This window comes from Herbiconiux oxytropis (assembly GCF_024979315.1).
In the GTDB taxonomy this organism is placed as follows: domain Bacteria; phylum Actinomycetota; class Actinomycetes; order Actinomycetales; family Microbacteriaceae; genus Herbiconiux; species Herbiconiux oxytropis.
The window spans coordinates 167,807-395,787 of record NZ_JANLCK010000003.1 but is presented as its reverse complement, the minus strand read 5'-3'; the positions used below and the strand labels follow the sequence as shown (position 1 = coordinate 395,787).

Sequence of the window (227,981 nt, the reverse complement as noted above, 5' to 3'; positions counted from 1 at the left end):
GGAGGGCATGGAGCTCGGACTCGACGGCCTGCTGCCACCCGGCCTGCAGCTCGACACCGCCACGGGTGTGCTCTCGGGCACCCCCACCGAGGCGGGTGTGTTCGAGTTCACCGTCGACAACACCGACGCGAACGTGGAGCGCCCCGAGCACTTCACGCTCGAGGTGTCGCCGAGCTCCTCCACCTATTCCACCCAGGAGCCGGCCAGCGCGCAGGTCGGAACGCCGTACTCCTACTCGGCGCTCACGACCGTGGGCAGCCACACCTCGCTCGCCCTCGCCGAAGGCAGTGAGCTCCCGGGCGGTCTCGCGATGAACAGCTTCACCGGTGAGATCAGCGGCACGCCGACCTCGGCCGGACGGTGGACGGTCACCCTGGTCGACACCGCGGATGCCGCGACGACCGGTCGCACGGTCGAGCTCGTCGTGCTCGCCGCCGCGGGCCCCGACGCCGGGCGACCGGACCCCGCTCAGCCGGGAGGCCCGACCACCGGCACCGATGGCTCGTCCAACGGATCCGGCAAGGCGCTCGCCTCCACGGGCTCCGACACCGACTCCCTGCTGACCACGGGTCTCGCCGCCGCGCTCGTGCTCGCCGCCGGTGTGTCGCTCACCGTCATCCGTCGCCGCCGATCGGCCACCCGATGAACCGCCCCGCCTCAGCTCGCCCGATCCGAACGGAACCCACCGTGCACGTCTCCTCGAACGTCATCCGGCCCGCCCGACTGGCGCGCATACTCGTCGGGCTCGGCATCGCCGCGGCGGTGCTCGCACCGATCGGCTTCTCGGCGGCTCCCGCGCACGCCGCAGCGGCGGCCACCGAGACGACGGCTCCGGCCCCGGAACCGGCGGAGACCCCCGCGGCCGACGACCTCGTGGGCGCCCCCTCGATAGGCCAGGCCGTGCAGTTCGAGGCCTTCCCGCCGCGCACCGAGAACTACCGCTACTCGTACACCATCCAGCCCGACGCCACGGGCAAGGCCAAGCTCATCACGCAGAACGGCCTGTGCCTCACGGTGCGCCGCACCTTCGAGTGGGAGTTCGGCGTCATCCTGGCCGGCTGCAACGCGGGCGACGACACCCAGATGTTCCACTTCATCCCCCAGAACCGCCAGCCCACCGACGGTGTCGCGGAGGCCGGCAGGCAGTACTTCTACATCGCCAGTGCCATCTACAACCAGTGCGTCTACAGCCTCTCCGGGCTCGCCGACCCCTACTTCGGGCCGGATCGCCGCGAGCTGTACCCGCGCCTCGTGCCCTGCTCCTCGGGAGACACCCCTCAGGAGTTCCGGGTGCACAACGAGCGGATCAACGCGTTCGGAGCGCCCGTGGAATGGCGCAACATCCTCAACCTCGCGATCCGTTACGCCTCGAACCGATGCCTCGCCACCGACGACGCGTGCCGCATCCAGAGCCCCGGCGAGTCCGAATGGCACCGCCCGGCGGGTGACAACCGGGTCTTCAGCTCCGGCACGGTGAACGTGCAGGCCACGGGCTGCGGGGTGGGGATCGGCGAGCTCGGCTCCCAGGTGTACAACCGCACCGAGAACCCACTCTCCATCACGGTGAAGACCTCCACCCAGCTGGTGAACACCACCTCGACCTCCGAGACCGTGAGCGCCTCGATCGGTGTGGAGCTCATGAAGAACGTGCCCGGCCTGGTCAAGGCCAAGATCCAGGAGGGCCTTTCGGTCTCGGGCACCGCGATCACCACGAAGTCGTCGACCTCCACCTTCGAGGCGACCGACACCACGACGCTGCAGAGCGGCGACTGGTACACCTCGCAGTGGTCGAGCCCGATCTACGGCCTGAAAGCCACGTGGAAGTTCTCCAACGACATCGGCAACGTGTGGTGGACCCTGCCGAACGCCTCCGCGTTCGCGGTCTCGACACCGAACTACCCGTTCACCACCAAGACCTACATCACCTCGCACGGCAAGAAGAGCTGCTTCGTGGGGCCGGCGGCCACCAACGCCGTCGAGAACGCGCCGAAGCTCACGAGCGACCTCGCCACCTGCTCGTCGCCGACGGTCGCTCAGCCCACGGGCGCCGTGGGCTCCACCGTGTATGTCTGCCCCGGTGTCTGGAACTCGCCCACCGGATCGGTCGACCCGGTCAAGTTCGCGTACGAGTGGCAGGTCACCCCTTCGACCACGCAGCCGGGCACGTCCCTACCGGGGGCGACCGGAGCGAGCTTGACGATCATGCCCTGGATGCGAGGCTCCAGCGCAGGCAACGTCTACCTCGTGGCGCAGCTCACCGAAGTGGGCTCGCCGCTGCGTCGTGACTCCCTGGTGACGCAGACCGTGAACGACGTCGTGCTGGCGAAGGCCGCCCTCGGCGACCCCGTCGTGTTCCCCACGACCTTCGCGGGCGACGGCGAGGAGGCCGAGGCCGACGTGACCTACAGCACCTCGCTCGTGACCGCGGCCGGCACCGGCATGAACCTGTCGGTCTCGGCGGAGACGCCGCTGCCGCCCGGGCTCTCGCTCGCCGCCGACGGCGTGCTCTCGGGCACGCCCACCGAGCCCGGTGTCTACTCGTTCACGGTGCTCGACGAGCCGGCCGAGGGGCGCGACGCCCAGCAGCAGTCCTTCCAGCTCACCGTGCACGCGGCCGAGGTGCGGTACGCGGCCTCCGCCCTCACGGCCACGCCGGGGGTGGCGGTCTCACTGCCTCTCGTCGAGGGCGATCACGCCGACCTCGCGCTCGAGGTGATCGAGGGCGCACTGCCCGACGGCATCGTGCTCGACCCGGCCACCGGACTCCTCACGGGTGCACCGCTCGATGCCGGCACGTGGCGTTTCACGGTGCAGAACAGCGCAGCCGTGGTCGACGCGCCGGCCACGTTCGAACTGACGGTCTCGGATGCGCCGGTCGCGTTCGCGACGACGGATCCGCCCACCGGCACGGTCGGCTCGGCCTACTCGGCCACCGTGCTGGCGGCGACGGGCAGCGAGCCGTTCGTGGGATTCGCCCCCGGCTCCGACCCCCTGCCGGCCGGGCTGCAGCTCAACAGCCTCACGGGCGAGCTCAGCGGCACGCCCGAGGCGGCGGGCACCACCACGGTCGCGCTCTCGAACGCAGACGGCACCCTCACGGCGTCGTTCGTGCTCACCATCGCGCCGGCCGCCGCCGAGCCGGTCGGGCCCGGTCGGCCCACGCCGAGCCCGGCGCCGCCGATCGCTGGAGCACCCACCGGCCCGGGCGGCAGCCTCGCCGCCACGGGAAGCGACGCACCCCAGGCGGCGGGCGTCGCCCTCACGGCCCTGCTGCTCGCCCTCGCGGGCCTCGCGGCGCTCCGCCGCACCCGCCGACCCGCGCGCTCCTGACCGTCAGCGCCCGCTGACGGAGGCCGCTACGCGACGGGGACGATGAGGCCCTTCCAGGTCTCGTCGATGAAGTCCTTCGTGCGCTGGTCGGTGAGGAGCTCGACGAGCTTCTCGATGCGGGGGTCGCTCTCGAGCTCGGGCGTCGTGGCCAGGATGTTGTAGTAGGTCGAGTCGGTCGACTCGATGATGACGGCCTGGTCGGTCGTGAGGCCCGCGGGCAGGGCGAAGGATGCCGTCACGAAGGCGGCGTCGACATCCGGCACCGCGAGGGCGAGGCTCGCGTTCTCGATCTCGGAGAACTCGAAGTTCTGCGGGTTGGCCGTGATGCCGTCGAGGTTGGTCACGTCGTCCTCGACCTCGATCAGGCCCTCCGAGGCGAGCAGCTTGAGCGCGCGGCCCTCGTTGGTCGGGTCGTTCGGGATGGCGATGGTCGCGCCGTCCTTCAGCTCGTCGATCGACTCGATCGTGTCGGAGTAGAAGCCCGCGGCGGGCAGGTAGATCTCGCCCACGCTCACGAGGTCGCCGCCCGACTGGGTGTTGTAGGTCTCCATGAAGGTGGAGTTCTGGAACAGGTTCGCATCCGTCGAGCCGTCGGTGAGCGCTGGGTTGGGGGTGTTGTAGTCGGTGAACTCGACCCATTCGATGTCGAGGCCGGCCTCCTCGGCGAGGTTCTCGTCGACCCACTCGAGCAGGTCGCCGGCGGGCACGGCGAGCGCGCCCACCTTGATGGTGCCGAGGTCTTCCGACGAGCCCGATCCGGACTCCGACGTGGCATCCGACGACGACGAGCACGCGGCGAGCGAGATGGTGAGGGCGGCCGCGCCGAGCAGGGCGGCGGGGCGGACGAAGCGGTTGCGAGCGGTCATGTTGCGACTCCTTGTGCGGGGTTGATGGTGAGTTCGGCGTCTTTCGGGAGCACTGCTGTGCTGCTCCGGTGAGAGACGCGGGTGGCGATGCGGGTCAGGACGATCTGCACGATCTGCACGATCGCGAACAGGATGACGACGACGAAGACGATGTGGATCCAGCTGTAGCGCTGGAATCCGTAGGTGACGGCCACGTTGCCGAGCCCGCCGCCGCCGACCACGCCCACCATCGCCGAGAAGTTGATGATGGAGGTGATGGTGGTCGAGACGCCGAGGAGGATCGCCGGCAGCCCCTCGGTGAGGAGCACCCGCCTGATCAGCAGCCCCTTGGTGGCGCCGAGCGAGTCGGCCGTCTCGTAGAGGCCGGGGGCGACGTCGTTGACCGCGATCTCCACCATCCGGGCGAAGAACGGGATGGCGATGATGGTGAGCGGCACGATGGCGGCCGTGGTGCCCACGAACGTGCCCACGATCAGCCGGGTGAGCGGGATGAGCGCGATCATCAGGATGATGAAGGGCACCGAGCGCCCGACATTCACGACGAATCCGACGACCCGGTTGATGGTGCGCGCCACCCACACGGGGCCGAAGCTCCGCTCGAGGAACGCGCCCTTCTCCGTGCCGACGAGCAGGATGCCGAGCGGGAGGCCCACGAGGATGGTGATGACGGTGGCGATCCCCGTCATGTAGAGGGTCTCGAGCGTGCCCTTGAGGAGCACCTCGAACAGGTCGCTCCAGAAGTCCGGGGAGTCGTAGTCGATCACGCGGCTCCTCCCTTCAGGTACTCCACGATCAGGCCCTGGCGCCGGAGGTCGGCGACCACGGCGGCGGCGGCCTCGCCGGCCACGGGGAGGGCGAGCCGGGTGCGGCCGGCCTGGGTGCCCGCGATCCGCTCGACGGTGGCGCCGAGGATGCTCACGTCGAGCTCGTGCTCGCGCGCCAGCCGGGCGATCACGGGCCGGTCGGCGGTGCCGCCGGCGAAGGTGATGTCGATGACGGTGGGGCCCTCGTCGTCGGCGGGCGCGGCGAGCGGGAAGAGCTGTGCGGCGAGCTTGGAGCCGGGGGTGCGGATGACCTCGACGAGCTCGCCCTGCTCCACGATCGCACCGTTCTCCATGAGGGCGGCGGAGTCGCAGATGCGCTTCACGACGTCCATCTCGTGCGTGATGAGCAGCACGGTGAGCTTCAGCTCGCGGTTGATCGAGCGGATGAGGTCGAGGATCGACTCGGTGGTCTCGGGGTCGAGGGCGCTCGTGGCCTCGTCCGAGAGCAGCACGCGGGGCTTGGCGGCGAGCGCCCTGGCGATGCCCACGCGCTGCTTCTGGCCGCCCGAGAGCTGGGCGGGGTACGCACCGCCGCGATCCTTGAGGCCGACCAGGTCGAGCATCTCGGCCGCCTGCGAGGCGCGCTTGCCGCGCGGCACCCTGGCGGCCTCGAGCGCGAACTCCACGTTCTGCTGGATGGAGCGGTTGGCGAGCAGGTTGAAGTGCTGGAAGACCATGCCCACCGAACGCCTCGCCTGCCGCAGCGCGCCGCCCTCGAGGCCGGTCATGAGCGTGCCGTCCAGGGTGACGGTGCCGCTGTCGGGCCGTTCGAGCACGTTGACCGTGCGGAGGAGCGTGCTCTTGCCGGCGCCGCTGCGGCCGACGACCCCGAAGATCTCGCCGGCGGGCACCGAGATGCTCACGTCGTCGAGGGCGCGGACGGCCCGAGGCCCGTGCCCGTAGGTCTTGCGGAGGTTCCGCAGCTCGATCATGGCGTCAATCCGAGCATCCCGGGTGACGCAGGGGGTAATCCGGTTACGTCGTATGACGATCGGGACGAGTTCTGATTTCTCTAGGTTGTCTAGCCGCTAGGTAGCCTAGGGTTATCGTCATGGGCATCCTCACCTCTCTCGACGCCGTGCGCGACTCCGACAGGATCGTCGAAGCCATGCGGCGGGCAGACGACCTCGCGTTCGAGGCCAACCGCGAGCCCGGGCTGCGCACGCTGCGGCTGCTGACCGGAGCCGTGCACGGCGACGATCAGGTCGTGGCCATCGCCGGAGTGCACGCCCTCGGGCAGGTCGTCGACGACGACGCGGACCGGGTGCTCACCGGCCTCCTCTCCGAAGAGCAGGGGTTCCTGCGCGAGCACGCCGCCTGGGTGCTCGGCGCGCGCATCCCGCACGTCGACGCCATCGGGCGGCTCATCGGCATGGTGGTGGGCGGCGGCTTCGGCGGCATGATCGCCCAGCGCTCGCTCGAGCAGTGGGCCGTCACCGCCCCCGAGCATGTCGCGGTCGGACTCGAGGGCGCCCTGCTGGGCGTGCACGAACCCGCCGCGCGGTATCGGCTGGTCGAGACCCTCGGGCTGATCCGCGGATCCGGCCCCACCCGCCGACTCCTCGCCGCCGCGGGCGACACGGGCGAGGGCTCGCTCGTGCGCACCGCCGCCGTGGCCGCCCTCGGGCAGCGGCGGGGTGATGATCGCGTGGCCGAGCTGCTCGACGGGCTCGCCCGCGGCGAGGAGCAGCTCTCGGACGTGGCGCAGCTCGCCCTGATCGACCTCTCGGGCGGAGCCATCCGCACCCCTCGCACCGACGGCCCGCTCACCGTGGCCCAGCTGTTCCTGCACGCCGACATCGACGCGCACCTGAGCGCGGCGGGCAGCGGCGACAACGGCGGCGTCGCCACACTCCTCGTGCGACTCGGCGACGCCCTGGTCGAGGGTGGGCGCGGCGGCAACCCCGTCGACGCACACGCCGACGGCTTCTCCGCCTCCGCCGGCATCGGCCGTGTCATCACCCTCTCCCGAGGTTCGGTCCCGGATGCCATCGCGAGCGTCGCCGACATCGCCGGCACCACGAGCGGGCACCACTACGGCCGCATCCCCCTGCTCACCCCCACCGCCAGCTCGGCGACCGCCTGGCCGCAGCGGGTGGCCGCCCGCCGGGGCATCCGCCGCATGCTGCGGGCCGCCGGCGGGGTCGACGTGCTGCACCTGCGCATGGCCGAGGTGGGCAGCCTCGCCGCCTCCGACGTGGCGCGCGAGCTCGACCTGCCGGTGGTGTTCACGGTGGCTCCGGATCCGCACGCCGTCATCCAGTCGATGGACGCGGCCGGTTCACTCACCCGCGAGAGCTTCGGCGCCGTCGACGAGGTGGAGCACTACTGGTTCCGCGCCCGGCTCGTGCAGCGGCTCGCCTCGAACGCGAACCGCACCGTGCTGTTCCCCCGCCCCGAGCTGCGACGCGACATGCGGGAGCTGCTCGGCATCGACATCGACGCGCATCCTGAGCGGCACTCGGTGGTGCCGGAAGGGATCGACCTGCAGGTCGTCGACCGGGCCGTGGCCGAGGCGACCGCCGGTGACGGGCACGGGCACGCGCTCGGGCCCGAGCTAGCCGAGCTGCACGCGCTCGTCGGCACGATCCCGCCCGAGCGCCGGGGCCTGCCCCTGCTCGTGAGCGTGGGCCGCTTCCACCGGGTCAAGGGCATGGCCGCCATCGTGGCCGCCTGGCAGCGCGGTTCGGCTGCGGACCGGGCCAACCTGCTGCTCGTGGGCGGCGACCTCGAGCACCCCTCCGCCGACGAGCGCGAGCAGATCGACGCCATCGACCGCGTGGTGCCGGCTGACGACCGCGCGGCCCGCGGCCTTCTGATGCCGGGACACCGGCCCAACGACACGGTCGCCCGCTGGGTCGCGGCCGCCCGCACCGGGCTGCCGGGGGCCAACGCGGCCAGCGGCGTCTACGTCTGCGGCAGCGTGAAGGAGGAGTTCGGCATCGCCCTGCTCGAGGCGATGGCGACGGGGCTCCTCGTGGTGGCTCCGGATGGCGGCGGGCCGGCGACCTACGTGGAGGACGGCGTGACGGGGTTCCTCACCCGCACCTGGGATCCGTCGGCGCTCACCGAGACGATCGACCGCGCGCTCGATGCGGCCGACGCCGAGGTCGACCCCGTCTCCGAGGGCACTCCCACGACCGGATCCGGCGCGGCCCCCACCCCTCGCGCCTTCACCGCAGCGGGCGCCGCCCGGGCGGCCCGTTCGCGCGCGGTGGTGGAGCGCGACTTCACCATCCAGGCCATGGCCACCGCCCTCCGCGAGGTGTACGGCGAGGTGCGTCGCGAGAGCGTCGATGCCGCCGCGCTCTGGCCGGTGAGTGCCGCGTGACCCTGCTCGTCATCAGCCCCGACTACGCCTCGCACCTGCTCCCGCTCGCCGCCATCGCCACCGCCTGGCAGCGCCGCGGCGAGCGCGTGGTGGTGGCCACGGGTCCGGCCACCGACGACATCGTGCGCCGCTTCGGCTTCGAGCGGGTGCCGCTCGAGCTCGGCCGCGGGTCGAACCCGGGCGTCATCCGGGCCGAGGAGCAGCCCGAGGAGGAGGACGACTCGCTGCGCGGTTTCTTCGACGCCACGCGGCTCGGTCTCGTGCCGACCCTGCACTACCAGGCCGGCGAGCGCCTCACCGACCTCATGTGGCGGCCGGTCGAGAAGGCGGCCGCGACGATCGCGGTGGTCGAGGCCGTGCAGCCGGACACCGTCATCGTCGACCACCTCGCCTTCAGCGCCCGCCTGGGGCTCGAGGCCGCCGGCATCCGCTATGCCGATGTGGTGCTCGGCCACCCGAGCGCGCTGCCCGTGGGCGACGAGCTCTACGGCTACCCCGCCGCCTGGCCGGCCGCGTTCGATCCGGATCCGGATGCCCTCGCCGGGCTCGAGGCCCTCTGCCGGCGGGTGAGCGAGAGCTTCACGGCCGAGTGGAACGCCGCCCTCGCGGCGCTCGCTCCCGAGCTCCCGCCCTCCGCGTCGGCCTTCTCCGAGACCGGCGACCTGCTGCTGTTCAACTACCCGGCCGAGCTCGACGACCCGGCCCGCGCATCGCTCCTGCCTCCGCACACGCACCTCGGCTCCACCCGGCGCGACGACTCGGGCGACGCCGCGGTCGAGGCGTGGATCGCGGAGTCGGCCGATCCCTTCGTCTACGTGAGCTTCGGCAGCTTCCTCTCGGTGCGCGACGACGTGCTCGCGCGAGTGGCCGAGGCGCTCCGGCAGCTCGGGGTGCGGGCGGCCGTGGCCACCGGATCGGGCGACTCCGCGCGGCTCGGCCCCCTCCCGGCCCGCTGGCTCGTGCGCGAGCACCTGCCGCAGGTGACGCTGCTGCGGCACGCGGCCGCCGCCGTCACGCACGGCGGCAACAACAGCGTGACCGAGGCGGTCGACTCGGGGGTGCCGCTGCTCGTGCTCCCGTTCTCGACCGACCAGTTCGCCGGGGCCGCCGCGCTCGAGCGGGCCGGGCTCGGTGAGGCGCTCGATCCGAACGCGGCCACGCCCGCCGAGCTCGCGGAGGCGCTCGGCCGCCTGCTCTCCCCCGACTACCCCGGTCGTGTGGAGCTCGGTGCCATCGCCGCGGGGCTCAGGAGCTTCCCCGGCCCCGAGCGGGCCTACGCAGCCGCCACCTCCCCCGCGTCATCCGCCCTCCGGCATCCGGCATCCGGCGTCGATCTCGATCGTCGTGGCCGCTGCCGCGGAGCCGCCGACGGGGCAAGCTGGAAGCATGCCAGATGACGACGACAAGGCCCGGCTCGGCGAGCGACTGAACGGCCACCACGACCCCAAGGATCCCGACGGCCTCCTGACCCTCGACGACGTGAACCCGCAGCCGACCCCCGGCCGCGAGACCGCGTCGTCGGAGTACCCCGCCATGCCCGGCCGCTTCAAATCGACTCCCCACGATCGGCACAACGACCCCGTGTGACGGGCCGGATGCACCGCGACGGAGGGCGTGAAGATCGGCCCGGGCGGGTCGGCTCCCGCAGCGTGCGGGGGCTCCGGATCGTGCTGTGCCTCGACCTGGCGGGGGTGGTCGCGGCGGGCACGGCGGCGGCCGTGATCCGCTCGCGGGCCGTCCCTGGGTCCTCCACGGCGCTCGACGGCGCCCTCGTCGGCGCGTGTGCGGCGGTCGCCGGTGGCACGTGGCTTCTGGCGGTCGTGGCCGTGGCGCGGGTCGCCGACGGGCGGATCCGCCGCACCCGCGGACCGGTGATGGCCGGGCTCGTGCTCAACGCCGTGGGGAACCTCACCATCGCCGTGTCGGCCGGCCGGCCGGCCGCCGCGGTGGCCGGGCTCGCGTTGGCGGTCGGGGGCACAGCGGCCTCGGTCTCCTACCTCCGCCTGATGCCCGGGACGCCGTCGCCTCGGCCTCGCACTTCCGCCTGACCCCACGCCCCGCACCGGTCTCACCTCGCGCCCCGCCCGTCGCACCCCACCGGCGGGAAGGGCGGGCGGGTGGGGCGGCTAGGCCGACTGGCCCGCCGCGGCCGGCGAGAGGTCGCCGTAGATGCGGGTCGGATCGGAGCCGTGCACGAACCACTCGCCGAGGATGCGCTCCTTGTAGACGCGAGGGTTGTGCGACGCGAGGGTGCGGGCATTCCGCCAGTGCCGGTCGAGCGCCCGATCCTTCGAGACGCCCGAGGAGCCGAGCGCGTCGAACACGATCGTGGTGGCCGTGAGGGCCGCCTCGATGATGGCGACCTGGGCCCGCGTGGTCTCCACCGCGGCGAAGACGTGCGCCTCGTGCTCCGCGTCGCGGTCGCCCGTGGCGTGCGCGGCCGCAACTTGGTCGAGCGTGGCGCTCGAGCGCTGCACGGCCGATTCGGCGGCGTACGCGAGCGCCGACACCCGACCGATCACCTGCAGCAGCTGCGGATCCTCGGCCGGGTCGTCGGCGAGACCGTGGCTGTAGTTGCGCTTGCGGGAGGTCAGCGCGGCGATCCCGTCGCGCTGGGTGGCCTTCGTGATGCCCGCGAGCACCGCCAGCAGCGACGTCTGGTAGAACAGCGCCTGGTAGCTGAAGCGCTCCACGGCCGGGAAGAGGTCGTCGGCGTCGACGTGGGCGTCGCGGTAGGTGGCGCTGCCCGAGGCCGTCGTCTGCTGGCCGAAGCCGCGCCAGTCGTCGACGAGCTCCACGCCCTCCTGCTCGCGCCGCACGAGCGCCGTGAGGAGCCGACCGTCCTCCGTGCGCCCGATCACGTCGAGCCAGTCGGCGTAGAGGCTGCCCGTGGCGTAGAACTTGGCGCCCGAGATGCGCCACGGGCCCGACTCGTCGGCCGCGTCGACCGGGGTGAGGATGGTCTTGAGGTTCGCGAACGAGCCGTTGTTCGCCTCGGTCCAGCCGCCGCCCACGAACTCGCCCGCCAGGATCCGCTCGATCCAGACCTCGTTGGCCGGCGAGAGCGGGGCGTTCAGGCGGTCCTCCACGAAGGCGAGGTGGTTGCGCCAGACGTGCGCCACGTTGGGGTCGGCCTCGCCGAGGTCGGTGAGCAGCTGGAAGGTCTGCCTGAGCGACGCGCCGAAGCCCCCTCGCGAAGCCGGCACGCGCACCCGGCCGAGACCCGCGTCGATGAGCCAGCGCACCTGCTCGAAGGGGAAGCCACGCTGCTGCTCGCGCTCGAGGTTGCCGGCGGCGATGCTGTCGAAGATCGGCTGGAAGCGGGCCGAGAGCTCGGCGTCGGTGGCGGTGGCGGGCACGAGCAGCGGCGCGGCGGACGCACCGGCGGTCGGCGCCGAAGGGTTCGTGGTGATGGTCATCGGTTTCCTCCGGTGAGGGACAGAGATTCGGGCACCAGACCGGCGTCGCGCACGGCGCGCAGGCCGTTGGCCAGATCGGTGATGAGGTCGTCGACCGTCTCGATTCCGACCGACAGGCGGATGAGCCCTGGCGCGATGCCGAGCCGCCCCCTCTTCTCGTCGCTGAACGAGAGGTGCGTGGTCGTGCCGGGATGGATGGCCATCGACCGCACGTCGCCGATGTTCGTCATGCGCGAGAACACCTGCAGCCGGTCGATGAACACGCGCGCACCCTCGAGTCCGCCGGCCACCGTGAAGGCGAAGACCGATCCGGTGCGCCCGCCGTAGAGCCTCTCGGCGAGAGCCTCCGCGGGGTGCCCGGGCAGCCCCGCGAAGTCGACCGACTCCACCTCGGGCTGCTCGGCGAGCCACAGCGCCACGGTGCGCGCGTTGTCGAGGTGCCGTTCCATCCGGAGCGACAGCGTCTCGATGCCCTGCTGCAGCAGGAAGCCGTTGAACGGCGACAGCGCCGGCCCGATGTCGTTCACGACGGTGAGCCGGAGGTAGCTCTCGAAGGCCTGCTCGGTGCCGAGCCGGTCGAGGAAGGAGGGGACGCCGGGCGCCTGCGGATCGGTGAGCAGCGGATAGCGGCGGTCGGTGGCGCGCCAGTCGAAGGTGCCGCCGTCGATGATCACGCCCGAGAGGCCCGCGCCGTGCCCGCCGAGGAACTTCGTGGAGGAGTGCACCACGAAGCTCGCCCCGTGCTCGAGCGGCCGGATGAGATAGGGGGTGGCGACCGTGTTGTCGACCACGAGCGGGACGCCGTGCCGGGCCGCGATGCCCGCGACGAATCCGATGTCGACGATGTCGTTCTTCGGGTTCGGGATGGTCTCGGTGAAGATCGCCTTCGTGTCGGGGTGGATGGCGGCAGCCCACTCGGCCTCGTCGGTCGGGTCCCAGACGTAGTCGACCGTGATGCCGAGCCGCTTGAGCGCCCGGTCGAAGAGGATCTGGGTGCCGCTGTAGATGCTCGCGGTCGAGACGAACCGGTCGCCGGACTCGAGCAGGGCGATGAGCACCGAGCTGATGGCCGCGGTGCCCGAGCCCACGACCACGGCCCCCGTGCCGCCTTCGAGCGAGGCGATCCGCCGCTCGGCGACCTCGTTCGTGGGGTTGAGGTGCCGCGAGTAGAGCTGACCCTCGTCGGTGCCCGCGAAGCGCCCGTGGGTCTGATCGAAGCTCTCGAAACGGAAGGCGTTGGCGAGGTGGATGGGCGTGATCCGCGAGCCGTGGCCGGGCTCGGGGGCCTCACCGGCGTGCACCTGACGGGTGTCGAAACCGAAACCCGCCCAGTCGTAGTGCGGCTCGGCGATCTCGTGCGCGGTGCGCCCCTCGGCGCCCGTCGCGTGCTCGCCGGTCACAGGGCTGCCTGTGCGACGGGTGCGGGGAACGCCGGGCGGGCGCCGACGAGCAGCGGATCGGGGGTCGGCAGTCCCAGCCGATCGCGCAGGGTGCCGGCACGGCCTGGGGACGCCGCAGCGCCGTGGCGATCCGTGCCGAGGTGCGCCACGAGGTGGGCGATCTCGACGAGTGTGGTCGCAGCATCCGGCACCAGGAGCAGGTGCGCGCGGGGGTCGAGGGCGGCGACGCGGCCGGCGAGGGAGTCCCCGGTGGAATGTGCGTGCACGATCACGAACACGGGCACGCCCGCCTCGAGGGCCGCGGGGAGCAGATCCTCCTCGACCACGAGCACCTCGGCCACGCCCCGCGCGGCCTCCACCTCGGCGGGGCTCGCGGCGTGCCGGGCGAGCACGGGAGACCCCTGGGGCGTCGACGGCACGTTCAGCGGGCCCGCCACCTCGAACACGCCATGGTGGTCGATGTGCACGATGCGGTCGGCCTCGGCGTAGATCCGCGACTCGCGGTCGCCCACGATCGTGTCGGCGGGCCAGCTCTGCCAGAGCTCCTGCAGCACCACCGCGGCGTCGCGCGTGGTGGCCGGTTCGAGCGGTGCGCCGTGCGACAGGCGCGCCCCGCCCCAGGCCTCACGGCCGGGGTCGCCACCGGGAGCGAACCGGTCGCGCTCACCGAGCAGCACACCGGCGCGGCCGCCCGACAGGTGGTCGAGCGAGGCGACACGGCGGGCGAGGTTGTAGGGGTGGTCGCGGTGCGGTGCCGCCACCACGAGGAACGGCGTCGTGGACGCATCCGTCGCGAAGGCCGCCGCGGCCACGCTCGAGTCGAAGGTCGCCCCGAGGTCGCCGTGATCCACCTGGCCCACGCCGAGCCGGTCCACACTGAGCCGATCCACGCCGAGCCGGTCCACACCGAGGGCGGTGAAGGCGAGTCCGAGCCCGTCGAGCACGGCGGCGGCGCCCGGATGCTCCGCGAGCGCCACGAGGTGGGCGCCACTCAGGCCCAGGGCCAGAGCCCGAGGCGCAGGCGGCCGGGTGGGTGTGCTCTCGGTCATCGTGATCCCTCTTCTCGACGGTCCGCCTCCACGACGGTCCCGCCAGGCTAGGAAGCGCTCCGCGGGTGCCCCACCATCGCGGTCACGGACCGTCACAATCGCGAGGATCCGGCGGTTCTGTTGAGCAATGTGTCGCGGTCGCGACCGCACCGGATCACCCGCGCGGCGCATCCTCTACCGTCGCTCGAAAGAACCTGGAAGGGGTCACCATGTCAGAGCGCCGCGACGGCCACGTCATCCTCGGAATCAACGTGCTCACGCTCGGCTACCTGCCGGCCGCGTGGCAGACCGACCTGCTCGGCATCCACTCTCCGACCGACGCCGACTACTGGCGCCGCATCGGTGCCCTGGCCGAGCGCGGCACGCTCGACGCCATCTTCCTCGCCGACGGCGCCGCCCTCGGCAACCCCTCCTACGACGCCAACAACTCGCGCTTCGACCCCACCGTCACGTGGTCGCACGTGGCGCGGGCGACGAGCCGGGTGGGCCTCATCGCCACCGCCTCGACCACGTTCAACGATCCGTTCGAGCTCGCCGAGCGTCTGCTGAGCTTCGACACCGTCTCGGGTGGCCGCGCCGCCTGGAACCTCGTGACCTCGCGTGACACCCCCACCGCCAACAACTTCGGGCTCGACGACGTGCTCGCCCGCGGTGACCGCTACCAGCGCGGCTCCGAGTTCGCCGACGTCGTGATCGCCCTGTGGGAGTCGGCCCGCACGGGCACCGCCATCCGGCACCACGGGCGGTTCTTCGACATCGAGGGCCGGCTGCACGTTCCGCCGTCGCCGCAGGGGCGCCCGGTGATCTTCCAGGCCGGCGGATCGCCGGAGGGCCGCGCGCTCGCCGGCCGCGTGGCCGACGGCGTGTTCGCCGCCGAGCTCACGAAGGAGGGCGCGATCGAGCACTACCGCGAGGTCAAGCAGCACGCGCTCGCGGCGGGGCGCTCGGCCGACGCCGTGAAGATCCTGCCCGGACTCCTCCTCACGCTCGGCAGCACCGAGGAGGAGGCTCGCCGCCGGAGCGACGAGCTGCACGACCTCGGTCCGGCCTCTTACTCGGCGCAGTGGCTCTCGCAGTCGATCGGCTACGACGTGTCGGCCCTCGAGCTCGACGAGCCGTTCCCGGCGGAGCTGCTCGAGGCCCCCGTCGACCACGCGACGTTCCGTGGCAGCATCGGCTTCCGGCAGTCGATCTTCGAGCGGATCCGGCAGACCCGGCCCACCGTGCGCGAGTACCTGCGGGAGACGCGCTACACCGGATCCGGTCACGGCGGCTTCGTGGGGACCCCCGAGCAGCTGGTCGACCGCATCGAGGACTGGTTCCATTCCGGCGCCATCGACGGCTTCAACCTTCAGCCGGACCGCCTGATCGACGGCCTCGAGGTGATCGCCGACGAGCTCGTCCCGCTGCTGCGCGCCCGGGGCCTGTTCCGCCACGACTACGAGACCGACACCCTGCGCGGCCACCTCGCGGCCTCCTCCCGCACTCCTGCCCTCGCCGCCTCCCCCGCCTGACCCGCGGCGCGCCCACCCGCGGTAGAGGCCCCCCGCCCCGCCGACTTGACACAAGATGTGCCAAGTCGGCGGTCTTGGGCGCATCTTCTGTCAAGTCGCCGAGGACCTCGCGCGACTCCCCGCCTTCGAGGAGCAGCATGACCGGCACCGTCCGCGAACCCCTGAAGCTCGGCTTCGCCTTCAACCTGGGCCTCGTCGACCGCACCCGCGAGGCCACCGCGCGCCTCTACGACGAGGTGCTCGAGACCATCCTTCACGCCGAGGCCGTGGGCCTGGACGGCGTGTGGGTGGGGCAGCACCACTTCGACATCACTCCCGGCCCCGTCCCCTCACCCCTCGTGCTGCTCGCCGCGGTCGCCCGTGAGACGAACAGCGTGAGCCTCGGCACGGGCATCGTGACCCTTCCGCTGGAAGACCCGATCCGGCTCGCCGAAGACGCCGCGGTGCTCGACGTGCTCGCCCGCGGACGTCTGCACCTCGGCCTCGGCACCGGTGGCGCCAATCTCGGCGGCTTCGGCGCCTTCGGGCACGCGCCCGGGGATCGCCACCGCCTCTACGACGAGAAGATCGTGCGTCTCGAGGCCGCGCTCCGCGGTCAGCCGCTCGACGGGCCCGATGGCCCGCGCCTGCAACCCCTGCTGCCCGGGCTCCCCCAGCGCGTCTGGGAGGGAGTGACCTCCGAGGAGCGCGCGCGCTCGGCGGCCCGCGCCGACCACGGCATCCAGGTCGGGGCGTTCTTCGACCCGGCGGGCTCCGGCCAGCTGCCCAAGGTCGCCGCGTACGTCGATGAGCTGCGGATCGCTCATCCGTCTTCCGCACCGCGTGTCGGCGCCTTCCGGTTCCTCTACATCGGCGACGGCAAGGATGCGGTCGTGCGCGAGATCGCGCCCGACCTCGCGCCACGGCTGCCGGTCATGGCCGAGCGGGCGGCGCAGAGCGGCAACCGTTCCCTGGGCGGCCTCTCGGTGCGGGACTACCTCGACCGCGTGGCACTCTACGGATCGCCGGCCGACGTCGTCGACGCGATCGCCGCCGATCCGGTGCTCTCCGCCCACGGCACGCACCTCGTGGCCAACAGCTCGTTCCACGATACCTTCGACGCCGCGCACGCTCGTCGTCAGATCGACGCCCTCGCCACCGAGGTCGGGCCGGCCCTGGGCTGGCGTCGCTCCCCGCGGGCCGAGTCGGCTGCAACCCCCTGACGGGGCCGCGGAGTCGACGGAGGGACTAGCCGGCGACGGGCTGGGGCTCCGTCGTCTCCGTCAGGCCCTCGAGTTCTCCGTCGACCGCGCCGACGGCGCTGCGCTCGATCGGGAGGATGGCGCCGAGGAGGGCTCGGGTGACCGGGCTGCGGCCGGGGGCGAAGAGCTCGTGCGCGTCGAAGACGTCGACGAGGCGGCCCGCCTCGAGCACGCCGATGCGGTCGCAGACGAACTCGATCACCGCGAGGTTGTGCCCGATGAACAGGTAGCTGAGGTCGAGCTGCTCCCGCAGGTCGAGCAGCAGGTTGAGGATGGCGGCCTGCGTCGACACGTCGAGCGCCGAGGTGGGCTCGTCGAGGATGAGCAGGTCGGGCTCGAGGGCGAGCGCCCGCGCGATGCCGATGCGCTGCCCTTGGCCTCCCGAGAGCTCGTGCGGGAATCGGTCGAACGTGCCGGTCGGCAGCTGCACGAGATCGAGCACCTCCGCGGCCCGCGCCCGCCCGGCCCGCACCGACGGCGCCTTGCCGAAGCGCACGAGCGGCCGCACGATCTGCTCGCCCACGCTCACCCGCGGGTTGAGCGACGACGTCGCATCCTGGAACACGTACTGGAACCGGGGCCGGAGCGCCCGCAGCCCTCGGCCCTTGAGCGCCGACAGCGGCTGCCCGTCGAACGTCACCGTGCCGCTCGTGAGCGGCAGCAGCCCTCCCGCGAGCCGCGCGAACGTCGACTTGCCCGAGCCCGACTCCCCGATCAGCCCGAACACCTCACCGCGCCGGATCTCGAGCGACACGTCGTCGACGGCCAGGAACGACCGCCGGCTCTCGCCCGTGCCGATCCCGCCCACCACGAACTCCTTGCGCGCCCGTTCCACGACCACGAGCGGCTCGCCCGGCCGAGCGGATGCGGCCTCGCCCCGAGGCACACCGGATGCGGCCCCGGCCACAGGCACAGCGGGTGCGGCGCCGCCCACCTGATCAGCCCGATCGGCCGAATCCACCGGCGACCCCGAACCCACCGCCCAATCCGGCGCCCGCACCCCCAGTCGCCGCGGCAGCCCCGCCCGCTCGAGCGCGAAGCGCGTCCCGATCTCCGGCACCGCCTCGATCAGCTCCCGCGTGTACGCATCCTGAGGCGCCGCGAGCACCTGCTCGCGATCTCCCTGCTCCACGAGACGCCCATCCCTCATGACGGCCACCCGGTCGGCCACGTACGACACCACCCCGAAGTCGTGGGTGATGATGAACAGCGAGCTGCCCGTGGTCCGGATGACGTTCCGGAGAAGATCGAGGATCTGCTTCTGGATGACGGCGTCGAGCGCCGTCGTGGGCTCGTCGGCGATCAGCAGCGCCGGCTGCGAGAGGCTCGCGATGGCGATCATCACCCGCTGCCGCATGCCGCCGCTGAGCTCGTGCGGATACGACCCGAGCACCCGCGGCGCATCCTTGATGCCGACGCGCCCGAGCCACTCCACCGCGAGGGCCTCCCGCGACACCCGCGGGAGGTCGGGCTCGTGCAGCCCGATGATCTCCCGCAGCTGGTTGCCCACCTCGAAGGAGGGGTCGAGCGAGGCGAGCGGGTTCTGGAACACCATCCCCACCTGCGAACCGCGGAACCGCCGGAGCTCCCGCGCAGAGAGCCCCACGAGCTCCGACCCGCCGAGCCGGATCGATCCGGAGGCCACCCGCGCGGAGTCGGGCAGCAGCCCCAGCACCGACGCGGCCGTGATGCTCTTGCCCGAGCCCGACTCGCCCACGAGCGCGAACGTCTCCCCCGCCGCGACGGAGAACGAGATGCCGTCGACCACGCGCACGGCGTCGTCGCCCGTGCCGAACTCGACCACCAGATCCGAAACCTGCAGCGTCACGAGCGAGACCTCCTCTTGTGCGGATCGAACACGTCGTTCAATCCGTCTCCCAGCCAGTTGAAGGCGAGTGCGACGACGAGCACGACGAGCCCGGGCAGGAGCGCCACGGTCACGTTGCCCGAGATGATGACCTTCGCGCCCTCCGAGATCATGCGCCCCCAGTCGGCCTCGGGCGGCTGCACGCCGATGCCGAGAGCGCTGATGCTGGAGGAGAACACGATCATGGCGCCCACGAGTCCCGTGGCGTAGACCACGATCTGGCCCGCCACGTTGGGCAGCACCTCGCGGAAGAGGATCGACCAGAAGCCGGCCCCGAGCGACACGGCCGCCTCCACGTACTCACGGCCGCGGTGCCGCTTGACCTCGGCGAACACGACGCGCGTGACGTAGGGGGTGGCCACGAAGACGATCGCGAGCACGACGACCGTGAGTCCCGGCCCCAGGATGATGGCGAAGGCGAGCGCCGCGATGATGACGGGGAACGCGAACATCACGTCGATCGTGCGCATGATGAGCCCCGCCACCCGGTCGCCGGAGAATCCGGCGACGAGCGCGAGCGTGGCGCCCACGAGGGTGGAGGCCGCCACGGCGATGAGCGCGACGACCATCGAGGTGCGCCCGCCCCAGATGAGGCGGGAGAGGATGTCGCGGCCCTGCTCGTCGGTGCCGAAGACGTGCCCGGACGAGCCGAAGGGAAGGTACTTCTGGCCGGCGTCGGCGGCATCCGGAGCATAGGGCGCGATCAGCGGCGCGAACAGCGCGAGGGCGAGGAACGCGGCGATGATGACGAGGGCGAGCACCACCTGGGCGTTCACGCGGGCACGCGAGCGGCGGCGGGCTCCCGAGCGGCGGGGCCCGCCCGCCCGCGAGCCGGCGGGCCCACGCACCGCGGCGAGGGCCTCGCCGGACGGCTTCTGCAGCAGGGCCATGACTACCTCCTCCGGAGCCTGGGATTGAGCGCGTCGACCGCGACATCGGTGACGAGGTTCACCACGAGGTAGCAGAGCGCGATGAGCACCACTCCGCCCTGGATGAGCGGGTAGTCCTTGCCGTTGACGGCGTTCAGCAGCTGGGTGCCGATCCCGGGCCAGTTGAAGACGCTCTCGACGAACAGCACGCCCGTGATGAGGGTGCCGATCTCGAGTCCGATGATGTTGACCACGGGCGGCAGGATGTTGCGCCCCACGTGCTTGCCGAGCAGGCTCAGCCCGCCTGCGCCCTGCGAGGCGAAGGTCTTGTAGTAGTCGGACTGCTTCTCCTGCACGATCCCGATCCGCACGAAGCGGGCGAGCACGAGCATGGAGATGAGCGCGGCCGAGATGCCGGGGAGGATGAGGTGGGCCAGCAGGTCGCCGAACCCCCCGCCGCCCCGCGACTGCATGCCGCTCACCGGCAGCCACTTGAGCTGAAGGGCGAAGATCCAGATCAGGATGAGGCCGAACCAGTAGACCGACAGGTTCGACCCCACCTGCACGAACAGCATCGAGAACCGGTCGGCGAACCGGCGGTGGTGGGCGCCGGCGACCGTGCCGATCGCGATGCCCACCACCGCGCAGATCAGCACGCCCGCCGCCGTCAGCACCAGGGTGTTGAGGAAGTTCGGCCACAGGATGTCGAAGACCGGCGCCTCCTGCACGATCGACCGGCCACCACCGGCCACGAAGAGGTCGCCGATCCACTTCACGTACTGCTGCCAGAGGGGCAGGTTCAACCCGTAGGCGTCCCGGATCCCCTCGATCTGCTCGGGCGAGAACGTTCGTGCATACTGCCCCTGGATGGGGTCGCCCGGGGTGAGCCGTCCGATCAGGAAGGTCAGGACCGAGACGATCAGGAGGACCGGGAGGATGTTGACGAGCCTCCACCCGATGTGCTTGAGCGTTCCCATGCCGATCAGTCCGCCAGCCACACCTTGGACAGGTCGTACCAGTTGGTGGCCGGCCAGACGAAGCCCTCGACGTTCGAGCCGAGCGCGTAGTACCGCGTGAGGTTGACGGTGGGGATGACCACGGCCTCGTTGCGGAGCGTCTCCTCGGCGCTCTTCCAGAGGTCGATCCTGGCATCGGGGTCTGCGGTCGAGGCCGCGGCGTCGATGGCGCCCGTGATCTCGGGGAAGTCGGCGGGGTCGAGGCCCTTGCCTGCGAGACCGGCGAAGCCCTGCGAGAGCCACTCGGCGTAGGTTCCGCCGTACTCGTCGAGGCTCAGGCCGTCGTTCTCCTCGGGGCCGTAGGCGCGGGCGATGTAGCTCGTGCGGTCGAGGCTCACGATCTCCACGTCGACACCGATCTCCTTGTACTGCGACTGCAGCCACTCGGCGGTGTTCTGGTTGGCCACGTCGACCACGATGGTGAACGCGAGGTCGCCCTCGCCGTAGCCGGCCTCCTCGAGCAGGGCGATCGCCTTCTCCGGGTCGTACTCGAAGTCGCGCACCTCGGGGTCGTAGGCCTCGTTGCCCGGCGGCTGGAACGAGTACTGGGGCTCGGCGTAGCCGTTGTAGAGCTCGTCGGCCAGCTTCTGCCTGTCGAGCCCGTGGATGAGCGCCTGACGCACCCGCACGTCCTCGAAGGCCGGATTGGTGAAGTTGTACGAGATGTACAGCAGCGACGATCCGGTGCCCTCTGGCACCTGGAAGCCCTGAGCCTCGAGGGTCTCCACATCCTCCGGCTGCACGTAGCTGATCAGGTCGAGCTCTCCGCTCAGGAGCGAGGCGAGGCGCGTCTGGTTGTTGGGGATGATGCGGAAGGTGATCGTGTCGACATAGGGCTCGTCGCCCCAGTACTCCTCGTTCTTCTCCAGCTCGATCCGGTCGCCGACGGTGCGGGAGACGAACTTGTACGGTCCCGTGCCCTCCGGGTGATCGGCGAAACCGTCGTTGCCGTACTGCTCCCAGACGGCGGGGTTGCCGATCGTGAGGGTCGCCATCGACTGGGCGAGGATGCGCGGGAAGCCCAGGAACGGCTTCGAGAACGCGAACTGGTAGGTGTCGTCGTCGACCACGGTGCCGCTCGTGAGGGTGCCGAACCACTGCTTGAGCTTGGCGGCGCTCGACTCGTCGTAGAACTCGTAGGTCGGGTCGCTGATGCGGCGCACGTTCTTGTCGAGGGCCTCGGCGTTCCAGTCGCTGCCGTCGTGGAATGTCACGCCGTCACGGAGGTCGAAGGTCCAGGTCGTGCCGTCGTCGCTCACCGACCAGTCGGTGGCGAGCGCCGGCTGGATCTCGGTCGGCCCCGTGGTGTCGGTCGTGTCCTCGCGGGTCAGACCCTCGAAGATGTTGTTCGAGACGCGGTAGGTCTCCCAGTAGCCCTGGCGATGCGGGTCGAGCGCGAGCGGCTCGAGGTAGAGCCCCACCACGAGGTCTCCGCCGTACTGCGGCTCACCCGCGGCGGCCTGCGTGTCCTCGGCGCCGGCGGGGTTCGAGCATCCGCTCAGCACCACTGCTGCCGCCACGAGGGCCGCTCCGACCCCCAACCATCTGTTCGTCCTCATGCCGAGAACCGTCCTTCCATCCATCGATCTGCGCATCCCTCGACCTGCTCGATCTGCATCGATCCGGATCCGGATGCGCCGAAGCCGTGTGCCTCGCCGGACACGCTAGGGCCGGGCCGGGGCCGCCCGGAAAGCCGCCGGTAACAAAGCGCGCATTGCGTCATGCAGGCGTCGGAACGGCGCGAGTGTTACGCCGGACGACGCCTCAGGAGCGTTCACGACGACTCGGCAGCAAGGAGAACCGGGCGGGCCCGGCAGCACTCCGTGGGCCTCCGGGGCCGTTGCCGCCCGAGCCCTCGGCGAGGTCGGCGAGGATGCGGCCGACGGCCGGCACGAACGCGAAACCGCGCTCGGGCAGCCCCGCCCCCACGACGACGGGCCCGATCCGGTCGATCACGAACTGGGTGTCGGCCGTGCGGGCGAACACCGACCAGGTCTCGACCGCCCCCTCCGGATCCGCTCCCGGCAGCCACTCCCGCAGGTAGCGTTGAAGGGCCGTGCGCTGACGCGGATCCGGTCGCGCAGGCCCGGCATCGGGGTCGACGACCTTGCCCACGTCGCGCCAGCGCAGCACGACTCCCGAGGGGTCGGGCACCGCGTCGAGGGCCCCCGGCCACGACCGGTGGCGGCGGGAGCCGGGCTCCGGCCGATGGCTGAGCACGGGCCAGGGCTCCTCGAGCGGATGCTTGCGGCTGTACCGGGTGGGCTGGCTGCGGCCCACGATCGTGTGCGGAAGGGCGATCACCCGGCCGAGCAGCTTGCTGGTCCAGACCCCCACGGCGAAGACGGCCTGCCGTGCCACGACGACCTCGCCGCTGCCCGCCGGCTCGCCCTCGGCGTCGACGGGCTGCACCTCCAGTCGCACCTCGTCGTCGCCGAGCACACGCACCCGGGTGACGCGATGGCCGTGGCGGAACTCGGCGCCCTCTTCGGCCGCCGCCCGGCGGAGCGAGGCGACGGCGGCGACCGGGTCGACCGACCCGGCACCCGGTGTCGAGAGCACCCGCTCCTCGAACACCAGGCCCGGCCAGCGCCGCTCGGCCTCGGCGGCCGGCAGCGCCTCGGCCTCGAAGCCGAAGCGCTGCACGAGCTCGGTGAGGACGTCGAGATCGGGCACGGCGCCGTGCAGCGCCGCTCCGGTGCGCCAGACGAGCGGACGCTCGCTCGAGGCCTCGAGTTCGGCCCACTCCGGGACCGCTTCGCGGAGCATCGCGAGCCGCACCGAGTCGGCGGAGGCGACGAGGAAGGGATGCGCGGAGAAGGCTGCGGCAGCGGGCTCGGCGGGGCCGCCGGGGCTTTCGGAGCCGGCGGCGGGCTGGGGGCCGGCTGCCGGGCTCTGTTCGAGCACGAGCACCTCGGCGCCGCGCCGGGCGAGCTGCCAGGCGGCCGCGGAGCCGAGAGCGCCGCCGCCCACGATCACGGTGTCGACGGAGAGGACCATGCTCCGACAGTAGGGACGGCGCCCACCGCGGCCGCCTCGGCCGACACACTGTTACACCGTGTGAACGAGTGTGAAGCGCCGGGTCGCGCAGGCGGTCGGAATACGCAGCAGGCCAGCCTGCGGCGTGCGCGGGCTCAGCCGGCAGCGTGCGCGAGCTCAGCCGGCGGCGTGCTTCACCAGGTCGGCGATCGTGGCGGCCGACGCGTCGTCGATGCGGCTGAGAGCATAGGAGGTGGGCCAGAGCCCGCTCTCGTCGTCGAGGGCGGCCTGCGAGCTGAAGCCGAGGGTGGAGTAGCGCTCCTTGTCCTGCTGGCCGCTGCGGAAGAACACCACGGGCTTGCCGCCGCGTGTCCACGCCGGCTGACCGTAGAAGAGCTTCGGGGCGAGGTCGGGCGCGACCTCGGTGACGATCTCGTGCAGCCGCTCGGCCATTCCGCGGTCGGGCTCCGGCATGCCCGCGATCTTCTGGGACATCGTCTCCGCCTCGGCGGCGGCCTTCTCCGCCGCCTTGCCACTCCGGCCCTGTGCCTTGAGCTCGGCGGCGCGCTCCTTGATGGCGGCGCGCTCCTCGGCCGAGAATCCGTCGTCGGCCGTGGCCTGTGCACTCATCGCGTGGTCCCCTGGTCCTGGTCGGTGTCGGCGTCGGATCCCACGCTAGCGCCCGTCTCCCGCTCGGTGCTTCTCGATTCCTGCTCGTGTGCCAGGGCGTCCGCGAAGGCTTTCTCGATGGCGCAGTGGCGGGCGTGCACGACGTGCGCCCAGTCCGGGTGGGTGATGGCGTAGCGGCGGCCGTCGCGGAGAGCGTCGAGAGCCACCGCGGCCACCTCCTCGGCGGTGATCCAGCGGAGCCCGGCGCCATCTCCCGCCGCGAGATCGACGTCGACCAGCCCGCGATCCGCGGCCCCGTCGAGTCCACCCGCGCCAGCGTCGACCGCGCCGCCGGCGCCCGCCGAACCCGGCCGGTTGCGCGAGCTCGAGCCGAGCGCCGTGCGCACGGGTCCCGGTGCGAGGAGGGTCACCGCGATCCCGTCGGCCGCGAGCTCCTCGGCGAGCACCTCGGTGTAGGCGGTCACCGCGAACTTCGTGGTGCCGTAGCCGCCCATGCCGGCATCCGGCGAGAGCCCCGCCATCGACCCGGTGTTCAGGATGCGCCCACGCGTCTGCCGCAGCTGCGGCAGGAAGGCCGTGACGCCGTGGATCGTTCCGGAGAGGTTCACCCCGAGGAGCCAGTCCCAGTCGGCGTCGGTCATGCGCTCGAGCGGCGCCGCCGAGGCGACCCCGGCGTTGTTCACGAGCACGGCAGCGGGGCCCAACCTGTCCCGCACGCCCGCGGCGAGCGCCTGCACGCTCGACGTCGAGCTCACGTCGACCTGGAAGGCCTCTACGCCGAGCTCACGGGCTGCACGCTCGGCCGCGTCGGCATCGATGTCGGCCACCGCCACCCGCGCCCCCGCCCGCACGAGCTCCGCCGCGATGGCGCGACCGATGCCCGACCCGCCGCCCGTGACGACCGCCACCTCGCCCTCGAAGCCCCTCACGACGTCGATCCGTCCAGGTCGAGGTCCTCGGCCGGGGCGGCGAACGGATGCGCGAGGTCGTCGGGCCACCCGTCCAGGTGCCGCCCGATCAGCCGCCACTCGCCCCCGCGCTCCTCGACCTCGTCACGCAGGTGACCGCTCATCCGCAGCTCCACCTCGCCGGTCTCCGGATCGCGCACCGAGGTGAGCCAGTACGACCACACCGTCCAGCCCCGTGCATCCGGGATGCCGGCCTTCGCCCGCGCGTCGTAGAGGTGATTCGACAGCCGGTGCTGCGTGCGGCTCGGCCCGTCGAACCGCGGCTCCGACATCGCGCGGATCTCGTCGATCCCCGTCCACGACCGCCGCACACCGTCCGGGCCGACCTCGCTGAAGTCGGCCTCGGGCCAGAACGTCGCGAGGTAGAGCCCGAGGTCGCCCGTGTCGAGCGCCCAGAGCCCGGAGTGGAGGAGATCGGCGATGGCGGCCCGCTCCTCGGCGCCGGGCACAGCTCTCACCGATCCGGAACCGCGGCCGGAACCGCCGCCGGAACTCAGGCCCGCACTGACTCCCGGGCTCCCACCCGCGCTCACGCCCGGGTGCCTGCGGTGTCGGCCGGCGCCCCACCAGCGGCAGGCGCGGCACCGCCCGCCGGCACCGCATCCGGCATGTCGAACGCCGAGCGCTGCACGCCGAGGATCGTGGCGCCGATGCCCTGCATCCACACCCCGTACTGCGCCGCCGCGTGCGTGCGGTACATCATGATGTCGCGCGCGTACCGCTCCATCCGCCGCCCTGGCCTCGCCTCGGAGCTTCCCGCCGACTGGAACAGCAGGTCGACGGCCTCGGCGGCGAGCCGCCCGGCCTCGAGCGTGAGGCCGTTCAGCCGCGTGTCCATGCCTCGCGTCAGCGGGGCGCCGCGGAGCACGAAGGCCTCCGACCACTCGGCGATGGTGTCGGCGACCTGCATCAGGATGGCCTCGGCGGCGTCGGCCTTGATCGACGCCTCTCCGAAGATTCGCTGGCTCGCGGGGTCGTGGTCGCGGAGCGCGAACGGGGGCAGCGGAGCCTTCCGCACGCGGGAGAGCTCCTCCCACTCGTCGAGCGCCGCCCGCGCTGCCCCCACCGTGACCGCGGCGAGCTCGGCACCGAGGAACGCCTGCACGCTGCCGACGTACATCGGGTTGCCGTGCAGGGCGGCCCCGGTCTCGGCCGGATCGATCTCGCCCGCCCAGGTGGCCGGAACCAGATGCTCGGCCGGCACGAGCGCCCGCTCGAACGCCACCGAGTTGGAGCCGCTCGCCCTCATGCCGAGCACGCGCCCCTGGCCCCAGTCGTCGAGAGGGGTGTAGGCCGAGCGCGGCAGCAGCACCTGCGCGGTGCGGGGCCGGCCCGCGGCGTCCGTCTCGCCCTCGACCGTCACGAACACGATCGCGTGGGTCGAGAACGGCGATCCCGACTGGTAGCGCGAGACCCCGGTGAGCTCGTAGCCGCCCTCGACCTTCCGCGCCGTGCCCGCGGGCGAGAGGCTGTGCGACGAGCGGAAGTAGCCCTCGGGCGCCGCGAACGCCTCGCGCTGCACCGACTCGGGCCAGAGCGCCGCCGCTTGGATGTTGTGGGAGTGGCCGAGGCAGTAGCACCAGCCCGATCCGGGATCCGCGGCCGAGATCTCGATCACGACCCGCAGCCACGTCTTCAGCGACACCTCGAGCCCGCCGAAGCGGCGCGGAGTGAGGAGGTGGTTGAGGCCGAGCTCCTGCATGCGCTCGTGCACCTGGGTGGAGTAGTGCCCGCGCTCCTCCGCCTCGTCCTGCTGCGAGCGGATGAGCTCCTTGAGCGAGCGCGCCCACTCCACCACCTCGTGCTCGGTGGCGTCGCGGTCGAACGAGGTCGCCGGTCCGGTGCTGCTGGTGCTCATGGTGTCTCCTCGGGGATCGCTGTCGTGGGAATGAGGGTCGGAGTGGTCGGCATCAGGACGACGCCGGTGAGCTGCCTCGGGTCGGCGAGCGCCGGGTATGCGTCGGCACCCGCCTCGAGGGGGTAGCGCGCCGTGATGATGGCATCGGGCCGGAGCGCGCCGCGGGCGAGCAGCTGCTCGTACTCGGGCACGATCCGGCGCACGTCTCCCCCGCCGCACTGCGAGCCGGCGATCGTGCGCGACGAGAGCGCGTACTGCAGGTTGCTCAGCGTCACCTCGGCGGTGAGGCTCTCGAGGCCGGTCGGCACCACGACGCCGCCGTAGCGGGTGGCCTCGAACGACTGCCGCATGGCGAGGGTCGTTCCGGCCGCCTCGAGTCCCACGTCGGCCCCGCGACCCTCGGTGAGGGCGCGCACGGCGGCGGGCACGTCGCCGGATCCGTCGAGGGTGTGGGTGGCGCCGAGATCGAGGGCGCGCTCGCGTCGCCAGGGATCCGGATCGATCGCGATCACGGTCGTGGCCCCCGCGAGCCGGGCGGCCTGCACCATCCACAGGCCGAGGTGGCCGCATCCGGAGACCGCGACGGACTGCCCCGGCCGCACGCCCGCGACCTCGAGCACGCTCCCGAGGCCCGAGGTCACGCCGCAGCCGAGCAGGGCGAGCTGCTCGGGTGGCACCGCTCCCTCGACCCGCACGAGGTTCGACTGCGGGTAGACGAGGCGCTCGGCGTGGCTGCCGATGCCGCCGTCGCCCCACACGACCTCGCCGTCGACGGTCTCGCCCACGCGGCGCTCCATGTGCTCGAAGATCTTCTCGCAGGCGCCGGGCGCCCCGTTCCGGCAGTAGAAGCACTCGCCGCACTGGTGCGTGCCGACCACCACCACGCGGTCGCCGGGCCGCAGCCGGCCGACTCCTGCGCCGACCTCGACGACCTCCCCGGAGGCGGCGTGCCCGAGCACGGTCAGTCGGCCCCCGGATGCGCCGCTCGCGGCGTCCCATCCGCCACCCGTGCCATCCGCCTCGTTCGCCGCGTCCGCGCCTGGCGCATCGCCCGCCGCCCCAGGCGGATCCACCGTCAGCAGCTCGGTGCGGCACACCGCCGAGGCGTGCAGCTCCACGAGCACCTCCCCCGGCCCCACCGGGTCGAGCTCGACCTCGATCAGGCGCGGAGCGGATCCGTCGCCCCGCGCCACGAGGGCTCGCGTCGACGTCACCGGGGCCAGATCCCCTGCTTGCCGGGGGCGAGGACGCCGTTCGGGTCGACCGCCGCCTTGAGCGTGCGGGTGAACTCGCGGAGGGCGTGGTCGTTCCAGCTGAACTGGTCGGCCACGGCGTCCATGAACTCCAGATGCGCCCGGTACTCCCCGTAGCCCTCGGCCGCGAGAAGGGGCACGAGCTCGGCGAAGGCCGTGCGCACCTTCTCCGACTCCACCGGATCGGCGGCGTCGAAGAAGATCATCAAGACGTTGACCGCGTGCCGGTCGGTGGCGAGCCAGCCGCCGATGTAGTCGAAGCCCGCCGCCTCGATGTGGGTGCGCATGATGCGAGACGCCGCGGCCACGTGCTTCCCGGTGAGAGGCGACACCGGGCACAGGCCGATGTGCGCTCCCGTGGGGCCGTTCGCCCGCCAGCGCACGCCGTCGGCGAGGAGCATGCCCGGGATGCCGGCGGCGAAGTGGTCGCCAGGGGCGACCTCGGCGGCCGTGGCGTCGCCGTCGTAGCGGTTCACCACCACGCGGCCGCCCGGCAGCGCCTCGATCGCGCGCCGAAGCCGCTCCTCCTTGAGGTCGAGCAGCGCATCCGAGCCGTAGAGGGCGCACTTGATGTTCCAGCGGCCGAGACCCAGGTCGTCGGCGAGCACCTGCACGACGTCATCCGGCACCACGCCCTCGCCGTCGTACCAGCGCTCCCGCGGCGAGAGGCCGGCGGCCACCCCCACGGCGTTGGCGGCGTTCACGACCCCGTCGATGGTCTTGTCGAGCTTGAGCTCGCGGATGGCGTCGACGAGCTGCGGCAGCGCATCCTCGTCGTCGATCATGAGCCGGCAGGCGGCGAAGCGCTCGGGTCGCGGCATGAGCCACACCCCCATCTTCACCACGATGCCGAGGTTCGACTGCAGGAACAGCCCCTCGAAGCCCGGCCCGAAGCCACCTCGGTAGAGCGGCCACGTCTCGGATCCGGGCAACGCGCCCATGCCGGTGCGGATGAGCTCGCCGGTCGGCAGCACCACCTCCATGCCGCAGATGAACTGCTGGTGGTCGCCGTGGGCCGTGTAGCCGTAGCCGCGCTCGAGCGCGTTGCCCACGACGCTCCCCCAGCCGAGGTCGGGCACCGAGGCCCAGAGCCGGGAACCGCGCTCGAGCAGGGCCTCGTGCAGCTCGAAGAAGCTCACGCCGGGCTCCACGAGGGCGTAGGCGGTCTCGTCGTCGACCTCGAGCACCCGGTTCAGGCGCGAGAGGTCGATCACGACGCTGCCGGACTGCCTCGGCGCGGGGCCGCCGTAGCCGAGGTTCTTGCCGCGGCCGATCGGCCAGAGCGGCACCCGGAGCTCGTTGGCCAGGCGCACGACGGCCTGCACCTCGGCGACCTCGCCCGGGCGCACGGCGCCGGCGGGAAGGAACGCCCGGCTGTCGCCGAGGGCGTAGGAGTCGAGGTAGTCGTCGACGTCGTCGGCGCGCGAGACGTTCTGCGCTCCGATCAGATCGGCGGCGCGCTCGAGCAGCAGTGCGGCGGGTGCGGTGTCGTCTGCCGCCACCTCAAGCTCCCGCGCCGGCGGTCGCCTCGGCGTTCGCTCCTGCTTGCGCCTCGGCGAGCGGATGCGCGACGTCGCCCGGCCAGCGCTCCACCCAGCGCTGCACGAACCGCCACTGCCCGTCGCGGCACTCCACGACGTCGCGCGAATGACCGGTCGAGCTGAACGAGACCTCGCCGGAGCCGGCCTCGCGGTGGCTCGTGAACCAGTAGGAGCGCACGTCCCAGCTGCGGCCGGCCTCCCCGGCGGTGTAGAGCCGGTTCGACTCCCGGTGCTGGTGCCCGCGGTAGCCGCCGAAGTGGCCCTCCGAGAACGCACGGATGCTCGGTGCCCCCGTCCACGTCTCGACCGTCCCGTCGAGCTGCGTCTCCACGAACCGCGCGTCCGGCCAGAACGTGCCCACGTACCGGTCGATGTCGTGGGTGTCGAGCGCCCAGAGGTACTCGCTGTACAGGTCGTCGATGGCCATCCGGTCCTCGATGCCGGGGACTCCGCCTCGTGCGCTCATCGTCGTGCTCCTTTGCCTGATGACGAGGGCGCCCGCTCGTGCCGGACGCCCTCGATCACGCTAAAGAGAGGAAGCTCCCGTCGTCAAACGCGCTTTCCCGGGGAAGCATCCGCGTTTCCCCGCGGAACCGTCGTCATCCGGCAAGGCGCGCCGAGACCAGGCGGTTGAGCGAGACGTTCTGCTCGGCGGCCTCGATCGCGAGTCTCCGATGCACCTCGGCGGGGATGCGGACCACGAACCGACCCGAAGAACTGCGGTCGGCCAGGGCTCCCGGCGGTGTCTCACCGCCCGCCTCCATCTCGGCGACCACGTCTGCTGCCAGCAGCTGCTTCACCTGATGGGGCTTGGCCATGCCGCGCACGTTCTGGATGTTGACCCGCGGATCGCCCGGCGAGTACGAGTTGTGGAGGACAGTCGCCTTAGGGCTGGATGTGCAGCAGAGGTGACGAAGAGGGAGCGCAACATGTCGGTACGGGTGGTGGACGACGCGGGCGGATTCCAGGACGCCGCGCGGCTCCTGGTGGACTTCAATGCGGAGTACGGGGATCCGGCGCCGGAGGCCGGGTGGCTCGCGGGGCACCTCGGGCGACTCGTGGCGAGCGGGGACACGAGCGTGCTGCTCGTCGCCGGTGGCGGGAGCGCCAGGGGCGTGGCCGTGCTGCGGTTCAGGATCTCGACGTGGAGCGCCGACACGGAAGCGTATCTGGCCGAGTTCTCCGTGCAGCCCGGCCATCGCGGCCGCGGCATCGGGACCGCGTTCCTCGAGGGTGTGATCGAGCACGCGCGGGGGCGCGGTGCCACCTACCTCGACCTCAACACGAGCGAGGACGACGAAGCCGCCCGACACGTCTACGAGAAGCGCGGCTTCGACTGCCACGAAGGCCGCGGCTCCGGCCCCCGCGCCCTCTACTACGAGCTCGAGCTGGCGTGACCTCTGCCCACCGGCCGTGGCCTCCCAGCGGGTCGTGCCAGACTGGAGGCATCCGATCGCGACAGCCCGCCGGTCGCCGAGGAGGAGAACCATGACCGAACCCAACGACGCCCGAGTCGGCCTGTACATCGACTTCGACAACATCGTCATCTCGCGCTACCAGCAGCTGCACGGCCGCAACGCCTTCCAGCGCGACGGCATCCGCGACTTCGACAAGAAGAGCCAGGATGCCGACCCCGAGGTCGCCGCACGGCTCGCGGCGGCCACGGTCGACTTCAACGCCATCATCGACTTCGCCGCCTCGTTCGGCACGCTCGTGGTCAACCGCGCCTACGCCGACTGGTCGGTGCCCGTGAACGCCGCCTACCAGCGCCAGCTCATGTCGCGCGCCGTCGACCTCACCCAGCTCTTCACCACCACCACCCGCGGCACCAAGAACGGTGCCGACATCCGCCTCGCGGTCGACGTGGTGGAGGATCTCTTCCGCCTTCCCGACCTCACCCACGTGATCATCGTCGCGGGCGACTCCGACTACATCGCACTCGCGCAGAAGTCGAAGCGCCTCGGCCGGTTCGTGGTGGGCATCGGCGTGGCCGGCTCCACGAGCACCTCCCTCGCCGCGGCGTGCGACGAGTTCGAGGACTACGACTCCCTCCCGGGCATCGAGAAGGTCACCGCCGTGGCCCCGGCCTCGCGCTCGACGTCGGCCGAGGCCGGCACCGGGGGCGGCTCCGGTTCCGCCAGCTCCTCCGGCTCCTCGCGCGGTGGCCGCCGCCGGGCCTCCTCGCCGGCCACGAGCACGGGTGCCGGTTCGAGCACCGGTGCCGACGCCGGTCAGGGCACGGATGCAGCCGACGCACCCGAGCAGGAGACCGCCGCCACGCGCACCCGCCGCGCCCCCACGATCCCGATGTTCTCCCACACCGACGACGCCCCCTACGACGAGCCCGAGCCGGCCGACGACATCGATCCGCAGACCGTCGCCACCGAGCTGCTCGTGCGCGCCCTGCAGATCGGCCACGCCAAGGGCGACGCCGACGAATGGCTCAACACGGGCACCGTCAAGAACCAGATGCGCCGGATGGATCCGTCGTTCAACGAGAAGCCCCTCGGCTACCGCTCGTTCACCGACTTCCTCTCGTCGCGCGGAGACCTCGCCGAGCTCGAGGAGGACGGCCCGCAGCGCCTCATCCGCTTGCGCCCGGGTGCGAGCACCGGCGGAACCTCCCGCTGACGCGAGCCGTCGCGCACCACGGAATTCACCGTGGTGCGTCCGCGTGGATGCGCTCTGCTCTGCGAGCCGTTGCTAGCATCGCGCTGTGACCTTCGGAGCCCGCCTCGCCATCGCCATCACCTTCATCGTCGTGGGGGTGGCGGCGCTCACCATCATCCTCACCCTCGAGATCGACGGCGGGGCGCCGCAGTGGCTGCATTGGATCTCCTGGATCGGCGGCGGACTCTTCGCAGCCGGCATCGGCAACCTGGTGAACGCCTTCCGCCTGAGGAACGTGCCGAGGGTCGACCGTCAGGAGTAGCGTCGGCCGCATGGCAGACGAACTCTCCCGTGGCGACGAGGTCTCCTGGAAGACCCACGGCACCACCACCTCCGGCAAGGTCGAGAAGAAGATCACCTCCGACACCGAGGCGGCGGGCCGCACCGTGCGCGCCGACGACGACGACCCCCAGTACCTCGTGAAGAGCGACAAGTCCGGCCGCGAGGCCGTGCACAAGCCCGAGTCGCTCAAGAAGAAGGCGTAACTACGCGAAATCGTGAGACCGACGCCGTATACGGGGTCGGTCTCACGAATTTCTGCACTTACACGTCGGATCGACGACCTCGCGAGGTCTCAGACGCTCGGATGGCGGGCGTGAGCGCTCAGGTGGCGAGCGCCTTCCGCACGAGCTGCGCGAGGCGCGGGGCGGTCTCGGCCTCGAACCAGGGGTTGGCGCTGCGCCAGCCGCGCGCGAGCGGTGACGGGTGCACGATCGGGAACAGCGGCAGGTAGCTCTCGGCCCGCCGCACGGTGTCGGTGAGCGTGGGGCCTCGGCGAGCGCCGAGGTAGTGCTTCTGGGCGTAGGCGCCGATGAGGATGGTCAGCCGCACGTCGACGAGCTGCTCCAGCACGAGCGGATGCCACGCCTCGGCGAAACCGCGCCTGGGCGGTGCGTCACCGCTCGCGCCCTTGCCCGGAAAGTAGAAGTCCATCGGCACGATCGCCACGTTCTCGGGGTCGTAGAACTCGGCGTCCGTCATCCCGAGCCACGAACGCAGGCGCACTCCGCTCGGGTCGTTCCAGGGGATGCCGGTCTCCTGCGCGAGCCGACCGGGCGCCTGGCTGATGATGAGCACGCGTGATCGCTCGGAGGCCACGACGAGCGGCTCGAAGCCGGCCTCGGTGGCCCAGGCGTTCGTCGGATGCGCGGCGACCTGTGCCCGGATCTCGTCGAACACGCCCACCCCACCAGTCTGCACCGATGCCGCTAGCATCGGTGCCATGACGGAACCCACCCATGAGCAGCTCGAGGCCTCGCAGCACACGGAGCGCCGCACGGTCGGCGGAGAGCTCCGGTACTACCTCAGAGATGTCGGCGCGCATCTGAAGAAGCTCGATCAGCCCTTCAACCCCGACGGCCTCGAGGCGTGGTTCACGCCCGACGGAAAGTTCCACGCCCAGGGCCTCGGCCCCAACCCGGCCCTTGCCGGCGTCATGGGCGCGGCGGCCGGAGCGGCGATCGCCGCCGGCTGACGCCGCCCGCTACTCGGCGACGACGACCGTGAAGGTGAGCGGCTGGATGCCGCCGTCGGCGTTCGTGAGCGTCACCTCGGTCTCACCCACGGCGAGCGCCTCCACGCCCGGGTTCGTCTCGGCGCTCCCGCCCGAGGTCCCCTTCACGAACGACGCCACCGACGTGTCGGCGACCTCTCCCGTGTAGCTGTCGGTCGCCAGATCACCGGTGTTGATGTTGAGCACCTGCCCCACCACGAGGTCGACGATCTCCCCCTGCAGGTCGTCGGCCTCCATGGTCAGCGGCGTGATCACGTCGCCGCCGATCGGAGCGTCCGACGAGGACGACGAGGTCTCGGCGGGAGTGGAGCTGCAGGCGCTGAGCCCCACGACGACGGCCACGATCCCCGCGACGGCGATGAACTTCGAGATACGCATGGGCTCAGTATCCCAGCCGCCCTGCGCCGGAACGGTCACGATCCGGCAACGCGGTCCCCCCAGAACACGGCACAGCAGGCATTGTGAACAGTGTCCACATACGGCACCATGAAGGCATGCGAGAAGAGCTGCACGAGCGCCACGGCGAGCGGATGCTGCGAGTGAACGGGGTCGACCTGTGCATCGCAGAGTTCGGCGACGAAGGGGGCCAGGGCGTCGTGCTCGTGCCGGGTGCGTCGTCGGCCTCGGACTGGTGGGACGACGCGTTCTGTGAGGCCCTCGCGGCCGGCGGTCACCGCGTCGTGCGCTACGACCTCCGCGACACCGGCCGCTCCACCACCCGCCCGCTCGGCCAGCCCGACTACACGGGCGACGACCTCGTCGAGGATCTCACGGCGCTCATCCGGGCCCTCGAGCTCACGCCCGCCCACGTCGTCGGCCTCTCGCTCGGCGGCGGACTGGCGCAGCAGCTCGCCATCGCCCACCCCGAGACGCTCGCCTCGCTCTCCCTCCTCTCGACGAGCCCGGGCGGCGACGACCTGCCGCCGATGTCGGCCGAGCTCGCCGCCTCGTTCGACGCCCCGTCGCAACCCGACGACGAGGGCGCGCCGAGCGTCCGCGAGGCCTACGTCCGCTCGACGCTCGCCGACGAGAGTCGGTTCGGCGGCACGATCCCCGTCGACGAGCAGCGCATCCGGCGCATCGCCGGCCGCGTGTTCGATCGCTCGATCGACGTCGAGGCCGGCGCCAACCACTGGGGCATCCCCTCGGCCTCCGGCACCCGTGCCCAGCTCGCCGAGATCGCGGTGCCCACCCTCGTGGTGCACGGCACCGAAGATCCGCTGTTCCCCCTCGCCCACGGCGAAGCGCTCGCCCGCGAGATCCCGGATGCGCGCCTGCTGCCGGTCCCCGGCCTCGGCCACCAGTTCCCACCACCCGAGACCTGGGACCTCATCGTCCCGGCCCTCCTGGAGCACTTCCGCAGCGCCAGGTGACGCCCCGGCCGCTCCCGTAGGCTGAGCGGCATGGCCACTGTCATCCTCGTGCGGCACGGGCGCACCACCGCGAACGCCACGGGCATCCTCGCCGGCCGCTCCGAAGGGGTGCGCCTCGACGAGGTGGGTGTCGAGCAGGCCGCCGTCGCCGCCCGACGGCTGGCGGCGGTTCCGCTCGCGGCCGTCGTCTCGAGCCCTCTGGAGCGCTGCCGCCAGACGGCCGCGGCGATCCTCGCCGAGCAGAGCGCATCGCCGGCACCGGCCTTCGAGCTCGACGACGGCATCACCGAGTGCGGCTACGGCGACTGGACGGGGCGCCTCCTCCGCGAACTCGCCGAGGAGCCGCTCTGGAAGGTCGTGCAGTCCCAGCCCTCGGCCGTCGTCTTCCCGGGCGGCGAGTCGATGGCGGCCATGCAGGCCAGAGCGGTCGCGGCCGTCCGTCGCCGTGATGCCGAGATCGAGGCCGAGCACGGTCCGCAGGCGGTGTGGGTGGCCGTGAGCCACGGTGACGTCATCAAGTCGCTGCTGGCGGATGCACTCGGCCTCCACCTCGACCTGTTCCAGCGGATCGGCGTGGGCCCCGCCTCGCTCTCGATCGTGCGCTACAGCTCCGCCCGGCCCGAGGTCGTCGCCACCAACACCGAAGCGGGCGACCTCTCCTGGCTCCGGGCGGCTCCCGCCCCGGATCCGGCGGGCGCCCCCGTGGGCGGCGGCGCCGGCCACGCCCCCGCCTGACGGACCGGGATACGGCCCGCATCTACACCGCACCTGTGCGCGCGTGGGGTGGCAGGGCCGCCCGCCGCTCGTAGGATGGGCGCATGCCCACCATCGCTCACGAGTTCGTCTGGCCGGACCGGGTCGTCATCGGCACGATCGGCCTCCCGGGCGCCCGCACCTTCTACCTCCAGGTGCGCTCGCGCGCGCAGATCATGAGCGTCGCCCTCGAGAAGGAGCAGTCGGCGCTCCTCGCCGAGAAGATCGACGAGATCCTCGACGAGCTCATGGTGGGCGACGGCAACCCGTTCAGCGTTCCCGCCACGACCCCGGTCGAGCTCGTCGACAACGACCCGCTGGAGCTTCCGCTCGACGAGCAGTTCCGCGCCGGGGCCATGAGCCTCGGCTGGGATCCCTCGACCGTGCAGATCGTGGTCGAGGCCTTCCCGGTGCAGGAGATCGACGACGCCGACTTCGATCCCGAGTCGATCGAGAGCATCAGCCAGCTCGAGTCCCTCGTCGAGCCCTCCGAGGTGCTGCGGGTGGGCATGCCGGTCGGCACCGCCCGCGCCTTCGCCAAGCGCACGCGCGAGGTCGTCGGGGCGGGCCGCCCGCTCTGCCCGCTCTGCGGCACGCCGATGGACCCCCAGGGTCACATCTGCCCGGTCGCCGACGACCTGTGACCGTGGGCCCGGGCGAACCCGACGGCGCAGCCTCGAGCGCAGCCCCCGGTGTCACGCCCGGCGAACCCCTGAGCGGCGTGCCGAACGGCGAGCTCGAGCTCGTGGGCCGCATCACGACGGCCTCCAACGCCACCTTCCTCGGCCGCATCGACGGCACCGAGGTGGTCTACAAGCCCGTGCGCGGCGAGAGCCCTCTCTGGGACTTCCCGGACGGCACGCTCGCCGGCCGCGAGGTCGCCGCGTTCCTCGTCTCCGAGGCGCTCGGCTGGAACGTCGTGCCGCCCACCCTCCTCCGCGACGGCCCCCTCGGCCCCGGCATGGTGCAGCTGTGGCAGAACGCGGATCCGGAGCAGCACCCCGTGGACCTCGTCGACGCCGACGACGTGCCCGAGACCGGATGGCGCCCGGTCTTCGAGGGCCGTGACGAGGAGGGTCGTGCCGTCGTGCTCCTGCACGAGGACTCCGCAGCGCTCCGCCGCATGGCGGTCTTCGACGTGGTGGTGAACAACGCCGACCGGAAGGGCGGGCACGTGCTCGCGATGCCCGACGGCCATCGCCACGGTGTCGACCACGGTCTCGCGTTCCACGAGGAGCACAAGCTGCGCACCGTGCTCTGGGGCTGGCTCGACGAGCCGCTCGACCCCGATGAGCTCGAGGGCCTCGCCCGGCTGCGGCTCGCCCTCGCCGGCGACCTGGGCGAAGCGCTCGCCGCGCACATCCTGCCCACCGAGATCGAGGCCCTCGAGCGGCGCTGCGATCGTCTCGAGCGAGAGGCACGATTCCCCGGGCCGGAGGGCGACATGCCCGCCGTGCCGTGGCCGCTGTTCTGAGAGCACCGTCCGAAGTCGTCTCATCCGCCCCGCTCGGCGGCCAGGAGCGGTTCACTGGAGTCATGCTGTCCCCGCAGCAGCCCCGCCGGCCCTCCGGCCAGAACCGCGAAGGAAGACCCGAATCATGAGCACACCCTCGACCGCCGATCTCGCCCTTCAGTTGAAGGCCCTCCACGAGGCCCCCGAGATCCTGAGGGTGGTGAACGTCTGGGATGCGATCAGCGCCAAGACGGTCGCGGCCCTGCCCGAGACCCGTGCCATCGCCACGGCCGGCCACTCCATCGCCGCCGCCTACGGCTACGACGACGGCGGCATGCCGCTCGAGCTCGCCCTCGCGGGCGCGAAGGTCGTCGCCGATGCGGTGGACCTGCCCGTGACGGCCGACCTCGACGACGGCTACGCCGACCCGGCCGAGACCATCCGCCGCGCCATCGGCTTCGGCATCGTGGGCGCCAACGTCGAAGACCGGCTGCGCCCGTTCGACGAGTCCGTCGCGCGCGTGAGCGCGATCATGAAGGCTGCCGAAGCCGAGGGCGTCGACTTCCAGCTCAACGCCCGCACCGACGCCATCGTGCGCGGCGGCGACCGCCCCAAGAGCGAGAGCATCGCGGATGCGATCGCCCGCGGGCGCGCGTTCCTCGAGGCGGGCGCTCCCCTGGTCTTTGTGCCCGGAGCCCTCACCCGCGACGACGTCGAGGCGCTCGTGGAGGGCCTCGGCCGCGGCCGGCTCTCGGTGATCGGCGCCCCGGGCGCCCTCCCCGCCGCCGACTACGAGGCGCTCGGCGTGGCCCGCATCTCCTACGGCCCGTTCACGCAGCGCGTCGCCCTCCGCGCCCTCCGCGACGTGGCGGCCGACCTCTACGGGACCGGCGTCATCCCCGAGGACACCCCGGCCCTCAACTGAGCCGGCTGCTCGCCCGCCTCAGGGCAGCGTCGCGACGGCCTCGATCTCGACGAGCGCGCCGGGCTTCGCGGGCGCCACGGTGAGCACCGTGACGGCCGTGCGGCGCTGCCCCCACACCGCCGCACTCGCGGCGAAGGCCTCCATGGGGTCGACCCCCGGCGCGAGGTAGATCGACATCCGGGCGACGTGCTCGGGCCCCGTGCCCGCCTCGGCCAGCACGGCCAGCACGTTGCGAAGGGCCTGCTCGGTCTGGGCCCTCAGCCCCTCGAGCAGCGCTCCGTGGCCGTCGATGCCGTTCTGCCCGCCCACGAACAGCAGCGGGCCGGACGGCACGAGCATCCCGTGCGCGAAGGCCGGGCTCTGCGGCAGCTGGGGCGGATCGACGGGTGTGGGGATCGACATGGCGTCGAGGATCCCACTCGGCGCACCCCAGGTCAACCCGTGCGGCGACCGTTTCCGGGCGCGGGCCGATCCGGGCCGACCTGGCTAGGGTCGGGAGGGCGGCGAACGCCCGGCGAGCACCCCACACCGAGCGCCCACACCGGGCACCCACACCGCACGACCACGGAGGCGCATGATGTCCGAGACCGATCAGACCGGCATCCCGGATGCGACGACCATCGAGACGACGGCCCGCACCATCGCCATCCTCGGCGCCGGCGGCGACCTCACCGAGCGCCTGCTGCTGCCCGGGCTCGGCCAGGTGCTCGATGCCGCACGTGAGGCCCGCAACCCGCTCGAGCTCCGCGTCGTGGGAGCCGCTCGCACCCCGCAGTCGCGTGAGGAGTGGCAGGGTCTCGTGCGGCGGAGCCTTGAGGCCGCCGGCATCGGTGAGCAGAGCGTCGAGGAGCTCGCGAGCACCGCGGAGTTCGTGCCCACCGACGCCTCCGACCCGGCCGAGCTCAAGGCCCTGATCGACGCCTGCCCCACCTCCCCCGTGCTCTACGTGGCCCTGCCGCCGTCGATGGGCCGCACGGTGGCGGAGTCCCTCGCCGCGCTCGATGTGGCCGGCGACCTGCCGGACGACCTCCTCGTGGCCATCGAGAAGCCCTTCGGTGAGGACCTCGCCGACGCCCAGGCCCTCAACGAGGAGCTCGCGGCGGTCGTGCCGGAGGAGCGGCTGTGGCGCATCGACCACTTCCTCGGCGAATCGACCGTGCTCGGCATGCTCGGGCTCCGTTTCGGCAACGCCCTGTTCGAGGCCGGCTGGAGCGCCGCGAGCATCGAACGGGTCGAGATCGTCTTCGACGAGGAGCTGGGTCTCGAGGGCCGCGCCGCCTTCTACGACAGCACGGGTGCACTCCGTGACATGCTGCAGAGCCACCTGCTCATGGTGCTCGCGCTCACGGCCATGGAGCGCCCGGCCGCCGTGACCGCCCCCGAGGTGCACGACCGCGTGGCGGAGGTGCTCGGCGCCGTGCGGCTCTGGCGCGACGACCCCTCCACCGCCCGTCGCGCCCGCTACACCGAGGGCCGCGTCGACGACCGCTTCTTCCCCTCCTACGTCGACGAGGAGGGCGTGGACGCCTCGCGAGGCACCGAGACGCTCGCCCAGATCGTGCTGCAGATCGACGTGCCGCGCTGGCAGGGCGTGCCGTTCGTGCTGCGCTCGGGCAAGGCCATCGGCAGCCCGCGCGCCGAGGTCGCGGTGCACTTCCGCGACACGCGGCCGCCCGAGGGACTCGAGGCACCCGAAGGGGCGGGCCTCGGCACGGCGCTCCGGATCTCACTCACCGACGGATCGATCGATCTGGGAGTGGTGCTCAACAGCGCGGGCGAGCTCGGCGGCCTCGAGGGCTCCGCTCTGCGTGCCGCCCCCTCCGCCCCCGTGCTGGGACCCTACGCCCAGGTGCTCGCCGGCATCCTGCAGCAGGACACGCTGCTCTCGGTGCGCGGCGACGTGGCCGAGCAGTGCTGGCGGATCGTCACCCCCGTGCTGAACGCGTGGGCCGAGGGCGCCACGCCGCTGGAGGAGTACGAGGCCGGATCCGCGGGCCCCGAGGGCTGGTGATCGGGCGTAGCGTGAAAGCATGCCCGCACTGACTGACACCTACACCCTCTCCAACGGCGTCGAGATCCCCAAGATCGGCTTCGGCACCTGGCAGATCCCCGACGGCCCCGAGACCTACGACTCCGTCGCGGCAGCGCTCGAGGCCGGGTACCGGCACATCGACACCGCGCGCGCCTACGACAACGAGAAGAGCGTGGGTCGCGCGATCCGCGACAGCGGCATCCCTCGCGACCAGATCTTCGTGACCACGAAACTGCCCGCCCAGGCGAAGGACACCGCGTCGGCCGAGGCGGCGTTCGAGAAGACGATGTCCGAGCTCGCACTCGACTACGTCGACCTCTACCTCATCCACGCGCCCTGGCCGTGGGAGGAGATGGGCGCCGACTACACGGCAGGCAACATCGCCGCGTGGACAGTGCTGAACGGCATCCACGAGGCCGGCCGCAGCCGCGCCATCGGGGTCTCCAACTTCGAGGTGCCGCACCTGGAGTCGATCGTGGAGGCGACCGGCGTGATGCCGCACGCCAACCAGATCCGCTGGTTCGTGGGCAACACGCAGCCCGAGACCGTGAACTGGTGCCGCGAGCACGATGTGCTCGTGGAGGCCTACTCGCCGCTCGCCACGGGTGAGCTGCTCGAGAACGAGGAGCTCAAGGGCATCGCGGATCGGCTCGGCCGTTCGGTGGCGCAGGTGTGCCTGCGCTACGCGCTCGAGAAGAGCACGCTGCCGCTGCCGAAGTCGACGACGCCGTCGCGGATCGTGGAGAACGCCCAGCTCGACTTCGAGCTCTCGGCCGACGACGTGGCGGCGCTCGACGCGCTCGACGACCCGACGGCGTAACGGTTGCCGGCGGGCCCGGCTCCGGCGGCGGGCTCAGTCGACGAGGTCGGGGTCGCCGCCCGGGCGCACGGCCGCGTCGTCGCGCACGTCGATCCGCGTGACGCCGTCTCCGGCGTCGGTGACGTCGATGCGCGGCGCCGCGTCGTCCTCGGTCGACTTGGGAGCCGTGGTCAGCTGGTCGTGACGCTTCTCGTCATGGGTGCGCTCAGACATCCGATGCCTCTTTCTTCGGGGCGGCCTTCCGGCTCGCCGCCTTCTTCGCGGCCGCGTCGGCGCGCTTCCGGGTGTTGAACGCGATCGCCTCGCGCACGAGCTGGGCGAATGCGTTCTCGTCGACGGTGTCGCCCTCGAAGAGCTCAACCGAGCGCCGCTGGTTGCCGCCGAGCTCGCCGTTGAAGAGCCCGTGCGGGTCGTCGAGAGAGGCGCCGTAGAGGAATCCGAGCTTGACCTTGGCCTTGAAGATGTCGCCCACCACGAGGATGCCGTCGAGCTCCCACACGGGCGAGCCCATCCACTTCCACTCCTCCACGATGGCCGGGTCGACCCCCACGATGACCGCGCGCATGCGCGCGAGCGCCTCACCGCGCCAGTCGGGATGCTTCTGGATGAGGGCGTCGATCTCGTCGGACGGTGTGGCCATGACGCCATTGAACCACCGGCCCGCCCCCGCCACCACCGCGCCGCGCCCGCCGCCCGATCCGCCTGCCACCACCGGCCGTGTGATGGACTGGGCGCATGGACTCCGCCCCGCCCGCCGACCGCACTGCTCTCCTCCTCGCCGCCTACGACGAGCAGCTGCGCGGCGAGGCCGAGACCCCGAGCCAGCTCTCGGTGACCGCTCTCGGGCCGCTGCGGCTCGTGACCTTCGCGCACGGCCGCGGATTCGTGACCTACCGCGACCTCGGCGGAACGGGGCGGGTGGAGATCCGGGAACTCGTCGCCGGTGCGCTCGAGCACTATCGCGCCGATCCCGGGATCACCCGCGTCGAGTGGAAGACCCGCGGCCACGACGCGGCGCCCGGTCTCGCCGTGGCGCTGCTCGAGCACGGCTTCGCACCCGACGAGACCGAGTCGATCATGATCGGCGACGCCCAGGCGCTGGCGGTCGACGTCCCCCTCCCCTCGGGCGTGATCCTCCGCCGGGTGACCACGGAGGCCGACGTGCGCGCGATGAGCGCCATGGCCGACGCGGTCTTCGGCGATCCCGTCTCGGAGGAGATGGCCGACGCGCTGCTGCGGCGCCTCGAGCGCGCCGACGGCATGGAGCTGTGGGTCGCCGAGGCCGACGGCCGCATGCTCGGCGCCGGTCGCCTCGAGCCGGTGGCCGGCACCGCCTTCGCCGGCATCTGGGGCGGCGCGGTCGTCTCCGAGTGGCGCGGCCGCGGCCTCTACCGTGCCCTCACCGCGGCGCGGGCCCGATCGGCGCTCGGGGCCGGAGCCTCGCTCATCCACAGCGACTCCACCGAGTTCTCCCGCCCCATCCTCGAGCGCTCCGGCCTCGTCAAGGTCTCGACCACCACCCCCTACCGCTGGAGGCGGGCATGAGCCGCAGCGCACCGACGTCGTTCACCCGCCTGCTCGGCATCGAGCAGCCGATCGTGCTGGGGGCGTTCGGCGGGCTCTCGTCGGTGGAGCTCACCGCCGTCGTCTCCGAGGAGGGCGGCCTCGGGTCGTACGGCCTCTACGGCTACGACGCGGTGCGCATCCGCGAGACGGCGGCCGCCCTCCGCGCCCGCACCGACCGGCCGTTCGCGCTCAACCTCTGGCTGCCGGTGCCGGGAGAGGTCGCGCCCCAACCGGACGACGAGGCGTTCGCCCGCCACCTCGATCCGCTCCGCCGCTACTTCGACGAGCTCGGGCTGCCGCACCCCGACCGGCCAGAGCACTACCTGCCGCCGGTCGAGGAGCAGCTCGAGGCCGTGCTCGAGGCGCGGCCGGCCGCGGTGAGCGTGGTCTTCGGGCTTCCGGATCCGGGTTTCGTCGATGCCGCCCACGCACTCGGCATCCGTCTGATCGGCACCGCCACGACGGTCGAGGAGGCCGTGGCGCTCGAGGCGGCCGGGGCCGACGCGATCGTGGCGAGCGGCGCCGAGGCCGGCGGGCACCGGGTGTCGTTCCTCCGGCCCGCCGAGGAGTCGCTCGTGGGCCTGTTCTCGCTGCTCCCGCAGGTCGCCGACGCGGTGGGCGTGCCCGTGGTCGCGGCGGGCGGCATAGCGGATGCCCGTGGCGTGCGCGCGGCCTTCGAGCTCGGGGCTGTGGCCGTGCAGGTGGGCACGGCGTTCCTCGCGACCGGCCAGTCGGCGGCATCCGCGGCCCACCGCGATGCGCTCGGCACCCCCGAATCGCGCTCGACCGTGCTGACCAGGGCACTGAGCGGGCGCCTCGCACGGGGCCTCCCCAACCGGCTCACGCAGGAGATCAGCGATCCTGCGCCGTTCCCGGTGCAGAACTGGCTCACCGGCCGCTTCCGCCCCACGGCGGCCGAGCGCGGCGACCGCGAGCTGCTCTCGCTCTGGGCGGGGCAGTCGGCGGCCCTCGCCCGCCACACGGATGCCCGCACCCTGTTCCACGCGCTCCTCACCGACAGCGCCGCGGACCCCGCCTGAGACGGGGGAAGCCCCGGCCGAAGGGGCCGGGGCTTCCGAGCGAACGCCGAGCGCGAGGCCGGCGGTCAGGGGTGTTCGAGGATCAGGCCTCGCTCATGACGAGCTTCTCGGCCTGACCGCGCGCCGCGAGGGCGGCGGCGCGGGCGGCGAGACGGCGCGACTGCTCCGCCTGGCCGGCGTCGAGCTCGTCCTGAGGCACGGCCACGCTCTCGACGTGGTTCACGCCGTTGTACTTCTCGATGTAGGCGTCGAGCTCGGGGCCAGACTCCCACGAGGTGATGAGGCAGTAGCGCGCCGAGTCACCGGGGTGGGTGGCGGCGTGCCAGAGGCGCTGGGTGTCGACGATGAGCTGCGCACCGGCGGGGAGCGCGATGCGCACCTCGCCCTCGGGGTCGGTGCGGTTGTGGCGCAGCACGAAGTAGCTGTCCTTGTCGTCGGTCAGGTTGAAGAAGCCGCGCACGACCCAGCCGGTGCCGTCCGGGTTCAGGCGGTTGTTGTCGTCCTGGTGCAGGTTGTAGAGGCAGTCGGCGTAGGTGTTCGGCTGCAGCTCGATCACGCGGCAGCGGCCGACATTGGCGCCGGGCTCCTGGGCGCGGCGGGTGAGGTCGGGCGCCTTCGCGGTCTGCGAGTCGATCCAGACGCCGTCCTTGTCGGTGCGCGGCGGCTTGTGGTTCCAGAAGCCGTTGCACTCGATCTCGCCCTTGGCGCTCGCCAGAGGAGCGAACCGGGTGTCGCCCGAGGACTTCCAGTCGTTGTACTCGATGTCGAGCCACTCCCGGGGATCCATCTCCCGGTCGTACTTGTCGAGCACGACGTAGCCGGTCTCTTCCAGCGCTGCTGATGTGATGTATGCCATGACGATCGCCATGTCCTTTCGTCGGTGGACCAGCACGTTTTAACAGGTCCAACTAAGGTCACCCTAACATCGGTGCCCTGAGAGGGCCCCGAGCAGGTTCGCGCGTGTTCTCATCCATTACACTCGACGCCTATGGTCACCGCCACGAACGTCGAAGCCACCGCCGTCAACACCATCGCCTGGCTCTCTCGACCGGAGACCACCATCGTCGTGCCGGTGTACCAGCGGCAGTACCGGTGGGACATCGGCGGCTGCGAGCAGCTGCTCGGCGACATCCGCGCCGTGGCGGACTCGCGCGACGCGCACACCCACTTCATCGGCTCGATCCTCTCGACCGGGGCGAGCGCCGACGAGCGGAGCGCCCACGGCTCCGAGCTCGTGCTGATCGACGGCCAGCAGCGCATCACCACGCTCATGCTCCTCATCGCCGCACTCCACCACACCGTCGCCGGGCACGACGACGCGCTCGCGGAGGAACTCGCGCGGGTGCTCGTGCGGGCGAGCCCGGCGGGCGGGAGCGACGCGGGTGCCGACGCCGCGGCCGCAACCGCAACCGCAACCGCTCGCATCGGGCGCACCAAGCTCCGTCCGCACCGTGCCTGGGCCGACGTCTTCGAGAGCGTCGTGCTCGATCGCCTCGGCGCCGACGAGCGCGTGCGCGACTCGCGCTTCGACGACAACTACGCCTTCTTCCGCAGCCAGGTGCGCGCCTCGGAGGTGCCGCGCATCTGGCGCGGCCTGCAGAAGCTCGAGCACGTGGCCATCACGCTCGGTGCCGACGCCAACGCGCAGCAGATCTTCGAGAGCCTGAACTCCACGGGCGCTCCCCTGCTCGACCACGAGCTCATCCACAACTACGTGCTGATGGGGCTCTCGCACGCCGAGCAGACCGAGATCGAGGAGTCGTTCTGGCTGCCGATCGAGCAGAACACGGGCGACTCGATCGCGGCGTTCTGGCGGCACTACCTCGTGATGAAGACCGGGCGCGAGGTCGCCGCGGGCGGCGGGCGCGAGGTCTACGACGCGTTCCGGCAGGTGTTCCCGCGCCTCGAGCTCGGCTCGCTCCGGGAGCAGGCCGCCGAGTGGCGCGACCACTCCGCCGCCTACCGCGTGCTGCTCGAGCCCGAGCTCGAGCCCGACCCCGAGGTGGCGCACGAGCTGCGCGGGCTAGCGGTGTTCGGCAAGGGCACGTACCCGCTCGTCATGCCGGCCTACCTCGAGTACTCTCGCGCATCCGCCGAGCGCGCATCGCTCGTGCTGCTCGTCCGGCAGGTGCAGTCGCTGCTGCTCCGGCGCACGGTCGTGGGCATCGGCACCGCACGCCTCGTGGCACGGCTGTGCCGTGCCAGGGCCGAGGGCGGCGATGCCCTCGTGCGTGCGATCGCCCGCATCACGCCGTCGGACGAGCGGGTGAAGGTGGCCCTGAAGTTCAGCGAGCTGCCCCACGCCGCGTATGTGCTCGGCCGGATCGCGGGAGCGGGAGCGGACCCCGCCGAGCCGCTCGACCTCGAGTGGATCGTGCCCGCCGCGCCCTCCGACGACTGGTCGGGAGACGGCGAGCGCCGCTTCGCCGACTACTCCGACGACGAGCAGAACAGCCACCGAGCGCTCTCCGGCACCCTCGGCAACCTCACGCTGCTCGAGCGCGGGCTCGCCGAGCGCGCCTTCGACCTCTCCTACCCCGAGAAGCGCGCCCTCTACGCTTCGAGCACGGTGCCCCTCACGGCGCAGCTCGCCGGCACGCCCGCCTGGGGCACCGCGGCGATCGCCGAGCGCACGGTGCAGCTCTCCGAACGCTTCCTCGAGGTCTGGCCGCGCCCGCTCCCCGCCGCCGGCCGCGGCTACATCGACGACGACGACCTCACCCCCGTGCTCGACGCCATCCGCCGCCGGGGCTGGCCGCGCGGCTGGGAGCGCGAGTGGGACTACGTGGAGTACCGCGGCGAGCACTGGGAGGTCTACGACGTCAAGTACCTCTTCAACCGCGTCTTCAAGCGGCTCTGGGCCGATTCACGCGAGAGCGTCGTCTCGTTCAGCGCCCGCCGCGGCGGGCCCGTCTACGAGGCGGAGGCGTGGAACGGGCAGTGGGATCGGCTCGACGACGAGCACCACCTCTACATGGGCTGGGACTCCCAGTACATGCTCACCGCCGTGCAGGGCGTGCTCGAGGAGGCCGGGCTCGCCAGCGAGGTCTTCGTGAAGTACAGCTACTTCGGCGCGGTGATGTGACGCGCCCGCCCGTCCGCCCGGCCTGAGGCTCAGCCCAGCTTCACCGCGGTGCCGTAGGCGACGACCTCCTGCGCGTTCTGCCCCACCTCGCTCGCGTCGAAGCGCATCGCGATGACGGCGTCGGCCCCCACGGCCTGGGCGGCCTCGATGAGGCGCTGCTTCGCCTCCTCGCGGCTCTGCATGAGCTGCTTCGTGAGCCCGGCGAGCTCGCCGCCCACGAGGGACTTCAGACCCGCACCGAACTGCACGCCGGCGTTCCGCGAGCGCACGGTCACGCCGGTCACCTCGCCCAGCACCTCGGTGATCTGGCGGCCGGGGACATCGTTCATCGTCGAGATCAGCATGCGGGAATCATGGCAGAGGTCGACGGCGCCGGAGAAGCGCCCTGCCGCGCGCACGTAGTTCCCCGCGGCGCGCCGTCTCCCCGCCCTGGCCGGGCATCCGGATGCGCCGCGCGGTCACAAGCTCTGCCCGATGTCCCACAGCCGGTCGGTGCGGCCGTTCAGGGCCTCCGCCACCGCGATGGCCTGGCCGTCCGAGAGCGAGGCGACGTAGTCGATCACGCCGCGGCCGCGGCCGAGCCGGCGCAGCGCATCCCCCGACGTGTCCTCGAGCAGGTGCGGCCTCGTGGTGGCCAGGCGCGCGTAACCGGCCGTGGCGAGCTCGACCATCTCGATCAGCCGCCGCGGCACGCGCTTCTGGTCGTGCACGTCGTCGAGCCACTCGGTGAAGGCGCTCACGAGGTCGACGAGCACCCGGCTGAGTCCGCGCTGGTACATCGCGACGTCGGGCCGGTTGAGGATGAACTGCTTGTGCACGAACTTCATCACCTTCACCTCGTGCCAGGCCCTGCGGTCGAGCGAGATCAGGCCCGTGCGCGGCGTGCCCGTGGGAGCGGCCACGACCGAGCGGCCGAAGTGCGCGATCCACCGGCTGGTGAAGCTCGAGAGCCGCCGCTCGGCCGCGATCGAGCCGTCGAAGACCGTGGAGAGCAGCCCCTCCACGAGCTCCTCCGTGACCACGCGCACGGCGGCCTCGAAGGCGTCGTCGTCGGCGATCCAGGGGTCGTCGCGGTGGATCTTGCGGCGCAGCGCCTCGAGGCTCTCACCCGCCCTGTCCCGCGTGCGGCCGAGCTCGAGCTCGGGGGTGTCGAGTCGGCGGAGGGCTGCGGCGTTGTCGATGAAGCCGCGGAACTCCCGCGCCACGGCCACCTGGCTGAGGATGCCGGCGCGGTAGAAGTCGTCGACGTCGTGGATGGAGTACGCGATGTCGTCGGCGATGTCCATCACCGAGCACTCGAGCGTCTGCGCCCACGGCGGCAGCGCGGGCGCCGAGGCGCGCGCCTGGTCGAGGTCGTCCTGCTCGAGGAAGTAGGCGGAGTACTTGCGCGCCACCACCGTCTCGCCCACGCGCTTGAGGCCGGGCGGCAGGTCGGAGGGCGCGAGGTCGCGGGCGCCTCCCGGCGAGGCGTCGAAGCCGAGGCCCTCGAGCGCCGGGGTCCACGGGTACTTCGCGAGGCCCGCACGCACGGCCGCGGTGAGGTTGAGGCCGGCGGCGGCGGCGTCGCACACGTCGAGGGCCGCGACGATGCGATAGGTCTGGGCGTTGCCCTCGAAACCGTCGGCGAGGCCGAGGGTCTCGCGGGCGATCCGGTTGAGCACGTTCTCGCCGAGGTGCCCGAACGGCGGATGCCCCAGGTCGTGCGCGCTGGCGGCCGCCTGCACCACGACGGCATCGCATCCGCCCGGTGCGAGCTCGCCCGAGAGCGACGGGGCCGAGCCCACGAGCGTGCGGTCGACGGCCACCGCGATGGTCCTGGCCACGGCGGTGACCTTGAGCGAGTGCGTCAAGCGGTTGTGGATGAGCGGGCTCGCTCCCGCCTGGGAGATGACCTGGGTGACGGCGGAGAGCCGGGAGAAGTAGGGCGAGAAGCGCACCCGCTCGAGGTCGACGCGGTACTCGGGGTGGCGGCCGGACTGCTGGATCTCGTCGAGCTCCTCGGGCTGACGGCGGCACACGCGGGCATCGCCCGGCCCGAGCTCCGGTTCGCGGGGCTCCGGTTCGCGGGGCTCCGGTGCCCTGTTCTCGGCGGTTTCGTGGTTCATCTGCCCTTTCTACCGCAGGTCATCCGACCCTGCCGTAGCCTTGTCGCCGTGGACATCAGCCAGATCCGGCATTTTCTCGCGGTCGCCGACGAGGGCGACTGGTCGCGGGCGGCCAACGCGGCGCACGTCTCGCGGGCGACGATCCAGGCATCCGTCGCCGAACTCGAGCAGCTGCGCGGGGAGCAGCTCGTGCGCGAGATCGTGGCGGAGGGTGCGGAGCCCGGCGATTCCGCCGGTTCCGCCGATCCGGGCGCCAAGCCGCGGGTCGAGCTCACGGCCGCCGGGATCGCCTACCGGCCCGCCGCGCGTGCGGCCGTGGCGAAGGCTCCTGCGCCCGCAGCCAAGGCCGGGGGCCGGGCGAAGGCCTCGAAGGGCCGGGGTCGCGCTCCCGTGGTGAAGGGCGAGCCGAAGCCCTTCAAGAAACGCCAGGGCCGCTGAGCCTGCGCGAGCCGCCGACGCGCCGCGAGTAGAGCACGGCCAGTGCACCGAGGCCCACGAGGAAGAGCGTGAGGCCCACGATGTACGCGATCACGCTGATCCAGCCGTCGGTGGCCGGATTCAGGAACGGGTAGGGGTAGATCCGGCCGCCGCTCGCGGCCGCGCGGGCGAACGAGTAGATCGCCCATGCCACCGGGTAGATGGGCACGATCCAGAGCGAGCGCCAGGGCAGCGCCGGGCGGCCGGGGGTGAGCAGCCAGTCCAGCACGAGGATGATCGGCACCCACACGTGCACGACCTCGTTGGGCCAGTCGAGCCCGGGGTAGCCGGTGGGCGGCACGAAGCGCAGGAGCACGTTGTAGACGGCGGCGGTGACGATCGCGTAGGTGAGCGCCGCCATCCGCACGGTCGTGTAGAGCTGCGGATCGCGTGCCAGACGCAGGGCGAGCACCCCTCCCACCACGAGCACGACGATGTTGAAGAGGCTCGTCTGGATGGTGAAGTAGCTGAAGTACTCCCACGGGTCGAAGGCGTCGTTCGCGACGCGGTCGCCGATCTGGATGCCGATGGTCACAGCGAGCCCGAGGCCCACGATCAGGCGGAGGGCGCCGGCGATGCGTCGTGTCACAGCGATCAGTCTGTCACGCAGTCCGTCCCGTGGTTCTCCCAGAGCGACGTGCCTAGACTCGCCGGATGCCCTCGCTCGACCGCCTCGCCTCCGCTCGTCCCCGCTCCTGGCGCCGCCGTGGCCCCCGGGGTGGTCGCTGGGGTTCGGTGTTGGTGGCGGCGGGTGCGTTGGGGGTCGCTGTCGCGCTCGGCGTGAGCGGCTGCGGAGCGGGAGCAGCGGGGCCCGCCGTGACGACCGCGGTGCCGACAGCCGTGGCGAGCCCGGCGCCACCCGCCATCGATCCCGGTCCGGCGGCGGTGCTGGAGTTCCCGGCTGTCGGAGCGGGAGCGGTCGGCATCGCGGGCGCCGACGGCTCGGTGCAGGTGCTCGGTCAGGGCGGCGAGACGGCCACCGTGCCCATCGCGAGCATCACGAAGGTCATCACGTCGCTCGTGGTGCTCGACGCGCATCCGCTGGCCGGCCCCGGCGACCCCGGACCCACCATCACCCTCGGAGCCGCCGACGTCGAACGCACCGAGGCCATCGAGGCCATCGGCCAGTTCGTCGAGCCGATGTTCGAGGGGCAGCAGGTCTCGTTGCACGACGCTCTCGCGATCACGCTGCTCACGAGCGCCAACAACTACGCCGAGACGGCGGCCGCGTGGGCCTTCGGCTCGACCGACGCCTACCTCGAGGCGGCCCGCGCCTGGCTCGCCGAGCAGGGGCTGACGGCAACGACCCTCGCCGACGCGAGCGGACTCGATCCGGGCAGCGCGAGCACCACGGCCGACCTGCTGCGGGTGGGCGCGCTCGCGCACGCCGATCCGGCGCTCGCGGCCATCGCCGGTCTGGCCTCCTACGAACAGCCCGACCTCGGCACCATCGTGAACCAGAACGTGCTGCTCGGCGAGGGCGGGGTCGACGGCCTCAAGACCGGCTCCACCACCTACGCCGGCGCCACGCTGCTCACCTCGGCAGTCGTGACGGTGGGGTCGTCGCCGGTCACGCTCATCGCGGTCGTGCTCGGCACGGAGTCGATCGACGCGCGCTTCGCGACCACCCGCGCCCTGCTCGCGTCGGCTCAGGCGGGCCTCCGCGAGGTGCGGCTCTCGACAGCCGGGCAGTCGTTCGGCAGCTACGCCGGCGCTGACACCGGCACCGCTTCCTCCGAGTCCGCATCCTCCGAGTCCGCGTCCTCCGAGTCCATCGACGCCGTCGCGACCGCCGACCTCACCGCGGTCGTCTTCGGCGACACCCCCATCACGACCGAGGTCCGGCTCGAGCCGCGCACGACGGGCGCGGCGGGCGACCCCACCGGCTCCGCCGCCTTCACCGTCGGCACCGCCCGCTACGAGCTCCCGCTCGCCCTCGCGGCGCCCCTCGGCTGATGCTGTAGTTGGAGATCACCGTCGGCTCGAAGCAGCCGTGTTCCGGGAGAAGTGCGCGACACCAACGGCCTCTACGGGGTCGCTGTCGCGCATTTCCACCGTTACTCGGTCGTCCCCGGCTGGAAGCCGTCGCGGGCGGTGCGCTCCTCGAGCGGCTCGAGCTCCTGGAAAAGGCTCACCTGCAGCCCCGCCGGCCCCCGCAGTCGCGCGTTGAGCGAGCGCCAGGGCGTCTCGCGAGGCTCCGCCTCGAGCTCGGCGCCGCCGGCCACGAGCCGCTCGGTCGCCTCCACCGCGTCGTCGACCTCGAACGCCACGCGCAGCCGGTCGCTCCGGCCGCCTTCGGTCTCGATCCCGTCGATCATGCGCACCTGCGCCGGGTTCGCGAGCTCGAGCGTCGCGGCTCCCGCGTGCAGGATGGCGACCTGCGCCCCGCCCTCGCCCTCGAACGCCGCCTGCGGCTCGAGCCCCAGAACGTCGCGGTAGAACGCGAGCGCGGCCTCGAAGTCCTCCGCCTCCACCACCAGCCGCAGCTGCTTCACGCGGGGTGCCGCGGGCGAGGCCGATCCGGATGTCGTCTCATCACTCATGCTCACACGGTACGTCCCGACGGCCGAAGATGCGCTCCCGCCGTCATCGGACGTATCGTGGAGGGGTGAGTCTTCGATCGGATGCGGTGCCCTCGGGGCGTCAGGAGGTCACCGGCGGCGCTTTCGCCGGTGGCAGGTAGAGCCCTCCCCACCCCGCATCCCCCTCTCTTTTCGCCCGTGGCCCCGCCGACGCGGCGCCGCACGGGCACGACCGATCGGACACCCATGCAACCCCTCGACGAGAAGACCCTCCGCGCCTCCTTCGTGAACACCTCGCGCAAGGAGCTCAGCGACCTCACTCTGCCGGACGGATTCGAGACCCTCGACTTCGCCCGGCTCGACTACCTCGGCTGGCGTGACCGCCGGATAGCCCGGCGCGCCTACGCCGTCGTGCCCGTCGGCCCGGACGGCGACGACGGTGCCGGCCCCGGCTCGACCGGGAGCGCCGGTGTGCCCGAGCTCATCGGCGTCATGCTCAAGCAGGCCGAGGCGAGCCCCCGCACGCGCGCCCAGTGCTCCCTCTGCCAGGACGTGCAGCTGCCCAACGACGTGGTGCTCTTCAGCGCGCGCCGTTCCGGCCCCGCGGGCCGGAACGGCAACACGATCGCGAGCCTCGTGTGCTCGAGCTTCGAGTGCTCGACCAACGTGCGCAAGCTCCCGGCCACCGCCTACGTCGGCTTCGACGTGGAGGCCGCGCGCACCGACCGCATCGCGAGCCTCCGCACCCGCGTCGCGGCCTTCGCTCGCGCTGTCCTCGACCCGGCCGCACCCCCCACGTCCTAGCCACCCGCCCCGCGACTTGACAGAAGTCACGCCCAAGACCGCCGACTTGGCACATCTTGTGTCAAGTCGGCGAGGCGGACGGCCCGCCGCGCGGCGGAGGGGGCTCCGTCGTCGGGCGGAGGCGTCGGGGGCGCAGCGCGCCTAGCCTGGAGGCATGAGCGACTCGTCACCCACGACCCCGCCCTGGCCTCCCACCGCACCCGGGGCACCGGGTGCGGCAACTCACGCCGCCGCACCCGGCAGCGAGCCGGCACCTGTGCTCAAGGACGCACCGGCTCCCGGGCCGGCCGCCGCGAGCGCCGAGTTCACCTACGACCATGCGCTGCGCGCCGCACCCGCCTGGTGGCGCGGCGCGGTCTCGATCGCGCTGCTCGTGGTCGCCTACTTCGTCGCCTCGATCGTGTTCGGCCTCGTCGCCATGCTGATCGACCTCGCCGTGGGCAGCTACACCGTCGACAACCTCACCACAGGCGCCGCCCTCACCCAGCTCACCCCCGCACTGATGCTCGCGAACAACCTCGCGCTCGCGAGCCTCTGGCCGCTCTCCATGCTCATCCAGTGGGCGCTCTTCGGCGTGCGGCCGCGCTGGCTGAGCTCGGTCGAGGGCCGCTTCCGGTGGCGCTGGTTCGGCCGGCTGGCCCTCGTGATCGTGCCCGTCTGGATCGTCTACGTGGGCATCTCGGTCGCCCTCGGCCCGATCGAGCCGATCGCGCTCACGGGCACCGTCATCGCCATGGTGCTCGTCGTGGTCTTCACGACCCCGCTGCAGTCGGCGGGCGAGGAGTTCGGCGCGCGCGGTCTCATCCAGCGCTCGGTCGGCTCCTGGTTCCGCAACCCGATCGCGGCCTTCGTGGTGGGCACGCTGGTCTCGGGCGGCCTGTTCTCGCTCGCCCATGTGGCGGGCGACCCCTGGCTCATCGCCTACTACTTCGTCTTCGGCGCCGCGGCCTCGATCGCCGCCCGCGGCACCGGCGGTCTCGAGGCGCCCGTGCTGGTGCACGCCGTGAACAACCTGCTGCTCCTCATCCCCACCGCCCTGATGAGCCAGACGGATCAGGTCTTCGAGCGCGGCGCGGGCACCGCGGGCCCGTTCATGCTCCTGCCGATGGCCCTCGTGCTCGGCGCGGCCTTCTTCAGCATCTGGTGGGGCCGCCGAGCCGGCCTCCGCACCCGGGCGCCGCTGCCGCCCACCCGCGGCACCCGCCGTTAACCTCCGGCCGCTACCGTACCCGCTGTGACGACCCTCTTCAGCGGCCGGCCTGTTCCGGCGGAACTCGACGACCTCCTCGGCTTCACGGTGCTCGACGACGACGATGACGACCCCGTGCTCGTGCGCACCGACGGCAGCCTCGTCGACACCTGGCGCGAGGGCTACCCCTACGACGAGCGGATGAGCCGCACCGAGTACGAGGCCTCCAAGCGCCTCCTGCAGATCGAGCTCCTCAAGCTCCAGAACTGGATCAAGCGCGGCGGCCGCCGCCTCGTGGTGGTGTTCGAGGGCCGTGATGCCGCAGGCAAGGGCGGCACGATCAAGCGCTTCACCGAGCACCTCAACCCCCGCGGCGCGCGCGTGGTGGCGCTCGAGAAGCCCACGGAGCGCGAGTCGACCGAGTGGTACTTCCAGCGCTACGTCGCCCACCTCCCGGCGGCCGGCGAGATGGTGCTGTTCGACCGCTCCTGGTACAACCGGGCGGGCGTCGAGCGCGTCATGGGCTTCTGCACCGATGCGCAGTACGACGAGTTCATCCGCCAGGTGCCGCTGTTCGAGTCGATGCTCGCGGGCGACGGCATAGACCTCGTGAAGTTCTGGTTCTCGGTCTCGGCCGAGGAGCAGCGCACGCGCTTCGCCATCCGCATGGTCGATCCGGTGCGGCAGTGGAAGCTCTCGCCCATGGACCTCGAGTCGCTCGACAAGTGGAACCGCTACACCCGGGCCAAGGAGGCCATGTTCGAGGCCACCGACACCGCCGATGCGCCCTGGACCGTCGTGAAGTCGAACGACAAGAAGCGCGCACGACTCGAGGCCATGCGCTTCGTGCTCAACCGCTTCGACTACGACGACAAAGACGTGGAGGTCGTCGGCGAGACCGACACGAAGATCGTCGGGTCTGCCGCCGACATCTACGAGCGCGGCGAGCAGCGGCCGGCCCGATGACCCCCCGGGTGCACGTGCGCTGGACCCCGTTGCCGGCGGGCACGGGCCCAGCCGACGTCGAGGCCCTCGCCCCGTTCCTCGGCGACGACGAGCGGATGCGCCGTGCGGCCACCACGGACGAGGCGGCGGCCACGCGCTTCGTGGTCGGCCGCGCAGCCCTCCGGGTGCTCGCCGCCGAGCTCGTCTCGGAGCACGCGCTCGCCCGCGGTGGCGACCCCGTGCATCCGGTCGACCTGGTGGTCACGGCGCACTGCGCGGTGTGCGGCGGACCGCACGGCCGCCCGCAGCTCGCGCTCGCCTCACCGAAGGGCCGCCCGATCAGCGTGAGCGTGGCCCACTCCCCCGCAGGCGTGGCGGTCGCCGCCACCTGGCGCGGGCCCGTGGGCATCGACATCGAGGCGGCGGATGCCACGGTCGAGCAGCTCGCGGCCGTCACGGCCCTCGTGCCCACGGCGTCGCGGCCCGCCGGCCGGCAGTGGGAGCCCATCCAGCACTGGACCCGCCTCGAGGCGGTCGTCAAGGCCGACGGCCGCGGCCTCGCGCTCGACCCGGCCGACGTGCTCATCCGCACGCGCGACGGCGCGATCGAGGCCACGGCGGGCCGCGACGCCGAGGCCGGCGAGTACGCCGTGGCCGACCTGCGGCTCGACCCCGCCCTCCGCGCGAGCGTGGCGGTGCGCCTGGCGGGCGCCCTCAAGAAGAAGCCCGTGGTGCCGCTCACCAGCTGGCGGCGCCTCGAGCTCGCCGAGCTCGAGCACGCCGCCCGCCGGTAGCGGACGGGACCCGCCGAAACCCGGCAGAACCCGCCGGAACGCCTACGCGGCGTCGAGGTACCCGTTGGGGTTCAGCACGTACTTCTGCGCGGCTCCCGCGTCGAACTCCGCGTAGCCGCGCGGCGCATCCTCGAGCGTGATCGCCGTGGCGTTGACGTTCTTCGCGATGTGCACCCTGTCGTGCAGGATCGCCATCATGAGCCCGCGGTTGTACTTCATCACGGGGCACTGCCCGGTGGTGAACGAGAGCGACTTCGCCCAGCCCGTGCCGAGGCTGAGCGAGAGCGCGCCCTTCTTGGCGGCGTCGTCGATGCCGCCCGGGTCACCCGTGACGTAGAGGCCCGGGATGCCGAGGGCACCACCCGCGGCCGTGATGTCCATGAGCGAGTTCAGCACCGTGGCCGGGGCCTCGTGCCCCGAGTCGCCGCCGTGCCCTCGCGCCTCGAAGCCCACGGCGTCCACGCCGCAGTCGACCTCGGGCACGCCGAGGATCTGCTCGATCTGCTCGGCCGGGTCGCCCTTCGTGAGGTCGATCGTCTCGCAGCCGAAGCTGCGCGCCTGGGCCAGCCGCTCCTCGTTCATGTCGCCCACGATCACGGCGGCGGCACCCAGCAGCATGGCACCGGTCGCGGCAGCGAGGCCCACGGGGCCCGCTCCCGCGACGTACACCGTGGAGCCGACGCCGACACCCGCGGTGACGGCTCCGTGGAAGCCGGTCGGGAAGATGTCCGAGAGCATCGTGAGATCCATGACCTTCTCGAGCGCCTGGTCGCGGTCCGGGAACACCAGCAGGTTCCAGTCGGCGTAGGGCACGAGCACGAACTCGGCCTGCCCGCCGACCCAGCCGCCCATGTCGACGTAGCCGTAGGCGCTGCCGGGGCGATCCGGGTTCACGTTCAGGCAGATGCCGGTCTTGCGCTCCTTGCAGTTGCGACAGCGGCCGCAGGCGATGTTGAACGGCACCGAGACGATGTCGCCCACCTTCACGAACTCCACGTCGGGACCGACCTCCACCACCTCGCCGGTGATCTCGTGGCCGAGCACGAGGTCGGAGGGCGCGGTGGTGCGACCGCGCACCATGTGCTGGTCCGATCCGCAGATGTTGGTGGCGACGGTGCGCAGGATGGCGCCGTGGGGGACCTTCCGGCCCACGTTGGCCGGGTTCACCCCCGGTCCGTCCTTCAGCTCGAATTCGGGGTAGTCGATGTCGATGACCTCGACGACCCCAGGGCCCTTGTAGGCGACGGCTCTGTTCGATGACACGTGATCCTCCTTGATCCGGGTGCCCCAGAACGGGGCACGTCGTGTCCACTCGACACTAGCCGAATCAGGCGAGCGAGGGCAGGGCGGGGTGGTTCAGCCAGGCGTCGAAGAAGGCGGCGAGCGGATGGCCCGCGTGCTCCTCGGCGAGGGCCACGAAGGCGGCGGTGTCGCTCGTGGAGTGCGCGTGCTCGCTCGTCCAGGCCTGCAGCAGCGCGAAGAACGCGGGGTCGCCGATCTCGGCGCGCAGGAAGTGCAGCGTGAGGGCGCCGCGCTTGTAGACGCGGTCGTCGAACATCGAGGCAGCCCCCGGCTCGCCGATCACGAGGTCCTGCGGCGCCTGCCGCAGCCGCAGGTAGTGCTCCTGGGCGAGCTGCGCCGCCGGTGACCCGCCGCGCTCCTCCGACCACAGCCACTCGGCGTAGCAGGCGAAGCCCTCATTGAGCCAGATGTCCTTCCAGGCCGCCACGCCCACGCTGTTGCCGAACCACTGATGCGCGAGCTCGTGCGCGATCAGCCGCTCGGATCCGCCCGCGCCGTCGACGTGATTGGCCCCGAAGATGGCCATCGCCTGCGCCTCGAGCGGGATCTCGAGCTCGTCGGCGGTCACGACCACGCCGTAGCGGTCGAAGGGGTACGGGCCGAACTCCCGCGCGAAGAAGTCGAGCATGTGCGGCAGCGGCGAGAAGTCGGCCCGCAGCCGCCCCTCGAGCTCGGCCGGGAACGCGTAGTCGACGGGCACGGCGCCGGAGTCGTCTGTCCGCCGCAGGTACTGCCCGATCTGCACGGTCGCGAGGTAGGCGGCCGTGGGCCGGGGCTGGTCGTAGACCCAGGTGGTGCGCCCGCTCCGGGTGCGCTGCTCGGTGAGGGTGCCGCTGCAGACCACGGTGTAGTCCTGGTCGGCGGTGAGGCGGATGCGATAGCTCGCCTTGTCGCCCGGCCGGTCGTTGCAGGGGAACCAGGTCGACGAACCCGAGGGCTGCGAGGCCGTGAGCACGCCGTCGGCGAGCTCCTCCCAGCCGATCGGGCCCCACGCGCTCCTGCGGGGGCCCGGCCTGCCGCCGTACTCGATCTCGAGCTCGAAGCGGGTGCCGGCCGGGATGGGTGCATCCGGCCGCACGGTGAGGGTGTGCGTGTTCTGCGTGATCCGCTGCAGCCGCCTGCCGTCGAGCCGGACCTTCGTGGCCTTGAGCTTCGAGAGGTCGAGCAGGATGGCGGGGAGGTCGACGACGGCCTCGCCGCTGATCCGGGCGACGCCGTCGAGGCGGTTCGTCTCGATCCGGTAGTCGAGCTCGAGGTCGTAGGAGTGCACGCGGTACGACCAGGTGCCGATGCCCGGCGTGTAGGGATCCCCGGAGAATGCGACACCGCGCCCGGTCACGCGACCACCGTGCGCACGGCGGATCCGGCCCCGGCCCCGGCGTCGGCCGGCGTCGGCGGGTGCGCGCCGTAGTCGGAGGTGCGCACCTCGCGCCACGGCCCGATCGGGTTGCCGCTCCAGCGGCTGCCCTCGGGCACGAGCTCCCCCCGCATCACGAGCGAGGCGGGCCCCACGGTGCCCTGCGCGGCGATGCGGGCGGCGGGCAGGATGACGCTGTGCGGGCCGAGCGTGGCGCCGTCGTCGAGGGTGACCGTGTCGAGGCTCATCACTCGATCATGGAACAGATGCGTCTGAACCACACATCCGCGGTTGACCGTCGTGGCGTCCCCCAGGGTCACGAGGTCGGCCTCAGGCAGCCAGTAGGTGTCGATCCAGACGCCCCGGCCGATCCTCGCACCGAGGCTCCGCAGCCACCAGACGAGGGCGGGGGTGCCGGCGGCGGCCTCGGCGAACCAGGGTGCGGCGACCATCTCGGTGAAGGTGTCCGACACCTCGCTCCGCCACACGAACGACGACCAGAGCGGATGCTCACCGGCCCGGATCCGCCCGATCAGCACCCACTTGGCCACGGTGCTGACGGCCGCGGCCACCGCTCCGGCCGCGAGCAGCACCACGCCCGAGAGCAGTGCCGCCACGAGCACCCCCGCCCACGCGGTGAGGGCGGCGAGCACGAACAGCACCGAGACGCCGAGGGCGCAGGTCACGATGACCGGCACGATGCGCAGGAGCTCCCACAGGATGCGCGCGACCTTGAGCCGGGCCGGCGGGGCGTAGGTGCGGCTCGCGTCGGCGGCGTTGACCGTGCGGCGGAGGCGCACGGGCGGGGAGCCGAGCCACGACGAGCCCGCCTTCGCCTTGCGGGGAGCGGCCGAGAGCACGGCCACGAGGCCGTCCCGCGGCACGGAGTGCCCGGCCGCGGCCATGCCCGAGTTGCCGAGGAAGGCCCGCTCGCCGATCTGGGCGCGCGCCACGCGCATCCAGCCGCCGCCGAGCTCGTAGGCGCCCACGAGCGTGTCGTCGGCGAGGAAGGCGCCGTCGTGCACCGTGGTCATGGCGGGGATGAGAAGCACGGTCGAGGCCTCGACGTCGCGCCCGATGCGGGCGCCGAGGAGCCTGAGCCAGACGGGGGTGAAGAGACCGGAGTAGAGCGGGAAGAGCACGGTGCGCGAGAGGTCGAGCAGGCGCTCGGTGGCCCAGAGCTGCCAGCCCACGCGGCCGCGCACGGCGTGCACCCCCTCGGAGACGCCGAGGCCGAGGAGCCGGGTGAGCACGAGCACGAGCCCGGCGAGCACGACGCCGGCCACGAGCACGCCGGGCACGAGACCGAGCGCGGCCCGGCCGGCGGCCTCGCCGAGGGTGGCGGAGTCGCGGAGGAAGACGGCGAGCACCGCGCCGCCCGAGGCGTAGGCGATGAGCGGAACAGCCGCCATCACCACCGAGGAGGCGCCGTAGGCCACGAGCCACCTGGAGCCGCGAGCAGGGCGCGCGGACGGCCACCAGTCGCGGGCCTTGCCCACGCGACGGGCGGGCGAGCCTGCCCAGCGCTGTCCGGAGGGCACGCGCCCGAAGACCGAGGAGCCGGCCTCGATCTCGGCGCGCTTGCCGATGCGGGTGCCCGGCAGCAGCGAGCTGCGGGCGCCCACCGTGCTGCCGGCGCCCACGCGCACCGCGCCCACCCGCACCGTGTCGCCGTCGATCCAGTAGCCCGACAGGTCGACCTCGGGCTCGATCGAGGCGCCGCGACCCACCGTGAGCATGCCGGTGACCGGCGGCAGCGAGTGCAGGTCGACGTCGTCGGCGATGCGGGCGCCGAGGGCGCGGGCGTAGTAGTTGATCCACGGCGCTCCGGCGAGGCTCACGGCTCCGACCTGGTGCGCGATCTGCTCGGCGAGCCAGAGTCGGAGGTGCCACCGGCCGCCCCGCGGGTGGTTGCCGGGGCGGAGGCCCCGGAGGAGCAGCCGCGAGGCGATGACTGAAATGCCCATGCGGCCGAACGGCGTGGCGAAGAGCACGAGACCGACGATCAGGAGCCAGAGCGGCACGGTCGGCAGGAAGCCGAAGCCGCCGACGGCCGTGAGCACGGCCGTGGCGGTGAAGAGGTAGACGAGCCAGCGCAGGCCCGCGAGCACGAACAGGGGGATGCCGAGCAGGGTCTGCAGCACGCGCATCCGGAGCGGGGTCTCGGCCACGGGCGCTGAGGAGGCCCGCCCGCCGGCGGTGTCGGCCTCGTCAGCATCCGCCGCACCGACCCGCACCGAGAGCTCGGCGGCCACGGCACCGAGGCGCGGATGGGAGTACACGTCGGCGACCGTGAAGCCCGGGTCGATGCGGCGGAGGCCGGCCACGAGCTGGGCCGCCGCGAGCGAGCCGCCGCCGAGGTCGAAGAAGTTGGCGGCCGGGTCGGTGACCGGCACGCCGAGCACGTCGGTCCAGAGCCCGGCCACCCGCACGAGCATCGGATCGGCGTCGGGCCCGAAGCCGCCCTCGCCCTCCGAGGCGTCGCCGGAGCCGGCGCCGGCGGGCAGCGGCCAGGGCAGGGCGGCCTTGTCGACCTTCCCGGAGGTTCGGGTGGGGAGGTCCTCCAGCACGGCCACGAGCGGCACGAGCGCCGCCGGCAGTTCCTCGCGCAGCCGCGCCACGGCGGTCTCCCGGTCGAACGACGCCGGATCGGCCGCCACGACGTACCCCACGAGCACCTGGTTGCCCGCGCCGGTCGTGCGCACCGCCACGGCGGCACCCGAGACCCCCGGGAGGCCCTGCAGGGCCGACTCGATCTCGCCGAGCTCGATCCGCCGGCCGCCCACCTTCACCTGGTCGTCGGCGCGGCCCTGGAACACGAGTCCCTCGGGGTCGTAGCGCACGAGGTCGCCGCTGCGATAGGCGCGCTCCCAGCCGAGCGAGGGCATGGCGGCGTACTTCTCGGCATCCTTCTCGGGGTCGAGATAGCGCGCGAGGCCCACTCCCCCGATGATGAGCTCGCCGACCTCGCCGGGGGCCACACGGGCGCCGTCGCCGTCGACCACCGCGAGGGTCCAGCCCTCGAGCGGGAGCCCGATCCGCACCGGTCCCGGGCCGCCGAGCGGCGCGGCGCACGCGACCACGGTGGCCTCGGTGGGCCCGTACGTGTTCCAGACCTCCCGGCCGCCGCTCGCGAGCCGCTCGCCGAGCTCGGGCGGGCAGGCCTCACCGCCGAAGATGAGCAGCCGCACGTTCTCGAGCGACTCCACGGGCCAGAGGGCCGCGAGCGTGGGAACGGTCGAGACGATCGTGATGTCGCGGGTCACGAGCCAGGGCCCCAGGTCCATGCCGCTGCGCACGAGCGAGCGCGGCGCGGGCACGAGGCAGGCGCCGTGCGCCCAGGCGAGCCACATCTCCTCGCACGAGGCGTCGAAGGCCACCGAGAGCCCCGCGAGCACACGGTCGCCGGGGCCGATCGGCTCCCCGGTGAGGAACAGCTGCGACTCGGCGTCGACGAAGGCGGCGGCGGAGCGGTGGGTCACGGCCACACCCTTGGGGGTGCCCGTGGAGCCGGAGGTGAAGATGATCCAGGCGTCGTCCTCGGGCTCGGGCGGCGAGACCACGGGGAGCGACGCCGTGCTCGCGTGCGGCTCGCCACGGGCGAAGAGCCTGGCCGCCCGCTCCGGCGCGGTCTCCGTCTCCGTCTCCGCAGGGGCGAATTCCCCCGTGCCCGTGATGATGCCCGCTACGCGCGCCTCGCCGAACACGAGCTCGGCCCGCTCCTCGGGGTCGTCGGCATCGACCGGCACGTAGGCGGCACCTGCCGCGAGCACCGCGAGGATGGCGATGTAGAGCTCGCGCCGCCCCGATTCCATCCGGATGCCGACGCGGTCACCGCGCCGCACACCGGCCTCGTGGAGCTCGGCGGCGGTCGCATGCACGCGCGCCATCAGCTCGCGGTAGCTCAGGGCACCCTGCGCATCCTCCAGGGCCGATGCCTCGGGATTCCGCGCCGTCGCGGCTCGCAGCACGTCGATCAGGGTGCGGGGTGACGCCGCCCCCGAGGCCCGGTCGAGTTCGGGCTGGAGGTGCGGGGTGCTGTCGGGCATGGCGGACATTGTGCACCAGGAAGGTTAACGACGATCGCGCGAGGCGCGAGGAGCGCCCCACCCGGTGGGGGACGGATGGGGCGCCCGTCTTGTAGGACGTGCGCCGGACCTCAGATGTCACACTTCGAGGCGACCCATTTGCAGGCCATCTCGACGTCGACTAGGTTCGGTTAGGCAATCCTAACCGAAAGGCCCCCATGCCCCGCGCTTCTCGACTGCTCGCTCTCTCGACGGCAGCCCTGCTCACCGCCGGCCTCGCCGCGTGCTCCACCCCCTCCTCCGGTTCGGACGGCTCCGCCGCCGCCGGTGGGGACACGGAGTTCACGCCCATCACCATCGAGCACGCCCTCGGCACCACCACGATCGAGACGAAGCCCGAGCGCGTCGCCACCGTCAACTGGGCCAACCACGAGGTGCCGCTCGCCCTCGGCATCGTGCCCGTCGGCATGGCCGCGGCCAACTTCGGCGACGACGACGGCGACGGCGTGCTGCCCTGGGTCGACGAGAAGCTCGAGGAGCTCGGCGCCGAGACGCCCGTGCTGTTCGACGAGACCGACGGCATCGACTTCGAGGCCGTGGCCGACACCGCTCCGGATGTCATCCTCGCCGCCTACTCGGGGCTCACGCAGGAGGACTACGACACCCTGAGCGAGATCGCCCCCGTCGTGGCCTACCCCGAGACCGCGTGGGGAACCTCGTGGCGCGACATGATCCACCTCAACAGCGAGGGCCTCGGCCTCGCCGAGGAGGGCGACGCCCTCATCGCCGAGCTCGAGCAGGAGATCGCCGACTCGGCTGCGGAGTACCCGCAGCTCGAGGGCACCTCGGCCATGTTCCTCACCCACGTCGACACCGCCGACCTCAGCGAGGTCAGCTTCTACACGACGCACGACACCCGCGCCGCCTTCTTCGAGGACCTCGGCCTGTCGACCCCGAAGAGCATCGCCGATGCCTCCGCCACCACCGAGAACTTCTCGCTCACGGTGAGCTCGGAGCAGGCCGACACCTTCGCCGACGTCGACCTCATCGTCACCTACGGCGGCGACGACCTCGTCACGACCCTCGAGGGCGACCCGCTGCTCTCGCAGGTGCCCGCCGTGGCGAACGGCTCGATCGTGAGCCTCCCGGGCACGAGCCCGCTCGGCACCGCCGCGAACCCCACCCCGCTGTCGATCTCGTGGGTGCTCGACGACTACCTCGAGCTGCTGGCCGCGGCCGCCGACAAGGCCAAGTGAGCCGAGTCCCGGATGCGGTGACGGCCCTGAAGACCGCCACCCCGCCTCCTCCCTCGGGCGCCGCCGTCGTGCGGCGCCCGAGGCGCGTGCGCGCCCTCGGGCTCGTCATCTCGCTCGCGGTGCTCGGTGCCGTCATGGCGGCCTCCGTGCTCGTCGGCTCCCGCGAGGTCGAGTGGGGCGACGTGCTCTCCGCGCTCGGCGGGCAGACCGAGGGTTTCGGCCCCGCCGCCGTCGCCACCCGCATCCCCCGCACCCTCGTGGCGGTGCTCGTCGGCGCAGCCCTCGCCGTCTCGGGAGCCGTCATGCAGGGCGTCACGCGCAATCCGCTCGCCGACCCCGGCGTGCTCGGCATCAACATGGGCGCCTCGCTCGCCGTCGTGACGTTCATCGCCTTCGTCGGGCTCTCCTCGGCCACCACCCAGATCTGGGTCGCCATCGGCGGCGCCGCCGTCGCGGCCGTCTTCGTCTACACCGTGGGCTCCCTCGGGCGCGGCGGTGCCACACCGCTCAAGCTCGCTCTCGCGGGGGCCGCCACCTCGGCCGCGCTCGCTTCGTTCATCAGCGCCGTCGTGCTGCCGCGCGCCGACATCGGCGAGGCCGCCAGGGCGTGGCTCATCGGCGGCGTGGGCGGAGCCACCTTCACGGCCCTGAACCAGGTGCTGCCCTTCCTGCTGGCCGGATTCGTCATCTGCCTGCTCTCGGCCAAGGGCCTCAACTCCCTCGCCCTCGGCGACGAGCTCGCGGCCGGCCTCGGCGAGCGCGTAGCCCTCACCCGCGGCGCCGCGGCCCTCGGCTCGGTCGTGCTGTGCGGTGCCGCCACCGCGGTGTGCGGACCCATCGCGTTCGTCGGCCTCGTGGTGCCGCACGCCTGCCGGCTCATCGTGGGCGTCGACCACCGCGGGCTGGTGCCGTTCTCGGCCGTCGTCGGTGCGGCGCTCCTCACGGGCGCCGACGTGCTCGGCCGCATCGTGGCTCGGCCCTCCGAGATCGACGTGGGCATCATCACGGCGCTCATCGGGGCGCCGGTGTTCATCTGGATCGTGCGGCGGCAGAAGGTGCGAGCCCTGTGAGCGCGGTCATCGCGGCGGGCGAGGGCACACCACCCGCCGAGGCGCGCGACGATTCCCCCAGCCTCTCGACCGCGCAGGCGGTGGCCCGCAGCCGTCGGCTCCGCCACCGGCGGGCCGGCATCGTCATCGCCGTGCTCAGCGCCCTCATCCTGGTGGTGTTCGCCGTCTCCCTCATGGTGGGCAAGACCTTCTACCCGCCGGCAGACGTCGTCACCGTCATGTTCGGCGGCGACGTGCCCGGTGCCACGTTCACGGTCGGCCGCCTGCGCCTGCCCCGGGCGAGCCTCGCGGTGCTCGCAGGGCTCTGCTTCGGCCTCGGCGGCGTCACCTTCCAGACGATGCTCCGCAATCCGCTCGCGAGCCCCGACATCATCGGCATCAGCTCCGGCGCGAGCGCCGCGGCGGCCTTCGCCATCGTCACGCTCTCGCTCGGCTCCACGGCGGTGTCGGCGTTCGCCATCGTGGCGGGGCTCGTCGTCGCCATCCTGATCTACGCGCTCTCGTATCGCAGCGGTGTGGCCGGCACCCGGCTCATCCTGATCGGGATCGGCATGGCGGCGATGCTCAACAGCATCACGGCGTACGTGCTCTCCCAGGCAGCGCAGTGGGATCTGCAGGAGGCCGAGCGCTGGCTCACCGGCAGCCTCAACGGCACGAGCTGGTCGCAGGTCGTGCCCGTCGTCGTGGCCCTCGCCGTGCTCACGCCGGTGCTGCTCGGCCAGTCCCGAAACCTCGGCACCACGCAGCTCGGCGACGACACCGCGTCGGCCCTCGGGGTGCGGGTGGATCGCACGAGGCTCATCGCGATCGTCACCGCCGTGGGCCTCATCGCTTTCGCCACCGCGGCGTGCGGACCGATCGCGTTCGTGGCGTTCCTCGCCGGGCCCATCGCGTCGCGTCTCGTCGGCCCAGGCACGCCGCTGCTCGTGCCGGCAGGGCTCGTGGGGGCGCTGCTCGTGCTCGTGGCCGACTTCGTGGGCCAGTTCGCGTTCGGCACGCGCTACCCGGTCGGTGTCATCACGGGTGTGCTCGGGGCGCCGTACCTGATCTACCTCATCATCCGTTCCAACCGCCGGGGAGGCTCCCTGTGACCACCGACCACCGCCTGACCGCCGAGGCGCTCTCGCTGGGCTACGGCGACCGCACGGTCATCGAGGGGCTCGACCTCGAGGTGCCGCCCGGGAGGGTGACCGCCATCGTGGGCGCCAACGCCTGTGGCAAGTCCACGCTGCTGCGCTCCATGTCGCGACTGCTCGCGCCGCGCACCGGTCACGTGCTGCTCGACGGCAAGGAGGTGCACCGGATGCCGGCCAAGCAGCTCGCCCGCACCATGGGGCTCCTCCCGCAGTCGCCCATCGCACCCGAGGGCATCACGGTGTCGGATCTCGTGGGCCGGGGCAGGCATCCGCACCAGGGCATCTTCACGCGCTGGAGCGCCGCCGACGACGCGGCGGTGGCCGACGCCCTCGACGCGACCGACACCGCGGGCCTCGCCGACCGCCCCGTCGACGAGCTCTCCGGCGGCCAGCGCCAGCGGGTGTGGATCGCCATGGCCCTCGCCCAGCAGACCGAGCTGCTGTTGCTCGACGAGCCGACGACGTTCCTCGACGTGAGCCACCAGGTGGAGGTGCTCGACCTCCTCACCGACCTCAACCGGCGGCGCGGCACCACGATCGTGATGGTGCTGCACGACCTCAACCTCGCTGCGCGCTACGCCGACCACCTGGTGGCGCTCGCGGGCGGCCGGGTGCACGCGGCGGGCGACCCCACCGCGGTGCTCACCGAGGATGTCGTGCGCACGGTGTTCGGCCTCGACAGCCGCGTCATCCCCGACCCGGTCTCGGGCAAGCCCCTCATGCTCCCCATCGGCCGCCACCACGCGATAGCCCCGGCCGGCGCCTGAGGCTCCCCTACTCGGTCACTTCGGCGGCGGGGATGAGGAACTCCCCCAGGACCGTCGACCCGTCGGAGTCGTACACGGGAAGAGTGCGGTCGCCGCCCGCAGCGCCTTCCATCCAGGCAGAGACCGAATCCGGCGAAGCACCCCTGCGCGAGGACGCCCTCCCCCGACGCCTCGTTCAGGTCGGCGTTCACCACATATCCGCGCTGACCGTTCGTGGCGGTGGCGGTGATCAGGTCGGGGAATTCCTCGGCGGATGCGGCGAGGGCGCCGTTCCCGTACGTCTGTCCTGTCGCGTTCACCGGCCACTCAGGCGTTTCGTCCCGTGTTGTCGCTCCGCGCGCACCGGCCCCGCGGTCGTACCAAAGACGATACGTGGTCTGCTTGCGCCATTGGACACCCGTCCAACCCCACACGATCCCTTGCGAAGCGAACGATGTGTGATTGATATGACACGACGTCGAAGCCGCCCCATTCGGGTACGAGCTGAAGACCTGGGGGCCGACACAATAGACGCCCCACTCGTCGAGCAGCTGAGCCTTCGCGACTGCATACTGGTTCGGAGTCGGAATGCCCCGTGACGAAGCGAACGTCACCGCGCTCGCGCCGAGGACATTGACGTTCGCCTGGTTGAAATAGACGAAGTGATTCAGTCCCGTGGACCACCCGGTGACCGGTCCCGTCTGAGCGCTCGCGCTGCTTGCAGACGTGACGATGACGGCGGCGACCGCAGTCGCCGCGATGGCCGACGCCGTCTGCCGCCGAGCGCGCAACCGCACTTTGTCTCGTGCTGACATTAAGTCCCCCGTTGATCGGCCGATGGCTGGGCACGACCATCATGCCAACTTAACTGAGCTTTCGTCAACTACCGCTGGCGGAAGACCAGGGAGGAGTCCGTTCCAGGGAGCAGGAACTCGCCGATCACCGTGGATCCGTCGGATTCGTAGACGGGCAGGTGGCGGTCGAGGCGGTTGGCGCCCTCGATGAACTCGGTTGCGTCCTCCATCGTCCAGCCCTCCAGGTCGTCCGACTCGTAGTCCTCCAGGCGCAGGTATCCGCGTTCTCCGTTCGTGGCCGTCACGGGGATGAGGTCGGGATTGCTGTCGCCCTTCGGCGCACCGAAGGTCTGACCCGCCTCGTTCACGCCCCACTCGGTCTCGACAGTCTTCGTGTAGTGGGCCGATATGGACCAGGACGCCGTCGGAGATGTCTCCAGAGTGATGGTGTGTTGTTGATCGAGGCCCAAGGGCACAGCGCCCCACGTCTGGTCGTTCACGTCTGGCTCCCGGCACGTCATCGTGCCGAATTCTCCGAAGGTGAATGTTCCCGGGCTGAGGCACGTCACGATGATCTTGATGTGGGTCGCGCCCTCCGGAACGGGGCCCAGGTCGAGGGTGCCGGTGCCGATGAACGTCCCGTGCACGGCCTCGGAGAGGGAAGCCTCGATGGGAGTCCCGGGTGGTGCCATGAGGCGAGCCGCCGCCACTCCCGCAGTTCCTGTCAGCGCGAGCACCGCGACTGCCGCAGTCCCCATCCACAACCGTCGGCGCGCCGGCCGCCGCGAGGGGACTGCATTCTCCATCAGAGCAATGCGCAGCGCATCCGCAAACTTCTGGCTCACTATCGGTTCGTTCATGATCCGTTCCCTTCGAGGGCGAGGTCGACTGTGGATGCGCCGGAGAGACTCTCGCGAAGTCTGACGCGCAGGCGCGACAATCGTTTACGGGCGACCGAGGGACCGATCTCCAACGCCATCGCGGCTTCGGCGATCGGGTAGCCCTCGATGATCACGAGTGCGACGAGCCCCTGGTCTGTCGGGTTCAATCCGCGAAGAGCATCGTCCAGCTCAGGACTCAGGCCGTTCGAGCGCAGATATACCTGATCTTCGGCGGAGAGCTCGTGGTCTTCACGCGGGAGCCTGCTCAGGAGGTGTCGATAGCGGCGTGTCGCACGCCGCAGATTCAGCGCTGAGTTCGTCGCGGTGAGCAGGAGCCACGGCAGTAGAGAACCGTCGACGACGTGGACGGTGTCGCGTTTGCGCCACAACTCGAAGAACACCGTTCCCAAGATGTCCTCCGCATCGCTTCTGTCTGCCAGAAGTCGAAATGCATGGCGGAACACCCGGTCCTTGTGAAGGTCGAAGAGGCAGCCGAAGGCCGATTGGTCGCCTTCTCGGCAGGCGGTCCACAGCGAGACCTCGCTCGACCCCGATTCTTGCTGCATATTCTGTAATGTCCTCGGGGCTTCGGAATGTGACATCCGAACCTGAATCCAGCCGCCGAGGCGATGCCTAGCGCCGCGACAGCAGCGAGGTGACCTTGAGCCGCTCGCTCTGGATCCACACGTCCGAGTACTCGATCGGTCGTCCGTCGGTGAGGTACGTCACCTGCTGCAGGTACTGCACAGGCGCCCCCACGGGAACCGCGAGCGCCTCGGCCACGGCCTCCGTGGCGGCCTCGGCGCTGAAGGTGCGCCTGGCCGTGCCGATCTTCAGCCCGTAGTGGCCCTCAAGGGTGCCGAAGAGGCTCGCGCCCGCGAAGTCGAAGTCGTCGATCCCCGGAACGAGGTCGCTGCGCACGAAGTTGCCGAGCAGGGTGACGGCCGATCCGCCGGTGGAGCGCAGCCGGTCGAGCTGGAACACCGTGCCCGAGACCGGGAGGTCCAGGAGAGCCGCGACGGGCTGCGGCGGGGCCACGAGCCCATGGAACAGCACCGAGGTGTCGAAGAGGATCCCCTGCGCCGAGAAGTCCTCGGAAAGGGTCGAGAGCCGCTGGGCGATGGAGGGCTCGAAGGTCATCGAGGTCACGAAGGTGCCCCGCCCGCGCACCTGGCGCAGGAGCCCCTCCTCGATCAGGGTGGCGAGCGCTCGGCGCACCGTTCCCCGGCTCACGCCGAGATCGGCGGCGATCTCCGGCTCGCTCTTCAGCCGGTAGTGGGCGGGCCACTCCCCGCGCGCGATCCGGTTGCGGATGCGCTCCGAGATCTGGGCATGGATCGCCACGGGGGCTTCGCGGTTGATGGCCGCGTCGGCGATCGTCGGCTCGCTGCCGGTCATGGATCCTCCTGCCCCCTAGAGGCATGTCTATGAGGTTCCGGCCCGGAGCGCAAATGCTCAGGGCCGGAACCGGTCGGTCAGTAGCTCGAGGTCGCGTCGTCGCCGGTGTCGGTGATGATCGAGATCCCGGCGCTCGTGCCGAGCAGCACTGCGCCCGCCGCGAGCAGGGCCTTCGCCTGCGGGAAGCTCTTGATCGAGCCGGAGGCCTTCACGAGCACGCCGGGGCGGGCGCGCTCCACGAGGTAGCGCACGCTGTCGGGGTTCGCCACCTCGACGGCGCCGCTCGAGGCGTTCTTGAGGTAGGCGGCGCCGGCCTCCATCGAGAGCTCCACGGCGGCCTCCTTCTCGGCCTCGGTGAGCAGCGGTAGTTCGAGCATCACCTTCACCGGGATGCCGGAGGCGCGCACGACGCCGGCGATGTCCTCCCGGAACTCGTCGAACATGCCGCTCTTCAGCCATCCGATCTGCACTCCGATGTCGAGCTGAGTGGCGCCGAGGCGCGCGATCTCGGCGGCCTCGGCGGCTTTGCCCGCGCTCGTCATGACGCCCACGGTGGGGAAGTCGAGCGCGGAGGCGATGCCCACGCCTGTGCCCCTCAGTTCGGCGGCGACGAGCGGCACCCAGGATGCGGGCACCATGGCGGCGTTGAAGCCGTGCTCCGCCGACTCGCGGGCGTGTGCGATCATCTCGTCACGGGTGGAGCCGAGCTCGATCTTGGTGTGCTGGATGTAGGGGGCGAGTTCGGCCGGGGTGAGCTCGAGAGGGCTCGTGGTCGTGTCGGTCACGATGGGGATTTCGCTTTCTTTCGGCGGGTGGCGGATGCCGCCCGAAGATGGGAGGGGTGTCAGAGCTTGTCGGCGTAGTAGGAGGGCGCGATCACGCCGTCGCCGCCGAACCATCTCGGAACGTCGACGCCGCAGAAGAGGCCGATGTTGCCCCAGGGCTCGAAGGCCCCGGTGCGCACGATGACCTTGGCCTGCCGGGCGAGCTCGCCGAGCACGTCGGCGTGGCTGCGGGTGGTGAACTCGGCCCCGTCGAAGGTGGACTTCAGCCACTCGTCGAGGCGGGGGTTGTTCGAGGGGACGTCCTCGGCCCGCACGACGCCCTCGACCACGAGCTCGCGGGCGATGAGTGCGAGCACGGTGCGGAGGTCCGGAAGGTTCTCGGCGATCGCGAGGTCGATGCGGTTCGCGTCCTCCGGAATGGGGAAGCCGGCGTCGACCACGAGGATCAGGTCGGTGTGGCCGAGGGTGGCCAGGGCTCCGCTGAGCGGGGCGTTGAGGATTCCGGTGCGCTTCATGGTGGTGTCCTTCCGGGTCTGACGGATACGGGCTGGTTCGGGGTTCTGCAGGCGCGGTTCAGGCGGTGGCAGGGTGCGTCACGGCGCCGGTGGCGGCGGTCATGATCGACTCCTCGGTCGCGGCCCTGGTGGGCACCACGTCGACGACACGGCCCTCGGCCATCACGGCGATCCGGTCGGTCACCGTGAGGAGCTCGGGCAGGTCGGAGGAGGAGCAGATGATCGCCACGCCGCGATCGGCGAGGGCGAACAGCTGCTCGTAGATCTCGGCCTTGGCGCCCACATCCACCCCGCGGGTGGGCTCGTCGAGGATGAGCACGGCGGGGTCGATGGCGATCCACCTGGCGAGCATCGCCTTCTGCTGATTGCCCCCGGAGAGGTTCGTGATCGGCTGGTCCATCGACGCGGTCTTCACGCGGAAGCCCTGGGCGAGGGTGGCGGCGTTCTTCTCGAAGGCGCTGCGGCGCACGAGCCCCGCCCGGGTGAGCGCCTTGACGGTGAGCACGCCCACGTTCTCGGCCACGCTCATCGTCGTGAGCAGGCCCTGAGCACGCCGCTCTCCCGGCACGAAGCCGAGGCGGCGGTCGACGCTCGCGATGGTGCTGCGGTTCTCATAGGGTGCACCGAGCAGTTCGACGGTGCCGCCGGTGCCCTTGTCGCCGCCGAAGAGGTTGTGCAGCAGCTCGACCCGGCCGCTGTCCGGGAGGCCGGCGATGCCGAGGATCTCCCCCGGCCGCACCTCGAGGTCGACACCGTGGTGGCGCCGCCCGCTGAGGCCCGACACCCGCAGGGCGGGCGCGGCGCGGCGACCGTCCGCCGCCGTGGCCGCCGGTGAGAGCTCGGCACGGCTCGTGAACCGACCGAGCTCGCGACCGACCATGGCGGCGACCGCCTGCTCGGGAGTCACCTCCTCGCGGCGCCACGAGGCGACGTGCCTGCCGTCGCGGAGCACCTCGATGCGGTCGGCGAGCTGGAAGACCTCGGGCATGCGGTGCGAGACGTAGACCATGGTGGTGCCCTTCGCCTTGAGGGTCGCCATGAGCGCGAACAGCCGATCGGACTCGGCCGGGGTGAGCATCGCCGTGGGCTCGTCGAGGATGAGCACGCGACAGTCGCGGGCGATCGAGCGGGCGACGACCACGAGCTGCTGGGTGGCGAGGTCGAGGGTGCGGACGGGCGCATCGGGGTCGACTCGGAGGTCGAGCTCGCCGAGGAGCTCGACCGCACGCTCGATCATCCGCCGTCGGGATGGGAACAGCCGGTTGCCCGGCTCGATGCCGGCGAGGATGTTCTTGGCGACGCTCCGATCGGGCAGGAGCGAGAGCTCCTGGGGCACGATCGCGATTCCGTAGCGGGTGAGCATGGTGTTGGGGTCGTACGAGTCGACGGCGTCGCCGAAGGCGGTGACGCTCCCTCCGCTCGGCGGCTGGAGGCCGGCGAGGATCTTCAGCAGCGTCGACTTGCCCGCACCGTTCTCGCCCAGCAGAGCGGTCACCTCGCCGCGGGTCACGTCGAAGCTCACGTCCTCGAGGGCGCGCACCGGGCCGAAACTGCGGCTGAGGTGCTCGATGCGGATGGCGGGGGCGGTCGCCCCGGCCGTGCCGGCGCGCTCGGCGAGCGGAGGGAGCGCGGTCATCAGCCTTCCACCGTCGCTTCAGCCAGGTTCTCGGCCGAGATGAACTGGGCACCGGTGTCGACGCCCGAGATCTCGGTGCCGTCGACGAGGAAGTCGTAGAGCACCTTCACCGCCTGGTAGCCCTGCTCCTCGGGGTTCTGGCTGATCGTGAACGAGACCACCCCGTTCTTCACGAAGTCGGCGGTCTGCGGCAGCAGGTCGAAGCCGACCATGGTGATCTTCCCGGTGTTGCCCGACTGCTCGACCCATTTCGCGGCGGCCGTGGTGCTGCAGCAGTCCAGGCCCGCGATCGCGACGACGTCGCCGGCGCCCGCCATGGTCGACTCCACGGTGTTGTAGGCGGCGTTGGGCTCGTTGCCCACGTTCACCGGCCCCATCACCTCGAGGCCGGAGCCCGAGATGCCCTCCTCGAAGCCGCTGAAGCGGTCGTTCGACCAGCCGGCGCCGGTGTCGAGCGAGAACACGACGACCTTGCCGGTCGCGCCCTCGCCGAGCAGCGTCACGAGCTCCTCGGCCTCGGACTGGCCGGAGGCCTTGAGGTCCTGGCCCACGAAGCCCATCTGCTTCGAGTCGGGGTTGTCGGTGTTGAACGAGATGATCGGGATGCCGGCGTCGTAGGCCTGGGCGATGACGGGTTTCAGGGCATCGCTCGAGGCGGACGAGACCGCGAGGCCGTCGACGGACTCCTGCTGGATGAGCGTCTGCAGCTCGGAGACCTGCTTGGCGGCGTCGCCTCCGGTGGGTCCGATCAGCTGCACGTCGGCGCCGAGCTCCTCCCCGGCTCGGTCCATGCCCGCGCTGATCGGGGTCGCGAAGGCGAGCGAGGGGTCGTGGTAGCTGAGCTTGATGCGCAGCGGTTCGCCGGAGTCGATCCGCTCCTGGATGTAGCCGGCGAGCTGGAAGCCGCCGTCGCCACCCGCGGCGGGCTCGTTGCCCGTGGTGATGGCTCCGCAGCCGCTCACGGCGAGTGCGGTGGTGGCGGCGATCGCCCCGACGGCCAGAAGCCTGCGGGCGGTGCGTGTGATGGACATGGTCACTCCTTCGTTGATGTCCTGGTGCTGTTCGGGATGGTGGTGGTGCGAGTCGGGAGGGATCAGGCCCTGGTCTTGCGCTTGCGCTGCCAGGTGTCGGCGGCGACGGCCGCCACGATCACGAGGCCGGTCACGACGGTCTGCCAGAACGACGAGATCCCGTTGATGTTGAGGATGTTCTGCAGCAGTCCGATGAAGACGACGCCGATGATGGTGCCCCACATCGTTCCGGAGCCGCCGAACAGCGCCGCGCCTCCGATGATCACGGCCGAGATGACGGTGAGCTCGAGGCCCGTTCCGGTGACGCCCTGCACGTAGGAGAGGAACGAGAGGCCGAGCACGCCCGCGATGCCCGCCGTGACGCCGGAGAGCACGAAGGCCGTCAGCTTCACGCGCTTGACGTGGATGCCCACGAGCCGCGCCGACTCCTGGTTGCCACCCACCGCGTAGGTGTTGAAGCCGAGCCGGGAGCGCGAGAGCAGGATGATGCCGATTGCGGCGATCGCGGCGAAGATGATGAGCTGCATCGGCACCACGCCGAACAGCCGCCCCTGACCGATGAGGGTGAACTCGGCCACGCCGGGCTGCTCGCTGGAGAGCGAGATCGGGGCGCCGTCGGAGATGAGCAGGGCGGCACCGCGGAAGATGCTGAGGCTGCCGAGGGTCACGATGAACGAGGGCACCCCGAGCAGCACCACCGCGAGCCCGTTGAGGAGGCCGGCCACCGCGCCGACGACGACGCCGATCCCGATCGCGAGCGGCCAGGGGGTGCCTGCGGCGATCGCCATACCGGTCGTGATGGCCGAGAGCGCGTAGATCGAGCCCACCGAGAGGTCGATCTCGCCGTTGATGATCACGAAGGTCGCGCCCACGGCCATGATCCCGATCTGCGCCACCTGCTGGCCGACCGAGAGCAGGTTGCCCGGCTGCACGAAGCTCGGCGAGAGCACCACGCCGAGCACGAACAGGAGCACGAGGGCGGCGAAGACACCCGCCTCCCGTGCACGGAGGAGCTTGCGCGGATCGAAGGAGGCCGAGCGCGTCGGTGCGGTGGCGGTGGTCATCGGGTGCTTCCAATCGGGGAGGGCAGGTCGGAACGGGTGGGGAGCGACGGTATGACGCCCGCGATCGTGACGGCGTGGGCGCCGGCAGCCGCAGCGAACCGGGCCGCCTCGGCGAGCGGCCTGCCCTCGCCGATCGCCACCGCGAGGGCCGCGGTGTAGGAGTCGCCGGCGCCGGTGGTGTCGACCACGTGGGCCACGGGAACGGGGTCGATCACGGTGACGGTCCCGTCGGCCTCGCAGAGCAGGGAACCGCCGGCGCCCCTGGTGAGGATGGCGCACCCGCGGGTGCGCTCCTGCAGTGCCCGCACGAGCTCCTCGTCACCGGCTGTCTTCGTGGCTGCGAGGCCGAGCAGCACCGGCGCCTCGGTCTGGTTGGGGGTGATGACGTCGATCAGGGCCCAGGCCTCCGTGGGCAGCGGGCGGGCCGGTGCGGGGTTCAGCACCGTGGTCGTGCCGCACTCGCGGCCGATCCGGAGTGCCTCCAGCACCGCTTCCTCGGGGATCTCCATCGAGACCACGAGCACGTCGGCTGCCGCGATCTCATCGGCGAAGCTCCGCACCGCGGAGGCGTCGAGCTCGTCGAGGGCGCCGGAGGCGATCGCGATGCGGTTCTCGCCCGAAGGCTCGACGAGGATGAAGCCCACCATGGTGGCACCCCGGCCGGTGACGACCTTCGACGCGTCGATCCCCTCGTCGTGCCAGAGCCCGACGGCGGCACGACCGAACGCGTCGTCGCCGATGGCAGTGAGGAACGCCACCTCGGCTCCGAGCCTCGCGGCTCCGATGGCCTGGTTCGAGCCCTTGCCGCCTGGACCCTCATCGAACGATCCGCCTGAGACCGTCTCCCCGGCCCCGGGCGCCTTCGGCACCCGCATTGTCAGTCCGGCGCCGTAGCTGCCGACCACTGCGATCTTCATTGAATCGCGCCACTTCCTTGTGCATGAACAACTGTGAACATGAAGACAATATGTCCATAGATGTCCAGTGTCAAGGCGGAAGAAGATCCGCACCCGATCCCGCGCGCCAGGGTGTTGGATGGGGTGATGAGTGAGATCCGGCCGCGCGACCTCGACGAGGCCGACGACCGCACCCTCGCCGTACGCGCCGCCGAGGGCGACGTGCGCGCGTTCGAGGCCATCGTGCGCCGGTACGGCCGGCTGATGCGCGTGTACGCCCGCCGCATCCTGAACTCGAACGCGGATGTCGACGACGTGGTGCAGGAGGCCTTCGTGCAGGCCTGGTCGAAGCTGCCCGAGCTCGCCGACCCTGCGAGCGTCAAGACCTGGCTCATGCGCATCGTGGGCAACCGCAGCATCGACCGCATCCGTCGGCGTCGTGAGCACGCCGACATCGACGCGGTGGCCGAGTACGCGGCGCCCGAGTCGCAGTCACCGCATGCGAAGGCGCAGGCCGCCTCGCTCGATGAAGCGCTCTCAAGGGCCCTCTCCGAGCTGCCGGAGGATCAACGCCGCTGCTGGGTGCTGCGTGAGATCGCGGGTTACAGCTACATCGACATCGGCGCGGAGCTGGAACTCCCCGTGTCGACCGTCAGGGGCCTGATCGCACGCGCACGCAAGAATCTGATCCGGGAGATGGAGGGATGGCGATGAACGACGACCGCGACGATCTCGACGGGCACACGATCGAAGAGCTCAGCGACTACCTCGATGCCGACCGCAAGCCCTACGACCCCTCGATCGAGAACTCCCCCGGCTGCCGCATCGCCCTCGACGCTCTCGAGCGGCTCCGTTCGGCGTCGCTCCGGCTGCTCGAGGCCGAGGCATCGGAGGAGCCGGAACCGGACGAGAACTGGATCGGCGGCATCCTGGCCAACATCGGCCGCGAGGCCAGGGCCGGGAGGCGCATCCCGATCGAGCACCCCGACCCCGCCGCCGACCTCGGCATCACCGAGGGCTCGGTGCGCGGCCTCGTGCGCGCCGCCGCCGACACGGTCGACGGGCTCATCGTGGGCCGCACCGCGCTCGAGGGCGACGTCACCGTGCCGGGCGAGCCCATCACGGTCGCCCTCGAAGCCACCGCCTACTTCGGTCACCCGATCCCGGCCACGACCGAGCTCCTCCGCGAGGCCGTGCGCTCGGCCCTCGCGCTGCACACCGATCTCCTGATCGCTGCCGTCGACGTCACGGTCGTCGACGTGCACCATGCCCCGCCGCGGCCGCCCGCCGGCGATGACGCGGAGGAGGAGCGATGAGTCTCGCGAGCGAGCTGCAGTCGGTCGCCGAGGCCGTGCCGGGGGTGACCGGGGTCTTTCCGACCCTGAACGCGCCCGGAGCGGTGATCGGCACCGCCATCGGGCTGGTCACGGGCACCGCTCCGGATGCGGTCATCGTCACCGACGACGACGTCACGCTCACCATCGGCGTGAGCGCGTCGGCTCCGGCCGTCGCCACCTGCCGCGCGGTCTACGCCGCGCTGGCCGACCACCTGGCCGCCGCCTCCCTCACGCCGCGCATCCGGATCCTGGTGGCGCAGGTCGGCTGAGCCCGGCACGACGAGACCGCCGACCGCCGAGAGGCGATCGGCGGCCGGTTCCCGTCGGCCCGCCTGCTAGGTCAGGTAGGCGTTGAGCGCCGTGGCGACCGCGGCCGACACGGAGGCCGTGCCGCCGAGCACCACGATCTTCTTCGGGTTGAGTCGGTCGAGCTCGGCGGCGACCGTCGACGGGATGGAGTCCCGGGTGACCAGGAGCACCGGCCCGCCCTGCTTCGCCGCGGCCGCCGCGCCCGAGAGCGCATCCGGGAACGTCTGGCCCGACGCCACGTAGACCACGGGGACTCCCGCCGAGAACGCGCTCTTCGAGATCCCGGCCGAGACCGCATAGCGGTCGGCTCCCGCGATCCGTGTCGTCGGTGCCGACTTCTGCAGGGTCGCCTTGACGGATTCCGAGACGGTCGCCGTGCCGCCGAGCACCACGATCTTCGCGGGCTTGAGGCGGGCGAGCTCGGTCGCGATGACGGCCGGAACGCTGTTCTGGGACACCAGGAGCACGGGTGCACCCAGCCTTCCGGCCACCGCGCCGCCCGAGAGGGCGTCGGGGAAGGTGAGCCCGGAGGCCACGTAGACGACGGGTGCGTTCGGTGCGAACACGCTCGCCGAGATCGCGGCCGAGGTGGCGTAGCGGTCGGCGCCCGAGACCCTGCTCGTGGTTCCATAGGGCTTGACCGCGTTCACGACCGCCGCCGAGATGGTGTCGATCCCGCCGAGCACCACGATCTTCTGCGGATTCAGACGGTCGAGTTCGGCCTTGACTGCTGGGGGCACCGAGTCCTTCGTGACCAGCAGCACCGGCCCGCCGAGCTTTCCGGCAGCCGCTCCGCCCGAGAGGGCGTCGGGGAAGGTCTCGCCCGAGGCCACGTAGGCCACGGCGACACCGGGTGAGAACACACCGGCCGAGACCGCGGCCGCCACGGCGTACCGGTCGGCTCCCGCATAGCGGATGCTCGTGCCCGGGGTGGGCGGGTTCGTCGGCGGCACGGCGGTCACCACGGGCGCCGTCGCCACGGAGGTCGCCGACAGCGGGTCGTAGCCGGCCTTCGTGCCGTTGACGGTGAAGGTGATCGCCTTGCCGACGTCGGTCGCCACGGGCGTGTAGGTCAGCGCGGTGGCCCCGGCGATCGCGACGCCTGCGGCATTCCACTGGTAGGCGAGGTCGACGGGTGCGGGGGCCCACGGCGCCACGGTGGCTGTCAGCACCTGGCCGACCTTCGCCGTGCCCGCCACCGTCGGCAGCACGGGGCTGAGGGCGTAGAGCGGCGCTCCGTTGCTGTCGTAGAAGGCGTAGTCATCGGTGATGAGCTCACCGTTGGCCGTGATGTTCAGCCCGAAGCTGATGCCCGTGACGTCGGCGGGGATCGGCAGGGTCGTGTAGTTCGCCTCGGTGTAGATCGAGGCGGGCAGGAACAGCGGGCTCGAGGTCCAGTACGACCAGACCCCGGCCGTGCTCCGGGTGTAGACGGCGAACTGGGTGTTGGCGGTCGACATGTAGAACGCCCGCATCGAATAGGTGGCTCCCGGTGTGACGCTCGGCGAGCATCCGGACTCGTCGAACATCGCGAGCAGCTTCGCATCGCCGTCGACGTAGTTCGTCATGGTGACCTTCTGGGCGACGCTGCCGGTGCGCCCGGGCGACACGGTCGAGAACACGGGGCTGTTGGTGCCGAACTGCGATCCCCACCAGCAGGCGGGCAGATCGGTGACGGTGCCCGGGGTCTCGAGGCTCGGGTTGGGGGCGCCGTTCTCGCCGGGCCCGGGCGGTGGGGCCAGCGGCGGGCCGGCCACGACGGGCTTCACGGCGCCGCCGACGACCTCGTTCACGGTCTTGACCGCGCCGTTGCCCGCGGTCTGCCAGTCCGCCAGCCAGGTCGTGAACTGGTCGAACAGCTCGGCACTGATGGTCGCGTTGGCGGGAGCCGTGTCGCACGTGGAGGCGCAGATGTGGTGGAAGGTGAGCTGCACCCATCCTCCGACGGCGTCGGCCTGGGTGACCCGCGACTGCAGCGCGGCCAGGTCCCAGGTGCTGTCGACCTGGTCGGCGGCCGCGGTGAGCATGGGGTTCGCCGGCGGGATGGACTCCGAGACGTCGCAGTCGGGGCATCCGGTGCCCGGCGGTGTCTTGAGGTCGCCGAGGCCGCGAGCACTGTTGTAACCGCAGGCGGCCACCTCTGCCTGGGCGGCGTCGTTCACGGCGGCGAACGGGTAGGCGAAGCTCGTCACCGGGAACCCCCAACCGGTGAGGTTGACCCGGTCGTTGCACACCTCCCGGGAGATGTCGACGGAGGAGAGCGTGGTGAGATCCTGGTGGTGCACGGTGTGCCCGCCGATCTCGTTCCCCGACGCGTAGAGGGTCTGCAGGTTCGCCTGGGTGAAGTACCCGGGTTGGCCCACCGATCCCGAGATCACGTAGAACGTGCCCTTCAGGCCCTTGCCGTTCATCGTGGCGGCGGCGGCGAGCTGGTCGTCGTTGCCGTCGTCGAAGGTGAGCGACACGACCGTGTTGCCCGCGGCTGCAGCCGGGGGCGCTGTGGCCACGACACCGGCGGCGACGCCGGTCAGCGACAGCGCCGCCGCGACGGCGAGACCCACCGTGGCGAGCCTCTCTGCGAATGATCTCTCGGACATCGGAAATACCCCCTGCGTCGTGGAGACGAACCCGTCTCGTGGGGGAAGCTAACAGCGCGCCGGGGGGCGTGCCCAGGTCGTTTCCCGCACGATTGGGCTGCGGTCGCATTGCGGTTCTCCGCACTATTCGGCTGATCGCGGCCTGAGAATCTGGATCCGACAGCAGGGGCGGGGTCACAATGTGCCTGAGTAATCAATACCTATTTCTCACGGATCCGCCCATCCCGAGTGGATCCTGGAATTCGGGATGGCCGGCGCGTGGGGTGCCGTCATCACGTGCTCCGCAACGATGCGGAGCACCGCACGGATGGAGACCCCATATGCAGTTCACCGCTCGAGGGCCGGAACTCGATGAGGTCGTGCGACTGACCGCGGCCCCGTCGTCGCACGGACTCCTCTTCACCGGCGAGCACGGTATCGGCAAGTCCCGTCTGCTCGCCGAGGCCGCACAGCGCGTGGCGGTCGACTCCGTGCTGCTGCGCGGCAACCCCGCCGAGTCGGCGTGGCCGCTCTCGGGCTTCAGCACGCTGTTCGCCTCGATCGGCGACCGGCGCGCGGTGGAGTTCGCCGGCCGGTTCACCCTCCGTTCGAACGACCCGCAGACCATGTTCGCCGCCTCCCGCGACCTGCTGACCCTCCTCAGGGGCCTCGACCTCCCGCCGCTCGTGCTGCTGATCGACGATCTCGACATGATGGACTCCGAGAGCCGCACCTTGATCGGATTCATGGCCGGCCGCCTGGCGGGCACCAACCTGCAGATGGTCGCGACCGCCACCACGGCCGCCGCCACCGCCACCGCCACCGCCACCGCCACCGCCACCGCCACCGCCACGACGACGGTGCCCACCGTGGGCGGCGAGCAGCGGCTGGCGGGCTTCACGACCCTTCCGCTGCCTCCCCTGACCGGAGAAGAGGCCGAGGAGCTCGTGCGCCGAGAGCTCGGCGACGCGGCCGACGACGGCACCGTGCAGATCGTCGCGTCGCGCAGCGGTGGCATCCCGCTCGTGATCGAGCAGTCCATCGCCGGCCTCCACCACGATCAGGTCACGGGCCGGGAGCCGCTCGTGCTCCCCCTGCGCCCGGCCGAGGCGGGCAGGACGGCCGCACTCGAGCGCCTGCACGCCGTCCCCCGGGAGGCGATGCCGATCGCGCAAGAGCTCTCGGCCGGTCCCCTGCACCTTCTCAGCGCGCTCACCAGGCAGGACCTGGAGCGAAGCGACTGCCTCGAGCTCCTCCTCGACGCCGGCCTCGCCGACCTGCACGGCCAGGTGGTGCGCCTTCGCGATCCGCTGCTGCGCTCCTACCTGTACTGGGAGCTGCGCCCCCAGCACCGTCGCGAACTCCACCGCGAGCTCGCGGAGGTCTACACGGGGCTCGACGAGCGCCTGGCGGCCTGGCACGCGAGCTTCACGGGCGACGGCGCCGACCTGTCCCATGCCCTGATCGCGGCGGCCACGGATCTCGTGCACGAGGGCGAGAACGAGGCCTCGGTCGAGCTCGCGGAACGAGCGATCATCCTCGGCTCGGATCCCGAATCGCGTCACCCCCTCATGCTCCGCTTCGTCGAGGCGCTGAGTGCGGCGGGCGAGCTCGATCTCGCCTCCCACTACCTGCAGACCGTGCAGCCCGACGCACCGGATCCCGCTTTCAGCCTCGTGCTCGCGCGCACCAGCATCGCCCTCGAGTTCGAGCGCACCCAGCGGGTGCCGGTGCGCGAGGTCGAGGCCTCGGTGAGCCTGCACGGCGACGACGATCCCGAGGGGGCGACGGCCCTGCTGAGCCTCGTCACCGACTATCACAGCGCTAAATGGGACGTCGACGGGGCGCGCGCCTGGCTGCGCATCGCCGAGCTGTTCACGCCGGGATCCGCGACGAGCCCCGCACCGCAGCTCGCCGAGGCGGCTCGCATGGTGGAGGCGGTCGACGGACTCCCGGCCGCCGCCGCCGCCCCGCAGCGCATGAGCACCGACACCCTCAACGCACTCACAGCCGCCTCCCTCATCTCGTTCGGCACGACGCTCAGCTACCGCGAGCACTACGCCCAGGCCCGCCGGGTCACGAACGTGGTGTTCCACGGCCACCGCAGCGAGCGCCTCGCCGTCGACTGGGCGTGGAATCTCGGCTTCATCAACGAGGTGCGGGCCGGTGACTTCCGACGGGCGCACTCGGTGGTCGACGGCTGGCTGGCCGACACGGCCGACACCGTCAAGCAGCACTCCGCGAGGGCGCTCGCGATCACCTGGCACGCCCTGGCGCAGGGCCGCCGGCCCGAGGCCGCGGTTCACGCCGAGGAATGCGCCGAGCTGGCATCCGCGGAGCGGAATCCCGCGGCGCTGGCCCGCCTCTACAGCTTCCAGGGAGCCGACGCGCTGCTGAACGGAGACAACGCCTCCGCCATTCGGCTGCTGCAGCTCGCGGACGCCACCTCCGCGCACATCGGCAACCTCTCGCTCGTGCGCCACACCGCGAATCTCGTGGAGGCGTACGCGGCGGGTGGCCGGCTGCGCGACGGGGAGCAGGTGCTGCAGCGGATGATCGAGCAGCAGTCCCGCCGACCGAGCGTGTGGCTGGATCGCGCCGTCGCCCGCTCGCGGGCCGTCCTGGCGCCCGATCAGTCAGCACCCCAGCTCTTCCTGGATGCACTGGCGCTCTATGAGGGGAACCGGGCGCACGACGGCGACTACGAACGGGCGCGAACCCTCCTCGCCCAGAGCGACCGGCTCACCCGGCTGGGCCTGCGCACAGACGCCGAGCACGCCTCAGCCCTCGCGAGCGCGGCGTTCGAAGCGGCAGGAGCCACGCTCTGGGCCCGGCGAGCGGCGTCGGCCGAACCGGCCTCCTCCCCCGAGCCCGGGAGCATCCTCTCGCTGCTGAAGGCCGAGGAGCGCGAGGTCGCCGAGATGGTGCGACGGGGCCTGCGCAACCGCGAGATCGCGGGAGAGCTCTACATCTCGCTGCGCACGGTCGAGCTCCGCCTCACCCACATCTACCGCAAGGTGGGAGCGCGCTCCCGCTCCCACCTCGCCTCACTGCTCGGCTGACGCGGCGTGCGGCACGGCGGTGGGCCGGCGCGACGGGCTGCTCCACCGGCCCGAGCTCCGCACGAAGACCGCCTTGAAGAGCGCCACGAGGCACAGGATCGCGTCGATCACCCGGAAGAGCGGGAAGACGAGACCGTAGATCAGGTAGGCGCGACTCCTCGCGACCACCGCGGCCAGCACCGTGAGCAGGTAGTCGGGCAGCACCACGCCGAGCGCGAGCGCGAGCGGAGGGATGGCGTCGCCGAGGAACGACCACCCGGGGACCAGCGAAGCGACCACCGACACGGTGAGTGCCGGCAGCACGAGAACGAGCGCGATGCTCGCCACGAGCAGTTCCGCGATGAACAGCAGCAGCGCGAACCAGAATCCGCGCAGGTGGAAGCGATGCCGCAGCACGGTCTGCCAGAAGCCGAGGTTCCAGCGCTCCACCTGCTTGACGTAGTCGGCGAGGGTGTCGGGATCCTGGGTGAGGGCGATGGCCGCGTGGGGGTGGAACGCGATCCGGCCGAGGCGCTTCGCGTGCACCTCGAAGGTCATGTTGTAGTCCTCGATCTTGAGCCCCGGAACCTCGATGTCGATGTCGGCGAGGATGCGCGTGCGATACATGCTCGCGAACCCGGGCACGATCGGCACGACGTTGGCGTAGCGCGCGGCCTGGCCGAATTTGAAAAGGTACTGCATGGCGATGTACACCCGCTCGCGATAGGCGAGCAGGATGCGCCCGGCGAGGGTCGGCGAACGCGGCACGAGCAGCGTCGTGGCCCGGCCTGCCACCGCGACGACCCCGTCGTCGGCGAAGGCCGGAAGTCCGGTCTCGAAGTAGTCGGCGGCGAGGTGGGTGTCGGCGTCGAGCAGCAGGAGCACCTCGAAGCGCTCCGCGAGGCGGAAGTGCCGGATGGCCTCCACGAGTGCACCTGCCTTGCCGCGGTTGACGGTGAGGTCGAGCACGTCGGCGCCGTGGTCCCTGGCGATCTCGACGGTGCCGTCGCTCGAGCCGTCCGAGACGAGGAACACCCGGAGGTCCGGGCCGAACACCTCGAGCGCCTCGAGCGTGTGGCCGATCACGGCCTCCTCGTTGTGCGCGGCCATGAGCACGGCCACGTCACCCACGGTCGGCCCCGGACCCTGCCTCGACCACGGCACCCGCCTCGGGGGACGGGTCGCCGAGCGGGTGCGGCCGGCGATCACCCTGATCAGTCCGGCGCTCGTCCAGAGCAGCGTGTTCAGCCCGAACACGAGCAGGAACACGATCAGGAACGTCGTCATCGCGGCCCCCTCCTTCGCGTGGCTGCGATCACGGTAGCCGACCGCCGGGCAGCGGCGCGCGGTCCGTGACCGCACTCCCGTTGCGGTGAACCGCATCCGCGGCCCTGCCACCGCATCCGCACGCAGTTCCGGCGTGGGGAACCGCACTCCTGCCGGATCGCGTTGACGAAGCGGAGGGCCCGTGGCGACAGTGTGACCGGGGGCCCGAGATCGCTGAACGATTCGTCTCGACGCCTGCATCCGCATCAGCTCCGCACCGGAGCCGGACAACGAGGGGATCATCATGACAACGTTCGAGAGCGTCACACGACCGGAGCCGGTGGCACCGATCGGCCTGCCCGCCAGACGCGAGGCCGAGGGGGCGCACGCTCCCGGGTTCGAGTACGACGTGGCGGTCGTGGGCCTCGGCTACGTGGGGCTCCCCACCGCACTGGCCTACCACGCGGCCGGCAGCCGGGTGCTGGCGCTGGACGTCTCGCCCAGGCGGCTCGACCTCATCCGCTCCGACCGGGCCGACCTGCTGGAGGGCGATCACGAGCGCCTGCGCACGGCCCTCGACCACCCCGACTTCGAGCTCACGAGCGATCCGGATCGCCTCCGTGCGTCGGCGGCGGTGATCGTCTGCGTCCCCACGCCCATCGACGAGCACCTCGTGCCCGACCTGTCGCTGCTGAGGGCTGCCTGCGCGGCCGTGCTCGACCGCGTGACGCCCGGCCAGACCCTCATGCTCACCTCCACGAGCTACGTCGGCTGCACCGACGACCTCCTCGTCGTGCCCCTCACCGAGCGCGGCTTCGTGGTGGGCACGGATGTCTTCGTGGCCTTCAGCGCCGAGCGGATCGACCCCGGCAACGAGTCGTTCGGCCACGACGAGGTCCCGCGCGTGGTCGGCGGCTCGACCCCGCAGTGCGAGGAGGAGGCCAGCCGCCTCCTGCTGCGCTACGTCACCGACGTGCACCGGGTGCGCTCCCTCGCGGCCGCCGAGATGACCAAGCTCCTGGAGAACACGTTTCGCGCCGTCAACATCGCGCTGGCCAACGAGTTCGCCGACATCTGCACGTCGATGGACCTGAACGTCTCCGACGTCATCACCGCCGCCTCCACCAAGCCCTACGGCTTCATGCCTTTCTATCCGGGGCCCGGTGTCGGCGGGCACTGCATCCCGTGCGACCCGCACTACCTGCTCTGGCAACTCCGCGGATCGCGGGTGGCGGCCCCCATGATCACCCAGGCGATGACCGAGATCGCGGCCCGGCCGCACCGCGTCGTCGACCGGGTGCAGGAGGTGCTCTCGGGCTCCGGCCGTGGACTCACGGGCACCCGCGTGCTCGTGATGGGCATCGCCTACAAGCCCGACGTCGCCGACCTCCGCGAGTCGCCGGCCCTCGAGATCCTCGCGGGGCTCCGGGCCAGGGGCGCCGAGGTCGCCTACCTCGACGACCACTTCGACCTGGTGGCACTGCCCGACGGCTCGACGCTGCTCGGCCTCACCCCCACCGGGGCGGCCGCGTTCGATCCCGAGCTCGTGGTGCTGCACACTCGACATGAGGGCACCGATCTGGCCTGGCTCGATCCCGGTCGGATCGTGCTCGACACCACCTACCGCGGTGCCGATCTGGTGAACGGGGTGAACCTCTGATGCGCACTCTCGTGACCGGCGGAGCCGGATTCATCGGCAGCCACCTGGTGGAGCACCTCCTCGAGCGGGGAGACGATGTCGTCGTCCTCGACGACATGTCCACCGGGGCGCCCCGCAACCTCATCGACGCACTGGTCGATCCGCACCTCTCGGTCGTGCACGGCAGCGTGCTCGACCGCGACACGGTGTCGTCGGCGGTGCGCGGAGTCGACCGGGTCTTCCACCTCGCCGCGGCGGTGGGCGTCAAGCTCATCGTCGACCGGCCGCTGGCGAGCCTGCGCGTCAACATCCACGGCACCGAGAACGTCCTCGATGCATGCGTCGAGCACGGCGCCTCGGTGCTCGTCGTCTCCACGAGCGAGATCTACGGGAAGAACACCGCCGACAAGCTCGACGAGAACGCCGACCGCATCCTCGGTTCGCCGCTGCTCTCGCGCTGGACCTACGCCGCCGCCAAGGGCATCGATGAGGCGTTCGCCCACGGCTACTGGCTCGAGTACGGTCTCGACGTCACGATCGTGCGCCCCTTCAACACGGTGGGGCCGCGGCAGACCGGGCGCTACGGCATGGTCGTGCCGAACCTCGTGGCGCAGGCGCTCTCGGGCGATCCGCTCACCGTCTACGGCGACGGCGAGCAGACCCGCTGCTTCTCCTACGTGGGCGACGTGGTCCCCGCGCTCGTGCGGCTGATCGAGTCGGACACCGCCACGGGCGACGCCTTCAACCTCGGCGGCGCCGAGGAGGTCTCGATCAACGACCTCGCGGATCGGGTGATCCGCGTCACCGGCAGCTCGAGCAGCATCGTGCATGTGGACTACGCCGACGCGTACTCCGCCGGCTTCGAGGACATGCGCCGCCGGGTGCCGGACTACTCCAAGGCGGCCAGCCTCGTGGGGTTCGACCCCGCCACCCCGCTCGACGAGATCATCAAGCGCGTCGCCACGGAGATCTCCCTCCGCCGGCGCCGGAACGAGGTGCCCGCCTACATCCGTGAAGCCGCGCTCCGCGGGGCGACGCTCTGATGTGCGGCATCGTGGCGGCGCGTACCGGCCAGCCGGTCGTGCCCTTCCTGATCGAGGCGCTCGGGCTGCTGGAGTACCGCGGCTACGACTCCGCCGGGGTGAGCGTGCGCGCGTCGAGCGGTCTGTCGGCGACCTCCCACACCACGCAGCGCGTGGACTCGCTCACGGCGATATTCGAGCCGTGGCCGGGCTCCCTCCTCTCCGGCACCGGCATCGGCCACACCCGCTGGGCCACGCACGGGGCGGTGAACCGGGTGAACGCGCATCCGCACCTCGACTGCACGGGGCAGATCAGCGTGGTGCACAACGGCATCATCGAGAACGCGGCCGAGCTGCGGCGCGACCTCGAGTCGCACGGTCACGTCTTCACCTCCGACGTCGACAGCGAGGTCATCTGCCACCTCGTCGAAGACGGGCTGATCGTGGAGGACGACCTCGCGATGGCGCTCACCGCCGCCGCAGCGACGCTGCAGGGCTCGTGGGCCGTCGTGGTGCTCGATCTCGAGACCGGCCGGCTGGCGGCCACGGCGCACCGGTCTCCGCTCGTGGTGGCCGTGGTCGGCGACGAGGTCTATGCCGCGAGCGACATCACGGCGATCGGATCGCGCGTGGTGCAGTTCCAGGCGTTGACGGACGGCGACGTGGTCGACCTCTCCGGCACGCCGCGGTGGTTCCGCCGCGGGCTGCCCTCCGCGCAGCCGCCGCTCCTCCAGGCCCGGGCAGCGACGGCCTCCACGGGCTTCGCCGGCTTCGACGACCACATGAGCAAGGAGATCGCCGAGCAGCCCGAAGTCGCAGCTCGCACGATCGACGCCCTGGCTCCCGGTGTCGGCGACGGCTCGCTCTGGCACGGTCTCGTGCTGCCCCGCTTCGAGCGCGTCGCCGTGATCGGCTGCGGCACGTCGCTGAACGCCGGGCGCGTGATCGCCTCGGCCTTCGAGCGGCTCGGTGGGGTCCCCTCGACCTCGTTCATCGCGAGCGAGGCCGCCGAGACCGTGATCGAACCCGGCACCCTGATGATCGCGCTGAGCCAGTCCGGCGAGACCGCCGATGTGCTGCGCGCGGTCGACGAGCTCGACCTCTCGCGCTCGTCGCTCGTCGCCATCACCAACAACGAGCACTCCACCCTCGCACGCCGCGCGGACTCGGTGCTCACCTGCCAGGCGGGCCCCGAGATCGGCGTGGCGGCCACGAAGACCTTCGTCGCCCAGGTGGTGACAGGAGTCGCCACGGCCCTCTCGGCGCTCGTGGCCACGGGGCGCATGACGCCGGGAGAGGCGGCACGGCAGGTCGACGACCTGAAGCGACTCCCCGATCTGCTGGCGCATGCCATCGCGGTGTCGAGCGAGGCGCTGCCGCCCGTCGTCGACTCGGTGCTCGACGAGCCGGGCTTCCTCTTCCTCGGGCGCGGCTCCGGCATCGTGTTCGCAGCCGAGGGTGCGCTGAAGCTCAAGGAGCTGAGCTACCGCTGGGCGGAGCACTATCCGGCGGGAGAGCTCAAGCACGGTCCGCTCGCGCTCATCCAGGAGGGCACGCCCGTGGTCGTGATCGACTCCGGCGAGCGCCGCCTCGAGAGCAACATCGCTGAGGTCGAGGCCCGCGGCGGCCGCGTCATCCGCATCGGCGGCCCCGGCAGCACGGTGCCGGCCCTCGGTCAGAGCCTCACCGCGCCCTTCCCGGGCGCCATGGACCGCTGGGGCCCGCTCGAGTCCGTCGTGCCGCTCCAGATGCTCGCCCGCGAGCTCGCGAAGGCCCTCGGGCACGACGTCGACAAGCCTCGCAACCTCGCCAAATCGGTCACGGTCGAATGACACCGTGCCCGACCCCCAGACGGGCGGCCGACCGGGTGGACATCCCCACCGAAACCCGGTCGGCCGTCGTTCCCCTCGCGCGAGCGCTCGGCGGCGCCGCCGTCGCGCTCGCGCTCGCGGGCTCCCTCGGCGGATGCACGCTCCTCGCCGTGTGCCTCGGAGTGAGCGGCTGCGGATCGACGGTCACCGATCCGTCGACGCCACCGTCGCACGGCCCGCCCGGCGCATCCGCCGACTCCCCGCACCCGTGGCACACGGGCATCGTCGCCACCACGTTCTGGGTGGGCGAGGTCTTCGACCCCACGGCGAGCGACGGCAGCCAGGTCTACTCCACCTACGACTCGCTCTGGATGGAGCACTACGGCGGCTGCGACGGCACCACAGCCTCGGGGGTCTGCGAGACCGAGGCGCGCACGGCGGCGAACGGCTACTTCCCGCTCGAGATCACTCCGCTCGAGAACCCATTCTACCTCGACCTGCCCTTCGACGACATCAACGACCCTGCGGCCTTCGCCCGCCGCGACTCCGTGGTGCCGTGGGCCGGTGAGGCGCCCTACGCCGAGCACTCCGGCGACCAGGGCTTCAGCTATCTCAAGAACCGCTGGGTCGAGCTCGGCTACGGCGATGCGACCTGCTTCGCGCAGATTCAGGATGCCGGTCCGGGCGAGTACGACGACGCCGAGTACGTCTTCGGATCGGCCGACGAGCGGCCGCTCAACGACCGCTACGGCGGGGCCGGCATGGACGTGTCGCCCGCCGTAGTGGGGTGCCTCGGCTTCGACGAGCTCAACGGCGAGCAGGCGGGCGTGAACTGGCGGTTCGTCGAGGAGGCTGAGGTGCCCCCCGGGCCGTGGCTCGAGGTGGTGACGACCAGCCAGGTGCGCTGAGGTCGCGTGCACCGAGGATCCGACGGCTGGGGCTAGCGTGGACGGATGAGCGATCCCGCATCCGCAGCGTCTGGAACCGAGCCCGAAACCGGGGACGGCCAGGGCATCGCCTCGCGCCTGGGCCTCGGCCTCGCCGCGATCGGCCGCCCCGCCTACATCACGGCGGGCCGCGACGACGACCTCGGCGACCCCGCCGACCGCTCGGTCGACGCCCTGCGGCAGCGCGCCCACGCGCTCCTCGACGGAGCGTGGTGGCTCGGCCTCCGCTACGTCGACGCCGCCCGCTCCTACGGGCTCGCCGAGCAGTTCCTCGGATCGTGGCTCGCCGCGCATCCCGGCCGTCGCGACGAGCTCACGATCGGGTCGAAGTGGGGCTACGCCTACACGGGCGACTGGCGGATGGACGCCGCGGAGCACGAGCACAAGGAGCACTCGCTCGCGCGCTTCGAGCAGCAGTGGCCCGAGAGCCTCGAGGCACTCGGCACCGAACCCGACGTCTACCTCGTGCACTCGCTCACCCCGGAGAGCCCTGCGCTCGGCGACCGGGCGCTGCTCGATCGCCTGCGGGCACTCGCCGACTCCGGTGTGCGGGTGGGCTTCTCCACGAGCGGTCCGCGCCAGGGGGAGCTGATCGACCGGATGCTGGACGGCGACTCCCCGTTCAGTGCGGTGCAGACCACCTGGAACCTGCTCGAGCCCTCGGCGGGCGACGCGCTGGCCCGGGCCAACGACGCCCGCTGGCTCGTGGTCGTGAAGGAGTCCCTCGCCAACGGGCGCCTCGCCGGCAGCGCGCCCGGCTTGCCCGAGCAGCGGGCTGCGGCTCTCGCAGAGGCCGACGGTCAGTCCCTCGCCGGTCTCGCCCTCGGCGCCGTCGTCGCCGAGCCGTGGGCCGACATCGTGCTCACGGGCGCCGTGACCCGCCGCCAGCTCCGCGAGAACGTCGCCGCCCGGCCGCCCCGCGTGCCCGCCGACGCCCTCGCCGCCCTCGCCGAGCCGCCCGAGCAGTACTGGGCCGCCCGCTCCGCCCGCCCCTGGAGCTGACTCCCACACCACCGGTTCCCGCGGACTTCGCCAACCCTGCGCACGATCGATGCCGTAGAGCGGCCGGATGCCGCCACGGGTGGCGAAGTCCGCGACCGGGCGCCGGCTCAGGCGTCGACGCGGGGGCGGCGGGCGATCGAGACGCTCACCACGGCGGCCACGGCGCAGAGCCCGGCGGCCCCGAACCACGCGAGCGTGTACTCCCCCGTGCTGTCGCGCACGACCCCGGCCACAGTCGCCGCGATGGCCGCACCCACCTGGTGCGCCGCGAAGACCCAGCCGAACACCACAGGGCCGTCGGGCCCGAACAGCTCCCGGCAGAGCGCGACCGTGGGCGGCACCGTCGCCACCCAGTCGAGCCCGTAGATCACGACGAACACGATGATCGGCGAATGCACGGCCTCCGACAGCAGGAACGGAAGCACCAGCAGCCCGAGCCCCCGGCCGGCGTAGTAGATGGCGAGCAGGATGCGCGGGTTCACCCGATCCGTCAGCCAGCCCGAGGCGATCGTGCCGACGATGTCGAAGATCCCCACCACGGCGAGCAGGCCCGCCGCGGTCGTCTCGGGCATGCCGTGATCGTGGGCGCTCGGGATGAAGTGGGTGCCGACGAGTCCGTTGGTCGTGGCACCGCAGATGGCGAAGCCCGCGGCGAGCGCCCAGAACGTGCGCGTCTTCGCGGCCCGGCCGAGGGTGCTGAGCGCCGTGCGGGCGGGGTTGCCTGTGGCACGGACCGGTGCCGTCCAGCCGGCGGGCGCTCCGAACGGGGTCGTGCCGAGGTCGGCGGGCCGGTTGCGCAGCCAGATCAGCACGAGCGGCACCACCGCGAAGGCGCCGGCCGCCACGAGCAGCGACGCCTGGCGCCAGCCCTGCTCCTCCACGAGGATCGCGATGAACGGCAGGAACGCGAGCTGCCCGGTGGCGCTGCCGGCCGTGAGCACTCCCACCACGAGCCCGCGCCGCCGCACGAACCACTGGTCGGCGACGGTGGCGGCGAACACGAGCGCCATCGATCCCGTGCCGAGGCCGATCATGAGGCCCCAGGTCAGCACGAGCAGCCAGGGCGCCGTGGCGACGATGCTGAGGGCGGCGCCGGCGGCCACCAGGAGGAGCGCGCAGGTCGTGACCGCGCGCATCCCGAATCGGGCCATGAGGGCCGCCGCGAAGGGCGCCATGAGCCCGTAGAAGAGCAGGTTCACCGTGACGGCGGCCGAGAGCTCGGTGCGCGACCAGCCGAACTCGGCTTCGAGCGGAAGCATGAGCACGCTCGGAGCCGCCCGGAACCCCGCGGCGCCCACGAGCGCGAGGAAGGCCACCGCCGCCACGATCCACGCGGGATGCAGCCGCCGCGTCCCCACCTCCCGAGTGCTCACGATGCGATCGTAGCCGTCGCTCGAGAGCGTGCGGGTGACGGTTGCGAAAGGGGGTGGGGATGCACTCGAACGGCGCATCCCCACCCTCTTCTCAGCGGCGCGTCGTCTTCTCCGACTCGAGGTCCCCCACGATCGCCGCGATCGCCGCCGTCGAGGGCCGCTCGTCGGAGGCTCCTCCGCGTTCCGCGGCCACCTCCGCCTTCTCGTCGCCACCGAGGTGGTCGTCGACGCTCATGGTCGTCTCGTCGAAGGGCCGCGAACCGTCGAGCACCGCCGAGAGCTGCTCGCGGTCGAGCTCCTTCGTCCAGGTGCCGACGAGCAGCGTCGCCACGGCGTTGCCGGTGAAGTTCGTGAGCGCACGGGCCTCGGACATGAAGCGATCGATGCCCACGATCACGCCCACGCCGTCCACGAGGTCCGGCCGGTGCGCCTGCAGTCCGCCGGCGAGGGTCGCGAGGCCCGCACCGGTCACGCCGGCCGCGCCCTTCGAGGCGATCATCATGAACAGCAGCAGCGAGATCTGCTCGCCCAGCGCGAGCGGGGTGCCCATGGCGCTCGCGATGAACAGCGAGGCCATCGTGAGGTAGATCGCCGTGCCGTCGAGGTTGAACGAGTAGCCGGTGGGGATGGTGATGCCGGCCACGGGCTTGGAGACGCCCGCGTGCTCCATCTTGGCGATGAGCCTCGGCAGCACGACCTCGCTCGAGGAGGTCGAGACGATCAGCAGGTACTCCCGGCCGAGGTACTTCATCATGCGGAAGATGTTCACCCGGGCCACGAGCCACAGCAGCGAACCGAGCACGACCACGATGAACAGGGCGCAGGTGATGTAGAACGCGATCATGAGCGTGCCGAGCCCGATGATGGCCGCGAACCCGGTGTTGCCCACCACGGCGGCGATCGCTCCGAAGGCGCCGATCGGCGCCACCCACATGATCATGGCGAGGATGCGGAACACGAGCGCCTGGATCTGCCGGATCGCGCCCAGGATGGGCGTTCCCTTCGAGCCCATCTTCTGCAGCGCGAAGCCCACGAGCAGCGCCACGAACAGCACCTGCAGGATGTTGCCGGCCGTCAGCGACGACAGCATCGTGGTGGGGATGATGCCGAGCAGGAACTCGGTCGTGGTCGCCGCCTTGGCGTCGCCCGCGTCGTAGGTGCTCGCGCCGATGTTCAGGCCCTCTCCCGGGTGGATCAGGTTGCCCACGACGAGCCCGATCCCGAGCGCGAAGGTCGACATGATGATGAAGTAGCCGAGCGCGAGCCCGCCGACCTTGCCCACCGTGGCTGCCTTGGCCACCGAGCCCACGCCGAGCACGATCGTGCAGAAGATGATGGGCGCGATCATCATCTTGATGAGCCCCACGAAGGCGTCGCCGAGGGGCTTCAGCCCCACCGCGAAGTCGGGCACGGTGAGCCCCACCACGGCGCCGCCGACCACGGCGACGATCACGGCGATGTACAGGTAGTGCGACGAGTCGATGCGCCGACGCCGCTTGGGTCCGTCGGTCTTGCTGCTGAGCGCCATTGCTGTCCTCTTCCTCTTCTTCGAGTCCGCGGGTGTGCGTGGCACCCAGACTGCGCGCCCGGCCGTCGCCCTCGCCGGTTGTGGTCATACTGGTCACGTGCGACGAGGCGAGGAGGGCGGGATGACGAGGCGGTGGAGCATCGCGACCAAGCTCTTCGCGCTCCAGTTCGTCGTCATCCTGCTGCTCGCCGCCGCCGCCGTGGGCCTCAGCTGGGCGGATGCGAGGGCAGACGTCGAGCGCGACGCCGCCGCCAGGAGCCTCGCGGTCGCCGAGACGCTCGGGCAGGATCCGTTCGTGGTGGCCGCCGTCGACGGCCTCGGGGCCGCACCCTCGCCCGCCGCCCGCGCAGCCGCCACCGACGCCCTGCAGCCCTACGCCGTGGATGTGATGGCCGCCACGAAGACCGACTTCATCACGATCATGACGCCCGACCGCATCCGCCTCACCCACCGCGATCCGGATCAGATCGGCCTCGAGTTCCTCGGCACCATCGACCGGGCGCTCGCGGGCGACTCGTTCACCGAGACCTACACGGGCACGCTCGGCCCGTCGGTGCGAGCCGTGGTGCCGATCCAGGATGCCTCGGGAGACGTGGTCGCGCTCGTCTCGGCCGGCATCACGGTGTCGGCCACCCAGGTCGCCCTGGGCCGGCGCATCGGCACCGTGCTCGTGGCCGCCGGCATCGCCGTTGCCGTGGGCGCCGCGGCCTCCTGGGCGCTCAGCCGCTACCTCCGGCGCGTGACCGACGGGCGCGGTGCCGAGGAGATGAGCCGCATGTTCGCCTACTACGAGGGCGTGCTGCACTCCATCGGGGAGGGCCTCGTGCTGCAGAACGGCGACCGCGAGCTCGTGCTCTACAACGACCGCGCCGCCGAGCTCCTCGGCCTCCCCCGCCCGACCCCCGCCTCTCGGCTCCGCTCACTCAGCCCCGGGGCCCTCGGCCTGCCCGCGCCCATCGCCGCGCTGCTCACCGACGACGCGGTGGCGGTCGACGAGATCGTCATCACTCCGGATCACGTGCTCGTGGTCGACCGCGACCGCGTGGTCGGCCGGGCGGGCGGGTTCATCGGCACGGTCACCACCCTGCGCGACCACACCCGGGTGCAGGAGCTCGCCGGCGAGCTCGCCACCATGACCACGCTCTCGGATGCGCTGCGTTCGCAGGCCCACGAGTTCGCGAACCGGCTGCACACGATCATCGCCCTGATCGAGCTCGACCGGCCCCGCGAGGCCGCCGAGCTGGCGATCTCCGAGCTCGAGCTCAGCCAGGGCCTCGCCGACCGCGTGCTCACCGCGGTCGACGAGCCCGTGCTGCTCGCACTCCTGCTCGGCAAGTCGGCGCAGGCGGCGGAGCGCGGCATCGCCCTCGACGTCGACATCCCCGAGCGACTCCCCGCCTCGCTCGCGCCCCCGCGGGAGCTCATCACGATCGTCGGCAATCTCCTGGACAACGCGATGGATGCGGTGGCCGGCACTCCGGATGCGCGCGTGCGGGTGCGGGTCGCCTCGACGGCTGCGGGCCTCGTGATCGAGATCGAGGACAGCGGCGACGGACCGGATCCGGCCCTCGCCGCCCACCTGTTCGAGCTCGGGGTCTCCACGAAGGCGTCCGGCACCACCCGCGACGGCGATCTCGCCACCCGCCGCGGCATCGGCCTCGCCCTCGTGCGCCAGGCTGTCTCCCGGCTCGGTGGCCGGATCGAGATCGACGGCCCGCGCTTCACCGTGCAGCTGCCGCACCACGCCCCGCAGGAGCTCGGCGAGCGGGCCTCCTCGTGAGCGGCACATCGTGAGCATCCGCGTGCTCGTCGTCGAAGACGAGCCGATCACCGCCGAGGCCCACGCGGCCTACCTCGAGCGCATCGACGGCTTCGAGGCCGGGGCGGTCGCCCACACCGGCTCGGAGGCCCTCCGCCTGCTGCGCGACGACGAGCGGGGCTTCGACCTCATCCTGCTCGACGTCAACCTGCCCGACACCACGGGGATCGACCTCTGCCGCCGGCTCCGCGCAGCCGGCATCGAGACCGACGTCATCGCCGTCACGGCCGTGCGCGACGCCGCCGTCGTGCGCTCGGCGGTCTCGCTCGGCATCGTGCAGTACCTCATCAAGCCGTTCGCGTTCGCCTCCTTCGCCGAGAAGCTCACGGCCTACCGCGACTTCCACGACCGTTTCGCGGCCTCCACCGTGACCGACCAGCAGGAGGTCGACGCGTCGTTCGCCGCCCTGCGGCTCTCGCCGCACACCGTGCTGCCGAAGGGGCTCACCCCCGAGACCCTCGACCTCGTGCGGGCCGCCCTGCGCTCCTCGCCCACGCCGCTCTCGGCCACCGAGCTGGCCGCGGCCCTCGACCTCTCCCGGGTGACGGCGCGTCGCTACCTCGAGCACCTGGCCGCCACAGGCACGGCCCTCCGCACCCAGCGCTACGGCACCCCAGGCCGCCCCGAATCCGAGTACCACCTCCTCCCGTGAGGCTTGTGGAGTAGGTTCACCACCATGTCGACAGAACCCCCTCCCACGACCCCGCCGCCGCCCCCACCCGGACCCCCGACCGATCCGCCGCCCACGTCGCCTGAGCCCCCGCAGTTCTAGGCCCGCCGACGTACACCATCACACGTGAGAACGCCCGCACCCCTCATCGGGGGCGCGGGCGTTCTCGCGTGGAACGCGTCGAGGATCAGTGCGCGAACGGCACGTCGGCTGCTTCGCCGCCCTCGCTCTCGACGAGCTTCGCATCAGCCGCCGAGAGCTCCGGGGGCCGCCGCACGAAGAACGCCGCGAGCACACCGAACAGCGAGATCACCGCTCCGCAGAGGAAGGCGGCCTGGATGCCGGAGGCCGAGGCCGCGAGCGAGGTTCCGCCCGCCGCAGCGGTCGAGGCGCCGACCCCCGCCATGACGCTCACGAACAGCGCCGTGCCGGCGGCTCCGGCCAGCTGCTGCACCGTTCCGATGGTGGCCGAGCCGTGCGAGTAGAGACGCGGCCGCAGCGATCCGAGCGCCGAGGTGAAGAGCGGAGTGAACATGAGAGCGAGCCCCACGCTCAAGACGACGTGGGCACCGAGCACCCACCACACCGGGGTGTCGGGGCCGAGCATCGTGAGACCCCAGAGCACGGCGCTCACGATGATGGCGCCCGGGATGACGAGCGGCCGCGGCCCGACCCTGTCGTAGGCGCGGCCCACGAACGGTGCCAGCACGCCCATCACGATGCCGCCGGGCAGCAGCAGGAGGCCCGTGGCCAGCGCATCGAGCTGCAGCACGTTCTGCAGGAAGAACGGCAGCACGATGATGGTGCCGAACAGCGCCATCATGCTCACCGCGAGCAGCAGCACACCCACGGTGAAGGTGCGCGAGCGGAAGGTGCGGAGGTCGAGCAACGCCCTGTCCTTCTGCTGCAGCGAGATCTGCCGCAGCACGAACACCGCGAGCGCCACGATGCCGACGAGCATCGGCAGCCAGCTCGACACGAAGGTCGCACCGGCGCCGCCGATGTTGCTGAGGCCGAACACGAAGCCGCCGAAGCCGATGGCCGAGATGATGACCGACAGCACGTCGATCGGAACCTTGCGCGGCTCGGTGACGTTCTGCACCCGCAGGAAGCCGAGCACGAGGGAGCCGATGGCGATCGGCAGCACGAGCAGGAACATCCACCGCCACGACAGGGTGCTCAGGATGATGCCCGAGATGGTGGGACCGATCGCCGGGGCGACGGCGATCACGATCGAGATGTTGCCCATCGTGCGCCCGCGGGTGGCCGGCGGCACGAGCGTCATGACCGTGGTCATGAGCAGCGGCATCATGATGGCCGTGCCGCTGGCCTGCACCACGCGGCCGGCGAGCAGCACCTCGAAGCCCGGGGCGATGGCGGCGATGAGCGTGCCGATGCTGAACAGGCTCATGGCGGCGATGAAGATGGGCCGGGTGTTGAACCGCTGCAGCAGGAACCCGGTGATGGGGATGACGACCGCCATGGTGAGCATGAACGCCGTCGAGAGCCACTGCGCGGCCACCTCGGTGATGCCGAGGTCGATCACGAGGTGCGGGATCGCGACGCCCATGATGGTCTCGTTGAGGATGACGACGAACGCCGAGACGAGCAGCAGGCGGATGACGAGGTTGTTGCGCTTCTGGAGGCGCACCGCCTCGTCGGAGCTCGGGGCGGACGTGGAGGTGTCTGTCACGGGTGATCCTGTCGAGTGGGGGCGGAGGGGCTTCGAGAACGAGAACGCCTTCCCTAGTGTCCCGTATTCCTCCGACATCCGGATTACCGGAATGTAAACACTGTCAACTTTTTTCGGCGGGTCGCTCCTGCCGACGTCACGCCGTCGGCGGAACCGGCCGTCGCGAGCGCAGCAGCCCGAGCCCGAGGAGCGCCGCAACGGCAGCCGAGAGGCCCATCCCGGCCACCACGACGAGCATCGCGTTCCAGCCCGCCCGGTCGTAGACGAGCCCCACGAGCCAGCCGAACAGCGACGTGCCGCCGAGCCATGAGAGCTGGTAAAGGGCCGTCGCCTGCGCCCGCCCCACGAGGGCGGAGCGGCCGCTGAGCCCGCTGGCCACCGGATGCGCCGTGAAGCAGCCGACCGTGAAGACCACGAGCCCCACGATCACCACGGGCAGCGCCTCGCTGACGAGCAGCGCGAGCCCCACGAGCATCACCGCCACGCCGCCGACGATCACGCGGAGCGCTCCGAACCGCGCCAGGAGCGCTCCCGAGAACCGGCTCGAGACCGTTCCGGAGAGGTAGGCCAGGAAGAGCAGACTCACGAAGCCCGAGGGCAGGAGGAAAGGCGGCGCCGTGATCCGGAACCCGAGGTAGTTGTAGACCACCGCGAAGGCCCCCATCAGGAAGAACCCCTGAGCGTAGAGCGCGAGCATGGTGGGGTCGCGCAGCTGGAACAGGATGCGGGTGCGCAGGCGGAGCGCCCCGCCACCTGCGTCGCTGCCCGCGTCGCCCACCCCCGCTCGCACGAACCCGCGCGGCTCGGGCACGAGCAGCCAGAACAGCGCCGCCGCGAGCGCCCCGGCCACCGCCACCACCGCGAGACCGGCCCGCCATCCGGCCAGCTCCGAGACCGGGCCCGCGATCAGCCGCCCCGCGATGCCGCCGATGGTGTTACCGGCGATGTAGGTGCCCGCCGCCACGCTCACCCACGAGACGTGCAGCTCCTCGGCGAGGTACGCGACGGCCACGGCGGGCACCGCCCCGAGGGCGAGCCCCACGAGACCGCGCGCGAGGAGCACGGTCTCGAACGTCGGCATGAGCGGCACGAGGAACGCGAGCAGGGTGGCGGCCGTGAGCGAGATGCGCATGGCCTGCACCCGCCCGATGCGGTCGGCGACGGATGCCCAGGGCAGCACCGAGAGGGCGATGCCGACGGTCGCGGCCGAGACGCTCAGCGCGGCGGTGGGGGCGGAGACGCCGAGCTCGTCGCGGAGCGCCGGGAGCACGGCCTGGGCGTCGAAGATCTGGGTGAAGGTGGCGAACCCGGCGGCGAACAGCGCGGCCACGATGCGGCGGTACTGCGGCTCGCCCCGCTGGAATCCACGCCACGGCGGCTCGTGGGGGCGACGGGGAGGCACCACGACAGCCTGCCACATCGCTCGTGCCCGGCCGGTTGTGGAAGACTCGTGCGCATGACGAACAGCACCGCCGACTCACGCGACGAGGCCGCCGCGCGGCTCGCCCACTCCGTCGGCCGGCTCAACCGCCGCATCCGCTACACCGGCGACCTCACCCCGGGCCAGATCTCGGCGCTCAGCACCATCGTCGCCGCGGGATCCATCCGCCCCGGCGACCTCGCCCGCGTCGAGCGCGTCGCCGCCCCCACGGTCACACGCCTGCTCACCGACCTCGAGAGCCGCGAGCTCGTGCGCCGCACGGCCGATCCGGACGACGGGCGCTCGTTCTTCCTCAGCTCGACCGAGGCCGGGGTCGCCGCCATCGAGAAGGCCCGCTCCGAGCGGGCGCTCCGTGTGCTCGAGGTCTTCGACGAGCTCGACGACGATCAGATCGCGCGCCTGATCGATGCGCTCGACGCCCTCGAGGCGGCGTCGGGCATGCAGCCCAACGAGTAGCGGCCCGTCGTCAGACGAACGGGTTCTCGAGCACGCCGATCCCGGAGATCTCGACGCTCACCGTGTCTCCCGACTCCATCGGCGCGATCCCCGCGGGTGTGCCGGTGAGGATGACGTCTCCGGGCAGCAGCGTGAACACGGCCGACACGTAGGCCACGATCTCCGGCACCGAGTGCACCATGTCCGTGAGCGGGGCGCTCTGCGCGAGCACTCCGTTCAGCCGGGTCTCGACGGTGGAGGTCGACAGGTCGAACTCGGTCTCGATCACGGGCCCGAGCGGGCAGAAGGTGTCGAAGCCCTTGGCCCTCGTCCACTGCCCGTCCGACTTCTGCAGGTCGCGCGCGGTCACGTCGTTCGCGACCGTGTAGCCGAAGATCACGCTCGCGGCGTCGGCGGCGGCCACGTTCTTCGCCACGCTGCCGATCACCACGGCGAGCTCGCCCTCGAAGTCCACCCGGTTCGACTGCCGGGGGCGGATGATGCGATCGCCCGGCCCGATCACCGAGGTGTTGGGCTTCAGGAAGATCAGCGGCTCGGCCGGTGCCTCGCCACCCATCTCGGCGGCGTGGTCGCGGTAGTTCTTGCCGATGGCCACGACCTTCGAGCGCGGGATGACGGGCGCGAGCAGCGTGGCGGCCTTCAGCGGCACCCGCTCCCCCGTGGTGTCGAACCCGGCGAACATCGGATCCCCGTTCAGCACGACCAGATCGCCCTCGTCCACGATCCCGAAGTTGATGGCCCCCTGATGGCTGAATCGCGCGATCTTCATCTCACAACCCTACGTGACAGGCCCTACGTGGACGACCCAAGGAGAGCGCGCGGCCGCGCGAGCGACCGCACGCGAGCATGTCGCCCGCGCCGCAGAGGCGGCGGCGCGGCAATCGAAATCAACCCAACCTAGTCAACCAACCGTGCCGGTCCTCGATGCGCCCGTACTGGATGTCCGTGAGTTCCTGGCGGATCGACATCGTGAACTCGCCGGCGGGGGCGTTCTCGTCGCCGATCGTCCCATCCGGAGACTTCAGCGCCGAGATGGGGGTGATCACGGCGGCGGTGCCGCAGGCGAACACCTCGGTGATCTCGCCCGAGGCGATCCCTTCGCGCCACTCGTCCACGGTCACGTCGCGCTCCTCCACCGTGAGCCCGCGGTCGAGGGCGAGCTGGATGATGCTGTCGCGGGTGATCCCCTCGAGGATGGCCCCGGTGAGCCTCGGCGTCACGAGCTTGTCGCCCCGGTGCACGAAGAACACGTTCATGCCGCCGAGCTCGTCGATGTGCTCACCGGTCTCGCCGTCGAGGAACAGCACCTGTGCGCAGCCGTTCTCGTAGGCCTCCTGCTGCGGAAGCAGCGACGCGGCGTAGTTGCCGCCGCACTTCGCAGCCCCCGTGCCGCCACGGCCGGCCCGGGAGTACTCGGTCGAGAGCCAGATCGAGACGGGGGCGACGCCGCCCGTGAAGTAGGCGCCGGCCGGGCTCGCGATCACGTAGTAGGCCACCCGCTGCGACGGCCGCACGCCGAGGAACGACTCGTTGGCGATCATGAACGGGCGGATGTAGAGGCTCGTCTCGGGCGCGGAGGGCACCCAGCCGCCGTCGACGGCGATGAGCTGCTTGAGCGACTCCACGAAGTCCTCGGTAGCGAGCTCGGGTAGGGCGAGGCGGCGGGCGGAGCGCTGCAGCCGCTCGGCGTTCTTCTCGGGCCGGAAGGTCCAGATGGAGCCGTCGGCGTGCCGGTAGGCCTTCAGCCCCTCGAAGATCTCCTGGGCGTAGTGCAGCACGGCCGCCGACGGGTCGAGCTGGATGGGGCCGTAGGGGATGACGCTCGCCGCGTGCCAGCCGGCGTCGATGGTCCAGTCGATCTGCACCATGTGGTCGGTGAAGTGCTTGCCGAACCCGGGGTCGGAGAGGATGACCTCGCGCTCGGCCTCCTCCCGCGCATCCTGCGAGGGGGTCAGCTCGAACTGGAGGGGGAAGGTGGAGCTCGGTGCGAGTGTCATGGTGAGTCTTTTCGTCTGTCGGGACTGTTACGAGAGGGCGGCCACGATGGCGTCGCCGATGGCCGAGGTCGACCGGGCCGAACCATCCCGGGAGGCGATGTCGGCCACCACGGCCGAGCGCACGCGGTCAGCGGCATCCGGGAGCCGGAGGTGATCGAGCATCAGCGCGACCGAGAGGATCGCGGCGGTGGGATCGGCCTTCTGCTGTCCTGCGATGTCGGGAGCGGATCCGTGGACCGGTTCGAACATCGAGGGATACGTGCCGTCGGGGTTGATGTTGCCCGAGGCCGCCAATCCGATTCCGCCGCTGATTGCGCCGGCGAGGTCGGTGAGGATGTCGCCGAAGAGGTTGTCCGTGACGATGACATCGAATCTAGCAGGGTCGGTGACCAGGAAGATGGTCGCGGCGTCGACATGGAGGTAGTCGACGGCCACTTCTGGGAAGGTGGCCCCCACCTCGTCGACGATCCGCTTCCAGAGGTTGCCCGAGAACGTGAGCACGTTCGTCTTGTGCACGAGCGTGAGCTTGTTGCGACGGGCGGATGCGCGTGCGAAGGCGTCGCGCACGACGCGCTCCACGCCGTAGGCGGTGTTGACCGAGACCTCGTTGGCCACTTCCTGCGGGGTGCCGGCCCGGATGACACCGCCGTTGCCGACGTAGGGACCTTCGGTGCCCTCCCGCACCACCACGAAGTCGACGTCGCCGTGCGAGGCGAGCGGCGAGGGCACGCCCGGGTAGATCACCGTCGGGCGGAGGTTCACATAGTGGTCGAGCGAGAAGCGCAGCTTCAGCAGCAGCCCGCGCTCGATGTTGGCGTTCTTCAGCCGCGGGTCGCCTGGCACTCCGCCGACGGCGCCGAGCAGGATGACGTCGTGCGCCGAGATCGCCACCAGATCCTCGTCCGTCAGCACGTCGCCCGTCTCGAGGAACCGTGCAGCCCCGAGCTGGAACTCGGTCTTCTCGAACTCGATCCCCTCGGCGGATGCGACGGCGTCGAGCACCTTGATGGCCTCCGCCACCACTTCGGGACCGATCCCGTCGCCGGGGATGAGAGCGAGCTTGAACGTCTGTGCCATGAGACAAGATTAGTGCCGCGCCGCCGCCTCTGCGGCGCGGGCGACATGCGGCGCAGCCGTCGCTCCGCGTCGCTGCGCGGCGCTCCGCGGCGACTGTGCCGCCCCGGGTCGGCGAGTACGGCCCGCGGCTTCCAGCCCCGGACGGAGGCCTGCGCGCCCGCGGCTTCCAGCCTCGGACGGACGTTCTGCGCGTAGGCGGCTTCGGGCCTCGGACGGAGGTCTGCCGCGTGTCAGCTCTCGGTGATGTCTATTTCCTGCATGACGTCAGCCTCGATTGCCTTGGCGAGGGCGTCGAGGAGGCCCTCGGGGGCCGGGGAGTCGATGGTGAGCACCGAGAGGGCGGCGCCGCCGGCCTCGTGGCGGGCGATCTGCATGCCCGCGATGTTCACGCCGGCCTCACCGAACTCCTTGCCGTAGACGGCGACGATCCCGGGGCGATCCGTGTAGAGCATCACCACGAGGTGCTTCGCGAACGGCACCTCCACGTCGTAGCCGTTGATCTCGACGATCTTCTCGATCTGCTTGGTGCCGGTGAGCGTTCCGGAGACCGAGATCTGCGATCCGTCGCTCAGGGCGCCGGAGAGCGTGATCACGTTGCGGTACTCCTCCGACACGGGGTCGGTGATGAGCCGCACGGTCACGCCGCGCTGCTCGGCGAGCAGCGGCGCGTTGACGTACGAGACGCTCTCGCTCACGACGTTGGTGAACACGCCCTTCAGCGCGGCGAGCTTGAGCACGCTCACGTCGTAGTCGGCGAGCTCGCCCTTCACCACCACGTCGATCGAGGTCACGGGGCTCGAGGCGAGGCCCGAGAACACCTGGCCGAGCTTCTCGATCAGCGGGATGCCGGGGCGCACGTACGGGTCGATGATGCCGCCGGCGACGTTCACGGCATCCGGGACGAGCTCGCCCGAGAGCGCGAGCCGCACCGACTTGGCCACCGAGACGCCGGCCTTCTCCTGCGCCTCGTCGGTCGAGGCGCCGAGGTGCGGGGTCACGATCACGTTCGGGAGCGCGAGCAGCGGGGAGTCCTTCGGCGGCTCGCTCACGAACACGTCGAGACCGGCGCCGGCGATGACTCCGCCGGTGAGGGCGCGGTGCAGGGCGTCCTCATCGATCAGGCCGCCGCGGGCGACGTTGACGATGTAGGCGGTGCTCTTCATCTTCGCCAGCTGCTCGTCCGAGATCATCCCGGTGGTCTCGGGCGTCTTCGGCATGTGGATGGTGATGAAGTCGCTCTGCTCGAGCAGCTCGTCGAGCGTCACCAGGGTGACGCCGAGCTGCTGGGCGCGAGCGCTCGTGACGTAGGGGTCGTAGGCGATCACGTTCACGCCGAAGGCCTGCAGGCGCGCGGTGATGAGGGCGCCGATGCGGCCGAGGCCGATGATGCCGACGGTCTTCTCGTAGAGCTCGGTGCCCGTGTAGGCCGAGCGCTTCCACTGGCCCTGCGCGAGCGCGGCGTGCGCGGCGGGGATGTGCCGGGCGAGGCTCAGGATGTGGCCCACGGTGAGCTCCGCGGCCGAGATGATGTTGGAGGTCGGCGCGTTCACCACCATCACGCCGGCGGTCGTGGCCGCCTTGATGTCGACGTTGTCGAGCCCCACTCCGGCGCGCGCGACCACCTTCAGCACGGGCGCCGCGGCGATGGCCTCGGCGTCGACCTTCGTGGCGGAGCGCACCAGGATCGCGTTCGCCTCGGCGAGAGCGGCGAGGAGCGCGGGGCGGTCGGTGCCGTCCACGGAGCGCACCTCGAAGTCGGGCCCGAGGGCGTCGACGGTGGCGGGAGAGAGTTCTTCGGCGATCAGCACGACCGGCTTCGACACGGACGGATCCTTTGGTTCTGTGGCGGGGAACCTCTCAACTGTAGTGCAGGCACAATGGGGGCATGGACCCGCTCTCGCTGTCGGCGCTCGTCGTGCGCATCCTCGTCGCCACCGCCTTCATCGTGATGGGGGTCAACCACTTCGTGCCGCGCTCGGTGCGGGGCATGGCCGCCATGATCCCGCCGAGACTGCGGTGGGAGCGGATCACGCCGCGCGCGCTCGTCCACCTCACGGGCGTCTGCGAGATCGCGGGCGGCCTCGGGCTGCTGTTCCCGCCCACCCGGATCGCGGCCGGCATCGCGCTCGTCGTGTTCCTCGCCGCCGTCTTCCCGGCCAACGCCTACGCGGCGAAGCACAAGGAGAGGTTCGGCGCCCTCGCGATCCCGTTCTGGCCACGGCTGATCGGCCAGGTGGTGCTGGCGGCCCTGGTGCTGTTCGCCGCCATCTTCTGAGCTGGATCCCCGTTCTGAGCGGGTCCCGGCGGGGCCTAGGCCAGGGCGAGGATGTCGAGGGAGATCACGGCGACCACGGCGAACCCCACGAGGAACACGACGATTCGGCCGACGTTGCGGAGCCTCCGGCCCACGACGAGCGCGGCGATGTAGACGATCACGGGCACCACGGCGTAGGCGATGATGAGCGCCCACACTCCCCCGGTCACGGGAGCTCCGAATTCGGAGAACGTGGTCACGACCCCCACGAGGTTCGCGATGCCGCCCCACAGGTGATACGCGTAGATGAAGGCGAACACGAGGGCCACGGCCCAGCCGGATCGGCCGAAGCTCGTGAAGCCCCGCTTCTCGGGGGTCTCGACGGTCGTCATCACTTGCCTCCGAGAAGGAACGGCCACGGAACGAGCACGAGCACGCCGATCACGAGCCAGATGAAGGTCCACCGGATGTCCTTCTTCTGCGTCAGCAGCAGCGCCGAGATGAACCACAGCGGCGAGGCGGCGATCGCGAGCGTGCGTGCCACGAGGTCGGTCACGGTGCCGAAGGTCACGATGTCGGCGATCTCCACGCGCGTGAAACTGATCACCCAGCCGATCGTGTAGAGCAGGTAGACGCCGCCGAGCACACCGTAGGCGATGAGGGCGGCCGAGCTCAGCTGCGCGGTCTCCTTCTCGGCCGCGGCGAGATCCTTCTCGGCGAGCAGGTCCTCGGCCTCGTCGGCCTCCTCCTCCACCGTGCGGCCCGACCTGCGCCGTGCCGCGGTCGGCGAAGCCGCCGCAGCTCCCGCGGGCTTCACCGGTGCGAGCGTGGGATCGTCGTCCCCGCCCCACCCCAGGGCTTCATCGTCCTCATCCCGCCGGTCGCTCATCCCCTCACCCTACATCCCGCCGAAACGTCGAAATCCGCGCCAAAACCGAAGTCCTGGCGCGGATTTCGACGTCTCGACAGAGAGAGACCAGGGGTGGCTAGCGGGCGGCGGAGCCGTCGGTGTAGTCCGCATCCTGCTGCTTCCAGGCGAAGAGGGCGCGGAGCTCCTTGCCGGTGGCCTCGATGGGGTGCGCGGCACCCTTCTCGCGGAGGGCGAGGAACTCGGGGGCTCCGGCGTCCTGGTCGTCGATGAAGCGCTTCGCGAACGCGCCCGACTGGATGTCGGCGAGAACGGCCTGCATGTTCTCCTTCACGCTCGGGTCGATCACGCGGGGGCCCGAGACGTAGTCGCCGTACTCGGCGGTGTCGGAGACGCTCCAGCGCTGCTTGGCGATGCCGCCCTCCCACATCAGGTCGACGATGAGCTTGAGCTCGTGCAGCACCTCGAAGTAGGCGATCTGCGGCTGGTAACCGGCCTCGGTGAGGGTCTCGAAACCGTACTGCACGAGCTGCGAGACGCCGCCGCAGAGCACGGCCTGCTCGCCGAACAGGTCGGTCTCGGTCTCTTCGGTGAAGGTGGTCTTGATGCCGCCGGCGCGAAGTCCGCCGATGCCCTTGGAGTAGCTCCAGGCGAGGTCCCACGCGGAGCCGGTGGCGTCCTTCTCCACGGCGACGATCACGGGCACGCCGCGGCCGGCCTCGTACTCGCGGCGCACGGTGTGGCCCGGGCCCTTGGGGGCGACCATGATGACGTCGACGCCCTCGGGCGCCTCGATGTAGCCGAAGCGGATGTTGAAGCCGTGGCCGAAGACGAGCGTCTTGCCGTCGGCGAGGTTCGGCTGGATGTCGGCGGCGTAGATGCCACGCTGGTGCTGGTCGGGCGCGAGGATGACGATGACGTCGGCCCACGAGGTGGCGTCGGCCACGGAGAGCACCGTGAAGCCCGCCTCCTCGGCCTTGGGGGTCGACTTCGACCCCTCCTTGAGCGCCACGACGACCTCGACGCCGGAGTCGCGGAGGTTCAGCGCATGGGCGTGGCCCTGCGAGCCGTAGCCGATCACGGCCACCTTCTTGCCCTGGATCAGGGACAGGTCGGCATCCTGGTCGTAGAAGATCTCGGTCACTTGGTTTTCTCCTTGGTTGGGGTGTGCAGTGAAGTGTCGAAGAAGCGGGTCTAGCTCTTGAAGACGCGCTCGGTGATGCTCTTGCCGCCGCGGCCGATCGCGAGGAGGCCCGACTGGGCGATCTCCTTGATCCCGTAGGGCTCGATCACCTTGATGAACGCCTGGGTCTTGCCGCTGTCGCCCGTGACCTCGATCACGAGCGCATCCGTCGACACGTCGACCACGCGGGCGCGGAAGAGGTTCACGGCCTCGAGCACCTGCGAGCGGGTGATGTTGTCGACGCGCACCTTGATGAGCAGGTGCTCGCGCTGCACCGACTGGGCGGGGTCGAGCTCGACGATCTTGATCACGTTGATGAGCTTGTTGAGCTGCTTGGTGACCTGCTCGAGCGGCAGCTCGTCGACGTCGACCACCACCGTGATGCGCGAGAGGCCCTCGATCTCGGAGTGGCCCACGGCGAGCGACTCGATGTTGAAGCCGCGGCGGGCGAAGAGTCCGGCCACGCGGGTCAGGAGGCCCGGCTTGTCCTCCACGAGGAGGCTCAGAACATGGGTGCTCATCGGGCTACTCCTCTTCCCACTCGGGGGCGTGCTCTTTGGCGTACTGGATCTGGCTGTTCGAGGTGCCCTGCGCGACCATCGGCCACACCATCGCATCCGCCGAGACCACGAAGTCGATCACGACCGGCCGGTCGTTGGTCTCGAGCGCGAGCTTGATGGCGGCGTCGACGTCCTCGGCCTTGGTGACCCGGATGCCCAGCGCACCGTAGGCGTCGGCCATCTTCACGAAGTCCGGGATCATCCGGGTCTCGTGCCCCGTGTTGAGGTCGGTGAACGAGTGCCGGCCGTCGTAGAACAGCGTCTGCCACTGCCGCACCATGCCGAGGGAGGAGTTGTTGATGATCGCGACCTTGATCGGGATGTTGTTGATCGTGCAGGTGGCGAGCTCCTGATTGGTCATCTGGAAGCAGCCGTCGCCGTCGATCGCCCACACCACGCGGTCGGGCTGGGCGACCTTGGCGCCCATGGCCGCGGGGACCGCGTAGCCCATGGTGCCCGCTCCCCCGGAGTTGAGCCAGGCGTGGGGGCGCTCGTACTTGATGAACTGCGCCGACCACATCTGGTGCTGCCCCACGCCCGCGGCGTAGACGCCTTCGGGGCCGGTGAGCTCGCCGATCCGCTTGATCACGTACTGCGGGGCCATGAGGCCGTCGGAGGGCTCGGTGTAACCGAGCGGGAACTCCGTGCGAAGGCCGTCGAGGTAGCTCCACCACTCGGTGAGGTCGAGCTTGGATTCGCTGGAGATGTCGGCCCAGGCCTTGATCAGGTCGGCGATGACGTCTTTCGCGTCGCCCACGATGGGCACGTCGGCCACCCGGATCTTCGAGATCTCGGCGGGGTCGACGTCGACGTGCACGACCTTGGCTCCGGGCGCGAAGTCGGCCGCCTTGCCCGTGACGCGGTCGTCGAACCGGGCACCGAGCGAGATCAGCAGGTCGCTCTCCTGCAGGGCGAGAACGGCGGGAACGGTGCCGTGCATGCCGGGCATGCCGAGGTTCTGCGGATGCGAGTCGGGGAACGCGCCGCGCGCCATGAGCGTCGTGACCACGGGCACGCCGGTCGCTTCGGCGAACTCGAGGAGCTCGGTCGACGCACCGGCACGGATGACGCCGCCGCCCACGTAGAGCACGGGCTTCTTGGCCTCGGCGAGCAGCTGGGCCGCGGCCTGGATCTGCTTGCCGTGGGCCTTCGTGATGGGCCGGTAGCCGGGCAGGTCGATCTTCGGCGGCCAGGAGAACTCCATCGGGTTCTGCTGCGCATCCTTCGTGATGTCGACGAGCACGGGGCCGGGGCGCCCGGTCGTGGCGATCTGGTAGGCGGCCGCCAGGGTCGCCGGGATGTCCTCGGCGCGCTTGACGAGGAAGGAGTGCTTCGTGATGGGCATCGTGATGCCCACGATGTCGGCCTCCTGGAAGGCGTCGGTGCCCATGAGCGTCGAGAACACCTGGCCGGTGATCGCGAGCATCGGCACGGAGTCCATGTAAGCGTCGGCGATGGCGGTCACGAGGTTCGTGGCGCCCGGGCCGCTCGTGGCGATGGCGACGCCGACCTTCCCGCTCGAGGAGGCGTAGCCCTCGGCGGCGTGGCCTGCGCCCTGCTCGTGCCGCACGAGGATGTGGCGGATGTCGTCCTGCACCATCAGCTCGTCGTAGAACGGGATGATGGCGCCGCCCGGCAGACCGAACACGTCGGTGATGCCGAGCTCCTTGAGCGAGCGGAGGACGGCTCCTGAGCCGGTCATCGTCTCGGTCGCGGGGGCGGTGGGCGGGGTGGTCTTCTTCGTTGGCACGGGGAAAGCGTCCGAGGACATCTGGTTTCCTAAGCGTCGAGCACGAGTGATGGAGGCGGAGCGCCTAGCCGGTGATGGCGCCGACGGCGGCGGAATGCACCAGCTTGGAGTACTTCGCGAGCACGCCACGGGTATAGCGCGGGGGGAGAGGGGCCCAGCCTTCTCGGCGGGATTCCAGCTCTGCGGGGTCAACCAGTAGGTCGAGCGAGCGAGCGGCGATATCGACCCGTATTAGATCACCATCGCGCACGAAGGCGATCGGACCTGCGTCGACCGCTTCGGGTGCTATGTGGCCGATGCACAGGCCGGTTGTGCCGCCTGAGAATCGTCCGTCCGTCAAGAGTAGTACATCTTTGCCGAGGCCTGCGCCCTTGATGGCGGCCGTGATGGCGAGCATCTCGCGCATCCCCGGTCCGCCCTTGGGGCCCTCGTAGCGGATGACCACGACGTCGCCGGCGTTGATGCGGCCCTCGGTGAGGGCGTCCATCGCCGCTCGCTCGCGCTCGAACACCCGTGCCGGGCCCTCGAACACGTCGGCGTCGAAGCCGGCCGACTTCACCACGGCGCCTTCGGGGGCGAAGGTGCCCTCGAGGATGGTGATGCCACCGGACTTGTGGATGGGGTTCGAGATGGGGCGGAGCACCTCGCCGTCGAGCGGGGCGATGTCCATCTCGGCGAGGTTCTCCTCGACCGTCTTGCCGGTGACGGTCATGGCGTCGCCGTGCAGCAGTCCCTCCTCGAGCAGCGCCTTCATCACGGCGGGCACGCCCCCGTGGCGGTCGACGTCATTCATCACGAAGCGGCCGAAGGGCTTGAGGTCGCCGATGTGCGGCACCTTGTCGCCCACTCGGTTGAAGTCGGCGAGCGTGAGGTCGACGTCGGCCTCGGCGGCGATCGCGAGCAGGTGCAGCACGAGGTTGGTCGATCCGCCGAAGGCCATGCCCACGGCGATGGCGTTCTCGAGCGACTTCTTGGTGATGATGTCGCGGGCGGTGAGCCCCTGGCGCAGCATGTTCACCACGGCCTCGCCCGAACGGTGGGCGAAGTAGTCGCGGCGGCGGTCGGCGGCGGCGGGGCTCGCAGAGCCGGGGAGGCTCATGCCCATCGCCTCGGCGGCGCTCGCCATGGTGTTGGCCGTGTACATGCCGCCACACGATCCCTCGCCGGGGGCGAAGGCGCACTCGATGCGGTGCGCGTCCTCCATCGACATGCGGCCGGCGCGCACGGCGCCGACGGCCTCGAAGGAGTCGATGATCGTGATGTCCTTCTCCGTGCCGTCGGAGAGCTTCACCCAGCCGGGCGCGATCGATCCGGCGTAGAGGAAGACGGAGGCGAGGTCGAGGCGGGCCGCGGCCATGAGCATGCCCGGCAGCGACTTGTCGCAGCCTGCGAGCAGCACCGAGCCGTCGAGGCGCTCGGCCATCATGACGGTCTCGACCGAATCGGCGATGACCTCGCGCGAGACGAGCGAGAAGTGCATGCCTTCGTGGCCCATCGAGATGCCGTCGGAGACCGAGATGGTGCCGAACTGCAGCGGGTAGCCGCCGCCGGCGTGCACGCCCTCCTTCGACGCCCGGGCGAGGCGCTCGAGCGAGAGGTTGCAGGGCGTGATCTCGTTCCACGAGCTCGCGATGCCGATCTGGGGCTTCTCCCAGTCGCCGTCGCCCATCCCGACGCCGCGGAGCATTCCGCGCGAGGTGAGGGCTTCGATCCCATCGGTGACGGTGCGGCTGCGAGGCTTCATGTCTATTTCGGGCATGTTACGAGTTTAGAGGCGAGAAGGGGATGCTCCGGCACGGTTCTCGGCGAGCGCCCGCAAGGCGGCGGCCACGTCGTGCGGACCGGCCACGCGGTGCGACGCCACGGTCTCGCCCTGGCCGCTCTTCAGACCCAGATCGCCGTCGCGGAGCACCGCGAATCCGTCTTCGTCGGTCACGTCGTCGCCCGCGAAGAGCACCGCCGTGGCGCCCGTCTGGGCGCGCAGGCGCTCGACGGCCTCGCCCTTTGTGGTGCTCCGCACCGAGAACTCCAGCACGTTCTTGCCGCGGCGGACCGTGAGGCCGTTGGCCTCCGGATCGGTCTCGGCGAGCGCGCGGGCCTCGGCCTCCGCGGTCTCGGCGTCGCCGGCGAGGCGGGTGTGCAGCGCGAAGCCGGCGGGCTTGGTCTCGATCCAGACCCCCTCGAGCGAGTCGGCGATCGCCTGCAGCGCCGTCTCGAGGGCGGCTCGGCGCGCGAGCTCGCTCTCGTCGAGGTCGAGCTCGGTGCGGCCGTCGGTGTGCACCTCGACGCCGTGGGAGCCCACGAGGAACGCGGTCTCGGGCAACCGGCTGACGTGCTGGAGGCTCTGCATGGCGCGCCCCGAGATGAAGGCCACGTCGGTCTCGGGCAGCGCGAGCAGAGCGAGCACGGCTTCGTGCGCCTCGGGCAGGGCCCTCGCCTCGTCGGGCACGTCGACCTCGGGCGCGAGGGTGCCGTCGAAGTCGAGGGCGACGAGGAGCCGGGGGGTGGCGGCGAGCTGCCGGAGGGCATCACCCAGGTCGGCGGGGAGCGCGCCGCTCACCGGGACTCCTCGATCGCCCGCTCCTCGGCGCGCGCCTCGCTGCGGGTCTGCTGATTCGCCTTCGGCAGCACGAGGCCGTCGGAGGGAGTGGCCAAGGCGGTGAGGAACGAAGTCGACCAGCGGGCCACGTCGTACTCCTGCACGCGCTTGCGGAGGGCTCGCATACGCCTCGACCGCTCGGCCTTCGGCATCGTCTTCGCCTGCATGATGGCCTCCTTGAGGCCCTCGATGTCGTGCGGGTTCACCCGGAGCGCCGTGCGCAGCTCGTCGCTGGCTCCCGCGAACTCGCTCAGCACGAGCACCCCGTCGTTGTCGAAGCGTGAGGCCACGTACTCCTTGGCCACGAGGTTCATGCCGTCGCGGAGCGCCGTCACGAGCATGATGTCGGCGGCCAGGTAGAGCGCGACCATCTCCTCGCGGGGGTAGCCGTGGTGCAGGTAGCTGATGGCCTGGTGGCTGATGGTCGAGTAGTCGCCGTTCAGGCGCCCGACCGTCAGCTCGATGTCGTCGCGGAGCATCTGGTAGGTGCGCACCCGCTCGCGGCTCGGGCTCGCGACCTGCACGAGCGTCACGTCCTCCACGTCGAGCTTGCCATCGGCCAGGAGCTCGCCGAAGGCCTTCAGGCGGTGGCCGATCCCCTTGGTGTAGTCGAGCCGGTCGACGCCGAGCATCACGACGGCGGGGTTGCCGAGGCCCTCGCGGATCTCCTTCGCCCTGGCCTGGATGTCGGGCCGGCGGGCGAGCTCCTCATAGCGGGCCGCGTCGATCGAGATCGGGAAGGCCTTGGCCACGACCGTGCGCACGAGCTTCTGGGCGCCGGCCTCCGCGCCCTTGACCGCGCTCACCTTGACCGAGGATATGCGGTGCTTGGCGCTGCCCGCCTCCTCGTCGGTCACGGGCACGTCGATCACGGTGCCCTTGGTCTGGTGGCCGAGCAGCCGCCGCACCGCACGCGAGAAGTTGCCCGCGTCGGCCGTGCGCTGGAAGCCGATGACGTCGGCTCCGAGCAGCCCCTTGATGATCTGGGTGCGCCACGGCAGCTGGGAGTAGATGCCGTAGGCCGGGAACGGGATGTGGTTGAAGAAGCCGATCGTGAGGTCGGGCCGCTGCTCGCGGAGCATCTGCGGCACGAGCTGCAGCTGGTAGTCCTGCACCCACACCGTGCCGCCCTCGGCGGTCACGAGCGCGGCGCGGTCGGCGAAGCGCCGGTTGACCTGCACGTAGCTCTCCCACCACTCCCGGTGGTAGGCGGGGGGCGCGATCACGTCGTGATAGAGCGGCCAGAGGGTGTCGTTCGAGAAGCCCTCGTAGTAGAGCTCGATCTCCTCGGCCGAGAGGCCCACGGGGATGAGGTGGATGCCGTCGTGCTCGAACGGATCGGCCTCGTCATCGGCGCTGCCCGTCCAGCCGATCCACGCGCCGTCGGCTTCGCGCATCACGGGCTCGAGGGCCGTCACGAGGCCGCCGGGCGAGGTGCGGAACGACGGATTGCCGTCGGCATCTGTGATGCGGTCGACCGGCAGGCGGTTGGAGACGACGACGAAGGAGAACTCGCCGGCGAGGGACTCTGGCGTGGTGCTGTCTGAGGAGGGCATGCGCTGCCGAGCCTACCAGCGGCGGCGGGGGCGCGCCCGGGCCCGGCGGGGTAGCGTAGGGGCAAACACGCAGGAGAACGGGGTCACGGTGCGCAAGTACATCCTGAACAGCAGCATCATCGGTGCGGTCATCGGCGGGTTCTCCGCCGTGCAGACCACGAGGAAGGGCCCGCGCGACTGGCGCCTCGTGCTCATGTGGGTGAGCTGGGGCATCACCGTGGCTCTCGCCGTCGGCAGCGTCATGCAGCAAGACGAGGACGCGCGCGAGCTGGGCGACTGATCATGTCGTCGTTCGGCGGGGGCCCGTTCCATCTGCTCTTCTCGGTGCTCTCGAGCGCGTTCTCGGTGATCGCCGGGCTCGTCGCCCTCGTCGTGATCGTGGGAGTGCTGTTCCTCCTCGTGCGGTTCCTCTGGTTCGGCACCCGCGCGGCGCAGGTCTACCTCGCCAGGAACGGCGAGTCGCCCACATTCTCGTGGCCGCTGCGGCGGATCGACGTGCAGCAGCAGGCCGACCCGGCGCAGCCGCGGAGGCCCAAGGCGCCGTCGGCGACTCCGGCTACGGAGCAGGCCGCTCCGGCTTCCCCGGCCGCGCCGCCCGCTCCGGCCACTCCCCCTTCGGAGCCGGCCGCGTAGCATCCGGCAGCACGTCGGTGGTGCGGATGGGCCCGGTGAACATGCTGGCGCGGCCCTCCGCGCCGCGGTCGCCGTGGAAGAGGCCCACCGCCTCGGGGTCGGCGACGTGCACGGGCGCCGAGATGTCGTCCTCCTCCTCGCGGAGCTCCACCCGGGAGCGCGGGATCGACTGCGGGCTCGAGCGGTAGAGCCAGGCGATCATCTCCTCGCGCACGAAGCAGCGAAGGTCGAACAGGGTGGGCGCGTCGATCGCGGTCACCAGGATGCGCACCCGCACGTAGCCGCCCACGGCATCCGTGACCTGCAGCACCGAGACACGCTGGTCCCAGAGGTCGGTGCGGGCGAGCACGCGCTCGAGCTCGGCGCGCATCTCGGCCGGCGTCACGCGCCAGTCGAGGTCGAACTCCACGGAGCCGAGCAGCTCGGAGTTGCGCCTCGTCCAGTTCTGGAACGGCGTCGAGGTGAAGTAGGTGCTCGGCAGCACCATGCGCCGGTCGTCCCAGATGTGCACGACCACGTAGGTGAGCGTGATCTCCTCGATCCGGCCCCACTCGTTCTCCACGATCACGACGTCGTCGACCCGCACGGCGTCGCTGAAGGCGATCTGCATGCCGGCGAACACGTTGCCGAGGGTGGACTGGGCGGCGAGGCCGGCGATGATCGAGACCACTCCGGCCGACGCGAGCACGCTCGCACCCACGGCCTGGGCCCCGGGGAACGTCAGCAGGATCGCGCCGAAGGCGAGCACGATGACGACGGCCATGGCGAGTCGGCGCAGAATGAGCACCTGGGTGCGGGCACGACGGGCGACCCGGTTGTCCGGCCGGTCGATCGTGTAGCGGGCGAGCGCGACGTCCTCGACGAAGACGGCGAAGGCGCAGACGAGCCACGCCCCCACGGCGATCGTCGCGATCAGGAAGAGCTGGTCGACGAGCGCGGCCCAGTCGCCCGCCGGGAGGGTCAGCCCGACGGCCACCCAGAGCAGCACCACGACGAGGAAGATCCGGAACGGCAGCCGCACCCGGCGGACGAGCGCCGACGGCCAGCCGCGTCGGCGTGCGGCGAGCCTCAGGGCCAGTGCGATGGCGGCGGTGATGACGATCGCGGCCACGAGGGCGGCGACGGCGGCGATCGCGAAGACGATCCACGTTCTCTCGAGCGGCACGGCACCCCTTCCGGTAGACGAATACCCACCCTAATCAGCCCATTGCACCGGGTCGCGCGGCGTGTCGGTTCGCTCTGCCGATGCACAGCGCGCACACTGTTCTCACGGTGAGGGTGATGAAGGAGCTTCGATGATCGGCTGGCGACGACGAGCGAAGGCGGCCCGCGACGACACGGTCAGCCAGGAGCGGCTGTACGAGCTCGTGAATCAGACCCTCATGGAGAACTTCGGCCCCCTCGGCTCCTTCGCCATCACCCGCCGGAGCGCCGCCGACACCGACGACATCTTCCACACCTCGCTCGCCCGCTCGGTGGCCCACGACATCGTGGCCAACCTCGCCGAGCACGGCATCTCGGTGCGCTCCTCGCTCAGTCACGCGGCTGCGCCTCTCGCGCCGGTCGAGGCCGTCTACGTGCCCCGTCAGCTCGCGCGTGCGGTGTCGGCTGCGGCTCCCGCCATGGCCTCCGCCGCTCCCCCGGCAGCGACCTCGGTGGCCCCCACGCTCACTCTCGCACCTGCTGCGGTCGCCACCGCGGGTCCCGATCCTGAGGACGACGACGCGCTGCGCTCACTCGTGGCGCACCATCGCGCCGTCACCGAGGCCGCGGCGCAGAAGAACGCCGAGGGCGGCTGGTCGCTGGCCCGCTAGGAGCCAGGGCGCCGCTGGGGTCAGCCGATCCGCTTCCACTCCGACGGGCCCTCGCTACCGGCGGGGTACTCGTCGAGCGGCACCTCGTCGGCGCGCCAGGCGGCGATGACGGGGGCGAGGATGCGCCAGCCCTCCACCGCGGAGTCACCGCGCACACCGAGCGTCGGGTCGCCGTCGAGGATGCCGGCGAGCACCTCGCGGTAGGCCAGCAGCTGGCCGTCGCCGAAGGTGGCGTCGAGGCTCGTGCGCTCGAGCTCGTACGGGTCGCCGGGGCCGTTGATGTCGATCTCGAGCGACATCGCATCCGGTGCCAGGAAGAGCCGCAGCACGGTGGGCGCGTTGGCGCCCGTGAGGCCCACGGGCAGCTGGTTGGCGGGTTTGAAGGTCACCACGATCTCGCGGCGGCGCTCCACCAGGGCCTTGCCGGAGCGCAGCGTGATGGGAACTCCCTTCCAGCGCCAGGTCGACACCTCGAGCGTGACCTCGGCGAGCGTCTCGGTCTCTCGCGCCGGATCGACGCCCTTCTCGTCGGCATAGCTCGGCAGCGAGCGGCCGTCGATGTCGCCGGCCGTGTAGCGGGCCCGCCGGCTTCCCGTCGCGGGATCGTCGTTCCAGAGGCGGGTCGCGCGGAGCACGATCTCCTTGGCGTCGCGCAGGTCGTCCGAGCCGAGCGTCGAGGGCGGCTCCATGGCGAGCACGGCCATCACCTGGAGCAGGTGGCTCTGGATCATGTCGACGAGGGCTCCCGCCTTGTCGTAGTAGCCCGCACGGCCCTCGAGGCCGAGCTGCTCGTCGTAGACGACGTCGATCGAGGCGATGTGCTCGGAGTTCCACACCGGCTCGAAGATGCGGTTGGCGAAGCGGAGGCCGAGGATGTTGAACACCGTCGAGCGGCCGAGGAAGTGGTCGACGCGGTGGATCTGGTTCTCGGGCACGAGCTTGGCGAGTTCGCCGTTCAGCGCGATGGCGCTCGGCACGTCGAGCCCGAACGGCTTCTCGAGGGCGAGTGTGAGCCCGGGCGGGAACTCGATGGTCTGGAGGGTGGTCACCACAGCTGCGGCGACCGCGGGCGGCAAGGCGAAGTAGATCGCGGGGTTCCCCGTGGCGAGCGCGAGCACGTCGGTGAGCTGTTTCGCATCCGTGACGTCGGCCTGCACGTAGCGGGTGGAGGCGAGGAGGGCGTCGATGGCGGCACCTTCGGCCTCGACCTCGGAGAACGAGGTCGTGACGATCGTCTTCCACTGCTCGTCGGTGTATTCCACTCCCCCGGCGCCGATGAGCTCGAGCCGCCTGTCGGGCTGATCGGTGAGGAGCTGGCCGAGGCCGGGGAGCAGGAGGCGAGCGGTGAGGTCGCCGCTGGCGCCGAAGATGAGGAGAGTGTCGACCCGTTGCGTCATAGCAATCACAGTAGGGCAGGTGGGAGGAAGAACCGGGCCCCGCCAGGAAGGAAAAGAACAGGGGCGGCCACCCGAAGGCCGCCCCTGTTCCCGGATCATCGCCGTGCGCTCCGGGGCGTGGGACTGACGAGTGAACCGCGCGTGGGGCCGGACCGCACGAGCGGCGATGACTGGCTGTGTGCCAGAAGCCAGTGTGGCGGCGCGGGCCGGCACGGTGTGATGAGCAATTCCTACTCAACCGATCGGAGAGCGGCCAGCTCGCCCGCGAGCTCCCGGCGCCCGGCGATCCCGAGCTTCTTGTAGATGCGAGCGAGATGGTTGTCGACCGTCCGCACCGAGATCCCGAACTCGGCGGCGAGCTCGGCGCTCGTGCGGAGTGACGCGGCTCCCGAGGCGAGCTGCCACTCGCGGTCCGTGAGCGGCATGACCCGCGGATGCGACTGCCGGCGCCGCGGCGTCATCGAGATCCCGGTGCGCACGGTCCACGAGTCGGCCAGCCGGTGGGCGTGCGAGGCCCGCACGAGGTCGTTGCCGGACTGCTCGGCCACCCAGCGGGCGGCGTCGATCGCCGGCCCGAGCAGTCCGGCGTCGGCGAGCTGCCTGGCCACCGGGAGCACGTCCTGCCGCGAGACGACGGCGCGGGCGTGCCCCTCGCAGAGCGGGAAGGCCTGCCGGGCGGCCACGAGGGTGGGCAGCATCACGGTGGCACCGACCACAGGATCGATCCTGACCGCCTCGTAGGCCACGAGCGCCGCCAGGTACCGGTTGCCCTCCGCCGTGGCCTTGTGCAGCACGGGAGCGAGGCTCCGGATGGCGAAACCCGGACGCCCTGCCGACGCCGACACCCACGCGCGGGCGAGTGCGGCGTAGAGCTCCACCCGAGGATCGCGGATCTCGGCGGGGGTCACCTGGTCGAGCCAGCTGCGGGCCACCGCGAAGCGGCCGGTCCGCGCCGCCACCGCGGCGGAGAGCGCGTCCGCCGCCGGGAGGAGTCCGGCGATGTCGCGCCAGAGCAGGTCGCGGCGGCCCTCGGCGATGAGCTTCCAGGCGCGACCGGGCGATCCGGTGTGCAGTTCGATCATGGCGAGCGCGAACCGCCACATGCCGCGGGCGCTCGGATTCGTCGACTCCGCGGTGGCCAGATTGGTGCGGGCCGCGAGCCTCGCCTCGGCGAAGCGCCCCGTGAACGAGAGCACGAGCAGCTCGGAGAGCTGGAACAGGTCGCGGGCGTTCGGCAGCACCTCGCGGAATCGCTCGCAGGCCTCGAGGCCGCGCGCCACCGCCTCCTCGGCGAGCGCGAGGTCACCGCCCATGGTGTGCAGGCTCGCGGTCAGCTGCAGCAGGTTGAGGTCTGCCGGTGTCTCGACCGGGCCGAGCATCGACAGCACGTCGGCATCGGGTGAGAGCGCCTGCCCGGCCATCACCCGCCACTTCGCGATGTCGTCCTCCACCAGGAGCCGCTTCTCGGGACCCATCCGGTCGAGCACGGCCTCGATGCGCACGATCGCCTGGGCCGGCCGGAGCACCCGGAAGGCGAGGTGGTTGCCGTGCCCCTGCGCGAGGGCCACCGCGAACGGCTCCGCCTCGCCGAACGCGCCCCCCGCCGTCGCGTCGTCGAGCAGGGCCCACGCGGCGTCGAAGTGGGCCGACGCCGCCTCGATCCGGCCCACCTGTGACGAGGCCTGGGCCTCGACGTACTCCCCTGCTGCTCTCAGAAGCGGTGTGTGGCCCCTCTCGACGGCGTGCAGCCCCAGGGTGATGGCGGTGGAGTACCGGCAGGCGCTGAGCTCCTGGTGGGCGAGGTCGAGGAGCGTCTGCGGCGGCACGCAGTGCCCGGCCTTCAACTGCAGGAGGGTCCGCCGCACGCGGTGCTCGGGGTAGCCGTCGAGCATGTCGGCACCGGCGGCGCAGTAGCAGGCGCTCTCGAGATCGGAGACCGTGCCGAGCACCACGGCGGCGTAGAGCGGATGCGAGAGCCGCACCCAGAGACGGCCGTCGGCCTTCACGGTGCTCACCACTCCGAGCGACTCGGCCCGCCGCGTGGCCCGCTCCGAGGCACCGGAGGTGCCGCCCTGCTCCACCGGCACCTCGCCGGCGACCGCGACGAGCGCGAGGAGATCGGCCACGAGCGGGTCGGTGTGCAGCGGATCGTGCGGCAGCGACGCCACGAGGCCGGGCGTGATGTGCGGCCAGCGCTCGCGCCAGGAGCCCGCGTCGTCGTGCAGGTCGGTGGCCACCGCGGCCGCGTCGACGAGCTCCACGAGGGTGCGGGTGCTGCCGGCGGCGAGCCGCACGATCTCCTCGACGGCCACGGTGCCGACGAGGGGCCCCAAGCGGTCCTTGACGAGATCGTGCATGTCGGCCGCAGAGAGCGGGGGAAGCTCGATCACCGTGCTCGCGTGCCGGGAGATGTCCGAGCCCGCCGCCGTGCACGAGACCACGAGGGCCGCCGTGCGCGCCTCCGCGATCTGCTCGAGCACGCAGGCGCTGGCCGGATCGAGCAGGTCGGCGTCGTCGACGACGACGACGGCTCCCGGCCGGTTCACGAGGCGGTGGAGGCCGACCATCGGGGATCCGTCGGCGCTGCTCTCGGTGTCGGGCAGGCCCGCCAGAAGAGGTGCGAGTGCGCCGAGCGGCACGTCGGCGAGGTCGGCACGGCCCCGGATGACGTGCACCGACCACTCGGGGCCGGCGCCGGCCACGACGGCCTCGAGGAAGGCCGTGCGGCCGACCCCCTGGCGCCCGGTGACCAGCACGAACGGGCGCGGTGCCGGCCGTTCCAGCGACCGCAGCGCGTGCCGCAGCAGTCGTTCGCGGCCGTGCAGCCGGCCCGGTCGGGAAGAGATGTCCTGTGTGCTCATGAGTAGGTTCTACTCACCCGGGATCGCCCCCGTCTCGCGGAGAGCCGAGGTTACGTAGGAGCGGGCTCACGATTACGTAGCGCCTGCCTTATCGTGGGACCGTGAACGCTCTGACGGCCAGGCTCATCGTGCTTCTGCGCATCGCCTACATCACCGGGCTCTCGCTCTTCGTCATCGACGTGCTGCTCGCCGTCGGCCTGCAGACGATGCAGTGGCTGATCGGGGCCGACTCGGACGAGGGGACCCCGCTCGACGACGCCATGAACTGGATCGCCGTGATCGCCTTCGGCTTCGTGGTGGTGGGAGCGGTCATCACGATCGTGACGACATCGGAGTTCGCCCGCAACGGCATCGACGTGGATGCGGACACGAACGGCCACTGAAGGACCTGCGGGGATGTCGTGGTGAGGTGCGGTGTTCTGGTGCACCCCCTCGGACTTGAACCGAGAACCCACTGATTAAGAGTCAGTTGCTCTGCCAATTGAGCTAGAGGTGCGTCACCCGGTTACCCGAGCCAGTCGACAACATTAGCACGCTCCGAAGGCCTTCGCGAACCGGGGCCGGATGGCTCTCGTCGAGCCATCCGGACGGAGCCTTATCGGCGGGTCCGGGCTCCATCGGGGCGCCGATGGTGCAGCCCGCGAGCACGAGCACGGAGAGGGCGAGCAGACCGACGGGGACGGTCGGGACGAGGCGCAGGGGCATGCCCCCATCGTCGGGTCGGATGGCCGCAGGGAGTGATGAGCAATCACTGCTCACGGATGCGAAATACTGGACGCATGACAGACACCACCGCGCGCCTCGAACCGGGCCAGGCCGCCCCCGACTTCACCCTCGCCGACCAGAACGGCGTCGAGCGCACCCTCTCCGGCTACCGCGGTGAGCGCGTCATCCTGTACTTCTACCCCGAGGCCGGCACTCCCGGCTGCACCACGCAGGCGTGCGACTTCCGCGACCACCTCAACTCGCTGAAGAGCGCCGGCTACACGGTGCTCGGCGTCTCGCGCGACACCCCCGCCAAGCTCCAACGGTTCGCCGAGGCCGAGGGCCTGAACTTCACCCTGCTCTCGGACCCCGACAAGGCCGTGCACGAGCTCTACGGCGCCTGGGGCGAGAAGTCGCTCTACGGCAAGACGGTCACCGGGGTGCTCCGCTCCACGTTCGTGATCGACGGGCAGGGCGACGTGACGCTCGCGCTCTACAACGTGAAGGCCACCGGCCACGTGGCGTCGCTCCGCAAGAAGCTCAAGCTCGACGCGTAGCGGCCACCACGGGCGGCGAGAACAGCAGGAGCACGGCCAGCACGGCGGGGATCAGCAGGTACCACCCCGCCGACGCTGTGGCCACGATGCCTTGGAAGCAGCCGATCGCGATGACGATCTGCAGCAGCTGCCAGGTGAGCGCCGCCGCTCGCGTCCAGGGCTGCATCCGGAGCGTGTGCACGGCGACGAAGGCGAGGAACACGGCGGCGATCGCGGTGAGCACGAGGATGGCGAGCGCGGTCTCGTAGGAGGCCGGCCGCTCGGTCAGGAGTTCGAACACGAGCCACACGGTGACCCCCGCCATGGCGAGCGCTTCAGCGGCCAGGATGACGGCGAGCAGCACGAGCAGAACCGGTCGGCGACCGGGGGTGCGGTCGGGCCCCGACGATCTTTCATCCGGAGTTCGTGCTTCGTTCATCTGGTCACTCACGCCTGTACTCCGTAGAAAACCCTTGATTTGCAAATACCAGTATGCGACCATATCTGAGGTCAATGTTGCTCACAGTGACGTGAGCGGGTGCAGTCTCCTCTGATTGCAACGTCCACCGTGCCATTGATCTCTCACCCGAATTCCCTCCGGTCAATCGACCGACGCACCCTGGCAACATAAGGAGTACCCGCTATGGATTGGCGCGACAAAGCCGCCTGCCTGACCGCTGACCCGGAACTGTTCTTCCCCGTCGGGAACACCGGACCCGCGGTCGACCAGATCGACAAGGCCAAGACCGTGTGCGCCCGCTGCACCGTCACCGAGGTCTGCCTCCAGTACGCCCTCGAGACCGGACAGGACTCGGGCGTGTGGGGTGGTCTGAGCGAAGACGAGCGGCGCGCTCTGAAGCGTCGAGCGGCACGGGCACGACGCGCCTCCTGACATCCGAAGAACCCACTGACTCCGCGGCGATGCGGCGGAGTCGGTGGGTTCTTTCGTGTGCGCCGGCGCCCAGGTCTCAGCCCTTCTTGAGCCACCGGAACGGGATCTCGATGGTCACGACCGTGCCCGAGCCCACCATGGTGTGCCAGTCGATCGTGCCGCCGAGTTCGCCCTGGATGAGGGTGCGCACGATCTGCGTGCCGAGCCCCGAGCCGACCTTGCCCTCGGGCAGGCCGGTTCCGCTGTCGCGCACCTCGACGGTCAGCAGCTCCTCCGATCGGGAGGCGACGATCTCGACCTCGCCCTCCTGACCCGCGAGCCCGTGCTCCACCGCGTTGGTCACGAGCTCGGTGAGCGCGAGCGCGAGCGGAGTGGCGTACTCGCTCGGCAGCACCCCGAAGCTGCCAGACGACTTCGGGTGCACCGTGGTGTTGTGGGCCGAGGCCACCTCCGCCACGAGCAGCAGCACGCGGTCGAAGACGGTGTCGAAGTCGACGCGCTGGTTGAGGCCCTCCGAGAGGGTGTCGTGCACCACGGCGATGGCGGCGACGCGCCGCATGGCCTGCGTGAGGGCATCCCGCGCTTCGTCGGAGTGCGTGCGGCGGGCCTGGATGCGCAGGAGCGACGCGACGGTCTGCAGGTTGTTCTTCACCCGGTGATGGATCTCCCGGATCGTCGCATCCTTCGTGATGAGCTCGCGCTCCTGGTGGCGGAGCTCCGTCACGTCGCGGCTGAGCACGATGGCGCCGAAGCGGTGGCCGCGGGTGCGGAGCGGGATGGCGCGGAGCGACACGGTCACCCCCCTCGCCTCGATGTCGGTGCGCCACGGCGCGCGGCCGGTGACGACGAGAGGCAGCGACTCGTCGACCACGAGCCGGCCCGAGAGCAGCTGGGTCGTGACCTCGGCGAGGGACTGGCCCTCGAGCTCCCCTGCGAAGCCCATGCGGTTGAAGGCCGAGAGTCCGTTCGGGCTCGCGAACGTGACCACTCCGTCGACATCGAGCCGGATGAGGCCGTCGGAGGCGCGCGGGGCACCCCGGCGCGGGCCCGTGGGGGCGCCGAGGTCGGGGAAGTCGCCGGCGGCGATCATGGCGAACAGGTCGTTGGCGCACTCGTTGAAGGTGAGCTCCTGGCGGCTCGGCGTGCGCGCCTCGCTCAGGTTGGTGTGCCGGGTGATGACGGCGATGGGCTTGTCGGTCGTCGTCTGCTCGGACATCGACAGGCGGCGGAGCACCGGGACGGCCCGCACGCGGGTGGGAGTCTCCTCGTACCAGTCCGGGGCCGCGGTGTCGACGATCTGGGAGCTCTCGAAGGCGTCGGTGACCTGCTTGCGCCACTCCGGCTTGATGGTCTGGCCCACGAAGTCACGGTAGAAGAGGGTGGCCGAGCTCGATGGGCGGGAGTGCGCGACCGCCACGAAGGTGTCGTCGATCGTCGGCACCCAGAGCACGATGTCGGCGAAGGCCAGATCGGCGAGCAGCTGGCAGTCGCTGACGAGCAGGTGCAGCCACTCGACGTCGGCTTCGGTGGAGCTGCCGTGGGCGGTGACGAGGTCGCTGAGAGTTGACACGGGTTCTAGCCTACGGTGCTCTCGAGGGTGACTCCCGTGACCGCGTTTCCCTACGAAGCGGTCACGGGAGCCGTGTGATTCCGACCGGGGCTGCGGTAGGTCGGGGGAACGGGCGCCCCGGCCGGAAGTGTGTGCAGTGCTGTGCTGCGAGTACATTCCATCAGCTGCAGCCGTGGGGGCGTTATGAGCAATTCCCACTCATCCCGACCGCCACTCGTGCGGAATCCACAGGGCACAAACGCTTCTGGACAACCCTGGTCGACACTGGTTGAGTAACAGCCTCCGGAGGGTGCTGAGCATTGCTTACTTCCGGCCGTCGAGCTGAAGGAGCTCCATGAGCGCGCAGACCATCACCCTTCCCCCGCCTCCCACACGAGCGCCCGCACCGCCGCGTGCCCCGGCGATGGCCCCGGCTCCGCCGTCGGCCCGGATCGTGTCCATTCGTCGAGAGCCCGACGCCGATCCGCCTCCGGATCCCCTGCCCGATCCGCGACCGCTCGCCGAGAACCTGGCCCGCTGCGTGATCGAGATCCTCGCCGGCACGAGGGACCTCGATCAGATCGCGCGCTGGCTCAGCACCGACGTGCACGCCCATCTGATGAAGCGCGTGGTGCTGTCGGCACGCGCGCGCCGGGTGCGCGACGAAGCGCCCTCCCGGCCGACCTTCAGCCTGGGCCGGGCGGTCATCTCACAGCCGGGCCCCGGCATCGTGGAGGCCGTCGTGATCGTGCACGGCCGGGCCAGGTCGCGCGCCGTCGCCATCAGGCTCGAGCAGCTGGGGCGGCGCTGGCGGGCCAGCGCCATCCACGTGCTCTGACCCTGGCCCGTTCAGCGACTCAGCGCTTCTTCTTGCCCTGCGCCCGACGCTGCGCGCGGTTCACCGAATCGCCACCGGCGCCACCCGACGCGGATCCACCGCTCGACGAGCTGCCACCGGTCGACTTGCCACCTGTCGACTTGGCGCCCGAGGAGCTCCCACCGGAGGACTTGCCCGAGGGCGAACCTCCGGCCGGACGCTGGCCCTGCGCCGGCTTGCCGCCGTTCGCGGCAGCCGGGCCGCCGGCCCCCGCGCCCGCGCCGCGCACGAAGGCGCTGGCCACGGGAGCGGACTGCTCCTCGGCCTTCTGGGCGCGCGCCGTGGCGGCCTGCTCGATCTGGCCCTTCTGGTTGCGCACCTCGACCCCGCCGGAGTCGCTCGGGGCCGAGAAGCTCAGCTTCTCGGGCGCCGGCGTGGCGGGAGCGAGGCCCTTGGCCTCGACCTTCGGAGCTCCGACCTCGGCGGGCGAGGCGTTGACCTCGACCTCGAGGTTGAAGAGGAACCCGACGGTCTCTTCGCGGATCTGGCCCATCATCGACTGGAAGAGCGCGAAGCCCTCACGCTGGTACTCGACCAGCGGATCGCGCTGCGCCATGGCACGGAGGCCGATGCCGTCCTTGAGGTAGTCCATCTCGTAGAGGTGGTCACGCCAGCGACGGTCGATCACCGAGAGCACCACCCGGCGCTCGAGCTCGCGCATGGCCGCCTCGCCGAGGGTCTCCTCGCGCTTGGCGTAGGCGATCTTGGCGTCGGAGAGGATCTCGCGTGCCACGAAGTCGCGGTTGATCCGCCCCTTGCTGCCGGCCTCGGCCACGACCTCGTCGATCGTGATCGAGATCGGGTAGAGGGTCTTGAGCTCGGCCCACAGGGCGTCGAAGTCCCAGTCGTCACCCGTTCCGGTGCCGGCGTGCTCGGTGATGACCTCGTTCACGACGTCGTCGAGGAAGCGCTGGGTGCGATCCTTGAGGTTGTCGCCCTCGAGGATGTGCCGGCGGTCGCTGTAGATCGCCTCGCGCTGGCGGTTCAGCACGTCGTCGTACTTCAGCACGTTCTTGCGGATCTCGGCGTTGCGGCCCTCGACCTGGGACTGCGCGCTGCGGATGGCGCGCGACACGACCTTGGACTCGATCGCGAGGTCGTCGGGCACGTTGGAGCGGCCCATCAGGCTCTCGGCGGCGCCGGCGTTGAACAGGCGCATGAGGTCGTCGGTGAGCGAGAGGTAGAAGCGGCTCTCACCCGGGTCGCCCTGACGGCCGGAGCGGCCGCGCAGCTGGTTGTCGATGCGGCGCGACTCGTGGCGCTCGGTGCCGAGCACGTAGAGGCCGCCGGCGGCGATGACCTTCTCGGCCTCCTCGTCGACCCCGGCCTTGACCGTGGCGAACACCTCGTCCCACGCCGCCTCGTACTCCTCCGGGGTCTCGACCGGGCTGAGTCCGCGTGCGTTCATCTCGGTGACGGCGAGGAACTCGGCGTTTCCGCCGAGCATGATGTCGGTTCCACGGCCGGCCATGTTGGTGGCGACCGTGACCGAGCCGAGGCGACCGGCCTGGGCCACGATAGCGGCCTCTCGGGCGTGGTTCTTGGCGTTCAGGACCTCGTGGCGCACACCGCGCTTGGCGAGCAGACGCGACAGGTACTCGCTCTTCTCCACGCTCGTGGTTCCCACGAGGACGGGCTGGCCCTTCTCGTGCCGCTCCACGATGTCCTCGACCACCTGGTCGAACTTGGACTGCTCGTTCTTGTACACGAGGTCGGACTGGTCGATGCGCTGCATCGGCCGGTTGGTGGGGATGGAGACGACGCCGAGCTTGTAGGTCGACATGAACTCGGCGGCCTCGGTCTCGGCCGTACCGGTCATGCCGCCGAGCTTCTCGTAGAGCCGGAAGTAGTTCTGCAGGGTGACGGTGGCGAGGGTCTGGTTCTCGGCCTTGACCGCCACGCCCTCCTTCGCCTCGATGGCCTGGTGGATGCCCTCGTTGTAGCGGCGGCCGGCCAGGATGCGGCCGGTGTGCTCGTCGACGATGAGCACCTCGCCGTTCAGCACCACGTAGTCCTTGTCCTTCTTGAACAGGGCGGTGGCCTTGATGGCGTTGTTGAGGAACGAGATCAGGGGGGTGTTGGCCGACTCGTAGAGGTTGTCGATGCCGAGGTAGTCCTCGACCTTCTCGATGCCGGGCTCGAGTACTCCGACGGTGCGCTTCTTCTCGTCGACCTCGAAGTCCTCGTCCGGAACGAGCTTCTTGGCGATCTGGGCGAACTCGTTGAACCAGCGGTTGGCCTCGCCGGAGGCGGGGCCCGAGATGATCAGCGGCGTGCGGGCCTCGTCGATGAGGATCGAGTCGACCTCGTCGACGATCGCGAAGAAGTGGCCGCGCTGCACCATGTCGGAGGCCTGCCAGGCCATGTTGTCGCGCAGGTAGTCGAAGCCGAACTCGTTGTTCGTGCCGTAGGTGATGTCGGCCTCGTACTGCACCCGGCGCTCGGCGGGCGTCTGCCCGGCGAGGATGCAGCCGGTGGTCATGCCGAGGGCGCGGAACACCCGGCCCATGAGCTCGCTCTGATAGCCCGCGAGGTAGTCGTTGACCGTGATGACGTGCACGCCCTTGCCTGCGATGGCGTTGAGGTAGGCGGCCGTGGTGGCCACGAGGGTCTTGCCCTCACCGGTCTTCATCTCGGCGATGTTGCCGAGGTGGAGGGCGGCGCCACCCATGAGCTGCACATCGAAGTGGCGAAGACCCAGCGTGCGCCGGGAGGCCTCGCGCACCGCGGCGAAGGCCTCGGGCAGCAGGTGGTCGAGGCTCTCGCCGTTCTCGAAGCGCTCGCGCAGCCGCGGGGTCTCGTCTTTGAGCTCCTCGTCGGTCAGGCCCTGGAAGTCCTCCTCCAGGGCGTTGATCGCCTTCGCGAAGTTCTGGAGCTTGCGAAGGGTGCGACCCTCGCCGACGCGAAGGACCTTTTCAAGAACTGAGGCCACGGAGTTTCTCCTACTGCAAGTCGTCGCTGCGCTGTGCGCGCAAGCCTAAGACATACTAGTTGCTCCTGTCTGAGCGCCGGGGGCGCAGCAGCTGAGCGCTCGGGGAGAGTCTCCGTGGCCTCGGTGAGGTGTCTGCGCTAGCGGACGGTCACCCCCACGGTCTCGTTCTCGAGCTCGACGAACGGGTCGGCGTTCTCATCGAGGGCGATGACCCCGTAGTCCCAGCCCTTGCGCCGGTAGACGACGCTCGGCCTCGACGATTCGGAGTCGATGAAGATGTAGAAGTCGTGGCCCACGAGTTCCATGTGGTAGAGCGCGTCGTCGACCGTCATCGGCGTGGCGCCGAAGACCTTCTTGCGGATGACGACGGGGCTGTAGACCTCTTCTTCGGACTCGGCGGCGTCCTCGCCCGTCGGGGCGGCCTCGCTCGTGCCGTTCAGCAGCAGGTCGACGTCCGCCGGCTGCACGTCGATCACGGCGAACCCGCCGGTGCTCGCCTCGTGCAGCGACACGGGACGATGCTGTCCGCGATGCACCTTCTTGCGGTCCTTCGCCCGGCGCACGCGCTGCATGAGCTTGGCGATCGCGAGGTCGAAGGCGGCGTACTTGTCGCTCGCCGCGCTCTCTGCCCGCACGAGCGGACCGGGGCCGATGAGCGTCAGCTCCACCCGGTCGTCACCGCTCTGCACACCCGCAGCGGAGTTGTGACGGCTCACCTTGATCTCGAGCACCTGCGCCTTGTCGGCGAGATGGGCCACCTTGTCGGCCTTCTCGGTCGCGTACTCACGGAAACGATCCGTGATCCCTAGGTTTCTACCAGTGATGTTGACGTCCATGGAGACCTCCTAGCCGTTGTGGATGGCGCCGGTTGCGTCTCAGACGGGAACCTTCGCGCCTTGTGGGGTTCACGCTAGTACGAGCACCCCGAAGTGTCACCGCTTAATCTCCTGCCGATCGACTTGCGTTCACCTGTGCGTCGCCGGCCCCCCGGTGTGTCGCCGCGGAGTGTGTGCAAGGCAGGCGGCCGCCACCACCTCACTGCCCGCCGCCCGCACCGCCCTTGCGGCTTCGGCGAGCGTGGCGCCGGTGGTCACGACGTCGTCGACCAGGAGGACGGGCCGGCCTTCGAAGGGGCCGTTGGCGCGGAGCGCACCGTGCAGGTTGGTGCCGCGTTCGGAGGAGGAGAGTCCGGCCTGGTCGCGCACGGAGCGCGCCAGCACGAGTCGCGAGGAGCGCGAGACCGGATGGCCCGCACGGCGCAGCAGCTCGTCGACGGGCCGGAATCCGCGGCGGCGCACAGCTCGCGGCGAGGAGGGCACAGCAACGAGGAGGAGCCCTGGGCGGGACGGCAGGCCGGTCAGCGCGAGCCCCACGGATGCGGCCAGCGCCGGCGCGAGCGCCGCGAGCGCATCCGTCCGCCCTCGCTCCTTCACCGCCCCGAGCACCCCGGCCACCACGCCCTGGTACTCGAGTGCGGCCAGAACGGGGAACCCCAGGCCCCGGCCCTCCGCCTCGAGCGGGGCAGGCTCGAGGTGCGGGCGGCAGGAGGCGCACACCCCGTACCGGAGGCGCGCCTCCTCGGCGTCGGCTCCGCACCCGGCGCACCCCGTGGGCACGAGCACCCCCGCCGCCTCCGCGAGCCAGCCTCTCCACCACCCGGCCCGGTCGCGCATCCGCTCATCATGGCGGGGGCGCGAACCGCGTGGATGGACAGCCCACGACCGGTGGAGAACGGTCAGTTCTGCACAGCCAGACGGCCGATGCCTCCCGCTGCGGTCTGCCACGCACTTCCCCGCTGCTGCAGCAGACCGCCCTCGGCCGAGAGCACCCGCAGACCGTCGAGGTCGTTGCCACCGGCGATCGCCACGGCGCCCGTGGGAGAGCCGAGCGAGGTGCTGCGACCGCCGAGCGTCTGCGTGGTCGCACGCGCCTCGCCCGAAGCCAACCGGGTGACCGAGGCGACCGAGAGCTGATCCACCCAGGTCGCACCCACCGGGGTGCCCGGCGTCGTGCGGAGCTCCACCGGCCGGCCGAGCTGCTGGGGCACACCGTCCTGGTTGCGGATGACCGCGGCGACGACGAGCTTGGGGACTCCGTCGACCGAGAGGAACGCGAGAGCCCTGGTGCCGTCGCGCGAGATCTCGAAGCTCGTGATGGAGGACGCCCCGTCCCAGTTGGTGGGAACGGCGGGCACCGTGCCCTCGGGACCGAAGGCCGAGAGCTCGGTGGGACTGCCGGCGGGCACGGACCAGACGTAGCCGAAGGGATCGACGGCGGGAGCGATGAGTGCGGGCCGCTGATCGAGCAGCACGGGCGCCTCACCCGTCCGCACCGCGTACACGCCCCCCGCCGCGGCTCCCGCCGCCGCCAGGCCCGCGGTCTCGGAGTAGGCCGCCGAGACCGGCTGGAGCGACTCCACGCCCGCGCTGATGCCCTGGATGCCCGCCACGCTCGCGCCGGCCAGGTAGCCGAACGCTCCATCGCGCACCACGAGCGGGCGGGAGTCGACGCGGGTGGACGGCTCGGGCGCGAGTGCCGGAGCCGCGGGGATCGGCACGATGTTCTGATCGACCGAGATCGCGATGTTCGAGGCCGAGGCCAGGTCGCTGAGGCTCGCGGAGAGCTGGCGCTGCATGCGCTGGAGGTCGACCGCGTCGGCCTCCAGCACGTTGCCGGAGAGCTCGACCTGCGTCTGCCCGCCGGCTGTGACCACCGCCGGGGTGATGGTGCCGTCGGGGAACGCGGTGACCACTGCGCCGTCGCCGAGCCAGGCGGAGGGGCCGGCGAGCAGGGCGCGCACCACGCGGGTTCCGACGGCCGTCGAGGTGGGGAACCACCGCAGATCCGGCACGAGGTAGGTGAACGTGGGGTCGTAGAAGTAGAGGGCGTGGGCGGTGAAGACCTGGTCGAAGAAGAGCTCCTCGATCACGATGCCGTCGGCGAGATCGTTGATGCGCCACTCGCCGTCGACCTGCGTGAAGCCGAACTGCAAGGCTGTCGGGGCACCGGGCCCCGTCTCGGTGTAGGAGCCGTTGCCGTCGACCCGTGCGACCTCCGAGACGCTGATCTGCAGCGTCGTGTCGTTCAGCGACGTCGCCGGCCGGGGGCCTGAGTCGACCGTGGTGCCCTGGTTCGGCCGCCACACGTCGGCCGCATCGTCGGTGAGGTAGCGGCGGGCGATCGCGTAATCGTCCTGCGGGCTCTTGGCGGCCAGGATGAAGCCGTTGAGGATCTCCTGCTGGGTGGCGCCGGCCGTCGGGTCTGCCGCCAGGAAGATCACATCGATGTCGTCGTCGGTGCCGATCGCGTCGCCGGTCTCGACCTGGCCGGCGCGCGGGATGCCGCTGCAGGCGGACAGCACGACGAGGAGGAGGGCCGCCAGGACGGCGGCGGCTGTTCTCTGCGCACGCTCAGTCATCGTCGCCTCCCTGGGCGGGTGTGGATCCGGTCGAGGAGGCGACCGGTGTGTGCGGCCTCAGCTCGGCGACGGCGGGGACCTCGCCGAAGGCGTCGGCGGGCTCGAGCGGCAGCGGCGGCTCGCCGATCATGCGGCCCTGGATGCGCGGCAGCGTGAGCCGGAAGCAGCTGCCCGCGCCGGGCCGCGACCACACCTCGAGGGCTCCGCCGTGCAGCGTCGCGTCCTCGAGCGAGATCGCGAGGCCGAGGCCCGTGCCCCCGATCGTGCGCTTGCGCGAGGGATCGGCGCGCCAGAAGCGGTCGAACACGCGCTCGGCCTCCTCCTCGCTCATGCCGCTGCCGTAGTCGCGCACCGAGAGCGCGACCGAGCGCTCGTCGCTGTCGACGCTCACCACGATGGGCTTGCCCTCGCCGTGCTCGATGGCGTTGCCGAGCAGGTTGCGCACGATCCGGCGGATGCGACGACCGTCGACCTCCGCCTCGAAGTAGCCGCCGGGCGCCACGAGCCGCAGCGGCGAGCCGGCCTGCTCGGCGAGCGACTCCATGCCCTCCACCGCGTCCTCCGCGAGCCGCACGAGGTTGGTGGGCTCGGTGTCGAGCGAGGCGGATCCGGCGTCGAAGCGGCTGATCTCGAGGAGGTCGGACAGCAGCACCTCGAACCGCTCGGTCTGGGTGTGCAGGAGCTCGGCGGTGCGGCCGGTCGCGGGCGGGAAGGACTCGCGCTGGTCGTAGAGCACATCGCCCGCGAGCCGGATGGTGGTGAGCGGGGTGCGGAGCTCGTGCGAGACGTCGGAGACGAACCGCTGCTGCACCTGCGAGAGATCGGCCAGCTGGGTGATCTGCGACTGCATGCTGTCGGCCATCCCGTTGAAGGAGCGCGCGAGCGTGCTGATCACGTCGTCGCCGCGCTCCGGGATGCGCACCTCGAGCTGGCCTGCCGCGAGCTTCTCGCTCGTCTCGGCCGCCACCCGGATCGGCTCGACGACGAGCCGCACGATCAGCCAGGCCACGAGACCGATCAGGATGATGAGCGCGAGGCCGCCGAGCCACAGGGTCTGCTGCACGAACAGCAGCGTCTGCTCCGCCTCGGCGAGGTTGTAGCCGATGTAGAGCTCGAAGGCGCCGGCACCGGGGATGGTGAGGGGCGAGCCCACGATGATGCCGGGATCCGTGCCGCCCTGCTGGTCGTCGAGCGGCACGGACTGCCAGTGCTGCTGCGCTCCCTCGGGAGTGTCGGCCACGGCGGCGCGCAGCTCGGGGCTGATGACACCTGCGCGCGCGAGCTCCGGGCTCGCGAACGAGAGCACCGTGGTGGAGCTCGAGGTCTGGCCCGGGGTCGCGTAGAGGGCGATCAGGCGGCTCGACGACGAGGCGATGATGGCCGACTTGGCCGAGGAGAGCAGGGAGAGCGTGGAGGCCTCGCCCGATGCATCCGCCGAGTCGAAGATGGTCTGGGCCGCGGTGGCCGCGTTCTTCGACTCGACCAGCACCTGGTTCAGGCGCGACTGGAAGAGATCGTTGCCGATCGAGATCGACATGTAGGTGCCCGTGACGGCCATGGCGAGGGTCGACAGCACGACCGTGATGACGATGGTGCGGAACTGCAGGGAGCGTCGCCACACCCCCACGAGGCGCCGGGGCCAGCCGCGCCACCCCCTGGCGCCCTGCACGAGGGCAGGGCCCAGACGGCTCGACCGCTGCGGCACGGCGCGCGCGCCGGAGCGCTCGCTCACGACGGGCTCAGGATGCTCCGGCGCGGTAGCCCACGCCGCGCACGGTCATCACGATCTTCGGGTTGTCGGGATCCTCCTCGACCTTCGCGCGGAGCCGCTGCACGTGCACGTTGACCAGGCGGGTGTCGGCCTTGTAGTGGTAGCCCCAGACCTGCTCGAGCAGCATCTCGCGGGTGAAGACCTGCTGCGGCTTCGAGGCGAGGGCGAGCAGCAGGTCGAACTCGAGCGGCGTGAGGTTGACCCGCTCGGCGCCGCGCTTGACCTCGTGCCCGGCGACATCGAGCGTGAGGTCGCCGACCTGCAGCAGATCAGGTGTCGACTCGGGGGTGGGGCGCAGGCGTGTGCGGATGCGCGCCACGAGCTCCTTGGGGTTGAAGGGCTTCACGACGTAGTCGTCGGCGCCGGACTCGAGACCCTTCACCACGTCCGATGTGTCGGTTCGGGCCGTGAGCATGATGATGGGGGTGCCGGACTCGGCGCGGATGAGTCCGCAGACCTCGATGCCGTCGAGGCCAGGGAGCATCAGGTCGAGGAGCACCAGATCGGGCTTGGCGTCGCGGAAGGCGGCGAGCGCCTCGGCCCCGTCGGCGCAGAACACCGGGTCGAAGCCCTCGGCGCGCAGCACGATGCCGATCATCTCCGCAAGGGCCGTGTCGTCGTCGACAACGAGAATGCGAGGGTCCATGGCGATCAGCGTAGCCGAGCACTTCTCGACGGATGCCGAGAAAACTCGGGGCGAGTATGAAAGCATGGAAAGCCAGGACGTGGTCGGTCGACACCGGCGCTGGGGGTTAGAGGAACAGCGATGAGCGAGAACGACACGTGGGCCGCGCCGGGGGCCGAGAACCCGCCGCCGCCGCGACTCGAGAAGCCGCGGTACGGGGAGTACGCCCCGCCGCCACCATCGGCTGAGCAGCCGCTGCCGCAGCAGGCCCCGGCGTACGGGCAGTACCCGCCTCCCCCGCCGCCGCACGGGCAGTACCCGCCGCCGCCGCAGTATGGCCAGCCCGCGCCGCCGCCGCAGTACGGCCAGCCGGCGTTCGATCCGTACGGCCCTCCCCCCACGGGCACGCCTGCCTGGGCCCAGCAGGGCTACGCGCAGCCGGCCCCCACCGGCTGGGCTCCCCCGCCCAAGCCAGGGCTCATCCCGCTGCGGCCGCTCGGCTTCGGCACACTGCTCGCCGCCCCCTTCCAGGTCGTGCGCCGGAACCCCAAGGCCACCTTCGGCAGCGGCCTCATCGTGCAGCTGCTCGTGGTGGTCGCCACCGTCGTCTTCGTCGGAGCCGCCGCCGTCTGGGCGGGAGCCCGCGCCGCCTCCGCGGCCGGGAGCGACCTCGACGCCATCGAGGCCGGGAACGTCGCCATCATCCTGGTGTCGGTGCTCGTGCCGCTCGCGCTCTCGCTCTTCGCCTCCGCCCTCCTCCAGGCGGTGCTCGTGCTCGAGGTGGCCCGCGCCACGCTCGGTGAGAAGCGCAGGCTCGGCGAGCTCTGGAAGGCGGCGTTCCGGCGCATCCTGCCGCTCACCGGCTGGTTCGCGCTGATCGCGCTGGCCGTGGTGATCGTGCTCGGCATCGTCGTGGGACTCATCGTGATCGCCACCGTCACCGGGCCCGCGGGCATCGCCGTGGCCGTCATCGGCATCGTGCTGATCGGCCTCGCCACGATCGCCGCCTCCGTCTGGCTCGGCACCAAGCTCGCGCTCGTGCCGAGCGTCATCGTGCTCGAGCGGCTCGGCGTGGGCGCGGCCATGCGCCGTTCCTGGTCGCTCACGCGCGGGCACTTCTGGCGCACCTTCGGGGTGATCGCCCTCGTCTCGCTCATCCTGAACTTCGCTTCGCAGCTGCTGTCGACGCCGTTCTCGTTCCTCATCCCGATCGTCGCGGCGCTCATCGACCCCAACAACTCGGGCACGGGCATCGTCGCGATCATCGTCCTCTACTTCGTCTTCCTGGCCTTCACCATCATCATCTCGGCGCTGGCCGCCGTGGTGCAGGCGGCCACGGTCGCGGTGGTCTACCTCGACCTGCGGATGCGCACCGAGGGTCTCGACATCGAGCTCACCCGCTTCGTCGAGTCGCGCCAGGACGGCGACGAGTCCTGGCCCGACCCCTACCTGCCGCGGCCAGCCGGCTGATCCCGTGCTCATCCGTGACGTGCCTGTGGAGCCGGATGCCGAGACCGCTCGCGACTGGCTCCTCGGCGAGCTCTCGAAGCCGCCCTACCAGGCCGCCCGCCCGAGCTGGTTCGACCGCATCGCTCAGGCCATAGGCGACTGGCTCGACTCGCTGCGGGTGCCGGACGGCGCAGGGCTCTCGGGGCTCGTGCCGCTCATCGTGGTGCTCGTCGTGGTGGCGCTCATCGTGGTCGCGTTCCTCGTGTTCGGCCGGCCGCGGCTGAACCGGCGCAGCCAGGTGAAGCCGGGGGCTCTCTTCGGTGCCGACGACGCACGGTCGGCCGCAGAGCTGCGCGCCTCGGCTGCCCGCGCCGCCGCGCAGGGCGACTTCACGGTGGCGGTGGAGGAGGCGTTCCGCGCTCTCGCCCGCCAGCTCGCCGAGCGCACGGTCGTGCTCACCGCTCCGGGAACGACGGCCCGCGACTTCGCATTGCGCGCGGGAGAGGCCTTCCCCGGCCGGCGTGACGAGCTCGGCGGATGCGCCGGACTCTTCGACGGCGTGCGCTACCTCGACGAGCCCGGCACCCGAGGCGACTACGACCGCATCTCGGCCCTCGACCGGCAGCTGCAGATCGAGCGGCCCGCCGCCCTCGAGCGCGTCGACCACGAGGTCGTGCGGTGAGCGCGAAGACCGGCCTGAAGCGCACCCCCGGCTCGCCGACGCCGGCGGTCGCCGAGACCCCTCGCGTGCGCTCGAGCGCGCGCCGCAGCCTCTTCTGGATCGTCGCCGTCGTCGCCGCGCTCGTCTTCTCCGTGTTCACGATCGCCCTCACCGCCTCGTCGAACCCCGACACCGACCGCTACTCCCTCGAGAACGCCGGCCCCTCGGGCTCCCGGGCCGTCGCCGAGGTGCTGCGGCAGCAGGGCGTCGACGTCGTGGGCGCCGCGAGCCTCGCCGAGGCCACCGACGCGCTCGAGACGGCTGACGACGGCGTGACCCTCCTCTTCTCCGACGTCTACGGCTATCTCGACGACGACCGCCGGGCGGAGCTCGCCCGCGCCGTGCGTGACAGCGGGGCCGAGCTCGTGCTGCTCGAGCCGTGGTCGAGCGACCTCGACGTGCTGGCGCCCGGTGTCGCCAATGCCGGCTCCCCCGACGGCGACGGCTCCGTCGAGGCGGGCGAGGGATGTCGCGTCGACGCCGCCGAGCGCGCCGGCACCATCACGGCCCCGAACGCCACCTACCGGCCGATCGCCTCGGGTGGCGATGCCGACGGCGGCGAGATCGAGACCTGCTTCCTGGCCGGCACGGGCGACAGCGGAGACGCCTTCGCGCTCATCCGCTCGACCACGGCCAACGGCACCGTCACGGTGTTCGGCGGGGGCGATTCGCTCACCAACGATCTCGTGGCCCAGGAGGGCAACGCAGCCCTCGCCCTGGGCCTGCTCGGCGGAGAGCAGACGCTCGTCTGGTACATCCCGGGCGGCGACGACCTGGGCGGCGACGGCGAGGCCCCTGAGACCCTCGGATCGCTCACGCCGCCCTGGGTGACCCCCGTGCTTCTCCTGCTCGTGCTCGTCACCGTCGCCGCCGGCATCTGGCGCGGGCGGCGGTTCGGGCCGGTCGTGGTCGAGAACCTGCCCGTCACCGTGCGGGCGAGCGAGACCATGGAGGGCCGCGCCCGCCTCTACGCCAAGCACGGCGCCCACGGCCGCGCGCTCGACGCCGTGCGCATCGGCACCATCACCCGACTCACCTCGATGCTCGCGCTGCCGAGGCACGCCGGGGTCGTGGAGGTCAGCCGGTCGGTCGCCGCGGTGACCGGGCGGCACGTCGACGAGGTCTACGACGTGCTCGTCGGGTCCATCCCGCGCACCGAGGCCGAGCTGCTCGAGATCTCGGACCGCCTGCTGCGGCTCGAGCAGGAGGTGCAGCGTGCGACGACACCACGATGACGCCTCGCCTCGCCGACCCCTTTACTCAGACCGTGACAGCACCGCGACAGTGAGGACATCCGGATGACCGACATCACCACCCCCCAGGGCACCCCGCCCGCCTCCTCGTCTCCCTCGCCGGAGCAGCTGAGGCAGAGCCTCGCGCGCGTGCGCACCGAGGTGGGCAAAGCCGTCGTGGGGCAGGACGGCGCGGTCACGGGGCTCATCATCGCGCTGCTCGCCCGCGGGCACGTGCTGCTGGAGGGCGTGCCCGGTGTCGCCAAGACGCTGCTCGTGCGCTCGCTCAGCCAGGCACTCAGCCTCGACACCAAGCGGGTGCAGTTCACCCCGGATCTGATGCCGGGCGACATCACCGGCTCCCTCATCTACGACGCGAAGGCCGGCGAGTTCTCGTTCCGCGAAGGCCCGGTGTTCACCAACATCCTGCTCGCCGACGAGATCAACCGCACTCCGCCGAAGACGCAATCGGCGCTGCTCGAAGCCATGGAGGAGCGGCAGGTGAGCGCCGACGGCATCACCCGGGCCCTGCCCGATCCGTTCCTCGTGGCCGCCACGCAGAACCCCATCGAGTACGAGGGCACGTACACGCTGCCGGAAGCCCAGCTCGACCGGTTCCTGCTGAAGCTCGTGCTCGACCTGCCCGAGCGCGAGGTGGAGGTGGCCGTGCTCGAGCGGCACGCCCGCGGATTCAACCCGCGCGACCTCGTGGGCGCGGGCGTCACCCCCGTGCTGAGCGCCGCCGAGCTCACCTTCGCGCAGCAGGACGTGCAGCGCGTGCAGGCCACGCCCGACGTGCTCGCCTACATCGTCGACCTCGCGAGGGCCACCCGGCAGAGCCCCTCGGTCAAGCTCGGTGTGAGCCCCCGTGGCTCCACCGCGCTGCTCGCCGCGGCGAAGGCCTGGGCGTGGCTGAACGGTTCGCCCGGCATCACCCCCGACCACGTGCAGGCGATGGTGCTGCCCGTGCTCCGCCACCGCATCCAGCTGCGGCCCGAGGCCGAGCTCGAAGGGGTCTCGGTCGATTCGATCCTGCGGTCGATACTGACGCAGGTGCGGGTGCCGATTTGATTGCGCCAGAAACCTGTCGCCTTCGGCGACGGGTGTCTGGCGGTCGCGCCGGTCCCTGCCCGGCGCGAGGGGACATGTTCGGCTCCGGTCGCTGGCGCGGCCGGGGCCTCACCCTGGGTCGGCGAGTAGGCCCCGTTGCGTGGGGTCGGGGTCGGGACGTTGAGATGCGTGGAGCGGTTGTGTCTGTCCAGCCGCTTCGGGGGTGGGGGGCGCCATGACGCTGTCGGGGAGGTTCGTGGGGCTGCTGGCGGTGGGGGTCGTGCCCGTGGTGCTTCTGGGGGAGCTCTACGGGGAGGCTTTCGGGGCGCTGCTGGGGTGGGTGGGGCTCGTGGTGGTGCTCGTCGTCGTGGATCTGGTCGTGGCGGCTTCGCCCCGGGCGCTTGCGGTCGAGCGGGTGCTGCCTGCGCGGGTGCGGCTCGGAGAGACCGTCACGAGCACGCTCTATCTCACCAACACGGGGTCGCGGATGCTGCGCGGCGTGGTGCGTGATGCGTGGCAGCCGTCGGCGGGTGCGTCGACCACGCGCTCACGTGTCGCGATCCCGGGCGGGGAGCGGCGGGCCGTGACGATCGGGCTCACGCCCTTTCGCCGCGGCGAGCGGCGCACCGAGCGCGTCACCGTGCGCTCCTTCGGGCCTCTCGGGCTCGCTGCACGGCAGACGACTCTCCGCGCTGAGGGGCGCATCAGGGTGCTGCCGCCGTTCAACTCCCGCAGGCACCTGCCATCGCGGCTCGCGCGGTTGCGGGAGCTCGACGGGCGCACGAGCGTCATGGTCCGCGGGCAGGGCACCGAGTTCGACAGCCTGCGCGAGTACGTGCGAGGCGACGACGTGCGCTCGATCGACTGGCGGGCCACCGCCCGGCACTCCGACGTGATGGTGCGCACCTGGCGCCCCGAGCGAGACCGGCGGGTGGTGATCGTGATCGACACCGGCCGCACCCAGGCGGCGAGGATCGACGACGAACCACGCATCGACACCGCGTTCGAGAGCGCGCTGCTGCTCGCCGCCCTCGCCACGCGGGCGGGCGATCGGGTCGACCTGGTGATGTACGACCGGCGGCTGCGCGGCCGCGTTCACGGCGCATCCGGCCCCGAACTGCTCTCGCGCATGGTCGATTCCATGGCACCCGTGGAGCCCGACCTGATCGAGATGGACTGGACGGCCGTGCCCGGCCTCGTGCGCCAGGTCACCACGCAGCGCTCGCTCGTGGTGCTCGCCACCGCCATCGACTCCCCCGGCATCTCGCGCGAGCTGATGGCCATCGTGCCGCAGCTCACCCGCAACCACACGGTCGTGGTGACCTCGGTGACCGACCCCGACGTCGCGGCGGGCGTGCTCCGCCGCGGCGACCGCGAGGAGGTCTACCGCGCGGCCGCCTCCGAGCGCGCCCTCCTCGACGTGGCCCGCGTCACCACCGTCCTCAAGCGCTACGGCGCCGACGTCCTCACGGCGGCCCCGGCCGACCTGCCGCCGGCGCTCGCGGACCGGTACCTGGCGCTGAAGGCGGCCGGAAGGTTATGAGTTCGCTGTGCTGGTTGCTGGCGGGGCCGTGCTGCGCGCGGCTCCGCCAGGCTGCGCCGGTCCCCGCCCGGCGCAGCGCGACATGTGCCGGTGCGGTCGCTCCGCGGCCGCGCCGACACTCTGGGTCATCGAGCACGGCCCGTCGCGTTCGTATCTAGGCAGCGCTTGTTCCGCGTGACAACGAACGCAACGGGCCCTACTCGATGACCCGGAGCGGTACCGTCGCCGGGTGGCGCCGCGAAGCGACGCCGCACGACGGCGGCACCGCATGTCGCCCGCGCCGCAGGGGCGGCGGCGCGGAACTAGCACCCACCTCCGGCGCGGTACCTACCCAGCCACCAGCTGCTTCGCGCCCGCCTCGAACTCCTCGAGGTCGCCCGTGTGGCCGGCCCGGGCCGCGCGGCGGCCGAGGACGAGCATGTAGGCGAGGAACGCCAGGAGCGCCAAGGCCCCGATGCCGATCTTCACAGGCCAGGGCCAAGGGGACGGGGTGACGAAGCCCTCGATGACTCCCGAGATGAAGAGCACGAAGACGAGGCCCACGGCCACCGTGAAGAGCGAGCGGCCGTTCTCGGCGAGCGACTGGCCCCGGGTGCGGGCGCCTGGTGCCACCCAGGCCCAGAAGATGCGCAGGCCCGCCGCGGCCGCCACGAAGATGGCGGTGAGCTCGAGCAGCCCGTGCGGCATGATGTAGAGGAAGAAGGTGTCGCCCTGCCCGAACTCGAACATCACGGCGGCGTTGACGCCGAGGTTCTGCGCGTTCTGGATGATGACATAGGGCACGAAGATGCCCAGGATGCCGAAGGCGATGCACTGCGCGGCGATCCAGGCGTTGTTGGTCCAGACGAGGCCCGTGAACGAGGCCGCCGGGTTCTCCGAGTAGTAGTCGACGAACTCCTCGTCGGCGAGCTTCTTGAGGTCGGCGTCGTCGCCGATCGCCGCCATGACCGCCGGATCCTGCGAGATCCACACCGCGTAGAGCGCGGCGATGAGCACCGTCGCGAGCGCCACCGCGAGCGTGAGCCAGCGCAGCCGGTAGAGCGCGGCCGGCAGGTGGATGGCGAAGAACGTGGGGATCTGGCGCAGGATGTTGGATCCCGCGCCCGTGAATCGCAGTCGCGCCCGCGAGAGCGAGACCGAGAGCCGGTCGCCCTGCCGCGTGGAACCCGCCACCGTCTTGATGGCCGAGAGCTGCGTGGCTCCGGACTGGTAGCGCTCGATCAGCTCGTCGGCCTCGCGGCCTGAGAAATCGCGCCGTCGACCGAGATCATCGAGACGATCCCATTCGTCGCGATGGGCTGCGGAGTAGGCGTCGAGGTCCATCTGCTTAAATGATAGGCATGACAGAGGCGAATGCCGACGACGAACTCCTCACCGGCGAGGCGGTCGCCCTCGATGTGCGGCCCGCGAGCTTCCTGCTGCGGAGTGCGAGCGGCGCCATCGACTTCCTCGTCTCGGTCATCCCGCTCGCCGTCACGATCTACCTCTTCTTCGGAGTGCTCTTCGCCGGCGAGGGCGTCGACCCCGCGCTCGCGCAGGCCCTCTTCACGGCGATGCTCGTGGGATACCTCGTGATCCTCCCGATCGTGGTCGAGGTCGCCTCCCGCGGCCGTTCCCTCGGCAAGCTCGTGATCGGCGCCCGTATCGTGCGCGACGACGGCGGCGCCATCTCGCTCCGGCACTCCGTCATCCGGGGCCTCACGGGGTTCCTGGAGATCTTCGCGACGCTCGGCTCGATCGCCTTCGTGACGTCGCTGCTCAATTCCCGCTCGAAGCGCCTCGGCGATCTGCTGGCCGGAACCTACAGCCAGCACGAGCGGGTGCCCGCCGCCCTGCCGTTCGACGTGGCGGTGCCACCGCCGCTCACCGTGTGGGCGCAGACCGCCGACGTCGCGAAGCTCCCGGATCGGCTGTCACGGCGCGTGGTGCAGTTCCTCACCCAGTCGGCGAGCATGACCCCCGCCACCCGTGAGCGGCTCTCCACCGAGCTCGCGGGCGAGGTGGCGCCCTACGTCTCCCCCGTGCCCAACGTGCACCCTCACGTGTTCCTCCTGGGCGTCGCGGCCATGCGGCGCGACCGGGAGTACCGTGCGCTCATGATCGAGCGCGACCGCCTCGCGACGGTCGCGCCCATCCTGCACGGACTCCCGAACGGCTTCCCCGACCGCTAGTAGCGGTAGTGGTCGACCTTGTAGGGCCCGTCCACCTCGACGCCGATGTAGGCCGCCTGCTCGGGCCGGAGGGTCGTCAGCTCGACACCGAGCGCGTCGAGGTGGAGCCGCGCCACCTTCTCGTCGAGGTGCTTCGGCAGCACGTAGACGCCGATCGGGTAGTTCTCGGGAGTCACGTAGAGCTCGATCTGCGCGAGAACCTGGTTGGTGAACGAGTTGCTCATGACGAACGACGGATGCCCTGTGGCGTTGCCCAGGTTCATCAGGCGCCCCTCCGAGAGCACGAGCACGCTGCGCCCGGTGGGCAGTCGCCACTCGTGCACCTGCGGCTTGATCTCGACCTTCTCGGCGCCGGCGACGCGGGCGAGCCCCGCCATGTCGATCTCGTTGTCGAAGTGACCGACGTTGGCGATGATCGCGAGGTGCTTCATCTTCAGGATGTCGTCGACACCGATCACGTTGACGTTGCCGGTGCCGGTCACGAAGATGTCGACCTCGCCGACGACCGATTCGAGGCGAGCCACCTGAAAGCCGTCCATCGCGGCCTGGAGCGCGCAGATCGGGTCGACCTCCGACACGATCACGCGGGCGCCCTGGCCCTTGAGCGCCTCGGCGGCGCCCTTGCCGACGTCGCCGTAGCCGACCACGAAGGCGACCTTGCCGCCCATCAGCACGTCGGTCGCGCGGTTCAGGCCATCCGGAAGCGAGTGGCGGATGCCGTACTTGTTGTCGAACTTCGACTTGGTCACCGAGTCGTTGACGTTGATGGCGGGGAACAGCAGCTGGCCCGCGGCGGCGAGCTCGTAGAGGCGGTGCACACCGGTGGTGGTCTCCTCGGAGACGCCCTTGATCTCGGCGGCGATGCGCGTGAAGCGGTCGGGGTTCGCGGCGACGGATGCGCGGAGCAGGTCGAGGATGACCGCGTACTCCTCGCTGTCCTCGGGCGTGGCATCCGGAACCGCACCGGCGAGCTCGAACTCGCGGCCCTTGTGCACGAGCAGGGTGGCGTCGCCGCCGTCGTCGAGGATCATGTTGGGACCGATCCACTCGACCGGCACGCCCGCCTCGGCCTCGGCGGCGGCCTCGGCCGACCAGTCGAAGGCGCGGTCGGTGCACCACCAGTACTCCTCGAGCGTCTCGCCCTTCCAGGCGAACACGGGAACGCCGGCGGGCTCGTCGACGGTGCCCGTGGGGCCGACCACCATGGCGGCGGCCGCCTCGTCCTGCGTGGAGAAGATGTTGCAGCTCACCCAGCGCACCTGCGCGCCGAGGGCCGTCAGGGTCTCGATGAGCACGGCGGTCTGCACCGTCATGTGCAGCGAGCCCATGATGCGGGCGCCGGCGAGGGGCTGCGTGGGGCCGAACTCCTCGCGGAGGGCCATGAGGCCGGGCATCTCGTTCTCGGCGAGACGGATCTGGTGGCGGCCGGCCTCGGCGAGCGAGAGGTCACGGACCCGGAAGGGCAGAGCGGTGCCGGTGGTCTCGGCGAGAGCGGGAGCGAAAGTCATGCCGCCATTCTCTCAGATCCTGCTGTGACGCGGCCGGTGCCTGGCCGGAGCGATCCCGCCGATTCAGCCGGCGGGAACGTGCCGCATGATCTGCCAGCCCTGCGGAGCGGACAGCCGCTCGGTGTGGCGCGTGCAGAGGTCGTAGCTGTGCGGTTCGGAGACGGGGCTCAACGGACCGACGACGATCATCGAATCGGCGTAGTCGTAGGTGAGGGTGGTGGCGGCCTCACCGCGGCACGAGGGCCGCGAGCATTCCCTGTTCGTCATCGGATCGAGCCTACCCGCGGGCCCGCCCGCGACCCGGCAGGCGCGGCCGTGTCGCGCTCGCATAGACTGGGCCGCATGGCCAGGTCGCGCAGAACCCCGCGATCGGCCGCCATCCGGGCCCGCACCCGCAACCGGCACGGGCGCGATCTGAGGTCGTCGGCCACGGGTCCGCATCTGCCGTTCCTGCGCACGCGCATCGACCTGTTCGAGATGACCGTCTCCTCGACCGCCGAGTACCTCAGGAGCGTGTGGCCCAACGAGCTCGCGAACGTGAGCTTCGAGGTGGCGGTGATGCCGTTCGGCACGTTCGGCTCCCCCGACCACGTCGACCGCTGGTCGGTCACGAAGAATCGCGTCATCATGTTCCGGCTGCCGATCGAGCGGATGTCGCACCTGCATCGCGACGAGGAGGTGCACCGGCGGCTCGCCATCGAGTCGTGCGTGTTCCGGGCCGTGGCGGAACTCCTCGGCAAGGATCCGTGGGATCTCGCACCTGACCGGTTCCGGCACTTCTGACGCACCCCGGTGGCGAGCGGCCGCCAGGTGTCGAGCAGCCGCCTACGGGTAGACGACCACCGCCGACGCCGCCGGGTTCGGTGGCGCGATCGGGAACGACGACGAGCGGCCGTCACCGAAGTAGGTGACGTTGGCGAGCACCGGATCCGAGGTCGTGACCGTGTAGGAGCCGCCCACGCGGAGGGGCAGGTAGCGGCCGCCCGGCACGATCGTGGCCTCGGTCACGACTCCGCTGGCGTCGGTGAGCGTGACCTCGACGCTCTCGCCCGTGGTGCTGACGATGTGCAGGCGCGAGTTGGGACCGTCGGCGTTCGTGACGAAGAAGCGCTCCTCGAGGGGCTGCAGCGACTGGTACCAGGCGAAGTCGAGGCCGCCGTTGCCGACGGTCGAGGTGCGGGCGCCCATCACGAACGGCACGTCGGAGCCGGCCTCGACGGTGTAGACACCGTCGGGGATGTCCTGCAGCGGGAACTCGGTGACGACGCCTGGGGTGAGCCCCACCTGGTACTCGGTCTGCGCTCCCCCGTCGCGCTCCTCGGTCACGCGGATGGTGACCGAGGCCGGCTCGGAACCGGGGACGAACAGGCGGAGCACGCTCTGCAGGTCGGAGTAGTCGGCGTCGGCGAGGCGCTCCGAGATGGTGGAGGTGCCGGCGACGCGCACTCCCGTGACGGTCTGCTCGGGAGCGGGCGGGGCTGTGGCTCCCGCGAGCTCCACGCCACCGGGCTCGAGGCCCCGCACGACGCTGTGCTGCAGGGCGGCGGTGACCGCGCCGACGCTCGCGACCACGTGGATGACGGGGTCGGCGAGATCCGGAGCGAGACCCGCGAGCGAGAGGATGCGCGTGGAGCGCGCGGGCACGTCGATGTTCTGGGCGCCAGGCGATTCCACGAGGCCGGCGTCGCCGTAGATCGCCAGGTCGACGATGGAGTTGACGTCGCCCGGGTTGGCGAGCACCACGAAGCTCGTGCGGCCCACCGTGGTGGAGCCGGCGACGAGCCAGCTGTCGGGAGAGGCCTCGCCGCAGGACGTGGCGGCGAGCCCCACGAGCTCGGGAGTCGAGACGCTCTGGGACTGGGCCGCGGCGAAGAGCAGATCGGAATCGGCGGTATCGGCAGCGGCAGCCGGAAGGGCGATGCGCGCAGGCGCGGTGGGCTCGTTGGAGATGACGTCGTCGGGCGACAGGAGGGCGGTCTCGTCGAGCACGGCCGCCGGATCGGAGGCCGCGGCGTAGACGGTCGTGGTGCCCACGCTCGAGATGGAGGTGGCGTCGGCACCGGTGTCGTCGGAGAGCCGCACGAGCGGCCCTGCGCAGGCACGGACCTCCTCGGCGGGAGCCGGATCGATCGAGAACGAGGCTGGCACGGCGCTCACACCGGGAAGCGGCAGCACCACGGCGGCGCCGGCCGCGGCCACGAGTGCGGCGGCGGCGACGATCCCGACGGCGACGCGCGTGCCCTTGGCGACGATCGTGCGATCAGCGGGCATCGTCCGATCCCTCCTCGGGGTTCTGGGTGGGGCGCGCGGCGGGGCGGTTCTCGACCTGCTCGCGGTGCTCCTCGGCGGCCTCACGGTCGAGCGCCTCGCGGATGCTGAGGACCGTCTCGTCGTTGGGGTCGTAGTCGTCCGGGTCGTAGCCGCCGACCGGGCCGTTCGACGGCGCGTCCGTGGGAGCCGCTTCGGGCTGAGGCACCGGCCCAGGCTCGGGCTCCGGCTCCGGCTCCGGCTCCACGAACACCACGGGGGCCGGCGGGGCCGCCGGGGCCGGCGCCGGGGCGGCCGCCGGCTCGGGGTCGGGGGCGACGAACACCGGCGACGTGGGTGCCGGGACCACCTGCGGCTCCGGCTGCACGACGGCTGAGGGAGCTGTGTCGGTCGACGCCTCCGCGGGCGCCGCCGGCTCGGTCTCCGGCTCGATCTCCGGCTCGGCGGAGACATCCGCGGCGACGGCCGGTTCATCGTTCATGTACTCGGCGGCGTAGGTGCCGGCGGCGGTCTCGACGGGCTCGGCCGCGGCCGAGGACGACTCCGCAGCGGCAGGCGCGGCGGTCTCGACGGGTGGGTCGCCCTCCGCCATCTCGGCGTCGTGCTGGCGGGCAGCCAGCACGGCCGCCGCGATCGCTGCGCTCGGAGCGGCCTCGGGCAGCTCCGGATGCCCTGGGGCGGCGTGCTCACGACCGGAGACCCCGTCTGCCGCGGCATCCGTCACCCGGGCGTTGGCGTGATCACGCGCGGAGACCGGCTCGTGCTGAGGGTCGGCCGTGCGCGGGTCGGTCGCAGCCGGAGCACCCTGATCGGTGTCGAGGGCCTCGGGCTCTTCGCCCACCGCCACGCGCTCATCGGACTCGGCGCCCTTCTCCTCGGCGAGGTGCTCCTCGGCCGAGTCGGCCGCGCCGACGTGGGCAGTGGTGCTCACGGCACGGTTGCCCTGCACCTGGAGCCGGCCGGCGGGCAGGGCGAGGAGCAGTGCCACGCCGAACACGAAGGCCTGGAGCACGAGCACGAGCACCCCGAACGGTGTTCCGGTGTTGGTGGGGCTCGGTGCCGGAAGCGTGGCGACGGTCCCGTCGTCGGCGACCTGCCAGAGCGCGCCCGCGAAGGTGTCGCCGATGAAGGTGAACTGCGGGTTGCTGTTCAGCGCGCTCGTGGTGCGTGCCGTGATGGACTCGGCGGCCTCCCCCGGCGCGTCGTCACCCCGGGTCACGGCGGGCTGCAGCAGCACGAACTCGATGCCGAGCGCCGTCAGTCGCGACGACACCTCCGCACCGCTGATGGAGGCGGCGTTGCCGACGATGTCGGCGATCTCGGCGCGGTTGCTCGCCTCTCCCGCGCTCGCTCCCGGGCCTTCCAGGGTGCCGGCCGTGGCGGCGTAGTCGGCGGTCGAAGCGAGGGTCGACTGCTGCGAGAGGGTTGCTCCGGCGCCGTGCACGACCGTGCCGCCGAGCGCACCGTCGGGCTCAGGGGCGAGCAGCAGGGTGCCCACGCGCGGATTGGTGGAGGCCTCGGCGGTGACGTAGGCGGGCAGCTGCCGCCCGTCGCCCGGCACGACCTGTGCGGTGCCGAGCAGCACGCCGAGTCCCATCGGCAGCGCGACGACGGCGATGGCGACGGTGGCCACGACGGCGGGAACGCCCGTGAACCGTGGCAGGGCCGCGAGACCGAACACGGCGGCTCCCGCGAGGCCGAGCCAGTAGAGACTGAGCCCCGAGCCCGGCCAGACGGCCACGGCCTCGGATCCCGAGGTGGCGAGCGCGAGCTGGCCGGCCAGCACGGCGGTGACGAAGCCCGCGATGGCGATCACGATGGCGAAGACGGGCCGGTAGGAGCCCGGCAGCACGAGCGCGGCGAGCGCGAGCAGGGCCAGGGGGATGGTGAGCACGGCCACGGCGATGAGCACCGCGCCCGAGTCGACCCCCACTTCGGCCGCGAGCGACGACCAGCCGCCGAGGCCGGTCTGCGGCAGCCCGAGCACGAGCTCGAGAACGGGAACGGGTGCGCGCCAGACGGGGAGGCCCGGGTCGGCGAGCAGGGCGAGCGGCGTGCCGCGCTCGAGCTGGTCGAGCACGAGCGGGAAGAACAGCACGAGCGCCGGCAGCGGGATTCCGATGAGCCGCATCACGTTGCGCCGGCTCGCGATGGTGGCGACGAGCCACAGCACCACGAGCGCCGGCCAGAGCGACGGGGCGACGGCGAGCACGGCGGCGAAGAGGATGGACGCCATCGCCGACGCCGACCACGAGCGGGGAGCGGCGAGCACCGCGAGCACGAGCCAGGGCAGCAGCAGGTGGGCGAGGATCGCGCCGATCTGCCCGGCGTCGAGAGCGCCGAGGAACGGCGGCGCCACGACCCAGAGCACGGCGGCGACGCTCCGCAGCAGGGGCCGCTCGGTGAGGTGCGCCGCGAGGAACCAGCCCGCGAGGGCCGCGAGGGGCAGCGCGGCCAGGTAGAGGCCCACGATGGCCAGCGACGGCGACCAGAAGGTGAGGGAGCCGAGCACGGCGACGACGGTGGCGAACGGATCGGCCGCTCCCACGAATCCGAGACCCAGGTCGCGGAATCCGGTGCCGATCTGCGCCCACAGGCCGCCGGCGGAGGGGTCGAGCGGCAGCGCTCCCCCGCCCGTGATGGCGGCGGCGCCGAAGACGGGGATGAAGACGACGAGCCCGACCAGGAGCGCGACGAGCACCGTGACGACCCCGCCGGAGGAGATGAACTGGATGCGGTCGCGCGCGCCTCGCAGATAGGTGAGCGCGATCTCACGCTGCAACGACCGGCGGCGGCGGATCTCGTCTCCGGGCATCCGGAGCGGTGCGATGGCTTTCCACCCCACGCGTCTCGAGGCCCTGAGGCGCTTGCGCGCCTCGCCGATGCGCGATCCGAAGGCCGTCTTGAACGCGGCGGCGAACTCACCCCCGATGGCGCCCGGCTGCTTGCGCACGAGCTGGAAGAGCGAGCGCACGATGGCGAGCGGCACGAGCGAGAGCCAATGGAAGACGACGGCGAAGGGCGGCGCGTAGACGAGCCGTCTGTGCAGCTGCGCGGCGCGGCGGGCGGTCTGGCGCTTGCGCCGCACCGAGCCGCGGGTGGAGCGCCCGGGCCCGGAGAAGCCGTCGCCGTCGGTCGCCACCCGAGCCGCGGGCACCGCCATCACGCGGTGACCGGCCAGACGCACGCGGATGGAGAAGTCGAGGGCGTTGTCGGCGGTCGGCAGGGCGGGATCGAAGCCGCCCACCTCGTTCCACACGGTGTGCCGCACGATGAGCCCGGCGGCACCCATGCCGAGCACGTCGCTCAGGCGGTCGTGCTGGGCCTGGTCGAGCTCGGTCTCGACGAGCGGCACGCTCGCGCCGAGACTCGTGACCGTCTCGCCGAATTCGGCGATGTAGTCTCCGTCGGCCCACTCCATCTGCTTGGGGCCCGCCGCAGCCACGGAGGGGTTGACCTCGACGGCGGCGAGCAGCGCCGCGAGGGCGTCGGGCTCGGGGGCGGTGTCGTGGGCGAGAAGCCACAGCCACTCGTTCTGGTCGGCGGGCGGCGGGGCCACACCGAGGGCGTGCTGGATGGCCGTGCCGAAGCTGAGCCTGCTCGACTCGGAGATGAAGCGGGTTGGATGCGCCGCCGCGAGGAGAGATGCCGTGCCGTCGGTCGACGCGCAGTCCACCACCACGAGGGCGTCGGGTGCCCGGGTCTGAGCCGCGATCGCTTCTAGGGTGCGCGGAAGGTGGTCGGCTCCGTTGGAGGCGACGAGAATGGCAGTGACTCGGGCGTGCATCGCACTGACCCTAACCGGCGTGCTGCGCCGCGTCGCGGCGCGCTACCGGCGTGCCGGTTTCTTATGAATCCGGTGTGAAGGACCGCGCCGCACAAGCGGCGGCGCGGAACCGGCTCACACCGCGCGCTTGCGGAGCTTGCGGCGCTCACGCTCGGAGAGACCGCCCCAGATGCCGAAGCGCTCGTCGTTCTGCAGGGCGTAGTCGAGGCACTGGGCCTTGACCTCGCACGAGGTGCAGATGCGCTTGGCGTCTCGCGTCGAGCCGCCCTTCTCGGGGAAGAAGGCCTCGGGATCGGTCTGCGCGCAGAGCGAATCGGCCTGCCAGGCGAGCGGGTTGTCTTCGATGTCGTCGGCACTTGGCTTGCGGACGCCGGGGACTCCGAGCTGAACCGGATCGACGAACCAATCATCCGGAACGCCTGAGCGATACTCTGACATAGCCATATCACGCTCCACCCTCTGAACTAGTCTGCGACCTGCCGACAACCCCGTGCCTCCTAATTACACCGGTGTAGTTCCCTCGAGTCAAGTCGTGAATGGTAAACCCTCAAGTCTGCCTTAAGAGTTGCGACACGGCGTGGATCCTGCGGCGAAAACCGACTGCTGGACATTATTCGCAGAAGATCGATATCCTGCCAGCATGCTCTCCAAGGTCGTCCTCCTCGCCATCCCGGGCGTCGCCCCCTTCGAGTTCGGTGTGGTGTGCGAGGTCTTCGGCATCGATCGCTCGGAGCACGGCGGCCCCGAGTTCGAGTTCAGCATCGCCACGGCAGAGCCCGGCCCCGTGCGCACGAGCCTCGGCTACGACATGCTCATCGCCGACGGGCTCGAGAAGGCGGCCGAGGCCGACCTGATCGCGGTGCCCGCGCACGTGATCGACGCCGACGTGCACCCGGAGGTCGTGCGCGTGCTGCGGGAGGCCGCCGACCGCGGCGCCTGGATCATCAGCATCTGCAGCGGCGCCTTCACGCTCGCCAAGTCCGGCCTCCTCTCCGCCCGATCCGCCACCACGCACTGGATGCACGCGGAGCGCCTCGCCGCCGACTTCCCCGATGTCTCCGTCGATCCGGACGTGCTCTTCGTGGAGGACGGCAGGATCATCACGAGCGCAGGCACGGCCTCGGGCATCGACGCCTGCCTGCACCTCATCAGGATTGAGCTCGGTGCCGCGGCCGCCAACGTCGTGGCGCGGCGGATGGTGGTTCCCCCGCAGCGGGCGGGCGGCCAGTCGCAGTACATCGCGGCGCCCGTCAAGGAGCGCTGCACCGACTCCTTCGCCGAGGTCACGGAGTGGATGCTGGAGCACCTCGAGGAGGAGCTCACCATCGACGAGCTGGCCAGACGCGCCCTCATGTCACCGCGCACGTTCGCCCGGCGGTTCAAGGCCGACCTCGGCACCACCCCGGGCGCCTGGCTCAACCGCCAGCGCCTGCTGCGCGCACAGCAGCTGCTCGAGGAGAGCAGCCTCGGCCTCGACGCCGTGGCGGCCGAGAGCGGATTCGGCACGGCCGCCGTGATGAGACACCACTTCGCCAAGACCCTCGACACCACACCGGCGGCCTACCGCCGCGCGTTCACCGTGCGCCTGAGCGCCTGAGCATCGGTGGCCCGACGCTGAACCTCCTCACACCAGCACCCGCGCCTCAGGGCCGCGAGACGGCGAAGTCGTCGAAAACCATCGAGCGCTTGTTCACCGGGGCCCACCCGATGCCCGCCGAGAGCTTGCGCAGGCCGAGCGAGGCGACGCTGACGTCGACCACATCCCCTGACGGGGTGCCCTCGGACTGGAGCAGCAGCACGAACGACACCGTCGAACCTGCTGCGATCGACTCGACACTGCAGACAAGACCGTCGGCGGCCTCGCAGACGCCCCCGGCGGGGAGTGTCGGGAACCCGACGACCCGATAGCCGCCGAGGTCGAACCCGATCGAGCCATGGTTGACCCGAGTGCCCGTGTTCGTGAGGTCGACCCGCAGCAGGTGATTGCCCGTCCCGAGAACGGTCATGGCTCCGGTCGCCATGACGGGCGCAGTCGGGCGCGAGGGGACCGGAGTGCCGATGCCCGGCATCGGCAGCAGCTCCGGATCACTCGGCACCTCCTCGTGGTAGATGGGCCCGTCCGACGAGGTCTTGCAGTCGAAATAGACGCTCTCAAGCCGATACCCGCTGCGGCCGCGTACATCGATGAGCACCGAGAAGGTGTGATCGGGTCGGGTTTGGATGAGGATGCCACCGACGACCTTGCCGCCCCGCCGGTAGAGCGACCAAGCGGTCGTGGTGCCGTCTTCGTCACGATCCAGCTTGCGAGTCACGGACGTCGCCGACAGGAAGTCGAGCAGGTCCGGCGGATAGTTGCCTGACTCCCAACCGAAATGGCAGTTCGACGCCGGACTGCCACCGCGTCCCCATTCGCTCGCGAGGTCGATGCCGTCCATCTGCGGACAGCTGATTCCCACAGCCCGCGCGGCGCCGCCGAGGCTCGGTCCGAGGACGCACCCGAGGGCCGACGCCGGGGGTGAAGCGACCGCCCCCACCCCCGCGACGATCAGGGCCGATGTGATGGCCGACACCAGTCGGACCGGGGAGAACGCCATGGGGATCCTGTCTCTTGAAGTCAGCGGAGACCCTACCAGTCAAGTGAGTATTATTCACCTCGGCGACCCGCGCCTACTCGCTCCGCGCTCCCGGCGCCGCGACGAAGGCCACGCCCTCGCCGGTGAAGTAGAGGCGGCCCTCATCCGGCGTCACGTAGACCGCGCCGCCGCGCACGAGCACGGCGTCGTCGGCCCCGCCCGCCACCGTGAGCGTTCCCGAGAGGCAGAGCACGATCGCAGGCCCCGCAGGCGACAGCCCGATCGGCTCGGCTCCCGACACCGCCTCGACCCGCACGAGCTCGAAGTCGTCGACGTCGGGCCGGAAGACCGAGACGCCGGCGGCCGGGTGCGAGGGCACGAGGTAGGGCACGGGGAGCGGGTGGAACTCCAGCACCTCGAGCAGTTCCGGCACATCGACGTGCTTGGGGGTGAGGCCGCCGCGCAGCACGTTGTCCGAGGCCGCCATGAGCTCGATGCCCACGCCGCGCAGGTAGGCGTGGATGTTGCCGGCCGGCAGGTAGAGCGCCTCCCCCGCCCGCAGGGCCACGCGGTTCAGCAGCAGCGAGATGATGATGCCCGGGTCGCCCGGGTACTCCTCCTGCAGCATCACGACGGTCTCGAGGGAGGGCGTGTAGGGGTCGGTCATGTGGGCGTGGGCGGGGTGCAGCGCCTTCTCGGCGGTGCGCACGAGGTGACCTACGAGCGTCTGCACCTCCTCGCCGCCCGAGAGCACCCACGCCACGACCGAACGCAGGATCTCGGCGTCGGTCTCGCGCTCCGTCCCGGAATCCTCGAGCAGGTGCACCATCGGGCCGTAGAGCTCCCAGCGGGGTGCGGTCTGCGAGTTGTCGATCGTCACCAGGAGGTCGATGATCTCGCGCACCTCGGCGAGCGGCCGGAACCCGCAGAGCGCCTCGTAGCGGTCGCTCAGCGCCACGACGATCTCGGGCTTGTGCAGCGCATCCTTGTAGTTGCGATTGGGCGCATCGAGCGGCACGCCCTCGGCGTTCTCGCGCTCGAAGCCCGCGCGGGCGCGCTCGAGCGTGGGGTGCGCCTGCAGCGAGAGCGGCTCGGACGCCGCGAGCAGCTTCAGCAGGAACGGGAGCGTGTCTCCCCTGCGGTCGCCGCCGAGGGTCGTCGCGGGGTCGGCGGCGATCCAGGCGGCGAGGTCCTCGGCTCCCCCGGTGTCGTCGGGATCGAGGATGCGGCTGGGGCTGCCGGCGTGAGCGCCGAGCCACAGCTCGGCCTGCGGCCGGCCGGTCACGGGGGTGCCGAGGAGTTCCGGCAGGGCGGTGGTCGACCCCCAGGCGTAGTCGCGTGGGGTGTTGCTGATCGGAACGAACATGTCTCCACTCTCACACGGACTTATGAGCGAGCTACAATCGGCGCCCCCACGGTGGAGCACGCGATTGGAACAAACTACCAAGCGCCCAGGATGCGCGCGGCCACCTTCGTTAGGCTCACTCGCCGGACACCCTCGATCACACGCGTCCCGCGTGAACGCAACGGAGCAGACATGACCTTCGAGCCCCTCGCCAGCGACTTCTACGGCTACGAGACCCTTCTCACCGACGAGGAGAAGGGAGCGCTCGCCGCGCTCCGCAGCTACCTCGAGTCGGAGGTGAAGCCGGTCGTCAACGGGCATTGGGAGAAGGCCACCCACCCCGACGGCATCATGAAGGGGCTCGCCGGCACCGGCGCCTTCTCCTTCGCCTGGGACGAGACGCGGCCGTTCGAGAACTCCGCGGTCTTCCGCGGTTTCGTGGCGCTCGAGCTCGCTCGCGTCGACGCCTCGATCGCCACGCTCGTCGGTGTGCAGAACGGCCTCGCCATGGGCTCCATCAGCGTCACCGGATCGCCCGAGCAGCGCGCGGAGTGGCTGCCGAGGATGGCGTCGGGCGAGATCGTGGGAGCCTTCGGCCTCACCGAGCCCACCTCGGGCTCCGATTCGGCCCAGGGCCTTCGCACCACCGCCACGCGCGAGGGCGACGAGTGGGTGCTGAACGGCTCCAAGCGCTGGATCGGCAACGCCACCTTCAGCGACATCACCGTAATCTGGGCGAAGGATGCGGAGGACGGGCAGGTCAAGGGCTTCATCGTGCCGACCTCGACCCCCGGCTACTCGGCCACCAAGATCGAGAACAAGCAGAGCCTGCGCATCGTTCAGAACGCCGACATCACGCTCGAGGGCGTGCGGGTGCCGGAGAGCCTGCGGCTGCAGAACGCGAACTCGTTCCGCGACACGGCGAAGGTGCTGCGCCTCACCCGCGCCGAGGTGGCCTGGGCCGCCGTGGGCAACTCGGTGGGCGCCTACGAGGCCGCGCTCCGCTACGCCCGCGAGCGCGTGCAGTTCGGCAAGCCGATCGCGAGCCACCAGCTCGTGCAGGATCTGCTCGTGAAGTCGATCGGCAACATCACCGCGAGCCTCGGCATGGTCGTGCGGGTCTCGCAGATGCTCGACGACGGCACGCAGAAGGACGAGCACTCGGCGCTCGCGAAGGCCTACACGACGGCCCGCATGCGCGAGACCGTGGCGTGGTGCCGAGAGGCCCTCGGCGGCAACGGCATCGTGCTCGACTACGACGTGGCCCGGCACTTCGCCGACGCCGAGGCGCTCTACTCCTACGAGGGCACCCGCGAGATGAACACGCTCATCGTGGGCCGCAGCATCACGGGGTTCGCCGCCTTCGTGTGAGCGGGCCAGGCCTCGGTAGAGTTCTCCCCATGCGATACCCGACCGACGCCGCCACGCGGTCGCTCTCCGTGCTCGTGCTGTTCACGGTGTTCGCGGGCGACGTGTGGCGGAACCTGCTCGGCTGGTGGGGCTACGCCGCCCTGGTGGCCGCGATCACGGTCGTCGTCGCGGTCATGATGACCAGGCGCAGGCTCTGGGGAGCGGTTGCCTTCTGGCGACTCCCTCGCACGCTCGTGCTGTTCGGGGTGCTCGCCGTGGTCTCGCTCGCCTGGTCGTTCTATCCGGGAGCGACGGTGCTCGGCATCCTCGCCCAGGCCGCCACGACGCTCGGCGCTCTCTTCCTCTGCGCCGCTCTGAGCTGGCCCCGGCTGCTCTCGGCACTCGGCACGGCCCTCAACGGGATCCTCGGCCTCTCGCTGCTCTTCGAATTCGTCGTGGGCGCCTTCGTGCGCTCCCCGGTCTTCCCGTTCTTCACCGACTACGGCGACCGCAAGGTGCCGAACGCCTTCTACTGGTCGCAGGCCGATCTGTTCCACGGCGGCCCCATCCAGGGCATCGTCGGCAACCGCAACCTGCTCGCCTTCGTGGCCGTGCTCGCGCTCATCGTGCTCGCGGTGCAGCTGGCGCAGAAGCTCCGCCGCCGGGGTCCTGCCCTCGCCTGGATCGTCGTGGCACTCGGCACCCTCGCCCTGACGCGATCGGCCACGGCCGTCGGCGCCCTCGTCATCACCGCGGCGGCCTTCGGCGTGCTCGTGCTCGCCCGACGCGCCCGCTCCGGCCGCCGGGCGCGGGTGTTCGCGGCGGCGGCCGCCGTGGCCGTGCTCGCCGTCGTGGCCGTGGGAGTGCTCTGGCAGCAGGTGCTCTCGCTCTTCGGCAAGTCGGAGGACCTCACGGGCCGGCTCGACATCTGGAACTCGGTCGCGGGCCTCGCCGCCGAGCGCCCGGCCTTCGGCTGGGGCTGGGTGAGCTACTGGGTGCCCTGGGTCGAGCCGTTCGACGACCTCGCGGTGCGGAAGGGCGTCACCTACCTGCAGGCGCACAACGCCTGGCTCGACGTGTGGCTGCAGCTGGGCGTCGTGGGCCTCGTGCTCTTCGTCGCGTTCGTGCTGGGCGCCTGGCACCGCTCGTGGTGGTTCGCCGTGGAGGAGCCGCTCGATGGCAAGGGCCGCGCCCTCCCCCAGGTGGCGGTCACGCTCGCCCCTGCCCTGCTGCTCACCGCCCTCGTGGCGCAGAGCTTCGTCGAGAGCCGCATCCTCGTGGAGGGCGGCTGGGTGCTGCTCATCGTGATCGGCGTGAAGACCAAGCTCGACCTGCAGAAGGTGGACCAGGATCTCGGCGCGCATCCTGAGCCCCGCCCCGCCGGGCTCAGCCCCGCTCGACGATGACGCGGGTGCCCCAGCACCCGGTGGCGGTGGGAGTGCTCGAGTTCTTCGGCTCCACCCGCTTCGCCCGCGTGCTCACGCTCGCGATCCTCGGCACCGCCTTCCTCTCGTTCCCGCTGCGCTCGATGATCGGCTGGCCGGGCCTCATCGCGATCGTCTCGGCACTCGTCGTGTTCGCCGGGCTCTCGTTCGTGGGCCGCTGGCACGACCTCGACTGGCACGGACTGCTTCCGATCTCGCTCCTGGTCTTCGTGGGCTGGTGCGCGGTGACCCTGCTCTGGAGCTCCTACCTGCCGTCCACGCTGAACGGCCTGCTGTACCAGCTGGCCTACGCGTTCCTCGGCGTCTACATCGCCGTGGTACGCGACCTCATCCAGGTGGTGCGCGCGCTCGGCGACGTGCTGCGCGTGGTGCTCACCGCCTCACTCGCCGTCGAGATCCTGGCCGGGCTCCTGCTCGACACCACGGTGCCGTTCCTGAACGTCACGGGCGGCATCGCCTCGGGCGGCCCGGTGCAGGGCATCCTGGGCACCCGCAACATGCTCGGCTTCGTGGCCATGCTCGCCCTCGTCACGTTCGCGATCGAGCTCGCCACGCGCTCGATCCGGCGCGGGATCGGCATCTACAGCGCCGCGATCGCCGTGATCGCCGTCGTGCTCTCCGGGTCACCGGTCACGCTCGGGGTCGCCGTGGTCACGGGCGTCGCCACCGTCATCCTGCTGGCGCTCCGCCGGGCGGCCTCCGAGACCCGGCGCGGCTGGCACTTCGTGCTGCTCGCCGTCTCGCTGCTCGGGCTGATCGTGGGCTATCTGGCCCGAGGAAGCATCCTCGCCCTCCTCTCCGAGCGCCGCGAGTTCACCTACAGGCTCGAGATCTGGCGGGAGCTGTGGCGACTGATCGACCTCAATGCCCTCGAGGGCTGGGGCTGGACGGGATTCTGGCGCTCGAACGTCTCACCGTTCTTCGCTCTCGACGTGATCGGCAACCGCTCGCACACCTCGGCGCTCAACGCCTTCGTCGACGTCTACTTCCAGACCGGACTCGTGGGCTTCGTGATCTTCGTGGGGTTCGTGGCGCTCGCCTTCGGCCGGGCCTGGGTGCTCGCGGCCGCCCGCAAGAGCATCGTCTTCCTCTGGACCGCCCTCGTGATCGTGGTGCTCGTGTCGACCTCCATGGCCGAGAGCGCCGTGCTGGTGGAGTACGGCTGGCTGCTGCTCGTGATCTGCTCGGTGAAGGCCGCGCGAGATCTCAGCTGGCGCGGCAGGCTCCGGCGCGCCGACGAGCCCGTGGCCCCTGTGCCGGTGAACTCGTGAGGCCGGCGCATCCCATGACGCCGGCCGTGAGGAGCGCTCCGTGACGATCGACATCATGATGCCGTTCTACGGCCGCTTCGACCACCTGCGCGAGGCCGTCGGAAGCGTGCTCGCGCAGACCGATCCCGACTGGCGGCTCGTCGTCATCGACGACGTCTACCCCGACCCGGCGCCCGGGGCGTGGGTGGCCGCGATCGACGACCCCCGCGTGCACTACCGCCGGAACGCGGTGAATCTCGGGGTGGGCGGCAACTTCCGGGAGTGCGTGCGGCTGATCGAGCACGAGCGTGCGGTGCTCATGGGCTGCGACGATCGCATGCACACCGGGTATGTCGCGACCGTCCGCGAGCTGGTGGCCGCGCATCCCGGCGCCGCGATCGTGCAACCCGGCGTCGACGTGATCGACGCGGAGGGCGCGGTGCACGAGCCGCTCGCCGACCGCGTGAAGGGGTTCATCCGGTTCGGCGGCACGGGGCCGCGCGAGTTCTCGGGCGAGAAGCTCGCCACGAGCCTGCTCACCGGCAACTGGGCCTACTTCCCGTCGGTGCTCTGGCGGGCGGAGGACCTCCGCCGCTACGGCTTCCGTGAGGGCTTCGAGGTGGTGCAGGATCTCGCGCTCATGCTCGACATCGTCTTCGACGGCGGCGGCATGCTGCTGGATGACACGGTGTGCTTCTCCTACCGCCGGCACGCGGCGAGCGTCTCGGCCGTCACGGGCCCCGACGGCGCGAAGTTCGCCGAGGAGCGCGCGCTCTTCGCCGAGGCCGCTGCTCGCGCGAAGGCCGCGGGCTGGCCTCGCGCGGCTCGGGCCGCCCGGGCGCACCTCACCTCGCGGCTCAACGCGCTCAGCGAGCTGCCGGCCGCCCTCCGGGCCCACGATCCGGCCGGCCGGAAGGCACTGCTCCGCCACGTCGTCTCCCGCTGAGCCCCCCGCGCGCCACGCGGGTGCGGCGGGCCGCCTCGAGGATGAGCCGCACGAACATGCGGCGCGCGCCCAGGATGGTGCCGAGGCCGCGGATGCCGAGAGGCGTCTGGTTGGAGTCGTGCAGCCGCCGCTCGACCACGACCTCGTCGAGGTGCCGGATGCTCCGCCGCACGTTCCCGGTGATGGCGATCCACACGTCGTGCGACTCGTGCAGGTAACCGGGCATCGGCAGGATGCCGCCCTCGATCGCCTCGCGCCGGAAGCCCATGGCGCAGCCGAAGTAGGGGCGGTAGCCGATCAGCACGGCGAAGAGGTTTCGGAGCGGCGTGCGATCCATCCGGGGCTTCAAGGGCGGGTACCAGAGCCGCGCTCCGTTCCGCCCGAGGATGGAGTGGTTGCCCGCGACGACGAGCTTCGAGCGGAGGCCCTCGATCATTCGCTCGTGCCGGCCGGGCGCCCACACGTCGTCCTGGTCGGAGAGGAACACGTAGCGGCCCCGGGAGCGCTTGATCGCGGCCTCGAAGGCGCGAACGTAGCCCTGGTTGGAGTCGGCCCTCGTGAGGGTCACCCTCGACTCCCCGAGCCTGTCGATGGTCTGCACCACCACCGCCACGGTGTCGTCGGGCGAGCAGTCGTCGACGATGACGAGCTCGTCGTCGGGACCGAGCTGGGCCACGATCGACTCGATCTGCTCGGCCACGTAGGCCGATCCGTTGTAGGTGGCCATGCAGACACTCGCCCGCACCCGGCCGTCGGCCGCGGTCATGGGGTCTCCTCGTCGTTCGGGGGCGCGCTCTCGGCGTCGTCGGTCGCGGCGCCGCCCTCCGGCTCCCTGGCGGCTCGTCGCAGGGCGGTGATGTGGATGGCGAGACCTGCGAGCGGCCCGATCATGAGGGCCAGCACGGCCCGCAGCTCGATGTCGAGGGGCAGCAGCAGCACGATCACGGCCAGGACGGTCGCCGCGATCCAGCCCGCGGAGTACGCCCGGTGGCGGTCGACCGCGAGGCAGACGGCACCCGTGAGAGTGACGAGCGCGAGCGTCCCGGCCGCGATCACGAGCCCCGCGATCACCCAGCCGCTCACGACATAGCCCTCGCCGTAGACGAGCACGAGCAGCACGGGGCCGAGGAACCCGCCGAGCACGGCCCCCACCACGGCGATCACGGCCATGAGCCGCGCCACCGGCCAGAGCGCCTTGAGGCCCGCCGAGCGGTTGTTGACGAAGTGGGCGATGGCGACACCCTGGTAGGCGTTGAGGGGGATGAGCAGGGGCGCGCGCGTGAAGGTGATGGCGAGCAGCAACGGTGCGGCGGCCGCGTAGACCTCCTCGGTCGAGGTGAGGGCGAGCACGACGGGGAAGCCCACCACGAGCACGGCGCTCGATCCCGAGGCGAGGCAGGCGTGCCCGATCCGCGCGAGGAACGGGCCGAGCGAGGTGTCGGCGCGAGCCGTCGCGGCCTGCCGGAGGGTGGGCGAGAAGAGCAGACCGATCAGCCAGGTCACCGACGAGACGCTCGCGGCGAGCGCGAACCCGCCCACGAAGGCCGCGGTGATGGCCGCGACCACGATGAGGGCGAGGCGCAGCAGCGAGTCGCCGATCACGAGCCGGGCGAAGGTGTTCCACTGCAGGCGCCCGCCGAGCACGCCCACGATCGTGGCGTGGCCCGAGAAGAGCGCGATCGAGCAGCTGAGCGGCATTGCGAGCCAGGCGTACTCCTCGGTGAGCACGCGTGGCCCCCACCACAGGCTCGTGGCCCAGAGCAGCACGCCCGCCGCCACGCCCACGCCGAGGCCCACGAGGAGCATCCGGGGTTCGTGCCCACCGCCGGGGGCGCGCTCGAGGCGGTCGCTCACGTGCACGGCTCTCGTGCTCTCGGCCGAGAGCCCGCCGAGGATCCCGAAGAACGCGAACAGCATCGACCAGAAGCCGATGAACACGGTGGTGTCGGCCTTGTCGAGCGTGAGCGGCACGATCAGGAGCACGGCGAAGCCGACCGCCGCCGAGAAGAGCGAGGCGGCCCCGACCCCCACGAATGAGCGGCGACCGATCGTCGGCCCGCCGCTTCGTGGAGTCGGCTCCTGGCTCGGATCGGTCATAGGGTGCAAGCATAGTGTTCGCTCCCTCGGAGGTTCCGGGGGCGGAGAGGGGTCTGTGGTCGTGCCATCGCCCATGCCCGAGACCGCGCCGGCGGCGACTGCGGCGGCTGCGGTGGCGGTGGCGGCTGTCGTCACGGCCTACCGCCCCGGCGATCGTCTCGTGCCGCTCGTGCGCGCCCTGCTGGCACAGGCGGCGACCGTCGTGGTCGTCGACGACACCGGCGGGGCTCCGGATGCCGAGGGCCCGCTGGTCGAGGCGGAGGCGGCCGGCGCGCGGGTCGTCCGGCACCGCTCGAACCGCGGCATCGCGGCGGCCCTGAACTCCGGCATCGCGGCAGCGCGCACGCCGGAGCGTGGCGCTTCACCGCGGTTCGTGCTGACCTTCGACCAGGACTCCGCGATCGGCGACGACTTCGTGGCCACGCTCGTCGCGACCTTCGAGCAGGCGATGGCCGCCGGGCTGCCCGTGGGCCTCGTGGCACCCGCCCGCATCGAGGGCCTGCCCTCGCAGGTGACCGGCTACTCGCGCGGCTTCCTTCTCGGCACGACGCCCATCCAGTCGGGCATGCTGCTGCCGGCCACGACCCTCGACCGCGTGGGCGGGTTCGCGGAGCCGCTCTTCATCGACGGGGTCGACACCGACTACGCGTTGAGGGTCGCCGCCTGCGGACTGCGGGTGCTGCTCGCCGACCGCGCGACGCTCGGCCACAGCCTCGGCGACCGCTTCCACCCCGCCCTGCTCACGCGACTGCTCGCCCTCGCAGGGCGGCCGCCGATCGGGCTCGTGGTGAGCCGCCCGTTCCGCTATTACTATCTGCTGCGGAACCGCGTGCTGCTCAACCGCCGCCACTCCCGCGGCGCTCTCGGCTGGGCCCTCCGCGAGACCCTCGGCGACCTCCGGCACTGCGCCATCGTGCTCGCGCTGGCTCCTGGCCGCACCGCGCGCCTGCGCGCCATGGCCGCGGGCCTCCGCGACGGCTGGGCCTCCCGCACCGGCCGCATCCCCGCGCCCCTCGAGCGCCGCCTCCGCTAGCCCCGCGCGTCGCCGCCACCACCGCTCGCCGCCCCCGCGGTAGCAGTCGCCCGCTGTAGCCGACTTGACACAAGATGTGCCAAGTCGGCGCCTATTCGCGCATCTAGTGTCAAGTCGCCGTCCCGCGGTGGGATTCGCCGCCACTCCAGGCCTCGCGACCGCGCGCGACTTGACAGAAGTTGGGCCTAAGAGCGTCGACTTGGCACGAGATGTGTCAAGTCGACGGCTTGAGGCGCATCCAGTGTCAAGTGGATGCGGTACGGCGGGGCAGAGCGGACCACCAGCGGGGACGTGCCTGCGGCAGCGGGCGGGGTGGGGGCGGCGACGCCCATGCCCCTCTCGCTGCGGCGCGACTCAGCGGGTGGGGGCGGGGGTGGGAGCCAGGAGCGCGCAAGCGACGGTGGCCGACCAGGTGGGGGGATGGACCGGGAGGGCGAGCTCCTCGGGGGCGTCCGGGGCCTCGCAGGCCGTCTCCCCCGTGCGCACCGTCTCCGCCCACTCGGGGCCCGAGGTGCGAATGGAGGAGCCCGCGCTGCCGACGAGCTGCCACGCGATCAGCGCGACCGCCCCGACGGCCGCGAGCGCACCCGCGATCCAGCTCGCGCGGAGCATCCGGCCGCCACTGCCCGACCGCGCTGGCGCCGGCGCCGGCGCGACGAGCACCGTGATGGCGAGGATCACGATCGCCAGCACGCACATCGCCGGGACGACGCCGTAGCGGAGCGGGCCGAGCGCCTCCCACTGATCGCGCCCGAACTGCGCGTAGAAGAACGCGGGATTGGGGTTGAGCACGAACCCCGCGGTCCAGAGCACCACCGCGCTCCAGGCGAGCAGACCGGCGGCCACAGCGCGCACCCGGCCGCCGCGCAGGAGCACCACCGCCAGGGCGCCGGCCAGGAGCGCGAGTGCCGCGGCGGCCACCCAGCCGCCCGTCGCGAGCACGAGGTTCGCCGCGTGGTGCTGCCCGAGGAACGGCATCAGCACCGCGTTGACCGCGAACCCCAGCACCGTCGAGAGCACATCCGGCAGCACGGGCGGCCGGGCGGCCCGCTCGCTCAGGAGCGTCGTCACGAGCTGCACCGCGAAGGCGAGCACGAGAGCCGCCCGCACCGGCAGCCCCGCGCGCTCCCGCCATCGCAGCAGGAGGAACGGCAGCACGGCGAACGGCAGCACCACTGCGGCCTGGATCTCGGAGAGCCCGACGACGAGCGCGAGCACCCCGACGAGCGCCCCCGCCGTGCGCGTGCGCGGCCGCACGAGCACGAGCCAGGGCGCGAGCCACAGCAGCAGCCAGTGCAGGTTGGCGGCGTTGCCGAGCACCTCGAAGCTCACGGTCGGCAGGAGCACCACGAGGCCCGCGAGCAGGAACCGGGCAGGGAGCGCGAACCGGACAGGCGGTCCGAACGGCACAGGCAGCGGCGTCACGACGTCGCGCGACGCGACGAACACGAACGCTCCCACGGCCCCCGCCACGAGACACGTGCCGACACCGATGCCCACGCCGAACCACTCCAGCGGCAGCACCGACACCACGAGGTCGGCCAGGATGCGCGGCACGAGGTGCAGATAGCCGTCGTAGGGCGAGAACCAGGTGGCGAACGGCCCCTCGGCGAGTCGCTGAGTGAGGAAGACCGCGCCGTCCTCGGCCCAGACGACACCGAGATCCGCAGCCGGGATGCGCAGGAACGCCACGACAGCCACCACGAGACCCACCGCCGTCGCGACGATGCCCTCGCGCTCGCGCAGGGGCCGCCCGGCCGTCAACTCGCCCTCACACCCGAAACGATAGGGCATGCCGCCCCGCCCGCCTCACGGCTCGCGGAGGGCCCCGGAGCTATGATGGGCGTCATGCCGACCGCCCTCGAACGCACGCTGATCGTGATGCCCGCGTTCAACGAGGAGGAGTCGGTCGCCGCCGTCGTGCGCGAGGTCTTCGCCACCGTTCCCGGGGCATCCTGCCTCGTGGTCGACGACGGTTCGGTCGACCAGACCTACCGCGAGGCCGAGTCCGCGGGCGCGACGGTGCTGCGGCTGCCGATCAACCTCGGCGTCGGCGGTGCCATGCGCGCGGGCTTCAAGTACGCGCTCGAGAAGGGCTTCGCCAACGTCGTGCAGGTCGACTCCGATGGGCAGCACGACCCGGCCGGCATCGCCGAGCTCGTCGAGCGACTGGGAGACCACGACCTCGTGCTCGGTGCCCGTTTCGCAGGAGTCGGGCAGTACACGGTGCACGGGCCGAGGCGCTGGGCCATGGTGGTGCTCTCGTCCATCCTGAGCCGGCTCACCAAGACCAAGCTCACCGACACCACCTCGGGCTTCCGGGCCAGCGGCCCGCGGGCCGTCGCACTGTTCGCCCAGCACTACCCCTCGGAGTACCTCGGCGACACCGTCGAGTCGCTCGTGATCGCCGCCCGCGCCAAGCTCACCGTCACCCAGGTGGCCGTGGCCATGCGCCCGCGGGCCGGCGGAACGCCCTCGCACAACCCCTACAAGGCCGCCGTCTACCTGGCGCGCGCCGGCATGGCTCTCTTCGTCGCCCTCATCCGCCCGCCGATCGCCCTGCGCGAACCCGTCGTGAGTCTCTGAACACGGTCTCCCATGAACACAGTCACCTACGTCTTCGGCATCATCGCAGCGCTCATCGCCCTCGCTGTCGTGATCGAGTCGCTGCGCCGCCACCACCTCCGCGAGCGGCACGCCGTGTGGTGGCTGCTCGCCGGGCTCGCGGCCCTCGTCGTGAGCGTCTTCCCCGACACGCTGGGCTGGGCCGCCGCGCTCGTCGGCGTCACGGTGCCCACCAACCTGGTCTTCTTCCTCAGCATCGCCGTGCTGGTGCTCGTCTCCATCCAGCACTCCGGCGAACTCACCGAGCTCGAAGCCGAGACCCGTACCCTGGCCGAGACCGTGGCCCTGCAGGATCTCCGCATCAAGGAGCTCGAGAAGGCCGTCGCCGACGCCCTGCAGCCACGCCGCAATCCGTAAGGCACTCATGACGTTCGTCCCCTCCGCCGCCGCCCTCCGCCAGCAGCTCGCCCGCCCCCACCGCACCGCCGGCCGGCACTTCCTGCTGCCGTGGCTGCTGCTGGCCCTGCTGGGCACGCTCTGGGCGGTCGCCACGCCCATCGGCGGGTCTCCGGATGAGCCGGCGCACGTCGTGAAGGCCGCCTCGGTGGTGCGCGGTGAGCTGCTGCCGGCCGAGATGATCACCACCGGCGGCGTGCTGCACGTGCCCGCCGCCTTCGCCGCCGAGTACGCCCAGGGCTGCTTCGCCTTCTTCGCCGACACCCCCGCATCCTGTGCGCCCGGCTTCAGCGGCGACCCGAACGAGATCGTCGAGACGTTCTCATCGGCGAGCCTCTACAACCCCGTGTACTACATGCTCGTGGGCTGGCCCTCGCTCCTGCTGCCCGACACGAGCGGCATCTACGCCATGCGCATCATGAGCGCCGTGCTCACCTCGCTCTTCCTCGCCGCCGCCTTCTGGGTGGTCGCGGCGTGGCGGCTCCCGCGGGTGCCGAGCCTGGGAATCCTGATCGGCGTCACCCCGATCGTGCTCTACCTCATGGGCACCGTGAACCCCAACGCGCTCGAGTTCACGGGCGGCCTCGCCCTGTTCGCCGCGATGCTCGGCATCGTGCTCGACCCGCAGGAGAAGCTGCTCGGCTCCCGCCTGGCGCTCGTGGTCGTGGCGGCGGCGCTCGTGTCGAACACGCGCGGCATCTCGCCGCTCTGGGTGGCCCTCCTCCTCGTGCTGCCGCTCGTGCTGCTGAAGGGCCGGGAGCTCGGAGCCCTGCTCAAGCGCCCGGGCGTCATCGTGAGCATCCTCCTCATCGGAATCACGGCGCTCTACAGCGCGTGGTGGACCCTCTCGAGCAACTCCCTCGGCACAGGCCCCAGCACGGGCCCCGAGATCGTGCAGACGAACCCCGGCGTAGGGCTCACGCCCGTGGAGGGCTTCTTCGGCGAGATCGGCAACACCTATCTGCGGATCCGGCAGATGGTCGGCATCCTGGGCTGGCTCGACACTCCCCTGTCGCCGCCTCTCTACTTCATCGCCTACGCCCTGTTCGGGCTGCTCGTGCTCGGCGTCGTGCTGTTCGTGCGGGGCCGCAGGCTCGTGTTCGTGGTGCTGACCGCCCTCGCCTTCTTCTTCCTGCCCGCGTTCATCCAGTCGTTCTACGTCACCAAGGGCGGCTTCATCTGGCAGGGCCGCTACACGCTCGTGCTGATGATGGCGCTGCTGGTCGGCATGGCCGCCTGCATCGCGTCGAGCGACCGCTTTCTGCGCTGGCAGCAGCGGGTCGACGAGCGCGGGATGCTCGTGGCCAGCGCGCGGCGCGGGCGCGGCCTGGTCACGGCGCTCGCCTGGCTCACCGGCATCGCCTGGGCCTTCATCGTGTCGTGGGCGTTCCTCACCACGATGCGCCGGATGACGGTGGGCTACTCGGTCGACTGGCTGCAGATGTTCGAGCCGGGGGCCTGGGAGCCGCCGCTCGGCGCCCTGCCGCTCATGATCGCGTTCGCGGTGGTCTCCCTCGGCCTCGCGATCACGGTGGCCGCAGCGTTCCGCGACCCGCGGCCGGAGCCGGTGATCGAGGAGTACGACGCCGTGCCGCCGATCGACGGCTACGCCGCGGCACCGCGCATCTAGGGCGGTCGAGAAGCAGCGCGGTACCTGCGGCGGCCACGAGGATCCTGGCGGGCACCCGCCACCGATACATCCATTCCCCGGTCCCGTGTAGAGAACTCCGGCCGCAGCCGCGGGGATGGTTGCTGCCTGCGTCATGGTGTCTCCTTCTGGTCGGGCGTGGATATCAGAGCGCTTCGGGGCGAGGGCTTTCCAGGTGCCATCGAGCACGGAGGCACGCGGGCGGTACAGCCGCAGCACGTAGTTCCACCCGGGCATGATGGGCAGCGCGTTCATCGCATGGTCGGGGGCGGTGGTGAACGTTCCGAAGTGGACGGTGACGCCGCCATCGTCGTCCGGTGTGGCCGTCACGCTGTTGATGCTGTTCACGCCGAGCGTGTTCTCCTCGAAGTAGCCGGCTGCGTTGTAAACGGACACGGACCAGAACGAATCGACCGGGACGTCTTTCAGGCGGAGCCGATACTCCCCGACGGGGAGGTCATCGTCGAAGTTGACGTAGGTGGCCTCGTGTTCGGGCAGGCCACCCCAACCGGATGCGGTGCCGAGCAGATGCATGATCGGGTCGACCTGTCCAGCGGCACCGAATGCGTGGTCGTAGGTGGAGACGCCGCGGGCGAGAGTGAGGATCGCGTCGCGGGTCTGGGCCTGGGAGTGCTCGTCGTACTCGGCATAGGGGAACCGCTCGGTGCCGCCGCCGTCGATGGCGAGGGCGTCCTGCAGGTGGTTCACCTCGGCGACGTCGTCGCTGCTGGTGGGGTCGACGAGGATGCGCACGATGAGGGCGGCGTAGTCGGTGCCGACGAGATCGCGGGTGAGGAGATGTTCACCTGGATGGCTCAGGATGATCGGGCCGAAGTGGTCCTGGTTGACCACCCACACGGAGATGTATCGACCGCGAGTGTCGGGGAGCGTGACTGTGACGGGGTCGCGAACGTCGATGATCGCGAAGCTGTAGAGGGTGTCGCGGTTCTGACGGATCACGGGTTGATCGCCGAGCGAGTCGAGTTCACGCGTGTGGGTCCAGGTGCCCAAGCCGACGCCGGCGCCCAGGCGGGAGAACATCAGATCGGATTCGGCCCGGTTGAAGTTCTGCACGTTCACGGGAATTGATGTCATGGTGAAGTCCTTTCGGGAGTGGGATCCGACAGGAGGAACCCGAGGTCGAGCGCGCGTGCGAAGGTCACGTCATCGATGGCTGCCATCCATTTCGGCAGCCCAGGGTCCTGGCCATCTCGTGGTCGGCCTCGCCACTGTCTCAAGGCCGGCAAGACCAGCAGTGTCGCAAGCGTGAACTGCACGATGGCGCGCGGCAGATCGGGTCCTTCCGTCTCGTCACGGCCCGGGAGGATGCCGCCGGGCAGAACGAAGACCGTGACGGCTCCGATGACGGATAGGAGAATGATCATTTCCCTTCTTCAGTGTGCTGCTGCACATCCGAATCGCACCCTTGCCCCGTTGAATGACCGGATGCCAGTGGCCGACGATCACCAGCGCCAGTCTCACCGGCTCGCGCCGACGCAGGGCCCGGTCTCATCCGTAGCGGATGAGACCGGGCTCCTCTGCCGCTGACGACTCGTATCGTCGTCGTGTGCCCTGAACCGGTGGGGCTCCTCCCACCGCATCAGTCGGCACGCTCGCCCTCCGCGCGACCGACTCGATACTTTGGGGGAATGATCGACGTGATGCTCGAGGCGCTCGCCTGCGGCGATGTCGGCCGGGCGCGTAGTGCCCTGCGGAAGAACTGGCTGCGCTTGATCCTCGAGTCCCGGACACGCGAGTTGGAACAGGTGTGCCTGTCGTTCCCGGATGAGCAGGATGCCCACATCCTGCTCATCCGGGCGTGCTGCCGCGACCTCAGCGGCGACCCGTACGGCGCGGAGTTCCTTCGCGGGCAGGGTCTGCGGGTTGCTGCGGACGACTTCGTGAGCTGCTTCACCGATCTGCTCCTCGCCCCGGACACCCCGACCAAGGCGGCCGTCGCGGATCGGGCGCACCGAGCCCTCGTCCTGTGTGAGCCGGAGGACGACTACCCTTCCGCTCTCTTTCTCCTCGGCTGGACGGAGATTCGACTCCGCCGCGATTTTCCCCGCGCGATCGGGCTGCTGCGCTCCGCGAGCGACGAGGCACAACTCCAAGGACGAATGGAAACGTTCCGCCTCGCGCAGTCCAATCTCGCCTTCGCACTCACCCACGCAGGGGAGTTCACCGAAGCCGAACGGCTTCTCGAGGCGCTCCCGGTTCGGGAGGCAGCGTCGGACTGGGACCGTTTCGAAGGCGGCCTCCCTCAAGCGAACAGAGGGTGCATCGCATTCTGGCGTGGAGACTTCGAGGAAGCGATCACCCAGTTCGACTCGATCATCGTCGAGGGCAGCCCGGGAACCGACTTCGAAGCACTCGCCCGCCTCTACCTCGTCCTGTCTCTCATCGCCCTGAACCGGGAGGATCGCTATCACTCCGCGGGACGCACCCTCGACGGTGTCAGCGCTGCGGACAAGCATGGAATCCCGTGGGACACCTTACGGCGGGTTGCCGCAGCCTGGCTCGCGCACGCTCAAGGACGAGACGAGCAAGCACGCAGCATCGCGCGTCCCGCGCTCACGCGCACCGGAGCGGCCGTTGCGCATGCGCTTCTCGCCGAGCTGTACCGCGTCCTGGAAGATCCGGTCCCCTCGAACCAGGCCCTCCGCCTGGCAGCGGCAGCCGGTCTTCCCCGCTACGCACGGGTCAGCACGCTCGTGACCTCGGCAGCGTCGAACGCTTCCGCCGGGCGCGGACGCCAGGCCCACGACCAGGTGGAACGAGCGCTCGAGACCGCCCTCCCGGAACGGATCATCGCCCCCTTTCTCGCCGCCGATCACGTCCTCACCGATCTCCTGAACGCACACGCGCTCCACGGATCCACACATCACGAATTCCTCCGCACGATCCTGGAACGGCGGGCCCGTCTCTCAACCCAGCTCGCCGGAGTACTGACCAAGCGCGAGAAAGAGATCCTGACCTATCTGCGCACCCCGATGACAGCCGACGAGATCGCGGCACAACTCAGCATCGCCTACCCCACCGTCAAGTCCCACATCCGCTCGATCTATCGAAAACTAGGCGTGACCACGCGGCGAGGCGCAATCCAGGCGGCGGACAACCACTGACCAGATCGTCGAACAACGAACGAGGAGACCGATGTCCGAACAGCTACCCGACCGCCGAGTAGTACTCGCAAGCGCCCCCAATATGCGCGATCTCGGCGGCATCCCCGTTGCCGGAGGAACAGTCAGAACGGGGGTCCTGTACCGTTCGGCATCGTTGACCAATCTCGATGACGCCGACAGAGAAGCCGTGGTGAAGCTCGGGATCACGACGGTCTTCGATTTCCGCACCGCGGCAGAGCGAGCCGGCGCCTTGGACCGGCTGCCCGCGGACATCAGGAGCATCTGGCTCGACGTCGTAGCCGACGCCCCCGACAACATCGCCGCCTCCATCCCCGCACTGCTCGCCGATCCGGCAGGCCTCGAAGAGGCACTCGGCGGCGGACGGGCAGCCCGCTACCTCACCGACGCGAACCGCGATTTCGTCAGCATGCCCTCCGCCCTGGCGGCCTACCGGCAGTTCTACCTCGACCTCATCGACGACACCCGCACCGGCGCCGCCCTGTTCCACTGCACCACAGGCAAGGACCGAACCGGATGGGCCGCGGCATCATTCCTGCTCCTCCTCGGCGCCTCCGAAACCGACGTCCGCGCCGACTACCTCCAAACCAACACCGACCTCGCACCCGCACTGCGGCCCATGCTGGAAGCACTTCACACGCAGGGGGTGAGAACAGAACTCCTCCAACCCATCCTCGGCGTCGACGACGACTACCTCGACGCCGCCCTCGACGAACTACGCACCCGATACGGCACGATCGAGGACTACGCCCGCAACGGACTCACACTCACGGACCAGCAGATCATCACACTCCGAAGCCGCTTCATCCACCACGGATAATGGTCAGGACCCTGGGTCCACCACCGACCCCACACCGGCATCAACAAGCAACCATCCATCAGCCGGTTGTCCAACCTGCCTGGGCAGTACCTAGAGCTGCGAGCCGATCCACTCCTGCAGGCCCGCGACCCCGCGGTCCAGCGGCCAGCGCGGCTCCCACTCGAGGGCGCCGAGGGTGGCGTCGATGCGGCACTCCGCGTGGCGCACGTCGCCATCGCGGTACCTGCCCGTGATGTGCGGCGCCGGTGCCGAGTAGTAGGCGGCGATGGCCTCGGCGAGCTGCAGAATGGTGGTGCCGACTCCCGACCCCACGTCGAACGTGGGCGTGCCGGCCCCGACGCCCACCCCGGCGCGAGCGCCGGTTTCGGTGCAGGGCTGCTCGGCGAGGGCCGCCACGAAGGCGTCGGCCACGTCGTCGATGTAGACGAAGTCGCGCGTGATGGCGCCGTCCTCGTAGATGGGGATGCTCTCTCCGCGGCGCGCGAGCTGGCTGAACAGCGAGACGATCCCGGTGTAGGAATTGACGAGCGACTGACCGGGGCCGTAGACGTTCTGCAGGCGCAGCACGGTGAGCGCCGTGTCGCGGGCGTTGACCCAGGCGGCGAGGATGTTCTCCTGCGCGAGCTTCGTGGCGCCGTAGACGCTCGTGGGCTTGGGCACGGTGAGCGCTGCGGTGCTCGGCAGCGGGCGGGCACCCGCGAAGTCCCACTGGCCGGCCTCGAACTGCGCGTGCGAGCGCTGGCCGGGGTAGAAGACCTCGCCGCCCTCGCGCTCCCACGCCCCCTCGCCGTAGACGGCACGACTCGACGACAGCAGGAACCGCTCGGGCACGATGCCGTGCCGGCCGAGCGCGTCGAGCATGACGGTGGTGCCGACGACGTTGACGTGCGCGTGCCGGGTGGCCTCGTCGAGCGACTGCGCCGTGCCGGTCTCGGCGGCCAGGTGGATGACGACGGTCGGCTGCACGTCGGCGAGCACCGCATCCCAGACGGCCGGGTCGGTGACGTCACCCACCACGAGCTCCGCCGCCTCGTGCAGGGCAGCCGGCCGCTCCTGGACCTCATGCACCTGCGGGTGCAGGGAGTCGATCACGACCCACTTCCCCACCGCGCCGGCCAGGCGCTCGGACAGGGCGCAGCCGATGAAGCCGGCACCTCCGGTGACGATCACGCGGTGCGCGCTCAACTCGCTCATGGTGCAGCAGACCTTCCGTTCGACAGCTGTCGCCTGCCTGGACGACCTTGAACACCTTAGTGCCCCGCTCGGGGGCGAACGGAAATCAGGAGGGCACGGTGACCGTGTAGCAGCCCAGGTTGCGGTTGTCGAAGGTGGCCGTGATGCACACCCGGCGGTTGCCGGGCGCCGCGGGCACGACCGTGTCGATGCCGTGGTTCGGACCGACTCCCGGGAAGTAGGCGTCGATCCAGCTGAGCGGCTTGTCGGCCTTCACGGGCCCGCCGTTGCCGCCGTCGACCTGCACCCAGATGTAGGTCGTCGCCGTGGAGGTGCGGTCGACCGACCAGCCCTTGATGGCCACTCCGCCCTTGACACCGGTGACGCTGTCGATCGACGCGGCGCCGTCGGAGGGCACGTCGACCGTGCGGCAGCCGAGGCTCTGGTTGTCGAAGCTGTGCCAGACGCACACCTCGTGCAGGCCCGCCGACGCCGGGATGTCGATGGCGAAGCCGTGGTTCGGCCCCACTCCCTTGAAGTAGTTGTCGATCCAGCTGAGCGGCTTGTCGACCTTGTACGGCCGGCCGACGCCGTCGACGTTCACCCAGAGCCAGGTCGGGTTCTTGGACAGTCGGTCGACGGCCCAGCCCGTGAGCGAGATCTTCAGCTTCGAGGTGGTCAGCGAGTCCAGCGAGGCGGCGCCGCTCGAGGGCACGGTGACCTCCTTGCAGCCGATCTTGGCCTGCTCGCTCGTGCCGATGGCGCAGATCGTGTGCTTTCCGGCCGGCACGGAGACGAACCCACTGAAGCCGTGGTTGGCGCCGAGCCCCGGGTAGAGCTGGTTGATCCAGGGCAGCGGCTTGTTCGCGCGGATCGGGCCGCCACCGGCTCCGTCGACGGTGATCCAGACGTAGGTGGAGGCCTTGCTGCCCTGCACGAGCGACCAGCCCGAGACGTTCACGCCTCCGAGCACCGGCTCGACCGAGTCGAGGAAGCCCACCTCGTTGAAGGGCACCGTCACGCTCTTGCAGCCGTAGGCGGTGTTCTCGAGGGTGCCGTAGGCACAGACCTTGTAGGTGCCGGGCTTCGCGGGGATCGTCTCGCTGTAGCCGTGGTTGCGGCCCGCTGACGGATAGGCGGACGCTGCGGCATCCGAGGCCTTGTTCGCCCGGAAGGGGCGGCCCGTGCCGTTGACGTCGATCCAGATGTAGGTGGCGGCGGTGCTGCGCTTGTCGAGCGTCCAGCCGTCGACCTTGATGCCGCCGAGCACGCCCGTGGCGGACTGGAAGGCACCGGCCTCATTCGGAGGCACCGTCACCTTGTAGCAGCCGAGCAGGATCGAGTCCACGCCGTAGGCGCAGATGTTGTGGAGGCCAGGAGACGCGGCGGCGACCACGTCGAAGCCGTGCGTGTTGCCGACGCCCGGGTAGAGGGTGGGGGTCCACGACAGCTTCTGGTCGACCTTGTAGGCCCGGCCCTTGCCGTCGACGTTCACCCACAGGTAGGTCTGGGCGCCCGACTGCTTGTTGACCGACCAGCCCTTCAAGCGCACTCCGCCGACGACGCCCTCGACGAGGTCGACCGAGGCGGCCGCGCGGGTGTCGCTCGGCGTGGTGACGGTCTTGCAGCCGAGCGAGACGCCGTTGGCCTGCGAGACGCAGACCTCGTGGCGGCCGGGCGTGGTCTTGACGAACTGCGAGTAGCCGTGGTTCTGACCGAGGCCCGGGTAGAGCCCCTCGATCCAGTTCAGGGGCTTGTCTGCCGGGTAGCTGCCACCCTTGCCGTCGACGCTGACGTAGATGCTCGTGGGGTTCGGGGTCGAGGGATCGACGGCCCAGCCGGTGACCTGCACGCCGTTCAGCACGCCGAAGGCCTCGTCGAGGGCGCCGTGCTTGGCGTTGGAGAGGGTGGGGTTGCCGAACCAGTCGGTGTAGAGCCGCCAGAAGTTGCGGTTGCCGTAGGAGGAGCAGCCGTCGTTCTGCCCGCCGTAGATGTCCGACATCGCCGTGGCGTTGGGCTGGTAGGGCGTGTAGTAGTAGAGGCCGGCGGTGGCGCGGTTCTGCACGAGCACGGGCGACGTGCCGCAGTTGGCATCGGGGTGGTACGGGATGTTGGAGTACTTGCCGACCGGGATCCAGGTGAAGAACGCCGAGGTTCCCGGCGGGTTCGAGTAGCGCTTGTACTGCCACGCCGCCTTGTAGACCTGGTTGTAGAAGCCCGAGTACTCCGCGTCGCAGGGGGCCGTGTCGGGGCACGCGAATCCGGTGGCGGCGGCGTACTGCCGCGCGCTCGGGTTCGTGGAGGTGATGAGCGACTGCTCCTTCTGCAGGAGCACGAGGAGCACGGCCTGGCTGATGTTGCAGGCCTGGCCGACCTTGGCGATGATCGTCGCAGACGATTCGTTGGCCGCGCCCTGGTAGGTGTTGCACATGGGGTCGGCAGCCCTGGTCCAGGTGGTCTGGGTGTAGCTCTTCAGACACGTGGCGCCCGAGGCGCACGAGGGCACCTGGTTGTTGAGGAAGTTCTGGATGACTCCCGCGTTCATGGCGTTGCCGTTGAAGAAGTTGGCGTCGCTGATGATGTTGCCGGGGTTGAAGTCGGCGGCGTTGGCGGCGGAGGCCGGTTCGGGCTCGGAGACCGCCAGGGAGATGGCCGTCAGGCCGCTGAGAACGACGAAGAAAGCCGCCGCTGAGGCCACGAAACGATGCACCCGAGATCTACCCATCACGGGTTCATCCTAGGCAACGACTGTCGGGTGGCCGCAGATCTGCTGAATCGCGGCGAGTCGGCGGGTCGACGGACCTCAGCGGTGCAGGACGTCGCGGACGGCGAGGAGGTACGTGCGGGCGTAGCGCTGCGAGGGCTCGAGCACGGCTCCCTCCGCCCACTCGTTCCAGGCGTTGATGAACACCACACGCTCATCGCGGTCGCGGTCGGCGACCGCCGAGACGGTCGTGTTGAGCCAGCGCCGGAACGTGTACGGGTTCGAGCCGTACCACATGTCGGGCTGCCACTGCCGGCGCGCGGTGTTGTCGAAGTTGACCATCACGCCCGGGTAGCGGCGCTCGGGGGGCGCGGTGTTCAGCCGCTCCTCGGCGCGCTCGGCCATGGCCCGGTAGCTCAGCAGGTTGCCCTCGAAGCGCGGGTCGAGGCCGCGGTGCTCCCGGGGCAGGGCGCCCCAGAACATGTTGTGCGGCGCGAACTCCATGTGCGCGTCGAGGCCGTGCTCGGCGAGGTCCTCCCCTTCGATGCCCTGCATCGAGGTGCCCACGTCGACCGTGAGGAGCGTCAGGCCGGGGAGCCCCGCCTCCTCCGCGGCCTTCCGCCAGTAGGCGATCACTTCGATGTGGTCCGGGATCTGGGTGATGCGGTAGACCGCGATCACGGGCTTGCCGTCGATCCGGCTGTAGCGGGGGTCGGTGAGAAGGGGCATCACGTCGTGGATGAACTGCGTCGCGGGCACGCGGTCGTAGTCCTGGGCGATGAGGATGTTCTTCTCACTGCCGTCCCAGCGCCTGGTCCAGTTCTCGTTGGCCCACATGATGCAGAACGGCTGGTCGCCGTCTCCGGCCACGAGATCCTCGATCGGCATCTGCATGAGCTTCTTGCCGGCGAACCAGTAGTAGTAGTACATGAAGCCCTCGATGCCCATCGAGGTGGCGAGCTCGTACTGCGCGTCGCGCACTCCGGGCTTGGCGAGGTCGTAGAAGCCGAACTCACTCGGAAGCAGGGGCTGGATGTGGCCCGGGTAGAGGGGGACGCCGGCGGCCACGTTCGACCACTCGGTGAAGCCCTTTTCCCACCACTCGTCGTTCTCGGGGAAGGTGTGGAACTGCGGCAGATAGAAGGGGAACACCCGCGCGCGCGGAACGCGCTCGAACTCGGGGGTGAACCGCGTCCACTCCGCAGTGCCCGTCTCCCCGATGCCCGTTCCGGCCTCGGCGAGCGTCGAGGTGTCGCGGATGTCGTAGCCGGCCTCGCCGGCCACGATGCCGATGATTCGCTCGATCGCGTGCGCGGTCGTGGCATCCACCTGCCCCGCCTCGACGTCGAAGTCGGAGGCCGAGAGCTCGAACGAGCGGAGCCCCTGCAGGATGAAGCCGCGGATCCAGTAGATGGAGCCGGCGGCGAAGCGCAGACCGTCGGGCTCGAGATCGAGCTGGATGCGCCGGAGCAGCGATCCCACGATGTCGCGGTCGCCTCCCCAGAACTCCGGGCCGAGCACGTTGCCCGTCGAGGTCAGGATGCCGAGCGAGGGGTCGGAGGCGAACTCGTTCAGAACGCGCGTGACGTTCTCCACCGAGCCCACGAGCTCGCTGAAGAAGCTCTCCCGCCACTCGTCGCCGGAGCCGCCGAGGTCGGCATGGCCCTCGCGCCAGGCGCTCTTCTTGGTGTGCACCTTGAAGACGAGCTCGTAGTCGTCGAGGAGCCCCGCGTTCACGAGGGAGACCAGCGGCAGGATGTCGCGGCCGTGGTTGGCGATGTCGAACACCTGCAGGCGGTCGAGCGAGGGCATGGCGGCCATGTCGATCTCGACCGGCGCGCCGGAGGAGTTGGTGACCAGGAGGTCGAACTGCACGGGGATCGCGGCGAGCGCCTCGACGATCTGCGGCACGAGGTCGGTGTAGTGCACGTGCACCACCACGGCCACGCGGCTCGTGGTGGGCTTGGCGGTGAACTGCTTCTTCCACTCGCCCGGGTACAGCGCCTTGAGGCGGTTGGTTCGGGAGCGGGCCCAGCGGGCGAAGCTCGCGGGGAAGTCGTCCGGCGCCACCACCCGCGGGGTCGTGGCGAGCACCGTTCCTGCGCGCTGCAGAACCCGGCCTGTGCGGCGCTTGACGCCTCCGACGGTGATTTTCCTCATGTGCCTCTAACTCGCTCGGCGACCGGTCAGACCCAGGTCGTCGGGTCGATCCCGAATTTCTTCTCCACCACGGCGGGGACATCGAGACCATCAGCAACAATACTGGGGTTGGTCACGAGCTCCCGCTTGACGAACGGGAAGCCGAGATCCAGCAGTCGCCGCCAGCCCAGGATCGTGGGGTTCTGCGTGTACTCCACGACGAGCTCGTAGTCGAACCAGGCCCCGGTCACGAAGCCCTCGCCGTGCAGGAGCCGGCTCAGTCCGAGCTCGTACTTGTCGATGATGTCGGTCTTGTTCGACTGCTCGGGCAGCTCGCTCCAGAAGTGGCGGAGCGCGGGATCCTCGAGCACTCCCCCTTTGAAGCCGAGCAGGAAGCTCTGCAGGTGCGGCATGAACTGGCTGGTCCAGGTGCCGCCCCAGACGTCGAAGAACGAGCCCTCGAAGTCGGCCACCATGGGGCCGAGGCTAGAGAACGGCCCCACGAGGGAATCGTTGGTGATGAGCACGTTCTGTGCGCCGCGGATGGCGGGGAACATCTGGATGGCCGTGGCCCAGGAGCCGAAGTCGTAGCCGATGTTCGGCTTCCGCACGACGATCGCGTCATTGGCGGGCCCGCGCGACCAGTCGAGCGGCCTGCGGTCGTCGGAGGCGCGCACGACGACCACCGAGTAGTCCTGCTCCTCGAGCCTCGTGACCATCCACGACAGCGAGAGCGACACCTCGGGGCCGGCGCCCCAGCTGGCGACGACCGCCACGCGATCCGTCTCGGGCAGGGCACGGCGCTCCGACTCGATCCAGCTGGCCGGGAGGACGCTGTCGAGTACTCGTCGACCCATGCGTCAGGTCCAGCCGTTGTTGAGGGCCTTGCGCCGCCGCATGCGCAGCGGCCTCGTGATCGACCACGAGCTCGAGGCCCTGAGCGCCTTCAGCTGCGACGCGTAGCGCTCGCACTGATTGCGGCTCGCCTGCAGTCGGCGCCGGTACTCGTCGGTCTCGGCGCTCTTCCGCGCGAGCTGCGAGCGCAGCGAAGCGACCTCGAGACGGAGTTCGCGGAGTTCGTTGGTGACGTCGTCGTCGCCGGTGGCTGTGAGTGGTGAAGCCATGGCTGCTACCGCACTTTCGGACAGGGGGAAACGCCCACCATAGTAGCCAGGAACGGCGGCGGCCGCCTGCGAGGACGCCGAGTGGGTTACTCCAGCACCAGACTCGTCGACGCGGAGCCCGAGTGGCTCGAGTCGGCGTAGGCGAGCTCGACGGTCCATGTGCCTGCCGCTCCCGCGGGGAGCGCGATCGTGAGGTCGGAGCAGTAGGTCATCGAGGGGCCGGGGACACCGGGCGACTGGGCGCTCGCGGTCGCGGCGTCCTGCGTGGCGGTGGCGATGCAGACGCCCGTCTCGCTCACCAGGTCGCCGACGATCCCGGCCACCGAGATGCTGCCGGCGGAGGGGTCGTACGAGGTGCTGAGGATCTCGACCGAGACCCCCGTGATGGGCGCAGCCGTGGGAGACGGGGTGGGCGTCGGCGTGGGGGCCACCGTGGGGGTGGGGGAGGCGCTCCGGGTGGGGGTGGGGGTCGCCGACGGCGGGGAGGTGACCGTGGCGGTCGGGCTCGAGCTGGGCGTGACGTCCCCGCCACCGATGCAGCCCGCCAGGGAGACGGTCGCCGCGAGGGCGATGAAGCTGCTGACGGTCGCGCGGAGGAGAGTCTTTCGTGCCATGCCTCCGATCATATGGACGGCGGGCCAACGGGCCCGCTGACGCTCCGGCGATAGGCTGAACGGATGAAGGAATCCAGCGTCGTCCGAGAATCCGGGGTCGTCTCGGTGGTGGTCGTCAACTACCGCGGCGCCGACGACACGATCGAATGCGTGCGGCAGCTGGGTGATGTCGACTGGCCTGCGACCGACCTCGAGATCGTGGTCGTCGAGAACGGATCCGGCGACGACAGCCTCGCCAGGCTCCGAGCGGCCTTCGCGGGCGATGCGCGCGTGAAGCTCGTCGAGTCGGCCGAGAATCTCGGCTTCGCGGGCGGCAGCAACCTCGGTGCGCGGAGCGCCCGGGGCGAGTTCGTGGCCTTCCTCAACAGCGACGCAAAGCCCGCCCCCGGCTGGATCCGCGGAGCCGTCGTCCAGTTCGAGACGAGCCCCGCGGTCGCCGCGGTGGGCAGCAAGGTGCTCGACTGGGAGGGCAAGGTGGTCGACTTCGTCGGCGGCAGCCTCACCTGGTTCGGGATGGGTTACAAGGATCACGAGAACCAGCCCGATGACGAGCGTTTTCAGGCGCCCCGCGACATCCTCTACGGCACCGGATCGGCCCTGTTCGTGCGGGCCGCGACGTTCGAGGAGGTGGGTGGCTTCGACGAGCGCTTCTTCATGTTCTACGAGGACGTCGATCTGGGCTGGCGCCTCAACCTCCTCGGCCACCGGGTGCGCTTCGCCCCGGAGTCGGTCGTCTTCCACAAGCACCACGCCTCGATGCGCAGCTTCGGGCCCTACCGGGAGAGCTACCTGCTCGAGCGCAACGCGCTCGCGACGCTCTACAAGAACCTGGGCGCCGAGAACCTCGCGCGCTTCCTCCCGGGCGCGATGGCCCTCCTCGCCCGGCGAGCCGTCGCGAAGAGCGACCTGGACTCGCAGCTGTTCGACATCCGCCGCTTCTCCGGAGGCGCCGACGAGTTCGACGAGACGACCCCCGTGGCCAAGGAGTCGCTCGCAGGGCTGTTCGCCCTCGACCAGTTCGTGGAGGAGCTGGAGTCGCTGAGCGTGACGCGCGACGACATCCAGGGCCGCCGCCGACGCACCGACGCGGAGCTCTTCCGCCTCTTCGGCAACATGATCCACCCGCTGCTCGGCGGCTCCTCCTACCTGTCCGGCTTCCGCGCGGTGGTCGACGCCTTCGAGATCGAGTCCTCCACCGACCGCCGGCGCATCCTCGTGATCACGGGCGACTCTCTCGGCGAGAAGATGGCCGGCCCCGGCCTCCGCGCTTGGAAGATCTCCGAGGCCCTCTCGGCGGAGCACGACGTGCGCCTGATCACCTGGAACGCCGCCAATCGGTTCTCGGACCGCTTCGAGGTCGAGCACGTGCAGCTGCAGAACGAGCGCCAGATGAAGGTGCACGAGCAGTGGGCCGACGTGATCTTCTTCCAGGGCTATGCGCTGCACCACTTCACCACGCTGCAGAAGTCGGAGAAGATCGTGGTGGCCGACATCTACGACCCGATGCATCTCGAGCAGCTCGAGCAGGGCCGCGAGTTCGGCACCGAGCGCTGGACCAACATCGTGCGCTCGGCCACCGAGGTGCTCAACCAGCAGCTCGCTCGCGCCGACTTCTTCCTCTGCGCCAGCGAACGCCAGCGCCTGTTCTGGCTCGGCCAGCTCGCCGCCCTCGGCCGCATCAACCCCGCCAACTACGCCGCCGACGACTCGCTCGACGAGCTCATCTCGATCGCGCCGTTCGGCCTCGACTCGACTCCCCCGCGGCACACCAGGGACGCGATCCGCGGCGTCGTCCCCGGCATCGGCAAGGCCGACAAGGTCATCATCTGGGGCGGCGGCATCTACAACTGGTTCGACACCCTCACCCTCGTGCGGGCCGTCGGCAAGCTCGCCGAGACCCGCAGGAACGTGCGCCTGTTCTTCATGGGCACCGCGCATCCGAATCCGGACGTGCCCGAGATGGCCGTCGTGCAGAAGACCAGGCAGCTCGCGGCCGAACTCGGGCTGACCGGCACGCACGTGTTCTTCAACGACTCGTGGGTCGATCTCGACGACCGGCAGAACTACCTGCTGGAGGCCGACGTGGGCGTCAGCACCCATTTCGATCACATCGAGACCACCTTCTCGTTCCGCACCCGCATTCTCGACTACCTCTGGGCGGGTCTGCCGATCGTGACGACGGGCGGCGACAGCTTCGGCGACCTCGTGGAGAAGGAGGGCCTCGGTGTCTCGGTGGCCGAGCGCGACGTCGACGCCCTGGCGGAGGCCCTCGAACGGATGCTCTACGAGGCCCCCGCGCGGAAGGCCGCCGTCGCCGCCGTGGCCCGCGTGCGCGAGGAGTTCACCTGGGAACGGACCCTCGCCCCGCTCGTGGCGTTCTGCCGCGACCCCCACCCCGCCGCCGACCGCGTGCTCGGCTCGCTCTCGGCACCGCTCGAGCTCGGTGCAGGCGGGCGGCGCACCCGGCCCGTGACCACCGAGGAGAAGTTCCAGGCCATCTCCACGAGGCGCCACGGCCTGCGACGCGACGTCGCTCTCGCCAGGCACTACCTCACCAACGGCGGTCTCGGCTCGCTCGGCGGCAAGATCCGCTCCCGCCTGGCCTATCGGAAGGCCGGGAAAGCCTGAGCGGTTCCTCGGGAACCGTCATGTATCCTCAGACGCGGCAGTTTCCCCGACTGCCGTATGTTGTGGCTTGGAGGCCGTGATCATGGCTGGACTAGACGAGTCCCCTACCGAGCGATCGACCAGACTCCTGAACGAACCGTGGCAGCACGCCGGTGCCGTCGGCGGCGGCGTGACCGGCACGATCGAGTCGGTCAAGGAGATCTGGGCGCACCGTCAGCTGCTCGGTCTGCTCACCAAACGCGAGCTCAAGTCCCGCTACAAGGACAGCGCGGGCGGGTTCCTCTGGAGCCTCGCCAAGCCGCTCACCCAGCTCTTCATCTACTACCTGGTGATCGGTCAGTTCCTCGGCGCCGCCCGCAACATCGAGAACTTCGCCGTCTACATCTTCGCGGGCCTCACGGTCTACACGCTGTTCAGCGAGATCGTGGGTTCGGGCACCGGATCGATCATCGCGAACTCGGGGCTGGTGAAGAAGGTCTACCTGCCGCGGGAGATCTTCCCGCTGGCCGCGGTGGGTTCCGCCCTGTTCAACTTCCTCGTGCAGTTCGTCATCCTCATCGTGGCGGCGCTCGTCATCGGCACGCTGAGCTTCGGACCGCAGCTGCTGTTCGGTGTCGCCTCACTCGTGCTGATCCTCATCTGGGGCACCGCGGTGGGCATCCTGCTCGCGGCGCTCAACGTCTACCTGCGCGACATCCAGTACCTCGTGGAGGTGGGGCTGCTGCTGTTCATGTGGGCCTCGCCCATCCTGTACTCGTGGCAGCAGGCGGCCGACGTCCTCCCGGCCTGGCTGCTGGAGGTCTACGTCAACTCCCCCATCACCCTCTCGGTGCTGGGCTTCCAGGAGGCGTTCTGGTCCGAGGCGTCCAACGGCGTCCCGCTGCCCCACCTCGCCCTCCGCATGCTGGTGGCAGGAGTCATCGGCATCATCGCGCTGATCTTCGCGCAACGAGTCTTCAGCCGCCTTCAGGGCGACTTCGCACAGGAGCTGTGATCGTGGTCAGTCATGTCCCCGTCGTCCAGGTGAACGACGTCTCGAAGCGCTTCATCATCCGCAAGGAGAAGAGCCTCAAGGAACGTCTGGTGAACGCCGGCCGCTCGAAGCAGTTCAAAGAGGACTTCTGGGCTCTCAAGAACGTCGATCTCGAGATCATGTCCGGCACGACGATCGGTCTGATCGGGCCGAACGGCTCCGGCAAGTCGACGCTCCTGAAGACCATCGGCGGCATCATCCAGCCCACCTCGGGTTCGGTGCAGCGCCGCGGCCGCCTGGCGGCCCTGCTCGAGCTCGGCGCGGGCTTCCACCAAGACCTGACCGGCCGCGAGAACGTCTACCTCAACGCGTCGATCCTCGGCCTCAGCCGCAAGCAGACCGACGAGTACTTCGACGAGATCGTCGACTTCTCCGGCATCCGCGACTTCATCGACACCCAGGTGAAGTTCTACTCCTCGGGCATGTACGTGCGGCTCGCCTTCGCGGTGGCCGTGCACGTCGACCCCGACCTGCTGCTCGTCGACGAGGTGCTCGCCGTGGGAGACGAGGCCTTCCAGCGCAAGTGCCTCGACAAGATCCGCTCGTTCCAGGCGGAGGGCCGCACGATCGTGCTCGTCACCCACTCGCTCGGGCAGGTCACCGAGCTGTGCGACCGCGCCGTGCTGCTCTCGAAGGGCACGGTCATGTTCGACGGAGCCCCTCACGAGGCGGTGCGCGACTTCCGCGACATCCTCGAGGAGCGCCGGGTCGACGAGGCCGCCGAGCACAAGGAGGAGGTGCGGCACGGCCGCATCGTCGACACCTTCGTGCACGCCAAGGGCCGGGAGATCGGCGAGCCCGTGCAGCCGGGCGACGACCTCGTGGTGTCGATGAGCTTCGAGCACGACGGTGAGGGTCTGGAGAACTGGATGGCGGCGCTGCAGATCGACAACGTGCAGGGCCAGGTGGTCTACGGCACCACGTCGAAGCGGCTCGGCTTCGTGCTGCCGCGACTGCGCGAGAGGCGCACCGTCACGTTCACGCTGAAGAACGTCAACTTCGGCACCGGCAAGTACTTCCTTAACGCCTCGCTGATGGACGTCGAAGGCCGGCACCTGCATGACCTGCCCCAGGTCGCCTCGTTCGACGTGCCCTACTTCGACCTCGCTGTCGGCAGCGTGCACGCCGTGCCCGAGTTCGAAGACCTCGGCCGCTGACCGTGCGGAGAGTCTCCGCGATCGTGGTGAACTGGCGCCAGCCGGAGCTCACCTCGGCGGCGGTGGCCTCGCTCGAGCACCAGACCGGGCTCGAGGGCGTGGACTTCGTCATCACGATCGTCGACAACGGCTCGGGTGACGGCTCCGCCGAACTGCTCGCGGAGCGGCATCCTGCGCACACCGTCGTCGCAGCAGCCACCAACGGCGGGTTCGGCGCCGGAGTGAACGCGGGCATCCGAGCCGTGCCGGCCGACGCCTACGTGCTGCTCAACAACGACGCCGAGGCCGAACCCGGGTTCGTGGCGGCCCTCGCGGGCGCGCTCGAGAGCTCTCCGGCCGCCGGTGCCGTGACGGCGCGCATCCTGCTGCGGGAGCGCTACCGGCGGCTGGCTCCCGGCTCGCGTGCTCCGCATGCGCTGACCGGATTCGACGGGGGCAGCTGGGTGGTCGACCCCGCAGGTGCCGAGCTCGTGAACTCCACCGGCAACGAGTCCACCCGCTCGGGCAACGGCCGCGACCGCGACTGGCTGACCCCGGTGGCCTCGGCCGTGACACCGGCCGCCGAGCCGTTCGGATTCTCGGGTGGTGCGAGTGCGCTGCGAGCCACCGCGCTCGACGAGGTGGGGCTCTTCGACGAGAGCCTCTTCATGTACTACGAGGACACCGACCTGTCGTGGCGGCTCCGCCGGGCGGGCTGGAGCATCGGCTACGCGCCGGATGCCACGGTGCGGCACGCGCACGCGGCCTCGAGCGGAACGGGCACCGAGCTCTTCCGCTTCCACAACGAGCGCAATCGCATCCTCGTGGCCGCGAAGCACGCTCCCGCCCCCGTGCTGCTCACCGCCCTCGCCCGCACCGCGTTCCGCCGCCGGTTCCGCTCGCTCGGCGCGGCGATGCGGCGCCTTCCTGCCGCGCTCGGCGAGCGCCGGCGACTCGACCGCTCGGCCGTGGTGCCGCGGGGCGCGGTGGCCGCGCTGCTCGTCGAGGACTGACCCGCGTGACCACGGGTATGATCGAGGTTGCTCGAAATCGGCCTCAGAAGGACTATCGGTGAGCCCCCAGATACCCGTTCTCTTCGACGCGACCTCGCTGCCGCCGAACTGGGGCGGCGTCGCGCGCTACATCCAGGGCGTGCTCGGCGGCCTCGGCGAACTGGGCGTCTCGATCCACGTCGTGGCGAAGCCCGGCGATCTCCGGCGGCTCCGCGAGGCCGCTCCCGGGCACGACTACCACTCGGCTCCCGCCTCGATCGCGGCGCGCCCGGCCCGCTTCGCCTGGGAGCAGGTGGGCCTGCCCCGCCTCGCGCGGCGCCTCGGCGTGCGCGTCATCCACTCGCCGCACTACACGCTGCCGCTGCTCGCCGGCGGGCCGGCATCCGTCGTCACGCTGCACGACGCGACCTTCTTCACCGACCCCGAGGTGCACTCGCGTCTCAAGCGCACCTTCTTCACGTGGTGGACGAAGCGGGCCGCGAAGCGGGCCGCCGCCCTCCTCACGCCGAGTCGCGCCACGGCCGACGCGGTCCGCGCGAGCGTGCCCTCCACCCGGGGCGAGCTCTTCGTGGCCTACCTCGGCGTCGACACCGCCGTCTTCGGCGTGCCCCGAGCGGATGCGGTGACGGCGTTCGCGCGCGAGCACGGCCTCGACGAAACCCTCGGCTGGATCGGCTTCCTCGGCACGATCGAGCCGCGCAAGAACGTGCCCGCGCTGATCCAGGCGCACGCGGCGCTGCGGGCCTTGCGCGCCGACCCCGTTCCCCCGCTCGTGCTCTCGGGCTCGCGCGGCTGGGACGAGGAGGCTGCACGGCGGCTCGACGCCCTCACCCCCGCCGACGGCGTGATCGAGGCGGGCTACCTCCCGCTCGACGAGCTGCCCGCGTTCCTCGGCGGAGCCCGCGTCGTGGCCTACCCGAGCCTCGGCGAGGGCTTCGGCCTGCCGGTGCTCGAGGCGATGGCGTGCGGAGCAGCCGTGCTCACCACGCGCCGGCTCTCCATCCCCGAGGTCGGGGGCGACACCGTGGCCTACTCCGAGCCCGACGCCGGTTCGCTCGCCGGCGCGCTCGAGGAGCTGCTCGCCGACGCTCCCCGCCGGGCCGAGCTCGGTGCAGCCGCCGCCCGGCGCGCGAGCGACTTCACGTGGACCGCCTGCGCCCAGGTGCACCTCGACGCCTACGCGGCGGCGGGTGCGGTGGTGCTCGCGTGAGCGCCGCGCGCATCGCCGTGGTCACGGTGAGCTTCGACTCCGCCGAGGTGCTCGGGCCGTTCCTGGCGTCTGTGGCCCCCGCAGCCACGGCGGCCGAGGTCTCCGTCTGGATCGCCGACAACAAGCCCGACTCCTCCGAACGCCCCCGCATCGAGGGCCTCGCCGCGGAGTACGGGGCCCACTATCTGCCGATGACCGGCAACCTCGGCTACGGGCACGCGGTCAACGCGGTCGTCGCCCAGCTGCCCGAGGGCATCGAGCACGTGCTCGTCTCCAACCCCGACGTCGTGCTCGGCGCCGGCTCGCTCGACACCCTCGCGAACACCCTCGGGGAGTTCGACGACGTCGGCGCCGTGGGCCCCAAGATCGTGGAGCGCGACGGCAGCGCCTACCCTTCGGCCCGGGCCGTGCCCTCCATCCGCAACGGCATCGGGCACGCGCTCTTCTCGTCGGTGTGGCCGACGAACCCGTGGACTCGCTCCTATCGCATCGCCGTGGGCTCCGATCCCGTGCGCCGAGACGCGGGCTGGCTCTCGGGCGCGTGCTTCCTCATCCGCCGCCGCGCCTTCGACCAGCTCGGGGGCTTCGACACCGGATACTTCATGTACTTCGAGGACGTCGATCTGGGCTACCGCCTCGGCACCCACGGCTGGCGGAACCTCTACGAGCCGGCGGCGGAGGTGCTGCACACAGGTGCTCACTCCACCACCGGTGGCGAGTCGGCCCGCATGCTCGCGGCCCATCACGACAGCGCCAAGCGCTTCCTCGGCAAGAAGTACGCAGGTCCCCTCCTCTGGCCCGTGCGCACGGCGCTCTCGGCGGGCCTGAGCGTGCGCTCCAGGATCGTCGCCCGGCGCGCCCGATGAGCCTCCGCCCAGGCCGCGCCGATAGTCTGGATCTCCGCGACGCCGACCGACCCGGGTCGCCGACGCCGGCCGGAAGGAGCCTGTGACCGTGGAGTACGAACGGCCCCCCGTGATCGATGACCGGCAGCGCGAGCACTACGACGAGATCGTGGCCGGACTGCACGCCGACGGCGACGCCGGACGCATCGCGTTCGCGGTCTCGACCGACGACCTCGACGCGGGCCGAGGCGACCTCTTCGTGGCACTCGGCCTCGCCAAGTACCTCGCGCGCCGCGGCTGGGGCGTGCGGCTCTGGCCGATGTCCCAGTGGGGAGAGCGCCTCGAGGGCGTCGACGCGGTCGTCTCGATGCTGGAGTCGTTCGTGCCGGGCCTCGTGCCGCCGCACGCCGCACGCATCGCCTGGGTGCGCAACTGGACCGAGACCTGGCTGGAGCAGCCCTTCCTCCGCGAGTTCGACGCCGTCTGGTCCTCCTCCTCCGCGTCGGCCGAAGTGCTCGCCGAGGCCTACGGACGCGCCGTCGACGTGGTGCCGATCGCGGCCGACGCCGAGCTCTTCTCCCCCGCCGAGGGGCGCCGAGGTCTCACCGTGGTGAGCTCGGTGAACCACTGGGGGCGGCCCCGTCGCATCCATTCCGTGCTCGGGGACCTCGGTGCACGGGTGGATGTCACGCTGTTCGGCGAGCAGGGCGACGGCGCGGCCGTGAGCCACGTGGCGCACGCCGGGCGGATCAGCTACTTCGGGCTGCCCGATGTCTACCGCCGCAGCCTCGTGGTCCTCGACGACGTCATCGAGCAGGCCGCCGTCTACGGCAACCAGAACAGCCGGCTGTTCGAGTCGATCTCGGCGGGCGCCCTCCCGGTCACGAACACCCGCGCCGGTCTCGACGAGCTCGGTCTCGATGCGGTGCCGACCTACTCCGGCGCCGAGGACCTCGCCGAGGTGGTCGAGCGATTCGGCCGCGACCTCGACGCCTTCACCGCGCGCACCGACGAGCTCTCGGCCGTCGTGCGCGAGCGCCACACCTTCGAGGTGCGAGCCGCCGAGACCGAGCCGCTCATCCGCGCCGCGATCGGGCGGGCAGAGGATCGCGCGGAGCCGTCGTACCTGTTCGCCGCGCTCGCCACGGAACGTGCCGGTCAGATCTACACCTCCACGATCTCCGACATCCGGCTGGCCGAGATCGAGCGCCGCGACCGCAGGATCGACGACCTGGAGCGCGCCGTCGAGGCGGCGGAGGGCCGCATCGAACGCCTGAACTCCACCCTCTTCGACGCGTGGCAGGAGCTCGAGGCGCAGCGTCGCCGCAAGATCGCGCGGGTGGAGCGCTCGATGCGGGGCGGCGCGAGCACCGCGCTCGCCCTTCCGGGCAGAGTGCGGAGCGCTCTGTCGCGCTGGAGCGGCTAGCGTGCGTGTCGTCATCACCGGGGGTGCCGGCTTCATCGGCGCCAATCTCTGCCGCGCGTTCAGTGAGGCTCCGGCGGGGGTCGAACGCCCCGAGCTCGTGGTGCTCGACGACTTCTCGGCCTCGCATCCGTCGCGACTGGCGGGCCTGCCGGTGCGCGTCATCCGGGGCTCGGTGCTCGACGCCGACGCGCTGAGGCGAGCCACCGAGGGCGCCGACGCCGTCGTGCACCTCGCCGCCGTGGCCTCGGTGCAGGAGTCGATGGAGAATCCCCTGCACGTGCACGAGGTCAACGTCACCGGCACCGTCGCCGTGCTCGAGGCCGCGCGCCACGCCGGCGCACGGCACGTCGTGATGGCGTCGTCCTCCTCGGTCTACGGCAGCTCCGACGCCCTGCCCAAGCGGGAGGACATGCTCCCGCGCACCGAGAGCCCCTATGCCGCCGGCAAGCTCGCCGCCGAGAGCTACGCGCTCACCTGGCAGCGCGCCTACGGCCTGCCCGTGCTCGCGCTGCGCTTCTTCAACGTCTTCGGACCTCATCAGCAGCCGGGCACCGCCTACCCCGCGGTGGTGCCCGCGTTCCTCGACGCAGCCCTCGCGGGCCGCCCGCTCGAGGTGCACGGCACCGGCGAGCAGTCGCGCGACTTCACCTACGTGGCCTCGGTCTGCGAGGTCATCGCCGACGCCGTGCGCCGCGGTGTCGCCTCCGATGCGCCGGTCGATCTCGGCTTCGGGGAGCGCACGAGCCTCGTCGAGCTCATCACCCTGATCGAAGCCGCGCTCGGCCGGCCGCTCGAGCGCCGGCACACCCGAGCGCGCACGGGCGACGTGCTGCACTCCCAGGCCGAGGGCGCGAGGCTCGCCGAGCTCTTTCCAGGGCTCCGCCCCGTGCCCCTCGCCGAGGGCCTCGACGAGACCCTCAGGTGGCTCCGCGAAGCCTCGGTAGAATGATCGGATGCCCCTCCCCGCTCCACTAGAACGGGCCGCGAAATCCGTGATCCGCCGGCGCCTCATCGCCGGGCGCTTCCGCTCCACCGACTTCGTGCACCGCCCGGCCGACGGCACCGAGGTCGCCGTGCTGATGTGCCTCTGGAACCGCCCCGAACGGCTCGTGCCCATGCTCGACCTGCTCGACGGGCAGACGGATGCACCACCCATCGCCGTGCACCTCTGGAACAACAACAAGGCCGACCACGGGTTCTACCTCGAGAAGCTTCGGGAGTGGCGACCCTCGGGGGCCGTGCAGTCCGTGCGCATCGTCAAGACGCCCTACAACCTCGGCTCCATCGCTCGGTTCTACTGGGCCAGGATGCTCGCGAAGGTCAGGGCCCAGCCGATCATCGTGATCGACGACGACGAGGAGATCGAGCCCACCTTCGTCTCCACCGCCCTCGCCGTGCACGAGCCCCGCATGGTGCACGGCTGGTGGGCGTTCACCGTGGCCTCCGACGACTACTTCGACCGGCAGCCCGCCGTGGTGGGCGGCCCGGTCGACCACCTGGGGCCCGGCGGGTCGATCTGCAGCTCCGACCTCTTCCTCGACGACGAGTTCTTCACCGCGCTCCCCCAGCGCTACTGGATGCTCGACGACCTGTGGTTCACCCACTTCGCCCGCTCGCGCGGCTACACGCTCGCGAAGCTCCCGGTCGAGATCGAGTTCGTGCTGCACGAGACCAACCAGCACTGGTCGCTCGGCGACCTCAAGCGCGAGTTCTACCGCTACCTGCAGGTCACCAGCCGCACGCCGTGAGGTTCTGCACCGAGGCGTTCATGGAGTTCGGTCCGCCGATCAGCACGACGTCGCTCACCCCGAGGGTGCGGAGCGCTCCGATGACCTGACGCGGCACGCAGTCGGTCGGCACCACGAACAGCGGAGCGCCCTCTCGGCCGGACAGCGCCGAGCCCGAGAGGGCGTCGGGGAACGTCGTCCCCGTGGCCAAGTAGGCCTTCGTGGCGGAGGTGTAGGCGGCGAGGTTGATGTTCGCCGCTGCCTCGTAGCGGTTGCCGCCCGAGACCCGTTCGACCGGCGCGACCATCTGCAACGAGGTCTGAACCCCGCCCGAGACCGAGTTCGGTCCGCCCGCGATCGTGATCCGCTGCACCCGCAGGCTCGTGAGGGTCGCGTTCGTCGGCGCATCCGTGCCGCCCGCCGCGCCGTTCACGAGCAGCACGGGGCTCTTCGTGAAACCGCCCGCACCGCCGGCGGCGAGGGCGTCCGGGAAGTTGAGCCCGGTGGCGACATAGGCACGAGTGACGCCCGGCGCCTTGAACGCGTAGTCCACGATCGCGCGGGAGGCGGCGAACCGGTCGGGCCCGGAGAGCCGCACGACCTCGGGAGCGAGCTGCCGCAGACGGTCCTCCACAGCCTTCGAGATCGAGGCTGTGCCGCCCACGATCACGATGCGCTGCGGGGCGAGGGACTGGATCTCCGCGTCGACGGCGGGCGGGATGGAATCCGAGCGGGTGAGCAGCAGGGGCGCATTCTGCACCGCCGCCGCCGGGCCCGCCGAGAGCGCGTCGGGATAGTTGGCGCCCGTGGCGACATAGACGACGGAGGCGCGGTCGGGGAACCCCTGCTGCGCGATCGCGACCGACACCGAGTAGCGATCGGGCCCGCTCACCCTGGCCACCGCGAACGGAGTCGTCACCCGCGGGGTCAGGCCGCTCGTCGTCGACGTGGTGACGTGGCCGGGCCGGGATCCTGTGACGGTCACCGACACCTGCTTGCCGACCGTCGTCTGGTCGGGCAGGAAGGTCGTGCCGGTCGCCCCAGGAACCGGCTGGTTGGAGACGTTCCACTGGTAGGCGAGCGAGACCTCGCCCGGGCCCCAGGTGCCGGTCGACACCGTGAGCGTGCCGCCCACCTCGGCGAGCCCGCCGATGCTCGGCGTGGGGGTCGGTCCGAGCGGCAGCGGTGGGGGCTGCGGCGGCGTGTCGCCCGGGTAGCCGCCGAAGATCTGCACCCACATCGCCCCCTTGGCCGTGCTCACGTAGCCGATGCCGATTCGGGTGAAGGAGCCGGAGAGGATGTTGGCGCGGTGGCCGGGCGAGTTCATCCACCCCTCCATCACCTCATCGGCCGTGCGGTAGCCGTAGGCGATGTTCTCCCCGTTGGCGTTCCAGCCCGGCGGCATGCGCGAGGCGCGCCACTCACGCGTGCTGTGCGTGAGCGGGTTCTCGAGCGTGCCCATCCAGGCCGCCCATTCCTCGGCGGCCGCCTCGATCGTGGCGTCGCGGGAGAGCTGCGGCAGGCTCGCGTTCACCCGGTGCGCGTTGACCAGCGCGAGGACCCTGTCCTCCTCGGCCGCGGCGAAGGCCGCGGGAGCGGGCCCTGCGGCCACCGACCCGATGGGCATGACGAGGGCCGCTACGGCGATGACCACCGCATACACCCCGAACGGCCCAACTCGTGTACTGCGACTCATGACATCTCCCCGACGGATAGACAGAAGCGACCAGCACGCTCAGGCTACACGGAGGGGTGTCACAGGTACATGTCGAGTTCCGTCGGGGCACTACGGGGGAACCACCGAGGTGGGTTGTCAGAAGCTGCAGGCCGAGAGCGAGCCCACGGAGGCGTTCAGCGAGTTCTGGCCGCCGAGCAGCACCACCTTGGTGGCCTTGAGCGTCGAGATGTCGTCGATCACACCGCGAGGCACGCAGTCGGTGGGCACCATGTAGAGCGGCGCCTTGCCCTTGGCGGCGAGCACGCCTCCGGCCAGCGCGTCCGGGTAGTTGAAGCCCGTCGCTAGGTAGACCACCGAGCTCGCGGAATAGGCCGCCCGGTTGATCGCGAGGGAGGCTGTGAAGCGATCGGTGCCGGAGAGGCGGTCGACGGCCGCCGGGACCTTGTCGCGGAGCGCCGTGCCGACACCCGTCGAGACGGAGTTGGGGCCTCCAGCGATGGTGATCCGCGAGGTCTTCAGGGTGCGGAAGTGCGAGATCGAGGCGGCGTCGGCGGTCGCGGTGGGGCCGTAGACGAGGGTGATCGGCACACCGGACGAGCCCGCGGCCGAGCCCGCCGAGAGGGCATCGGGGAAGTTGGTGCCCGTCGCCACGTAGCTGCGCGCGGAGGTGCCGAACGCGTATCGGGCGACCGCACGGGAGGCCTCGTAGCGGTCGGAGCCCGACAGCCGGTCGACGGTCGCGGCGAGGGGGCGGAGCTCGGCGATGACCGCCTCGGAGATCGAGGCCGGGCCTCCCACGACCACGATCTTCGCCGGCTTCAGGCGCCGGATCTCGGCCGCCACGTCGGGCAGCAGGCGCGCGGTGGGGGTCAGCAGCAGGGGCGCGTTGCCCTTGACCGCGGCGGGCACCGCGCTGAGGGCATCCGGGTAGTTGTCACCCGTGGCGAGGTAGACCGTCGGCGCGGTGCTGCCGGCCGGATAGGCACGCTGGGAGATGGTGAGGGCCACGGTGTAGCGGTTGGCTCCGTCGACGCGCTCCACGGCCGGGCGGGCGCGCAGCTGGTAGCTGTCCGAGATGACCGACGACGATGAGAACGAGCCCCAGCGGCCCGCCACGGTGAAGGTGTGCCTTCCGCTCTGCAGGGCGGCCGGGATGGGCAGCGACCAGGCGCCTGAGGCGTTGGGCGTGACGTAGTAGCCGTTGCCGTCGATCGTCACGAGCACGCGGTGCCGAGGGCCGGCGCCCGGGAGGGTGCCGCGGATGGCGTCGCCCACGAACGAGGGCCGCACGACGGTGGGCATGGTGACGGCCACCGAGAGCTCCCAGTCGGGAACCGTGTTCGAGACGCTCTTGGAGCCGTTGGACGTGACCATCGGGAAGAACGCGGTGATGGCATCCGGCTGGTTGCTGCACGAGTCGGTGAAGGTGCCCGCCGTGCCGAGCCCGAAGGCCGCCGAGCCGATGAGCGCCGACGATCCGCTGTCGCCCGGGAGCATGCAGACGTCGGTGAGGCTCAGGTTGACGTACTGCGGTGTGCCCGAGCGGTTGTAGACGGGGTAGGACTCGTTCATGACGAGGATGGTGCCGCAGGTCCAGCCGGTCGTGCGGCCCGACTTGCAGACGGGCGAGCCCACGACGCCGGTGGCCATGTCGGTGAGTGTGATCGGGTTGCCGTCGGTGAGAGCGCCCTGGGATCCACCCCAGGTGCCGACCTTCTTCGTGGGGGTCCACTCGTCGGAGACGCCGACGACGCCCACGTCGGCGCCGGCCCCGAAGCGGAAGAGCGACTCGATGGGCGCGCCGATGATCGAACCGCGCGAGGGGGCCGACCCCGCTCGGGCCTGTTTCGACTCGTAGTAGTAGGTGCCGGTCTGGCGGTCGGGCTCGATGCAGTGGCCCGAGGTGATGAACTGCACCTGCGGATACGGTCCGTAGCGACCCACGAAGCCCGTCGAGCAGACGTGGGTGGCACCGGCGGCGAGGAACTGGAAGGCCTGCCCGCCGAGCAGGTCGGCCATCGCCTCGAGCCGCACGCCGGAGTAGTCGGGCACGGCGGGGGCGCCGACCTCGGCCGTGGCTCCGGTGCTCTCGACGAGGGCCGCCGCCTCCTCGTCGGCGACGTTCACGACGAGCTGCGTGCCGTCCAGGCGCGATCCCAGCACGTCGACCCGGGCCGAGAGCGCCTCGACCACGACGCCTGCCTGCAGGGCGGCATCGGTGCGGGCCAGGTACTCCTCGGGCGTGCTGTCGAGGTCGCGTGCCACGGCCGCGCCGAGGTCGGCGGGCAGCTCGGCGGCCCTGGCCGCGAAGTCGGCCGGAGCCGGCGCGGTGAAGCGCGGCAGCTCGGTGGTGGCGGGGTCGGCAGGGTCCGGAGCCACCACCTCGGGCTCGACCTCCGGGTCGATCTGCTCGGGGGTGGGCTCGGCTGTCGTGGGAGTCTCGGCCGGAACGGGCGGCTCGATCGTCTCGGCCGACACGGCTCCGGCGGTGCCGAGCACGCCGGCGATCACGAGCATGGTCACCGCGAGGGTCGAGATCCTGTTGCGCACCTCACCACGGTACGGCCACCCGAGCCGGGCTCGGCGCAGCCGGTCCAGCGCGTCGAAGACGCCGGAGCGCCTCCGATCAGGACTCGGAGTCGGCGATCAGCGTCTCGAGGTAGGAACCGTAGCCGCTCTTCACGAGCGGAGCGGCGAGCTTGGCGAGCTGTGCCGTGTCGATCCAGCCTGCGCGCCAGGCGATCTCCTCGATGCAGCCGATCTTGAAGCCCTGCCTGTCTTCGATCACGCGCACGTACTCCGAGGCCTGCATCATCGACTCGAAGGTTCCCGTGTCGAGCCAGGCGGTGCCCCGGTCGAGCACCTGCACCTGCAGGTCGCCTCGCTCGAGGTAGCGCTCGTTGACCGTGGAGATCTCGAGCTCGCCGCGCGCGGAGGGCTCGATCGACTTCGCGATCTCCACCACGTCGTTGTCGTAGAAGTAGAGGCCGGGAACGGCGTAGTTCGACTTCGGCTCGGCCGGCTTCTCCTCGATCGAGAGCGCCTTGAAGTCGTCGTCGAACTCGACCACGCCGTAGGCGCGCGGCTCGGCCACGTGGTAGGCGAAGATCCGCGCGCCCTCGATCTCGCCGTTGGCGCGGAGCGAGGAGCCGAGTCCCACGCCGTGGAAGATGTTGTCGCCGAGCACGAGGGCCACCGACTCGTCGCCGATGAACTCCTCACCGATGATGAACGCCTGGGCGAGGCCGTCGGGCGAGGGCTGCACCGCGTACTCGAGGCGGATGCCGAGCTCGCTGCCGTCGCCCAGCAGCGCCTTGAACTGCTCGTTGTACTCGGGGGTGGTGATGATGAGGATCTCGTTGATGCCCGCCATCATGAGCGTCGAGAGGGGGTAGTAGACCATGGGCTTGTCGTAGATGGGCATCAGCTGCTTCGAGATGCCCTTCGTGATCGGCCACAGCCGCGTGCCGGAACCGCCGGCCAGGATGATTCCGCGCATGTCAGCGACCCTTCTCGTTCTGTGCCTTCTGGGTGAGCGACGCGTAGAACGCGCGCGCTTCGTCCCAGGTGGGGAGGAGGCCCGATGCGGCGGCCTCGGAGAGGCTCGGCGCGTCGGTGTCCTTCGGTGAGAGCAGCAGCTCGCCCGCCTCCTCGGGGAACACCAGGGCGACCTCCTCGTCGAGGGGGTTGATGCCGTGCTCGCGCTCGGCGGCGAAGGTGCTCGTGACGAGGTAGGAGACCGTGGCGTCGTCGGTGAGCGCCACGAAGGCGTGGCCGAGACCCTCGGCGAGGTAGATGCCCTTGCGGTCCTTGTCGTCGAGCAGCACCGAGTCCCACTGCCCGAAGGTGGGCGAGCCCACGCGGATGTCGATCACGAAGTCGAGCACGGCGCCGTGGGTGGCCGTGACGTATTTGGCCTGCGAGGGCGGGATGTCGGCGAAGTGGATGCCGCGCACGACACCGCGCTTGGACACGCTCGTGTTCGCCTGAGCGAGGTCGATCGAGTGCCCGATCTCGGCCTCGAGCTTGTCGAAGCGGTACCACTCGAGGAACACGCCCCGGTCGTCGCCGAACTGCTTCGGCGTGATCTCGTAGCTGTCTGGGATGCTCAGTTCGCGGAATTGCACCCTGCGAGTCTACCTGGCGGGTGATTGAGTACGTGGGTCCCAACCTCCGGTGGTGTCCTGCGATACGCTGAGATGTTTTCAGACAGCTGTCGATATCCCACCGATGGCACGACGGAGAAAGACCCACGTGACTCCCACCACCCCGACCCGCGACTTCAGCCCCTCGCGCGGCGCACGCGTGCAAGTGCAGTCGGTGCTGTACAACAATGAGCCTCACGCCATCGAGCGGGCCTTCGACTCGCTCGCCCGATCGGCCGACCTCGCCATCTCCGACGAGGTCGTCGGCTCGGTGGTGTGGCGCATCGGCGACGCCTCCCCCCTCCGCACCTTCAGCGACGACCAGCTGGCAGCGCTGCAGGCCCGCGACCCCGACTCCGTGCGCATCGAGTACCGCTGGTTCGGCGAGAACTCGGGGTCGGCCCGCGGACACAACCTGCTCGCCGAGGGCTCGGACGCCGACTACCTGCTCATCCAGAACCCCGACGTCATCCATTCCCCGCGCACCCTGCACGAGCTGCTCGACGCCTTCCGCCACTCCCCCGTGGGCATGGTGGAGGCCAAGCAGCTGCCGGTGGAGCACCCCAAGGACTACGACCGCATCACCGGCGAGACGGGCTGGGCCACCACCGCGTGCGCGCTCATCCCGCGCGAGCTCTTCGAGGAGCTCGACGGCTTCGACGACGAGTCGTTCTTCCTCTACTGCGACGACGTCGACTTCTCCTGGAAGGTGCGTCTCTCGGGCTACCGGGTGATCTTCCAGCCGAGCGCGGTGGTCTTCCACGACAAGAAACTCTCCGACGACGGGGCCTGGCAGCCCTCCTCCGCCGAGATCTACTACTCGGCCGAGGCCGCCCTCTTCCTGGCCGCCAAGTGGTCGCGCGACGACGTGGTCGACCACATCCTCTCGGTCTTCCAGGGCTCGGGCGACGACACGCTCGAGAAGGCCGCCGCCACCTTCACCTCCGCCCGCGACGAGGGCAGACTCGCCGCGCCCCTCGACCCCGAGCACCGCATCGCCGTCTTCGAGGACGGTCTCTACACGAAGCACAGGTTCCCGCTGTGAGCGATACGACTCCCGAGCTGTTCCACGACGACGTCTTCGGCCACGCCTACGGGCTGCTCAAGGCGCACAGCCGCCCCACCACCGGAAAGGCCGACCGCGCAGAGGCGCCGGCCGAGGCCGTGCACCTCGACATCGGCGACGCCGGTGCGGTGATGGCCGACTCGATCCAGGGGGAGCTCGGCCTGCACTATGTCGCCCTCGTCGGTTCGGAGGAGAGCGCCGCCGCTCTCCGCTCGCGAGGACTCGAGGCCCACGTGGGCCAGCTGCACGGTCGCGAGGCCGACACGGAGCTGCTGCACGCACTCGTGGGCGACCGCCGCGTGCACTCCATCTCGATGATCGACAACCTCAGCCAGTCGGCGAACCCGACCGGCGTGCTCGCGAGTGTGCGCTCGCTCATGGTGGAGCACCAGTGCGAACTCGTCCTGAGCGTGCCGAACGTCACGCACTGGAACGTCGGCTTCAAGCTCGCCTTCGGTCTCTGGGACTACACCCACGAGGGCCTGCTCGACGACTCGCACTTCACCTTCTTCTCCCGCAGCAACCTGCTGAAGACCCTCACGGTCTCGGGTCTTCGCACCTTCGACGCCGCCGACGTGCTCCGGGAGTACAGCGACCAGGGCTTCCCCGAGCAGCACCCCGCGCTCGCCAGGGGCACCGAGCTGAACGCCTTCCTGCGCCAGCTGCGCCGCCAGTCCGGCCCCGACGACACCGTCAACCAGTTCGTCTGGATGTGCACGGCCTCCGAGCCGAACCCCGGAACCCTGACCGTCGCCACCACCGAGCCCGAGCGGCCCTTCCTCAGCGTCGTCATGCGCACGCAGGGCACCCGCATCGCCTCGATGCGCGAGGCGTTCCTCTCCCTCGCGGGGCAGGACGACACCGACTTCGAGGTCGTCGTCGTGGGCCACCGCCTCGGCCAGACGGAGCTGAAGGACGTCGAGCGGGCCATCGAGGACAACCCGGCGTGGCTGCGCGATCGCGTGCGACTGCTCAAGGTCGACCACGGGAACCGGGTCATCCCGCTCAACCTCGGCTTCGCGGCGTCGACCGGCAAGTACATCGCCATCCTCGACGACGACGACGTGCCCTTCGCCAACTGGGTGTCGACCTTCGCATCCCTCGCCCGCGACCGCCCCGGCGCCATCGCACGCGCCGTGGCCGTGCGGCAGGACATCGTGTCGGTCTCGGTGCTCGGCCGCCCCGGCGTCCGCACCGAGGGCCCGCCCGAGCGGATGTTCCCGGGCACCTTCGACTTCCTCGAGCACCTGAGCTACAACTCCACCCCGCCCGTGAGCGTCGCCTTCCCCCGCGGGCCGTTCCACGACCTCAAGATCCGGTTCGACGAGACGCTCGAGACCACCGAGGATTGGGACTATCTCATGCGGGTGGCCGCCATCACCGGTGTCGCCTCGAGTCCGCTGGTGACCTCGATCTACCACTGGTGGAAGACGGGGCAGTCCTCACGCACCGACCACTCCCAGGAGGCTTGGGACAAGAACCACGCCGCCATCCTGCGCAAGCTCGATGAGACCACGATGCTGCTCCCCTACGGCGTGGCCAAAGACGTGCGCGAGTGGCTGAGCGACCGCCGCAGTCAGCAGCAGCGCGACCTCGAGCGCGATCTGCGGCTGATGCAGCACGAGCAGGACACGGGTCAGCTGCAGCAGGAACGCGACCGGATGCTCAAGCTCCAGCGCGTCACCGAGATCCTGGACTCCACGTCGTGGCGTGCGGCCGGCGTGCTGCGTCTGCCCGCCCGGTTGCTCCGGCGGGGCCGCAGCATCAAGGCGAGCACCTACCTCGGCGCGACCTCCGGGGAGCTCGACCGGGTCATTCACGACCTCGAGACCTCGAGGTCCTGGACCCTGACCTCCGTTCTCCGCCGAAGGAGCTGACATCATGCGCTGGAGCATCCTCCTGCCCACCTACAACGGCCGGCCCACACTCGAGGCCGCCGTCGAATCCGTCCTCGCCCAGACCGAGGCCGACTTCGAGCTGCTGATCGTGGGCGACGGGTGCACCGACGACACAGCCGCCTACGTGACCGGTCTCACCGATGCTCGAGTGCGCTGGTTCGACCTGCCCAAGGGGCCGGGCTTCGGCTACACCAACCGCAACGTCGCCCTGCGCGAGTCGCAGGGCGAGCACATCGCCTACATGGCCCACGACGACCTGTGGGCGCCCGACCACCTCGAGCTGCTCGGCGCGGCGTTCGACGCCACCGGGGCCGACTTCGCGGTCACGCGACCGCAGTGGCTCTCTCCCTCCGGCGCCCTCGCCCCGCTGCCGGTCGACCTCGTCGACCCGGTCCGGCTGGCCGAATTCCGCTCCGACTTCAACGAGGTCCCGGCCGTCTGCGTCGCCTTCACCCGCTCCGCCCTGGAGGCGGCGGGCTGGTGGCCGGAGGACGTGGAGTCCGCGGGCGACTGGGAGCTCTGGAAGCGCATCCTCGCCGTGAGCGATCACGAGCCCGCTGTCGTGCCGCAGGCGACGACCATCCACTTCCGCGCCGTGTGGCGCTCCTCCGACACCCGATCCGTCGACCTCCTCGACGAGCTCTCCCGGCGGCACGACGAGTGGTGGCCCGCCGAGCTCGTCGTCGACCTGCCCGAGCAGGCCGAGGGCATGCCCGTGCAGCGTGCACTGCAGGATGCGATCTCCCGTGACCCCGCTGTCTGGTGGGACTCCGTGCGCCGAGGCGCCCGCCTGCTCGACGGCCGGCTCGCCACGCTCGGGCTCGAGGTGCCCGTGCTCGAGCACCGCATCTTCGCGCACGACGACGTGCTCGAGGAGGTGCGCAGCAGCAACGGCGAGCTCGCCGGCACGATCGAGACCCTCGTGGCAGATCTCACGACGGCGCAGGCCTACATCCGTCAGCTCGAGGACGAGCTGCTGATGGCGCGCAGCTACATCGAGCACGCCAACTCCGAGATCAGCCGCCTGAGCGCTCCCGAGGGCGAGCAGCCTCCGGCGTGATCACCGCCGTGTCGGGCACTCCCCCACGGGCCCGGAACGCCGCCTTGATGCGGTCGTTGAACCACACGCGGCTGTCGCGCTCGATGGTCCAGGCCGAGGCGTAGCCGAGACCCACGGCGATGACGACCGTGGCGCCGAGGCTCACCCAGGCGTGCTCCGTGCCGAAGAGCGCGATGAGCGTCTGCTGCACCGGGAAGCCCGTGAGGAAGATGCCGAAGGTGGGGTTGCCGAAGCGCCCGGCGGAGGGCAGCAGCGGGGCCCTGGCGGCGCCCACGGTCACCACGACGAGGGGCACGAGGATCCAGTTGAGCAGCTGGATGGTCTGCGGCACGAAGAGGTAGCCGGCCACGGTCACCACGAGGGCCACCGCCGCCCAGCGCACCTTGGGCTTGCCGACGAGTTCGCGGATGGCGGCTCCGACGCAGAAGCACGGCCACACGATGAGGAACTCGGAGGCGCGATTGCCCCAGATGATGGTGTCGGCCATGGCCGGGTTCACCGAGGCCCACGCGCTCACCGCACCGATCGCGATCCAGGTGGCCCCCCGCAGGGCTCGCATCCGGATGAGGGCGACGAGCGGCACGAGCAGGTACACGACGAACTGGGCGGGCACCGACCAGAGCGAGCCGTTGATGACGAACGGCACGGGGTTGTCGGCGAACACCCCCGGCAGCGAGTACTGGGGGTTCAGCAGCAGCGTGAGGAGGTAGCGCCAGGTCTGCGGGGAGCCGAAGTACTCGCTCGGCAGGAACGTCGTCAGCAGAGGTCCGAGCACGAAGACGGTGAGGAACACCACCGCGGCGAGGGCCGGGAAGATCCGGATCATGCGGGCCCCGATGTAGGGCACGAGCCGCGGATCGCGCTGCCAGGACGGGACGAGGAGGTAGCCGCTCACCGCGAGCAGGATGAAGATGCCGAGCGCGGGCCATGTGCCGAGCCACGCCGTCTCGGCGTCGACGCCGAGCACGATCCCGGAGTGCCGCACCGCCACGAGCACCGCCGCGGCGATCGTGACGAACGTGAAGTTGTTGCCGAACGAGCGGGCCGGAGACCCCGAGCGAGCGCGCGCTTCGGTGGGGTCGGTGGACACCCGCCTACTTTGCCATAGTCTGATCCCCGATGAGTGCGTCGATCCGGGACAACAACTTCGATTTCCTCCGCATCGCGGCGGCTCTCGCGGTCATCGCGGGGCACGCGTTCTATCTGCGGGGGACCCCCGAGATCATCCCGGTCATCGGGGGAATTCGGATCCACATCCTCGGCGTCGCCGTCTTCTTCGCCATAAGCGGCTACCTCATCACGAAGAGCCGACTCGGCCGGAACTCCCCCGGCCGGTACCTGGCGCACCGCACGGCCCGGATCTTCCCGGCTCTCATCGTGGTGGTGGCGCTGTCGGTGCTCGCGCTCGGGCCGGTCTTCACGGGCCTCAGCGTGACGGAGTACTTCGCAAACCCCGGTTCGTGGGAGTACTTCAAGAACGCGGCGCTGCACCCCGTCTACAGGCTGCCCGGGGTCTTCGGGGGTCTGCCCTACCCGGCGATCGTGAACGGGTCGCTGTGGACACTCCCGGTGGAGTTCTTCTGCTACCTCGTGGTCTTCGTCATCGGGTTCCTCCCCCGTCGCGCGGTCGGCTACGCCCTCGTCGCGTTCGCGCTGCTGTCGATGGTGGGCTGGCTGATCCTCGTCGACTCACCCGAGCGCCTGGTGATCTGGGGCACCCTCGTCAACGACGCAGCCCGCATGTGGGGCTTCTTCGCCGTCGGCGGCATCCTCGCGCTGATCCGTCGCCGCGCCTTCTTCCGGCTCGACGCCGCGGCCGTGCTCACGCTGGTGTGGCTCCTCGTCCCGATCCTCGACGAGCGATTCTCGACTCTCATCTCCTGGGTGCTGGTGCCCTACATCGTGCTGTCGTTCGGGCTGGCGAGCACCCCGATCCTGCGGCGCACCGGCCGCTTCGGAGACTTCTCCTACGGGCTCTACCTCTACGCGTTCCCGGTGCAGCAGGTGGTCGTGCAGGTCATCGGCCCGCTCAACGCGGTGCTCAACCTCATGCTCGTCACCGCGCTGACACTCGTCTGCGCGGTGGCATCGTGGCACCTCGTCGAGAAGCACGCGCTGCGGCTCGCGCGGCGGAGCCGGGCCTCAGGCGAAGCGCGGGTGGTGCGGGAACCGCTGCTGCAGGGTGGGTAGCGACGAGTCGGTCTCCGACAGCAGCGGCGCGTCCGTCGCCCACTCCACCCCGAGGGTGGGGTCGTTCCAGGCGAAGCCGTTGCGGTCGGAGGGATCGAACTCGCGCGAGACGTCGTTGAGGTAGTCGACCTCGTCGTGGGTGTAGAACGCGTTGGCCAGACCCTGCGTCACGAAGATGCGGTCGTGCACACCCGGCTCGTCGCCGAGTTCGAACGAGACGTGCTCGCCGAAGGTGGGGCTCTCGGGTCGCACATCGGCGACCACGCACGTGGCGTGGCCGTGCACCACGTAGATCAGCTTGTCCCACGGCTCCGCGTGGAAGCCGCGGAGCACGCCGGCCTTCGAACGGGAGTGGTTGCCCTGGCGCAGCTGCACAGGGCGGCCCACCGCCTCTTCGAGCTCATGCAGCTGGTACGAGTGCTTGAAGAATCCACGATCGTCGTAGAACTTCGGCCACTGCACCAGGTACAGGCCCTGGATGGCCGTTTCCAGAACTGGCATTGCAACCCCTATTTCGTCGGGTCAAGTGTATAGGAGCGCACTCCGGCGACCACGCGCTCCACCTGGGCGTCGGTGAGGCCCGCCCAGAGCGGCAGGCGCACGAGGTGCGAGGCGAAGCGGTCGGTGCGCTCGAGCACGGCCGCATCCGCCCCGGTGCCCGCGGTGCGGCCCAGCCGGCGGCCCGCGGGGCTCGAGTGCAGGGGCACGTAGTGGAAGGCGGCACGGATGCCGAGGGTGCGCAGGTGCGCGAGGAGCCCATCACGGGCGGCTTCGGTGGGCAGCTGCAGCCAGAACAGGTGCGAGGTGTGCCGCAGCGCCCGGTCGTCCGACATCAGGCGCACACCGTTCTCGGCGGCCCACGGTGCGAGACCGGCCGCGTACCCCGCCCACACCCGCAGGCGATTCGCCTGGATCTCGTCGAACGCCGCGAGCTGCGCATCCAGCACGGCCGCGTTGAGCTCGCTCGGCAGGTAGCTCGAACCGGCATCCTGCCAGGTGTACTTGTCGATCTCGCCGCGCAGGAACCTGGCCCGGTTGGTGCCCTTCTCGCGCAGGATCTCGGCACGCTCGAGATAGCGGCCCTCGTTCACGAGCAGCGCACCGCCCTCGCCGCAGTGCACGTTCTTGGTGTCGTGGAAGCTCTGGGTGCCGAAGGCCCCCACCGTGCCGAGCCGGCGGCCGTCGAGGGTCAGGCCGCCGAGACCGTGCGCGTTGTCCTCCACGATCGGGATGCCCGCCGGTCGCGTGACCGCCTCCACCGCCGCGAGATCCACCGGCACTCCGCCGTAGTGCATCACCGTCACCGCGCGCGTGCGCGACGTGATGGCGGCCGCGAGGCTCTCGGGATCGATGTTGCCCGTCGTCTCGTCGAGGTCGGCGAAGACCGGGACGGCACCGCGTGCCACGACGGCGATCGCGGCCGACGAGAACGTGAAGGAGGGCAGCACGACCTCGTCGCCCGGCCCGATCTCCAGCAGCAGCGCCGCGAGCTCGAGAGCGTGGGTGCACGACGTGGTGAGCAGCGCCGGCGAACCGGTGAGCTCTCGCAGACGCGCGGAGGCGGAGGCGGTGAACGCCCCGTCGCCGTGGGCGTGGTCCGAGCTCAGGACGGCGTCGAGGTTGCCGAGCTCCCCGGGCGCCCGGAACGGGCGGCTGAAGAGGATGTCATCGTTCACCAGGCTGAGAGTCCGTCCGCTCGTCGTGTGCGTCGTCGTCGTGCGTGTCGTCGTCCGGCATGATCGTCTCCGGATCGTCGACGACGAGATACAGTGGGCGCCCCATGGCCACGTTGAGCGACACCCCGATGTACTCCGCAATCACGCCGAGCGACACCAGGATGGCGCCCGAGCAGAGCAGCAGCGTCACGATCAGCGACGCCCAGCCGGCGGCCTCGGGATCGGACCCCACGGTGGGATTCACCACCACGTAGACGACCACGGCGAGCCCCAACAGCGCGATCACGCCGCCGAGCACACTCACCGCGCGGAGCCCGGACGTGCCGCTCGTGAGCACCATGCGCCAGAAGTAGGCGAAGAGCGCCGTCAGCGAGTAACCCGACACCCGGCCGTCGGCGGAGCGCAGCACGGTGGGCGCGGTCGCCACCCGGTTGGTCACCCACGACAGCGCGACATCGAGGTACACCCCCGTGGCGGCGAACGAGGCGAGCTTCCGCCCCACGTCGCCGCGCACGAGCCGGTAGCTCTGGAACTGGCTGGCATCCGGGAGATTGAAGGCCGTGCGCATCATGCGCTTCGAGCCCTTCGACGCGGCGTTGCGCAGGAAGCCGTGGGGGCGCTCGTTGGTGAAGCGCGCGTAGACCACACCGGCGCGCTCGCGGGTGGCCGTGTCGAGGAACTCCCCGATCGAGGCGGGATCGTGCTGGCCGTCCTCGTCCATCGTCAGGATCCAGCGCCCGCGCGAGGCGGCCATCCCGGCGATCGTGGCCGCGTGCTGGCCGAAGTTGCGGCTCAGCCAGATGATGCTCACGAACGGATGCTCCGCCTCCAGCCGCCGCATCACGGTGTCGGAGTGGTCGGGCCCGTTGTCGTGCACGAGGATGACCTCGGAGATGCGGTACGCCATGCCCTCGGGCGTGACGGCGCCGCGCGTGTAGGGCACGAGCTCGGCCACCACGGACTCGAGGGTGCGCTCGCCCTGGTACACGGGCACGACCACGCTGATCGAGTACACCGTGGAATCGACCGGATCGCTGGAGCCCACGGGATGAGAAGTTATCACGCGGGCAGCCGAACGTAGACGAAGCGCTCGTCGTCGGACGAGAACGCGTCGCGGCCCGCGGTGGCGTCGATGCCCGTGATCGCCACGAGCTGTGCGAGCAGGGTCGACCCGCCGTCGGCGAAGGCCGCCCGGTCGAGCACGACGCCGCACACGCCTAGGTCGCGGAAGGCGGTCAGCATGGCGGGCACGGGGAGCGAGGCGAGCGCGCCCACGTCATCGACCGGCGCCCGCCCCTTGATGCCGCCCGCCGACCAGCGGAGCGCATCCGAGTGCAGGAACATGCGCAGCTGGTCGGCGTCGGTGACGCCGTTCACCGGAGGCGACTCGGGGAATGCGATGTAGGGCAGCTGGTAGATCAGGCAGCCGGGCTCCGAGGTGGCCTCGATGCGCTCGACGAAGTCGCGATCCGAGTCGAACGTGGCCACGGTCGCCGCCCGCGCCGCGGGGTCGACGGGCGGGATCTGGTCCCAGACCGCGAGCGCCACGAGGAGCACCGCGACCGCTCCCGTGAGCCCTGCGGCGAGCCTCCGGGGTGCGGGGCGGCGCACCGCCCACCGCTCGGAGAGCCGTTCGAGCACGCGCCCGAGCAGCAGTCCCACGGCGGCGAGGGCGAGCAGCGCGAGCAGGATGGCGATGCGGTTCCACGAGCGGATGGGGAAGTTCACGAACGACAGCAGCGTCGAGAGCCCGCCCACCGTGCCGAAGAGGAAGGTCACGAGCGCGAGCCCGGACAGCACCGCGAGCCGGTTCGTCTGCGACTCGGGAGCACGCCATCCGGTGCGCCCCGCGGTGAGCAGGAAGTACACCGCCACGACCACGAGCGCCACGAATCCGGCCGCCGCGATCAGCCCGAGCGCGGGTGCCTCCGAGGGCAGCGGGTACGACTCGTCGTAGAGCTGGCGGAGCGTGGCGAACGGCCCGAAGCGGTGCCCGGGCACGGGAAGCAGCAGCGACGAGAGCTTGAACGAGTAGAGCTCGGCCTCGGGCGGGCTCCGCACGAGCACGGCCTCGTTCACGCCGTTGGCCAGCCGGAACAGGATGCTCGGCAGCAGGTTGACCGCCATGGTGCCGGCGATCACGAGCCCGGCCGCCGCCGCTCCGAAGAACGCGCGCCAGGCCTTCGTCTGCCACAGCTTGGCGACGCCCACGATCGCGAGCACGAGCGCCACGAAGACCGAGTAGTAGCTCGACGCCGTGCCGAGCAGCACGAGCGTGCCGACCGTGGCGAGGTTGCGGCCGCTCGGGATGCGACGCGACCAGAGCGGCTGACCCACCGCCACCTTGTAGATGACGCCGAGGGCCAGCGGCACCACGAAGTAGGTGGCGAGGAAGAGGTGGCCCTCGCCCTTGATGAAGTGATACGGCGCGATGGCGAAGGCCACGGCGAGCGCCACTCCGAGCACCCGGCCGACCCCCACGAGCCGGAGGAACCACAGCGCGGTGACGGCGGCGAGCGGAAAGCCGATCACGAAGTAGACGTTCATGAGCACGCCGAAGTCGCCCGTGAACACCCGCAGCAGGTTCGCCGCGATGAAGTGCAGATTGTCGGCCTGCGGGTAGTCGCCGTAGAACTGGCCGTAGGGGGCTCCGAGCGCGGACTGGTGGGTGAACCAGCCCGTCTCGATCACGGTCTTGAAGTGCGAGGCCACCGCGAGGGCGTCGCCGGAGTAGTAGAGCGGCACCCGCCAGTCGAGGTTCCAGAGGTCGAGGCCGTACCAGGTGGCGGCGAGCGCCACGAGGGCGGCGACGGCGTAGGGCAGCCAGCGGGCCTGGAGGATGCTCATGGTCACTCGGCCTTCATGCCGCGGCTGTTGAGCGCGTAGTAGGCGCGGCGGGCGAGCGCCATCACCGACGCACGCCGATCGCCGAGCCGCACGTCGGCCTCGGTGATCGTCTCGGGCGCCTCCTCGTGGCACCAGCGGTGGTAGGCCCGTGCCTGGGCGGCCTGGTCGTCCATCAGCGCCACGCTCCACTGGGTGTCATTCACCCGGAAGGCGGCGAGCGTGCGGTCGACCGGGAGGTAGTCGCCGCGGAGCAGGACCTTCGTGTAGCCGGTCTGGTCGATCAGGTAGGGGAAGCGGGCGTCCCACCCACCGGCCTCCTCGAGCACGGCGCGGCGCATCGTGACGCAGCCGGGCTCGCCGAACACGTTCGTGCCCTTCCGCACCGTCGTGCGCACGGCTTCGACGCCCGGCTGCACCCGGCGGGCCACGCCCTGCAGGCCGCGGTCGCGGATGGTGACGCGGCCCCTCGCATCCACGATGTCACGCGGGCTCGACACGAGCACGACCCCCGGATGCGCGTCGAGCGCCTCGGAGTGCGCGCGGAGGGCGCCGGGGTAGAGCACGTCGTCACCGGGGAGGAGCTTGAGGTACTCCCCCGTTGCCGCCTCCGAGACACGGCGCCAGTTCGCCTCGGCACCGCCGCCGGTGGGGGTGGTGAGCAGCCGCACCCGCGGGTCGGCCGCGTACTTCTCGAGCAGCTGCGGCGTCGCATCCGTCGACGAGTGGTCGGCGACCACGAGCTCGAAGTCGTCGTGGTCCTGGCTCAGAACGGATCGCATGGTGGCCTCGATGTAGGCGGCGTTCTGGAACGCGGGGATCACGACGGAGAGCTTGGGCATCAGGACTGCTCCTCCTTCTCGGTGCGGCGGAAGGAGAACCGCTTGTGCCCGAAGTAGCTGATGGCCACCGTGACCACGAGGATCGACAGCTGGGCGAGGATCCGGTTCCAGCCGATGTTCACGAGCACGGGCAGCACGACGGCGTTGATGCTGATCGAGACGAGATAGACGCTCCAGAACCGGGCGAGGTCGCGGAGCACGTGGCCGTGCACCACGAACACGAAGCGGCGGTAGAGCACGAACGCGATCAGCACGCCGATGACGTGGGCGCAGAAGAGGGTGCCGAGCGATCCGATCGTCTCGTTGACCGTGGTGTCGAGCCACCGCCCGACCGTGAGATCGAAGGCCACGAAGAGCACGAAACCGAAGGCCGTGTTGAAGCCGCCCACCAGCAGGAACGCGACCCGCTGGTCCTTCACGAGCCTCAGCAGAAGGCCGGGCCGGGAGTCGCTGTCCTCCTCGCCGGCCTGTGTCACGTGGTCACTCTAGGGGCTGCGGCTACAATCGGGTGCGACCACACTCGAGGAGAACTCCCCCACCATGAAGATTCTTGTCACCGGCGGAGCCGGTTTCATCGGCTCCAACTTCGTCCGCCGCACGCTCGAAGACGCCTATCCGGGCCTCGAGGGAGCAGAGGTGGTCGTTCTCGACGCCCTGACCTACTCGGGCAACCTCGACAACCTGCTGCCCGTCAAGGACAGCCCGCGTCTCACTTTCGTGCACGGCGACATCCGCAACGGCCAACTGCTCGACGACCTGTTCCCCGGCCTCGACGCCGTGGTGCACTTCGCTGCAGAGTCGCACGTCGACCGCTCCGTGCGCGACGCGTCGATCTTCGTGGAGTCGAATGTGCTCGGCACGCAGCAGCTGCTCGACGCAGCGCTCCGCAACAACCTGCCGCGCTTCGTGCACGTCTCCACCGACGAGGTCTACGGCTCCATCGCCGAGGGCTCGTGGGCCGAGGACCGCCCGCTCGAGCCGAACTCGCCCTACTCGGCATCGAAGGCCGGCAGCGATCTGCTCGCGCGCTCCTACCACCGCACGCACGGCATGAACGTGTCGATCACGCGCTGCTCGAACAACTACGGGCCCTATCACTTCCCCGAGAAGGTCATCCCGCTGTTCGTCACCAACCTCATCGACGACAAGCACGTCCCCCTCTACGGCGAGGGCAACAACATCCGCGACTGGCTCCACGTCGACGACCACACCCGCGGCATCGCCCTCGTGCTCACGAAGGGCCGCGCCGGCGAGATCTACAACATCGGCGGCGGCACCGAGCTCACCAACAAGGAGCTCACCCAGCTGCTGCTGGACGCCACCGGCAAGGACTGGGACTACGTCGACCGCGTGGCCGACCGTCTCGGCCACGACCTCCGCTACTCGGTGGACATCTCGAAGATCAAGGCCGAGCTCGGCTACGAGCCCCTCGTGCCGTTCGAGCAGGGTCTCGCCGACGTGGTGCAGTGGTACCGCGACAACCGGCAGTGGTGGGAGCCCCTCAAGGCCCGCGCCGCCCTGGTCTGAAGCCGGCCCACCTACAGGAGACACAGCCCTATGACGCGCTATCTCATCACCGGCGCCGCCGGCATGCTCGGCCGTGACCTGCAGGAGGCCCTCACGGGCCGCGACGTCGTGGCGCTCACCCGCGCCGAGCTCGACATCACCGACGCCGAGGCCGTGGCCGCCGCCGTCTCGGGCATCGACGTGGTCTTCAACTGCGCCGCCTACACCGCGGTGGATGCGGCGGAGACCGACGAGGAGACCGCCCAGCTCGTGAACGGGGTCGGCCCCGCCACGCTCGCGGCGGCGACGGCGGCCACCGGTGCGGCCCTCCTCCAGATCTCGACCGACTACGTCTTCCAGGGCTCGGCCACGACGCCCTACCCCGAAGACGAGCCGCGCGATCCGCTCAACGCCTACGGCCGCACGAAGGCCTTCGGCGAGGAGGCCGTGCTGCGCCTGAACCCTGCACGGGGCTACGTGGTGCGCACGGCCTGGCTGTACGGCCGGCACGGCAACAACTTCCCCGCCACGATGCTGCGCCTCGGCCGCGAGCGCGACTCCGTCACGGTGGTCGCCGACCAGGTCGGGCAGCCCACCTGGACGGCCGACCTGGCCCGCCAGCTCGTGCTGCTGGCCGACTCGGACGCGCCGGCCGGGGTCTACCACGGCACGAATTCGGGCCAGGGATCCTGGTTCGATCTCGCCCAGGCAACCTTTCAGGAAGCCGGACTCGACCCTGCTAAGGTCGAGCCGACAGACAGTTCGCAGTTCGTCCGTCCTGCCCCGCGTCCCGCGTACTCCGTGCTCGGACACGACGCGTGGTCCCGAGCAGGCCTGGATCCCATGCGCGACTGGCGTGCCGCCCTCCATGAGGCGGCTTCCTCGGGAGTATTTGGAGACTGATGGCCACGCTGCGGGTGATCATCGACCAGCTGGTCGCCCCCGTACCAGGCGGAATCGGTCGCTACACTCTCGAACTCACACGCCAGCTGATCGCCACGGCGCCGCGCAACTGCGACGTCGAGGGTGTCATCTCGGCGGTGCCGCAGGAGAAGGCCGACGAGCTGTCGGCCAAGCTGCCCGGGCTCGCAGGGCTGCACCGCGCGACCCTGCCGCGGCGTGAGCTGTCCGCCGCCTGGCAACACGGCATCATCGGCGGATCGGGCGGCGGCATGGTGCATGCCACGAGCCTGCTCGCGCCCATGCGCAAGCACGACCGGCGGGCCGAGCTCGGCACGCAGACGGCCGTGACGATCCACGACGTGGTGCCGTGGACGCATCCGCAGACCCTCACGCCCCGCGGGGTCACCTGGCACAAGGCCATGGCGAAGCGTGCGTCCAAGCACGCCGACGCCATCGTGGTGCCCACGCACGCCGTGGCCGAGCAGCTCTCGCACTACTTCGAGTTCGGCGACCGGATCCGCGTGATCGGCGGGGCCGTCAGCGACGAGCTGCAACTGCCGGCCGATCCGGAGGCCCGCATCGAGGCGCTCGGGCTGCCGGAGAAGTACATCCTCGCCGTGGGCACCCTCGAGCCGCGGAAGGGACTCGCCGCCCTCATCAAGGCGCTCTCGCTGCCCGGCACCGGTGACCTCCCGCTCGTGATCGCCGGGCCTGAGGGCTGGGGTGACGTCGACGTGGCCACGGTGGCCGCCGCTGCCGGAGTCGATGCGTCGCGCATCAAGGTCCTGGGCTTCGTGAGCGACAGCGACCTCGCGCTGGCCCTCGAGCGCGCCACCGTCTTCGTCTACCCCTCCCTCGCCGAGGGCTTCGGCCTCCCGCTCATCGAGGCCTTCAACTTCGGCACCCCCGTCATCCACGCCGACGTCCCTGCCCTCCTCGAGGTCGCCGCGGGCTCGACGTTCGTCGTCGACCGGACGACTCCGGATGCGTATGCGGGGCAGCTCGCTTCAGCCATCGAAGCCGTCACGTCTGACGCCTCCCTTCGACGGCGGCTGTCGATCTCGGGACTCGACCGCGCGCGGGCGTTCTCGTGGCGCGATAGTGCCGATAAGGTGTGGCAGCTTCACGCTGATCTGTAGCCGCGCCGCCGCCTCTGCGGCGCGGGCGACATGCGGTGCCGGTGTCTGGCTGCGTCGCTGCGCGGCGCACCCAGGCACCGGTACCGCCTTGGGCTGAGAAACAAAGGCCTGCGGCTTTCAGACCCGCTCCCACCTCTTGGGGGATCCGAACGTATCGGGCCGTACTCGACGACCCGGAGCGGTACATCTGCCGGGGCGCGCCGCGAAGCGACGTGACCCGACAGGTGCACCGCATGTCGCCCGCGCCGGGCGGGGACCGGCGCGGCTACTGAACCGGCGCTTCCGTGGCCGTCGAGAGCACCAGCGCATCCGCGACCGTCTGCTGCACCAGCGCCCAGTCGGGGTACTCCGGGTCGATCAGGGGGGGCGTGAGCTCCACATGGTCGATGGGGAGGTCCTTGGTCTTCAGGGCGAGGTCGATGAAGTAGCTGAGGGTCGACTGGGGGATGTCGGTCTGCACCACCTGGGTGCCGGCCTGCACGATGCCCTCGAACTTGGTGAGCACGTTGACGGGCTCGAACTGGTTGAGGATGGCGGTCTGGAGCTCGCGCTGGCGCTCCATGCGGTCGTAGTCGCTGGTGGTGTGGCGCGAGCGGGCATACCAGAGGGCCGTGTAGCCGTCCATGTGCTGCACGCCGGGCCAGATCCAGCCCTCGACCTCGTTGAGGTTCTCGTCGCCACCCATGGGCAGCTCCTCCTTGACGTCGATCGTCACACCGCCGAGGGCGTCGATGAGGTCGGAGAAGCCCTGCATGTCGATCATCACGTAGTACTGGATGGTGAGCCCGAGTGCGCCCTCGATGGCATCCTTCGTCGCCTCGACACCGGGGTTGGAGCCCTCGGCCTCGGCGTTGGGATAGAGGTCCTGGTTGAAGGCCATCACGCGGGGGTAGAGGAAGCTCACCTGACAGTCGCTGCCGCAGTCGTAGACGCCCTCGGGGGCGTACTCCGACCCCACGAGGGGCGAATCGGCGGCGATCGGCACCTGCTGCAGGTCGCGCGGGATGCCGATCATCGTGGCTCGCCCGGTGTCGGCCTCGATCGAGACCACGGTCATGCTGTCGGGGCGCATGCCGTCGCGATCCGGGCCGGCGTCGCCACCGAGCAGCAGGATGTTGTAGCGGCCGTTCACGGGCGGCTCGGCGGCCGCCTGCACGCTGAACACGGACGCAAGGCCCGACTGGGCCACGTTGGCGATGTACGCCGCCGCTCCGGCGCCTCCCGCGGTGACCACCATGAGGAGCACCGAGAAGATCGCGATGGCGGGACGTGCCCGCGGGCCCACCCGCACCAGGCGCACGAGCCGCAGCGCATCCAGGGTCAGCACGACCCAGAGCACCGCATAGGCCACGAGCAGCACCTGCACGATCACGAGCGGCACGAGGTTCGTGGCGATCGAGAAGATGACCTGCGGCCAGATGAAGTAGACGGCGCCGGCGATGATCGCGAGCGCCCACAGCACGAGCGTGCAGCCCAGACCGAACCGGCCGAGCTTACGGTTTCCCGCGAGCACCTGGGCCGAGCCCGGGATGAGCACGTTGAGCACCACGAGCCACCAGCCGCGCACCGTCATCGTCTTGGGCGACGAGGTGTCGGGGTAGCGGATCGGGCTCGCGGTGGCGTTGGCCGACGGCGAGCCGGTCTGGTATCCGCTCCGAGTGGCGGGGCCTGCGGTCATGCTGGTCATAGGCGGGTCTGGAGGTCTTCGTTCTTCTGGGCGACGAGGTCGGCGAGCCCGCTGCGATAGCGGTCGAGGGCAGCGGCAAGCTCATCATCACCGGTCGAGAGAATGCTGACAGCGATGAGGCCGGCGTTCTTGGCGCCGCCGATCGAGACGGTCGCGACCGGGATGCCCGCGGGCATCTGCACGATGGAGAGCAGGGAGTCGAGGCCGTCGAGCTTGGCCAGCGGCACGGGCACGCCGACCACGGGCAGGGTGGTCACGGAGGCGATCATGCCGGGCAGATGAGCGGCCCCGCCGGCGCCCGCGATGACGACCTTGAGCCCGCGGCCGCGCGCCGACTTGCCGTAGTCGATCATCTTCTCGGGGGTGCGGTGCGCCGAGACGACCTGCACCTCGTGGGGCACGCCGAAGTCCTTCAGCACCTGCACGGCGTCGCTCATGACGGAGAAGTCGGAATCCGACCCCATGACGACGCCCACGACGGGGTTGTTCTCGGGCATGGTGCCCATGGTAGGTGCTGGGTCTCCGGGGGCCCGGTAGCGCGTCGGGCGTGCCGGGAGTGTGTCGGCGGCGGCGGGGGTCCGTCCGTCCGGTGGACGATCCCGTCCCCGTGCGGTCCTTCCACCACCCACCTCGGGAGGAGACTACGGAGGTTCAGGTGCGTTGGAGGAAACCACGGAGCCTCGGGGCCACAGCGGCCGAGGCTCCGTCGTTTCGGAGGAGAAGAGAGGTGAAGGGGGCCGGTGGGCGGTGGGCCGGAGGTCGGCGGCTCAGTCCTCGAAGAACGCGGCGGCGGCCCTCGCCCGGAAGACGACGTCGTCGAGCTCCTCGCCCGAGACCGTCACGTGTCCGACCTTGCGGCCGGGGCGGGGCTCCTTGCCGTAGAGGTGGATCTTCGCGGTCGGCTGGTCGGCGGCCGCCTGCCGCAACGGGGTGTCGAGGTCGCCATCCGTCGGCCCGCCCAGGATGTTGATCATCACCGACCACGGCTCGCGGTGTCCCGTAGCGCCGAACGGCAGGTCGAGCACGGCCCGGAGGTGCTGCTCGAACTGGCTCGTGGTCGAGCCGTCGATCGTCCAGTGCCCGGTGTTGTGCGGTCGCATGGCGAGCTCGTTGACGAGGATGCGCTCATCCGTCGTCTCGAAGAGCTCCACGGCCAGCACACCGGTGACGCCGAGCTCCTCGGCGATCGTGGTGCCGATGTGCGCAGCCATCTCGGCGACCTTCCCGGCGGATCCGGGGGCGGGGGCGATGACCTCCGCGCAGACGCCGTCCTTCTGCACCGACTCGACGACGGGCCAGAGGGTCACGTCGCCGCTCGGCCGCCGGGCTACGAGCTGGGCGAGCTCTCGGCGGAACTCGACGAGCTCCTCCACGAGAAGCGCTCCCCCGCGGCCGTCCTCGGCGAGGGCGGCGAACCAGTCCTCGGCCTGATCGGCGGCGCTCACGACGCGCACGCCCTTGCCGTCGTAACCGCCACGGGCGGTCTTCACGACGCCGCGGCCGCCGTGGTCGGCGAGGAAGGCGTCGAGCTCGTCCGGCGTCTCGACCCGCGCCCAGTCGGGCATCGGGATGCCGAGCTCGCCGAGGCGCTCGCGCATGGCGAGCTTGTCCTGCGCGAACTGCAGGGCGTCGGGTCCCGGATGCACGGCCACGCCGTCGGCGACGAGGGCGCGGAGCACTGCTTGAGGCACGTGCTCGTGGTCGAACGTGACCACGTCGACGGTCTTCGCGAACGCCCGGACGGTCTCGAGGTCGGTGTAGTCGCCGACCCCGGTGGCGGCAATCGCGGCCGACATCCCCTCGCTCTCGGCGAGCACGCGGATGTCGATCCCCAGCTCGATCGCGGGGGGCACCATCATGCGCGCCAGTTGTCCGCCACCGATGACGCCTAGTCGAAAAGTCACCCCTCCAGCCTACCGGCGGGCGCGGTCTGCCCGACCGGGCCAGCTTCGGGCGAAGTCCGTAATCAAGCACACCGGCACCGCGGGTGACCGTACGGTGAGTTGTACAGAACCTCCCCGACGAAAGGCAGCAGCACCATGGCGAACCACACCTACCGAGTGACCGAGATCGTAGGCACGTCGCCCCAGGGAACCGATGCGGCGATCCGGAACGGCATCGAGCGCGCTTCGCAGACGATCCGCAACATCGACTGGTTCGAGGTCACGGGCACCCGCGGCGACCTCGAAAACGGCGAAGTGGCCCACTTCCAGGTGACCCTGAAGGTCGGATTCCGACTCGAAGACGCCACCGACTGAGCACATCGGGGCTGATGGCGGTCGAGTCGGCCCCTGTCAGTGCGGGAGGTAGCTCTCGAGTTGGGACTGCACGGCGTCGGAGACGGTGTTCGTGCCGCCGAGCACCACGATGCGGTAGGGGTTGAGGCGGTCGAGCTGCGCGGCGACAGTGGCGGGAATTCCGTCTTTCTGCACGAGGAGCACGGGCGCGTCTTGCGCGATGGCCGCCGCCGAGCCGGATAGGGCGTCGGGAAAGACTGCCCCCGATGCGACATAGATCGTGTAGGCACTCTGGGGAAAGGTCCTGGCCGTGATCGCGCCGGAGACCGCGTACCGGTCGGCTCCGTCGATGCGGACAACCGGCCAGGTCGCCTGCAGCGTCGCCACCACCGCCTCGTCCACGGTGTTCGTGCCGCCCACGACGATCACCGTGGCGGGTTTCAATCGTCCGAGCTCAGCCAGGACCTCGGCGGACGTGCTGCCCTTCTTCGTCAGCAGCACCGGACCGCCACCGAGACCTGCAGCAGCCGAGGCGGAGAGCGCGTCGGAGAACACTACCCCTGAGGCGAGGTACACGATGTCGGCGCCGTCCGGGAACGCCGCGGCCGAGACCGCCGCCGACACCGCGTAGCGGTCTGCTCCAGAAAGCCTCGACACCGAAGAGCTGAATTCGCCGAGCTTCTTCTCGACTGCCACGCTCACGCTCGCCGTGCCCCCGAGAACGACGATGCGCTGCGGCCGCAGCGACTTCAACCTCGCCGCCACCGCTGGCGGTACCGAATTCTGCGACACCAGAAGCACCGGCCCACGCCCTGCGCCCGCTGCGGCCGACCCCGCCAGTGCATCCGCGAACGTCGCCCCTGTCGTTACAAACGCGACCGGCACCCCCGACGCGAAACCATCGCCGGCAACCCCCGCCGACACCTCGAACCGATCGGCGCCGTCGATCCGATCGACCGACGGCAGCGGCCGCGGCAGCGGATCGAGCATCACCACCTCCGACGGCCGGGCAAGACGCGGGGTTTCACCGACCAGAATCCGATGCGTGCGCGGCTCGATCACCACGGAATTGAAGTAGTCCTCCGGTCCGTCGTCTTCCCGAGAGAGGTCCGTCGTCCTCAACGTCGTCACCCCCGCGACGCCGCTGGCCGAGTCGACCAGGTAGACGGCGTGGAGTGCCGGGTCGACGTCGATGTCATTGGGCAGGCCCGCCAGCGGAGGCGAACTCGCGAGGAGCGCGCTCGTCGCGAGGGAGTACTTGTCGACGTGCGCTGCGTACGGCCGGTCGGTCGACACATAGAGAGCGCCCTCGGCGTAAGCCAGCAACTGGGGCCTGTTCTCGAGCGGCCACGCCGTCCACGACCCGTCTGTGTTGATGACGGTGATCGAGGAGTCCACAGCGCTCGACACGTAGGCCTTGCCTGTGAGTGGATCGACCACGACATCCTGAGGCTCTCGGCCGACTGGGACCGATTGAGGCCCGCTGCCAGCAGTTACGTCGAGAACGCTCACCGTGTTGCCTGCCGTATTCGCCACGAAGACGCGATTCCGAAGTTCATCGACTGCGATACCGCCGACGGAGGAGCTTCCCGTGAGAATCGTCCGAACTACGGTGTTGACCGATGGTGAAGCGGGGTCGACATCGATCACAACGATGGAATCCCTATCGGAGTCGGCCAGGTAGAGCATGTGCGTCGACTCGTTCACTACAGCCGCCACGGGAACGTCGACTCCTCCGTCCACGGTGCCGAGGTGAGTGAAAGAAGGCCCGCTGATGTCATAGACCTGAACGGCGTCGTTCTGCCGGTCGAGCACGAAGGCCCGTTGCGTGGTGCTGTCGACCGCTACATCCCCCACCCCATCTCCGAAGGAGTTGGGGGCGACCGAGGCCAGACGCACCATCCCGAACTCGCGCGAAGCTGCAGCAGCGGTTCCAGTCGCACTTGTGAGGAGCGCTACCAGCCCCAAGGCGATGAACGGAACGAAAGATCGCTTCATAGAACATGAGGTTATCTCATGCTACCGACACTGTCACTCGCGGGGATGGCCGGGTGCGGAAGCGGGGTGCTCCGTGAGGGCGCCGAGGAGGTCGGCCACGAGGCGGGCGGAGGGGATGTCGTGGAGCACGACGGTGAGGTCGGGGCCCGCCGTGACCCGAACGTCGCCGCACGCGGCCGCCGCCTGGAAAGGGGTGCGGCGGAGGCGGACGTCGGTGACGCGGGCGAGGTAGAGATCCTGGCGGTCGCGCACGAAGAGACCCCGGCGGGCGATGATGCGGCGGGTGGTGACGGTGTAGCGGTGGCCGAGCCAGGCGAAGAACGGCAGAAGGGTTCCGAAGAAGACGAGCGCGCCGGCCGCGGCGAGCGCCGCCCAGTTCTGCCACTCCTCGGCGAAGCGTCCGCCGAACCAGCCGTAGGCCGCCGCCGCGGCGAAGAGGATGAGCACCGGGAGGGTGAGGCGGCGGGCATGCGGGCGCACGCGCACGAGGATGGCCTCGGGCGTCGGCTCGACCGAGGTGGTGTAGCCGCCGTAGCCGGGGTGGACGGAATCCGGTTCACCGCCGCGGCCGTCGCCGGGCGTGCCCGGATCGGTGTCGCCCTGGTCGAAGCCGAGATCGGCGAATCCGGGCTCCGCGGAACCGGGCTCGCTGAAACCGGGCTCGCTGCCGGACGCCGGGCCCCCGGGGTAGGGAGGCGGGGCCGGGTAGGGCACGCGCTCGGACTCGGGCGGAACGGGATAGCGCGTGGTGCGCTGATCCGCCGACGCTCCGGCCGCACCCCACCCGAAGCGCTCGGTGGCGTCGGAGGAGGGGCGCGGGGTCATGCCCTCATTCTTTACCGGGAATCTCCGATTCCGCTGTCGTCGTGCCGGAGGTGCGTCACATCGCCCGCCGAGACCACGAGCGGCGGCTGGCCGTCCGGCAGCTCCACGACGAGCCGCCCGCCCTCGTCGAGCGACCGCGCGACACCCCGCCGCACGACCCCGCCCGGCAGCTCGACCCGCACCGCACGGCCGAGCGTGACCGACATCCGCACCGCATCGTCGAGCACCCCACTCGCCACCGCATCGCCCCCGGATGCCCGCCAGCGGTCGTAGAGCACGGTCAGGTCGTGCAGGTAGCCGGCGAGCACGGCATCCGGATCGATGTCCTGCACTCCCGCGAGCCGCAGCGACGTGGCGGTCGGCACCGGCAGCTGCTCCTCGGTGAGTGTCAGGTTGACGCCCGCCCCGATCACGAGACCCGAAGCATCCGGCAGCAGCTCGCCCAGGATGCCCGATACCTTGCGGCTGCCGATGAGGACGTCGTTGGGCCACTTGAGCCCCACGGGGACGGCGCTCCGGTGCGCGAGCCCGTGCACCACCTGCGCCATCGCGATGCCTGCGACGAGGGGCAGCACGCCCCAGCGCTCGACGGGGATGGCCCGCCCCTCGCCGTCGTGGGGGCGCAGCAGCACCGAGATGGCGAGCGAGGAGCCCGCCGGCGCACTCCAGCTGCGGCCGAGCCGGCCCTTGCCTGCGGTCTGGTCGTCGGTGGCGACCACGGCGAGATCCGGCCACTCCGCCGCCGACGGCCCGGCAGCCGCCTGCACGAGCACCTCGTTCGTCGACCCGGCCCGGGTCATCCACTCGAACCGCGACGCCGACGCCGATGACAGCGGGAAACGGGGATGCGGAGCTCGATGAGGCAGATGCATGACGCCAAGCTACCCGACCGCGCCCGCCTCTTGGAGGTTTCGGCAACGAAGGGCCGGGAGGGGTGGCCGGTAGAGTGAACGGCGTGAGTGAAGACGCGACGACCGACCAGCCCGACATGTACACGACGGCGGGCAAGCTGGCCGACCTGAAGAACCGATACCACGAGGCGGTGACGGCCTCCGGGGCCTCCGCCATCGAGAAGCAGCACAAGCGCGGCAAGAAGACCGCCCGCGAGCGCATCGAACAGCTGCTCGACCACGGCAGCTTCGTGGAGATCGACGAGTTCGTGCGCCACCGCACCCACGCCTTCGGCATGGAGAAGTCGCGGCCCTACGGCGACGCCGTCGTCACGGGCACGGGCACCATCCACGGCCGCCAGGTGGCCGTCTACGCGCAGGACTTCACGATCTTCGGCGGTTCGCTCGGCGAGGTCGCCGGCGAGAAGATCATCAAGGTGATGGATCTCGCGCTGAAGACCGGCGTGCCGATCATCGGCATGCTCGACTCGGGCGGCGCACGCATCCAGGAGGGTGTCGTGGCGCTCGGGAAGTACGGCGAGATCTTCCGCCGCAACACGGCCGCGTCCGGCGTCATCCCGCAGATCTCGATCATCATGGGCCCGGCTGCAGGCGGCGCGGTCTACTCCCCCGCCCTCACCGACTTCGTGATCATGGTCGACAAGACGAGTCAGATGTTCGTGACCGGTCCGGATGTCATCAAGACCGTCACCGGCGAAGACGTCGGCATGGAGGAGCTCGGCGGCGCCCTCACCCACAACAGCGTCTCGGGCGTCTCGCACTACCTCGCGAGCGACGAGGACGACGCGCTCGACTACGCCCGCGCCCTGCTCAGCTTCCTGCCGCAGAACAACCTGGCGGAGCTCCCCTCCTACGACAGCGAGGTCGAGCTCGAGATCACGGATGCGGACCGCAAGCTCAACACGATCATCCCGGATTCGCCCAACCAGCCCTACGACGTGCACACCGTCATCGAGCACCTCGTCGACGGGGCTGAGTTCCTCGAGACCCAGCCGCTCTACGCGCCCAACATCGTCGTGGGCTTCGCACGCATCGAGGGCCGCTCGGTGGGCATCGTGGCCAATCAGCCGAACTCGATGGCCGGCACACTCAACATCGAGGCCGGCGAGAAGGCCTCCCGCTTCGTGCGCTTCTGCGACGCCTTCTCCATCCCCATCCTCACGCTCGTCGACGTGCCCGGCTACCTGCCCGGCACCGATCAGGAGTGGACGGGCGTCATCCGTCGTGGCGCGAAGCTGCTCTACGCCTACGCCGAGGCGACCGTGCCGCTCGTGACCGTCATCCTCCGGAAGGCCTACGGCGGCGCGTACATCGTGATGGGGTCGAAGCAGCTGGGCGCTGACATCAACCTCGCCTGGCCCACGGCCGAGATCGCGGTGATGGGCGGTCAGGGCGCCGTGAACATCCTCTACCGCGGCGAGATCAAGCGCGCCGAGGAGGCGGGCGAAGACGTCGCGGCCGTGCGCACCCGCCTCGCCAACGAGTACACCTACAACGTGGCGAGCCCCTTCCTGGCCGCCGAACGAGGCGAGCTCGACGGCGTCATCGAGCCGGCGGCCACCCGCGTGGCGATCACGAAGGCCCTTCGAGCCCTCAAGACGAAGCGCGCGTCGCTTCCTCCGAAGAAGCACGGCAACATCCCGCTGTGATTTTGGCTGCGCCGCCCCTCGTGCGGCGCAGGCGACATGCGATGCCGGCGTCGGATGGCGTCGCTTCGCGGCGACATCCGGCGACGGTATCGCTCTGGGTCGGCGAGTAGGGCCCGTTGGGTGGGGGCGTCACGGGGCGGGGGCGCGTCGGGTTGTGACCTGAAATCGTTCGCGCTACCGTTAGCGCTAACGGAGGAAGGTGGCGCGCGTGCTTTTTCGAGGGTTGACGTGGGATCACGCTCGCGGGCGAGAGCCCCTGGAGGCCTCGGCCGAGAGGTTCAATGCCGAGGGTCGCGACCGGATCTCGTGGGACTCGCAACCGCTCGAGGGGTTCGAGGCGGCGTCGATCGTGGAGCTCGCGGCACAGTACGACGTCATCGTGATCGATCACCCGCACCTCGGCGAGGCGGTGGGCACGGGCGCGCTCGTGGCCATGGGCGACATGCTGGGCGAGCGCCTGGTGGCGACCGGTGGGCCGGGGGCCTTCGTCGGTCCGTCCTGGGAGTCGTACACGGTCGACGGCCGTGTGTGGGCGCTGCCCCTGGATGCGGCGACGCAGACCGCGGTGTCCTGGGAGGGCATCCGCGACCTGCCGACGACGTGGGCTGACGTCCGGGAGTTCGCGCACCGGCACCCGATCGCTCTCAGCCTCGCCGGGCCGCATGCGCTCATGACCCTGTTCTCGATCAGTGTCGCGCGAGGCGCCGACCCCGGGCCCCGCGGTGAGCTGCCGGCCGAGGCCGTCGCCGATGCCCTCGACATCATGACGACCCTGTCGGCGGGCCGCACCGACCTCGCCGGCCTCAACCCGATCGGCCTGCTCGAGCGGCTCGCCGACGGCACCGACATCGTCTACTGCCCGCTCGTCTACCAGTACGTGACCTATTCCTTACCTGGCGGACGCCGGCGGCTCCGGTTCACGGATGCGCCGACGGGCCCCGGTGGCCGCCGCGGCTCGGTGATCGGCGGCACGGGACTCGCGCTGTCGCGGCGCTGCACCCCGAGCGACGAGCTCCTCGACCACCTCACCTGGCTGGTCTCCGACGAGGCGCAGCGCACCTTCATACCGGAGCACTCAGGCCAGCCCGCGCGCGTGGCGGCCTGGAACGATCCGGAGGTGAACGCCGCGTCACTCGACTTCTATGCCGGCACACTCGACACGATCTCGCAGTCCTGGGTGCGACCGAGGCACGACGGTTTTCCGGCGTTCCAGAACCGCGCAGCCTCGGCCATCCGCGCCGCCTGCGCGGGCGAGACCCCCGTGGCCGAGGCGGCGGCCGGCATCGCCGCCCTGCTCCGCACCCCTGAACGACCCCGAAGAGGACACCCATGACGACGACCCCCACGATCTTCCCTCCCACCACCTCCGGCACCCTGCCCGAGGATCACCGCGACGCGGTGCTGATCGGCCGCGCCTGGCTCCCCGATGTGAGCGGCCCGGCCGTGATCGCGGTGCGGGGCGACAGCGCCGTCGACCTCACGCCCGTGTTCGCCACCACGAACACGCTCGTCGAGGAAGTCGCGCGCGGAGTCACGCTCGAGGCGGCGATCGCGGAGGCTCCCGTCGTGGCGGGTCTCGACGACCTCATCGCCAACACGGAGACGGCGGTCCGCGATCCGGAGCGGCCGTGGCTCCTCTCCCCGCTCGATCTCCAGGCGGTGAAGGCGGCAGGCGTCACGTTCGCGGCCTCGATGCTCGAGCGCGTGATCGAAGAGCGCGCCGGCGGAGCGCCGGCCGAGGCCGCGGCAATCCGCGATCGCGTCAACGGCATCCTCGGCGGCTCGCTCAGCGACCTGGTTCCCGGCTCCGACGCCGCCGTGCGCCTGAAGGCCGCACTGCAGGCCGAGGGTATGTGGAGCCAGTACCTCGAGGTGGGTATCGGGCCGGACGCCGAGATCTTCACCAAGGCCCAGCCGATGTCGACCGTGGGCACGGGCGCCGACGCCGGCATCTTCTCGCACTCGACCTGGAACAACCCCGAGCCGGAGATCGGCGTCGTGATCTCGTCGACGGGCGTCGTGGTGGGTGCGACGCTCGCGAACGACATCAACCTGCGCGACTTCGAGGGGCGCTCCGCACTGCTGCTGTCGAAGGCGAAGGACAACAACGCCTCCGCCGCCGTGGGCCCGTTCATCCGGCTGTTCGACGACGCGTTCTCGCTCGCCGACGTCGAGAGCGCCGAGGTCTCGCTCGAGATCAGCGGACCGGATGGCTTCGCTCTCGACGACGGCTCCTCGCAGGCTCGGTCGAGCCGTCCGGTCGCGGCGCTAGTCGAGCAGCTCGTCGGGCCGCATCATCAGTATCCCGACGGTGCGATCCTGCTCCTCGGAACCATGTTCGCGCCCACCGCCGACCGGTTCGAGCACGGGGGCGGCTTCACCCACGTGGTGGGCGACGTCGTGCGCATCTCGACCCCGAGGCTCGGGGCGCTCGTGAACCGCATCGTGCACTCCGAGGACTGCGCCCCGTGGCGCTTCGGAGCGGGCGCCCTCATGCGCAACCTGGCCGGGAGGGGCCTGCTCGGCTAGGTGCTCTCGCGCAGCGTGATCCGGTAGCCGACATCGACGGTGCGCGGCGCACTGCGGGGTGCCGCGATCTGGTCGAGCAGGATCTCGGCTGCTTCGCGGCCGATGCGCGCGGCCTCGATGGTGACCGTGCTGAGCGCCGGGAGCAAGGCGGAGGCGAGCTCGAAGTCGCCGAAGCCCGTGATGGCGATCTCGTCCGGCACCGTCCAGCCGCGCCGGGCGGCTCCGAGGATGGCTCCGCTGGCGAGGATGTCGGTGGCGAAGACGATGACATCGGTGTCGGCATACCGCGACCGCACCTCGCCGAGCAGCTCGTCGCCCGAGGGCAGCGACAGCGGCCGGCCGGCCGCGTCGACGAACCGCACGGCCTCCCCGGGCCGAGCGTGGTCCCACGCCCGCCGGAAGCCGCTGAACCGCTCGCGGGCCCGCACGTCACCCGCCTCCGTGGATCCGACGAACACCGGGTTCCGGTACCCCCGGGCCAGGAGCGCAGTGAGCAGGTCCGCCATGGCGTCGTCGTTGGGGAAGCCCACGAGGCTGCCGATCGGCGAGTCCGTCCACCCCCAGGTCTCCACGACGGGAACCCCGGAGGCGGCCAGCATGCGGGTGGCCGTGGGCGTGTGCATCACCCCGACGAGCAGGACGCCGTCTGGCTGCCGGCCGAGCAGCTTGCTGACGAGCTGCTCCTCGGCCTCCGGCGAGTAATCGGTGACGCCGAGGATCATCTGGTAACCGGCCGGCGCGAGCACGTCGGCCGCCGCCGCCATCGTCTCGGCGAACACCGACGTCGAGATGGAGGGCACCACGGTGGCGATGAGCTTGCTGACGTTCGAGGCCAGGTTGCGGGCCGAGAGGTTCGGCACGTAGCCGATGCGCCGGATGGTCTCGGTGACGTGTTCACGCGTGTACTCCGAGACATCCGGGTGGTCCCGGATCACCCTGGACACCGTCTGGGTCGACACTCCGGCGGCCTCCGCGACGTCGGTGAGGGTCAGTCCCTTGGTGGCCGACCGGCGGCGGCGCTGCACCGAGGCGGGCCCGGCCGGGGCACCCGAGGAGTCATCCGGAGTCATGGCGACCCGCTCCTTCCCTCGACACGTCCTCCTCCGAGCGTAGAGCGTCGGTCGTCGGTCTTGGTGACACGGAGCTCGTGTGTTAGCGTCATCGTTAGCGCTTCCGTTAGCGCTAACTATCCACAGTGAGGTGATGATGAAGACTCTCGAGGGCATTCGGGTGCTTGATGTGTCGATCGCGATGTCCGGGCCGTTCGCAGCCCAGAAGCTCGCGGATCTGGGTGCCGACGTGATCAAGGTCGAACCCGTGACGGGAGAGTGGCAGCGTCACGTCTCCGCCGGCGGCGCACGCGGTCAGGAGGTCAACGCCTCATTCCTCTCCCTCAACCGCAACAAGCGCTCGCTCGCCGTCGATCTCAAGACCGAGGCCGGGCGTGCTCTCGTGCAGAAGCTCGCTGCGGAGTCCGATGTCTTCCTGCAGAACTACCGCACGGGTGTCGCCGAGCGCCTCGGAGTCGACTACGCGACCCTGAACGCCCTCAAGCCCGATCTCGTCTACGTCTCGATGTCGGGGTACGGCAGCACCGGCCCCTACGCCACGAAGCCGGGGCAGGACGTCATCCTGCAGGCGATGAGCGGGGCTCTCCGAAGCGCTGGGGCCGCCGGCGAGGCGCCGCGACCAGCGCCCTACTTCCTGGTCGACGCGTTCGCCGCGTACTCGGCGTTCGAGGGAGCTCTCGCTGCCCTGCTCCACCGATTCCGCACCGGAGAGGGCCAGCTCGTCGAAGTCAACATGCTCGACGCGATCATCGCCGCCCAGATGCAGGAGATCTCGGTCCACTCCGTCGGCGGGATCCCCCAGACGACGGCGGAGGAGATCCACGCGCACACCTACATCCGAGCACCGTACGGCGTCTTCCCCACGGCCGACGGCCACATCGCGCTGTCGTTCGCCGAATCGGCCATGCTCGCGGAGGTCTTCGACGACGAGCGCTTCCTCGCCTTCGACATGGAACGCGACGGTTTCAGTCACAAGGACGAGATCTCCCGCCTCGTGCAGGAGGGGCTCGCGAAGGGCACCACCGAGCACTGGCTCTCGACCCTCGCCGCAGCCGGTGCGTGGGTGGGGCCGGTCTACGGCTACGACGAGCTCGTGACCGACCCACAGGTCGTGCACAACGGATCGTTCGTGGAGTACGAGCACCCCACCGAGGGCACCGTGCGCACCCCCGGCTTCAACTTCCGGTTGAGCGGATCCGTGCAGGAGGTCACCCGTCCCGCCCCGGTCACCGGGCAGCATTCGACCGAGATCCTCGCCGAGCTCGGTCTGTCGGGCGACGACATCGACGCCCTGGTGAAGAGTGGAGTGGTGGGCCAGCACCCCCGTTTCGCTCCGACCGCCGTTTAGCACACACCATCATCCAGGATCGCAAAGGAGCACACATGGATCAGCAGAAAGCCACGAAGCCGGGCCCGCCATCGGAGGCGACCGGGATCACGCAAGCCAGCGCCCGCCGGGCGGCCGCGGCCTCGGCCATCGGAAGCCTCGTCGAGTGGTACGACTTCGCCCTCTACGGCGCCGCGGCAGCACTCGTGTTCAACCAGTTCTTCTTCCACGCCGACAACCCCGCCGTCGGCCTGCTCGCCGCCTTCGCGACCTTCGCGGTGGGCTACTTCGCCCGCCCGTTCGGTGGCATCGTGTTCGGCCACCTCGGCGACAAGATCGGCCGCAAACCGGTCATGATGATCACGCTCACGCTGATGGGCATCAGCACCGCCCTGATCGGCCTGCTGCCGAGCTACGACGCGATCGGCTTCCTCGCCCCGGCCCTGCTGGTGTTCCTGCGCGTCCTGCAGGGTCTCGGCGCGGGTGCCGAGTACGCGGGCGCGATCGTGCTCTCCGCCGAGTCCGCCCCACCGAAGAAGCGGGGCTTCTACGCCTCGTGGTCCGGTGCCGGGGTGTGGCTCGGCTCCGCCATCGGCCTGCTCACCTTCCAGCTCATGCTCGTGCTCACGGGAGACCAGTTCGTGGTCTGGGGCTGGCGCATCCCGTTCCTGCTCAGCCTCGTCATGCTCGCCGTGAGTCTGTTCATCCGCAACCGGGTCTCGGAGACCAAGCAGTTCGAGAAGGTCGTCGACTCGGCCGAGGTGCAGCGCATCCCGCTGTTCACGCTCGTCAAGACCGAGAAGCGCCGCCTGCTCGTGGCCCTCGGCTCCAACTTCATGCTCTCGGGCTTCTCCTACATCCCCCAGGTGTGGGCGCTCAGCTATCTCACCAACAACATCGGCCTCGCCGCCGCACTGGGCCTTGCGACCAACGCCATCGTGCTGGTCTCGGGAGCGGCGTTCATGCCTCTGTTCGGCCGCATCGGCGACCGGATCGGGCGGCGCAAGCTCTTCCTCTTCGGCACGGCCTTCGGAGCGCTGTGGGCGTTCCCGATGTTCATGCTGATCGACACCCGACAGCCCGTCATCATCATCCTCGCCCTCTCGGTCTGCTTCGTCGGGGCGGTGGCCACCTGCTACGCGGCCCAGGCGGCGTTCCTGACCGAGCTCTTCCCGCCCGCCATCCGCTACTCCGGCGTGGCCTTCGCCCGCGAGGTCAGCGGAGCCCTGCTCGGCGGGACCGCGCCGCTGATCGCGACGGCCATCTTCGCCGCCACCGGGCACTGGATCCTGATCGCCGTGTTCATGACGGTCAACGCGCTCATCGCGATGGTGGCCGTGTACTTCTCGAAGTACTTCCGTTCCGACGCCGACCAGGGCGACGACGAGCGCTTCGACGCGGACACGACCGGGTCGATCCGGGTGGTCGAGCCTCGGCAGAGCCGCCGCACGAAGGCCGCCGCCGTATGACCGCCGTCACCGGCCGGCAGGTCGCCGACCGCTTCTTCGACGAGTACCGGATCGGTGAGAGGGCCGAGTTCCCCGAGCGCGTGGTCAGCGGCGACGACATCCGCGAGTTCGCCGACCTCACCGGCGACCACCACCCGGCGCACACCGACGACGAGTTCGCCACGCCGCTGTTCGGGGGGCGGATCGCGCACGGCATGCTGACCTTCGGGATCGTGGTCGGCATGACCGTCGAGCTGAACGGCCACGCCGTGGCCTACGGCTACGACCGCATCCGCTTCCCGCGCACGGTGCTCGCGGGCGACCGCATCACCGCGACGTCCGAGGTGATCGAGCTGCGCGACCACAAGCGGCCCGAACTCGGACTCGTGACCAAGCGGTACACCGGCACGAAGGCCGACGGCTCGGTCGTCGTGGTCTGCGATCACATCCTGGCCGTGCAGAAGCGGCCGTGAACGAGAGGCGACAGTCATGACGATCACCGGAGCGATGTTCATCGCCGGTAGGCCCGAACAGGGCACGGGCGAGCCGCTCGCGGCCTACGACCCCACCCTCGAGGCGGAGATCGAGCCGACGTTCCGCCTGGCCGATCCGGAGCAGCTCGATCGGGCGGCGACGGCCGCCGGGGCCGCCTTCCGCACCTATCGGGCGACGTCCCCGGGCGAGCGCAGCGCCTTCCTCGAGGCGATCGCATCCGCCATCGAGCAGCTCGGCGACGAACTCCTCGATCGGGCTTCGGCCGAGAGCGGCCTGCCCCTGGCGCGCCTGATCGGGGAGCGTGCGCGCACCACGGGCCAGCTGCGCCTGTTCGCCGCCGTGGCCCGCGACGGCGACGGCACGGATGCGACGATCGACCGCGCGCAGCCGGATCGTGCGCCGGCGCCGCGAGCCGACATCCGGCGCCGCGCGATCGGTGTCGGTCCCGTGGCGGTGTTCGGCGCCAGCAACTTCCCGCTCGCGTTCTCGGTGGCCGGTGGCGACACCGCCTCGGCGCTGGCTGCGGGCTGCCCCGTGGTGGTGAAGGGGCACGGCGCGCACCCGGGCACGAGCGAGCTGGTGGCCGGGGCGGTCGTCGCTGCCGCACGGAGCACGGGGATGCCGGACGGCGTGTTCTCGCTCGTGCTGGGCGACGGGCCGACGATCGGGCAGGCGCTCGTGAAGCATCCGGCCATCAAGGCAGTCGCATTCACCGGGTCGCGCCGCGGCGGCCTCGCGCTCGTCGAGGCGGCGGCCGCGCGCCCCGTGCCGATCCCGGTGTTCGCCGAGATGAGCAGCACGAACCCGGTGGTGCTGCTGCCGGGCGCGCTCGACTCCGATCCGGGCGCTCTCGGCCGCGACTACGCCGGATCCCTGATGCTCGGCGCCGGGCAGTTCTGCACCAACCCCGGGCTCGTGCTCGGTGTCCGTGGTGCCGCTCTCGACGGCTTCACCGCCGGGGCCGCCGCGGCCGTCGCCGCAGCGCCCGCCCAGACGATGCTGACGCCCGCGATCCGGGATGCGTATGTCTCGACGGTGGCGCAGTGGAGCGGTTCCGCCGGGGTCGACCAGGTGGCCTCCGGCGCCCGCGGCGACGTCGGGACCCCCGGCACCGCGACTCTCCTCACCGTCGGTGCCGACGAGTTCCTCACCGATCCGGCGCTGCGGGAGGAGGCTTTCGGTCCGGCTGGACTGGTGGTCGAGTGCGCCGACGTCGAGGGCATCATCACCGTGCTGGAGGCTCTCGACGGCCAGCTCACCGCAACCGTGCGCGCCGCGTTCCCCGCCGACGACGAGCATGTCGCCCGCCTCATTCCGCTGCTGGAGGAGAAGGTCGGCCGCATCGTCGTGAACGGCTGGCCCACCGGTGTCGAGGTGGGGGCCGCCATGGTGCACGGCGGGCCGTTCCCCGCCACCACCGACAGCCGCTTCACCTCGGTGGGCGCCTCGGCGCACCGCCGGTTCCTCCGCCCCGTCGCCTATCAGGATGCTCCGGACCACCTTCTCCCTGAGCCGCTCCAGGACGCCAACCCCTGGTCGATCTCGCGGGTCGTCGATCCATCCTGACGGCGGCCGCGGGAACGGCGGCTACAGGAACGGCGTCGCTGCGTCCTGACCGGCCAGCACCCTTCCGTGCACCTCGAAGTTCGTGTTGATGGCGAGCGCCGCATGGAGGGAGAGCGCATCGAGGTCTCGGTGGATGCGTTGGATGGGGACGCTGCGCTGGATGGCCGAGGCGCTCGAGATGTCGAAGAGGGTGCGCACCGCCCGCCGCGCGAGCCGCACCACCTGCGAGCACTCGCCGCGGATCTCGGCGCGCTCGAACACGCTCAGGTCGCGGCCCGTCTCCGCAGCCTCCGTCAGGCGGCGGGCGAGGTCGTCGCGCAGGAGCTCGGCGGCCTTGATGTCGGTCGCGGCCGACGCGAGCTCCACGTGCGTGATCTGCGCCTCGGCCTGCACCCAGGAGGTGTAAGTGATCTTCCGGCC

The 227,981-nt window shown here is 70.8% G+C and carries 202 protein-coding genes, 1 tRNA gene and 1 pseudogene (2 of these 204 running past the window's edge); 95 read left to right on the top strand and 109 right to left on the bottom strand.

Annotated elements, in window-relative coordinates; genetic code table 11:
• A protein-coding gene (locus N1028_RS07670; protein WP_259526350.1) for an Ig domain-containing protein crosses the window boundary here: on the top strand, positions 1-646 show its 3' end. Its footprint begins 2,045 nt before the window's first position; only the last 646 of its 2,691 coding nucleotides appear in the window; its start codon lies beyond the left edge, outside the window; the stop codon is at positions 644-646.
• A gap of 41 nt (positions 647-687) precedes the next feature.
• Entirely contained in the window at positions 688-3,330 is a 2,643-nt protein-coding gene (locus N1028_RS07665; protein WP_259526349.1) for a putative Ig domain-containing protein, read from the top strand.
• 26 nt (positions 3,331-3,356) lie between these two features.
• Here N1028_RS07665 and N1028_RS07660 read toward each other — a convergent pair whose 3' ends face one another.
• From N1028_RS07660 to N1028_RS07650, 3 genes are read right to left on the bottom strand one after another with little or no spacing between them, the layout of a single operon-like run.
• On the bottom strand, positions 3,357-4,196 hold the full coding sequence (locus N1028_RS07660) for a MetQ/NlpA family ABC transporter substrate-binding protein (RefSeq protein ID WP_259526347.1): 840 nt from the start codon (positions 4,194-4,196) through the stop codon (positions 3,357-3,359).
• Positions 4,193-4,960: a methionine ABC transporter permease gene (locus N1028_RS07655; RefSeq protein WP_259526346.1), complete on the bottom strand. Its 768-nt coding sequence runs from the start codon at positions 4,958-4,960 to the stop codon at positions 4,193-4,195. The genes N1028_RS07660 and N1028_RS07655 overlap by 4 nt, the downstream gene beginning before the upstream one ends.
• Positions 4,957-5,952: a methionine ABC transporter ATP-binding protein gene (locus N1028_RS07650; protein ID WP_259526345.1), complete on the bottom strand. Its 996-nt coding sequence runs from the start codon at positions 5,950-5,952 to the stop codon at positions 4,957-4,959. The genes N1028_RS07655 and N1028_RS07650 overlap by 4 nt, the downstream gene beginning before the upstream one ends.
• A gap of 119 nt (positions 5,953-6,071) precedes the next feature.
• Between N1028_RS07650 and N1028_RS07645 the strand changes: the two genes are divergently transcribed.
• From N1028_RS07645 to N1028_RS07630, 4 genes are read left to right on the top strand one after another with little or no spacing between them, the layout of a single operon-like run.
• Positions 6,072-8,351: a glycosyltransferase gene (locus N1028_RS07645; RefSeq protein ID WP_259526344.1), complete on the top strand. Its 2,280-nt coding sequence runs from the start codon at positions 6,072-6,074 to the stop codon at positions 8,349-8,351.
• Positions 8,348-9,748, top strand: coding sequence for a glycosyltransferase (locus tag N1028_RS07640; protein WP_259526343.1), 1,401 nt, complete (start codon positions 8,348-8,350; stop codon positions 9,746-9,748). Before N1028_RS07645 ends, N1028_RS07640 begins: the two co-directional genes overlap by 4 nt.
• Positions 9,738-9,938 carry a hypothetical protein gene (locus N1028_RS07635; protein WP_259526342.1) on the top strand — a complete coding sequence of 67 codons (201 nt, stop codon included), beginning with the start codon at positions 9,738-9,740 and terminating at the stop codon, positions 9,936-9,938. Before N1028_RS07640 ends, N1028_RS07635 begins: the two co-directional genes overlap by 11 nt.
• Before the next feature lie 8 nt (positions 9,939-9,946).
• Positions 9,947-10,399 (top strand): hypothetical protein, encoded by a 453-nt coding sequence (locus N1028_RS07630; RefSeq protein WP_259526341.1) that lies wholly within the window; start codon positions 9,947-9,949, stop codon positions 10,397-10,399.
• 78 nt (positions 10,400-10,477) lie between these two features.
• Here the strand turns inward: N1028_RS07630 and N1028_RS07625 are convergent, their stop codons facing one another.
• From N1028_RS07625 to N1028_RS07615, 3 genes are read right to left on the bottom strand one after another with little or no spacing between them, the layout of a single operon-like run.
• A complete protein-coding gene (locus N1028_RS07625) occupies positions 10,478-11,770 on the bottom strand; it encodes an acyl-CoA dehydrogenase family protein (protein ID WP_259526340.1) in 1,293 nt (430 codons plus the stop codon).
• Entirely contained in the window at positions 11,767-13,170 is a 1,404-nt protein-coding gene (locus N1028_RS07620; protein ID WP_375163424.1) for an O-acetylhomoserine aminocarboxypropyltransferase/cysteine synthase family protein, read from the bottom strand. The genes N1028_RS07625 and N1028_RS07620 overlap by 4 nt, the downstream gene beginning before the upstream one ends.
• Positions 13,167-14,219: an LLM class flavin-dependent oxidoreductase gene (locus N1028_RS07615; protein ID WP_259526339.1), complete on the bottom strand. Its 1,053-nt coding sequence runs from the start codon at positions 14,217-14,219 to the stop codon at positions 13,167-13,169. Before N1028_RS07615 ends, N1028_RS07620 begins: the two co-directional genes overlap by 4 nt.
• A 209-nt stretch (positions 14,220-14,428) precedes the next feature.
• On the opposite strand from N1028_RS07615, the gene N1028_RS07610 reads away from it, so the two are divergent.
• Both N1028_RS07610 and N1028_RS07605 read left to right on the top strand, forming a co-directional pair.
• Positions 14,429-15,733 (top strand): NtaA/DmoA family FMN-dependent monooxygenase, encoded by a 1,305-nt coding sequence (locus N1028_RS07610; protein WP_259526338.1) that lies wholly within the window; start codon positions 14,429-14,431, stop codon positions 15,731-15,733.
• Between the two features lie 137 nt (positions 15,734-15,870).
• Positions 15,871-16,935, top strand: coding sequence for an LLM class flavin-dependent oxidoreductase (locus N1028_RS07605; RefSeq protein ID WP_259526337.1), 1,065 nt, complete (start codon positions 15,871-15,873; stop codon positions 16,933-16,935).
• A 25-nt stretch (positions 16,936-16,960) separates the two neighbouring features.
• Here N1028_RS07605 and N1028_RS07600 read toward each other — a convergent pair whose 3' ends face one another.
• From N1028_RS07600 to N1028_RS07540, 13 genes are all read right to left on the bottom strand, one after another.
• Positions 16,961-18,802: an ATP-binding cassette domain-containing protein gene (locus tag N1028_RS07600; protein ID WP_259526336.1), complete on the bottom strand. Its 1,842-nt coding sequence runs from the start codon at positions 18,800-18,802 to the stop codon at positions 16,961-16,963.
• A complete protein-coding gene (locus N1028_RS07595; protein WP_259526335.1) occupies positions 18,799-19,731 on the bottom strand; it encodes an ABC transporter permease in 933 nt (310 codons plus the stop codon). The genes N1028_RS07600 and N1028_RS07595 overlap by 4 nt, the downstream gene beginning before the upstream one ends.
• 2 nt (positions 19,732-19,733) lie before the next feature.
• A complete protein-coding gene (locus N1028_RS07590) occupies positions 19,734-20,687 on the bottom strand; it encodes an ABC transporter permease (protein ID WP_259526334.1) in 954 nt (317 codons plus the stop codon).
• Between the two features lie 5 nt (positions 20,688-20,692).
• Positions 20,693-22,285, bottom strand: a complete 1,593-nt coding sequence (locus N1028_RS07585) for an ABC transporter substrate-binding protein (RefSeq protein WP_259526333.1) — start codon at positions 22,283-22,285, stop codon at positions 20,693-20,695.
• Between the two features lie 205 nt (positions 22,286-22,490).
• A complete protein-coding gene (locus N1028_RS07580; protein ID WP_259526332.1) occupies positions 22,491-23,726 on the bottom strand; it encodes an NAD(P)/FAD-dependent oxidoreductase in 1,236 nt (411 codons plus the stop codon).
• Between the two features lie 156 nt (positions 23,727-23,882).
• Entirely contained in the window at positions 23,883-24,335 is a 453-nt protein-coding gene (locus N1028_RS07575; RefSeq protein WP_259526331.1) for a DUF1801 domain-containing protein, read from the bottom strand.
• Positions 24,332-25,264: an SDR family oxidoreductase gene (locus N1028_RS07570; RefSeq protein WP_259526330.1), complete on the bottom strand. Its 933-nt coding sequence runs from the start codon at positions 25,262-25,264 to the stop codon at positions 24,332-24,334. Before N1028_RS07570 ends, N1028_RS07575 begins: the two co-directional genes overlap by 4 nt.
• Positions 25,261-25,761: a nuclear transport factor 2 family protein gene (locus N1028_RS07565; RefSeq protein ID WP_259526329.1), complete on the bottom strand. Its 501-nt coding sequence runs from the start codon at positions 25,759-25,761 to the stop codon at positions 25,261-25,263. Before N1028_RS07565 ends, N1028_RS07570 begins: the two co-directional genes overlap by 4 nt.
• 71 nt (positions 25,762-25,832) lie before the next feature.
• Complete coding sequence (locus tag N1028_RS07560) at positions 25,833-27,161, bottom strand: acyl-CoA dehydrogenase family protein (RefSeq protein ID WP_259526328.1); 1,329 nt, start codon at positions 27,159-27,161, stop codon at positions 25,833-25,835.
• A complete protein-coding gene (locus tag N1028_RS07555) occupies positions 27,158-28,375 on the bottom strand; it encodes a zinc-binding dehydrogenase (protein ID WP_259526326.1) in 1,218 nt (405 codons plus the stop codon). Before N1028_RS07555 ends, N1028_RS07560 begins: the two co-directional genes overlap by 4 nt.
• Positions 28,372-29,916: an FAD-binding oxidoreductase gene (locus N1028_RS07550; protein WP_259526325.1), complete on the bottom strand. Its 1,545-nt coding sequence runs from the start codon at positions 29,914-29,916 to the stop codon at positions 28,372-28,374. The genes N1028_RS07555 and N1028_RS07550 overlap by 4 nt, the downstream gene beginning before the upstream one ends.
• Position 29,917: 1 nt before the next feature.
• Complete coding sequence (locus N1028_RS07545) at positions 29,918-30,421, bottom strand: nuclear transport factor 2 family protein (protein WP_259526324.1); 504 nt, start codon at positions 30,419-30,421, stop codon at positions 29,918-29,920.
• 133 nt (positions 30,422-30,554) lie between these two features.
• Positions 30,555-30,773, bottom strand: coding sequence for a toxin-antitoxin system HicB family antitoxin (locus N1028_RS07540; protein WP_259526323.1), 219 nt, complete (start codon positions 30,771-30,773; stop codon positions 30,555-30,557).
• Between the two features lie 111 nt (positions 30,774-30,884).
• On the opposite strand from N1028_RS07540, the gene N1028_RS07535 reads away from it, so the two are divergent.
• From N1028_RS07535 to N1028_RS07520, 4 genes are all read left to right on the top strand, one after another.
• Positions 30,885-31,352: a GNAT family N-acetyltransferase gene (locus N1028_RS07535; protein WP_259526322.1), complete on the top strand. Its 468-nt coding sequence runs from the start codon at positions 30,885-30,887 to the stop codon at positions 31,350-31,352.
• A gap of 91 nt (positions 31,353-31,443) precedes the next feature.
• Positions 31,444-32,586, top strand: a complete 1,143-nt coding sequence (locus N1028_RS07530; protein WP_259526321.1) for an NYN domain-containing protein — start codon at positions 31,444-31,446, stop codon at positions 32,584-32,586.
• Between the two features lie 85 nt (positions 32,587-32,671).
• Entirely contained in the window at positions 32,672-32,887 is a 216-nt protein-coding gene (locus N1028_RS07525; protein WP_259526320.1) for a hypothetical protein, read from the top strand.
• Positions 32,888-32,897: 10 nt separating this feature from the next.
• Positions 32,898-33,110, top strand: coding sequence for a hypervirulence associated TUDOR domain-containing protein (locus N1028_RS07520; protein WP_259526318.1), 213 nt, complete (start codon positions 32,898-32,900; stop codon positions 33,108-33,110).
• 118 nt (positions 33,111-33,228) lie between these two features.
• Here the strand turns inward: N1028_RS07520 and N1028_RS07515 are convergent, their stop codons facing one another.
• On the bottom strand, positions 33,229-33,810 hold the full coding sequence (locus N1028_RS07515; RefSeq protein WP_259526317.1) for a uracil-DNA glycosylase family protein: 582 nt from the start codon (positions 33,808-33,810) through the stop codon (positions 33,229-33,231).
• Positions 33,811-33,847: 37 nt separating this feature from the next.
• On the opposite strand from N1028_RS07515, the gene N1028_RS07510 reads away from it, so the two are divergent.
• Entirely contained in the window at positions 33,848-34,099 is a 252-nt protein-coding gene (locus N1028_RS07510) for a hypothetical protein (protein WP_259526316.1), read from the top strand.
• Positions 34,100-34,108: 9 nt separating this feature from the next.
• Here N1028_RS07510 and N1028_RS07505 read toward each other — a convergent pair whose 3' ends face one another.
• Positions 34,109-34,516, bottom strand: a complete 408-nt coding sequence (locus N1028_RS07505; RefSeq protein WP_259526315.1) for a hypothetical protein — start codon at positions 34,514-34,516, stop codon at positions 34,109-34,111.
• A 116-nt stretch (positions 34,517-34,632) separates the two neighbouring features.
• Here N1028_RS07505 and N1028_RS07500 point away from each other — a divergent pair, with 116 nt between their 5' ends.
• The 5 genes from N1028_RS07500 (at position 34,633) to N1028_RS07480 (ending at position 38,642) form a co-directional block, all read left to right on the top strand.
• Positions 34,633-35,511: an alpha/beta fold hydrolase gene (locus N1028_RS07500; RefSeq protein WP_259526313.1), complete on the top strand. Its 879-nt coding sequence runs from the start codon at positions 34,633-34,635 to the stop codon at positions 35,509-35,511.
• Between the two features lie 30 nt (positions 35,512-35,541).
• Entirely contained in the window at positions 35,542-36,246 is a 705-nt protein-coding gene (locus N1028_RS07495; RefSeq protein WP_259526312.1) for an Rv2135c family putative phosphatase, read from the top strand.
• A gap of 83 nt (positions 36,247-36,329) precedes the next feature.
• Positions 36,330-36,908, top strand: a complete 579-nt coding sequence (locus N1028_RS07490; protein ID WP_259526311.1) for an Rv2134c family protein — start codon at positions 36,330-36,332, stop codon at positions 36,906-36,908.
• A 68-nt stretch (positions 36,909-36,976) separates the two neighbouring features.
• Entirely contained in the window at positions 36,977-37,738 is a 762-nt protein-coding gene (locus N1028_RS07485) for an Rv2133c family protein (protein ID WP_259526569.1), read from the top strand.
• Positions 37,739-37,862: 124 nt separating this feature from the next.
• Positions 37,863-38,642, top strand: coding sequence for an isocitrate lyase/PEP mutase family protein (locus tag N1028_RS07480; protein WP_259526309.1), 780 nt, complete (start codon positions 37,863-37,865; stop codon positions 38,640-38,642).
• Positions 38,643-38,660: 18 nt separating this feature from the next.
• Here the strand turns inward: N1028_RS07480 and N1028_RS07475 are convergent, their stop codons facing one another.
• The gene (locus N1028_RS07475; protein WP_259526308.1) at positions 38,661-39,044 is read right to left on the bottom strand and encodes a RidA family protein; all 384 of its coding nucleotides are present in this window, start codon (positions 39,042-39,044) and stop codon (positions 38,661-38,663) included.
• Positions 39,045-39,219: 175 nt separating this feature from the next.
• On the opposite strand from N1028_RS07475, the gene N1028_RS07470 reads away from it, so the two are divergent.
• The gene (locus N1028_RS07470; RefSeq protein WP_259526307.1) at positions 39,220-40,653 is read left to right on the top strand and encodes a glucose-6-phosphate dehydrogenase; all 1,434 of its coding nucleotides are present in this window, start codon (positions 39,220-39,222) and stop codon (positions 40,651-40,653) included.
• A 19-nt stretch (positions 40,654-40,672) separates the two neighbouring features.
• Positions 40,673-41,494, top strand: a complete 822-nt coding sequence (locus N1028_RS07465; protein ID WP_259526306.1) for an aldo/keto reductase — start codon at positions 40,673-40,675, stop codon at positions 41,492-41,494.
• Positions 41,495-41,527: 33 nt separating this feature from the next.
• Here the strand turns inward: N1028_RS07465 and N1028_RS07460 are convergent, their stop codons facing one another.
• The gene (locus N1028_RS07460) at positions 41,528-41,707 is read right to left on the bottom strand and encodes a hypothetical protein (protein WP_259526305.1); all 180 of its coding nucleotides are present in this window, start codon (positions 41,705-41,707) and stop codon (positions 41,528-41,530) included.
• Positions 41,700-42,134 carry a DUF1801 domain-containing protein gene (locus N1028_RS07455; RefSeq protein WP_259526304.1) on the bottom strand — a complete coding sequence of 145 codons (435 nt, stop codon included), beginning with the start codon at positions 42,132-42,134 and terminating at the stop codon, positions 41,700-41,702. Before N1028_RS07455 ends, N1028_RS07460 begins: the two co-directional genes overlap by 8 nt.
• Before the next feature lie 95 nt (positions 42,135-42,229).
• On the opposite strand from N1028_RS07455, the gene N1028_RS07450 reads away from it, so the two are divergent.
• Together N1028_RS07450 and N1028_RS07445 are read left to right on the top strand one after the other, a co-directional pair.
• A complete protein-coding gene (locus tag N1028_RS07450; RefSeq protein WP_259526303.1) occupies positions 42,230-43,039 on the top strand; it encodes a GNAT family N-acetyltransferase in 810 nt (269 codons plus the stop codon).
• Positions 43,036-44,100, top strand: coding sequence for an NAD(P)H-dependent flavin oxidoreductase (locus N1028_RS07445; protein ID WP_259526302.1), 1,065 nt, complete (start codon positions 43,036-43,038; stop codon positions 44,098-44,100). Before N1028_RS07450 ends, N1028_RS07445 begins: the two co-directional genes overlap by 4 nt.
• An 82-nt stretch (positions 44,101-44,182) precedes the next feature.
• Here N1028_RS07445 and N1028_RS07440 read toward each other — a convergent pair whose 3' ends face one another.
• Positions 44,183-44,956, bottom strand: coding sequence for a hypothetical protein (locus N1028_RS07440; protein WP_259526301.1), 774 nt, complete (start codon positions 44,954-44,956; stop codon positions 44,183-44,185).
• Positions 44,957-45,088: 132 nt separating this feature from the next.
• Between N1028_RS07440 and N1028_RS07435 the strand changes: the two genes are divergently transcribed.
• The gene (locus N1028_RS07435; protein ID WP_259526300.1) at positions 45,089-47,185 is read left to right on the top strand and encodes a DUF262 domain-containing protein; all 2,097 of its coding nucleotides are present in this window, start codon (positions 45,089-45,091) and stop codon (positions 47,183-47,185) included.
• A gap of 29 nt (positions 47,186-47,214) precedes the next feature.
• Here the strand turns inward: N1028_RS07435 and N1028_RS07430 are convergent, their stop codons facing one another.
• Positions 47,215-47,529 carry a YbjQ family protein gene (locus N1028_RS07430; RefSeq protein WP_259526299.1) on the bottom strand — a complete coding sequence of 105 codons (315 nt, stop codon included), beginning with the start codon at positions 47,527-47,529 and terminating at the stop codon, positions 47,215-47,217.
• Positions 47,530-47,643: 114 nt separating this feature from the next.
• Complete coding sequence (locus tag N1028_RS07425; protein ID WP_259526298.1) at positions 47,644-49,290, bottom strand: deoxyguanosinetriphosphate triphosphohydrolase family protein; 1,647 nt, start codon at positions 49,288-49,290, stop codon at positions 47,644-47,646.
• A 48-nt stretch (positions 49,291-49,338) separates the two neighbouring features.
• Here N1028_RS07425 and N1028_RS07420 point away from each other — a divergent pair, with 48 nt between their 5' ends.
• Positions 49,339-49,728, top strand: coding sequence for a LysR family transcriptional regulator (locus N1028_RS07420; protein ID WP_259526297.1), 390 nt, complete (start codon positions 49,339-49,341; stop codon positions 49,726-49,728).
• On the opposite strand, the gene N1028_RS07415 is transcribed toward N1028_RS07420, so the two are convergent.
• Positions 49,706-50,356, bottom strand: coding sequence for a Pr6Pr family membrane protein (locus N1028_RS07415; protein WP_259526295.1), 651 nt, complete (start codon positions 50,354-50,356; stop codon positions 49,706-49,708). The two genes, N1028_RS07420 and N1028_RS07415, sit on opposite strands and share 23 nt — an antisense overlap.
• A gap of 65 nt (positions 50,357-50,421) precedes the next feature.
• On the opposite strand from N1028_RS07415, the gene N1028_RS07410 reads away from it, so the two are divergent.
• The gene (locus N1028_RS07410; RefSeq protein WP_259526294.1) at positions 50,422-51,723 is read left to right on the top strand and encodes a D-alanyl-D-alanine carboxypeptidase family protein; all 1,302 of its coding nucleotides are present in this window, start codon (positions 50,422-50,424) and stop codon (positions 51,721-51,723) included.
• A 101-nt stretch (positions 51,724-51,824) separates the two neighbouring features.
• Here the strand turns inward: N1028_RS07410 and N1028_RS07405 are convergent, their stop codons facing one another.
• Positions 51,825-52,310 (bottom strand): VOC family protein, encoded by a 486-nt coding sequence (locus N1028_RS07405; RefSeq protein ID WP_259526293.1) that lies wholly within the window; start codon positions 52,308-52,310, stop codon positions 51,825-51,827.
• A gap of 225 nt (positions 52,311-52,535) precedes the next feature.
• Between N1028_RS07405 and N1028_RS07400 the strand changes: the two genes are divergently transcribed.
• The 4 genes from N1028_RS07400 to N1028_RS07385 all read left to right on the top strand — a co-directional run bounded on the left by N1028_RS07400 (position 52,536) and on the right by N1028_RS07385 (position 56,021).
• Positions 52,536-53,093 (top strand): FBP domain-containing protein, encoded by a 558-nt coding sequence (locus tag N1028_RS07400; protein ID WP_259526292.1) that lies wholly within the window; start codon positions 52,536-52,538, stop codon positions 53,091-53,093.
• A 154-nt stretch (positions 53,094-53,247) separates the two neighbouring features.
• Positions 53,248-54,303: a CPBP family intramembrane glutamic endopeptidase gene (locus N1028_RS07395; RefSeq protein WP_259526291.1), complete on the top strand. Its 1,056-nt coding sequence runs from the start codon at positions 53,248-53,250 to the stop codon at positions 54,301-54,303.
• A gap of 24 nt (positions 54,304-54,327) precedes the next feature.
• Positions 54,328-55,248 (top strand): polyphosphate kinase 2, encoded by a 921-nt coding sequence (gene ppk2, locus N1028_RS07390; RefSeq protein WP_259526289.1) that lies wholly within the window; start codon positions 54,328-54,330, stop codon positions 55,246-55,248.
• On the top strand, positions 55,245-56,021 hold the full coding sequence (locus N1028_RS07385; RefSeq protein WP_259526288.1) for a 4'-phosphopantetheinyl transferase family protein: 777 nt from the start codon (positions 55,245-55,247) through the stop codon (positions 56,019-56,021). Before ppk2 ends, N1028_RS07385 begins: the two co-directional genes overlap by 4 nt.
• Positions 56,022-56,063: 42 nt before the next feature.
• Here the strand turns inward: N1028_RS07385 and fdhA are convergent, their stop codons facing one another.
• From fdhA to N1028_RS07370, 3 genes are all read right to left on the bottom strand, one after another.
• Positions 56,064-57,284 (bottom strand): formaldehyde dehydrogenase, glutathione-independent, encoded by a 1,221-nt coding sequence (gene fdhA / locus N1028_RS07380; RefSeq protein ID WP_259526287.1) that lies wholly within the window; start codon positions 57,282-57,284, stop codon positions 56,064-56,066.
• A 64-nt stretch (positions 57,285-57,348) separates the two neighbouring features.
• Entirely contained in the window at positions 57,349-58,662 is a 1,314-nt protein-coding gene (locus N1028_RS07375; RefSeq protein ID WP_259526286.1) for a M1 family metallopeptidase, read from the bottom strand.
• Positions 58,659-62,729, bottom strand: coding sequence for a Pls/PosA family non-ribosomal peptide synthetase (locus tag N1028_RS07370; protein WP_259526285.1), 4,071 nt, complete (start codon positions 62,727-62,729; stop codon positions 58,659-58,661). Before N1028_RS07370 ends, N1028_RS07375 begins: the two co-directional genes overlap by 4 nt.
• A gap of 197 nt (positions 62,730-62,926) precedes the next feature.
• Between N1028_RS07370 and N1028_RS07365 the strand changes: the two genes are divergently transcribed.
• Genes N1028_RS07365 through N1028_RS07350 form a run of 4 tightly spaced genes read left to right on the top strand, consistent with a single transcriptional unit; the run spans position 62,927 to position 66,937 of the window.
• Positions 62,927-63,964 (top strand): iron-siderophore ABC transporter substrate-binding protein, encoded by a 1,038-nt coding sequence (locus tag N1028_RS07365; protein ID WP_259526284.1) that lies wholly within the window; start codon positions 62,927-62,929, stop codon positions 63,962-63,964.
• Positions 63,961-65,034 (top strand): FecCD family ABC transporter permease, encoded by a 1,074-nt coding sequence (locus tag N1028_RS07360; RefSeq protein ID WP_259526283.1) that lies wholly within the window; start codon positions 63,961-63,963, stop codon positions 65,032-65,034. The genes N1028_RS07365 and N1028_RS07360 overlap by 4 nt, the downstream gene beginning before the upstream one ends.
• On the top strand, positions 65,031-66,125 hold the full coding sequence (locus N1028_RS07355; RefSeq protein WP_375163423.1) for a FecCD family ABC transporter permease: 1,095 nt from the start codon (positions 65,031-65,033) through the stop codon (positions 66,123-66,125). Before N1028_RS07360 ends, N1028_RS07355 begins: the two co-directional genes overlap by 4 nt.
• Positions 66,122-66,937 carry an ABC transporter ATP-binding protein gene (locus tag N1028_RS07350; protein WP_259526281.1) on the top strand — a complete coding sequence of 272 codons (816 nt, stop codon included), beginning with the start codon at positions 66,122-66,124 and terminating at the stop codon, positions 66,935-66,937. Before N1028_RS07355 ends, N1028_RS07350 begins: the two co-directional genes overlap by 4 nt.
• 862 nt (positions 66,938-67,799) lie before the next feature.
• Here the strand turns inward: N1028_RS07350 and N1028_RS07345 are convergent.
• From N1028_RS07345 to N1028_RS07305, 9 genes are all read right to left on the bottom strand, one after another.
• Entirely contained in the window at positions 67,800-68,402 is a 603-nt protein-coding gene (locus N1028_RS07345) for a hypothetical protein (protein WP_259526280.1), read from the bottom strand.
• A gap of 164 nt (positions 68,403-68,566) precedes the next feature.
• Positions 68,567-69,157: an RNA polymerase sigma factor gene (locus tag N1028_RS07340; RefSeq protein WP_259526278.1), complete on the bottom strand. Its 591-nt coding sequence runs from the start codon at positions 69,155-69,157 to the stop codon at positions 68,567-68,569.
• A gap of 67 nt (positions 69,158-69,224) precedes the next feature.
• Entirely contained in the window at positions 69,225-69,989 is a 765-nt protein-coding gene (locus N1028_RS07335; RefSeq protein ID WP_259526277.1) for a GntR family transcriptional regulator, read from the bottom strand.
• Positions 69,990-70,066: 77 nt separating this feature from the next.
• Positions 70,067-70,774 (bottom strand): deoxyribose-phosphate aldolase, encoded by a 708-nt coding sequence (deoC, locus tag N1028_RS07330; protein WP_259526276.1) that lies wholly within the window; start codon positions 70,772-70,774, stop codon positions 70,067-70,069.
• A 59-nt stretch (positions 70,775-70,833) separates the two neighbouring features.
• Positions 70,834-71,289 (bottom strand): D-ribose pyranase, encoded by a 456-nt coding sequence (gene rbsD / locus N1028_RS07325; RefSeq protein ID WP_259526275.1) that lies wholly within the window; start codon positions 71,287-71,289, stop codon positions 70,834-70,836.
• 58 nt (positions 71,290-71,347) lie between these two features.
• A complete protein-coding gene (locus N1028_RS07320) occupies positions 71,348-72,925 on the bottom strand; it encodes a sugar ABC transporter ATP-binding protein (protein WP_259526273.1) in 1,578 nt (525 codons plus the stop codon).
• On the bottom strand, positions 72,925-73,956 hold the full coding sequence (locus N1028_RS07315; RefSeq protein ID WP_259526272.1) for a sugar ABC transporter substrate-binding protein: 1,032 nt from the start codon (positions 73,954-73,956) through the stop codon (positions 72,925-72,927). The genes N1028_RS07320 and N1028_RS07315 overlap by 1 nt, the downstream gene beginning before the upstream one ends.
• 62 nt (positions 73,957-74,018) lie before the next feature.
• Complete coding sequence (locus N1028_RS07310) at positions 74,019-75,020, bottom strand: ABC transporter permease (protein WP_259526271.1); 1,002 nt, start codon at positions 75,018-75,020, stop codon at positions 74,019-74,021.
• Complete coding sequence (locus tag N1028_RS07305; RefSeq protein ID WP_259526270.1) at positions 75,017-75,937, bottom strand: ribokinase; 921 nt, start codon at positions 75,935-75,937, stop codon at positions 75,017-75,019. Before N1028_RS07305 ends, N1028_RS07310 begins: the two co-directional genes overlap by 4 nt.
• A 126-nt stretch (positions 75,938-76,063) precedes the next feature.
• On the opposite strand from N1028_RS07305, the gene N1028_RS07300 reads away from it, so the two are divergent.
• The 3 genes from N1028_RS07300 to N1028_RS07290 are packed head-to-tail and all read left to right on the top strand — an operon-like array spanning position 76,064 to position 77,522.
• Positions 76,064-76,630: an RNA polymerase sigma factor gene (locus N1028_RS07300; RefSeq protein WP_259526269.1), complete on the top strand. Its 567-nt coding sequence runs from the start codon at positions 76,064-76,066 to the stop codon at positions 76,628-76,630.
• Entirely contained in the window at positions 76,627-77,232 is a 606-nt protein-coding gene (locus tag N1028_RS07295; RefSeq protein WP_259526268.1) for an Asp23/Gls24 family envelope stress response protein, read from the top strand. Before N1028_RS07300 ends, N1028_RS07295 begins: the two co-directional genes overlap by 4 nt.
• Positions 77,229-77,522 carry a hypothetical protein gene (locus N1028_RS07290; protein ID WP_259526267.1) on the top strand — a complete coding sequence of 98 codons (294 nt, stop codon included), beginning with the start codon at positions 77,229-77,231 and terminating at the stop codon, positions 77,520-77,522. The genes N1028_RS07295 and N1028_RS07290 overlap by 4 nt, the downstream gene beginning before the upstream one ends.
• Before the next feature lie 66 nt (positions 77,523-77,588).
• Here the strand turns inward: N1028_RS07290 and N1028_RS07285 are convergent, their stop codons facing one another.
• Positions 77,589-80,159, bottom strand: a complete 2,571-nt coding sequence (locus N1028_RS07285; protein WP_259526266.1) for a cell wall-binding repeat-containing protein — start codon at positions 80,157-80,159, stop codon at positions 77,589-77,591.
• Positions 80,160-80,479: 320 nt separating this feature from the next.
• On the opposite strand from N1028_RS07285, the gene N1028_RS07280 reads away from it, so the two are divergent.
• Positions 80,480-83,200: a helix-turn-helix transcriptional regulator gene (locus N1028_RS07280; protein ID WP_259526262.1), complete on the top strand. Its 2,721-nt coding sequence runs from the start codon at positions 80,480-80,482 to the stop codon at positions 83,198-83,200.
• Here the strand turns inward: N1028_RS07280 and N1028_RS07275 are convergent.
• Positions 83,186-84,466: a glycosyltransferase family 2 protein gene (locus tag N1028_RS07275; RefSeq protein ID WP_259526260.1), complete on the bottom strand. Its 1,281-nt coding sequence runs from the start codon at positions 84,464-84,466 to the stop codon at positions 83,186-83,188. The genes N1028_RS07280 and N1028_RS07275 overlap by 15 nt on opposite strands.
• A gap of 283 nt (positions 84,467-84,749) precedes the next feature.
• Between N1028_RS07275 and N1028_RS07270 the strand changes: the two genes are divergently transcribed.
• Genes N1028_RS07270 through N1028_RS07250 form a run of 5 tightly spaced genes read left to right on the top strand, consistent with a single transcriptional unit; the run spans position 84,750 to position 90,866 of the window.
• Positions 84,750-86,105, top strand: a complete 1,356-nt coding sequence (locus N1028_RS07270) for a nucleotide sugar dehydrogenase (protein WP_259526257.1) — start codon at positions 84,750-84,752, stop codon at positions 86,103-86,105.
• Positions 86,105-87,127 carry an NAD-dependent epimerase/dehydratase family protein gene (locus tag N1028_RS07265; protein ID WP_259526254.1) on the top strand — a complete coding sequence of 341 codons (1,023 nt, stop codon included), beginning with the start codon at positions 86,105-86,107 and terminating at the stop codon, positions 87,125-87,127. Before N1028_RS07270 ends, N1028_RS07265 begins: the two co-directional genes overlap by 1 nt.
• Positions 87,128-87,138: 11 nt before the next feature.
• The gene (glmS, locus tag N1028_RS07260) at positions 87,139-88,938 is read left to right on the top strand and encodes a glutamine--fructose-6-phosphate transaminase (isomerizing) (RefSeq protein WP_259526253.1); all 1,800 of its coding nucleotides are present in this window, start codon (positions 87,139-87,141) and stop codon (positions 88,936-88,938) included.
• Positions 88,939-88,973: 35 nt separating this feature from the next.
• A complete protein-coding gene (locus N1028_RS07255) occupies positions 88,974-89,825 on the top strand; it encodes a hypothetical protein (RefSeq protein ID WP_259526252.1) in 852 nt (283 codons plus the stop codon).
• A gap of 45 nt (positions 89,826-89,870) precedes the next feature.
• Positions 89,871-90,866 carry an aldo/keto reductase gene (locus N1028_RS07250; RefSeq protein WP_259526251.1) on the top strand — a complete coding sequence of 332 codons (996 nt, stop codon included), beginning with the start codon at positions 89,871-89,873 and terminating at the stop codon, positions 90,864-90,866.
• Positions 90,867-90,973: 107 nt separating this feature from the next.
• Here the strand turns inward: N1028_RS07250 and N1028_RS07245 are convergent, their stop codons facing one another.
• Entirely contained in the window at positions 90,974-92,239 is a 1,266-nt protein-coding gene (locus N1028_RS07245; RefSeq protein WP_259526250.1) for an MFS transporter, read from the bottom strand.
• A 91-nt stretch (positions 92,240-92,330) separates the two neighbouring features.
• Complete coding sequence (locus tag N1028_RS07240) at positions 92,331-93,767, bottom strand: cation:dicarboxylate symporter family transporter (RefSeq protein ID WP_259526249.1); 1,437 nt, start codon at positions 93,765-93,767, stop codon at positions 92,331-92,333.
• Between the two features lie 121 nt (positions 93,768-93,888).
• Here N1028_RS07240 and N1028_RS07235 point away from each other — a divergent pair, with 121 nt between their 5' ends.
• Entirely contained in the window at positions 93,889-95,547 is a 1,659-nt protein-coding gene (locus N1028_RS07235) for a sensor histidine kinase (RefSeq protein ID WP_259526247.1), read from the top strand.
• A gap of 7 nt (positions 95,548-95,554) precedes the next feature.
• On the top strand, positions 95,555-96,238 hold the full coding sequence (locus N1028_RS07230; protein ID WP_259526564.1) for a response regulator: 684 nt from the start codon (positions 95,555-95,557) through the stop codon (positions 96,236-96,238).
• Positions 96,239-96,443: 205 nt separating this feature from the next.
• Here N1028_RS07230 and N1028_RS07225 read toward each other — a convergent pair whose 3' ends face one another.
• A complete protein-coding gene (locus N1028_RS07225) occupies positions 96,444-98,027 on the bottom strand; it encodes an MDR family MFS transporter (RefSeq protein WP_375163422.1) in 1,584 nt (527 codons plus the stop codon).
• A gap of 58 nt (positions 98,028-98,085) precedes the next feature.
• Positions 98,086-99,351, bottom strand: coding sequence for an MFS transporter (locus tag N1028_RS07220; protein ID WP_259526243.1), 1,266 nt, complete (start codon positions 99,349-99,351; stop codon positions 98,086-98,088).
• 54 nt (positions 99,352-99,405) lie between these two features.
• On the opposite strand from N1028_RS07220, the gene N1028_RS07215 reads away from it, so the two are divergent.
• Positions 99,406-99,846 carry a MarR family winged helix-turn-helix transcriptional regulator gene (locus N1028_RS07215; RefSeq protein WP_259526242.1) on the top strand — a complete coding sequence of 147 codons (441 nt, stop codon included), beginning with the start codon at positions 99,406-99,408 and terminating at the stop codon, positions 99,844-99,846.
• A 10-nt stretch (positions 99,847-99,856) separates the two neighbouring features.
• Here N1028_RS07215 and N1028_RS07210 read toward each other — a convergent pair whose 3' ends face one another.
• From N1028_RS07210 to serA, 4 genes are all read right to left on the bottom strand, one after another.
• Positions 99,857-100,615, bottom strand: a complete 759-nt coding sequence (locus N1028_RS07210; protein ID WP_259526241.1) for a fumarylacetoacetate hydrolase family protein — start codon at positions 100,613-100,615, stop codon at positions 99,857-99,859.
• Between the two features lie 118 nt (positions 100,616-100,733).
• Positions 100,734-101,843, bottom strand: a complete 1,110-nt coding sequence (locus N1028_RS07205; RefSeq protein WP_259526240.1) for a branched-chain amino acid aminotransferase — start codon at positions 101,841-101,843, stop codon at positions 100,734-100,736.
• A 27-nt stretch (positions 101,844-101,870) separates the two neighbouring features.
• Complete coding sequence (locus tag N1028_RS07200; protein WP_259526239.1) at positions 101,871-102,920, bottom strand: 3-isopropylmalate dehydrogenase; 1,050 nt, start codon at positions 102,918-102,920, stop codon at positions 101,871-101,873.
• 230 nt (positions 102,921-103,150) lie between these two features.
• A complete protein-coding gene (serA, locus tag N1028_RS07195) occupies positions 103,151-104,743 on the bottom strand; it encodes a phosphoglycerate dehydrogenase (RefSeq protein WP_259526237.1) in 1,593 nt (530 codons plus the stop codon).
• Positions 104,744-104,805: 62 nt separating this feature from the next.
• Here serA and N1028_RS07190 point away from each other — a divergent pair, with 62 nt between their 5' ends.
• The gene (locus N1028_RS07190) at positions 104,806-105,195 is read left to right on the top strand and encodes a DoxX family protein (protein ID WP_259526236.1); all 390 of its coding nucleotides are present in this window, start codon (positions 104,806-104,808) and stop codon (positions 105,193-105,195) included.
• A gap of 35 nt (positions 105,196-105,230) precedes the next feature.
• On the opposite strand, the gene N1028_RS07185 is transcribed toward N1028_RS07190, so the two are convergent.
• The 8 genes from N1028_RS07185 to N1028_RS07150 form a co-directional block, all read right to left on the bottom strand.
• Positions 105,231-105,566, bottom strand: coding sequence for a hypothetical protein (locus tag N1028_RS07185; protein WP_259526234.1), 336 nt, complete (start codon positions 105,564-105,566; stop codon positions 105,231-105,233).
• A complete protein-coding gene (locus N1028_RS07180) occupies positions 105,566-106,063 on the bottom strand; it encodes a hypothetical protein (RefSeq protein ID WP_259526232.1) in 498 nt (165 codons plus the stop codon). The genes N1028_RS07185 and N1028_RS07180 overlap by 1 nt, the downstream gene beginning before the upstream one ends.
• Positions 106,064-106,160: 97 nt before the next feature.
• On the bottom strand, positions 106,161-107,186 hold the full coding sequence (gene ilvC / locus N1028_RS07175; RefSeq protein ID WP_259526231.1) for a ketol-acid reductoisomerase: 1,026 nt from the start codon (positions 107,184-107,186) through the stop codon (positions 106,161-106,163).
• 50 nt (positions 107,187-107,236) lie between these two features.
• Positions 107,237-107,746 (bottom strand): acetolactate synthase small subunit, encoded by a 510-nt coding sequence (gene ilvN / locus N1028_RS07170; protein ID WP_259526230.1) that lies wholly within the window; start codon positions 107,744-107,746, stop codon positions 107,237-107,239.
• A 4-nt stretch (positions 107,747-107,750) separates the two neighbouring features.
• Entirely contained in the window at positions 107,751-109,556 is a 1,806-nt protein-coding gene (locus tag N1028_RS07165; protein WP_259526228.1) for an acetolactate synthase large subunit, read from the bottom strand.
• A gap of 43 nt (positions 109,557-109,599) precedes the next feature.
• Entirely contained in the window at positions 109,600-111,294 is a 1,695-nt protein-coding gene (gene ilvD / locus N1028_RS07160; RefSeq protein ID WP_259526227.1) for a dihydroxy-acid dehydratase, read from the bottom strand.
• Positions 111,295-111,303: 9 nt separating this feature from the next.
• Positions 111,304-112,095, bottom strand: a complete 792-nt coding sequence (gene otsB / locus N1028_RS07155) for a trehalose-phosphatase (RefSeq protein WP_259526226.1) — start codon at positions 112,093-112,095, stop codon at positions 111,304-111,306.
• Positions 112,092-113,690 carry an alpha,alpha-trehalose-phosphate synthase (UDP-forming) gene (locus tag N1028_RS07150; RefSeq protein ID WP_259526225.1) on the bottom strand — a complete coding sequence of 533 codons (1,599 nt, stop codon included), beginning with the start codon at positions 113,688-113,690 and terminating at the stop codon, positions 112,092-112,094. Before N1028_RS07150 ends, otsB begins: the two co-directional genes overlap by 4 nt.
• An 88-nt stretch (positions 113,691-113,778) precedes the next feature.
• Here N1028_RS07150 and N1028_RS07145 point away from each other — a divergent pair, with 88 nt between their 5' ends.
• Both N1028_RS07145 and N1028_RS07140 read left to right on the top strand, forming a co-directional pair.
• On the top strand, positions 113,779-113,970 hold the full coding sequence (locus tag N1028_RS07145) for a hypothetical protein (RefSeq protein WP_259526224.1): 192 nt from the start codon (positions 113,779-113,781) through the stop codon (positions 113,968-113,970).
• A 2-nt stretch (positions 113,971-113,972) separates the two neighbouring features.
• Complete coding sequence (locus N1028_RS07140; RefSeq protein ID WP_259526223.1) at positions 113,973-114,323, top strand: hypothetical protein; 351 nt, start codon at positions 113,973-113,975, stop codon at positions 114,321-114,323.
• On the opposite strand, the gene N1028_RS07135 is transcribed toward N1028_RS07140, so the two are convergent.
• Positions 114,247-115,488 (bottom strand): mechanosensitive ion channel family protein, encoded by a 1,242-nt coding sequence (locus N1028_RS07135; protein WP_259526222.1) that lies wholly within the window; start codon positions 115,486-115,488, stop codon positions 114,247-114,249. The genes N1028_RS07140 and N1028_RS07135 overlap by 77 nt on opposite strands.
• A 130-nt stretch (positions 115,489-115,618) precedes the next feature.
• Between N1028_RS07135 and N1028_RS07130 the strand changes: the two genes are divergently transcribed.
• Positions 115,619-116,137 carry a hypothetical protein gene (locus N1028_RS07130; RefSeq protein ID WP_259526221.1) on the top strand — a complete coding sequence of 173 codons (519 nt, stop codon included), beginning with the start codon at positions 115,619-115,621 and terminating at the stop codon, positions 116,135-116,137.
• A 20-nt stretch (positions 116,138-116,157) separates the two neighbouring features.
• Here N1028_RS07130 and N1028_RS07125 read toward each other — a convergent pair whose 3' ends face one another.
• Together N1028_RS07125 and N1028_RS07120 are read right to left on the bottom strand one after the other, a co-directional pair.
• The gene (locus N1028_RS07125; protein ID WP_259526220.1) at positions 116,158-117,534 is read right to left on the bottom strand and encodes a glucose-6-phosphate dehydrogenase; all 1,377 of its coding nucleotides are present in this window, start codon (positions 117,532-117,534) and stop codon (positions 116,158-116,160) included.
• Between the two features lie 230 nt (positions 117,535-117,764).
• On the bottom strand, positions 117,765-120,395 hold the full coding sequence (locus tag N1028_RS07120) for a helix-turn-helix transcriptional regulator (RefSeq protein WP_259526219.1): 2,631 nt from the start codon (positions 120,393-120,395) through the stop codon (positions 117,765-117,767).
• Positions 120,396-120,496: 101 nt separating this feature from the next.
• On the opposite strand from N1028_RS07120, the gene N1028_RS07115 reads away from it, so the two are divergent.
• Positions 120,497-120,778 (top strand): hypothetical protein, encoded by a 282-nt coding sequence (locus N1028_RS07115; RefSeq protein WP_259526218.1) that lies wholly within the window; start codon positions 120,497-120,499, stop codon positions 120,776-120,778.
• Between the two features lie 37 nt (positions 120,779-120,815).
• On the opposite strand, the gene N1028_RS07110 is transcribed toward N1028_RS07115, so the two are convergent.
• A tRNA-Lys gene (locus tag N1028_RS07110) sits at positions 120,816-120,891 on the bottom strand.
• 283 nt (positions 120,892-121,174) lie between these two features.
• On the opposite strand from N1028_RS07110, the gene bcp reads away from it, so the two are divergent.
• Positions 121,175-121,657 (top strand): thioredoxin-dependent thiol peroxidase, encoded by a 483-nt coding sequence (gene bcp / locus N1028_RS07105; protein WP_259526217.1) that lies wholly within the window; start codon positions 121,175-121,177, stop codon positions 121,655-121,657.
• Here the strand turns inward: bcp and N1028_RS07100 are convergent.
• Positions 121,641-122,075 carry a hypothetical protein gene (locus tag N1028_RS07100; RefSeq protein ID WP_259526216.1) on the bottom strand — a complete coding sequence of 145 codons (435 nt, stop codon included), beginning with the start codon at positions 122,073-122,075 and terminating at the stop codon, positions 121,641-121,643. The genes bcp and N1028_RS07100 overlap by 17 nt on opposite strands.
• Positions 122,076-122,279: 204 nt before the next feature.
• On the opposite strand from N1028_RS07100, the gene N1028_RS07095 reads away from it, so the two are divergent.
• Positions 122,280-122,528, top strand: coding sequence for a WhiB family transcriptional regulator (locus tag N1028_RS07095; RefSeq protein ID WP_104242899.1), 249 nt, complete (start codon positions 122,280-122,282; stop codon positions 122,526-122,528).
• 76 nt (positions 122,529-122,604) lie between these two features.
• On the opposite strand, the gene N1028_RS07090 is transcribed toward N1028_RS07095, so the two are convergent.
• On the bottom strand, positions 122,605-124,098 hold the full coding sequence (locus N1028_RS07090; RefSeq protein ID WP_259526215.1) for a sensor histidine kinase: 1,494 nt from the start codon (positions 124,096-124,098) through the stop codon (positions 122,605-122,607).
• A 334-nt stretch (positions 124,099-124,432) separates the two neighbouring features.
• Here N1028_RS07090 and N1028_RS07085 point away from each other — a divergent pair, with 334 nt between their 5' ends.
• Positions 124,433-124,915, top strand: coding sequence for an Rv3235 family protein (locus tag N1028_RS07085; RefSeq protein ID WP_259526214.1), 483 nt, complete (start codon positions 124,433-124,435; stop codon positions 124,913-124,915).
• Between the two features lie 19 nt (positions 124,916-124,934).
• On the opposite strand, the gene secA is transcribed toward N1028_RS07085, so the two are convergent.
• The 6 genes from secA to mtrA form a co-directional block, all read right to left on the bottom strand.
• A complete protein-coding gene (gene secA / locus N1028_RS07080) occupies positions 124,935-127,886 on the bottom strand; it encodes a preprotein translocase subunit SecA (RefSeq protein WP_259526213.1) in 2,952 nt (983 codons plus the stop codon).
• A gap of 137 nt (positions 127,887-128,023) precedes the next feature.
• Positions 128,024-128,722, bottom strand: a complete 699-nt coding sequence (gene hpf, locus N1028_RS07075; protein WP_259526212.1) for a ribosome hibernation-promoting factor, HPF/YfiA family — start codon at positions 128,720-128,722, stop codon at positions 128,024-128,026.
• A gap of 129 nt (positions 128,723-128,851) precedes the next feature.
• Positions 128,852-129,559 carry a ComF family protein gene (locus N1028_RS07070; RefSeq protein WP_259526211.1) on the bottom strand — a complete coding sequence of 236 codons (708 nt, stop codon included), beginning with the start codon at positions 129,557-129,559 and terminating at the stop codon, positions 128,852-128,854.
• Between the two features lie 62 nt (positions 129,560-129,621).
• Positions 129,622-131,304, bottom strand: coding sequence for an LpqB family beta-propeller domain-containing protein (locus N1028_RS07065; protein WP_259526210.1), 1,683 nt, complete (start codon positions 131,302-131,304; stop codon positions 129,622-129,624).
• Positions 131,297-132,973, bottom strand: coding sequence for an MtrAB system histidine kinase MtrB (gene mtrB / locus N1028_RS07060; RefSeq protein ID WP_259526561.1), 1,677 nt, complete (start codon positions 132,971-132,973; stop codon positions 131,297-131,299). Before mtrB ends, N1028_RS07065 begins: the two co-directional genes overlap by 8 nt.
• A gap of 70 nt (positions 132,974-133,043) precedes the next feature.
• Entirely contained in the window at positions 133,044-133,721 is a 678-nt protein-coding gene (gene mtrA, locus N1028_RS07055) for an MtrAB system response regulator MtrA (protein WP_259526209.1), read from the bottom strand.
• 120 nt (positions 133,722-133,841) lie between these two features.
• Here mtrA and N1028_RS07050 point away from each other — a divergent pair, with 120 nt between their 5' ends.
• From N1028_RS07050 to N1028_RS07030, 5 genes are all read left to right on the top strand, one after another.
• Complete coding sequence (locus tag N1028_RS07050; RefSeq protein WP_259526208.1) at positions 133,842-135,170, top strand: glycerophosphoryl diester phosphodiesterase membrane domain-containing protein; 1,329 nt, start codon at positions 133,842-133,844, stop codon at positions 135,168-135,170.
• A gap of 4 nt (positions 135,171-135,174) precedes the next feature.
• The gene (locus N1028_RS07045) at positions 135,175-135,831 is read left to right on the top strand and encodes a DUF4129 domain-containing protein (protein WP_259526207.1); all 657 of its coding nucleotides are present in this window, start codon (positions 135,175-135,177) and stop codon (positions 135,829-135,831) included.
• A complete protein-coding gene (locus N1028_RS07040; RefSeq protein ID WP_259526206.1) occupies positions 135,828-137,105 on the top strand; it encodes a DUF4350 domain-containing protein in 1,278 nt (425 codons plus the stop codon). Before N1028_RS07045 ends, N1028_RS07040 begins: the two co-directional genes overlap by 4 nt.
• A gap of 63 nt (positions 137,106-137,168) precedes the next feature.
• A complete protein-coding gene (locus tag N1028_RS07035; protein WP_259526205.1) occupies positions 137,169-138,173 on the top strand; it encodes an AAA family ATPase in 1,005 nt (334 codons plus the stop codon).
• 214 nt (positions 138,174-138,387) lie between these two features.
• Positions 138,388-139,695, top strand: coding sequence for a DUF58 domain-containing protein (locus tag N1028_RS07030; protein WP_259526204.1), 1,308 nt, complete (start codon positions 138,388-138,390; stop codon positions 139,693-139,695).
• A gap of 327 nt (positions 139,696-140,022) precedes the next feature.
• On the opposite strand, the gene N1028_RS07025 is transcribed toward N1028_RS07030, so the two are convergent.
• Positions 140,023-141,018 (bottom strand): stage II sporulation protein M, encoded by a 996-nt coding sequence (locus tag N1028_RS07025; protein ID WP_259526203.1) that lies wholly within the window; start codon positions 141,016-141,018, stop codon positions 140,023-140,025.
• Positions 141,019-141,035: 17 nt separating this feature from the next.
• Between N1028_RS07025 and N1028_RS07020 the strand changes: the two genes are divergently transcribed.
• Positions 141,036-141,866 (top strand): RDD family protein, encoded by an 831-nt coding sequence (locus N1028_RS07020; RefSeq protein ID WP_259526202.1) that lies wholly within the window; start codon positions 141,036-141,038, stop codon positions 141,864-141,866.
• Here N1028_RS07020 and ahcY read toward each other — a convergent pair.
• Both ahcY and N1028_RS07010 read right to left on the bottom strand, forming a co-directional pair.
• On the bottom strand, positions 141,863-143,374 hold the full coding sequence (gene ahcY / locus N1028_RS07015; RefSeq protein ID WP_259526201.1) for an adenosylhomocysteinase: 1,512 nt from the start codon (positions 143,372-143,374) through the stop codon (positions 141,863-141,865). The genes N1028_RS07020 and ahcY overlap by 4 nt on opposite strands.
• Positions 143,375-143,437: 63 nt before the next feature.
• On the bottom strand, positions 143,438-143,641 hold the full coding sequence (locus N1028_RS07010; RefSeq protein ID WP_259526200.1) for a DUF3499 family protein: 204 nt from the start codon (positions 143,639-143,641) through the stop codon (positions 143,438-143,440).
• A 75-nt stretch (positions 143,642-143,716) separates the two neighbouring features.
• Here N1028_RS07010 and N1028_RS07005 point away from each other — a divergent pair, with 75 nt between their 5' ends.
• Entirely contained in the window at positions 143,717-144,157 is a 441-nt protein-coding gene (locus tag N1028_RS07005; protein WP_259526198.1) for a metallopeptidase family protein, read from the top strand.
• Positions 144,158-144,199: 42 nt separating this feature from the next.
• On the opposite strand, the gene N1028_RS07000 is transcribed toward N1028_RS07005, so the two are convergent.
• The 3 genes from N1028_RS07000 to N1028_RS06990 form a co-directional block, all read right to left on the bottom strand.
• Positions 144,200-145,645 carry a DUF5719 family protein gene (locus N1028_RS07000; RefSeq protein ID WP_259526196.1) on the bottom strand — a complete coding sequence of 482 codons (1,446 nt, stop codon included), beginning with the start codon at positions 145,643-145,645 and terminating at the stop codon, positions 144,200-144,202.
• Positions 145,635-149,429 carry a glycosyltransferase family 2 protein gene (locus N1028_RS06995; RefSeq protein WP_259526195.1) on the bottom strand — a complete coding sequence of 1,265 codons (3,795 nt, stop codon included), beginning with the start codon at positions 149,427-149,429 and terminating at the stop codon, positions 145,635-145,637. Before N1028_RS06995 ends, N1028_RS07000 begins: the two co-directional genes overlap by 11 nt.
• A 114-nt stretch (positions 149,430-149,543) precedes the next feature.
• Positions 149,544-149,873: a WhiB family transcriptional regulator gene (locus tag N1028_RS06990; RefSeq protein ID WP_259526193.1), complete on the bottom strand. Its 330-nt coding sequence runs from the start codon at positions 149,871-149,873 to the stop codon at positions 149,544-149,546.
• A gap of 196 nt (positions 149,874-150,069) precedes the next feature.
• Between N1028_RS06990 and N1028_RS06985 the strand changes: the two genes are divergently transcribed.
• The gene (locus tag N1028_RS06985) at positions 150,070-151,026 is read left to right on the top strand and encodes a GlxA family transcriptional regulator (RefSeq protein WP_259526192.1); all 957 of its coding nucleotides are present in this window, start codon (positions 150,070-150,072) and stop codon (positions 151,024-151,026) included.
• A gap of 46 nt (positions 151,027-151,072) precedes the next feature.
• Here the strand turns inward: N1028_RS06985 and N1028_RS06980 are convergent, their stop codons facing one another.
• Positions 151,073-152,023, bottom strand: coding sequence for a hypothetical protein (locus N1028_RS06980; protein ID WP_259526191.1), 951 nt, complete (start codon positions 152,021-152,023; stop codon positions 151,073-151,075).
• 73 nt (positions 152,024-152,096) lie between these two features.
• The gene (gene manA, locus N1028_RS06975; protein ID WP_259526190.1) at positions 152,097-153,368 is read right to left on the bottom strand and encodes a mannose-6-phosphate isomerase, class I; all 1,272 of its coding nucleotides are present in this window, start codon (positions 153,366-153,368) and stop codon (positions 152,097-152,099) included.
• A 171-nt stretch (positions 153,369-153,539) separates the two neighbouring features.
• On the opposite strand from manA, the gene N1028_RS06970 reads away from it, so the two are divergent.
• The 4 genes from N1028_RS06970 to N1028_RS06955 are packed head-to-tail and all read left to right on the top strand — an operon-like array spanning position 153,540 to position 158,338.
• A complete protein-coding gene (locus tag N1028_RS06970; protein WP_259526189.1) occupies positions 153,540-154,718 on the top strand; it encodes an acyl-CoA dehydrogenase family protein in 1,179 nt (392 codons plus the stop codon).
• 29 nt (positions 154,719-154,747) lie between these two features.
• Positions 154,748-156,103: an O-antigen ligase family protein gene (locus N1028_RS06965; RefSeq protein WP_259526185.1), complete on the top strand. Its 1,356-nt coding sequence runs from the start codon at positions 154,748-154,750 to the stop codon at positions 156,101-156,103.
• Positions 156,100-157,413: an O-antigen ligase family protein gene (locus tag N1028_RS06960; RefSeq protein WP_259526183.1), complete on the top strand. Its 1,314-nt coding sequence runs from the start codon at positions 156,100-156,102 to the stop codon at positions 157,411-157,413. The genes N1028_RS06965 and N1028_RS06960 overlap by 4 nt, the downstream gene beginning before the upstream one ends.
• A gap of 40 nt (positions 157,414-157,453) precedes the next feature.
• On the top strand, positions 157,454-158,338 hold the full coding sequence (locus N1028_RS06955) for a glycosyltransferase family 2 protein (protein ID WP_259526181.1): 885 nt from the start codon (positions 157,454-157,456) through the stop codon (positions 158,336-158,338).
• On the opposite strand, the gene N1028_RS06950 is transcribed toward N1028_RS06955, so the two are convergent.
• Together N1028_RS06950 and N1028_RS06945 are read right to left on the bottom strand one after the other, a co-directional pair.
• Entirely contained in the window at positions 158,259-159,104 is an 846-nt protein-coding gene (locus tag N1028_RS06950; protein ID WP_259526180.1) for a glycosyltransferase, read from the bottom strand. The two genes, N1028_RS06955 and N1028_RS06950, sit on opposite strands and share 80 nt — an antisense overlap.
• On the bottom strand, positions 159,101-160,435 hold the full coding sequence (locus tag N1028_RS06945; RefSeq protein ID WP_259526178.1) for a lipopolysaccharide biosynthesis protein: 1,335 nt from the start codon (positions 160,433-160,435) through the stop codon (positions 159,101-159,103). Before N1028_RS06945 ends, N1028_RS06950 begins: the two co-directional genes overlap by 4 nt.
• A gap of 73 nt (positions 160,436-160,508) precedes the next feature.
• Between N1028_RS06945 and N1028_RS06940 the strand changes: the two genes are divergently transcribed.
• Positions 160,509-161,468 (top strand): glycosyltransferase, encoded by a 960-nt coding sequence (locus tag N1028_RS06940; protein WP_259526176.1) that lies wholly within the window; start codon positions 160,509-160,511, stop codon positions 161,466-161,468.
• 354 nt (positions 161,469-161,822) lie between these two features.
• Here the strand turns inward: N1028_RS06940 and N1028_RS06935 are convergent, their stop codons facing one another.
• Positions 161,823-163,262 (bottom strand): hypothetical protein, encoded by a 1,440-nt coding sequence (locus tag N1028_RS06935; protein ID WP_259526175.1) that lies wholly within the window; start codon positions 163,260-163,262, stop codon positions 161,823-161,825.
• A gap of 54 nt (positions 163,263-163,316) precedes the next feature.
• On the opposite strand from N1028_RS06935, the gene N1028_RS06930 reads away from it, so the two are divergent.
• From N1028_RS06930 to N1028_RS06920, 3 genes are read left to right on the top strand one after another with little or no spacing between them, the layout of a single operon-like run.
• On the top strand, positions 163,317-164,054 hold the full coding sequence (locus tag N1028_RS06930) for a glycosyltransferase family 2 protein (protein WP_259526172.1): 738 nt from the start codon (positions 163,317-163,319) through the stop codon (positions 164,052-164,054).
• A gap of 12 nt (positions 164,055-164,066) precedes the next feature.
• A complete protein-coding gene (locus N1028_RS06925) occupies positions 164,067-164,450 on the top strand; it encodes a DUF2304 domain-containing protein (protein ID WP_259526170.1) in 384 nt (127 codons plus the stop codon).
• 7 nt (positions 164,451-164,457) lie between these two features.
• The gene (locus N1028_RS06920) at positions 164,458-166,119 is read left to right on the top strand and encodes a DUF2142 domain-containing protein (protein WP_259526168.1); all 1,662 of its coding nucleotides are present in this window, start codon (positions 164,458-164,460) and stop codon (positions 166,117-166,119) included.
• Positions 166,120-166,392: 273 nt separating this feature from the next.
• Here the strand turns inward: N1028_RS06920 and N1028_RS06915 are convergent.
• A pseudogene (locus tag N1028_RS06915) lies at positions 166,393-167,178 on the bottom strand (DUF1254 domain-containing protein); the annotation flags it as partial.
• Between the two features lie 50 nt (positions 167,179-167,228).
• Positions 167,229-167,522, bottom strand: coding sequence for a sulfite exporter TauE/SafE family protein (locus N1028_RS06910; protein ID WP_259526166.1), 294 nt, complete (start codon positions 167,520-167,522; stop codon positions 167,229-167,231).
• Between the two features lie 264 nt (positions 167,523-167,786).
• Between N1028_RS06910 and N1028_RS06905 the strand changes: the two genes are divergently transcribed.
• A complete protein-coding gene (locus N1028_RS06905; RefSeq protein WP_259526164.1) occupies positions 167,787-169,262 on the top strand; it encodes a helix-turn-helix transcriptional regulator in 1,476 nt (491 codons plus the stop codon).
• A 31-nt stretch (positions 169,263-169,293) separates the two neighbouring features.
• A complete protein-coding gene (locus tag N1028_RS06900) occupies positions 169,294-170,100 on the top strand; it encodes a tyrosine-protein phosphatase (RefSeq protein ID WP_259526162.1) in 807 nt (268 codons plus the stop codon).
• A 90-nt stretch (positions 170,101-170,190) separates the two neighbouring features.
• Here the strand turns inward: N1028_RS06900 and N1028_RS06895 are convergent, their stop codons facing one another.
• From N1028_RS06895 to N1028_RS06870, 6 genes are all read right to left on the bottom strand, one after another.
• Positions 170,191-171,294, bottom strand: a complete 1,104-nt coding sequence (locus N1028_RS06895) for an NAD-dependent epimerase/dehydratase family protein (RefSeq protein WP_259526160.1) — start codon at positions 171,292-171,294, stop codon at positions 170,191-170,193.
• Positions 171,295-171,379: 85 nt separating this feature from the next.
• Entirely contained in the window at positions 171,380-174,001 is a 2,622-nt protein-coding gene (locus tag N1028_RS06890) for a hypothetical protein (protein WP_259526158.1), read from the bottom strand.
• Positions 174,002-174,076: 75 nt separating this feature from the next.
• On the bottom strand, positions 174,077-176,137 hold the full coding sequence (locus N1028_RS06885) for a glycoside hydrolase family 99-like domain-containing protein (protein ID WP_259526157.1): 2,061 nt from the start codon (positions 176,135-176,137) through the stop codon (positions 174,077-174,079).
• A 26-nt stretch (positions 176,138-176,163) separates the two neighbouring features.
• On the bottom strand, positions 176,164-176,973 hold the full coding sequence (locus N1028_RS06880) for a rhamnan synthesis F family protein (protein ID WP_259526151.1): 810 nt from the start codon (positions 176,971-176,973) through the stop codon (positions 176,164-176,166).
• A gap of 3 nt (positions 176,974-176,976) precedes the next feature.
• Positions 176,977-177,240, bottom strand: coding sequence for a nucleotide exchange factor GrpE (locus tag N1028_RS06875; RefSeq protein WP_259526150.1), 264 nt, complete (start codon positions 177,238-177,240; stop codon positions 176,977-176,979).
• 86 nt (positions 177,241-177,326) lie between these two features.
• Positions 177,327-177,854 carry a hypothetical protein gene (locus N1028_RS06870; RefSeq protein WP_259526149.1) on the bottom strand — a complete coding sequence of 176 codons (528 nt, stop codon included), beginning with the start codon at positions 177,852-177,854 and terminating at the stop codon, positions 177,327-177,329.
• A 63-nt stretch (positions 177,855-177,917) separates the two neighbouring features.
• On the opposite strand from N1028_RS06870, the gene N1028_RS06865 reads away from it, so the two are divergent.
• From N1028_RS06865 to N1028_RS06825, 9 genes are all read left to right on the top strand, one after another.
• Positions 177,918-180,482, top strand: coding sequence for a glycosyltransferase (locus N1028_RS06865; protein ID WP_259526148.1), 2,565 nt, complete (start codon positions 177,918-177,920; stop codon positions 180,480-180,482).
• A gap of 169 nt (positions 180,483-180,651) precedes the next feature.
• Complete coding sequence (locus N1028_RS06860; protein ID WP_259526146.1) at positions 180,652-181,476, top strand: ABC transporter permease; 825 nt, start codon at positions 180,652-180,654, stop codon at positions 181,474-181,476.
• 2 nt (positions 181,477-181,478) lie between these two features.
• Positions 181,479-182,672, top strand: a complete 1,194-nt coding sequence (locus tag N1028_RS06855; protein WP_259526144.1) for an ABC transporter ATP-binding protein — start codon at positions 181,479-181,481, stop codon at positions 182,670-182,672.
• Between the two features lie 23 nt (positions 182,673-182,695).
• Entirely contained in the window at positions 182,696-183,664 is a 969-nt protein-coding gene (locus tag N1028_RS06850; RefSeq protein WP_510727680.1) for a glycosyltransferase family 2 protein, read from the top strand.
• A 58-nt stretch (positions 183,665-183,722) separates the two neighbouring features.
• Positions 183,723-184,874 carry a glycosyltransferase family 4 protein gene (locus N1028_RS06845; protein WP_259526141.1) on the top strand — a complete coding sequence of 384 codons (1,152 nt, stop codon included), beginning with the start codon at positions 183,723-183,725 and terminating at the stop codon, positions 184,872-184,874.
• Positions 184,871-185,740, top strand: a complete 870-nt coding sequence (locus N1028_RS06840) for a glycosyltransferase family 2 protein (protein ID WP_259526139.1) — start codon at positions 184,871-184,873, stop codon at positions 185,738-185,740. Before N1028_RS06845 ends, N1028_RS06840 begins: the two co-directional genes overlap by 4 nt.
• Before the next feature lie 88 nt (positions 185,741-185,828).
• Positions 185,829-187,145 carry a glycosyltransferase family protein gene (locus N1028_RS06835; protein WP_259526137.1) on the top strand — a complete coding sequence of 439 codons (1,317 nt, stop codon included), beginning with the start codon at positions 185,829-185,831 and terminating at the stop codon, positions 187,143-187,145.
• A 1-nt stretch (position 187,146) separates the two neighbouring features.
• Complete coding sequence (locus N1028_RS06830) at positions 187,147-188,094, top strand: NAD-dependent epimerase/dehydratase family protein (RefSeq protein ID WP_259526136.1); 948 nt, start codon at positions 187,147-187,149, stop codon at positions 188,092-188,094.
• A gap of 4 nt (positions 188,095-188,098) precedes the next feature.
• The gene (locus N1028_RS06825; RefSeq protein ID WP_259526133.1) at positions 188,099-188,893 is read left to right on the top strand and encodes a glycosyltransferase family 2 protein; all 795 of its coding nucleotides are present in this window, start codon (positions 188,099-188,101) and stop codon (positions 188,891-188,893) included.
• On the opposite strand, the gene N1028_RS06820 is transcribed toward N1028_RS06825, so the two are convergent.
• From N1028_RS06820 to N1028_RS06805, 4 genes are all read right to left on the bottom strand, one after another.
• Positions 188,874-190,526, bottom strand: coding sequence for a cell wall-binding repeat-containing protein (locus tag N1028_RS06820; RefSeq protein ID WP_259526132.1), 1,653 nt, complete (start codon positions 190,524-190,526; stop codon positions 188,874-188,876). The genes N1028_RS06825 and N1028_RS06820 overlap by 20 nt on opposite strands.
• 159 nt (positions 190,527-190,685) lie before the next feature.
• Positions 190,686-193,100 carry a cell wall-binding repeat-containing protein gene (locus tag N1028_RS06815; protein WP_259526131.1) on the bottom strand — a complete coding sequence of 805 codons (2,415 nt, stop codon included), beginning with the start codon at positions 193,098-193,100 and terminating at the stop codon, positions 190,686-190,688.
• 76 nt (positions 193,101-193,176) lie between these two features.
• Entirely contained in the window at positions 193,177-194,049 is an 873-nt protein-coding gene (rfbA, locus tag N1028_RS06810) for a glucose-1-phosphate thymidylyltransferase RfbA (protein ID WP_259526128.1), read from the bottom strand.
• A 1-nt stretch (position 194,050) separates the two neighbouring features.
• Complete coding sequence (locus N1028_RS06805) at positions 194,051-194,677, bottom strand: dTDP-4-dehydrorhamnose 3,5-epimerase family protein (RefSeq protein ID WP_259526126.1); 627 nt, start codon at positions 194,675-194,677, stop codon at positions 194,051-194,053.
• A 127-nt stretch (positions 194,678-194,804) separates the two neighbouring features.
• Between N1028_RS06805 and N1028_RS06800 the strand changes: the two genes are divergently transcribed.
• The 3 genes from N1028_RS06800 to N1028_RS06790 are packed head-to-tail and all read left to right on the top strand — an operon-like array spanning position 194,805 to position 198,719.
• The gene (locus N1028_RS06800) at positions 194,805-195,740 is read left to right on the top strand and encodes a glycosyltransferase family protein (RefSeq protein WP_259526125.1); all 936 of its coding nucleotides are present in this window, start codon (positions 194,805-194,807) and stop codon (positions 195,738-195,740) included.
• Positions 195,737-197,638 carry a glycosyltransferase family 2 protein gene (locus tag N1028_RS06795; protein ID WP_259526124.1) on the top strand — a complete coding sequence of 634 codons (1,902 nt, stop codon included), beginning with the start codon at positions 195,737-195,739 and terminating at the stop codon, positions 197,636-197,638. The genes N1028_RS06800 and N1028_RS06795 overlap by 4 nt, the downstream gene beginning before the upstream one ends.
• Positions 197,639-197,642: 4 nt before the next feature.
• Entirely contained in the window at positions 197,643-198,719 is a 1,077-nt protein-coding gene (locus tag N1028_RS06790) for a glycosyltransferase family 2 protein (RefSeq protein ID WP_259526123.1), read from the top strand.
• On the opposite strand, the gene N1028_RS06785 is transcribed toward N1028_RS06790, so the two are convergent.
• Positions 198,676-199,809 (bottom strand): acyltransferase family protein, encoded by a 1,134-nt coding sequence (locus tag N1028_RS06785; protein ID WP_259526122.1) that lies wholly within the window; start codon positions 199,807-199,809, stop codon positions 198,676-198,678. The two genes, N1028_RS06790 and N1028_RS06785, sit on opposite strands and share 44 nt — an antisense overlap.
• Positions 199,810-199,838: 29 nt before the next feature.
• Here N1028_RS06785 and N1028_RS06780 point away from each other — a divergent pair, with 29 nt between their 5' ends.
• Entirely contained in the window at positions 199,839-200,909 is a 1,071-nt protein-coding gene (locus tag N1028_RS06780; protein ID WP_259526121.1) for an acyltransferase family protein, read from the top strand.
• Here N1028_RS06780 and N1028_RS06775 read toward each other — a convergent pair.
• From N1028_RS06775 to N1028_RS06750, 6 genes are read right to left on the bottom strand one after another with little or no spacing between them, the layout of a single operon-like run.
• On the bottom strand, positions 200,862-201,410 hold the full coding sequence (locus N1028_RS06775) for a dTDP-4-dehydrorhamnose 3,5-epimerase family protein (protein WP_259526120.1): 549 nt from the start codon (positions 201,408-201,410) through the stop codon (positions 200,862-200,864). The genes N1028_RS06780 and N1028_RS06775 overlap by 48 nt on opposite strands.
• 8 nt (positions 201,411-201,418) lie before the next feature.
• Positions 201,419-202,585: a dTDP-4-amino-4,6-dideoxygalactose transaminase gene (gene rffA, locus N1028_RS06770; protein ID WP_259526119.1), complete on the bottom strand. Its 1,167-nt coding sequence runs from the start codon at positions 202,583-202,585 to the stop codon at positions 201,419-201,421.
• Positions 202,575-203,648 carry a glycosyltransferase gene (locus N1028_RS06765; protein WP_259526118.1) on the bottom strand — a complete coding sequence of 358 codons (1,074 nt, stop codon included), beginning with the start codon at positions 203,646-203,648 and terminating at the stop codon, positions 202,575-202,577. The genes rffA and N1028_RS06765 overlap by 11 nt, the downstream gene beginning before the upstream one ends.
• Positions 203,645-205,432, bottom strand: a complete 1,788-nt coding sequence (locus N1028_RS06760; RefSeq protein ID WP_259526117.1) for a hypothetical protein — start codon at positions 205,430-205,432, stop codon at positions 203,645-203,647. Before N1028_RS06760 ends, N1028_RS06765 begins: the two co-directional genes overlap by 4 nt.
• A gap of 2 nt (positions 205,433-205,434) precedes the next feature.
• Entirely contained in the window at positions 205,435-206,271 is an 837-nt protein-coding gene (locus tag N1028_RS06755; RefSeq protein WP_259526116.1) for a glycosyltransferase family 2 protein, read from the bottom strand.
• A complete protein-coding gene (locus N1028_RS06750) occupies positions 206,271-206,747 on the bottom strand; it encodes a GtrA family protein (protein WP_259526115.1) in 477 nt (158 codons plus the stop codon). Before N1028_RS06750 ends, N1028_RS06755 begins: the two co-directional genes overlap by 1 nt.
• A gap of 64 nt (positions 206,748-206,811) precedes the next feature.
• On the opposite strand from N1028_RS06750, the gene rfbB reads away from it, so the two are divergent.
• From rfbB to N1028_RS06735, 3 genes are read left to right on the top strand one after another with little or no spacing between them, the layout of a single operon-like run.
• Positions 206,812-207,798, top strand: coding sequence for a dTDP-glucose 4,6-dehydratase (gene rfbB / locus N1028_RS06745; RefSeq protein WP_259526114.1), 987 nt, complete (start codon positions 206,812-206,814; stop codon positions 207,796-207,798).
• 30 nt (positions 207,799-207,828) lie between these two features.
• Positions 207,829-208,680 (top strand): dTDP-4-dehydrorhamnose reductase, encoded by an 852-nt coding sequence (gene rfbD / locus N1028_RS06740; RefSeq protein WP_259526113.1) that lies wholly within the window; start codon positions 207,829-207,831, stop codon positions 208,678-208,680.
• The gene (locus tag N1028_RS06735) at positions 208,680-209,819 is read left to right on the top strand and encodes a glycosyltransferase family 4 protein (protein WP_259526112.1); all 1,140 of its coding nucleotides are present in this window, start codon (positions 208,680-208,682) and stop codon (positions 209,817-209,819) included. The genes rfbD and N1028_RS06735 overlap by 1 nt, the downstream gene beginning before the upstream one ends.
• A 265-nt stretch (positions 209,820-210,084) precedes the next feature.
• On the opposite strand, the gene N1028_RS06730 is transcribed toward N1028_RS06735, so the two are convergent.
• From N1028_RS06730 to N1028_RS06720, 3 genes are all read right to left on the bottom strand, one after another.
• Complete coding sequence (locus N1028_RS06730; protein WP_310795578.1) at positions 210,085-211,506, bottom strand: LCP family protein; 1,422 nt, start codon at positions 211,504-211,506, stop codon at positions 210,085-210,087.
• Complete coding sequence (gene purE, locus N1028_RS06725) at positions 211,503-212,012, bottom strand: 5-(carboxyamino)imidazole ribonucleotide mutase (protein WP_259526111.1); 510 nt, start codon at positions 212,010-212,012, stop codon at positions 211,503-211,505. The genes N1028_RS06730 and purE overlap by 4 nt, the downstream gene beginning before the upstream one ends.
• A 261-nt stretch (positions 212,013-212,273) precedes the next feature.
• The gene (locus tag N1028_RS06720) at positions 212,274-213,410 is read right to left on the bottom strand and encodes a 5-(carboxyamino)imidazole ribonucleotide synthase (RefSeq protein WP_259526110.1); all 1,137 of its coding nucleotides are present in this window, start codon (positions 213,408-213,410) and stop codon (positions 212,274-212,276) included.
• A gap of 135 nt (positions 213,411-213,545) precedes the next feature.
• On the opposite strand from N1028_RS06720, the gene N1028_RS06715 reads away from it, so the two are divergent.
• A complete protein-coding gene (locus N1028_RS06715) occupies positions 213,546-213,764 on the top strand; it encodes a dodecin (RefSeq protein WP_259526109.1) in 219 nt (72 codons plus the stop codon).
• 36 nt (positions 213,765-213,800) lie between these two features.
• Here the strand turns inward: N1028_RS06715 and N1028_RS06710 are convergent, their stop codons facing one another.
• Genes N1028_RS06710 through N1028_RS06700 form a run of 3 tightly spaced genes read right to left on the bottom strand, consistent with a single transcriptional unit; the run spans position 213,801 to position 217,438 of the window.
• Entirely contained in the window at positions 213,801-215,741 is a 1,941-nt protein-coding gene (locus N1028_RS06710) for a cell wall-binding repeat-containing protein (protein WP_259526107.1), read from the bottom strand.
• Between the two features lie 33 nt (positions 215,742-215,774).
• Complete coding sequence (locus N1028_RS06705; RefSeq protein WP_259526101.1) at positions 215,775-216,566, bottom strand: PH domain-containing protein; 792 nt, start codon at positions 216,564-216,566, stop codon at positions 215,775-215,777.
• A gap of 11 nt (positions 216,567-216,577) precedes the next feature.
• On the bottom strand, positions 216,578-217,438 hold the full coding sequence (locus tag N1028_RS06700; RefSeq protein WP_259526100.1) for a biotin--[acetyl-CoA-carboxylase] ligase: 861 nt from the start codon (positions 217,436-217,438) through the stop codon (positions 216,578-216,580).
• 116 nt (positions 217,439-217,554) lie between these two features.
• Here N1028_RS06700 and N1028_RS06695 point away from each other — a divergent pair, with 116 nt between their 5' ends.
• The 3 genes from N1028_RS06695 to N1028_RS06685 all read left to right on the top strand — a co-directional run bounded on the left by N1028_RS06695 (position 217,555) and on the right by N1028_RS06685 (position 221,655).
• Positions 217,555-219,126: an acyl-CoA carboxylase subunit beta gene (locus N1028_RS06695; protein WP_259526559.1), complete on the top strand. Its 1,572-nt coding sequence runs from the start codon at positions 217,555-217,557 to the stop codon at positions 219,124-219,126.
• A gap of 208 nt (positions 219,127-219,334) precedes the next feature.
• Positions 219,335-220,459: an ABC transporter substrate-binding protein gene (locus N1028_RS06690; RefSeq protein WP_259526099.1), complete on the top strand. Its 1,125-nt coding sequence runs from the start codon at positions 219,335-219,337 to the stop codon at positions 220,457-220,459.
• Complete coding sequence (locus tag N1028_RS06685; protein ID WP_259526098.1) at positions 220,456-221,655, top strand: fumarylacetoacetate hydrolase family protein; 1,200 nt, start codon at positions 220,456-220,458, stop codon at positions 221,653-221,655. Before N1028_RS06690 ends, N1028_RS06685 begins: the two co-directional genes overlap by 4 nt.
• Here the strand turns inward: N1028_RS06685 and N1028_RS06680 are convergent.
• Entirely contained in the window at positions 221,652-222,725 is a 1,074-nt protein-coding gene (locus N1028_RS06680; protein ID WP_259526097.1) for a LacI family DNA-binding transcriptional regulator, read from the bottom strand. The two genes, N1028_RS06685 and N1028_RS06680, sit on opposite strands and share 4 nt — an antisense overlap.
• Positions 222,726-222,858: 133 nt before the next feature.
• Between N1028_RS06680 and N1028_RS06675 the strand changes: the two genes are divergently transcribed.
• From N1028_RS06675 to N1028_RS06660, 4 genes are read left to right on the top strand one after another with little or no spacing between them, the layout of a single operon-like run.
• On the top strand, positions 222,859-224,073 hold the full coding sequence (locus tag N1028_RS06675; RefSeq protein WP_259526096.1) for a CaiB/BaiF CoA transferase family protein: 1,215 nt from the start codon (positions 222,859-222,861) through the stop codon (positions 224,071-224,073).
• 35 nt (positions 224,074-224,108) lie between these two features.
• The gene (locus N1028_RS06670; RefSeq protein WP_259526095.1) at positions 224,109-225,521 is read left to right on the top strand and encodes an MFS transporter; all 1,413 of its coding nucleotides are present in this window, start codon (positions 224,109-224,111) and stop codon (positions 225,519-225,521) included.
• Entirely contained in the window at positions 225,518-225,973 is a 456-nt protein-coding gene (locus N1028_RS06665) for a MaoC family dehydratase (RefSeq protein WP_259526093.1), read from the top strand. Before N1028_RS06670 ends, N1028_RS06665 begins: the two co-directional genes overlap by 4 nt.
• Before the next feature lie 16 nt (positions 225,974-225,989).
• Positions 225,990-227,561 (top strand): aldehyde dehydrogenase (NADP(+)), encoded by a 1,572-nt coding sequence (locus N1028_RS06660; RefSeq protein ID WP_259526092.1) that lies wholly within the window; start codon positions 225,990-225,992, stop codon positions 227,559-227,561.
• Between the two features lie 21 nt (positions 227,562-227,582).
• Here N1028_RS06660 and N1028_RS06655 read toward each other — a convergent pair whose 3' ends face one another.
• On the bottom strand, positions 227,583-227,981 hold the final stretch of the coding sequence (locus tag N1028_RS06655) for an acyl-CoA dehydrogenase family protein (RefSeq protein WP_259526090.1). 807 nt of this gene lie beyond the right edge of the window; only the last 399 of its 1,206 coding nucleotides appear in the window; the start codon falls outside the window, past its right edge; it ends in the stop codon at positions 227,583-227,585.

Excerpts from the sequence above, each read along its gene's own strand:
- N1028_RS07660 (WP_259526347.1), bottom strand. The coding sequence starts at position 4,196 with ATGACCGCTCGCAACCGCTTCGTCCGCCCCGCCGCCCTGCTCGGCGCG.
- N1028_RS07650 (WP_259526345.1), bottom strand. The coding sequence starts at position 5,952 with ATGATCGAGCTGCGGAACCTCCGCAAGACCTACGGGCACGGGCCTCGG.
- N1028_RS07645 (WP_259526344.1), top strand. The coding sequence starts at position 6,072 with ATGGGCATCCTCACCTCTCTCGACGCCGTGCGCGACTCCGACAGGATC.
- N1028_RS07635 (WP_259526342.1), top strand. The coding sequence starts at position 9,738 with ATGCCAGATGACGACGACAAGGCCCGGCTCGGCGAGCGACTGAACGGC.
- N1028_RS07630 (WP_259526341.1), top strand. The coding sequence starts at position 9,947 with ATGCACCGCGACGGAGGGCGTGAAGATCGGCCCGGGCGGGTCGGCTCC.
- N1028_RS07625 (WP_259526340.1), bottom strand. The coding sequence starts at position 11,770 with ATGACCATCACCACGAACCCTTCGGCGCCGACCGCCGGTGCGTCCGCC.
- N1028_RS07615 (WP_259526339.1), bottom strand. The coding sequence starts at position 14,219 with ATGACCGAGAGCACACCCACCCGGCCGCCTGCGCCTCGGGCTCTGGCC.
- N1028_RS07610 (WP_259526338.1), top strand. The coding sequence starts at position 14,429 with ATGTCAGAGCGCCGCGACGGCCACGTCATCCTCGGAATCAACGTGCTC.
- N1028_RS07605 (WP_259526337.1), top strand. The coding sequence starts at position 15,871 with ATGACCGGCACCGTCCGCGAACCCCTGAAGCTCGGCTTCGCCTTCAAC.
- N1028_RS07595 (WP_259526335.1), bottom strand. The coding sequence starts at position 19,731 with ATGGCCCTGCTGCAGAAGCCGTCCGGCGAGGCCCTCGCCGCGGTGCGT.
- N1028_RS07590 (WP_259526334.1), bottom strand. The coding sequence starts at position 20,687 with ATGGGAACGCTCAAGCACATCGGGTGGAGGCTCGTCAACATCCTCCCG.
- N1028_RS07585 (WP_259526333.1), bottom strand. The coding sequence starts at position 22,285 with ATGAGGACGAACAGATGGTTGGGGGTCGGAGCGGCCCTCGTGGCGGCA.
- N1028_RS07580 (WP_259526332.1), bottom strand. The coding sequence starts at position 23,726 with ATGGTCCTCTCCGTCGACACCGTGATCGTGGGCGGCGGCGCTCTCGGC.
- N1028_RS07575 (WP_259526331.1), bottom strand. The coding sequence starts at position 24,335 with ATGAGTGCACAGGCCACGGCCGACGACGGATTCTCGGCCGAGGAGCGC.
- N1028_RS07560 (WP_259526328.1), bottom strand. The coding sequence starts at position 27,161 with ATGAGCACCAGCAGCACCGGACCGGCGACCTCGTTCGACCGCGACGCC.
- N1028_RS07545 (WP_259526324.1), bottom strand. The coding sequence starts at position 30,421 with ATGAGCGCACGAGGCGGAGTCCCCGGCATCGAGGACCGGATGGCCATC.
- N1028_RS07540 (WP_259526323.1), bottom strand. The coding sequence starts at position 30,773 with ATGGCCAAGCCCCATCAGGTGAAGCAGCTGCTGGCAGCAGACGTGGTC.
- N1028_RS07535 (WP_259526322.1), top strand. The coding sequence starts at position 30,885 with ATGTCGGTACGGGTGGTGGACGACGCGGGCGGATTCCAGGACGCCGCG.
- N1028_RS07530 (WP_259526321.1), top strand. The coding sequence starts at position 31,444 with ATGACCGAACCCAACGACGCCCGAGTCGGCCTGTACATCGACTTCGAC.
- N1028_RS07520 (WP_259526318.1), top strand. The coding sequence starts at position 32,898 with ATGGCAGACGAACTCTCCCGTGGCGACGAGGTCTCCTGGAAGACCCAC.
- N1028_RS07510 (WP_259526316.1), top strand. The coding sequence starts at position 33,848 with ATGACGGAACCCACCCATGAGCAGCTCGAGGCCTCGCAGCACACGGAG.
- N1028_RS07505 (WP_259526315.1), bottom strand. The coding sequence starts at position 34,516 with ATGCGTATCTCGAAGTTCATCGCCGTCGCGGGGATCGTGGCCGTCGTC.
- N1028_RS07500 (WP_259526313.1), top strand. The coding sequence starts at position 34,633 with ATGCGAGAAGAGCTGCACGAGCGCCACGGCGAGCGGATGCTGCGAGTG.
- N1028_RS07495 (WP_259526312.1), top strand. The coding sequence starts at position 35,542 with ATGGCCACTGTCATCCTCGTGCGGCACGGGCGCACCACCGCGAACGCC.
- N1028_RS07490 (WP_259526311.1), top strand. The coding sequence starts at position 36,330 with ATGCCCACCATCGCTCACGAGTTCGTCTGGCCGGACCGGGTCGTCATC.
- N1028_RS07480 (WP_259526309.1), top strand. The coding sequence starts at position 37,863 with ATGAGCACACCCTCGACCGCCGATCTCGCCCTTCAGTTGAAGGCCCTC.
- N1028_RS07475 (WP_259526308.1), bottom strand. The coding sequence starts at position 39,044 with ATGTCGATCCCCACACCCGTCGATCCGCCCCAGCTGCCGCAGAGCCCG.
- N1028_RS07470 (WP_259526307.1), top strand. The coding sequence starts at position 39,220 with ATGTCCGAGACCGATCAGACCGGCATCCCGGATGCGACGACCATCGAG.
- N1028_RS07465 (WP_259526306.1), top strand. The coding sequence starts at position 40,673 with ATGCCCGCACTGACTGACACCTACACCCTCTCCAACGGCGTCGAGATC.
- N1028_RS07460 (WP_259526305.1), bottom strand. The coding sequence starts at position 41,707 with ATGTCTGAGCGCACCCATGACGAGAAGCGTCACGACCAGCTGACCACG.
- N1028_RS07455 (WP_259526304.1), bottom strand. The coding sequence starts at position 42,134 with ATGGCCACACCGTCCGACGAGATCGACGCCCTCATCCAGAAGCATCCC.
- N1028_RS07450 (WP_259526303.1), top strand. The coding sequence starts at position 42,230 with ATGGACTCCGCCCCGCCCGCCGACCGCACTGCTCTCCTCCTCGCCGCC.
- N1028_RS07445 (WP_259526302.1), top strand. The coding sequence starts at position 43,036 with ATGAGCCGCAGCGCACCGACGTCGTTCACCCGCCTGCTCGGCATCGAG.
- N1028_RS07440 (WP_259526301.1), bottom strand. The coding sequence starts at position 44,956 with ATGGCATACATCACATCAGCAGCGCTGGAAGAGACCGGCTACGTCGTG.
- N1028_RS07435 (WP_259526300.1), top strand. The coding sequence starts at position 45,089 with ATGGTCACCGCCACGAACGTCGAAGCCACCGCCGTCAACACCATCGCC.
- N1028_RS07430 (WP_259526299.1), bottom strand. The coding sequence starts at position 47,529 with ATGCTGATCTCGACGATGAACGATGTCCCCGGCCGCCAGATCACCGAG.
- N1028_RS07425 (WP_259526298.1), bottom strand. The coding sequence starts at position 49,290 with ATGAACCACGAAACCGCCGAGAACAGGGCACCGGAGCCCCGCGAACCG.
- N1028_RS07410 (WP_259526294.1), top strand. The coding sequence starts at position 50,422 with ATGCCCTCGCTCGACCGCCTCGCCTCCGCTCGTCCCCGCTCCTGGCGC.
- N1028_RS07405 (WP_259526293.1), bottom strand. The coding sequence starts at position 52,310 with ATGAGTGATGAGACGACATCCGGATCGGCCTCGCCCGCGGCACCCCGC.
- N1028_RS07400 (WP_259526292.1), top strand. The coding sequence starts at position 52,536 with ATGCAACCCCTCGACGAGAAGACCCTCCGCGCCTCCTTCGTGAACACC.
- N1028_RS07395 (WP_259526291.1), top strand. The coding sequence starts at position 53,248 with ATGAGCGACTCGTCACCCACGACCCCGCCCTGGCCTCCCACCGCACCC.
- N1028_RS07385 (WP_259526288.1), top strand. The coding sequence starts at position 55,245 with ATGACCCCCCGGGTGCACGTGCGCTGGACCCCGTTGCCGGCGGGCACG.
- N1028_RS07370 (WP_259526285.1), bottom strand. The coding sequence starts at position 62,729 with ATGCCCGACAGCACCCCGCACCTCCAGCCCGAACTCGACCGGGCCTCG.
- N1028_RS07365 (WP_259526284.1), top strand. The coding sequence starts at position 62,927 with ATGCCCCGCGCTTCTCGACTGCTCGCTCTCTCGACGGCAGCCCTGCTC.
- N1028_RS07345 (WP_259526280.1), bottom strand. The coding sequence starts at position 68,402 with ATGGCACCACCCGGGACTCCCATCGAGGCTTCCCTCTCCGAGGCCGTG.
- N1028_RS07340 (WP_259526278.1), bottom strand. The coding sequence starts at position 69,157 with ATGCAGCAAGAATCGGGGTCGAGCGAGGTCTCGCTGTGGACCGCCTGC.
- N1028_RS07335 (WP_259526277.1), bottom strand. The coding sequence starts at position 69,989 with ATGACCGGCAGCGAGCCGACGATCGCCGACGCGGCCATCAACCGCGAA.
- rbsD (WP_259526275.1), bottom strand. The coding sequence starts at position 71,289 with ATGAAGCGCACCGGAATCCTCAACGCCCCGCTCAGCGGAGCCCTGGCC.
- N1028_RS07320 (WP_259526273.1), bottom strand. The coding sequence starts at position 72,925 with ATGACCGCGCTCCCTCCGCTCGCCGAGCGCGCCGGCACGGCCGGGGCG.
- N1028_RS07315 (WP_259526272.1), bottom strand. The coding sequence starts at position 73,956 with ATGTCCATCACACGCACCGCCCGCAGGCTTCTGGCCGTCGGGGCGATC.
- N1028_RS07310 (WP_259526271.1), bottom strand. The coding sequence starts at position 75,020 with ATGACCACCGCCACCGCACCGACGCGCTCGGCCTCCTTCGATCCGCGC.
- N1028_RS07305 (WP_259526270.1), bottom strand. The coding sequence starts at position 75,937 with ATGAAGATCGCAGTGGTCGGCAGCTACGGCGCCGGACTGACAATGCGG.
- N1028_RS07300 (WP_259526269.1), top strand. The coding sequence starts at position 76,064 with ATGAGTGAGATCCGGCCGCGCGACCTCGACGAGGCCGACGACCGCACC.
- N1028_RS07295 (WP_259526268.1), top strand. The coding sequence starts at position 76,627 with ATGAACGACGACCGCGACGATCTCGACGGGCACACGATCGAAGAGCTC.
- N1028_RS07290 (WP_259526267.1), top strand. The coding sequence starts at position 77,229 with ATGAGTCTCGCGAGCGAGCTGCAGTCGGTCGCCGAGGCCGTGCCGGGG.
- N1028_RS07285 (WP_259526266.1), bottom strand. The coding sequence starts at position 80,159 with ATGTCCGAGAGATCATTCGCAGAGAGGCTCGCCACGGTGGGTCTCGCC.
- N1028_RS07280 (WP_259526262.1), top strand. The coding sequence starts at position 80,480 with ATGCAGTTCACCGCTCGAGGGCCGGAACTCGATGAGGTCGTGCGACTG.
- N1028_RS07275 (WP_259526260.1), bottom strand. The coding sequence starts at position 84,466 with ATGACGACGTTCCTGATCGTGTTCCTGCTCGTGTTCGGGCTGAACACG.
- N1028_RS07270 (WP_259526257.1), top strand. The coding sequence starts at position 84,750 with ATGACAACGTTCGAGAGCGTCACACGACCGGAGCCGGTGGCACCGATC.
- N1028_RS07265 (WP_259526254.1), top strand. The coding sequence starts at position 86,105 with ATGCGCACTCTCGTGACCGGCGGAGCCGGATTCATCGGCAGCCACCTG.
- N1028_RS07250 (WP_259526251.1), top strand. The coding sequence starts at position 89,871 with ATGAGCGATCCCGCATCCGCAGCGTCTGGAACCGAGCCCGAAACCGGG.
- N1028_RS07240 (WP_259526249.1), bottom strand. The coding sequence starts at position 93,767 with ATGGCGCTCAGCAGCAAGACCGACGGACCCAAGCGGCGTCGGCGCATC.
- N1028_RS07235 (WP_259526247.1), top strand. The coding sequence starts at position 93,889 with ATGACGAGGCGGTGGAGCATCGCGACCAAGCTCTTCGCGCTCCAGTTC.
- N1028_RS07225 (WP_375163422.1), bottom strand. The coding sequence starts at position 98,027 with ATGTCGGAGGAATACGGGACACTAGGGAAGGCGTTCTCGTTCTCGAAG.
- N1028_RS07215 (WP_259526242.1), top strand. The coding sequence starts at position 99,406 with ATGACGAACAGCACCGCCGACTCACGCGACGAGGCCGCCGCGCGGCTC.
- N1028_RS07210 (WP_259526241.1), bottom strand. The coding sequence starts at position 100,615 with ATGAAGATCGCGCGATTCAGCCATCAGGGGGCCATCAACTTCGGGATC.
- N1028_RS07205 (WP_259526240.1), bottom strand. The coding sequence starts at position 101,843 with ATGACACTCGCACCGAGCTCCACCTTCCCCCTCCAGTTCGAGCTGACC.
- N1028_RS07200 (WP_259526239.1), bottom strand. The coding sequence starts at position 102,920 with ATGGCACAGACGTTCAAGCTCGCTCTCATCCCCGGCGACGGGATCGGT.
- N1028_RS07190 (WP_259526236.1), top strand. The coding sequence starts at position 104,806 with ATGGACCCGCTCTCGCTGTCGGCGCTCGTCGTGCGCATCCTCGTCGCC.
- N1028_RS07185 (WP_259526234.1), bottom strand. The coding sequence starts at position 105,566 with ATGACGACCGTCGAGACCCCCGAGAAGCGGGGCTTCACGAGCTTCGGC.
- N1028_RS07180 (WP_259526232.1), bottom strand. The coding sequence starts at position 106,063 with ATGAGCGACCGGCGGGATGAGGACGATGAAGCCCTGGGGTGGGGCGGG.
- ilvN (WP_259526230.1), bottom strand. The coding sequence starts at position 107,746 with ATGAGCACCCATGTTCTGAGCCTCCTCGTGGAGGACAAGCCGGGCCTC.
- N1028_RS07165 (WP_259526228.1), bottom strand. The coding sequence starts at position 109,556 with ATGTCCTCGGACGCTTTCCCCGTGCCAACGAAGAAGACCACCCCGCCC.
- ilvD (WP_259526227.1), bottom strand. The coding sequence starts at position 111,294 with ATGCCCGAAATAGACATGAAGCCTCGCAGCCGCACCGTCACCGATGGG.
- N1028_RS07150 (WP_259526225.1), bottom strand. The coding sequence starts at position 113,690 with ATGCCCTCCTCAGACAGCACCACGCCAGAGTCCCTCGCCGGCGAGTTC.
- N1028_RS07140 (WP_259526223.1), top strand. The coding sequence starts at position 113,973 with ATGTCGTCGTTCGGCGGGGGCCCGTTCCATCTGCTCTTCTCGGTGCTC.
- N1028_RS07130 (WP_259526221.1), top strand. The coding sequence starts at position 115,619 with ATGATCGGCTGGCGACGACGAGCGAAGGCGGCCCGCGACGACACGGTC.
- N1028_RS07125 (WP_259526220.1), bottom strand. The coding sequence starts at position 117,534 with ATGACGCAACGGGTCGACACTCTCCTCATCTTCGGCGCCAGCGGCGAC.
- N1028_RS07120 (WP_259526219.1), bottom strand. The coding sequence starts at position 120,395 with ATGAGCACACAGGACATCTCTTCCCGACCGGGCCGGCTGCACGGCCGC.
- bcp (WP_259526217.1), top strand. The coding sequence starts at position 121,175 with ATGACAGACACCACCGCGCGCCTCGAACCGGGCCAGGCCGCCCCCGAC.
- N1028_RS07100 (WP_259526216.1), bottom strand. The coding sequence starts at position 122,075 with ATGAACGAAGCACGAACTCCGGATGAAAGATCGTCGGGGCCCGACCGC.
- N1028_RS07095 (WP_104242899.1), top strand. The coding sequence starts at position 122,280 with ATGGATTGGCGCGACAAAGCCGCCTGCCTGACCGCTGACCCGGAACTG.
- N1028_RS07085 (WP_259526214.1), top strand. The coding sequence starts at position 124,433 with ATGAGCGCGCAGACCATCACCCTTCCCCCGCCTCCCACACGAGCGCCC.
- hpf (WP_259526212.1), bottom strand. The coding sequence starts at position 128,722 with ATGGACGTCAACATCACTGGTAGAAACCTAGGGATCACGGATCGTTTC.
- N1028_RS07070 (WP_259526211.1), bottom strand. The coding sequence starts at position 129,559 with ATGCGCGACCGGGCCGGGTGGTGGAGAGGCTGGCTCGCGGAGGCGGCG.
- N1028_RS07065 (WP_259526210.1), bottom strand. The coding sequence starts at position 131,304 with ATGACTGAGCGTGCGCAGAGAACAGCCGCCGCCGTCCTGGCGGCCCTC.
- mtrA (WP_259526209.1), bottom strand. The coding sequence starts at position 133,721 with ATGGACCCTCGCATTCTCGTTGTCGACGACGACACGGCCCTTGCGGAG.
- N1028_RS07050 (WP_259526208.1), top strand. The coding sequence starts at position 133,842 with ATGAGCGAGAACGACACGTGGGCCGCGCCGGGGGCCGAGAACCCGCCG.
- N1028_RS07035 (WP_259526205.1), top strand. The coding sequence starts at position 137,169 with ATGACCGACATCACCACCCCCCAGGGCACCCCGCCCGCCTCCTCGTCT.
- N1028_RS07030 (WP_259526204.1), top strand. The coding sequence starts at position 138,388 with ATGACGCTGTCGGGGAGGTTCGTGGGGCTGCTGGCGGTGGGGGTCGTG.
- N1028_RS07025 (WP_259526203.1), bottom strand. The coding sequence starts at position 141,018 with ATGGACCTCGACGCCTACTCCGCAGCCCATCGCGACGAATGGGATCGT.
- N1028_RS07020 (WP_259526202.1), top strand. The coding sequence starts at position 141,036 with ATGACAGAGGCGAATGCCGACGACGAACTCCTCACCGGCGAGGCGGTC.
- ahcY (WP_259526201.1), bottom strand. The coding sequence starts at position 143,374 with ATGACTTTCGCTCCCGCTCTCGCCGAGACCACCGGCACCGCTCTGCCC.
- N1028_RS07010 (WP_259526200.1), bottom strand. The coding sequence starts at position 143,641 with ATGACGAACAGGGAATGCTCGCGGCCCTCGTGCCGCGGTGAGGCCGCC.
- N1028_RS07005 (WP_259526198.1), top strand. The coding sequence starts at position 143,717 with ATGGCCAGGTCGCGCAGAACCCCGCGATCGGCCGCCATCCGGGCCCGC.
- N1028_RS07000 (WP_259526196.1), bottom strand. The coding sequence starts at position 145,645 with ATGCCCGCTGATCGCACGATCGTCGCCAAGGGCACGCGCGTCGCCGTC.
- N1028_RS06995 (WP_259526195.1), bottom strand. The coding sequence starts at position 149,429 with ATGCACGCCCGAGTCACTGCCATTCTCGTCGCCTCCAACGGAGCCGAC.
- N1028_RS06990 (WP_259526193.1), bottom strand. The coding sequence starts at position 149,873 with ATGGCTATGTCAGAGTATCGCTCAGGCGTTCCGGATGATTGGTTCGTC.
- N1028_RS06985 (WP_259526192.1), top strand. The coding sequence starts at position 150,070 with ATGCTCTCCAAGGTCGTCCTCCTCGCCATCCCGGGCGTCGCCCCCTTC.
- N1028_RS06980 (WP_259526191.1), bottom strand. The coding sequence starts at position 152,023 with ATGGCGTTCTCCCCGGTCCGACTGGTGTCGGCCATCACATCGGCCCTG.
- manA (WP_259526190.1), bottom strand. The coding sequence starts at position 153,368 with ATGTTCGTTCCGATCAGCAACACCCCACGCGACTACGCCTGGGGGTCG.
- N1028_RS06970 (WP_259526189.1), top strand. The coding sequence starts at position 153,540 with ATGACCTTCGAGCCCCTCGCCAGCGACTTCTACGGCTACGAGACCCTT.
- N1028_RS06965 (WP_259526185.1), top strand. The coding sequence starts at position 154,748 with ATGCGATACCCGACCGACGCCGCCACGCGGTCGCTCTCCGTGCTCGTG.
- N1028_RS06960 (WP_259526183.1), top strand. The coding sequence starts at position 156,100 with ATGACGCGGGTGCCCCAGCACCCGGTGGCGGTGGGAGTGCTCGAGTTC.
- N1028_RS06950 (WP_259526180.1), bottom strand. The coding sequence starts at position 159,104 with ATGACCGCGGCCGACGGCCGGGTGCGGGCGAGTGTCTGCATGGCCACC.
- N1028_RS06945 (WP_259526178.1), bottom strand. The coding sequence starts at position 160,435 with ATGACCGATCCGAGCCAGGAGCCGACTCCACGAAGCGGCGGGCCGACG.
- N1028_RS06940 (WP_259526176.1), top strand. The coding sequence starts at position 160,509 with ATGCCCGAGACCGCGCCGGCGGCGACTGCGGCGGCTGCGGTGGCGGTG.
- N1028_RS06935 (WP_259526175.1), bottom strand. The coding sequence starts at position 163,262 with ATGCCCTATCGTTTCGGGTGTGAGGGCGAGTTGACGGCCGGGCGGCCC.
- N1028_RS06930 (WP_259526172.1), top strand. The coding sequence starts at position 163,317 with ATGCCGACCGCCCTCGAACGCACGCTGATCGTGATGCCCGCGTTCAAC.
- N1028_RS06925 (WP_259526170.1), top strand. The coding sequence starts at position 164,067 with ATGAACACAGTCACCTACGTCTTCGGCATCATCGCAGCGCTCATCGCC.
- N1028_RS06920 (WP_259526168.1), top strand. The coding sequence starts at position 164,458 with ATGACGTTCGTCCCCTCCGCCGCCGCCCTCCGCCAGCAGCTCGCCCGC.
- N1028_RS06910 (WP_259526166.1), bottom strand. The coding sequence starts at position 167,522 with ATGATCATTCTCCTATCCGTCATCGGAGCCGTCACGGTCTTCGTTCTG.
- N1028_RS06905 (WP_259526164.1), top strand. The coding sequence starts at position 167,787 with ATGATCGACGTGATGCTCGAGGCGCTCGCCTGCGGCGATGTCGGCCGG.
- N1028_RS06900 (WP_259526162.1), top strand. The coding sequence starts at position 169,294 with ATGTCCGAACAGCTACCCGACCGCCGAGTAGTACTCGCAAGCGCCCCC.
- N1028_RS06895 (WP_259526160.1), bottom strand. The coding sequence starts at position 171,294 with ATGAGCGAGTTGAGCGCGCACCGCGTGATCGTCACCGGAGGTGCCGGC.
- N1028_RS06885 (WP_259526157.1), bottom strand. The coding sequence starts at position 176,137 with ATGAGGAAAATCACCGTCGGAGGCGTCAAGCGCCGCACAGGCCGGGTT.
- N1028_RS06880 (WP_259526151.1), bottom strand. The coding sequence starts at position 176,973 with ATGGGTCGACGAGTACTCGACAGCGTCCTCCCGGCCAGCTGGATCGAG.
- N1028_RS06875 (WP_259526150.1), bottom strand. The coding sequence starts at position 177,240 with ATGGCTTCACCACTCACAGCCACCGGCGACGACGACGTCACCAACGAA.
- N1028_RS06870 (WP_259526149.1), bottom strand. The coding sequence starts at position 177,854 with ATGGCACGAAAGACTCTCCTCCGCGCGACCGTCAGCAGCTTCATCGCC.
- N1028_RS06865 (WP_259526148.1), top strand. The coding sequence starts at position 177,918 with ATGAAGGAATCCAGCGTCGTCCGAGAATCCGGGGTCGTCTCGGTGGTG.
- N1028_RS06825 (WP_259526133.1), top strand. The coding sequence starts at position 188,099 with ATGCCCCTCCCCGCTCCACTAGAACGGGCCGCGAAATCCGTGATCCGC.
- rfbA (WP_259526128.1), bottom strand. The coding sequence starts at position 194,049 with ATGCGCGGAATCATCCTGGCCGGCGGTTCCGGCACGCGGCTGTGGCCG.
- N1028_RS06790 (WP_259526123.1), top strand. The coding sequence starts at position 197,643 with ATGCGCTGGAGCATCCTCCTGCCCACCTACAACGGCCGGCCCACACTC.
- N1028_RS06780 (WP_259526121.1), top strand. The coding sequence starts at position 199,839 with ATGAGTGCGTCGATCCGGGACAACAACTTCGATTTCCTCCGCATCGCG.
- N1028_RS06775 (WP_259526120.1), bottom strand. The coding sequence starts at position 201,410 with ATGCCAGTTCTGGAAACGGCCATCCAGGGCCTGTACCTGGTGCAGTGG.
- N1028_RS06760 (WP_259526117.1), bottom strand. The coding sequence starts at position 205,432 with ATGAGCATCCTCCAGGCCCGCTGGCTGCCCTACGCCGTCGCCGCCCTC.
- N1028_RS06755 (WP_259526116.1), bottom strand. The coding sequence starts at position 206,271 with ATGCCCAAGCTCTCCGTCGTGATCCCCGCGTTCCAGAACGCCGCCTAC.
- rfbB (WP_259526114.1), top strand. The coding sequence starts at position 206,812 with ATGAAGATTCTTGTCACCGGCGGAGCCGGTTTCATCGGCTCCAACTTC.
- rfbD (WP_259526113.1), top strand. The coding sequence starts at position 207,829 with ATGACGCGCTATCTCATCACCGGCGCCGCCGGCATGCTCGGCCGTGAC.
- N1028_RS06735 (WP_259526112.1), top strand. The coding sequence starts at position 208,680 with ATGGCCACGCTGCGGGTGATCATCGACCAGCTGGTCGCCCCCGTACCA.
- N1028_RS06730 (WP_310795578.1), bottom strand. The coding sequence starts at position 211,506 with ATGACCAGCATGACCGCAGGCCCCGCCACTCGGAGCGGATACCAGACC.
- purE (WP_259526111.1), bottom strand. The coding sequence starts at position 212,012 with ATGGGCACCATGCCCGAGAACAACCCCGTCGTGGGCGTCGTCATGGGG.
- N1028_RS06715 (WP_259526109.1), top strand. The coding sequence starts at position 213,546 with ATGGCGAACCACACCTACCGAGTGACCGAGATCGTAGGCACGTCGCCC.
- N1028_RS06710 (WP_259526107.1), bottom strand. The coding sequence starts at position 215,741 with ATGAAGCGATCTTTCGTTCCGTTCATCGCCTTGGGGCTGGTAGCGCTC.
- N1028_RS06705 (WP_259526101.1), bottom strand. The coding sequence starts at position 216,566 with ATGACCCCGCGCCCCTCCTCCGACGCCACCGAGCGCTTCGGGTGGGGT.
- N1028_RS06700 (WP_259526100.1), bottom strand. The coding sequence starts at position 217,438 with ATGCATCTGCCTCATCGAGCTCCGCATCCCCGTTTCCCGCTGTCATCG.
- N1028_RS06695 (WP_259526559.1), top strand. The coding sequence starts at position 217,555 with ATGTACACGACGGCGGGCAAGCTGGCCGACCTGAAGAACCGATACCAC.
- N1028_RS06685 (WP_259526098.1), top strand. The coding sequence starts at position 220,456 with ATGACGACGACCCCCACGATCTTCCCTCCCACCACCTCCGGCACCCTG.
- N1028_RS06680 (WP_259526097.1), bottom strand. The coding sequence starts at position 222,725 with ATGACTCCGGATGACTCCTCGGGTGCCCCGGCCGGGCCCGCCTCGGTG.
- N1028_RS06675 (WP_259526096.1), top strand. The coding sequence starts at position 222,859 with ATGATGAAGACTCTCGAGGGCATTCGGGTGCTTGATGTGTCGATCGCG.
- N1028_RS06670 (WP_259526095.1), top strand. The coding sequence starts at position 224,109 with ATGGATCAGCAGAAAGCCACGAAGCCGGGCCCGCCATCGGAGGCGACC.
- N1028_RS06665 (WP_259526093.1), top strand. The coding sequence starts at position 225,518 with ATGACCGCCGTCACCGGCCGGCAGGTCGCCGACCGCTTCTTCGACGAG.
- N1028_RS06660 (WP_259526092.1), top strand. The coding sequence starts at position 225,990 with ATGACGATCACCGGAGCGATGTTCATCGCCGGTAGGCCCGAACAGGGC.